The 229,896-nt window shown below is 68.3% G+C and carries 211 protein-coding genes, 6 tRNA genes, 3 rRNA genes, 1 pseudogene and 1 riboswitch (2 of these 222 cut by a window edge); of the genes and pseudogenes, 102 read left to right on the top strand and 119 right to left on the bottom strand.

The genetic code is table 11. The annotated features are described in order from the left end of the window. Positions 1–167, top strand: the 3' end of a protein-coding gene (locus A605_RS07730) for a heme o synthase (RefSeq protein WP_015400946.1). It extends 766 nt beyond the left edge of the window; 167 of the gene's 933 nt are visible here — the last part of the coding sequence; its start codon lies off the left edge, out of view; the stop codon is at positions 165–167. A gap of 92 nt (positions 168–259) precedes the next feature. Here A605_RS07730 and A605_RS07725 read toward each other — a convergent pair whose 3' ends face one another. From A605_RS07725 to mptB, 5 genes are all read right to left on the bottom strand, one after another. Then, on the bottom strand, positions 260–1,225 hold the full coding sequence (locus A605_RS07725; protein WP_015400945.1) for a quinone oxidoreductase family protein: 966 nt from the start codon (positions 1,223–1,225) through the stop codon (positions 260–262). A 63-nt stretch (positions 1,226–1,288) separates the two neighbouring features. Continuing rightward, a complete protein-coding gene (locus A605_RS07720; RefSeq protein ID WP_015400944.1) occupies positions 1,289–2,338 on the bottom strand; it encodes a COX15/CtaA family protein in 1,050 nt (349 codons plus the stop codon). A gap of 92 nt (positions 2,339–2,430) precedes the next feature. Continuing rightward, complete coding sequence (locus tag A605_RS07715; RefSeq protein ID WP_015400943.1) at positions 2,431–3,237, bottom strand: ABC transporter permease; 807 nt, start codon at positions 3,235–3,237, stop codon at positions 2,431–2,433. Between the two features lie 17 nt (positions 3,238–3,254). Beyond that, a complete protein-coding gene (locus A605_RS07710) occupies positions 3,255–4,226 on the bottom strand; it encodes an ABC transporter ATP-binding protein (protein WP_015400942.1) in 972 nt (323 codons plus the stop codon). A 6-nt stretch (positions 4,227–4,232) separates the two neighbouring features. Next, positions 4,233–5,936: a polyprenol phosphomannose-dependent alpha 1,6 mannosyltransferase MptB gene (gene mptB, locus A605_RS07705; RefSeq protein WP_015400941.1), complete on the bottom strand. Its 1,704-nt coding sequence runs from the start codon at positions 5,934–5,936 to the stop codon at positions 4,233–4,235. 160 nt (positions 5,937–6,096) lie between these two features. On the opposite strand from mptB, the gene A605_RS07700 reads away from it, so the two are divergent. Genes A605_RS07700 through A605_RS07670 form a run of 7 tightly spaced genes read left to right on the top strand, consistent with a single transcriptional unit; the run spans position 6,097 to position 12,376 of the window. After that, positions 6,097–6,819 carry a helix-turn-helix transcriptional regulator gene (locus A605_RS07700; RefSeq protein ID WP_015400940.1) on the top strand — a complete coding sequence of 241 codons (723 nt, stop codon included), beginning with the start codon at positions 6,097–6,099 and terminating at the stop codon, positions 6,817–6,819. Then, the gene (sufB, locus tag A605_RS07695; protein WP_015400939.1) at positions 6,816–8,261 is read left to right on the top strand and encodes a Fe-S cluster assembly protein SufB; all 1,446 of its coding nucleotides are present in this window, start codon (positions 6,816–6,818) and stop codon (positions 8,259–8,261) included. Before A605_RS07700 ends, sufB begins: the two co-directional genes overlap by 4 nt. 5 nt (positions 8,262–8,266) lie before the next feature. Continuing rightward, the gene (sufD, locus tag A605_RS07690) at positions 8,267–9,451 is read left to right on the top strand and encodes a Fe-S cluster assembly protein SufD (RefSeq protein WP_015400938.1); all 1,185 of its coding nucleotides are present in this window, start codon (positions 8,267–8,269) and stop codon (positions 9,449–9,451) included. A 53-nt stretch (positions 9,452–9,504) separates the two neighbouring features. After that, a complete protein-coding gene (gene sufC, locus A605_RS07685; RefSeq protein WP_015400937.1) occupies positions 9,505–10,260 on the top strand; it encodes a Fe-S cluster assembly ATPase SufC in 756 nt (251 codons plus the stop codon). Then, complete coding sequence (locus A605_RS07680; RefSeq protein WP_015400936.1) at positions 10,260–11,525, top strand: cysteine desulfurase; 1,266 nt, start codon at positions 10,260–10,262, stop codon at positions 11,523–11,525. Before sufC ends, A605_RS07680 begins: the two co-directional genes overlap by 1 nt. Next, positions 11,526–11,981, top strand: a complete 456-nt coding sequence (sufU, locus tag A605_RS07675) for a Fe-S cluster assembly sulfur transfer protein SufU (RefSeq protein WP_015400935.1) — start codon at positions 11,526–11,528, stop codon at positions 11,979–11,981. Further along, the gene (locus tag A605_RS07670) at positions 11,978–12,376 is read left to right on the top strand and encodes a metal-sulfur cluster assembly factor (protein ID WP_015400934.1); all 399 of its coding nucleotides are present in this window, start codon (positions 11,978–11,980) and stop codon (positions 12,374–12,376) included. Before sufU ends, A605_RS07670 begins: the two co-directional genes overlap by 4 nt. Positions 12,377–12,445: 69 nt before the next feature. On the opposite strand, the gene A605_RS07665 is transcribed toward A605_RS07670, so the two are convergent. Continuing rightward, on the bottom strand, positions 12,446–13,060 hold the full coding sequence (locus A605_RS07665) for a hypothetical protein (RefSeq protein ID WP_015400933.1): 615 nt from the start codon (positions 13,058–13,060) through the stop codon (positions 12,446–12,448). A gap of 55 nt (positions 13,061–13,115) precedes the next feature. Between A605_RS07665 and A605_RS07660 the strand changes: the two genes are divergently transcribed. Next, the gene (locus A605_RS07660) at positions 13,116–14,747 is read left to right on the top strand and encodes an ABC-F family ATP-binding cassette domain-containing protein (protein WP_015400932.1); all 1,632 of its coding nucleotides are present in this window, start codon (positions 13,116–13,118) and stop codon (positions 14,745–14,747) included. 24 nt (positions 14,748–14,771) lie between these two features. Here A605_RS07660 and A605_RS07655 read toward each other — a convergent pair whose 3' ends face one another. From A605_RS07655 to A605_RS07645, 3 genes are all read right to left on the bottom strand, one after another. After that, the gene (locus A605_RS07655) at positions 14,772–17,501 is read right to left on the bottom strand and encodes a cation-transporting P-type ATPase (protein WP_015400931.1); all 2,730 of its coding nucleotides are present in this window, start codon (positions 17,499–17,501) and stop codon (positions 14,772–14,774) included. A gap of 136 nt (positions 17,502–17,637) precedes the next feature. Next, a complete protein-coding gene (locus A605_RS07650) occupies positions 17,638–19,002 on the bottom strand; it encodes a PFL family protein (protein ID WP_027004146.1) in 1,365 nt (454 codons plus the stop codon). 15 nt (positions 19,003–19,017) lie between these two features. Then, positions 19,018–19,287, bottom strand: coding sequence for an ACT domain-containing protein (locus A605_RS07645; protein ID WP_015400929.1), 270 nt, complete (start codon positions 19,285–19,287; stop codon positions 19,018–19,020). A 57-nt stretch (positions 19,288–19,344) separates the two neighbouring features. On the opposite strand from A605_RS07645, the gene A605_RS07640 reads away from it, so the two are divergent. Then, positions 19,345–19,842 (top strand): DUF1990 domain-containing protein, encoded by a 498-nt coding sequence (locus tag A605_RS07640; RefSeq protein ID WP_015400928.1) that lies wholly within the window; start codon positions 19,345–19,347, stop codon positions 19,840–19,842. 19 nt (positions 19,843–19,861) lie between these two features. Then, positions 19,862–20,536 (top strand): NAD(P)H-binding protein, encoded by a 675-nt coding sequence (locus tag A605_RS07635; protein WP_015400927.1) that lies wholly within the window; start codon positions 19,862–19,864, stop codon positions 20,534–20,536. A 40-nt stretch (positions 20,537–20,576) separates the two neighbouring features. Here the strand turns inward: A605_RS07635 and A605_RS07630 are convergent, their stop codons facing one another. The 3 genes from A605_RS07630 to acnA all read right to left on the bottom strand — a co-directional run bounded on the left by A605_RS07630 (position 20,577) and on the right by acnA (position 24,896). Then, on the bottom strand, positions 20,577–21,314 hold the full coding sequence (locus A605_RS07630; protein WP_015400926.1) for a glutamine amidotransferase: 738 nt from the start codon (positions 21,312–21,314) through the stop codon (positions 20,577–20,579). 56 nt (positions 21,315–21,370) lie between these two features. Then, a complete protein-coding gene (locus A605_RS07625) occupies positions 21,371–21,949 on the bottom strand; it encodes a TetR/AcrR family transcriptional regulator (RefSeq protein ID WP_015400925.1) in 579 nt (192 codons plus the stop codon). A 148-nt stretch (positions 21,950–22,097) separates the two neighbouring features. Further along, entirely contained in the window at positions 22,098–24,896 is a 2,799-nt protein-coding gene (gene acnA, locus A605_RS07620) for an aconitate hydratase AcnA (protein ID WP_015400924.1), read from the bottom strand. Positions 24,897–25,168: 272 nt separating this feature from the next. Here acnA and A605_RS07615 point away from each other — a divergent pair, with 272 nt between their 5' ends. The 3 genes from A605_RS07615 (at position 25,169) to A605_RS07605 (ending at position 28,938) form a co-directional block, all read left to right on the top strand. Then, positions 25,169–25,681, top strand: a complete 513-nt coding sequence (locus tag A605_RS07615; protein WP_015400923.1) for an Rv1476 family membrane protein — start codon at positions 25,169–25,171, stop codon at positions 25,679–25,681. 463 nt (positions 25,682–26,144) lie between these two features. Continuing rightward, on the top strand, positions 26,145–27,812 hold the full coding sequence (locus A605_RS07610) for a DIP1281 family NlpC/P60 protein (protein ID WP_015400922.1): 1,668 nt from the start codon (positions 26,145–26,147) through the stop codon (positions 27,810–27,812). Positions 27,813–27,855: 43 nt separating this feature from the next. Beyond that, a complete protein-coding gene (locus A605_RS07605; protein WP_015400921.1) occupies positions 27,856–28,938 on the top strand; it encodes a ferrochelatase in 1,083 nt (360 codons plus the stop codon). Here the strand turns inward: A605_RS07605 and A605_RS07600 are convergent. After that, on the bottom strand, positions 28,908–29,675 hold the full coding sequence (locus A605_RS07600; protein WP_015400920.1) for a hypothetical protein: 768 nt from the start codon (positions 29,673–29,675) through the stop codon (positions 28,908–28,910). The two genes, A605_RS07605 and A605_RS07600, sit on opposite strands and share 31 nt — an antisense overlap. Before the next feature lie 33 nt (positions 29,676–29,708). Here A605_RS07600 and A605_RS07595 point away from each other — a divergent pair, with 33 nt between their 5' ends. From A605_RS07595 to A605_RS07585, 3 genes are read left to right on the top strand one after another with little or no spacing between them, the layout of a single operon-like run. After that, complete coding sequence (locus A605_RS07595) at positions 29,709–30,551, top strand: DUF3097 domain-containing protein (RefSeq protein ID WP_015400919.1); 843 nt, start codon at positions 29,709–29,711, stop codon at positions 30,549–30,551. Between the two features lie 35 nt (positions 30,552–30,586). Beyond that, positions 30,587–31,015, top strand: coding sequence for an NfeD family protein (locus A605_RS07590; RefSeq protein ID WP_015400918.1), 429 nt, complete (start codon positions 30,587–30,589; stop codon positions 31,013–31,015). Between the two features lie 3 nt (positions 31,016–31,018). Beyond that, positions 31,019–32,296: an SPFH domain-containing protein gene (locus tag A605_RS07585; protein WP_015400917.1), complete on the top strand. Its 1,278-nt coding sequence runs from the start codon at positions 31,019–31,021 to the stop codon at positions 32,294–32,296. On the opposite strand, the gene A605_RS07580 is transcribed toward A605_RS07585, so the two are convergent. Both A605_RS07580 and A605_RS07575 read right to left on the bottom strand, forming a co-directional pair. Beyond that, complete coding sequence (locus A605_RS07580) at positions 32,293–32,910, bottom strand: hypothetical protein (RefSeq protein ID WP_015400916.1); 618 nt, start codon at positions 32,908–32,910, stop codon at positions 32,293–32,295. The genes A605_RS07585 and A605_RS07580 overlap by 4 nt on opposite strands. Positions 32,911–32,956: 46 nt before the next feature. Beyond that, entirely contained in the window at positions 32,957–33,691 is a 735-nt protein-coding gene (locus A605_RS07575; RefSeq protein ID WP_015400915.1) for a TVP38/TMEM64 family protein, read from the bottom strand. A gap of 181 nt (positions 33,692–33,872) precedes the next feature. On the opposite strand from A605_RS07575, the gene A605_RS07570 reads away from it, so the two are divergent. Continuing rightward, positions 33,873–34,298, top strand: coding sequence for a cupin domain-containing protein (locus tag A605_RS07570; RefSeq protein WP_015400914.1), 426 nt, complete (start codon positions 33,873–33,875; stop codon positions 34,296–34,298). A 30-nt stretch (positions 34,299–34,328) separates the two neighbouring features. Here the strand turns inward: A605_RS07570 and A605_RS07565 are convergent, their stop codons facing one another. Then, complete coding sequence (locus tag A605_RS07565) at positions 34,329–35,297, bottom strand: RluA family pseudouridine synthase (RefSeq protein ID WP_211208968.1); 969 nt, start codon at positions 35,295–35,297, stop codon at positions 34,329–34,331. A gap of 236 nt (positions 35,298–35,533) precedes the next feature. Next, positions 35,534–35,619 (bottom strand) — tRNA-Leu (locus A605_RS07560). A 223-nt stretch (positions 35,620–35,842) separates the two neighbouring features. Between A605_RS07560 and A605_RS07555 the strand changes: the two genes are divergently transcribed. Continuing rightward, a complete protein-coding gene (locus A605_RS07555) occupies positions 35,843–36,385 on the top strand; it encodes a YbhB/YbcL family Raf kinase inhibitor-like protein (RefSeq protein WP_015400912.1) in 543 nt (180 codons plus the stop codon). A gap of 12 nt (positions 36,386–36,397) precedes the next feature. Then, on the top strand, positions 36,398–36,802 hold the full coding sequence (locus A605_RS07550; RefSeq protein WP_015400911.1) for a hypothetical protein: 405 nt from the start codon (positions 36,398–36,400) through the stop codon (positions 36,800–36,802). 21 nt (positions 36,803–36,823) lie between these two features. Here A605_RS07550 and A605_RS07545 read toward each other — a convergent pair whose 3' ends face one another. The 3 genes from A605_RS07545 to A605_RS15715 form a co-directional block, all read right to left on the bottom strand. Continuing rightward, on the bottom strand, positions 36,824–37,936 hold the full coding sequence (locus tag A605_RS07545; protein ID WP_015400910.1) for a quinone-dependent dihydroorotate dehydrogenase: 1,113 nt from the start codon (positions 37,934–37,936) through the stop codon (positions 36,824–36,826). 45 nt (positions 37,937–37,981) lie between these two features. Next, positions 37,982–39,022 carry a YncE family protein gene (locus tag A605_RS07540; protein WP_149029399.1) on the bottom strand — a complete coding sequence of 347 codons (1,041 nt, stop codon included), beginning with the start codon at positions 39,020–39,022 and terminating at the stop codon, positions 37,982–37,984. A 65-nt stretch (positions 39,023–39,087) separates the two neighbouring features. Further along, positions 39,088–40,005: an aldo/keto reductase gene (locus tag A605_RS15715; RefSeq protein ID WP_034990345.1), complete on the bottom strand. Its 918-nt coding sequence runs from the start codon at positions 40,003–40,005 to the stop codon at positions 39,088–39,090. 99 nt (positions 40,006–40,104) lie between these two features. Between A605_RS15715 and A605_RS15710 the strand changes: the two genes are divergently transcribed. Genes A605_RS15710 through A605_RS07520 form a run of 3 tightly spaced genes read left to right on the top strand, consistent with a single transcriptional unit; the run spans position 40,105 to position 42,596 of the window. Further along, positions 40,105–40,935, top strand: coding sequence for an undecaprenyl-diphosphate phosphatase (locus tag A605_RS15710; RefSeq protein WP_015400907.1), 831 nt, complete (start codon positions 40,105–40,107; stop codon positions 40,933–40,935). A gap of 21 nt (positions 40,936–40,956) precedes the next feature. After that, a complete protein-coding gene (gene mshC, locus A605_RS07525) occupies positions 40,957–42,192 on the top strand; it encodes a cysteine--1-D-myo-inosityl 2-amino-2-deoxy-alpha-D-glucopyranoside ligase (protein ID WP_015400906.1) in 1,236 nt (411 codons plus the stop codon). Positions 42,193–42,215: 23 nt separating this feature from the next. Further along, positions 42,216–42,596: a hypothetical protein gene (locus tag A605_RS07520; RefSeq protein ID WP_015400905.1), complete on the top strand. Its 381-nt coding sequence runs from the start codon at positions 42,216–42,218 to the stop codon at positions 42,594–42,596. Here the strand turns inward: A605_RS07520 and A605_RS07515 are convergent. Beyond that, positions 42,593–43,372: a CPBP family intramembrane glutamic endopeptidase gene (locus A605_RS07515; RefSeq protein WP_015400904.1), complete on the bottom strand. Its 780-nt coding sequence runs from the start codon at positions 43,370–43,372 to the stop codon at positions 42,593–42,595. The genes A605_RS07520 and A605_RS07515 overlap by 4 nt on opposite strands. Positions 43,373–43,497: 125 nt before the next feature. Between A605_RS07515 and A605_RS07510 the strand changes: the two genes are divergently transcribed. The 4 genes from A605_RS07510 (at position 43,498) to aspA (ending at position 46,994) form a co-directional block, all read left to right on the top strand. Next, the gene (locus A605_RS07510) at positions 43,498–44,181 is read left to right on the top strand and encodes an HAD family hydrolase (protein ID WP_015400903.1); all 684 of its coding nucleotides are present in this window, start codon (positions 43,498–43,500) and stop codon (positions 44,179–44,181) included. 15 nt (positions 44,182–44,196) lie between these two features. Next, a complete protein-coding gene (locus A605_RS07505) occupies positions 44,197–44,472 on the top strand; it encodes a phosphoribosyl-ATP diphosphatase (RefSeq protein WP_034990176.1) in 276 nt (91 codons plus the stop codon). 14 nt (positions 44,473–44,486) lie between these two features. Further along, a complete protein-coding gene (hisG, locus tag A605_RS07500; protein ID WP_015400901.1) occupies positions 44,487–45,332 on the top strand; it encodes an ATP phosphoribosyltransferase in 846 nt (281 codons plus the stop codon). A 252-nt stretch (positions 45,333–45,584) separates the two neighbouring features. Then, a complete protein-coding gene (aspA, locus tag A605_RS07495; protein WP_244429031.1) occupies positions 45,585–46,994 on the top strand; it encodes an aspartate ammonia-lyase in 1,410 nt (469 codons plus the stop codon). Positions 46,995–47,036: 42 nt separating this feature from the next. Here the strand turns inward: aspA and A605_RS07490 are convergent, their stop codons facing one another. Together A605_RS07490 and A605_RS07485 are read right to left on the bottom strand one after the other, a co-directional pair. Next, on the bottom strand, positions 47,037–47,363 hold the full coding sequence (locus tag A605_RS07490) for a DUF202 domain-containing protein (protein WP_015400899.1): 327 nt from the start codon (positions 47,361–47,363) through the stop codon (positions 47,037–47,039). Further along, on the bottom strand, positions 47,363–47,773 hold the full coding sequence (locus A605_RS07485) for a YidH family protein (RefSeq protein WP_081602102.1): 411 nt from the start codon (positions 47,771–47,773) through the stop codon (positions 47,363–47,365). Before A605_RS07485 ends, A605_RS07490 begins: the two co-directional genes overlap by 1 nt. A gap of 179 nt (positions 47,774–47,952) precedes the next feature. On the opposite strand from A605_RS07485, the gene A605_RS07480 reads away from it, so the two are divergent. Beyond that, positions 47,953–49,620 carry a formate--tetrahydrofolate ligase gene (locus A605_RS07480; protein WP_027004152.1) on the top strand — a complete coding sequence of 556 codons (1,668 nt, stop codon included), beginning with the start codon at positions 47,953–47,955 and terminating at the stop codon, positions 49,618–49,620. A 40-nt stretch (positions 49,621–49,660) separates the two neighbouring features. Beyond that, positions 49,661–51,475, top strand: coding sequence for a glycoside hydrolase family 15 protein (locus A605_RS07475; protein ID WP_015400896.1), 1,815 nt, complete (start codon positions 49,661–49,663; stop codon positions 51,473–51,475). Positions 51,476–51,510: 35 nt separating this feature from the next. Here the strand turns inward: A605_RS07475 and A605_RS07470 are convergent, their stop codons facing one another. Beyond that, positions 51,511–52,407, bottom strand: coding sequence for a RecB family exonuclease (locus tag A605_RS07470; RefSeq protein WP_042440380.1), 897 nt, complete (start codon positions 52,405–52,407; stop codon positions 51,511–51,513). 36 nt (positions 52,408–52,443) lie between these two features. On the opposite strand from A605_RS07470, the gene A605_RS07465 reads away from it, so the two are divergent. Then, on the top strand, positions 52,444–53,703 hold the full coding sequence (locus A605_RS07465; protein ID WP_015400894.1) for a M18 family aminopeptidase: 1,260 nt from the start codon (positions 52,444–52,446) through the stop codon (positions 53,701–53,703). 15 nt (positions 53,704–53,718) lie between these two features. Here the strand turns inward: A605_RS07465 and A605_RS07460 are convergent, their stop codons facing one another. After that, positions 53,719–54,588: an AraC family transcriptional regulator gene (locus A605_RS07460; protein WP_015400893.1), complete on the bottom strand. Its 870-nt coding sequence runs from the start codon at positions 54,586–54,588 to the stop codon at positions 53,719–53,721. A 198-nt stretch (positions 54,589–54,786) separates the two neighbouring features. Between A605_RS07460 and A605_RS07455 the strand changes: the two genes are divergently transcribed. The 13 genes from A605_RS07455 (at position 54,787) to A605_RS07395 (ending at position 69,282) form a co-directional block, all read left to right on the top strand. Beyond that, positions 54,787–55,623, top strand: coding sequence for a tRNA (adenine-N1)-methyltransferase (locus tag A605_RS07455; RefSeq protein WP_015400892.1), 837 nt, complete (start codon positions 54,787–54,789; stop codon positions 55,621–55,623). Between the two features lie 86 nt (positions 55,624–55,709). After that, the gene (gene arc, locus A605_RS07450; RefSeq protein ID WP_015400891.1) at positions 55,710–57,242 is read left to right on the top strand and encodes a proteasome ATPase; all 1,533 of its coding nucleotides are present in this window, start codon (positions 55,710–55,712) and stop codon (positions 57,240–57,242) included. 10 nt (positions 57,243–57,252) lie between these two features. Further along, complete coding sequence (gene dop, locus A605_RS07445; RefSeq protein WP_027004154.1) at positions 57,253–58,815, top strand: depupylase/deamidase Dop; 1,563 nt, start codon at positions 57,253–57,255, stop codon at positions 58,813–58,815. Positions 58,816–58,841: 26 nt separating this feature from the next. After that, entirely contained in the window at positions 58,842–59,033 is a 192-nt protein-coding gene (locus tag A605_RS07440) for a ubiquitin-like protein Pup (protein ID WP_015400889.1), read from the top strand. Positions 59,034–59,038: 5 nt separating this feature from the next. After that, positions 59,039–60,475 carry a Pup--protein ligase gene (gene pafA, locus A605_RS07435; protein ID WP_015400888.1) on the top strand — a complete coding sequence of 479 codons (1,437 nt, stop codon included), beginning with the start codon at positions 59,039–59,041 and terminating at the stop codon, positions 60,473–60,475. Further along, positions 60,472–61,428, top strand: a complete 957-nt coding sequence (locus A605_RS07430) for a helix-turn-helix transcriptional regulator (protein ID WP_015400887.1) — start codon at positions 60,472–60,474, stop codon at positions 61,426–61,428. Before pafA ends, A605_RS07430 begins: the two co-directional genes overlap by 4 nt. Then, positions 61,425–62,420, top strand: a complete 996-nt coding sequence (locus A605_RS07425; protein WP_015400886.1) for a helix-turn-helix transcriptional regulator — start codon at positions 61,425–61,427, stop codon at positions 62,418–62,420. Before A605_RS07430 ends, A605_RS07425 begins: the two co-directional genes overlap by 4 nt. A gap of 35 nt (positions 62,421–62,455) precedes the next feature. Continuing rightward, positions 62,456–62,746, top strand: a complete 291-nt coding sequence (gene tatA / locus A605_RS07420; RefSeq protein WP_015400885.1) for a Sec-independent protein translocase subunit TatA — start codon at positions 62,456–62,458, stop codon at positions 62,744–62,746. A 58-nt stretch (positions 62,747–62,804) separates the two neighbouring features. Beyond that, positions 62,805–63,818, top strand: coding sequence for a twin-arginine translocase subunit TatC (gene tatC / locus A605_RS07415; protein ID WP_244428967.1), 1,014 nt, complete (start codon positions 62,805–62,807; stop codon positions 63,816–63,818). A 16-nt stretch (positions 63,819–63,834) separates the two neighbouring features. Further along, positions 63,835–66,612 (top strand): DEAD/DEAH box helicase, encoded by a 2,778-nt coding sequence (locus A605_RS07410; protein ID WP_015400883.1) that lies wholly within the window; start codon positions 63,835–63,837, stop codon positions 66,610–66,612. A 566-nt stretch (positions 66,613–67,178) separates the two neighbouring features. Further along, positions 67,179–67,616, top strand: coding sequence for a hypothetical protein (locus tag A605_RS07405; protein ID WP_015400882.1), 438 nt, complete (start codon positions 67,179–67,181; stop codon positions 67,614–67,616). A gap of 348 nt (positions 67,617–67,964) precedes the next feature. Continuing rightward, positions 67,965–68,432 (top strand): DUF2243 domain-containing protein, encoded by a 468-nt coding sequence (locus tag A605_RS07400; RefSeq protein ID WP_015400881.1) that lies wholly within the window; start codon positions 67,965–67,967, stop codon positions 68,430–68,432. 7 nt (positions 68,433–68,439) lie between these two features. After that, positions 68,440–69,282, top strand: coding sequence for a cytochrome c oxidase assembly protein (locus tag A605_RS07395; RefSeq protein ID WP_015400880.1), 843 nt, complete (start codon positions 68,440–68,442; stop codon positions 69,280–69,282). A gap of 188 nt (positions 69,283–69,470) precedes the next feature. Here the strand turns inward: A605_RS07395 and A605_RS07390 are convergent, their stop codons facing one another. Then, positions 69,471–70,082, bottom strand: coding sequence for a trypsin-like serine peptidase (locus tag A605_RS07390; RefSeq protein WP_149029396.1), 612 nt, complete (start codon positions 70,080–70,082; stop codon positions 69,471–69,473). A 57-nt stretch (positions 70,083–70,139) separates the two neighbouring features. On the opposite strand from A605_RS07390, the gene A605_RS07385 reads away from it, so the two are divergent. Genes A605_RS07385 through A605_RS15275 form a run of 3 tightly spaced genes read left to right on the top strand, consistent with a single transcriptional unit; the run spans position 70,140 to position 72,810 of the window. Further along, the gene (locus A605_RS07385; protein ID WP_015400878.1) at positions 70,140–71,285 is read left to right on the top strand and encodes a M24 family metallopeptidase; all 1,146 of its coding nucleotides are present in this window, start codon (positions 70,140–70,142) and stop codon (positions 71,283–71,285) included. 4 nt (positions 71,286–71,289) lie between these two features. Continuing rightward, positions 71,290–72,072: a 4,5-DOPA-extradiol-dioxygenase gene (gene ygiD / locus A605_RS15280; protein ID WP_015400877.1), complete on the top strand. Its 783-nt coding sequence runs from the start codon at positions 71,290–71,292 to the stop codon at positions 72,070–72,072. A 3-nt stretch (positions 72,073–72,075) separates the two neighbouring features. Then, on the top strand, positions 72,076–72,810 hold the full coding sequence (locus tag A605_RS15275; protein WP_015400876.1) for an SDR family oxidoreductase: 735 nt from the start codon (positions 72,076–72,078) through the stop codon (positions 72,808–72,810). Between the two features lie 12 nt (positions 72,811–72,822). Here the strand turns inward: A605_RS15275 and A605_RS07370 are convergent, their stop codons facing one another. After that, on the bottom strand, positions 72,823–73,827 hold the full coding sequence (locus tag A605_RS07370; RefSeq protein WP_034990177.1) for a hypothetical protein: 1,005 nt from the start codon (positions 73,825–73,827) through the stop codon (positions 72,823–72,825). A 28-nt stretch (positions 73,828–73,855) separates the two neighbouring features. Between A605_RS07370 and A605_RS07365 the strand changes: the two genes are divergently transcribed. From A605_RS07365 to A605_RS07350, 4 genes are all read left to right on the top strand, one after another. Further along, positions 73,856–75,175, top strand: coding sequence for a lipase family protein (locus tag A605_RS07365; RefSeq protein WP_015400874.1), 1,320 nt, complete (start codon positions 73,856–73,858; stop codon positions 75,173–75,175). 9 nt (positions 75,176–75,184) lie between these two features. Then, on the top strand, positions 75,185–75,751 hold the full coding sequence (locus tag A605_RS07360) for an FxsA family protein (RefSeq protein ID WP_015400873.1): 567 nt from the start codon (positions 75,185–75,187) through the stop codon (positions 75,749–75,751). A gap of 92 nt (positions 75,752–75,843) precedes the next feature. After that, positions 75,844–77,394 (top strand): apolipoprotein N-acyltransferase, encoded by a 1,551-nt coding sequence (gene lnt / locus A605_RS07355; RefSeq protein WP_015400872.1) that lies wholly within the window; start codon positions 75,844–75,846, stop codon positions 77,392–77,394. 11 nt (positions 77,395–77,405) lie between these two features. Further along, positions 77,406–78,209 (top strand): polyprenol monophosphomannose synthase, encoded by an 804-nt coding sequence (locus A605_RS07350; protein WP_015400871.1) that lies wholly within the window; start codon positions 77,406–77,408, stop codon positions 78,207–78,209. 109 nt (positions 78,210–78,318) lie between these two features. Here A605_RS07350 and A605_RS07345 read toward each other — a convergent pair whose 3' ends face one another. Next, positions 78,319–78,702: an RNA polymerase-binding protein RbpA gene (locus A605_RS07345; RefSeq protein ID WP_015400870.1), complete on the bottom strand. Its 384-nt coding sequence runs from the start codon at positions 78,700–78,702 to the stop codon at positions 78,319–78,321. A 145-nt stretch (positions 78,703–78,847) separates the two neighbouring features. Here A605_RS07345 and A605_RS15845 point away from each other — a divergent pair, with 145 nt between their 5' ends. The 5 genes from A605_RS15845 (at position 78,848) to A605_RS07325 (ending at position 81,657) form a co-directional block, all read left to right on the top strand. Next, positions 78,848–79,213, top strand: coding sequence for a hypothetical protein (locus tag A605_RS15845; protein ID WP_244429030.1), 366 nt, complete (start codon positions 78,848–78,850; stop codon positions 79,211–79,213). A 4-nt stretch (positions 79,214–79,217) separates the two neighbouring features. Next, positions 79,218–79,922, top strand: a complete 705-nt coding sequence (locus A605_RS07340) for a YceI family protein (protein WP_015400869.1) — start codon at positions 79,218–79,220, stop codon at positions 79,920–79,922. A gap of 2 nt (positions 79,923–79,924) precedes the next feature. Beyond that, entirely contained in the window at positions 79,925–80,104 is a 180-nt protein-coding gene (locus A605_RS07335) for a hypothetical protein (protein WP_015400868.1), read from the top strand. Between the two features lie 957 nt (positions 80,105–81,061). Further along, positions 81,062–81,316: a toxin HicA gene (locus A605_RS07330; RefSeq protein WP_034990351.1), complete on the top strand. Its 255-nt coding sequence runs from the start codon at positions 81,062–81,064 to the stop codon at positions 81,314–81,316. A gap of 14 nt (positions 81,317–81,330) precedes the next feature. Beyond that, a complete protein-coding gene (locus A605_RS07325) occupies positions 81,331–81,657 on the top strand; it encodes a type II toxin-antitoxin system HicB family antitoxin (protein ID WP_015400866.1) in 327 nt (108 codons plus the stop codon). Between the two features lie 702 nt (positions 81,658–82,359). On the opposite strand, the gene A605_RS07315 is transcribed toward A605_RS07325, so the two are convergent. Beyond that, the gene (locus A605_RS07315; RefSeq protein ID WP_015400864.1) at positions 82,360–82,917 is read right to left on the bottom strand and encodes a hypothetical protein; all 558 of its coding nucleotides are present in this window, start codon (positions 82,915–82,917) and stop codon (positions 82,360–82,362) included. Between the two features lie 291 nt (positions 82,918–83,208). Here A605_RS07315 and A605_RS07310 point away from each other — a divergent pair, with 291 nt between their 5' ends. Beyond that, complete coding sequence (locus A605_RS07310; RefSeq protein ID WP_015400863.1) at positions 83,209–84,570, top strand: MFS transporter; 1,362 nt, start codon at positions 83,209–83,211, stop codon at positions 84,568–84,570. 88 nt (positions 84,571–84,658) lie between these two features. On the opposite strand, the gene A605_RS07305 is transcribed toward A605_RS07310, so the two are convergent. Continuing rightward, positions 84,659–85,867: an NAD(P)/FAD-dependent oxidoreductase gene (locus tag A605_RS07305; RefSeq protein WP_015400862.1), complete on the bottom strand. Its 1,209-nt coding sequence runs from the start codon at positions 85,865–85,867 to the stop codon at positions 84,659–84,661. Between the two features lie 116 nt (positions 85,868–85,983). On the opposite strand from A605_RS07305, the gene A605_RS07300 reads away from it, so the two are divergent. Continuing rightward, on the top strand, positions 85,984–86,403 hold the full coding sequence (locus A605_RS07300) for a VOC family protein (RefSeq protein WP_027004158.1): 420 nt from the start codon (positions 85,984–85,986) through the stop codon (positions 86,401–86,403). 7 nt (positions 86,404–86,410) lie between these two features. Here the strand turns inward: A605_RS07300 and A605_RS07295 are convergent, their stop codons facing one another. Further along, complete coding sequence (locus tag A605_RS07295) at positions 86,411–87,709, bottom strand: class I SAM-dependent methyltransferase (RefSeq protein WP_015400860.1); 1,299 nt, start codon at positions 87,707–87,709, stop codon at positions 86,411–86,413. A 225-nt stretch (positions 87,710–87,934) separates the two neighbouring features. On the opposite strand from A605_RS07295, the gene A605_RS07290 reads away from it, so the two are divergent. The 3 genes from A605_RS07290 to A605_RS07280 all read left to right on the top strand — a co-directional run bounded on the left by A605_RS07290 (position 87,935) and on the right by A605_RS07280 (position 93,745). After that, positions 87,935–89,359: an NAD(P)/FAD-dependent oxidoreductase gene (locus tag A605_RS07290; protein ID WP_015400859.1), complete on the top strand. Its 1,425-nt coding sequence runs from the start codon at positions 87,935–87,937 to the stop codon at positions 89,357–89,359. A 626-nt stretch (positions 89,360–89,985) separates the two neighbouring features. Further along, on the top strand, positions 89,986–91,836 hold the full coding sequence (locus A605_RS07285) for a calcineurin-like phosphoesterase C-terminal domain-containing protein (protein WP_015400858.1): 1,851 nt from the start codon (positions 89,986–89,988) through the stop codon (positions 91,834–91,836). Between the two features lie 201 nt (positions 91,837–92,037). After that, positions 92,038–92,134: riboswitch (TPP riboswitch) on the top strand. Beyond that, positions 92,123–93,745 carry a bifunctional hydroxymethylpyrimidine kinase/phosphomethylpyrimidine kinase gene (locus A605_RS07280; protein ID WP_425277960.1) on the top strand — a complete coding sequence of 541 codons (1,623 nt, stop codon included), beginning with the start codon at positions 92,123–92,125 and terminating at the stop codon, positions 93,743–93,745. Its footprint overlaps the riboswitch before it by 12 nt. Positions 93,746–94,129: 384 nt before the next feature. On the opposite strand, the gene A605_RS07275 is transcribed toward A605_RS07280, so the two are convergent. Further along, complete coding sequence (locus A605_RS07275) at positions 94,130–94,804, bottom strand: carboxylate-amine ligase (protein WP_244429015.1); 675 nt, start codon at positions 94,802–94,804, stop codon at positions 94,130–94,132. A gap of 891 nt (positions 94,805–95,695) precedes the next feature. Here A605_RS07275 and A605_RS07270 point away from each other — a divergent pair. Next, complete coding sequence (locus tag A605_RS07270; RefSeq protein WP_015400855.1) at positions 95,696–96,535, top strand: SDR family oxidoreductase; 840 nt, start codon at positions 95,696–95,698, stop codon at positions 96,533–96,535. Positions 96,536–96,759: 224 nt separating this feature from the next. Here the strand turns inward: A605_RS07270 and A605_RS16040 are convergent, their stop codons facing one another. The 4 genes from A605_RS16040 to A605_RS07260 all read right to left on the bottom strand — a co-directional run bounded on the left by A605_RS16040 (position 96,760) and on the right by A605_RS07260 (position 99,052). Beyond that, positions 96,760–96,948, bottom strand: coding sequence for a hypothetical protein (locus tag A605_RS16040; protein ID WP_425277966.1), 189 nt, complete (start codon positions 96,946–96,948; stop codon positions 96,760–96,762). 17 nt (positions 96,949–96,965) lie between these two features. After that, positions 96,966–97,151, bottom strand: coding sequence for a hypothetical protein (locus tag A605_RS07265; protein WP_149029394.1), 186 nt, complete (start codon positions 97,149–97,151; stop codon positions 96,966–96,968). A 255-nt stretch (positions 97,152–97,406) separates the two neighbouring features. Then, positions 97,407–97,577: a hypothetical protein gene (locus A605_RS15485; protein ID WP_154653284.1), complete on the bottom strand. Its 171-nt coding sequence runs from the start codon at positions 97,575–97,577 to the stop codon at positions 97,407–97,409. 890 nt (positions 97,578–98,467) lie between these two features. Further along, positions 98,468–99,052 carry a class I SAM-dependent DNA methyltransferase gene (locus A605_RS07260; protein WP_027004159.1) on the bottom strand — a complete coding sequence of 195 codons (585 nt, stop codon included), beginning with the start codon at positions 99,050–99,052 and terminating at the stop codon, positions 98,468–98,470. Between the two features lie 86 nt (positions 99,053–99,138). On the opposite strand from A605_RS07260, the gene corA reads away from it, so the two are divergent. Beyond that, on the top strand, positions 99,139–100,227 hold the full coding sequence (gene corA, locus A605_RS07255; RefSeq protein WP_034990357.1) for a magnesium/cobalt transporter CorA: 1,089 nt from the start codon (positions 99,139–99,141) through the stop codon (positions 100,225–100,227). 30 nt (positions 100,228–100,257) lie between these two features. Then, positions 100,258–101,469, top strand: coding sequence for a saccharopine dehydrogenase family protein (locus A605_RS07250; RefSeq protein ID WP_015400850.1), 1,212 nt, complete (start codon positions 100,258–100,260; stop codon positions 101,467–101,469). A 179-nt stretch (positions 101,470–101,648) separates the two neighbouring features. On the opposite strand, the gene A605_RS07245 is transcribed toward A605_RS07250, so the two are convergent. Beyond that, positions 101,649–102,089 (bottom strand): PaaI family thioesterase, encoded by a 441-nt coding sequence (locus tag A605_RS07245; protein WP_034990180.1) that lies wholly within the window; start codon positions 102,087–102,089, stop codon positions 101,649–101,651. 88 nt (positions 102,090–102,177) lie between these two features. Here A605_RS07245 and gndA point away from each other — a divergent pair, with 88 nt between their 5' ends. The 7 genes from gndA (at position 102,178) to A605_RS07210 (ending at position 110,405) form a co-directional block, all read left to right on the top strand. Beyond that, positions 102,178–103,632: an NADP-dependent phosphogluconate dehydrogenase gene (gene gndA, locus A605_RS07240; protein WP_015400848.1), complete on the top strand. Its 1,455-nt coding sequence runs from the start codon at positions 102,178–102,180 to the stop codon at positions 103,630–103,632. A gap of 125 nt (positions 103,633–103,757) precedes the next feature. Further along, complete coding sequence (locus A605_RS07235; RefSeq protein WP_015400847.1) at positions 103,758–104,093, top strand: hypothetical protein; 336 nt, start codon at positions 103,758–103,760, stop codon at positions 104,091–104,093. Positions 104,094–104,205: 112 nt separating this feature from the next. Beyond that, entirely contained in the window at positions 104,206–105,567 is a 1,362-nt protein-coding gene (locus A605_RS07230; protein ID WP_015400846.1) for a DEAD/DEAH box helicase, read from the top strand. Positions 105,568–105,612: 45 nt separating this feature from the next. After that, positions 105,613–106,995, top strand: coding sequence for a hemolysin family protein (locus A605_RS07225; protein WP_015400845.1), 1,383 nt, complete (start codon positions 105,613–105,615; stop codon positions 106,993–106,995). Then, positions 106,992–108,044, top strand: a complete 1,053-nt coding sequence (locus tag A605_RS07220) for a hemolysin family protein (protein WP_015400844.1) — start codon at positions 106,992–106,994, stop codon at positions 108,042–108,044. The genes A605_RS07225 and A605_RS07220 overlap by 4 nt, the downstream gene beginning before the upstream one ends. Then, complete coding sequence (locus A605_RS07215) at positions 108,045–108,905, top strand: hypothetical protein (protein ID WP_015400843.1); 861 nt, start codon at positions 108,045–108,047, stop codon at positions 108,903–108,905. Between the two features lie 24 nt (positions 108,906–108,929). After that, on the top strand, positions 108,930–110,405 hold the full coding sequence (locus A605_RS07210; RefSeq protein ID WP_015400842.1) for a vWA domain-containing protein: 1,476 nt from the start codon (positions 108,930–108,932) through the stop codon (positions 110,403–110,405). Between the two features lie 126 nt (positions 110,406–110,531). Here A605_RS07210 and A605_RS07205 read toward each other — a convergent pair whose 3' ends face one another. From A605_RS07205 to secA2, 5 genes are all read right to left on the bottom strand, one after another. Continuing rightward, the gene (locus A605_RS07205) at positions 110,532–111,083 is read right to left on the bottom strand and encodes a MerR family transcriptional regulator (RefSeq protein ID WP_015400841.1); all 552 of its coding nucleotides are present in this window, start codon (positions 111,081–111,083) and stop codon (positions 110,532–110,534) included. Between the two features lie 116 nt (positions 111,084–111,199). Then, positions 111,200–111,856: a bifunctional nuclease family protein gene (locus tag A605_RS07200; RefSeq protein ID WP_015400840.1), complete on the bottom strand. Its 657-nt coding sequence runs from the start codon at positions 111,854–111,856 to the stop codon at positions 111,200–111,202. After that, positions 111,853–112,593 (bottom strand): transcriptional regulator FtsR, encoded by a 741-nt coding sequence (ftsR, locus tag A605_RS07195; protein WP_027004160.1) that lies wholly within the window; start codon positions 112,591–112,593, stop codon positions 111,853–111,855. The genes A605_RS07200 and ftsR overlap by 4 nt, the downstream gene beginning before the upstream one ends. Positions 112,594–112,649: 56 nt before the next feature. After that, positions 112,650–113,084 carry an oxoglutarate dehydrogenase inhibitor Odhl gene (gene odhI / locus A605_RS07190; RefSeq protein WP_015400838.1) on the bottom strand — a complete coding sequence of 145 codons (435 nt, stop codon included), beginning with the start codon at positions 113,082–113,084 and terminating at the stop codon, positions 112,650–112,652. A 190-nt stretch (positions 113,085–113,274) separates the two neighbouring features. Beyond that, positions 113,275–115,566 carry an accessory Sec system translocase SecA2 gene (gene secA2, locus A605_RS07185; protein WP_015400837.1) on the bottom strand — a complete coding sequence of 764 codons (2,292 nt, stop codon included), beginning with the start codon at positions 115,564–115,566 and terminating at the stop codon, positions 113,275–113,277. Between the two features lie 169 nt (positions 115,567–115,735). On the opposite strand from secA2, the gene A605_RS07180 reads away from it, so the two are divergent. The 3 genes from A605_RS07180 to A605_RS07170 all read left to right on the top strand — a co-directional run bounded on the left by A605_RS07180 (position 115,736) and on the right by A605_RS07170 (position 117,399). After that, the gene (locus tag A605_RS07180) at positions 115,736–116,845 is read left to right on the top strand and encodes a bifunctional alpha/beta hydrolase/OsmC family protein (RefSeq protein ID WP_015400836.1); all 1,110 of its coding nucleotides are present in this window, start codon (positions 115,736–115,738) and stop codon (positions 116,843–116,845) included. Continuing rightward, complete coding sequence (locus A605_RS07175) at positions 116,842–117,237, top strand: YchJ family protein (RefSeq protein ID WP_027004162.1); 396 nt, start codon at positions 116,842–116,844, stop codon at positions 117,235–117,237. The genes A605_RS07180 and A605_RS07175 overlap by 4 nt, the downstream gene beginning before the upstream one ends. Positions 117,238–117,325: 88 nt before the next feature. Then, positions 117,326–117,399, top strand: a tRNA-Pro gene (locus A605_RS07170). Between the two features lie 242 nt (positions 117,400–117,641). On the opposite strand, the gene A605_RS07165 is transcribed toward A605_RS07170, so the two are convergent. From A605_RS07165 to A605_RS07150, 4 genes are all read right to left on the bottom strand, one after another. After that, positions 117,642–118,433 (bottom strand): ABC transporter ATP-binding protein, encoded by a 792-nt coding sequence (locus tag A605_RS07165; protein WP_015400834.1) that lies wholly within the window; start codon positions 118,431–118,433, stop codon positions 117,642–117,644. A gap of 7 nt (positions 118,434–118,440) precedes the next feature. After that, positions 118,441–119,388, bottom strand: a complete 948-nt coding sequence (locus A605_RS07160) for an ABC transporter permease (RefSeq protein WP_015400833.1) — start codon at positions 119,386–119,388, stop codon at positions 118,441–118,443. Beyond that, entirely contained in the window at positions 119,385–120,377 is a 993-nt protein-coding gene (locus A605_RS07155; protein WP_015400832.1) for an ABC transporter substrate-binding protein, read from the bottom strand. The genes A605_RS07160 and A605_RS07155 overlap by 4 nt, the downstream gene beginning before the upstream one ends. Before the next feature lie 140 nt (positions 120,378–120,517). Beyond that, positions 120,518–122,599, bottom strand: coding sequence for an ABC1 kinase family protein (locus A605_RS07150; RefSeq protein WP_015400831.1), 2,082 nt, complete (start codon positions 122,597–122,599; stop codon positions 120,518–120,520). A 177-nt stretch (positions 122,600–122,776) separates the two neighbouring features. Here A605_RS07150 and A605_RS07145 point away from each other — a divergent pair, with 177 nt between their 5' ends. Further along, a complete protein-coding gene (locus A605_RS07145) occupies positions 122,777–124,168 on the top strand; it encodes a GntP family permease (protein ID WP_015400830.1) in 1,392 nt (463 codons plus the stop codon). A gap of 254 nt (positions 124,169–124,422) precedes the next feature. Here the strand turns inward: A605_RS07145 and A605_RS07135 are convergent, their stop codons facing one another. The 3 genes from A605_RS07135 to A605_RS07125 are packed head-to-tail and all read right to left on the bottom strand — an operon-like array spanning position 124,423 to position 128,605. After that, a complete protein-coding gene (locus tag A605_RS07135) occupies positions 124,423–125,376 on the bottom strand; it encodes a CE1 family esterase (protein WP_027004164.1) in 954 nt (317 codons plus the stop codon). Then, positions 125,373–127,121, bottom strand: coding sequence for an ABC transporter ATP-binding protein (locus A605_RS07130; protein ID WP_015400828.1), 1,749 nt, complete (start codon positions 127,119–127,121; stop codon positions 125,373–125,375). The genes A605_RS07135 and A605_RS07130 overlap by 4 nt, the downstream gene beginning before the upstream one ends. After that, complete coding sequence (locus A605_RS07125; RefSeq protein WP_015400827.1) at positions 127,118–128,605, bottom strand: ABC transporter transmembrane domain-containing protein; 1,488 nt, start codon at positions 128,603–128,605, stop codon at positions 127,118–127,120. The genes A605_RS07130 and A605_RS07125 overlap by 4 nt, the downstream gene beginning before the upstream one ends. Before the next feature lie 168 nt (positions 128,606–128,773). On the opposite strand from A605_RS07125, the gene A605_RS07120 reads away from it, so the two are divergent. Continuing rightward, the gene (locus A605_RS07120; RefSeq protein ID WP_015400826.1) at positions 128,774–129,535 is read left to right on the top strand and encodes a class I SAM-dependent methyltransferase; all 762 of its coding nucleotides are present in this window, start codon (positions 128,774–128,776) and stop codon (positions 129,533–129,535) included. A 249-nt stretch (positions 129,536–129,784) separates the two neighbouring features. Here the strand turns inward: A605_RS07120 and A605_RS07115 are convergent, their stop codons facing one another. The 8 genes from A605_RS07115 to A605_RS07080 form a co-directional block, all read right to left on the bottom strand. Beyond that, complete coding sequence (locus tag A605_RS07115) at positions 129,785–130,783, bottom strand: hypothetical protein (protein WP_027004166.1); 999 nt, start codon at positions 130,781–130,783, stop codon at positions 129,785–129,787. Positions 130,784–130,843: 60 nt separating this feature from the next. Continuing rightward, the gene (der, locus tag A605_RS07110) at positions 130,844–132,475 is read right to left on the bottom strand and encodes a ribosome biogenesis GTPase Der (RefSeq protein WP_015400824.1); all 1,632 of its coding nucleotides are present in this window, start codon (positions 132,473–132,475) and stop codon (positions 130,844–130,846) included. Further along, on the bottom strand, positions 132,472–133,173 hold the full coding sequence (gene cmk, locus A605_RS07105) for a (d)CMP kinase (protein ID WP_015400823.1): 702 nt from the start codon (positions 133,171–133,173) through the stop codon (positions 132,472–132,474). The genes der and cmk overlap by 4 nt, the downstream gene beginning before the upstream one ends. Then, positions 133,174–134,097, bottom strand: a complete 924-nt coding sequence (locus A605_RS07100) for a pseudouridine synthase (RefSeq protein WP_015400822.1) — start codon at positions 134,095–134,097, stop codon at positions 133,174–133,176. 89 nt (positions 134,098–134,186) lie between these two features. Continuing rightward, positions 134,187–134,702 (bottom strand): SMC-Scp complex subunit ScpB, encoded by a 516-nt coding sequence (gene scpB, locus A605_RS07095; protein WP_081602170.1) that lies wholly within the window; start codon positions 134,700–134,702, stop codon positions 134,187–134,189. A 363-nt stretch (positions 134,703–135,065) separates the two neighbouring features. Continuing rightward, positions 135,066–135,374 carry a hypothetical protein gene (locus A605_RS07090; RefSeq protein ID WP_015400820.1) on the bottom strand — a complete coding sequence of 103 codons (309 nt, stop codon included), beginning with the start codon at positions 135,372–135,374 and terminating at the stop codon, positions 135,066–135,068. A 109-nt stretch (positions 135,375–135,483) separates the two neighbouring features. After that, positions 135,484–136,203, bottom strand: a complete 720-nt coding sequence (locus A605_RS07085; protein WP_042440366.1) for an AAA family ATPase — start codon at positions 136,201–136,203, stop codon at positions 135,484–135,486. Positions 136,204–136,220: 17 nt separating this feature from the next. Next, on the bottom strand, positions 136,221–136,952 hold the full coding sequence (locus A605_RS07080) for an AAA family ATPase (protein ID WP_015400818.1): 732 nt from the start codon (positions 136,950–136,952) through the stop codon (positions 136,221–136,223). 239 nt (positions 136,953–137,191) lie between these two features. On the opposite strand from A605_RS07080, the gene A605_RS07070 reads away from it, so the two are divergent. The 3 genes from A605_RS07070 to A605_RS07060 all read left to right on the top strand — a co-directional run bounded on the left by A605_RS07070 (position 137,192) and on the right by A605_RS07060 (position 139,160). Continuing rightward, a complete protein-coding gene (locus A605_RS07070) occupies positions 137,192–138,328 on the top strand; it encodes an ATP-binding protein (protein ID WP_015400816.1) in 1,137 nt (378 codons plus the stop codon). 80 nt (positions 138,329–138,408) lie between these two features. After that, positions 138,409–138,972 (top strand): GNAT family N-acetyltransferase, encoded by a 564-nt coding sequence (locus A605_RS07065; RefSeq protein ID WP_015400815.1) that lies wholly within the window; start codon positions 138,409–138,411, stop codon positions 138,970–138,972. Between the two features lie 5 nt (positions 138,973–138,977). Then, positions 138,978–139,160 (top strand): hypothetical protein, encoded by a 183-nt coding sequence (locus A605_RS07060; RefSeq protein WP_015400814.1) that lies wholly within the window; start codon positions 138,978–138,980, stop codon positions 139,158–139,160. Positions 139,161–139,170: 10 nt separating this feature from the next. Here the strand turns inward: A605_RS07060 and A605_RS07055 are convergent, their stop codons facing one another. The 3 genes from A605_RS07055 to A605_RS07045 form a co-directional block, all read right to left on the bottom strand. Continuing rightward, positions 139,171–139,998 (bottom strand): segregation and condensation protein A, encoded by an 828-nt coding sequence (locus A605_RS07055; protein ID WP_015400813.1) that lies wholly within the window; start codon positions 139,996–139,998, stop codon positions 139,171–139,173. Between the two features lie 3 nt (positions 139,999–140,001). After that, on the bottom strand, positions 140,002–140,871 hold the full coding sequence (locus A605_RS07050) for a ParA family protein (protein WP_015400812.1): 870 nt from the start codon (positions 140,869–140,871) through the stop codon (positions 140,002–140,004). A 129-nt stretch (positions 140,872–141,000) separates the two neighbouring features. Then, entirely contained in the window at positions 141,001–141,939 is a 939-nt protein-coding gene (locus A605_RS07045; protein ID WP_015400811.1) for a hypothetical protein, read from the bottom strand. A gap of 318 nt (positions 141,940–142,257) precedes the next feature. On the opposite strand from A605_RS07045, the gene A605_RS07040 reads away from it, so the two are divergent. Beyond that, on the top strand, positions 142,258–143,850 hold the full coding sequence (locus A605_RS07040) for an ABC-F family ATP-binding cassette domain-containing protein (RefSeq protein WP_015400810.1): 1,593 nt from the start codon (positions 142,258–142,260) through the stop codon (positions 143,848–143,850). Here the strand turns inward: A605_RS07040 and xerD are convergent. The 31 genes and pseudogenes from xerD to A605_RS14790 form a co-directional block, all read right to left on the bottom strand. Next, entirely contained in the window at positions 143,847–144,761 is a 915-nt protein-coding gene (gene xerD / locus A605_RS07035) for a site-specific tyrosine recombinase XerD (RefSeq protein WP_015400809.1), read from the bottom strand. The genes A605_RS07040 and xerD overlap by 4 nt on opposite strands. Beyond that, positions 144,758–145,405 (bottom strand): NUDIX domain-containing protein, encoded by a 648-nt coding sequence (locus tag A605_RS07030; RefSeq protein ID WP_015400808.1) that lies wholly within the window; start codon positions 145,403–145,405, stop codon positions 144,758–144,760. Before A605_RS07030 ends, xerD begins: the two co-directional genes overlap by 4 nt. Before the next feature lie 10 nt (positions 145,406–145,415). Next, on the bottom strand, positions 145,416–147,062 hold the full coding sequence (locus tag A605_RS07025; RefSeq protein ID WP_015400807.1) for a CTP synthase: 1,647 nt from the start codon (positions 147,060–147,062) through the stop codon (positions 145,416–145,418). Positions 147,063–147,403: 341 nt separating this feature from the next. After that, positions 147,404–148,345 carry a copper transporter gene (locus A605_RS07020; protein ID WP_015400806.1) on the bottom strand — a complete coding sequence of 314 codons (942 nt, stop codon included), beginning with the start codon at positions 148,343–148,345 and terminating at the stop codon, positions 147,404–147,406. Positions 148,346–148,357: 12 nt separating this feature from the next. Next, on the bottom strand, positions 148,358–149,551 hold the full coding sequence (steA, locus tag A605_RS07015; protein WP_015400805.1) for a putative cytokinetic ring protein SteA: 1,194 nt from the start codon (positions 149,549–149,551) through the stop codon (positions 148,358–148,360). Positions 149,552–149,591: 40 nt separating this feature from the next. Further along, complete coding sequence (recN, locus tag A605_RS07010; protein ID WP_015400804.1) at positions 149,592–151,319, bottom strand: DNA repair protein RecN; 1,728 nt, start codon at positions 151,317–151,319, stop codon at positions 149,592–149,594. 47 nt (positions 151,320–151,366) lie between these two features. Further along, positions 151,367–152,290, bottom strand: a complete 924-nt coding sequence (locus tag A605_RS07005; protein ID WP_015400803.1) for an NAD kinase — start codon at positions 152,288–152,290, stop codon at positions 151,367–151,369. Further along, positions 152,287–153,108: a TlyA family RNA methyltransferase gene (locus tag A605_RS07000; protein WP_015400802.1), complete on the bottom strand. Its 822-nt coding sequence runs from the start codon at positions 153,106–153,108 to the stop codon at positions 152,287–152,289. Before A605_RS07000 ends, A605_RS07005 begins: the two co-directional genes overlap by 4 nt. Before the next feature lie 14 nt (positions 153,109–153,122). Then, complete coding sequence (locus A605_RS06995; RefSeq protein WP_244429014.1) at positions 153,123–153,260, bottom strand: hypothetical protein; 138 nt, start codon at positions 153,258–153,260, stop codon at positions 153,123–153,125. A 50-nt stretch (positions 153,261–153,310) separates the two neighbouring features. Next, positions 153,311–154,294, bottom strand: coding sequence for an HAD-IIA family hydrolase (locus A605_RS06990; protein WP_015400801.1), 984 nt, complete (start codon positions 154,292–154,294; stop codon positions 153,311–153,313). Between the two features lie 10 nt (positions 154,295–154,304). Further along, a pseudogene (locus A605_RS06985) lies at positions 154,305–155,249 on the bottom strand (hypothetical protein); the annotation flags it as partial. A gap of 183 nt (positions 155,250–155,432) precedes the next feature. Then, positions 155,433–155,550 (bottom strand): 5S ribosomal RNA (gene rrf / locus A605_RS06980). Between the two features lie 117 nt (positions 155,551–155,667). Next, positions 155,668–158,745 (bottom strand): 23S ribosomal RNA (locus A605_RS06975). 393 nt (positions 158,746–159,138) lie between these two features. Then, positions 159,139–160,660, bottom strand: a 16S ribosomal RNA gene (locus A605_RS06970). The 16S, 23S and 5S rRNA genes sit together here, the layout of an rRNA operon. A 678-nt stretch (positions 160,661–161,338) precedes the next feature. Next, the gene (gene tyrS, locus A605_RS06965; protein WP_015400799.1) at positions 161,339–162,604 is read right to left on the bottom strand and encodes a tyrosine--tRNA ligase; all 1,266 of its coding nucleotides are present in this window, start codon (positions 162,602–162,604) and stop codon (positions 161,339–161,341) included. Between the two features lie 64 nt (positions 162,605–162,668). Next, on the bottom strand, positions 162,669–162,857 hold the full coding sequence (locus A605_RS06960) for a Trm112 family protein (RefSeq protein ID WP_015400798.1): 189 nt from the start codon (positions 162,855–162,857) through the stop codon (positions 162,669–162,671). A 120-nt stretch (positions 162,858–162,977) separates the two neighbouring features. Then, positions 162,978–164,411: an argininosuccinate lyase gene (argH, locus tag A605_RS06955; RefSeq protein ID WP_015400797.1), complete on the bottom strand. Its 1,434-nt coding sequence runs from the start codon at positions 164,409–164,411 to the stop codon at positions 162,978–162,980. 11 nt (positions 164,412–164,422) lie between these two features. After that, positions 164,423–165,622, bottom strand: a complete 1,200-nt coding sequence (locus A605_RS06950) for an argininosuccinate synthase (RefSeq protein ID WP_015400796.1) — start codon at positions 165,620–165,622, stop codon at positions 164,423–164,425. An 87-nt stretch (positions 165,623–165,709) separates the two neighbouring features. Beyond that, the gene (locus A605_RS06945) at positions 165,710–166,186 is read right to left on the bottom strand and encodes an arginine repressor (protein WP_015400795.1); all 477 of its coding nucleotides are present in this window, start codon (positions 166,184–166,186) and stop codon (positions 165,710–165,712) included. Then, entirely contained in the window at positions 166,183–167,154 is a 972-nt protein-coding gene (gene argF, locus A605_RS06940; RefSeq protein WP_015400794.1) for an ornithine carbamoyltransferase, read from the bottom strand. Before argF ends, A605_RS06945 begins: the two co-directional genes overlap by 4 nt. 10 nt (positions 167,155–167,164) lie before the next feature. Next, entirely contained in the window at positions 167,165–168,346 is a 1,182-nt protein-coding gene (locus A605_RS06935) for an acetylornithine transaminase (protein WP_015400793.1), read from the bottom strand. Beyond that, complete coding sequence (gene argB, locus A605_RS06930; RefSeq protein ID WP_015400792.1) at positions 168,343–169,290, bottom strand: acetylglutamate kinase; 948 nt, start codon at positions 169,288–169,290, stop codon at positions 168,343–168,345. The genes A605_RS06935 and argB overlap by 4 nt, the downstream gene beginning before the upstream one ends. A 13-nt stretch (positions 169,291–169,303) precedes the next feature. Beyond that, positions 169,304–170,464 carry a bifunctional glutamate N-acetyltransferase/amino-acid acetyltransferase ArgJ gene (gene argJ / locus A605_RS06925; protein WP_015400791.1) on the bottom strand — a complete coding sequence of 387 codons (1,161 nt, stop codon included), beginning with the start codon at positions 170,462–170,464 and terminating at the stop codon, positions 169,304–169,306. 35 nt (positions 170,465–170,499) lie between these two features. Next, positions 170,500–171,543, bottom strand: coding sequence for an N-acetyl-gamma-glutamyl-phosphate reductase (gene argC / locus A605_RS06920; RefSeq protein WP_015400790.1), 1,044 nt, complete (start codon positions 171,541–171,543; stop codon positions 170,500–170,502). A gap of 262 nt (positions 171,544–171,805) precedes the next feature. Continuing rightward, a complete protein-coding gene (gene pheT / locus A605_RS06915; protein ID WP_015400789.1) occupies positions 171,806–174,313 on the bottom strand; it encodes a phenylalanine--tRNA ligase subunit beta in 2,508 nt (835 codons plus the stop codon). Between the two features lie 40 nt (positions 174,314–174,353). Continuing rightward, positions 174,354–175,424, bottom strand: coding sequence for a phenylalanine--tRNA ligase subunit alpha (pheS, locus tag A605_RS06910; RefSeq protein ID WP_027004571.1), 1,071 nt, complete (start codon positions 175,422–175,424; stop codon positions 174,354–174,356). Positions 175,425–175,461: 37 nt separating this feature from the next. After that, positions 175,462–176,280, bottom strand: a complete 819-nt coding sequence (locus A605_RS06905) for a TrmH family RNA methyltransferase (RefSeq protein WP_015400787.1) — start codon at positions 176,278–176,280, stop codon at positions 175,462–175,464. Between the two features lie 124 nt (positions 176,281–176,404). Next, positions 176,405–176,788: a 50S ribosomal protein L20 gene (gene rplT, locus A605_RS06900; protein WP_015400786.1), complete on the bottom strand. Its 384-nt coding sequence runs from the start codon at positions 176,786–176,788 to the stop codon at positions 176,405–176,407. 54 nt (positions 176,789–176,842) lie between these two features. Next, on the bottom strand, positions 176,843–177,037 hold the full coding sequence (rpmI, locus tag A605_RS06895; RefSeq protein WP_015400785.1) for a 50S ribosomal protein L35: 195 nt from the start codon (positions 177,035–177,037) through the stop codon (positions 176,843–176,845). Positions 177,038–177,073: 36 nt separating this feature from the next. Further along, entirely contained in the window at positions 177,074–177,595 is a 522-nt protein-coding gene (gene infC, locus A605_RS06890; protein ID WP_081602099.1) for a translation initiation factor IF-3, read from the bottom strand. Positions 177,596–177,896: 301 nt separating this feature from the next. Beyond that, positions 177,897–178,631 (bottom strand): hypothetical protein, encoded by a 735-nt coding sequence (locus A605_RS14790; RefSeq protein ID WP_015400783.1) that lies wholly within the window; start codon positions 178,629–178,631, stop codon positions 177,897–177,899. Between the two features lie 130 nt (positions 178,632–178,761). Between A605_RS14790 and A605_RS06880 the strand changes: the two genes are divergently transcribed. Further along, complete coding sequence (locus A605_RS06880) at positions 178,762–180,606, top strand: DUF2339 domain-containing protein (protein WP_161607627.1); 1,845 nt, start codon at positions 178,762–178,764, stop codon at positions 180,604–180,606. Here the strand turns inward: A605_RS06880 and uvrA are convergent. Beyond that, positions 180,603–183,452, bottom strand: a complete 2,850-nt coding sequence (gene uvrA, locus A605_RS06875) for an excinuclease ABC subunit UvrA (RefSeq protein WP_015400781.1) — start codon at positions 183,450–183,452, stop codon at positions 180,603–180,605. The genes A605_RS06880 and uvrA overlap by 4 nt on opposite strands. A 112-nt stretch (positions 183,453–183,564) precedes the next feature. Between uvrA and A605_RS06870 the strand changes: the two genes are divergently transcribed. The 3 genes from A605_RS06870 to A605_RS06860 all read left to right on the top strand — a co-directional run bounded on the left by A605_RS06870 (position 183,565) and on the right by A605_RS06860 (position 187,564). Next, positions 183,565–184,167, top strand: coding sequence for an MBL fold metallo-hydrolase (locus A605_RS06870; RefSeq protein WP_015400780.1), 603 nt, complete (start codon positions 183,565–183,567; stop codon positions 184,165–184,167). Positions 184,168–184,250: 83 nt separating this feature from the next. Then, positions 184,251–185,180 (top strand): DoxX family membrane protein, encoded by a 930-nt coding sequence (locus A605_RS06865; RefSeq protein ID WP_027004573.1) that lies wholly within the window; start codon positions 184,251–184,253, stop codon positions 185,178–185,180. A gap of 179 nt (positions 185,181–185,359) precedes the next feature. Next, complete coding sequence (locus tag A605_RS06860; protein ID WP_042440357.1) at positions 185,360–187,564, top strand: HelD family protein; 2,205 nt, start codon at positions 185,360–185,362, stop codon at positions 187,562–187,564. Between the two features lie 58 nt (positions 187,565–187,622). Here the strand turns inward: A605_RS06860 and A605_RS06855 are convergent, their stop codons facing one another. The 3 genes from A605_RS06855 to uvrB all read right to left on the bottom strand — a co-directional run bounded on the left by A605_RS06855 (position 187,623) and on the right by uvrB (position 190,728). Continuing rightward, positions 187,623–188,066 (bottom strand): universal stress protein, encoded by a 444-nt coding sequence (locus A605_RS06855; RefSeq protein ID WP_015400777.1) that lies wholly within the window; start codon positions 188,064–188,066, stop codon positions 187,623–187,625. 62 nt (positions 188,067–188,128) lie between these two features. Continuing rightward, complete coding sequence (locus tag A605_RS06850) at positions 188,129–188,584, bottom strand: universal stress protein (protein WP_015400776.1); 456 nt, start codon at positions 188,582–188,584, stop codon at positions 188,129–188,131. A 35-nt stretch (positions 188,585–188,619) separates the two neighbouring features. Continuing rightward, a complete protein-coding gene (gene uvrB, locus A605_RS06845) occupies positions 188,620–190,728 on the bottom strand; it encodes an excinuclease ABC subunit UvrB (RefSeq protein ID WP_015400775.1) in 2,109 nt (702 codons plus the stop codon). Positions 190,729–190,833: 105 nt separating this feature from the next. Between uvrB and A605_RS06840 the strand changes: the two genes are divergently transcribed. Further along, a complete protein-coding gene (locus A605_RS06840; protein ID WP_015400774.1) occupies positions 190,834–191,697 on the top strand; it encodes a hypothetical protein in 864 nt (287 codons plus the stop codon). A 79-nt stretch (positions 191,698–191,776) separates the two neighbouring features. Then, complete coding sequence (locus tag A605_RS06835) at positions 191,777–192,388, top strand: hypothetical protein (protein ID WP_015400773.1); 612 nt, start codon at positions 191,777–191,779, stop codon at positions 192,386–192,388. Positions 192,389–192,398: 10 nt separating this feature from the next. Here the strand turns inward: A605_RS06835 and A605_RS06830 are convergent, their stop codons facing one another. The 4 genes from A605_RS06830 to rpsA all read right to left on the bottom strand — a co-directional run bounded on the left by A605_RS06830 (position 192,399) and on the right by rpsA (position 197,348). Beyond that, positions 192,399–192,761 carry a DUF4259 domain-containing protein gene (locus A605_RS06830; RefSeq protein WP_015400772.1) on the bottom strand — a complete coding sequence of 121 codons (363 nt, stop codon included), beginning with the start codon at positions 192,759–192,761 and terminating at the stop codon, positions 192,399–192,401. 11 nt (positions 192,762–192,772) lie between these two features. Beyond that, positions 192,773–193,387: a dephospho-CoA kinase gene (gene coaE / locus A605_RS06825; protein WP_015400771.1), complete on the bottom strand. Its 615-nt coding sequence runs from the start codon at positions 193,385–193,387 to the stop codon at positions 192,773–192,775. A 20-nt stretch (positions 193,388–193,407) separates the two neighbouring features. Then, entirely contained in the window at positions 193,408–195,468 is a 2,061-nt protein-coding gene (locus A605_RS06820; protein WP_015400770.1) for a glucose PTS transporter subunit IIA, read from the bottom strand. 419 nt (positions 195,469–195,887) lie between these two features. Further along, positions 195,888–197,348 carry a 30S ribosomal protein S1 gene (rpsA, locus tag A605_RS06815; protein ID WP_015400769.1) on the bottom strand — a complete coding sequence of 487 codons (1,461 nt, stop codon included), beginning with the start codon at positions 197,346–197,348 and terminating at the stop codon, positions 195,888–195,890. A 212-nt stretch (positions 197,349–197,560) separates the two neighbouring features. Between rpsA and A605_RS06810 the strand changes: the two genes are divergently transcribed. The 3 genes from A605_RS06810 to A605_RS06800 all read left to right on the top strand — a co-directional run bounded on the left by A605_RS06810 (position 197,561) and on the right by A605_RS06800 (position 199,787). Continuing rightward, positions 197,561–198,319, top strand: a complete 759-nt coding sequence (locus A605_RS06810; RefSeq protein WP_015400768.1) for a class I SAM-dependent methyltransferase — start codon at positions 197,561–197,563, stop codon at positions 198,317–198,319. A gap of 116 nt (positions 198,320–198,435) precedes the next feature. After that, positions 198,436–198,975: a hypothetical protein gene (locus A605_RS15840; RefSeq protein ID WP_015400767.1), complete on the top strand. Its 540-nt coding sequence runs from the start codon at positions 198,436–198,438 to the stop codon at positions 198,973–198,975. A gap of 317 nt (positions 198,976–199,292) precedes the next feature. Beyond that, complete coding sequence (locus A605_RS06800; protein WP_015400766.1) at positions 199,293–199,787, top strand: hypothetical protein; 495 nt, start codon at positions 199,293–199,295, stop codon at positions 199,785–199,787. Here A605_RS06800 and polA read toward each other — a convergent pair whose 3' ends face one another. Further along, positions 199,788–202,412 (bottom strand): DNA polymerase I, encoded by a 2,625-nt coding sequence (gene polA, locus A605_RS06795; RefSeq protein ID WP_027004575.1) that lies wholly within the window; start codon positions 202,410–202,412, stop codon positions 199,788–199,790. Positions 202,413–202,529: 117 nt separating this feature from the next. Between polA and A605_RS06790 the strand changes: the two genes are divergently transcribed. The 8 genes from A605_RS06790 (at position 202,530) to A605_RS06755 (ending at position 208,488) form a co-directional block, all read left to right on the top strand. Further along, positions 202,530–202,603 (top strand) — tRNA-Leu (locus A605_RS06790). Positions 202,604–202,730: 127 nt separating this feature from the next. After that, positions 202,731–203,069: a hypothetical protein gene (locus tag A605_RS06785; RefSeq protein WP_027004576.1), complete on the top strand. Its 339-nt coding sequence runs from the start codon at positions 202,731–202,733 to the stop codon at positions 203,067–203,069. Positions 203,070–203,101: 32 nt separating this feature from the next. After that, positions 203,102–203,386 (top strand): hypothetical protein, encoded by a 285-nt coding sequence (locus A605_RS06780; protein WP_015400763.1) that lies wholly within the window; start codon positions 203,102–203,104, stop codon positions 203,384–203,386. Between the two features lie 87 nt (positions 203,387–203,473). Further along, the gene (locus tag A605_RS06775; protein WP_015400762.1) at positions 203,474–204,400 is read left to right on the top strand and encodes a DUF368 domain-containing protein; all 927 of its coding nucleotides are present in this window, start codon (positions 203,474–203,476) and stop codon (positions 204,398–204,400) included. A gap of 86 nt (positions 204,401–204,486) precedes the next feature. Then, entirely contained in the window at positions 204,487–205,383 is an 897-nt protein-coding gene (locus tag A605_RS06770; RefSeq protein ID WP_015400761.1) for an ABC transporter substrate-binding protein, read from the top strand. Then, the gene (locus A605_RS06765; protein WP_015400760.1) at positions 205,380–206,294 is read left to right on the top strand and encodes an amino acid ABC transporter permease; all 915 of its coding nucleotides are present in this window, start codon (positions 205,380–205,382) and stop codon (positions 206,292–206,294) included. The genes A605_RS06770 and A605_RS06765 overlap by 4 nt, the downstream gene beginning before the upstream one ends. Beyond that, on the top strand, positions 206,294–207,058 hold the full coding sequence (locus A605_RS06760) for an amino acid ABC transporter ATP-binding protein (RefSeq protein WP_015400759.1): 765 nt from the start codon (positions 206,294–206,296) through the stop codon (positions 207,056–207,058). The genes A605_RS06765 and A605_RS06760 overlap by 1 nt, the downstream gene beginning before the upstream one ends. Positions 207,059–207,237: 179 nt before the next feature. After that, complete coding sequence (locus tag A605_RS06755) at positions 207,238–208,488, top strand: HNH endonuclease signature motif containing protein (RefSeq protein WP_015400758.1); 1,251 nt, start codon at positions 207,238–207,240, stop codon at positions 208,486–208,488. Here the strand turns inward: A605_RS06755 and A605_RS06750 are convergent, their stop codons facing one another. The 8 genes from A605_RS06750 to A605_RS06715 are packed head-to-tail and all read right to left on the bottom strand — an operon-like array spanning position 208,489 to position 215,802. Then, complete coding sequence (locus A605_RS06750) at positions 208,489–209,235, bottom strand: sulfite exporter TauE/SafE family protein (RefSeq protein ID WP_015400757.1); 747 nt, start codon at positions 209,233–209,235, stop codon at positions 208,489–208,491. 12 nt (positions 209,236–209,247) lie between these two features. Further along, entirely contained in the window at positions 209,248–209,730 is a 483-nt protein-coding gene (gene coaD / locus A605_RS06745; RefSeq protein ID WP_015400756.1) for a pantetheine-phosphate adenylyltransferase, read from the bottom strand. After that, the gene (locus A605_RS06740; RefSeq protein WP_015400755.1) at positions 209,731–210,303 is read right to left on the bottom strand and encodes an RsmD family RNA methyltransferase; all 573 of its coding nucleotides are present in this window, start codon (positions 210,301–210,303) and stop codon (positions 209,731–209,733) included. It abuts the gene before it with no gap. Then, positions 210,300–210,524, bottom strand: a complete 225-nt coding sequence (locus tag A605_RS06735; RefSeq protein WP_015400754.1) for an acyl-CoA carboxylase biotin carboxyl carrier protein subunit — start codon at positions 210,522–210,524, stop codon at positions 210,300–210,302. The genes A605_RS06740 and A605_RS06735 overlap by 4 nt, the downstream gene beginning before the upstream one ends. Before the next feature lie 10 nt (positions 210,525–210,534). Next, positions 210,535–212,649, bottom strand: coding sequence for an ATP-dependent DNA helicase RecG (locus tag A605_RS06730; protein WP_015400753.1), 2,115 nt, complete (start codon positions 212,647–212,649; stop codon positions 210,535–210,537). Position 212,650: 1 nt separating this feature from the next. Further along, positions 212,651–214,177: a DAK2 domain-containing protein gene (locus tag A605_RS06725; RefSeq protein WP_015400752.1), complete on the bottom strand. Its 1,527-nt coding sequence runs from the start codon at positions 214,175–214,177 to the stop codon at positions 212,651–212,653. Between the two features lie 11 nt (positions 214,178–214,188). Further along, positions 214,189–214,833 carry a uracil-DNA glycosylase gene (locus A605_RS06720; protein ID WP_015400751.1) on the bottom strand — a complete coding sequence of 215 codons (645 nt, stop codon included), beginning with the start codon at positions 214,831–214,833 and terminating at the stop codon, positions 214,189–214,191. Then, entirely contained in the window at positions 214,834–215,802 is a 969-nt protein-coding gene (locus A605_RS06715) for a thiamine-phosphate kinase (RefSeq protein ID WP_015400750.1), read from the bottom strand. Positions 215,803–215,834: 32 nt separating this feature from the next. Between A605_RS06715 and A605_RS06710 the strand changes: the two genes are divergently transcribed. Next, entirely contained in the window at positions 215,835–216,776 is a 942-nt protein-coding gene (locus A605_RS06710; protein WP_042440097.1) for a DUF3515 domain-containing protein, read from the top strand. Here A605_RS06710 and A605_RS06705 read toward each other — a convergent pair. After that, entirely contained in the window at positions 216,773–217,858 is a 1,086-nt protein-coding gene (locus A605_RS06705) for a D-alanine--D-alanine ligase family protein (protein WP_015400748.1), read from the bottom strand. The two genes, A605_RS06710 and A605_RS06705, sit on opposite strands and share 4 nt — an antisense overlap. A 22-nt stretch (positions 217,859–217,880) precedes the next feature. Continuing rightward, the gene (locus A605_RS06700; RefSeq protein ID WP_015400747.1) at positions 217,881–218,879 is read right to left on the bottom strand and encodes an NAD(P)H-dependent glycerol-3-phosphate dehydrogenase; all 999 of its coding nucleotides are present in this window, start codon (positions 218,877–218,879) and stop codon (positions 217,881–217,883) included. Between the two features lie 122 nt (positions 218,880–219,001). On the opposite strand from A605_RS06700, the gene A605_RS06695 reads away from it, so the two are divergent. Then, positions 219,002–220,006, top strand: coding sequence for a bifunctional NUDIX hydrolase/histidine phosphatase family protein (locus tag A605_RS06695; protein WP_015400746.1), 1,005 nt, complete (start codon positions 219,002–219,004; stop codon positions 220,004–220,006). On the opposite strand, the gene leuD is transcribed toward A605_RS06695, so the two are convergent. Then, positions 219,984–220,586 carry a 3-isopropylmalate dehydratase small subunit gene (leuD, locus tag A605_RS06690; RefSeq protein ID WP_015400745.1) on the bottom strand — a complete coding sequence of 201 codons (603 nt, stop codon included), beginning with the start codon at positions 220,584–220,586 and terminating at the stop codon, positions 219,984–219,986. The two genes, A605_RS06695 and leuD, sit on opposite strands and share 23 nt — an antisense overlap. A gap of 28 nt (positions 220,587–220,614) precedes the next feature. Beyond that, positions 220,615–222,033 carry a 3-isopropylmalate dehydratase large subunit gene (gene leuC, locus A605_RS06685; RefSeq protein WP_027004479.1) on the bottom strand — a complete coding sequence of 473 codons (1,419 nt, stop codon included), beginning with the start codon at positions 222,031–222,033 and terminating at the stop codon, positions 220,615–220,617. Between the two features lie 96 nt (positions 222,034–222,129). Between leuC and A605_RS06680 the strand changes: the two genes are divergently transcribed. After that, the gene (locus tag A605_RS06680; RefSeq protein WP_027004478.1) at positions 222,130–222,840 is read left to right on the top strand and encodes an IclR family transcriptional regulator; all 711 of its coding nucleotides are present in this window, start codon (positions 222,130–222,132) and stop codon (positions 222,838–222,840) included. Here the strand turns inward: A605_RS06680 and A605_RS06675 are convergent. From A605_RS06675 to A605_RS06660, 4 genes are all read right to left on the bottom strand, one after another. Beyond that, positions 222,826–223,389 (bottom strand): HD domain-containing protein, encoded by a 564-nt coding sequence (locus A605_RS06675; protein WP_015400742.1) that lies wholly within the window; start codon positions 223,387–223,389, stop codon positions 222,826–222,828. The two genes, A605_RS06680 and A605_RS06675, sit on opposite strands and share 15 nt — an antisense overlap. 116 nt (positions 223,390–223,505) lie before the next feature. Then, positions 223,506–223,578: transfer RNA gene (locus A605_RS06670), tRNA-Glu, on the bottom strand. Between the two features lie 714 nt (positions 223,579–224,292). Further along, positions 224,293–224,365, bottom strand: a tRNA-Glu gene (locus tag A605_RS06665). A gap of 35 nt (positions 224,366–224,400) precedes the next feature. Beyond that, positions 224,401–224,472 (bottom strand) — tRNA-Gln (locus A605_RS06660). A gap of 263 nt (positions 224,473–224,735) precedes the next feature. On the opposite strand from A605_RS06660, the gene A605_RS06655 reads away from it, so the two are divergent. Beyond that, on the top strand, positions 224,736–225,221 hold the full coding sequence (locus A605_RS06655) for a DUF2975 domain-containing protein (protein WP_034991035.1): 486 nt from the start codon (positions 224,736–224,738) through the stop codon (positions 225,219–225,221). Beyond that, the gene (locus tag A605_RS06650; RefSeq protein WP_015400740.1) at positions 225,221–225,427 is read left to right on the top strand and encodes a helix-turn-helix domain-containing protein; all 207 of its coding nucleotides are present in this window, start codon (positions 225,221–225,223) and stop codon (positions 225,425–225,427) included. The genes A605_RS06655 and A605_RS06650 overlap by 1 nt, the downstream gene beginning before the upstream one ends. Before the next feature lie 75 nt (positions 225,428–225,502). Here A605_RS06650 and gltX read toward each other — a convergent pair whose 3' ends face one another. The 3 genes from gltX to A605_RS06635 all read right to left on the bottom strand — a co-directional run bounded on the left by gltX (position 225,503) and on the right by A605_RS06635 (position 229,083). Next, a complete protein-coding gene (gene gltX / locus A605_RS06645; RefSeq protein WP_027004476.1) occupies positions 225,503–226,993 on the bottom strand; it encodes a glutamate--tRNA ligase in 1,491 nt (496 codons plus the stop codon). Positions 226,994–227,008: 15 nt separating this feature from the next. Beyond that, on the bottom strand, positions 227,009–228,055 hold the full coding sequence (locus A605_RS14785; RefSeq protein ID WP_015400738.1) for a CE1 family esterase: 1,047 nt from the start codon (positions 228,053–228,055) through the stop codon (positions 227,009–227,011). An 89-nt stretch (positions 228,056–228,144) separates the two neighbouring features. Continuing rightward, entirely contained in the window at positions 228,145–229,083 is a 939-nt protein-coding gene (locus A605_RS06635) for a CE1 family esterase (RefSeq protein WP_081602096.1), read from the bottom strand. A 61-nt stretch (positions 229,084–229,144) separates the two neighbouring features. Between A605_RS06635 and A605_RS06630 the strand changes: the two genes are divergently transcribed. Further along, positions 229,145–229,896, top strand: the 5' portion of a protein-coding gene (locus A605_RS06630) for an isochorismate synthase (RefSeq protein ID WP_027004475.1). Its footprint extends 361 nt past the window's final position; only the first 752 of its 1,113 coding nucleotides appear in the window; it begins with the start codon at positions 229,145–229,147; its stop codon lies beyond the right edge, outside the window.

Here is a 229,896-nt window from a genome sequence, read left to right as displayed (position 1 = left end):
ACAGCCTCCACCACGGAGTGCGCAGGGGCAAGGAGGTCAAACCCCTCAAGCTGTTCATCCTGTCGAACAACTACCTGGCCCTGGTCTTCGTGGCGCTGTCCGCCGACGCGGTCCTCGGCTGGGAGACCATCGGCTCGATGCTCGGCTGGACCACGACCTTCTTCTGAGCGGCCGCCGCAGTCATCCGGTAGCGCTGAAACACCGAAGCCCGGTTCCTCCACGACGGAGGGACCGGGCTTGCGCTTCAGTGCGGGCAGTTTCAGTCCGCCACCCGCAGCACGATGGAACCGGTGGTCTTCCGCCCCTGCAGGTCGCGGTGGGCCTGCTCGGCCTCCGCCAACGGGTAGGAACCGGAGATCCGGAAGTTGAGGGTGCCGTCGACGATCGCCTGGGTCACCGCCTGGGCACGCAGCCGAAACTCGCCCTCGCCGGCGGTCCAGGCGCCCAGGGAGGGACGGGTGAGGAAGATCGAGCCGTGGGTGTTGAGCAGCTGGGGGTCGAAGGGCTCGACGGGGCCGGAGGCCGCGCCGAAGAGGCAGACGGTGCCGCGGGGGCGCACGGCCTCCAGCGATTCGGCGAAGGTGTCCCTGCCGACGCCGTCGTAGACCACGTCGACGCCCATGCCACCGTTGCGGCGGCGGACGACCTCGGCGAGATTGTCGGAGTAGCGGAACACCTCTGCCGCGCCCGCCTCGAGGGCGAGCTGCTCCTTCTCGTCGGTGGAGACCACGGAGAAGACCCGGGCGCCCTTCGCGGCGGCCATCTGGGTCGCCAGCAGGCCCACGCCACCCGCGCCGGCGGTGATCAGGCAGGAGTCACCCTCCTGCAGATCGTGGACCCCGTGAGTGAGGAAGTGGGCGGTCATGCCCTGCAGGAGCATGGTGCCGGCGACCTCGGGGGAGATTTCCTCCGGCACGGCGACGAGCCGGTCGCGGGGGACGCAGACCTGCTCGGCGTAGGAGCCGAAGGCGTCACACCAGGCGACGACGGTGCCCTCGGCGATCTCGCCCCGGGGATCGTGGAGCACCCGGCCGGTGCCCTCCAGGCCCGGCACAAAGGGCAGGGAGGCGTGGTAGACGCCCTCCCGGTAGTAGGTGTCGATGTAGTTGACTCCGGCGACCCGGACCTCGACGAGTACCTCGTCGGGGCTAGGGGTGGGGGTCGGGACGTCCTGCAGGCGCAGAACCTCCGGGCCGCCGGTCTCGGTGATCTGGATGGCCTTCATGGCCCCCAGGCTAGTGAAGTTGCCGCGGCACCGGAGGTGTTTCCGTCCACGTCGGGGGTGGCGTCAGGCGCGGGAGGCGGCCAGCCTGGCGTCGCCGACCGGGGAGCCGGTGGGGGAGGTGCCGGTCCCGCCCTCGCGTACGCGTCCGTGGGCGTAGAGGAAGGCGGAGAAGGCGACGACGACCGAGGACATCGCGATGTGGGCGGGCACCGTCCAGCGCGGGACGCCGAGGTAGAACTGGGTGAGGCCGATGGCCCACTGCACCACGATCATCGCGAGGAGAACCCAGGCGGTCCTCTTGGCGGCGTCACCGGCCTTGACCCGGTGGAGCAGGAAGGCGACGACCAGAGTGAACCCGAGGTAGATGTACATCGCCGCCGCGTGGATGTAGGTCATGATCCGCGTGTCGACCTCGAGACGGCCCTCCATACCGACGCCGGCGTCACCGGAGTGCGGCCCGGAGCCGGTGACCATGGTGCCGGTGACCAGGACGGCGGCCAGGCAGACGGCCGCCACGAAGGCCAGAATGCGGATGAGATCCGGGAACTGGCGGGTGGCTGTGCCGTCGTCGGGCTGGGCGATGCGGGTGTAGAGGATTGCGGCGATCCACACGAGGATCATCGAGGGCAGGAAGTGGATGGCGACGGCCCACCACTGCAGGTCGAGCAGGACGGACATACCGCCGATGACGGCCTGGACGATGACGCCGATACCGGAGACGAACGCGAGCGTCTTCAGCTCGGCGCGACGGCCAGCCTTGACCATGGCGATGAACACCAGCAGTGCCGCGGCAGCCACGACGAAGGTGAGCAGGCGGTTACCGAACTCGATGATCTGCTGGATCATCGGGGCGGCGCCGGCGACCGGGACGAGTGATCCATCATGGCAGTTGGGCCAGGTGTTGCAGCCCAGGCCGGAACCGGTGACGCGGACGATGGAGCCGGTCACGGTGATGCCGCCCTGGGCAATGAGCAGGAGCATCGCCAGGACGCGCTGCACGCGCAGGGTGGGGGTGTAGGAGCGGATGCGGGCCATGACGCCCTGCCCGCCCTGCGGCGGGGTGGAGGGGGCCTTCTGCGGGTCCGTGGAGCGGTCGGTCGCGGTGTCAGTCACGGCTTTCACCTTACCTTTCGAGAGTTGGAATCCAGAACCGTCGGTGCTGGTGGCACGTGGTCTTCGACACGGTGTGGACTGGGAGTCCCGGGTCAGGAGTCGAAGCGGAACCACCGCACGGCCGCGGCCGCGGCGACGACCACCCAACCGACGAGCACGAGCAGCTCCGTCCACGGGATCACCCCATCGAAGGACAGCGTCAGGCCGGATGCCAGGGCGACGGAGGGAACCAGGGTGTACCAGCCGGCCGCGTCGAGCCCCTGGGAGTAGAGCACCCAGCCGACGACGCCGACGAGAATCACCCAGATGAGGTTGGCCAGGGCCAGCACCAGTTCGGAGCTGAGGGTGCCACCCATCAGCAGGCCCAGGGCGGTGAAGCCCGTGACGCCGACCAGCAGGGTGAGCACGGCCAGCAGGACGCCGAGGGCGTCGGGCCGCCAGCCCAGCAGCAGCGCGGCCACCCCGAGGATGACGGTCTGCAGCGCCACCATGGCGAGTACGGCGATGATCTTGCCGACGATGATCGTCCACGCCGGCACCCCGGAGGCCCCGGTGCGCTTCAACGCCCCGTAGCGCCGGTCGAAGGCGAGCGAGATCGCCTGCCCGGTGAAACCGGCGCTGGTGGCGGCGATCGCCAGCACCATCGGGAAGATCTCGTTGATGCCCGTCCCGTCGCCGAGGACGGGCACGTTGGCCGCGACGACGAGCATGACGAGCGGGATGATGATGCTCAACAGCTGCTGCTCGCCGTGGCGCAGGAACAGGATCGTCTCGATGCGTCCCTGTGCGGCGACCATGCGGCCCGGAGCGGCCCGCCGCGGCGCGGGTGCGAAGGTGCCCGGGCGGAAGCGCTGGGCGGCGTCGGTGGTCGGTTCCTGTGACATGAATTCCTGTGGCATGGTTGGCATCGTGGGTCTCAGCTCCTCAGGCTCCGGCCGGTGAGGTCGAGGAAGACCTCTTCGAGGTTGCGGTGGGCGACGTCCAGCCGGCGCACCAGCACCCCCTGCTCGGCGGCCACGGACGTGAGGGCGGCGATCAGCTGCGGGGTGGCGGCCCCGGGGAGGCTGTAGTGCAGCGGGCGGGTGGCCTGGATGGCCGGTACCTCACCGCACACCCGGCCCAGCGCGGCGTCGGCACGCGGGGTGTCGAGCGGGACGTCGGTCTGGAAGGTCAGCCGGTCGGTGCCCCGGTCGTCGGCGGAGGTCAGCTCGGCCGGCGAGCCCTCGGCGACGACCGCGCCCCGGTCGATGATGACGATGTGGTCGGCCAGCGCCTCGGCCTCGTCCATCAGGTGGGTGGTCAGGATGACGGTGACCCCGTCGCGGCGTAGCGCGGCGATCAGCTCCCAGACCGCCAGGCGGGACTGGGCGTCCATGCCGGCGGTGGGTTCGTCGAGGAAGATCAGTTCGGGACGGCCGATCAACGCCAGGGCCAGCGAGAGCCGCTGCTGCTGGCCGCCCGAGAGCCGCCGGTAGGTGGTCCGGCGCACGCCCTCGAGCCCGAGCACCTCGATCAGCCAGTCGGGGTCGTGGGGGTTGTCGTTGTAGGCGGCGGCCAGCTGCAGCATCTCGCCGACCCGGATACCGGAGTAGGAGCCGCCGCCCTGGAGCATGATGCCGATGCGACGCCGCACCTGGTCGGGCTGAGTGGCCGGATCCAGGCCGAGGACGCGGATGTGGCCGGAGGTGGGCCGGACGAAGCCCTCGCACATTTCGATGGTGGTGGTCTTGCCGGCACCGTTGGGGCCCAGCAGGGAGAGCACCTGACCGCGCTGCGCCGTCAGGGTCAGCTGGTTGACGGCGGTCGTGGTGCCGAAGTTCTTCACGACGTCCCGGAGTTCCAGGGCCGGTTCGTCGCTGCGGCCGGATCCATCGAAAGTTGCAGTCACGGTGACTCAGTGTAGGCCAAGTACGCCGCGACGCCTCAACAGCCACCACCCGAGCGCGACCACGACGGCGAAGGTGACGGCAGAGCCGACGTAGATCGACACCACCGTCATCGGGGGCAGGGCGAGGCCGCGCGGCAGGACGAAGAAACTGAACGCGGCGGAGTACACGACCACGGCCATCCGGAAGACCAGGCGGTTGGCCCAGGCCGCCAGCGGGACGATCGCCCAGAGCATGTACCAGGGGTGGACGACGGGGAAGAGGATGACCAGCACGAAGGTGGCCACCCCCAGGCCCCCGACCGGGTGGATTGTGCCGCGGAACGTGGCGAAGAGCATGCGCACCAGGAAGCTGATGGCCACCAGCACGCCGACGGCGCGCGTGACGGTGAGGATGGCCGTGGTGTGGTCGCCGAGCCCGAGCAGCATGCCCAGCCAGCCGCCGATCACGCCGATGTCGGTGGTCACGGACATCCAGCTGCGGATGGTCGCGGCCCCGCCCTGGCCGGTGACCCACCCGAGACCGATGCCGGTCAGCGCGGAAACCGCGGCGACGGTGACCATCAGAAGGATGACCTGGACGATCACCGCGAAGGTGATGGCGGTGACGGCGCGCCGGCCCCGTTGCGCCAGGTGTCTGGCCAGGGCCATACCGACGAAGCCGAGAGCGAGGAAGCCGGTGACCTTCACCAGCCCGGCGCAGGTGATCAGCGCGCCTGACAAAGCGATCAGCCCCATCCCGGTCCGGCGGTCGGCGTCGTCCCGGTTGAGTGTGTCGACGCCGCGCAGACCGAGCTCCAGCCCGCCGAGCATCAGGCCGAGGAGGATTGATTCGTTGTGGATGCCGCCGATGAGGTGGAGGATGGCCAGGGGGTTGAGCACGCCCAGCCACAGGGCGGTGCCGGGGTTGACGCCACAGCGTCGGGCCAGGCGGGAAACCGCCCAGCCGGCGACGATCACCCCGACGAGGGAGACCAGCCGGTGGGCGAACACCCCGAGCACGATCGAGTCGGCGGTGACACGGCTGATCGCCGCGGCGATGCCGAGCGCCACCGGTCCGTAGGGCGAGGGGGAGTGGGACCAGATGAAGGGCACCGAGCGCGCCAGCGGGTCCTCCGGTCCCAGCAGGTCGACCGGGCCAGCGGCGTAGGGGTCCATTCCGCGGGCGACGATCGAGCCCTGCGCGAGGTAGGAGTAGATGTCCTGGGTGAACAGTGGGGCGGTGAACAGAATGGGCAGCACCCACGCGGCGAAGGTCCGGCGCAACAGTGCCGTCGAGACGGTGGGGCGCGGTGTCTCCCGGTGCCGCAGTGATGCCCCGGTGAAGGGGGCCATCAGCACCCAGGCCAGCACGAGAAGCCCGACGCCGACCAGGACGAGGATGGATGAGGTCTGCAGCATCCGGGCCATCAGCGAGCCCCCGGGGTAGGACTCGTAGGGATTACCGACGACCGGAAGGGCCCCCGCACCGAGGGCGCCCAGGGCGATCAGCAGGGCACCGCCGGTCCCGATCCAGCGCAGGAGCTGGAATCGCGTCAGTTCGCGGAAGCCCAGACCGGGGGTCCGGCCGGTGGGGCCGGGGGTGGGGTCCGTGTCGTGGGCGTCCCGGTCGCCGGCCCCCTGGTGCAGGGCCGCGGACCGGGAGCCCGCGGAGCCGAGCCGTGGCAGGTCCGAGATCAGGGCGCGCCAGAGCACCGGTCGTTCGCGTTTCACAAGGCCACATCCTACGCAGTACACCCATTAGACACGGAAAGCGCTCTGCGTTGGACACCTGGAATGAATTAGGGAACACTTGTGTTGTCGAAAGAGAGAAGTCTTCACGGAGGCTTTGAAGAAACGACGAACGCAACATGGGAGTCAGGAGGTGAGAGCAGTGGTTGACCACGGTTCGCGCACCACCCAGGGGACGGAGACCCGTCCCGTCGAGGGGGACACGCGCCGCCAGATCATGCTTCTACTGCTCAAGCACGGCCCGATCACCGCCTCGGAGCTCGGTGACCGGCTCGGCCTCTCGGCCGCAGGTGTGCGCAGACACCTGGACATTCTCGAGGAGGAGGACCTCGCCGAGGTTCTCCAGCGGCGGGCGCGCAACCGTCCCGGCACCGCCCCGAGCAGGGGACGGCCCGCCAAATCCTTCCGTCTCACCGACCGGGGGCGCGAACACTTCGGACACGCCTACGACAATCTCGCGGCGGAGGCCCTCGAGGCCCTCCGGGCGACCGGCGGCGACGAGGCCGTCCGGGAATTCGCGCGGCGCCGCATCGGACAGATCTTCGAGGGCGTCACCCCGGTCGCCGACGATGAGGCGGTCGAGGACACGGCCCGTGAACTGGCCGAGGCATTCGACCGGAACGGGTACGCGGCCACCGTGACCCGGGCCGGCACCGGAGTGCAGATCTGCCAGCACCACTGCCCGGTCTCGCAGGTCGCCGCGGAGCACCCGGAACTGTGCGAGGCCGAGCACGAGGCAATCTCCTCGCTGGTCGGTCTCCACGTCCAGCCGCTGGCGTCCATCGCGGACGGCCACGGCATCTGCACCACCAACATCCCCCTGACCCCCACCACGAACATTCCAGACGAAAGGAGCGGATCATGACCCAGGCTACAAACAGCGCCGGCGTCGAGACCCCGATGAACGATGAGCAGATCATTGAGTCCATCGGTCCGTACAACTATGGCTGGCACGACTCGGACGTCGCCGGCGCCTCCGCGCGCCGCGGTCTCAGCGAGGATGTCGTCCGCGACATCTCCGCGAAGAAGGACGAGCCCGAGTGGATGCTCGAGCAGCGCCTGAAGGCTCTGAACATCTTCGACAAGAAGCCCATGCCCAAGTGGGGTGCGGACCTCTCCGGCATCGACTTCGACACGATCAAGTACTTCGTCCGCTCCACCGAGCAGCAGGCCACCTCCTGGGAGGATCTGCCCGAGGACATCAAGAACACCTACGACAAGCTGGGCATCCCGGAGGCCGAGAAGCAGCGCCTCGTCGCCGGTGTGGCCGCACAGTACGAGTCCGAGGTCGTCTACCACCAGATCCGTGAGGACCTGGAGGAGAAGGGCGTCATCTTCGTCGACACCGACACCGCCCTCAAGGAGCACGAGGAGCTGTTCAAGGAGTACTTCGGCACGGTCATCCCGGCCGGCGACAACAAGTTCTCCGCGCTGAACACCTCCGTCTGGTCCGGTGGCTCCTTCATCTACGTTCCGCCGGGAGTCCACGTGGACATCCCGCTGCAGGCCTACTTCCGCATCAACACGGAGAACATGGGCCAGTTCGAACGCACGCTGATCATCGTCGACGAGGACGCCTACGTCCACTACGTCGAGGGCTGCACGGCCCCGATCTACAAGTCGGACTCCCTGCACTCCGCGGTCGTCGAGATCATCGTGAAGAAGGGTGGCCGCTGCCGCTACACCACCATCCAGAACTGGTCGAACAACGTCTACAACCTGGTGACCAAGCGCGCCAAGGCGGAAGAGGGCGCGACCATGGAGTGGGTCGACGGCAACATCGGCTCCAAGGTGACCATGAAGTACCCGGCCGTGTGGATGACCGGCCCGCACGCCCGTGGCGAGGTGCTCTCCGTCGCCTTCGCGGGCGAGGGACAGTTCCAGGACACCGGTGCCAAGATGACCCACATGGCCCCGTACACCTCCTCCAACGTGGTCTCCAAGTCGGTGGCCCGCGGCGGTGGACGCTCCGCCTACCGTGGTCTGATTCAGGTCAACGCGAACGCCCACCACTCGACCTCCCAGGTGGAGTGTGACGCCCTGCTGGTGGACAACATCTCGCGCTCGGACACCTACCCGTACAACGACATCCGCAACGACCACGTCGTTCTGGGGCACGAGGCGACCGTCTCCCAGGTCTCCCAGGAGCAGCTGTTCTATCTCATGAGCCGCGGCATCGCCGAGGAAGAGGCCATGGCCATGATCGTGCGCGGCTTCGTGGAGCCGATCGCCAAGGAGCTGCCGATGGAGTACGCCCTCGAGCTCAACCGACTGATCGAACTGCAGATGGAAGGATCGGTGGGATAACCCCAATGACGACCGCTACCGAACAGACCGTGAAGAACGCCACCCCCCACAACACCAAGGGTGACGTGTTCAGCTCCTTCGATGTCGAGGACTTCGACATCCCGCGCGGGCGCGACGAAGTCTGGCGCTTCGTCTCCCTGCGCCGTCTCCGTGGCCTGCACAACGGCACCTTCGCCGAGGCCGTCGAGCAGGACGTCACCGTCGACGTCCCGGGTGACGCCACCGGTGTGACCACCGAGACGCTGCAGCCCGGCGATGAGCGGCTCGGCCGCGCCGGCGCCCCGACCGACCGGGTCGCCGCCCAGGCCTGGACCTCCATGCCCTCGGCGCAGTACGTCGCGTTCGAGAAGGACTCCGTCAACGCTGAGCCGGTCACCGTGACCATCACGGGCAAGGGGGAGGGGGTCACCTCCTTCGGCGCCACGGTCATCGAGGTCGGCGACCACGCCGACGCCACTGTCGCGCTCCGGTACCGCGGCTCGGGCACCCACGCCGACAACGTCGAGTTCGTCATCGGTGACAACGCCCGGCTCACCGTGGTCGTCGACGCCGACTGGGAGAACGACGCCGTGCACCTGTCGGGTCAGCACGCCAGGCTCGGCCGGGACTCCGTCCTGCGCCACAACGTCGCCACCTTCGGTGGCGAGGTCGTCCGCATCGTCCCGCGCGTGAAGTTCACCGCCCCGGGCGGCGACGCGGAGCTGCTCGGCGTCTACTTCGCCGATGACGGCCAGTACTTCGAGAACCGCATGCTCGTCGACCACGCCGTCCCGAACTGCCGCTCCAACGTCATGTACAAGGGCGCACTCCAGGCGGACCCGGACTCGGACCGTCCCGAGGCCCGCACCTGCTGGGTCGGTGACGTCCTCATCCGCGCCAACGCCCAGAACACCGACACCTACGAGGTCAACCGCAACCTGCTGCTGACCGACGGTGCCCGCGCGGACGCCATCCCGAACCTGGAGATCGAGACCGGCGAGATCGCCGGCGCCGGCCACGCCGCCACCGTCGGCCGCTTCGACGACGAGCAGGTCTTCTACCTCATGGCCCGCGGTATCCCCGAGGCCGAGGCCCGCCGTCTGATCATCCGCGGCTTCTTCTCCGAGGTCATCAACCGCATCCCGGTCGAGTCCATCCGTGAGGAACTCGAGACGCGCGTCAGCACCGAGCTCGAGTCCGTCTCCGCCTAACCAACGTCGTCACGGCCCGCCCCGGCCGACCCGAATTTACCGAAAGAGTTTCTATGTCCATTCTCGAAATCAAGAACCTCCACGCCCAGGTCCTGCCGTCCAACGAGGCGGAGGAGCCGAAGCCGATCCTCAAGGGCGTCAACCTGACGATCAACTCCGGTGAGACCCACGCCGTCATGGGCCCGAACGGCTCCGGCAAGTCCACTCTGTCGTACGTGATCGCCGGGCACCCGCGTTACGAGGTGACCGACGGCGAGATCCTCCTCGACGGTGAGAACGTCCTCGAGATGGAGGTCGACGAGCGGGCCCGCGCCGGCCTGTTCCTGGCCATGCAGTACCCCACCGAGGTCCCGGGTGTGTCCTCCTCGAACTTCATGCGCTCCGCCGTGACCGCCATCCGCGGCGAGGCCCCGAAGCTGCGCGAGTGGGTCAAGGAGCTCAACACCGCGCGCGAGAGCCTGCAGATCGACAAGTCCTTCGGTGAGCGTTCCGTCAACGAGGGCTTCTCCGGCGGTGAGAAGAAGCGCCACGAGGTGCTCCAGCTCGACCTGCTCAAGCCGAAGTTCGCGATCATGGACGAGACCGACTCCGGCCTGGACGTCGACGCCCTGCGCATCGTCTCCGACGGCATCAACAGCTACCAGGAGGAGACCGGCGGCGGTATCCTGCTGATCACCCACTACAAGCGCATCCTCAACTACGTGCAGCCGGACTTCGTCCACGTCTTCGCGGACGGTAAAGTCGTCACCACCGGTGGCGCCGAGCTCGCCGATCAGCTCGAGGCCGACGGCTACGATCAGTTCCTGTGATGAGCGAATTCACCGCAGCAGACGGAACCCTGGACGTCGAGGCCATCCGCGCGCAGTTCCCGATTCTGCGGCGCACCGTCCGCGACGATCAGCCCCTGGTCTACCTGGACTCGGGTGCGACGTCGCAGCGCCCGGAGCGGGTGTGGCGCGCGGAGGAGAACTTCGTGCTCCACACCAACGCCCCGGTCCACCGCGGCGCGTACCAGATCGCGGAGGAGGCGACCGACGCCTACGAGTCCGCGCGCGAGAAGATCGCGGCCTTCGTGGGTGCGGAGGGCGACGAGATCGCCTTCGTCAAGAACGCGACGGAGGGCCTCAACCTCGTCGCTTACACTTTCGGCGACGACCGCGCGGGTGACCTGCGGGTCACCGAGGGTGACACCGTCGTGGTCACCGAGCTGGAGCACCACGCGAACCTGGTGCCGTGGCAGGAACTGTGCCGACGTACCGGGGCCACCCTCAAGTGGTACCGGGTGGACGACGACGGCCGCGTCGACCTCGATTCGCTTGAACTCGACGATACCGTCAAGGTCTTGGCCTTCACCCACCAGTCGAACGTGACCGGCACCGTCCTCGACGTCGATGAGCTGGTGCGCCGCGCGAAGGCCGTCGGCGCGGTCACGGTGCTGGACGCCTGCCAGTCCGTGCCGCACATGCCGGTGGACTTCCACGCCCTGGACGTCGACTTCGCGGCGTTCTCCGGGCACAAGATGTGCGGCCCCTCCGGGGTCGGCGTGGTCTACGGCAAGGATGGTCTGCTCGACAAGCTGCCGCCGTTCCTCACCGGCGGCAACATGATCGAGATCGTGACCATGGAGGGCTCGACCTACGCCCCGGCCCCGCAACGCTTCGAGGCCGGCACCCAGATGACCAGCCAGGTCGTCGGACTGGGCGCGGCCGTCGATTTCCTCAGCGAGGTCGGTATGGAGGCCATCCACGCCCACGAGCAGGATCTGACGGCCTATGCGCTCGAGCGCATGCAGACCGTCGAGGGCCTGCGCATCGTGGGGCCGAAGACCGCGGAGAACCGTGGTTCGGCCATCTCCTTCGACGTCGAGGGGATTCACCCCCACGACCTGGGGCAGGTGCTCGACGACCGGGGCGTGTGCATCCGGGTGGGCCACCACTGCGCCTGGCCGGTGCACCGCACCATGCAGGCGCAGGCCACGGCCCGGGCCAGTTTCTACCTGTACAACACACGCGCGGAGATCGACGCCCTCGTGGACGCGATCAACCACGCCCGGGAATTCTTCGGGGTGAGCTGAGTGAACCTGGAATCGATGTACCAGGAAGTGATCCTGGACCACTACAAGAACCCCCAGCACGCCGGCCTGCGTGACCCGTACGAGGCGGAGGTCCACCACGTCAACCCCTCCTGCGGTGACGAGCTGACGCTGCGGGTGCACCTGTCCGAGGACGGTGCCACCGTCGCCGACGTGTCATACGCGGCACAGGGCTGCTCGATCAGCCAGGCCTCGACCTCGGTCATGGCGGAGGAGGTCATCGGCCAGCCCGTCGAGCAGGCCATGGCCAAACTCGCCGGGTTCGAGAAGATGATCACCTCGCGCGGCAAGGAGGAGGGCGACGACGAGCTCATCGGCGACGGCATCGCCTTCGCGGGCGTGTCCAAGTACCCGGCACGGGTCAAGTGCGCCCTGCTGGGGTGGAAGGCCTTCCAGGCCGCGACCGCCGACGCACTCAACACTAGGGAGCAGAAATGACCGAAGAGAACCAGACCAGCTCCTCCAACTTCGAGGGAGCCAGCGAGCGCCCCACGCAGACCGAGGAGCAGATCGCCCTGGCCGCGGACGTCGAGGAGGTCATGCGTGACGTCATCGACCCCGAGCTGGGCATCAACGTCGTCGATCTCGGCCTCGTCTACGACATCTGGATCGAGGAGGACGAGGGCGAGGACGTCGCCGTCATCAACATGACCCTGACGTCGCCGGCCTGCCCGTTGACCGACGTCCTCGAGGACCAGGCCGAGTCCGCCGTGGTCGGCCAGGGTATCGCGGACAAGCTCGTCCTCAACTGGGTGTGGATGCCCCCGTGGGGCCCGCAGATGATCACCGAGGACGGCCGCGAGCAGCTGCGCGCCCTCGGGTTCGCGGTCTAGTCCGTACCCGGGAGCCGTGAAGGCCCGGTTTCCCCGACCTCATCCGGGGAAACCGGGCCTTCCGCCTGCTCACCCCCAGGCCGTCGTCAGGCAGGAGAGATAGTACGCCGCGTTGGCGGGCGTGACGGGGAACTCCGTCGGCTCCGTGGAGAAGAACTGTTCCAGCAGCCCCTCGTCCTGATCGTGGGTGAACCCCTCGATGCTCCGGAAGCATTCGACGGCCGGGTTCGCCGACTCCGGGAGGAACGCTCCCATCCCTTCCCCGTAGCTGATCGCCGGTTGCGCGAACAACCCCACGACGACGAAGTAGATCAGCACGATGACCATGATGGACGCCGTGCAGCCGCCCTTCTTCTCCTCCCCCTGCACCGTGGTCTGCGGGGTGGACCGGGCCGCGGATCCCGCCCCTCCCGCCCCGACGGCAGCTGCGGACCGACCGTCACGGGAACCGCTGCCGCGCGCGGACGCCCGCGTGGCCTCCGACCAGATCCGGATCCCCGACATCGGCCTGGCCCGCACCTCCTCCAGGACGCCGGCCGGCAGCCCGAAGTCGACGAGCGCCTGGCGGATCTCGCGTTCGGAGGGCTGCTGCCGGAAGCGCAGCACGAGGGAACCGTTCTGGAACTGACCCGCGCGGTATTCCACGATGTAGTCCTGGCCCGCGTCCTCCTGCTGCGCTGACATGGTCTCAGTGTAGGGGAGCGGGCCCGGTTTGACCGGGTTGTTAGACTGGCCAGTTGTGATTGTCACCAACGACCTCGAGGTGCGCGTCGGCGCCCGCACTCTGCTCACCGCCCCCGGACAGCACCTGCGCGTGCAGGCAGGCGACCGGGTCGGCCTGGTGGGCCGCAACGGCGCGGGCAAGACCACGACCATGCGCATCCTGGCGGGGGAGACCGAGCCCTACAGCGGCACGGTGATCTCCTCCGGCGAGCTCGGTTACCTGCCGCAGGATTCCCGCGAGGGCAACATCGAGCAGACCGCCCGCGACCGGGTGCTCTCCGCCCGCGGCCTGGACCAGCTCCGTAGCTCCATGGAACGCCAGCAGGAGATCATGGAGACCACCACGGACGAGCGCCAGCGCGACGCGGCCATCCGGAAGTACTCCCGTTTCGAGGAACAGTACTCCTCCCTCGGCGGTTACGAGGCCGATTCCGAGGCCGCCCAGATCTGCGACAACCTCGGCCTGCCCGCCCGCATTCTCGACCAGAAACTCCACACGCTCTCGGGCGGCCAGCGCCGTCGTGTCGAGCTGGCCCAGATTCTCTTCGCCGCCACCAACGGATCGGGCAAGTCGCAGACCACCCTGTTGCTCGACGAGCCGACGAACCACCTGGACGCCGACTCCATCACCTGGCTGCGTGGCTTCCTCGCCAAGCACGAGGGCGGACTGATCATGATCTCCCACGACGTCGAGCTGCTTGGCGCCGTGTGCAACAAGATCTGGTTCCTCGACGCCGTCCGGGCGGAGGCCGACGTCTACAACATGAGCTTCTCCAAGTACAAGGACGCCCGCGCCACCGACGAGGCCCGGCGCCGCCGCGAGCGCGCCAACGCGGAGAAGAAGGCCGGGGCCCTGCAGAAGCAGGCCGCCAAACTCGGAGCCAAGGCCACCAAGGCCGCCGCCGCCAAGCAGATGCTGGCGCGCGCCGAGAAAATGGTCAACCAGCTCGACGAGGTGCGGGTGGACGACAAGGTCGCCAGCATCAAGTTCCCCGAACCCGCACCCTGCGGCAAGACCCCGCTGTTCGCCGAGGGCCTGACCAAGATGTACGGCTCCCTCGAGGTCTTCGCGGGCGTGGACCTCGCCGTGGACAAGGGCTCCCGCGTCGTCGTCCTCGGTTTCAACGGCGCCGGCAAGACCACGCTGCTGAAGCTGCTGGCCGGTGTCGAGCGCACCGACGGCGAGGGGGGCATCGTCTCCGGCCACGGACTGAAGATCGGTTACTTCGCCCAGGAGCACGACACCATCGATCCGGACAAGTCCGTCTGGCAGAACACCATTGAGGCCTGCCCCGACGCCGGAGAGCAGGACCTGCGCGGCCTGCTGGGCGCGTTCATGTTCTCCGGGGACCAGCTCCAGCAGCCGGCCGGCACCCTGTCCGGCGGTGAGAAGACCCGACTGGCGCTCGCCGCCCTGGTGTCCTCCCGGGCGAATGTCCTGCTGCTCGATGAGCCGACCAACAACCTCGACCCGATGTCGCGTGAGCAGGTCCTCGACGCCCTGCGCACCTACACCGGCGCCGTCGTGCTGGTCACCCACGACCCGGGCGCGGTGCGCGCCCTCGAGCCGGAGCGCGTCATCGTGCTGCCCGACGGCGACGAGGATCTGTGGAGCGACGCGTACATGGAGATCGTCGAACTGGCGTAAGTCCCGGCCCGCCCGCAGACACCGTCAGGAGTGCGCAGCCGCCCGGCGGACCGCCTTGTCGATCTCCACGACAGCGAAGACGACCAGGCCGACCGCGGCAGGGATCAGCCACGAGCCCAACGGCACCGCGGTGGTGCCGAAGGCGGCCTGCATGAACGGCGCATAGCCGAACAGCAGCTGCAGCACCAGCATGATACCGATGAACAGCCAGGACAGCGGGTTGGTGGTGAACAGCTCGGTCCGCAGCGCGGTGACCCGGCTGAAGCGGCTGGCGAACAGGTAGAAGATCTGCCCGATCACCAGCGTGTGGACCGCCAGCGTCCGGGAGGCCTCCAGACTCTGGCCGAGACCCTGGGCCCACAGGAACACCCCGATCGTCGAACCACCGAGCAGCAGCGAGACGTACGCGATGCGGATGATCCCTTCGGCGGTGAGCATCGGGGCCCCGGGATCACGGGGCCGGCGTTCCATGATGCCCGGCTCGGAGGGCTCGAAGGACAGCGCCAGGGACAGGGTGACGGCGGTGATGAGGTTGACCCACAGCACCTGCAGCGGAGTGATGGGCAAGGTCATGCCGACGAGCATGGCCACGAAGATCACCAGGCCCTGCCCGCCGTTGGTGGGCAGCATGAACACGACCGCCTTCTGCAGGTTGTCGTAGATCGTGCGGCCCATCTTCACCGCCGCGGAGATGGTGGCGAAGTTGTCGTCGGCGAGCACCACGTCGGAGGCGTCCTTGGTTGCCTCAGTGCCCTTGATGCCCATGGCCACGCCGACGTCGGCCTGCTTCAGCGAGGGCGCGTCGTTGACGCCGTCGCCGGTCATCGCCACGACCTCGCCGGTGGCCTGCAACGCGCGCACCAACCGCAGCTTGTGCTCGGGGCTGGTGCGCGCGTAGACATCGGCCTCGTCGACGATGCGGCGCAGCTCCTCGTCATCGGCGGCCTCGAGCTCGGCCCCGGTGACGGTGCGCTCGCCGGCGATGCCCACCTCGCGGGCGATGGCGGTGGCGGTGGAGGCGTGATCGCCGGTGATCATCCGCACCCGCACCCCGGCCCGCTGCACGGTCTCGACCGCCTCGATGGCCTCCTCACGCGGCGGGTCGATGATGCCGTAGAGACCGAGGAAGATGAAACCGCCGGCGTCGACGTCCCCGGTACCCAACTCCGTGGTGCCCTCGTCCGCGGGGCGGTGGGCCGCGGCCAGCACGCGCAGCCCCCGCGAGCCGAGCTCGTCGATGCGGCTGTCCCACAGGCCACGGTCGAGCGGCTCCGTGCCACCCACCGTCGACTGCCGGTCACAGCGGTCGAGCACGCGATCCGGGGCACCCTTGAGATGGATGACGAGCCCATCGGCCGCCATCCGGTCGAGCGTGGCCATGTACTTGTACCCGGAGTCGAAGGGCACGACGGCCACCCGCGGGGAGGGCTCGTCAACGCCCGCCTTCAGCGCAAAGGTGCGGATACCGCCGTCGGTGGGCTCCCCGGCGAGCACCCACCGGTCGTCCCGCTTCTCGACGCTCGAATCATTCGCCTGGGCCGCGACCTCCGCCATCCGGGCCAGGTCGGGATGCTCGTCGAGTACCGCGGGGGAGCCGTCACCGGCCACCCGGATCTCACCGACCGGGGCGTAACCGGTGCCGGTGACCTCGTAGTGGACGGTACGGGTGGACACCTCCCGCACCGTCATCTCGTTGCGCGTCAGGGTCCCGGTCTTGTCCGAGCAGATGGTGGTGACCGAGCCGAGGGTCTCCACGGAGTTCAGGCGGCGGGTGATCGCCCGGCGGTCGGCCATCCGCTGCACACCGAGGGCGAGGGTGATCGCCATGACGGCGGGCAGCCCCTCCGGAATCGCGGCGACGGCGAAGCCGATGGCGGACATCAGCAGATCCGCCCACCCGGTTCCGTGGAGCAGGCCGTTGACCACGACCATGAGGATTGCCAGCGCCACCGCGACCCCGGCGAGAATCCGCGAGAGCGCGCCCATCGCGCGGGTCAGCGGAGTGGCCACCTGCTCGACGTCGTCGAGCAGCGAGGTGATGCGGCCGATCTGGGTGCGCGCACCCGTGCCGGTGACCACCCCGAGGCCGGAGCCGGCGGCGACCACCGTGCCGGAGAAGGCCATGGAGGAGCGGTCCCCGAGGACGGCCTCCCCGGCGACGGGCGCGGTGTCCTTGTCCGCCGGGACCGATTCGCCGGTGAGCGCGGATTCCTCGATCCGCAGGCTGCCGGTCTCGAGCAACCGTAGATCGGCCGGCACCTTGTCGCCGGCACGCAACCGTACGACGTCCCCGGGCACCAGCTGCTCGGAGGGGACGGTGTCCCACCGTCCGTCGCGGCGGACCTCGGACTCGGGGGAGAGCATGTCGCGGATGGCCGCCAGCGCATCGGCGGCGCGCCCCTCCTGGACGTAACCGACCAGGGCGTTGACGAGGACGACCGCCGCGATGACGACGGTGTCGATGACCTCTCCCAACAGGGCGGTGAGCACTCCGGCCGCGATGAGCACGTAGATCATCGGGTCGTGGAACTGACGCAGCAACCGCTGGAGGTGGGTCTCCCCGGCGGCGGCCGGCAGGGCGTTGGACCCGTGGGTCTTCAGTGCCCGTGCCACGGTCGCGGAGTCGAGTCCGCCGGGGTCGCTGCCCAGCCGGGAGAGGACCTCCGCGCCGGGCAGGGCGTGCGGTGGAGCGGCCCCGAAGACCTCGAGCAGGGAGCCGTCGGTGTTGTCGGTGGTGCTGCTGGACGGTGTCATCATCAACTCCTCCGGTCGGGTCAGGACCGGAAAACGGTGCGCGGCTCCCTCCAGATTACGCCCGTTTCCGCCCGTCCCACCGGGTGATTGGCACGGCCGGGAGCTCCGTCACCCCCTGGCCTCCCAGTGGGGCGCGCTAGTTGCGGAAGCCGTGGACCGGCGAGGGGATGAACCCGCCGCGGTTGATGAAGGTGGCGTTGCCGACCTCGTTGACCGGGATGACCGGTGCGTAGCCGAGCAGGCCGCCGAAGTTGACCTCGTCGCCCGGCTTCGTGCCCGGGACCGGGATGACGCGCACAGCGGTGGTCTTGTGGTTCATCACGCCGATGGCCGACTCGTCGGCGATCATGCCGGCGATGGTCTCGGCGGAGGTGTCGCCCGGGATGGCGATCATGTCCAGGCCGACCGAGCAGATCGCGGTCATGGCCTCGAGCTTGTCGATGGAGATCGCGCCCGAACGCACGGCGTCGATCATGCCCTTGTCCTCGGAGACCGGGATGAAGGAGCCCGACAGGCCGCCGACGCGCGAGCAGGCCATCATGCCGCCCTTCTTCACGGCGTCGTTGAGCAGGGCGAGCGCGGCGGTGGTGCCGTGGGTGCCCACCTGGTCGAGGCCCATGTTCTCGAGGATGTGGGCCACCGAGTCGCCCAGCTCGGCCGTCGGGGCCAGCGAGAGATCGACGATGCCGAAGGGCACGCCGAGGCGCTCGGCGGCCATCGAGCCGACGAGCTGACCGGTGCGGGTGATCTTGAAGGCGGCCTTCTTGATCTCCTCGGCCACCTGATCGAGGGTCGCCCCTTCGAGGGAGCCGAGCGCCCGGTTGACCACACCGGGACCGGAGACGCCCACGGAGACCACACAGTCGGGCTCCTCAATGCCGTGGAAGGCGCCGGCCATGAACGGATTGTCACCGACGGAGTTGGAGAAGACGACCAGCTTGGCGCAGGCGATGGCGGAGTTGTCCCTGGTCAACTCCGCGGCCCGCTTGATCACCCGGCCCATCTCTGCGGCGGCGTTCATGTTGATGCCCGCCCGCGAGGAGGCGATGTTGACCGACGAGCAGACGACATCGGTCTCGGACAGGGCCTCCGGGATGGAGCGGATGAGCGCCTTGTCGGCGGTGGTTCCGCCCTTCTCCACGAGGGCGGAGTAGCCGCCGATGAAATTGACGCCGACCTCCTTGGCGGCGCGGTCGAGGGCGCGCGCGACGTCGGCCGGGTTGCCGTCCACACCGGCGGTGATGAGCGCGACCGGGGTGACGGAGATGCGCTTGTTGACGATCGGGACGCCGAGCTCGGCCTCGATGCCCTCGCACACCTCGACGAGGCGGGAGGCCTGGGTGACCACGCGCTCGTACACGGCGTCGCAGGTCTCCTCCATCGTCGAGCGTGCGCAGGAGAGCAGGGAGATGCCCATTGTCACGGTCCGGATGTCGAGACGGTACTTCTCGATCATCTCGATCGTGTCGAGGATCTGGTGGGAATGCACGTTGAGGTTCATGTGTGGGGGAGCGTCCTAGATCTCGTTGACTGCGGTGAACAGGGACTCCGACTGGATCCGGATGACCAGGTTCTCGGCCTGCTCCACCTCGGTCATGCGCTCCTGGATCGCGGCGATGCCCCGCACGCTCTCGTCGAACTCGACCCGCAGGATCATGGTGAAGTAATTGTCCATGATGGTCTGGGAGACGTCGAGGATGTTGATGTCCTGTTCCGCCAGGGCGGTGGTGACGGCGGCGATGATTCCGGTGTGGTCCACACCAGTGACGGTCATGATGGCAAACATGCGCACAATCCTAGCCCGCGGCAGAAAACCCGCATGCCGCCGGTAGGCTCATGCACCATGAACTCCCTGACCTATCCGGAGCACCTCCAGCTGGCCTCCCTGGCGCTCGCGGACGGAACCCCGCCGGCCGCACTCGGTCTCGGGCCGGAATGGACGATCGTCGACCATTCGGACGTGCTGGGACGGGGAAGTGGCTGCCTGGCCGCGGCGGGTGAACGGCTGCTGGACTGGCGGGCGCACGCCCACGCGCGGGTGCGGGCCAACCGGGAGGGGCGGCTGGTCCGGCTGAGCTTCGGCCCGACGCTCTCGCCCTGCCTCATCCTGGCGGAGGAGCGGACCCCGACACGCACGGTGCTGGTCTACGGCACCCTGCCCGGTCACGTCGAGTGCGGGGAGGAGGCGTTCATCGTCTCGATGGGCGATGACGGCACGGTCACGGGCCGGTGCGTGGCCTTCTCACGGCACGCCTGGTGGCTCGCCAGGGTGGGTGCACCGGTGGCCCGCGTGGTCCAGCGGGTGGTCACCCGGGGATACGTCGCGGGCATGCGGCCGTGAACGTCGTTAGTGTGGTGTCATGACTGACGCAAAGAAGATCCTGATTATTGGAGGGTATGGCAAGGTCGCCCTGCTCGCCACTCCGAAGCTCGTCAAGCTCGGCCACGACCTGACGTCCCTGATCCGTAACCCGGAACAGGCGCCGGACATCGAGGCCAGCGGCTCCACCCCGCTGGTGCGCGACCTCACGGCACTCGACGTCGACGACTGGGCCGAGCTGGAGTCCCAGTTCGACGTCGTCGTCTGGTCCGCCGGCAGCGGCGGCAAGGGGGGTGCCTCCGACACCTACGCCATCGACCGCGACGGCGCACTGGCCTCGATCGACGGTCTGAAGAAGCTCGCGGAGGACGGGAAGAAGGTCCCGCGCTACCTGATGGTCTCCTACCTCGGCTCGGTCAACCACACCGTCGACCCCGAGCACGCCTTCTACCCGTACGCCGACTCCAAGAAGACCGTTGACGAGCACCTGCTCGATTCCGGCCTGGAGCACCTCATCCTGGCGCCCGCGGCGCTGACGCTCGAGCCCTCCCATGGCGGAGAGGTCATCGAGAACACCTCCGACGCCGCCGCCGGCCGCAAGACCTCCCGCGAACTCGTGGCCGAGGTCATCGTCGAGATGGCCACCCGCGAACAGCTGCCGGAGGAGAAGATCCTGCCCTTCGTCGACGGCGGGACCCCGGCCAGCGAGTTCTAGTCCGGCCCCCGGCGACAGCGGGGCGACCGTGGGCCCCGTCTCAGACGTAGGCCCGCACGCGGGTGCTGTGGGAGACGAAGTTCTGCAGTAGCCGGTGACTGAAGGTGGTGTCCACCGACGGCAGGCCGGCCACGATCGTCTCGTAGTCGCCGGGGGAGAAATACCCGTAGTCGTAGTAGAAGTCCATGCGGGCCTTCATGGCCACGGCGTCCATCTCCACGTGGAACTGGCTGGCCCAGGTGTCCGCCCCGACGCGGATCATCTGCACCGGGCAGGTCGGACCCGTCGCCAGCACGGTGGCCTGCTGACTGACTTCCACGATGTTTTCCTTGTGGCCGGTCAGGGAGGTGAATCGGATCGGCAGATCCCGCGTCAGCACATCCTCCCGCCCGGCGTCGGTGAGTTCGACGAGCGTGGGCCCGCTGTTCTCCGGGTGGGTGTCGCCGATCCGCCCGCCCGTGGCGTGGGCGAGCCAGCTGTTGCCGTAGCAGACGAAGAACACCGGGATGTCCGAGGCCGTCAGGCGGACGAGCTGCGAGTGTATGTGGCGCTGCAGGGGGCTCCAGTGCGCGTCAGTGATGTTGAAGGCGCTGCCTCCGACCACGACGCCGTCGAAACCCGACACGTCGCCGACGGTGGCCTCCGTGGAGTCGAGCATTCGCAGCGTCAGCTCCTCCCTCCGCAGTCCGGTGGCCTGGAGAAAGTCACGGTACTCGGCGGCGGCGACCTCGCGGGCGAGGCTGTCGGCACGCAGGGAGAGAAGGAGAATCGAAGCCATACCGCTCAGTCTATACCGCTTGGTCTACAACGCGAAAGCGGGACACCGCGGTATCTTCACTCCCCGCACCCGTCGCGCTTACGCACGGAACCCTCCACCAGGTCCAGCACCTCCTCGAGCCCCTCGGTGGAACGTCCGGAGGCCAGGCGGGTGATGAAGCCGTCGAGCACGGTCTCCAGGTAGGTGTGGAGGACGTCCAGGGGAACGTCGGTGCGCATCCGCCCGTCGGCCACCTGTCGCGCGAGCCGGCTGTGCACGGCCTCGTCGAGGACGGCCTGGTGCTCCTGCCACCGGGCGCGGAACGCGGCGTCGGTGCGCAGCTTCTTCGTGATCTCCAGGCGGGTGGCCAGCCAGTCATGGCGCTCCGGGTGATCGAGCATGTCGCGCATCACCTCGACCAGGCCCTCCTCGGCCACGACCTCGGCCTGGCGGGCCGCGTCCTCGCGGGCCAGCGCCAGGAAGAGGTTCTCCTTGTCGCCGAAGTGGTGGAAGATCGCCCCCCGCGACTTGCCCGTGGCCTCCTCGAGGCGGCGGACGGTCGCCCCCTCGTAGCCGTACTCGGCGAAGCAGCGCCGCGCGCCCTCGAGGATCTCGGAGCGGCGGCGGGAGAGCTCGGAGTCACTGACCACGGGCATGGAGGCCTCCTTGTTTCTGGGGAAGGGGTCGCGGGGGAGCGCGCTGGGAAAAGAGCGGGAAATGGGGGAGGGGGCTGCGCTCCCGGCCGGCCACATGGGCGAACCGGGGCACAGCCCCCTCCGGGCAGGCGAACTGCGGGGTGATCGACTAGGAGGCGATCATCTGGCGCAGGACGTACTGCAGGATGCCGCCGTGACGGTAGTAGTCGGCCTCACCAGGGGTGTCGATGCGGACGATCGCGTCGAACTCGATCTTCTCGCCGCCGTCCTTGGTGGCGGTGACGTGCACGGTCTTCGGGGTGTCGCCGTTGTTCAGCCCGGTGATGCCGGCGATGTCGAAGGTCTCGGTGCCGTCGAGGCCCAGGGACTTCCAGGACTCGCCCTCCGGGAACTGCAGCGGGGCAACACCCATGCCGATCAGGTTCGAACGGTGGATGCGCTCGAAGGACTCGGCGATGACGGCCTTGACGCCCAGCAGGACGGTGCCCTTGGCGGCCCAGTCACGGGAGGAACCGGTGCCGTACTCCTTGCCGCCCAGGACCACCAGCGGGGTGCCGGCGGCCTTGTAGTTCTGGGCCGCGTCGTAGATGAACGACTGCGGGCCACCCTCCTGGGTGAAGTCCCGGGTGTAACCGCCGGAGACGTCGTCCAGCAGCAGGTTCTTCAGCCGGATGTTGGCGAAGGTGCCACGGACCATGACCTCGTGGTTGCCGCGACGGGAGCCGAAGGAGTTGTAGTCCTTGCGCTCCACACCGTTCTCGTCGAGGTACTGGGCGGCCGGGGTGCCCGGCTTGATGGTGGAGGCCGGGGAGATGTGGTCGGTGGTCACCGAGTCACCCAGCAGCGCCAGGACGCGGGCGCCGGAGACGTCCTCGACCGGGGCCGGCTCGATCTCCATGTCATCGAAGTACGGGGCCTTGCGGATGTAGGTGGAGTCCTCGTTCCACTTGTAGACCTCGCCCTCCGGGGTGTCCAGTGCGCGCCAGCGCTCGTCACCGGCGAAGACGTCCGAGTAGTCCTCGGCGTACATCTCCTTGGAGATGGAGGAGGCGATGGTGTCTTCGATCTCCTTGGCGGACGGCCAGATGTCCTTCAGGAAGACGTCGTTGCCCTCCTGGTCCTGGCCCAGCGGCTCCGTCTCGAAGTCGAAGTCCATGGTGCCGGCGATCGCGTAGGCGATGACCAGGATCGGGGACGCCAGGTAGTTCATCTTGACGTCCGGGTTGATGCGGCCCTCGAAGTTGCGGTTACCGGACAGCACGGCGGTGGCGGCGATGTCGGCGTCGTCGATGCCGGCGGAGATCTCCTCCGGCAGCGGGCCGGAGTTGCCGATGCAGGTGGTGCAGCCGTAGCCGACGAGGTAGAAGCCCAGGGCCTCCAGGTCCTCCCACAGGCCGGCGCGGTCGTAGTAGCCGGTGACGACCTGGGAGCCCGGGGCCATGGAGGTCTTGACCCACGGCTTGGCCTTCAGGCCCAGCTTGTTGGCGTTGCGGGCCAGCAGACCGGCGCCGAGCATGACCGACGGGTTGGAGGTGTTGGTGCAGGAGGTGATGGACGCGATGGCGACCATACCGTGGTCGAGGACCATCTCCTCGCCGTCGTAGGTCACCTTGGTCGGGCTGGTGGCACGACCCTCGCTGCCGCGGAACAGGTTCTGGGACTCGGGGCCGACGGTGGCCCAGTCGCGGGCCTGACCGCGGTCGCCGGTGCTGCCGCCCTCGGCGACGTAGTTCTGGACGTCCGGGTTGCCGGAGGTGCCGGCGTAGTTGAGGAGATCCTCGCGGAACTGTTCCTTGGACTTGGTCAGCTCGATGCGGTCCTGCGGGCGCTTCGGGCCGGCGATGGACGGCACGACGGTGGACAGGTCCAGCTCAAGGTACTCGGAGAACTCCGGCTCGGGGGCGTTCTCCGGGTCCAGCCACATGCCCTGGGCCTTGGCGTAGGCCTCGACCAGTGCCAGGGTCTCCTCGTCGCGGTTGGTCAGACGCAGGTAGTCGATGGTCTCGGCGTCGATCGGGAACATGGCGGCGGTGGAGCCGAACTCCGGGGACATGTTGCCGATGGTGGCGCGGTTGGCCAGCGGGAGGTTGGCCACGCCGGCGCCGAAGAACTCGACCAGCTTGCCGACGACGCCGTGCTGGCGCAGCATGTCGGTGATGGTCAGGACGACGTCGGTGGCGGTGACGCCGGTCGGGATGTCACCGGAGAGCTTGAAGCCGACGACCTTGGGGATGAGCATGGAGACCGGCTGGCCGAGCATGGCGGCCTCGGCCTCGATGCCGCCGACGCCCCAGCCCAGGATGCCCAGGCCGTTCTCCATGGTGGTGTGGGAGTCGGTGCCGATGCAGGTGTCCGGGTAGGCCAGGCCCTCGTTGTTGAAGACGACGCGGGACAGGTACTCGATGTTGACCTGGTGGACGATGCCGGTTCCCGGGGGCACCACGCGGAAGTTGGAGAAGTTCTCGGCGCCCCAGCGCAGGAACTGGTAGCGCTCCTCGTTGCGCTGGTACTCGATCTCGACGTTCTTCTCGAGGGCGTCGGTGGAGCCGAAGGCCTCGATGATGACGGAGTGGTCGATGACCATCTCCGCGGGGTTCAGCGGGTTGACCTGATTCGGGTCGCCGCCGAGGGTCTGGACGGCCTCGCGCATGGTGGCCAGGTCGACGACGCAGGGGACACCGGTGAAGTCCTGCATCAGAACGCGGGCCGGGGTGAACTGGATCTCGGTCGAGGGCTCGGCCTTCGGATCCCAGTTGGCGATGGCGTTGATGTGATCCTCGGTCACATTCTTGCCGTCCTCGGTGCGCAGCAGGTTCTCGCCGAGAACCTTCAGGGAGTACGGCAGCTTCTCCATGCCCGGCACGGCGTCGAGGGCGAAGTAGTCGTAGGACTTGTCGCCGACCTCAAGGGTGCGCCTGGCATTGAAGGAGTTCTTGCTTTCAGTCACAGGGAGCTCCATTTCCTCATCTTTGAACGGAAGTGTTCATTGCCCGCAGCAGACACCCGGGACGGGGTGACGCGTACCGGCAGAACGCGATGGTTCCCACCCAATACTAGGGACGTGGAACCTCGACCGCTCCCGATACTAACAGTACGGGCGTTTTGTTTATGGTATTGCCCGCCCGTGTCGCGGCGAGCCGTTACCCCCATCCCCTCACCGGGGGATATAACCGACTGAGACCGAAGCTGATACCCCTCCGCCGAAAGAGAAGCGCAACGATGATTCCCGCCGACATCGACATCGACGACCTCACCCGCCAGCTGGAGGAGGACTCGGTGGCCGTGGGCGAGAACCACGGGGGGCTGGAACCGGCGCTTCTCGACGCCGTGGCGTATGCCGAGGCCAACGACTTCGGCCCCCTGGGCGTCGTGGTCCTGGACCGCACCCCGCCCCAGACGGCCGACCTGCGCGACGTCGCCCAGGATCTGCAGCTGGCGACGGATCTGGGGACCGTGCTGGTGCGCACGCCCTCCTCGGGCGCGGTCGTCAGCGAGGTGCACACGCGGGCCGAGCTCGAGTCGGCGCAGCACCCCTTCCTGGGCAACCCCGACATTCCGGCCGCCACGCACCAGTTCATCGATCAGGTCAACGCCGCGGGGATCAACTGGACCCTCGTCACCGTGCTGGTCCTCGTGGTCGTGGTCGCGGTCGCGGCCGCCACGGCGTGCTCCGCCCTGACGGCACGCCCGCACCGGGCGGGGAGTTCGGCGGCATCAAGCCTGGAGGCCTGACCCTAGTCGGCCCGTGATGGGCCGGACGGGGGTCCCTACGGGTCCGGATCTCTGTAAATCCCTGTGGAATGTGCCCGTCTTGGCCTATTTGTGATCAAACTCACTCTTTTGTTATCGCTCCGTAACTTCCCAGGCCAATAACCCCACCCACCCGGACGAGCGAGCCGATACGCGTGTGAACAATGGTGAATAATCACACGTAAGGGTCGGAAGTGCTTTATGGTTCTGTTGTCGGCTCACGGGTCGGCAAGCGTCCCAGCTACATCAGGAGTCGCGGCTTGACTCTCCGTTGCGGGAGAGTCGGACGCCACCGTCCCGCACGGGCACGTGGGGAAGCATGCCGAGCGCGGGAGATGCCGGGTGGACGGGACCTGGCGGCCCGTGTGCCGCGCTATTCGTGAACCCAGCAAGGTTGCCCCGAAGTCCAGGTTCTGCCCTGGATCAGCGGGTGTAAGGAGTCTTAGTGTCGGCACAGTCGTCCACCCCGCCCCGTCCGGGCCGCACCCCTGCGCGAGCCCGCCTGCGCGCCACGTTGGCCACCCTCGCCGGGGGTGCTCTGCTCGCCACGCTCACGCCCGCCGCCGCGCAACCGGTGAACCCCGGTGACGACGAGATCGCCGCCGCGGAGACGGCCGTCGGCAACGGGGAGCAGACGGTCTCGGAGCTCGTCGGCTCGATCACCGACACGCAGGCGGACATCGACCGGCTCGAGCTTGAGGTGAGCGGCCTGCACGAGGCGGTCAACAAGGCGCTGGTCGACCTGCACGACGCCCGGGCCGCCGCCGAACAGGCCCGCCAGGGGGTCGTGGCGGCGAAGGAGGAACTCGACGACACGCAGCGACGCCTCGAGGAGGCCCAGTCGGCCCTCGACGAGATCTCCCGGACCGCCTACCGGCGCACCGCCACGCCGAACGCCGTCTCCGACGCCGCGGGCACCTCGACCACCGAGGACGCGCTCGACCGCCAGACGTACCTGCGCACCACCGCCGATAAGCAGCGGGAGACCATCGAGGAGCTCGACCGACTGCGCGCGGAGAACGCCAACCGCGAATCGCAGCTGCGGGAGGCCCGCAACCTCGCCGAGGAGCGCGAGGCCCGGGCCGTCGAGGCGGAGGCAGAGGCGCGCGCCGCCATCGAGGACAACTCCCGCCAGATCGCGGAACGCTCCGCTGAGCGGGACCGGCTGGTCGCCCGGCGGGATCAGGCGCAGACGGATCTCGACGCCGCCCGCGAGCACGTCGCCACCCTCAACGAGCAGCGCCAGGACTACCAGGACTACCGGGAGGCCGAGAAAGAGGCCGCCGCGGCGGCCGAGGCCGAGAAGGCCCGGCAGCAGGAGGAGGCTGACCAGCGGGCCCGTGACGAGGAGGCCGCCACCGCCACCCGCGGTGCGGCCGCGGAGACGGCCGTTTCCGCGGCCGCCGGAATCATCGCCGCCTCCCAGCCGGACCACTCCAATCTGGACAGCCCGTACCCGGCCGTCTCCGACGAGGGGGCCGCGGGCGGTGACATCGCCGCCGTGCAGCATGCCGCGGCGACCACCGCCGGGGCAGGCGCCGGCGACACCACCGGGCAGGGGTCCTCCTCGGGCAGCTCCCGGGCCGAGGACGACGGTGAGTCCGACGGTGGTGTCGAGGTGACCACCACCCCGGCCATCGACACCCTCAGCTCCGTGACGGACCGGGCCTCGGAGGCCGTCTCCGGCACGCGCGAGGAGCTCATCGAGATCGCCATCGCCCGCGCTGAGTCCCAGATGGGCGTGCCCTATGCCTGGGGCGGTGGCAACGCCGTCGGCCCGACCCAGGGCATCCGCGACGGTGGAGTGGGCGACGCCCACGGTGACTTCCGGAAGACCGGCTTCGACTGCTCGGGCCTGGTGGTCTACGCCTTCGCCGGAGCCGGCATCGCGCTGCCGCACTACTCCGGCTACCAGTACCATCGCGGCGAGAAAATTGATCCGGGCCAGATGCAGCGCGGTGACCTGATCTTCTACGGCCCCGAGGGCAGCACACACGTGGCCATCTACCTCGGTGACGGCATGATGATCGAGGCACCGAACTCCGGATCCGTGGTCAAGAAGTCTCCGGTGCGCTGGACGGGCATGTCGGATCACGCCGTCCGCCTGATCTAATCCGGAATGCTGATCTAAACCAAAAGATTGATATTCTCGGTGCATGGCTGATCATCCTGAGACCCTGCCCGACTACGATGCCCTCCTCGTCCTCTCCTTCGGCGGCCCCGAAGGCGTCGACGAGGTCGTCCCCTTCCTGGAGAACGTCACCCGCGGCCGCGGCATCCCGCGTGAGCGGCTCGAGGAGGTCGGTGAGCACTACTACCACTTCGACGGCGTGAGCCCGCTCAACGCCCTCAACCGGGAGATCATCTCCCATCTGGAGAAGGAGCTGGTCTCCCGCGGGATCGACCTGCCCGTCTACTTCGGCAACCGGAACTGGCACCCCCTGGCCAATGACACCGCGGCACGGATGGCCCGCGACGGGGTGCGCAAGGCGCTGGTCTTCGCCACCTCAGCCTGGGGCGGCTACTCCGCCTGCCTGCAGTACAACGAGGACATCCGGGGCATGATCGACCACCTGGCGGAGCAGGATCTGCCGGCCATCGAGTTCACCAAGCTGCGCCAGTTCTACGACCACCCGATCTTCATCCGGGTCATGACCGACGCCGTCCGGGAGGCCTACGCCCGCATCCCCGCCGAGGAGATCGCCGGCACCCGCCTGCTGTTCACGGCCCACTCCGTACCCACGGCCGCCGACACCGCCGCCGGCGGTCCGCAGGATCCCCACCTCTACTCGCGCCAGGTCAAGGAGGCCTCCCGCCTGATCGCCGAGGCGGCGGGTGTCGACGACTACGACGTGGTGTGGCAGTCGCGTTCCGGCAACCCGGCGACCCCGTGGCTCGAGCCCGACATCGTCGACCACACCACCGAACTGGCCGGCGACGGCGTGAAGTCCGTGGTCGTGTGCCCGGTCGGCTTCATCTCCGACCACATGGAGGTCATCTGGGACCTCGACAGCGAGCTGGCCGAGGCCGCCGACGAGCTGGGTGTGCGCGTCGAGCGCACCCGTACCGCCGGCCCCACCGACGAGTTCGCGCGGATGGTCATCGACCTGGCTGTCGAGGTCGCCACCGACGTCCCGCGCGTCGGCCTCGGTGAGGTGACCGTCCAGGGCTGCACCGTCAACGGCGCACCCTGCCGACCGGGGTGCTGTCAGATCCGGCCGAACTCGCGCACCGCGTAGGCCACCCCGGCCATCCGGGCGGCGCGGATGTGCCGCCACAGCCCCAGCAGCTGCGGGTCGATCCGGTGGTCGGCCAGCCGGTCGGTGACCGTCTCGATGATGGCGGCCACCCGGTCGGCGCGGGCGAAGAGCTTCGCCGCCCGGGCCGGCACCGATGACGGCAGACCCGGGGTGTCGTAGAAGTCCGCCAACGTGCCCACCGTCAGACGCGGCGAATTCAGCGCGTCGGTGCGGTACCCGGACGCCTCCACCAGACGGGCGGCTTCCCCCGTCGCGCGGGTGAGCAGCTGATCGGCCTCGCCCGGGCTCAGCCACGCCGGGGCCGGCAGCGGGGCGGTCTCGGTGAACCACTCCCACTCCGTACCGTCCCCGAGCACGGTGGGTACGAGGATGTGTGAGGTCAGTGGGTCGTCGTCGCGGATGACGATCGCCCCCACCCCGCTTGCCGACGCCGCGCGGGCCGCATCCGTGCCCGCCCGCAGCGCCGGCGCCTCACCCGGGCCAGAGAGCACGAGCCGCAGCACCGGTTCCTCGGATGCGGTGATCGCGCCCGCGGTGACCTGCCGGAGCTCACGGAGCAGGTCGACGAGCGGGCGGCCGTCGACAAGCGTGTGGTGGCCGCCGAGTGAGCCGAGCGCGTCGACCAGGTTGTCGGTGGACTCGAGCCCGTGGAGCCAGGCGCCGAGCCAGACGGCGGTGTTCTGCAGTGGGGACCATACTTCGGCGCGGATGTCCATGGCGCGGCAGTCTAGCCGATAGACTCGCCCGTCATGAGCTTCAACGATCCTTATGGCGGTGACATCCTCGCCGGGCACTCCCGCAACCGGCGCCCCGGGTACCCGAAGGTGCCCGCGGAGCCCGGGCTGGTGGTCGAGGTCCGCGGCAGTGACTTCGTCGGTGCGGTCACCGGCTACGAGCGCACCCACCAGGGGGACCTCATCCGACTGGAGGACCGGCACGGGGTCGACCGGGTCTTCCACAACCGCGAGGGCGGTTTCCTGCTCGAGGGGCAGCCGGTCACGCTGACCCGTCACGTCGAGAAGCAGGCGCCCCGGCGCTCGAACTCCGGTTCCCGACGGGTGGACAACGTCGAGGCGAAGGTCGCCGCGCCCTCGCGTATCTGGGTCGAGGGCATCCACGACGCCGCGATCGTCGAGAAGGTCTGGGGACACGACCTGCGTGTCGAGGGAGTGGTCGTCGAGTACCTCGAGGGCCTGGACAACCTCCCGGAGCGGCTCGCGGAATTCGGCCCCGCGCCGGGGCGGCGCGTCGGTGTGCTCGCCGACCACCTGGTCGAGGGCTCCAAGGAGACGCGGATGACGCGGACCGTGGGGGAGCACGTGCTGGTCACCGGCCACCCCTTCATCGACATCTGGGCGGCCATCAAGCCGGAGCGCCTGGGGTTACGCGCCTGGCCCGACGTGCCCTACGGGGAGGACTGGAAGACCGGCATCTGCCGGCGGGTCGGCTGGTCCGATCCGAAGGAGGGCTGGCACCGCGTCTACTCCGCGGTCAACTCCTTCCGCGACCTGGACTCCAGCCTCATCGGGGCCGTCGAGCGCCTGGTCGATTTCGTCACGACCCCCGGGCTCAGCAAATCGGATCTGATCTGACGCGCGCGGTGGCGCTGTTGCGGTAGGTTAGGGCCGTGGGAGCAATCATCTGGTTCATCGCGGCGTTGGTCCTCGCCGGTCTCGAGCTGGCGGTGGGGGAGTTCACCCTGCTCATGCTCGCCGGCGGCGCGCTGGCGGCGGCCGGTGTCTCGCTCGCCGGGGCTCCACTGTGGGGCTCGGTGCTCAGCTTCGTGATCACCTCGCTCGGGCTGCTGGTCTTCCTGCGCCCGTTCCTCAAGCGCCGGCTGCACAGACCCCAGGTGCTGGACACGTCAACCACCGCACTGGTCGGGCACACGGCCGAGGTCCTGGAGACGGTCGAGGCCTCCGGCGGCCAGGTGCGGCTCGACGGTTCGATCTGGTCCGCCCGATCCCTGGATCCCACCCACACGTTCGCCGCCGGCGAGCGCGTCACCGTCATCAGCATCGACGGCACCACCGCTGTCGTCTGGAAGGAGCACTGAACCGTGCTAGGCATCATCCTGGTCGTTGTTCTGCTGATCTTCGTCGCTATCGTCGTGATCAAGTCCATCGCCTTGATCCCTCAGGGCGAGGCCGCCGTGATCGAGCGCCTGGGCAGCTACACCCGCACCGTGTCGGGAGGGCTGACCCTGCTCGTCCCGTTCATCGACCGGGTCCGCGCCCGGGTGGACACCCGTGAGCGGGTGGTCTCCTTCCCGCCACAGGCGGTCATCACCCAGGACAACCTGACGGTGGCCATCGACATCGTCGTCACCTTCCAGATCAACGACCCCGCCCGGGCGATCTACGGCGTCGACAACTACATCGTCGGTGTCGAGCAGATCTCGGTGGCCACACTGCGCGACGTCGTCGGTGGCATGACGCTGGAGGAGACGCTGACCTCCCGTGAGACCATCAACCGCCGCCTGCGCGGTGAGCTGGACGCCGCCACCTCCAAGTGGGGACTGCGCATCAGCCGGGTCGAACTCAAGGCCATCGACCCGCCGCCGTCCATCCAGCAGTCGATGGAGATGCAGATGAAGGCGGACCGCGAGAAGCGGGCGATGATTCTCACCGCCGAGGGCCGGCGCGAGTCCGACATCAAGACCGCCGAGGGCGAGAAGCAGGCCCGCATCCTCTCCGCCGAGGGCGAGAAGCACGCGGCCATCCTCGCCGCCGAGGCCGAACGCCAGGGCATGATGCTGCGTGCCGAGGGTGAGCGCGCGGCCCGCTACCTGCAGGCACAGGGTGAGGCGCGCGCCATCCAGAAGGTCAATGCCGCGATCAAGTCCTCGAAACTGACGCCTGAGGTGCTGGCCTACCAGTACCTGGAGAAGCTGCCGAAGCTGGCCGAGGGCCAGGCCTCCACGATGTGGATGATCCCCTCCCAGTTCGGCGACTCCCTGGAGGAGTTCGCCCGCGCCTTCGCGAAGAAGGACGAGGAGGGCGTGTTCCGCTACGAGCCGACGCATGTCGACGAGGAGACGAAGGAGATGGCCGAGCCGGAGAACATCGACGACTGGTTCTCCACCGCCTCCGATCCGGAGATCGCCGCCGCGGTCGCCGCCGCCCAGGCGGTGGCCAACCGCTCCGTCGACGAGGACGAGCCGGTGGCGCCGCGGCCCGGCCGCAACGGCAACGGCAACGCTGGTGCAGGGCAGGACGCCTCCCAGCGGACCACTGACCAGGACTTCGCCGTGCGTGAGCTCGGTGGACCCGCCCCGGACGCCCGGCCGGACTTCTTCCCCGAGCAGCAGCCCTCCTCGGAGCCGGAGGAGCGCTAGGGGGTCGTTCCCGCCCGGCGGATGAGGTTGACCGCCAGCTGCCAACCACCGCTTTCGACCTGCCACCCGGCCGCCTGCAGGCGCTGGGACATCGCCTGTTTGGAGATGCCCAACTCTGCGGCGGCCTCGTTCTGATTCAACCCCGAACGCATCAGCGACGTGGCCTCCCGGCCCTCCACCGTGCGCTTGGAGAGCACATGCCCGACCAACGCGAAGGTCGCCGCGATGTCGTTGCTGTCGGCGGAGGCACGGGACGCGGAGGCGCGCGAGGTGTCAGCGGCGTCGATGCGCACCCACACGCCACCCGCCCGGGTGCGGCCCGGCAGGGATGCGGTGGCGATCCCGCGGACGCGCTCCTCGACTTCCTCGGTCTGCCCGGACTGCGGGGCACCGGGCACGATACCGATGCCGATGGCCCAGCCACCGTCCGAGAGCAGCGCCATCACGATGTCGCAGAGCGCCTCGGGGGAATCGATGGCCGCGCAGATGTCCTCCACGCCGAGCATCCGGAACTCGCCCACGCCCTGCAGGGTCGACAGGGCCTCGGCGGAGCGGCGGACCAGTTCGGCGCGGCGGACCTCTCGTCCCCGGTAACGGGCGTGCACGGCGAGCATCACGGTTCTCCTTCAGGATCGGGGGGTGGACGGTGCCCGGAACAGTCTACCGCGCAGGCTTGACCGGGAGGCGGGAGTCCACCACCAGGCCGAGCACCCCCACGATCGCGAGGGCCACGGTGATGACTATGACCACCGGCTCGGCCTCCCCGGTGAGGGTGTCCCCGAGGAGGACCGTGGCCACCGTCCCCGGGGCGGAACCGAGGAAAGTGGCCAACGTGAACATGCCGAGCGGGATGGAGGTCAGGGCCGCGGCGTAGTTCAGCACCGAAAACGGCACCGCCGCGATCATCCGCAGGGAGGCCAACGCCAGCCAGCCGCGTTGGCGCAGCCTCCGGTTGATTCCGTCGACGGCCGGATGCGTCAGCCGGGGTCGTATCCAGTCGCCCAGCAGCCCCCGGACGATGGCCAGGGACAGGGCCGCGGACACCGTCGTGGCGCCCAGGGCGATGATCACGCCCAGCCACGGGCCGAACAGCACCCCGCTGGCGAGGGTGAGCAGGGTACGTGGGATGGGGAACTGGGTGATCAGGACGTAGCCCAGGAAGAACAGGACGATGAACCCGGTGCCGGCGGCCTTCGCCCATGCCCGCAGGGTGGCGACCGACGGGACGTCGACAAACAGCGTGACCGCCAGGAACGCCGCGACGCCTGCGATGACCAACGCCTTCCGGGTCGGCGACCAGGCGGCGACGGCCGTGACCGCGTCCCACAGTAGTCCACGGACGAAGTCGCCGAGGTTGCCCAGCCAGGTGCGGGCGGGGGAAGGGGAGTGCTTCACGGGGTATCACCTTATCCCCTGGCCGGGGCCGGGTCGGAATTCGCGGCGGGGGCGGGAGATCTGGGCTAAAAGGCAAGCTAAAGAATGGGAATCAATAATGAAGGTGAGCCTATCATTCGTGGCCGCTGCGCCGGAGTCTCGATAAACTGAAGGGACACTGATTCAACATAAAGGAGATAACATGGCTGACCTGCGTATCGATCATGGACCGAACCCCTATGTGCTGGACATCGAGGAGGCCACCAAGGCCAATGACGCGTTCCGTGACACTCTGTGGACCGGCCAGTTCCTCCAGATGACGGTGATGTCCATCCCGGCTGGCGGGGAGATCGGCGCCGAGGTCCACGACGACCACGATCAGTTCCTGCGCCTGGAGTCGGGTAAGGGCCACATCATGATCGGCGAGTCCGAGGACGATCTGGACGTCGACCAGATCGTCGAGGACGACTACGCCGTCTTCATTCCGGCCGGCAAGTGGCACAACCTCGTCAACGAGGGCAATGAGCCGGTCAAGCTCTACTCGATCTACGCGGCCCCGGACCACGTCGCGGGCACCCACCACGCCACCAAGGCGGACGCCGACAACGATCCGAACGAGCAGCACTAGTCCCGGGCCGTGGGCCCGATGGGCGGGCCTTCAGACCCGGTTGCGCCGCCGGGGCCGGGGCGCGCGCTTCCCGGGCGTCGTGAGTAGATCGAGGGGACGCTGCCATGACGGGGGTGTGGGGGCGGTGAGGTGGAGCTTTTCGCCACCGGGCAGGGGGATACGCAGCTCAGAGGCGTGGAGGAACATGTGGCTCCCGCCCAGCTCCCGCAGGCTCCGGTGGAAACTGTCGTCCCCGTACTTCTGGTCTCCCGCGATGGGATGGCCGGCGTGGCGGGTGTGCACCCGGATCTGGTGTTTGCGACCGGTCACGAGACGCGCCTGCACGAGGGTGGCGCGGTTCCCGAAGCGGCGGAGGATGGAAAAGCGCGTACACGCGGTCTGTCCGTCCCCATCCACGAGGACGGTGCGTTCGGTGCGGCGCAACCGGGCCCGCACCTCGGTGAGCTTGGTGGGCCAGGCGCCGCGCACCAGGGCGATGTAGCGCCGGTCGAGGGAGGAGCTGTCCCGCAGCACCTGTTGGAGGTGCCGGAGCATGGCGGGGGTCTTCGCGATCATGAGCAGCCCTGAGGTCTCGCGGTCGAGCCGGTGCGCCAGCTCCAGATCGGGCTGATCGGGCCGCAGATGGCGGAGCACTTCGATCACCCCTCCGGAAACGCCCGTGCCGACGTGGACGGCGACATCCGCGGGCTTGTTGAGCACGATCAGGGTGTCGTCCTCATGGAGGATGCTCTGCTCGATCTGGCGGAGCAGGGCGGCGGGAATGCGTGCGGGCGGCTTGGTGTCGATAACCTCCATGCGGGGCAGCTCCAACTGATCCCCGTCGTGGAGGCGGTATCCGGGTTCCACGCGGCGGCCGTTGACGCGCACCCGCCCCTTCCGGAGTAGGCGAAACAGCAACGGCGGCGGCACCCCCTTGAGGTTGGCCCTGAGAAACTTGTCGAGTCGTCGGCCCTCATGGGCGGCGGGCACCTCCACCACGCGGGTGGGTAAGGTGCGCATGTTTGACGATGGTATCTGGTCTTTGTCCATGGCCGGATCACCATAGCAGCCGGAAAAAACCTGGTGAGAGACACCTTGAGGGGCACCTGAAGGGCGCTGGAGAAAGGGCGCGGGCCGCGGAAGCACCCTTGTGGATCCTGTCGGTGGGGCAGCGGAACCCCACGGCCTGGGCAGCAGCGGTGGACAAGAAAAAGACCGGGGAGCACATTCTCACTGTGTTCCACGGTCTGTGATTGTGCCCGGAGGGGGACTTGAACCCCCACGTCCGTTAATAGGACACTAGCACCTCAAGCTAGCGCGTCTGCCATTCCGCCACCCGGGCTGGGTGTTTCAGCCTCTCGGCTGGGCACTTGCAATACTGTAGCCGGTAGTCACGGAAACCCACAAATCCGCAGGTAGAAGTTAGTTGCACGCCGGGTTGCCGGACGGCTGTCCCGCAACTTGCCTCCGCCACCGCCGCCGGGGGCGGCGAGTCTCCCCCTCGGTGGTGGGGCGGGCCGGCAAACCGGGGACGGGAAGGTGGGAACTCGGGTACAAAAGGGGGCATGAGTAACTACGCGAACGATTCCCGTTTCCCTGGCCCCGATCCGTACGCCCCGCTCAAGAACCTGCCCTCCTTCACGCTGACCTCCACCGACCTCACGGACGGCGAGGAGATCCCCGAGAAGTTCCGGGCGCCCTCCAACGTCTCCCCGCAGCTGGCCTGGTCCGATCTGCCCGAGGGCACCAAGTCCCTGGCGGTCACCTGCTTCGACCCAGACGCGCCCACCGCCTCCGGATTCTGGCACTGGGCGGTGTTCAACATCCCGGCCTCCGTCACGGAGCTGCCCACCGGCGCGGGCTCGGATGAGACCCTCGGCGGCCTTGACAGGGTGGTCTCGCTCGCCGGTGACTCGGGACAGAAGACCTACTACGGTCCGAATCCGCCCGCCAACCACGCCCCGCACCGCTACCTGTACGCCGTGCACGCCGTGGACGTCGAGGAGCTCGACGTCGATCCGGGCTCGACCGCGACCGTCCTGGGCTTCAACCTCTACTTCCACTCGATCGGCCGCGCCATCCTGTGGGGCTGGTACGAGAACAAGTAGTCTTCTGTATCTATGACCGCCAAGAATAAGCAGAATCCCTCCCCGGGCTCCTACCGGATCCCTGTGGCCCTGCGTGTCGGTGGCGCCTTCATGGCGCTGGCGATCGTGCTCCTCGTGTTCACCGTGGTCTCGGTGTTCCTCGACGGCTGGATGGTCCCCTTCGTGGTGACCCCCAGCTTTCTGGTGATCCTGCTGGCAGCGGTCATCTTCGGCGCCTTCGCGACGGTGCGCAAGGATCAGGCGGCCAGCCGCAGCCAGGTGATCGCATTGATCGTGGCCGTCGCCCTGGTCATCCTCAGCCGTTTCCTGCCGGCGACCGCGCTCTACGTCATGGCGCAGTACTGGCTGCCCATGTACGCCGTGCTGGCGTTCCTCTGTGGACTGGTCATCCGCAGGTCGCTGATTCCGAAGGGCTGAGCCGGGCGAAGACCACGGTGGCTAGGCGTCGACCCAGTCCAGTCCGCAACCGACGGCCTCGGTGATCGAGGTCAGGCCGTGGGCCCGAATCTGGGCGGCGATGCCCAGGTGGATGTCACGGATCCAGTCGGGTCCGCCGTAGATCAGGCCGGTGTAGCCCTGCAGCAGGGTGGCACCGGCCGCAATACGTTCCCAGGCGTCCTGCGCGGTGGTGATGCCACCCACGGAGATCAGCACCAGGCCGTCGCCGGCGTAGGCGCGCAGCCGCTTGAGCACCTCCAGGGAACGGGCCGCCACCGGCGGGCCCGACACCCCGCCGGATCCCATCGCCTCGATCTCGGCGGCCGGCGTGACCAGTCCCTCACGCGAGATGGTGGTGTTGGTGGCGACGATGCCGGCCAGTCCGAGCTCGAGGGCGAGGTCGGCGACTGCGTCGACATCCTCGTCGCTGAGATCCGGGGCGATCTTGACCAGGACCGGGGCCTTGGTGGCCTCCTGCACGGCGGTGAGGATGGGGCGCAGGGACTCGACCGCCTGCAGATCCCGCAGCCCCGGCGTGTTCGGGGAGGAGACGTTGACCACCACGTAGTCGGCGAGTCCCCCCAGCAGGGAGGCCGAGCGCCGGTAGTCGTCGACGGCCGCCTCCGGCGGGACGACCTTGGTCTTGCCGATGTTGATGCCGATCACGTCATTGGAGCGGCGCCGGCGTAGGTTGGTGGCCACCTCGGCGGCACCGGCATTGTTGAAGCCCATGCGGTTGAGGATGGCCCGGTCGGCCTTCAACCGGAACAGGCGCGGGGTGGGGTTGCCCAGCTGCGGGGAGGCGGTGACGGTGCCGAGCTCGGCGTAGCCGAAACCGATCGCCGTCCAGGTGTCGGGGGCGCCGGCGTTCTTGTCGAAGCCGGCGGCCAGGCCCAGGGGGCGCGGGACGGTGCGTCCGAAGACCTCCTGGGACAGTACCGGGTCATTGACCGCGAGCACCTTGCCGAGCAGGCGGTTCGCGGGGCGGGCCGCCTGCAGGAGGCCGAGGCCGTCGCCGATGATGCCGTGGATGCGTTCGGCCGGGAGGGTGAACATGGCCTTCAGCGCCAGCTGATAGGCGGAGGTGCGCAGGCGGGAACGGTGGCGGGTCACGGGCGGGACTCCTTCAGGGGAGGTGAGGGGGGCGGGGTGCGGGCGTCAGCCGACGGCGGCGGGGTTGTCGATGACCTGCAGGCCGTCGCCGGTCGCGGAGGCGGCGACGAGAGTGCCGTCGGAGAGGAAGACGATGTTGTGGGCGTCGGCCACGGAGCTGAGGCGGTGCTCCTCCAGCGGGACACCGGTGGAGATGTCGTAGGCGGCCAGGGAGTTCTCGGCGGTGGAGGCGATCCAGGCCCACCGGTTGGTCTCGTCCCAGGCCACCCCCCACGGGCTCTCGTCCACGGGGGCGGTCTGGTGCAGGCGGATGACGTCGTCGGCGGTGTAGACGGTCAACTGGCTACCGGAGTTGTCGGAGGCGAGGACCAGGCCGTCGGGGCCGCCGGACATCTGCCCGAGACCGATGCCCAGCCGCAGGGTCCCGCCCTGCCGGTCATTGGTCCAGTCGATGTCCTGAATTGTGGTGTCCGGATTATAGGTGCGGATCACGGAGTCGGGGGAGCCCGCGACCTGCACGGCGATCATCTGCGTGGTCGGGGCGGCGACCGCGATGGTTTCCGGATCCTCGCCGTCGCGGTAGACCGTCACCTCAGCCTCCCGGTCGTTGCCCACGATCAACTCACCGGTGGACAGCAGCGCGGCGACGGTGGCCGGCGCGGCGTCGGAGACGTCGCGGATCTCCTCGTCGGCCGGGTTGGCGGCGTCGATGAGCCGGACCTCGTCGCCGCAGGGCAGGACGAAGGTGGTGCCGGTGACGGTGAGGTCACCGCACGCGGCGTCGACACTCAGCTCGGTCGCGTCACCGCTCTCGATCTCGCCGACGGTGCCGATGGTCAGGGTGGTCTCCGAGCGCAGCCCGAGCACGTCGCCGGAGACCTCCATGTCGGAGATCTCGGCGGTGGCCGCCGGCAGCTCGATGACGCGGCCGTCCGCGCCGGTGGCGGCGGGGGAGGGCTGGGCGACGGCGTTGCCCATCTCCGGGCCCGGCTCCGGAGAGCTGCCCTGCTGGCAGGCGGTCAGAGTCAGGGAGGTGGCGGCGATCAACGCCGCGAGGGATCGAGCACGTCCGGTCGCAACAGTCACAGACACCGAGCCTAGCAGCGGGGGCCGTTCCCTCCGGCGACGACTCCGTGTGAGATGGGGCGGGATCAGCGCGAGACGTCGTCGAGGGCCTTGCCGATCGCGCGCGGCAGCGTGACGTGCGAGACGGAGAGGAGTTCCGCCAGCTGATCGGCGGTACTCGCGCCCACGACGGCCGAGGACACGCCCGCGCGGTCGCGGGTCCAGGCCAGGGCCACGCTGGCGGGGGAGAGTCCGAGCCCGTCGGCGGCCGTCGACAGGGCCTCGACGACCGTGTGCGCCTTCGTGCCGAGGTAGGTGTGGGCCTCGGTGCGGGCGCCGGTGGGCAGCCCCGAGCGGTACCTTCCGGTGAGCACGCCCTGCGCCAGCGGTGCGGCGGCGAGCACCCCGACGCCGAGATGCCGGGCGGCGGGCAGCAGTTCCTCCTCGACCTCGCGGACGAGCAGCGAGTACTCGTTCTGCGTGGCGACGACCGGGCGGGTCGAGGGCGCGGCGGCGGAGGTCACCGCGAGCTGCCAGGCGGCATAGCCGCGCAGGCCGACATACCGGGTCCGGCCGGTACGTACCGCCCAGTCGAGGGTCTCGGCGACCTCCGCCGGCGGGGTCTTCTCGTCCCAGTAACCCACCGACCACAGGTCGAGGTGATCGGTGCCGAGCTCGGCCAGCGTCGCGTCGAGCTGCATCATCAGCCGACGCCGGGAGCAGTCCACCCGGCTGCCGATCGGGGAGTGCGGCGAGACCCCGGAGGCGGAGGAGATCACCAGCTCGGAGCGGTCGACCCCGCCGGAGAGCACCTGTCCGAGAATCCGCTCCGCCCGGCCGCCGGCGTAGGCGGGGGAGCAGTCGACGAGACTGCCGCCGGCGTCGACGAATCGGGCGAGCATCGTGGTCGCCTCCGCGGCGCCGGTGGCACCGCCCCACGTGTTAGTACCCAGCCCGATCTCCGAGACCCGCAGACCGCTGACACCCACCAATCGTTGTTTCACCTCGTCCACACTAGTAGTACGGTGGTCCGGGTGACTGAAGCGACAGAAGTGACTGATCCGACCCTCTTGGCGCAGGCGGCGGAGACCGCCGCAGATCAGATGAGCTGGATACAGGTGATCGTGCTCTCCATCGTCCAGGGGCTGACCGAGTTCCTTCCGGTCAGTTCCTCCGGTCATCTGCGGATCGTCTCCGAGCTGTTCTGGGGGGTCGACGCCGGCGCCTCCTTCACCGCCGTCGTGCAGCTCGGCACCGAGATCGCCGTTCTGGTCTACTTCGCCAAGGACATCTGGCGGATCCTGATCGCCTGGTTCCGCGGCCTGTTCAAGCCGGAACACCGCAACTTCGACTACCGGATGGGCTGGATGGTCATCGTCGGCACCATCCCGGTGGTGGTGGCCGGCCTGCTGTTCCAGGACCTCATCCGGGACGTGCTGCGCAATCTGTGGATCACCGCAGCGGTCCTCGTGCTGTTCTCCTTCGTGTTCATCGCCGCCGAGAAGTGGGGCAGGAAGGAGCGCGATTTCGAGGAGCTGACCATGAAGGACGCGATCATCATGGGCTTCGCCCAGTGCCTGGCGCTGATCCCGGGCGTCTCCCGCTCCGGCGGCACGATCTCCGCCGGCCTGTTCACGGGCCTCAACCGCGAGGTGGCCACCCGATTCAGCTTCCTGCTCGCCATACCGGCGGTCCTCGGCGCCGGCCTGTACTCGCTTCCCTCGGCCCTCTCGGGCGAGGCGGGCGGCCAGATGGCCTCGGCCCCGATGCTGGCCGTCGGCGTGGTGATCACGTTCGTACTGGGCTACGCCTCCATCGCCTGGCTACTGCGGTTCGTCGCCCACCACTCCTTCGCGTGGTTCGCCGCCTGGCGCATCCCGGTCGGCCTGCTGGTCATGCTGCTGCTGGCGACCGGGGTGCTTCAGCCCTACTGACACTCCGTTACAGTGTGAGCCATGCAGTCCTGGCCCACACCCGATGTTCCCCGCGTCGACGGCGCTCCCGTCCCGCTCGCTCTCTTCGATACCGCCGATCAGGAGGTGCGCGTCGTCGACGCCGGTGACACCGCCGGCCTCTACGTCTGCGGCATCACCCCCTACGATGCGACGCATCTGGGCCACGCGGCCACCTACCTGACCTTCGACCTCGTGTACCGTCTCCTCCTCGACAACGGGCACGAGGTCCACTACGTCCAGAACATCACCGACATCGACGACCCGCTCTTCGAGCGCGCCGACCGCGACGGGGTGGACTGGCGCGAGCTGGGCACCAGCCAGGTCGACCTGTTCCGCTCCGACATGGAGACCCTGTCGGTGATCCCGCCGCGCGATTTCATCGGCGTCCTCGAGTCCGTGGACGAAATCATCGACCTCGTCCAGAAGCTTCTCGACGCCGGCGCCGCCTACGTCGTCGACGACCCCGAGCACCCGGACATCTACGCCTCGATCGAGGCGACGAGACAGTTCGGCTACGAGTCCAACTACGACCGCGAGACCATGCTGTCCTTCTTCGCCGAGCGCGGCGGCGACCCGGATCGACCCGGCAAGCGCGACCCGCTCGACGCCCTGGTGTGGCGCGCCCGCCGCGACGGCGAGCCCACCTGGCGGGCTCCCTTCGGGGAGGGGCGCCCCGGCTGGCACGTCGAATGCTCGGCGATCGCCACCAACTGCCTAGGTGAGCGCTTCGACATCCAGGGCGGCGGCTCGGATCTGATCTTCCCGCACCACGAGTTCTCCGCCGCCCACGCCGAGGCCGCCACCGGCTCCGAGCGCATGGCCGACCACTACGTCCACGCCGCCATGATCGGTCTGGACGGCGTGAAGATGAGCAAGTCGCTGGGCAACCTCGTCCTCGTCTCGAAGCTGACCGCCGCCGGCCACGAGCCGGGCGCCATCCGGTTGGGCGTGTTCGCCGGTCACTACCGCGCCGACCGCGACTGGTCGGACGAGGTGCTCGCCACCGCGGAGGCCCGGCTCGCCCGCTGGCGCGAGGCACTTGCCTCCCCGGGTTCCGTGGCCACGGCGCGGGAACTGGTGCAGGACGTGCGCACCCGGCTGGCCGACGACCTCGACACCCCCGGTGCCCTCCGGGCGATCGACGCCTGGGCCACCGGCGACCGCGGAACCGACGAGGAGGGGGCGGCAGGGGTGGTCTCCACCGCGGTGGATGCACTGTTGGGCGTGCACCTCTAGTGCTTTTCAGCGACAATGACGGCATGACGATTCGCTCCGAGTTCCAGCCCGCCGTCGACGAGTTCATCTCCGATCTCGAGGACTTCGCCACCGGCAGCTATCTCAAGCCCGAGGAAAAGGAGTTCTGGGACCAGCCGTTCGATCCGGCGGTGCTCCCCGAACTCAAGAGGCTGCTCGAGAAGCTGCTCGACGATCTCGACCTCCTGCCGGACGACCCGTCGGCCGAGACCCTGGCCGCGGTGGTCCGCAACCGGGTCGACGAACTCGCCGAGTTCAACGCCCGCCACCACGACGCCGTCATCGAGCCGGAGGAGAAGGACATCCTCGCGGGGATCATCCACGACGCCGCCGCAGCCACCGGCGCCGAGGACGCCGCCCTGGCGGAGCTGCCCGAGCTGGACTAGCCAGCCACCACCGCCACCACGCTCCTGCGCCGGCCGCGCACGAACCAGCTGACGCCGACGACGAGCGCGAGCAGGAACACCGCCAGCGGGACCGCAGCGTTGCGGGGATTGTCCTGCGCGAGCACCAGGATGAACGTCACGCCGGTGCCCGCGCGGAACAGCCCCGCGAGCAGTCCCCGCTGCCACCAGCTTCCCACGCTGACCACCGCGTACACGACCGAGATGGCCATCGAGGTGAGCGCGAACCCCACGGCGAGGAGCAGGTCGTGGAAGATCTGCAGGTACCAGGCCGCCCACGCCACCCCGGTGACCGCTGCGGCCAGCAGCAGCGGCAGCCGCCGTTCGAGCGCCGGCTGGAGAAAACCACGCCACCCGACCTCCTCGACGAACGCGCCCACGACCACCGCCGCGAGGGAGGACACCAGCAGCTCCTCGAATACCGGGGGCTCGGCGCGGATCGTGCCCAGGGTGGCGGACAGTCCCGTGACCAGGGCGACATAGCCGGCCAGCACGACGAGGCAGAACAGCAGGTGACGGCCGAACGTGCGTCCGGACACCCGGTCGGGCAGCAGGGCGCGGATACGGTGCGGTACCGCCAGCGCCATGACCGCCAGCGCCAGGGCGGGCGCGAACCAGACGAGCTGCACGGCGCCCTCACCCGGGATGAAAAGGTGCTGGAGGAGCTGCAGGAGCGCGGACAGGGCCAGGACGATGAGGAACCAGCAGCCCAGCGTCAGCCAGGGGGAGTCGGGAGGGGAGGGTGTGGTTCCGGGCATGTCTTCTGCTCCTGGTGTCGGTGGGGAGGGGGAGCCCGGCGGCGGGCCCATTCAGGGTACGGGTGCCCGCGGAGAACCGTAGTCATCAGTGCCCCACGATCCGGCCGGGAAGGTAGACTTCCCGCATGCTCACGGCGATCTTCTGGGACATGGACGGCACGCTCGTCGACACTGAACCGTTGTGGGGGACCGCCACCTACGAACTCAGCGAGTTGCTGGGCCGGCGGCTCACCCCTGAGCTGCGGGACACGACCGTCGGCGGCAGCTTCCCCAACACCCTCCAGGTGTGCGCGGCGCACGCCGGCGTCGAACTGACCGACGAGGATTACCCGCGGTACCGCCGCCACCTGTTCGACCGGATGGCGCAACTGCTCGACGCCCACCTGACGCCCAACCCCGGGGTGCCCGAGCTGCTGGCCGATCTCCACGCCCGCGAGGTGCCGATGCTGGTGACCACCAACACCGAACGCGAGCTGGCGGACCCGTCGATCGAGGCCGTCGGCAGGCGTTTCTTCGTCGACTCCATCGCCGGTGACGAGGTCGCGCACCCCAAGCCCGCCCCCGACATGTACCTCGAGGCCGTCCGCCGGGTCGGGGCCCACCCGACCGAGTGTCTCGTGTTCGAGGACTCCACCGCCGGCATGACCGCCGCGGCCATGGCGGGGTGCCGGGTGATCGGGCTGCCCGCGGACCCGGACACCCCGGTGCCGGCGGGGGTGACCGCACTGCGGGACCTGCAGGAATCCGCCAGCCTGGCGGGGGTGACGGCCGACGACGTGCTCGGCTGGTTCGACCACCTCACGCGGTGACGGTCGCGGCGTGGAATAATGGCGCGGGTGAAGAACTTTGACTCCCTGCATGCTGAACTGCTCGATCGCGCGAAGAACCGCCCTGAGGATTCTTCGACCGTCGCCGCCCTGGATGCCGGTGTCCATCACATCGGCAAGAAGGTCATCGAGGAGGCAGGTGAGGTCTGGATTGCTGCGGAGTACCAGTCCGACGAAGAGCTCGCCGAGGAGATCTCGCAGCTGATGTACTGGACCCAGGTGATGATGGTCGCACGCGGCCTGACCCCGGACGACATCTACAAGTACCTCTAGGAGCAGCCACCACCATGATCAAGATCGCCGTCCCCAACAAGGGATCCCTGTCCGAGGCCGCCGTCGAGATCCTCTCCGAGGCCGGTTACAAGGGCCGCGGTGACTCCAAGGCACTCAACGTCTTCGACAAGGTCAACGACGTCGAGTTTTTCTTCCTGCGCCCGAAGGACATCGCCATCTACGTCGCCGCCGGCAAGCTCGATCTGGGCATCACCGGCCGGGACCTGGCCCGTGACTCGCGCGCGGACGTCCAGGAGGTGCTCTCGCTCGGCTTCGGCGGCTCCACCTTCCGGTACGCGGCCCCCGCCGACGAGATCTGGACCGTCGAGGATCTCGCCGGCAAGCGCATCGCCACCTCCTATCCGAACGTGGTGCGCGACGACCTGTCCGCCCGCGGCATCGACGCCACCGTTATCCGTCTCGACGGCGCAGTGGAGATCTCCATCAGGCTCGGCGTCGCCGACGCCATCGCTGACGTCGTGTCCACCGGCAACACCCTGCGCAAGCAGGGCCTGGCCCCGTTCGGCGAGCCGCTCGTCGACTCCGAGGCCGTGATCGTCGCCCGCTCGGGTGTTGAACTCAGTACTGAGCAGAAGGTCCTGCTGCGGCGCATCGAGGGCATCCTCCACGCCCAGAACTACCTGATGCTCGACTACAACGTCTCCCGCGAGAACCTGCCGGCCGCCTCCGGGATCACCCCGGGACTGTCCGGCCCGACGGTCTCCCCGCTCACCCGGGAGAACTGGGTGGCCGTGCGCGCCATGGTTCCGCTGAAGAGCGCCAACGCGATCATGGACCAGCTCGCGGATCTCGGGGCGGAGGCCATCCTGGCCTCGGAGCTGCGCATCGCGCGTATCTGAGGGGCGTGTCCGGCCGGGAAAATCCTGGCTACCATGGGTGGGAACTAATTCACAGCACAGCCTGAGTGAGAGGATTGGCCGCCCATGGCTAGGAACAAGAAGTCGGAGACGACGGAGACCAAGGACACCGCGGAATCCACCGCAGCAACCGAGCACATTGACATCAAGGTCGCTGACACCGCCAACGGCGGCTCCTCCGCTGAGGAGTCGGGGAAGTCGTCGACCGGGAAGGCTGTCGTGCGGAGGACCCGGATGGAGGAGGATCTGCTGGGGTGCCTGGAGGTGCCGGCGGACGCCTACTACGGCATCCACACCGTGCGGGCAATGGAGAATTTCCGGATTTCGCGGACGACCATCAATCACATCCCGGAGTTCATCCGCGGCATGGTGCAGGTCAAGAAGGCCGCCGCCCTGGCCAACCGGCGTCTGCACACCCTGCCCTCGAAGAAGTCCGAGGCCATCGTCTGGGCCTGCGACCAGATTCTCGAGGAGGGCCGGTGCATGGATCAGTTCCCCATCGATGTCTTCCAGGGCGGCGCGGGCACCAGCACCAACATGAACACCAATGAGGTGGTCGCGAACCTGGCGCTGGAGTACCTGGGGGAGGAGCGCGGGTCCTACGACGTCATCAACCCCAACGACGACGTCAACATGAGCCAGTCCACGAACGACGCGTACCCCACCGGCTTCCGTCTCGGTCTCTACGCCGCGATGTCCGATCTCATCGAATCCGGGGACAAGCTGGGGGCCGCCTTCCGGGCGAAGGGCCACGAGTTCGCCGACATCCTCAAGATGGGCCGCACCCAGCTCCAGGACGCGGTGCCGATGACCCTGGGTGACGAATTCGAGGCCTTCGCCCACAACCTCTCCGAGGAGCAGGCGGTGCTGCGGGAGGCGGCCAACCGACTGCTGGAGGTCAACCTCGGCGCCACCGCGATCGGCACGGGCGTCAACACCCCGGCCGGCTATCGCCACCAGGTCGTCGCCTCCCTCGCCGAGATCACCGGTCTCGACATCGTCTCCAGCCGCGACCTGATCGAGGCCACCTCCGACACCGGCGCGTACGTACTGGCCCACTCGGCCGTCAAGCGCGCGGCCATGAAGCTGTCGAAGATCTGCAATGACCTGCGGCTGCTGTCCTCCGGTCCGCGCGCCGGCTTCAACGAGATCGACCTGCCGGCCCGCCAGGCGGGTTCGTCGATCATGCCGGCCAAGGTCAATCCGGTCATCCCCGAGGTGGTCAACCAGGTCTGCTTCAAGGTCTTCGGCAATGACCTGACCGTCACCCTGGCCGCCGAGGCCGGGCAACTGCAGCTCAACGTCATGGAGCCGGTGATCGGCGAATCCCTGTTCCAGTCGATCCGCATCCTCCGCAACGCGGCCGACACCCTGCGTGAGAAGTGCGTCGAGGGCATCACCGCCAACGAGGAGGTCTGCCGCGCCTACGTGGAGAACTCCATCGGCATCGTCACCTACCTCAACCCCTTCATCGGCCACCACAACGGCGACCTCATCGGCCGGGAGGCCGCCGAGACCGGCCGCTCAATCCGCGAGCTGGTCCTGGAGAAGGAACTGATGGACGAGGAGACCCTCGACCAGGTGCTCTCAAAGGAGAACCTCATGCACCCGCAGTTCCGGGGCAAGCTCTACCTGGACCGGTAGCAAGTCGGCGGGACACGGGGCCGACCATGCCCGCCGGCCCGGTCAGGTGGTCAGGATCAGGATGATCCCGGAGACCCCGAAGACCACCATGCCCAGGGTCATGGTCAGCACCGAGCCCGTCTGCGCCCGCACGCGGCCGACGGACAGCCCGCGGACGGCGGCCTGGTGCCGGGAGCGCTGGGAGGCGTAGATTCCCAGCGCCGTCAGCACCATCAGGCAGATGAGCGCGATGACGAAGGGCCCGAAATGGGGGAGCCAGCGCAGCAGGATAGCACTGGACACCGCGTAGGACACCGTTGTGCGAGCCCAGGCGAGCGTGGTCCGTTCCGGCTGCAGCCCGGGGTCGCCGTGGATCAGCGGCTCCGCCATCAGAGAAGCACCACGATGGCCAACAGGCAGGCGCAGACGGCCGCCAAGGAGAGCAGCGGCACGATCGCGGGCACCGGCAGCGGCCGCTTGCGCCGCATGGCACGCTCCACCCGGAGCCAGCGAACCGCCGCACCCGCCGAGATCAACAGGCCGATGGCGACCACGAAGACCGCGGTCAGGGTCCGGACGGCGTCGGAGATCTGCTCCAGGGGGAAGGCCGCCAGGGCGATGCCGCCGGCCAGGAAGGCCAGTGAGGTCCGCGTCCACGCCAGGAAGGTCCGCTCATTCGCCAGGGTGAACCGCGGATCGGGTTCCTCCCCTTCACCGAGGACCGCATTCTCCCAGGCCCGCCGTGTGGTCAGCTCTTCCCTGCCCTGATCGTCCTTCGCCACTGCTCGGTCACCTCTCATATCCGTGGACCAGCTTTTTTCGGGTGCGCCGGGAGCTGCGTCGGAACCCTAAGCTCCATCGGATTCTAGCCCTGCCTCTCCCGGGTGTCGCGGGTGCCCGGTTCCGGAAGCACCCGCCTCACCGGATGGCTCCGGAAAAGCTCTGCTCCGCCACCGCGCGCCTCAGTACGCTGAAGACCATGGTTTCCCAGGCACTCACCGACGTCGACATCGCCCAGGCCCACACGCTTGAGCCCATCACCGGGATCGCCCGGCGCGCGGGCATCCCGGCCGACGCCGTCATCCCGTACGGCACGACCAAGGCCAAGGTCGACATCACGCGGCTTCCCCGGGACGCGCCCACGGGCAAACTCGTCCTCGTCACCGGCGTGTCACCGACCCCGGCCGGCGAGGGTAAGTCCACCGTCCTCATCGGGCTGACCGACGCGCTGACCCGCGCCGGGAAGAAGGCTGCGGTGGCCATCCGGGAACCGTCGCAGGGGCCGTTGATGGGGATGAAGGGCGGTGCCGCCGGCGGGGGTTATTCCCAGATCGTGCCCATGGAGGAGATCAACCTCCACTTCACCGGGGATTTCCATGCCGTTGCCGCGGCCACGAACACCCTGGCGGCGCTCATCGACAACCACATCCACCAGGGCAACGCCCTCAACATCGACTCCCGGCGCGTGACGTGGCAGCGTTGCATGGACGTCAACGACCGCTCCCTGCGCGAGGTCGTCACCGGCCTGGGCGGGTCCGCCCACGGGGTGCCGCGCGAGACCGGCTTCACCATCACCGCGGCCTCGGAGATCATGGCCATCCTCGGTCTGGCCACCGACCTGACCGACCTGAAACGTCGGTTGGCCGCCATCACCGTCGGCTTCACCCGCGAGCGGAAGCCGGTCACCGCCGGGCAGCTGCAGGCGGAGGGCGCGTTGGCCGCCCTGCTGAAGGAGGCCATCAACCCCAACCTCGTCCAGACCCTCGGCGGCACCCCGGCCTTCGTGCATGGTGGTCCCTTCGCCAACATCGCCCACGGTTGCAACTCGCTCCTGGCCACCCGGGTGGCGCTCCAGTACGCCGACATCGTGCTCACCGAGGCCGGCTTCGGCTCCGACCTCGGCGCCGAGAAGTTCTTCGACATCAAGGCCCGCTATGGCGACCTCGACGTGGCGGGGACGGTCGTCGTCGCGACGATCCGTTCGCTGAAGTTCAACGGCGGGTTGGCCAAGGAGGAGCTCGCCACCGAGAACCTCGCGGCGCTGAAGGCCGGCGTGGCCAACCTCGAGCGGCACGTGTCCAATATCCAGCAGTTCGGGGTCACCCCGGTCGTCGCGCTCAATGTGTTCACCGCGGACACCACGGCCGAGCGTGAGTTCATGCGCACCTGGGCACGGGGCTTCGGTGTCGCCCTGGCGGAGGCCGAGGTGTGGGCCAAGGGCGGGGCCGGTGCCGCGGAGCTCGCCGAGCTGGTCCTGGGTAACCTCCGTGGTCGGTCCACCCAGCTCTATGATCCGGCTGACGGAGTGGAGGCCTCCATCCGCACCATCGCCACGCGCCTCTACCGTGCGGGTGATATCGAGTACTCTCCGCAGGCGCACAAGGATCTGGCGGTGATCAGGGAGAACGGCTGGGATCGGCTGCCGGTGTGCATCTCCAAGACGCAGTACTCCTTCAGCGACGATCCACGCGCGCTGGGCGCGCCGAGCGGCCACACCCTGCACGTGCGCGAGCTGCTGCCACGTACCGGTGCCGGATTCATCGTGGCTCTCACCGGCGCCGTCATGACGATGCCGGGCCTGCCGTCGAGGCCGTCGGCTGAGCGTATCGACGTCGCCGCGGACGGGCGGATCTCCGGCCTGTTCTGACCGGCGCTGCGCTCACCCGCATTTCGGTACCCTGCATGTCATGACAACGAACCTGATCGATCCCGGGGAGCCGCTGGCGTACGAACCGCTGGAATCCTACGCCGCGCTGGGGGACAGCCGTACCGTCGCTCTGGTCGGTTCGCGGGGGCAGGTCGACTGGATGCCGCTGCCGGACCTGCGGACCACCCCCTTCTTCGCGCGCCTCGTCGACAAGACGCACGGTGGGACCTTCCTGCTCGAGCCCACCGCCCCGTACTCTGTGGAGCGGCGCTACCGTCCGGGAACCAACGTCCTCGAGACGACCTACACCACGGACACCGGGAAGGCTGTGGTCACCGATGCGCTCAACATCGGTGTCTCCGGCCTGCTGCCGTGGTGCGAGCTGGCCCGGCGGATCGAGTCCGTCTCCGGTGGGGTGGAGTTCGCGTGGCGGGTTCAGCCCGGCACTCTGCTGCGTGAGGTCTCCCCGTGGATCGAGGACACCGACCGGGGCGCGGTGATCCGGTGCGCCGACATCACCGCGGCGGTCGTCGGCTCCGGGCACAACCCGGACCCGGTCGATGAGCATTCGCAGGACGTGCAACTCACCGGCCGGTTCACCGCCCGGGATGGTTCGCGTCATGTGGTGGCCCTGGTGGGTACCCAGGATGAGCCGCTCCGGTTGCCCGAGGCCCGCCTGGTGGACGAGGGCATCGAGCGTACGGCCGAGAGCTGGGAGAGGTGGTCCAGTGAGTTCTCCTATGAGGGTCCCTGGGCCGAGGAGGTGCAGCGCAGCGCGTTGGCGCTGAAGCTGCTCACCCACAGTCCCACCGGTTCCATGGTGGCCGCGGCCACCGCCGGGCTCCCGGAGTCGGAGACCGGCGGCAAGAACTGGGACTACCGTTTCGCCTGGGTGCGCGATCTGGCCTACTCCGTCAGTGCCCTGGCCCGCTTCGGGCTGCGCGAGGAGACCCATGCCGCGCTGTCCTGGGTGACCAGGGTGATCCGGCGGAACGGTTCGGGTCTTGATGTGTTCTACGACCTGGAGGGCAACGCCTCGTCCCACGTCCACGAGCGGGAGGCACCCGGCTGGCGGGGGCTCGGTCCCGTGGTCACGGGCAATCCCGCTCAGGGGCAGCTGCAGCTGGGTGTGTACGCGGACGTGTTCGCCATCTGCCGCGGCTACGTCGAGGCCGGCAGTCTGCTTGACCGCGCCACGGCGATGCTGCTGGAGCAGCTGGCCGACCGGGTCTGCGACCTGTGGCGGCACCGCGACCACGGTATGTGGGAGCTGGGGGAGGTGCGCCACTACACGTCCTCGAAGATGGGGTGTTGGCAGGCGCTCCGCGACGCCGTCCACCTCGCCGAGACCGGTCACGTCGGCGGCAACCCGGCCCGCTGGCGGGTCGAACGCGACAAGGTCCGGGCGTGGATCGAGGAACACGCGTGGAACGAGGACCGGGGAGCCTATGTGATGTACCCGGGGGCACAGGCCCTCGACGCCTCGGTGTTCCTGCACGCCACGAGCGGCTTCGACCGCGGGGAGCGGATGTCGCGGACCATCGACGCCATCTCGGAGGATCTGGGATCGGGTGAGCTGCTGTACCGCTACACCGGGATGGCGGACGAGGAGAAGACGTTCGTCGCCTGCGCCTTCTGGCGGGTCTGCGCGCTGGTGGAGGTGGGCCGTGTCGAGGAGGCGGAGGAGCTGATGGAGCGTCTGGTGCACCGGACCAACGACGTCGGACTGTTCTCGGAGATGATCGACGCCGATGACGGTTCCTTCTGGGGCAACCTGCCGCAGGCACTGAGCCACCTGGCCCTCATCGAGGCCGCCCTGGCGCTCAAGGACGCCGGCAACGGCGGCGAGCATTAGCCCCCCGGCCCGGGCCCGTCCCCGCGCCGCGCACCTCAGTGAACCTGGCTGTCCTGGCCCGTGGTGAGGCTGGACAGGCTGGTGGAGCCGGCGGCGTCGGCGGTCCCGGCGCGCTCACCGTCCGCCGTGCTGCCCGGCCAGCCGGGGTACTCAGGCGGAGTGCCGCCGAAGGCCGGGCAGATGTCCTGGAAGGAGCACCAACCGCACAGCTTCGAGGTTTTCGGACGGAAGGTCCCGGCGCGGCCGTCACCCTCGATCTTCGCCCACAGGTCGCCGAGGTCGCGTTCGAAGTACTCCAGCTCCTCCTTCGACGGCGCCAGGAACATCGAGTCGATGACCTTGAGGTACATCAGCCGCAGCTGGGCGGGGATGGTGCCGAACAACCGCCAGTACACCAGGGCGTAGAAGCGCATCTGGAACTGGGCGTCACCGGCGAAACGGGGCCTGGGCTTCTTGCCGGTCTTGTAGTCGACCACCCGCACCTCGCCGGTGGGGGCGACGTCGACGCGGTCGATGAAGCCGCGCACCGGCACCCCGTTGGGCAGGATGGTGTTGACGTACATCTCGACCTCGTGGGCGTCGAAGCCCTGGGGGTTTTCCATCTCGAAGTAGCCGCGCAGCAGGCTGCGGCACTCGACGAGGAAGTCGTACACGCGGTCCTCGGGGACCAGTTCGGTCAGCTCGGCGTCCTGCGCGCACATCTTCGCCCAGTGGGGCTTGAGCTTCTTGACCGCGGCCGGGTAGGTGCGCCCGTCGCGGGGCTCGCCGTGCATGTCCTCCAGCACGGCGTGCACGAGGGTTCCCTTGACCTGGGCGACGGTCTTGGGTTCCGGGAGCCGGTCGATGGCGCGCAGCCGGTAGAGCAGCGGGCACCGGCGGTAGTCGGAGGCACGGGAGGGGGAGAGCGCGAGCGGTCGGGGAGTGGCAGACATGATGGCCACCAGCTTATCCGTGGCAAGCTGGTGGCCATGAATCAGACTCTCGACCTCCTCGACTTCCTCGCCGCCTCACCGAGCTCCTACCACGCCGCCGACCAGGTGGCCGAGCGCCTCACGGCCGCCGGCTTCACCCGCCAGGACGAGACCCGCGCCTGGGAGGCCACCCCCGGCGGGCACGTGATGGTCCGGGGCGGGGCGGTCATGACCTGGTGGGTGCCCGAGGACGCCGGCCCGGAATCGGCCTTCCGGATCATCGGTTCCCACACCGATTCGCCGGGTTTCACCCTCAAGCCGCATCCCGACGGCGCGACGGCGGGCTGGCAGCAGGTCGGCGTCGAGGTCTACGGCGGGCCGATCCTGGCCTCCTGGCTCGACCGGGAGCTGACCCTGGCCGGGCGGATCGTGCTGGCCGACGGCGCCGAGAAGCTCGTCACCACCGGCCCCGTCCTGCGCATCCCGCACCTGGCCGTCCACCTCGACCGCTCCAGTGAACTCAAGCTCGACCGGCAGCAGCACATGCAGCCGGTCATGGCCGTCGGCGAGCCGGACCTGTCGATCATGGACGTCGTGGCCGAGCGGGCGGGCGTCGACAAGCACGACATCCTCGCCCACAACCTCATCACCTGCGACACCCAGCGTGGCGAGGTCTTCGGCGCCGGGGCCGACCTGCTCGCCGCCGGCCGGCTGGACAATCTCAGCTCGGTGCACGCCTCGCTGACGGCCCTGCTGCGCGCCGTCGCCTCCGGCGACACCGGCAACGACATCCTCGTGCTGGCCGCCTTCGACCACGAGGAGGTCGGTTCCGGCTCCACCACCGGCGCCGCCGGCCCCATCCTCGCCGACGTGCTCACCCGCACCGCCCGCGCCATCGGCGCCGACGAGGACGCCCGCGCCCGCATGTTCGCCCGCTCCAGCTGCGTCTCGGCGGACGCCGCCCACTCCGTGCACCCCAACCACGTGGGCAAGCACGACCCGCAGCACCACCCGCTGATCAACGCCGGCCCGGTGGTCAAGATCAACGGCAACCAGCGCTACGCCTCGGATGCGACGACCGTCGCACTGTGGGAACGATCCTGCCTGTCCGCGGGGGCGCCCTCGCAGTCCTTCGTCGGCAACAACGACGTACCCTGCGGATCCACGATCGGCCCGATCACCGCCACCCGCCTGGGCATTCCCACCGTCGACGTCGGCGTGCCGCTGCTGTCGATGCACTCCGCCCGCGAGCTGGCCGGCGTGCAGGACCAGCTGTGGTTCACCGAGGCACTTGAGGCATACCTGATCAACCACTGACCCCCGGGGCGGGGCCTACCGGGTCATCGACCCGTCCGGTTCGACGGGGATCCACAACTGCCCGCTACCGTGCGTGCCGTCCCCGGCCGGTTGGACGCTGAGCATCTCCGGGCCCGGGGCCCAGCGGTAGGGGTTGGCGGGGAACCACTCGGTGGCGGCGTCAGCCCACAGATGCTGCAGGGCCCCGGGGAACGTCCCCTCGGTGGCGAAGACCACCCACAACCCCGCGGACACCTCCAGACTCTCCATCCCCGCAGGCGCCGGCCGGGTGGTGGCGACGGCCCGCCAGTAGTCCAGCCCGCTGCCCTCCGTGCCCCGGTCCTCCAGGTTGTCGGTGACCGCGACCAGCCCCGCCGGTTCGGTGTCGGACAACTCCGCCAGTCGTTCGACGGCCGCCCGATCCAGGCCCCGCTCGAACTCGGCGATGGCCTCGTTCGGGCCCTCGTGGACGAGCGGCACACGGGTCCTGAAACCCACGAGCCGGAACGCCTCCTTCTCCACGATGCGGTGTTCCATTTCAGTGCTCCCTTCGATACGCAGATGAAACCTCAACTGAGGTTGGGAACGAAGGACGGCCCCCGGGCGCCGCGCCTCCGACGGCGTGAGCCCGTGCATCGCCTTGAACGCCCGGTTGAAGGCCTCCGGAGACCCGTAGCCGTAGCGGAGGGCGACATCCAGGACGGTGCGCCCGGCGATGATCTCCGCCGCGGCCACCGTCATGCGCCGCCGCCGGATGTACTCCGAGACCGGCAGCCCCGACAACGACGCGAACATCCGCCGGAAATGGTGCTCAGAGGTCAACGCCGCGCGGGCCAGCCGACCCACGTCTATCGCCCCGGCCAAATTCTCCTCGATGAGCTGGATCGCCCGGTTCCATTCCTGCATCCTGTCCTCCGTTCCTGCCGATCACCCTACGGAGACGCAACTGCCGCCGGCCCGACAATCCGTGCCCGAAAACATCAGCCCGTCCCGCGGGCGCCACGCACCACGCACCGCCACCGGTCTCACGCCCGGAGATTCCCGCGCCGTCTGGTAGATTGACCCCGCTCAGCACGAAACGACCTCCCCGACCGAAAGGCCCCCATGGCATACTCCGGCCCCTTCCAGCCCGGCGACCGCGTCCAGCTGACCGACGCCAAGCGGCGGCACTTCACCATCATCCTGGAACCGGGGGAGGCCTTCCACACCCACAAGGGCCAGATCGCCCACGACGAGATCATCGGCTCGCACGAGGGAACCGTCGTCAAGTCCACCCTGGGCGCGGACTACCTGTGCTTCCGCCACCTGATGGTCGACCACGTGCTGTCCATGCCCCGCGGGGCCGCCGTGATCTACCCCAAGGACGCCGCCCAGATCCTCGTCGAGGGCGACATCTTCCCCGGCGCCCGCGTCCTCGAGGCCGGCGCCGGTTCCGGCGCGCTGAGCATGTCCCTGCTGCGCGCGGTGGGCGAACGCGGCAGGCTCATCTCCTACGAGATCCGCGAGGACCACCTCGAGTTCGCCGAGAACAACGTCGACGAATTCTTCGGCGGCCGCCCCGCCACCTGGGACCCGCGCCTCGGGGACCTGAAGGAGGTCACCGTCGACGACCTCGGCGGCCCCGTCGACCGGGTCATCCTCGACATGCTCGAGCCCTGGGAGTGCCTGGAGGTCGTCCGCGACATCCTCATCCCCGGCGGCGTGTTCATGACCTACGTGGCCACCGTCCCGCAGCTGATGAAGGTCATGGAGGGTATCCGCGAACTCCAGTGCTTCACCGAGCCGAAGGCCTGGGAGTCCCTCGTGCGCGAGTGGAAGGTCGAGGGCCTGGCCACCCGCCCCGAACACCGCATGAACGCCCACACCGCCTTCCTCGTGTGGGCCCGCCGCCTGGCCGACGGCGTCACCCCACCCCGCCCGCAGCGCCGCGCCCGTCGGTAGTGGGGCCGGGAACAGCACAGCCACGTCACCGCCCCCGGAATACGGGGGCGGCAGATCCACGCCACCTGCTGCGCTAGATTGGGCCCATGCACACCGGACCCGACGCTTCCTCCAGCTCCTCCGAATTCAGCGAGGTCACAGACCTCCAGCGCCAACTGAAGGCCCTGGGTTCCCGCAACGCGAAACTCGCCCAACTGCTGAAGGAATCCAGGGAGAAACTCAAGGATCTCGCCGCGCAGGTCGACCGCCTCGGGGAGCCGGCCTCAACCTACGGCATCTTCCTCGCCCACGGCGAGAAGGGACGCGACGCCGAGATCCACACCTCCAACCGACGCATGCGCCTGAAGGTCTCCCCGAACGTCGACGCCGCCGACCTCGTGCCCGGCACCCTCGTGCGCCTGGGCGACGGCTCGGTCGTCGTCGAGGCCTGCGGCTTCGAGAACTCCGGCGACCTGGCCATGCTCACCGAACGCATCGGCCACCGACGCGCCCTGGTCGCCGCGACGAACGGGGAGGAGAAGGTCGTCCACCTGGCGCAGCCGCTGCTGGACACCGCCCGCGCCGGGGACGCCCTGCTGGTGGACACCCGCGCCGGGTTCGCCTTCGAGCGCATCCCCAAGACCGAGGTCTCCCAGCTGTCCCTGGAGGAGGTCCCGGACGTCACCTACGACGACGTCGGCGGCCTCGACGCCCAGATCGACCAGATCCGCGACGCCGTCGAGCTGCCCTTCTCCCACCCGGAGCTCTACCGCACCTACCGGCTGGCCCCGCCGAAGGGCGTGCTGCTCTACGGCCCGCCCGGCTGCGGCAAGACGATGATCGCGAAAGCGGTGGCCAATTCCCTGTCCTCGCGCATCGGTGACGGATCCGCGTCCTATTTCCTCAACGTCAAGGGTCCGGAGCTGCTCAACAAGTTCGTCGGCGAGACCGAGCGCCGGATCCGGCTGATCTTCGAGCGCGCCCGGGAGCTGGCCTCCGAGGGCCGTCCGGTGATCATCTTCTTCGATGAGATGGAGTCGATCTTCCGCACCCGCGGCTCCGGGGTGTCCTCCGACATGGAGACCACCGTGGTCCCGCAGCTGCTCACCGAACTCGACGGGGTGGAGAACCTCGCCAACGTCATCATCATCGGCGCGACCAACCGGGAGGAGCTCATCGACCCGGCGCTGCTGCGCCCGGGCCGTCTCGACGTGAAGATCCGGGTGCAGCGGCCCACCAGGGAGGGCGCCCGCGACATCTTCTCCCGCTATCTCACCGAGGACGTGCCGCACGCCGTGCCGGCGGCAGAGCTGATCGACGCGGGCGTCGAGACGCTGTTCGAGCCCCGCCCCTTCGTCGAGCTCACCCTCGCCGACGGCAGCGTCGAGACACTGCACTACTCGGACTTCGTCTCCGGCGCGATGATCGCCAACATCGTGGATCGGGCGAAGAAGCTCGCCATCAAGGAACACATCGCGGGGGTGGACGACGGGGGAGTGGCCGTCCGCCACATCCGGGAGGCCGTGGAGACCGAGCAGCACGAGAGCGAGGACCTGCCGAACACCTCCAACCCCGATGAATGGAGCCGGATCACCGGCCGGCACGGGGCGCGTGTGATGCACGCCCGCGTCGTCGGTTAGGGTGATCTCCATGACTCGATACATGGGCACGGAAACCGAGTACGGGATCTCCACACCGTCCGATCCGGAGGTGAGCCCCATCCTGACCTCCACCCACGCCGTCGTGGCGTACGCCGCGATGAACACCGGCGCGCGCTCCCGCTGGGACTACGAGGAGGAGTCGCCGCTGAAGGACTCCCGTGGCTTCGACCTGCGCCGCTACCACACGGTACCCGTCGTCGACCCGGACGCCGTGGGCATCGCCAACGTGGTCACCGCCAACGGCGCGCGCTTCTACGTCGACCACGCCCACCCCGAGTACTCCTCCCCGGAGTGCTCGAACGCGTGGGACGCGATGGTCTACGACGCCGCCGGCGATCTCGTGCTGCTGCGCGCGATGGACAACGTCGCCGAGCTCCACGGGCAGGGGGTGTCCATCCTCAAGAACCAGGATCCCTGCCCGCCGCTGAAGATCTACAAGAACAACGTCGACGGTAAGGGTGCCTCCTACGGCTCCCACGAGAACTACCAGTACTCCCGGAAGACGGACTTCGACACCCTGGCACAGGCGCTGATCCCGTTCTTCGTCACCCGCCAGGTGGTCATCGGCGCCGGCCGGGTGGGCCTGGGCATGGAGGGCGAGGAGGACGGCTTTCAGATCTCCCAGCGCGCCGACTACTTCCTGCAGGAGATCTCCCTGGAGACCACGCTCAACCGCGGCATCATCAACACCCGCGACGAGCCGCACGCCAACGCCGTGCACTTCCGCCGCCTGCACACCATTGTCGGCGACGCGAACATGTCGCAGACCTCCAACTTCCTCAAGCTCGGCATGACGAAGCTGGTGATCGACGCCATCGAGGGTGACGTCGACTTCTCCGACCTGCGGCTGGCCGAACCCGTCGAGGAACTCAGGCGCGTCTCCCGCGACCTGACGCTGACGCACCGGCTCAAGCTCCGCGACGGGCGCGAGCTCACCGCCCTCGAGGTCCTCGCCGAGTACCGCGCCCGGATCACCCCGGTGGACGAGGTCGACCAGCGGGTGCTCGACACCTGGGACGAGGTCGTGGCCCTGCTGGCCGAGGATCCGCTGAAGACCTCGCACCTGCTGGACTGGACCGCCAAGTGGGCGCTGATCAAGTCCTACCTCGACCGCGGTGTCGACATCTCCGACGCCAAACTCAAGCTCATCGACCTGCAGTACACCGACATCGACCCGGCCAAGAGCCTCCACCACGCGCTGGTGCGCAAGGGACGGATGAAGACCCTGGCCACGAGTGAGGAGATCGAACGGGCGGCGACCACCCCGCCCGCGGATTCCCGCGCCTGGTTCCGCGGGGCGGTCTCCGCCAAGTTCGGGGAGAACGTCATCGCCGCCAGCTGGCAGACGATGATCCTGCGGTACGCGGAGGGCTCCGCGAAGATCGGCATCGTCACGGTCAACGAGTTCGACCGGGAACACGTCGGGCACATCATCGACGCCGCCGACACCGTCGAGGACCTGCTGGCGGGGCTGGAGCGGATCGGCATCCCGGCCGAGCATTACCAGACCCACCACAACAAACAGCACATCAACAAGCCGCACGAGCACTAGTCGGCCGACAGGAAAGGAAACCTGACATGTCCACCAACCAGACCCAGTCCACCGCCGGGGGCGGCGGCGACCACCACGACGACAACCAGGGCGCCGAGGCCGGCCAGGCCCAGCTGAACACCGCCGGCACCGACGACCTGCTCGATGAGATCGACGGCCTGCTGGAGACCAACGCCGAGGAGTTCGTCCGCTCCTACGTCCAGAAGGGCGGTCAGTAAGCCCTATGACGCAGGCGCAGGCACAGGTCCACGCCCGCCGCATCTTCGGCGTGGAGACGGAATACGGGATCACCGCGGTGACCACGGACGGGGAGCGCACGCTCGGCCCGGACGAGATCGCCCGGTACCTGTTCCGGCCCATCGTGAGCCGGTACTCCAGCTCGAATATCTTCACCCCCAACGCCTCGCGCCTGTACCTGGACGTCGGCTCCCACCCCGAGATCGCCACCGCCGAGTGCGACAGCCTCACCCAGCTGCTCAACTACGACAAGGCCGGCGACCGGATGGTCGACGACCTCGCGGTCCGGGCCGAGCACGCCCTGGCCGAGGACGGCATCGACGGCAAGGTCTTCCTGTTCAAGAACAACGTCGACTCCGTGGGCAACTCCTACGGCTGCCACGAGAACTACCTCATCGGCCGGCACATGTCGCTGAAGAAGCTCGGCAAGCAGCTGCTGCCCTTCATGATCACCCGCCAGCTCATCTGCGGGGCGGGCATGGTCAGCACGGGCAAGGGCGGCTACGAACCCGGCTTCCTCCTCTCCCAGCGTGCCGACCAGGTGTGGGAGGGGGTGTCCTCCGCGACCACGCGCTCGCGGCCGATCATCAACACCCGCGACGAACCCCACGGCGACTCCGAGCGGTTCCGCCGCATGCACGTCATCGTCGGCGACTCGAACATGGCCGAGCCCACCTTCGCCCTGAAGGTCGGGTCCACCCAGCTCGTCCTCGAGATGATCGAGGCCGGGGTGGATCTGCCCGACTTCGAGCTGGACAACGCCATCGGCCACATCCGCGACATCGCCCGCGACGAGACCGGTGCGACGGTGCTGAACCTGCGCGACGGCGGCACCGTGACCGCGCTCGAGGTCCAGCAGGCCATCTGCGGGGCCGCGGAGGACTGGTTGGCCCGGCGCCCCGACCAGGGCACCCCGACCGCGGAGCTGGCCCGGGTCGTCGACCTGTGGCGGCGCACGCTGACCGCGATCGAGACCCGCGATTTCTCGGCCGTCGACACGGAGATCGACTGGGTGATCAAGCGCAGGCTGCTCGACCGCTACCGCGACCGGCTGGGGGAGGACTGGCAGCACCCGAAACTGGCCCAGGTGGATCTGACCTACCACGACATCCGCCCCGGGCGGGGACTGTTCCCGTTGCTGGAGTCCAAGGGTCTGGTGGCCCGCTGGACCACGGACGAGGACATCGCGGCGGCCGTCCTGGAGCCGCCGGCGACCACCCGTGCCCAGCTGCGCGGGAACTTCATCACCCACGCCGAGCGCCTCGGCGCCCCGATCACCGCGGACTGGGTGCACCTGAAGGTCAACGCCCCGGAGCCGCGGTCGGTGGAGCTGCTCGACCCGTTCGCGGCCGTCGACGCCCGCGTCGACGAGCTGCTCGACTACATGGACGACCACGCCGGCGAGTACGGGGAGGGGAAGTGAGTGGACGCACCGACGCGGCGATCCGCCGGCTGACCAACCTGGCGTTCGCCTTCCTCGGCGCCGACCAGCGCGGCCGGCGCTTTCTCACCCCGGACTGGATCCGCACGCACGTGCCCGGCTACGGGGACCGCGCCGACGCCGCCTTCACCAAGCAGCTCGGGCGCGACATCACCACGCTGCGGCGGGCCGGCGTGCCCGTGGAGGCGGTGCAGGCGGAGACCGGCACCCTCTACCGCCTGCAGGTCGACGACTATGAACTGCCCGCCGTGACCTTCACCCCGGAGGAGGCCGCCGTCCTCGGGCTGGCCGGGGAGATGGGCCAGGCCGGCGAGCTGGCCGTGTTCGCCCGTTCCGGCTGGACCAAGCTCGCCGCCTCGGGGGCGACCCGGGATCTGTCGGAGGCGCCGGTGTTCACCTCGACGACCGACCTGACCCGGCTGTCGTCCTCGCTGCTGACCGACGTGATGACGACCACCCGCCACAAGCTGCGGATCGTCTTCGACTACCTGCCCACGCCCACCGCGCAGCCCCAGCGGCGCGTGATGGATCCGTGGGGGCTGGTGCTCCTGAACGACCGTGTCTACCTCGTGGGCTGGGACGTCGATCGGGCCGCTCCCCGCTGCTTCCGGGTGCTGCGCATCCGCGGCATCCGGCGCAGCAAGGACCCGGCCACCCACACCGAGCCGACCGCCCCGCTCCAGGAGATCGTCGAGCAGGCGCTGCGGCACGGCCGGCGGCTCGTCGACGCCGTCGTCCGCGTCACGCAGGGCCGGGCGGGCGAACTCGTCGACGCCGGCGAGACCCGTGGCGACGGCACGGTCGTCCTCCGCGACGTCGACCGGGACTGGCTGGTGCGCACCGCCGCCGGTTTCGCACCCGACGCCGTGGTGGTTGAACCCGCCGACGTGCGCGGGCAGGTCACCGCGCTGCTTGAGGAGGCGATGAAGCGATGAGCCGGGAACCCGAGCGGCGGGATTCGCCGGAGAAGCTGCATGCCCTGGTGCAGTCGCTGAACCTGATCCCGTACTTCGAGTCCCACCCCGGCCACACCGTCATGGAGGCCGCCCGGGACCTGGGACGGGAGCCCGGCGAGATCATGGCGGATCTGAACCGGTTGGTGTGCTCCGGGGTGGGCACCTGGCCGGAGGAACTGGTCGAGATGTCCTTCGACTACCGCAAGGTCAACATCACCAACAACCAGGGCCTGGACCGGGCGCTGCGGCTGACGCCCACCGAGGCGGGCGCGCTGCTGCTGACCCTGGAGTCCCTGGAGACGATGCCGGGGCTGATCGACCGCGACGCGGTGCTCACGGCCACGGGGAAGCTGCGGTCGATCATGGACCAGCGGGCGGTGGCCATCTACGACTCCCTGGCCGACGACGACCCGGAGGAGACCTGCCCGCAGACGGTGCTGCGCGAGGCCATGGACACCGGTCGCCGGGTGCGCTTCATCTACCGTTCGGCCTCCTCGGACACCGAACGCGAGCGCACCGTCGACCCCGAGCGCATCTTCGTCCACGGCGGGGAGACCTATCTGTCGGCCTGGGAGGAGACCTCCGGCGGGCACCGCAACTTCCGCGCCGACCGGATGCGCGGGGTGGAGATTCTCGCCGAACCGGCGGACCCGCACCGGGCGGAACTCAGGTTCGACGCTTCAGATCCCTTCGGTTTCGAATCGGTGACCCAGCGGGCGGAGCTGCTGGTCCGGGCCGACGCGACTTGGTTGGCGGACTATTACCCCATTACGCTGGGGGAGGATCACGGTGACGGATGGGTGCACGCGAGCATGCCCGTGGGCTCGAGCGAGTGGTTCATCCGTTTCACGCTCGGTCAGGCCGACCGGTTGACGGTTGTGGGGCCAAACACACTGTCTGAGGCCCTCCGCCACCGAGCGGAATCCGCACTGGTCGCGTATGATCATCCGACAGGCCAGTGGGAAATCTGACATCACTGCGCCGCAGTATTTTATGAAAGGGAATCATGAGTCTCGGACCCTGGGAAATCGCCGCCATCGTTCTGGTCATCGTCCTGCTCTTCGGCGCGCGGAAGCTTCCCGACCTGGCCCGTTCGGTGGGCCGTTCCATGCGGATCTTCAAGTCTGAGGTCAAGGAACTGAACAACGACGAGCAGCAGCCGCAGAACCAGCAGGGGCAGATCGCCAACGCCCAGCAGCAGGAGCAGGACTTCTGGGAGCAGCCGCAGAACCAGCCGCGGCAGGCTCCGCCGGTCAACAGCCCGCAGCAGCCGAACCAGCACCCCCAGAACAGCTAGCAGGTCGTCCCCGTTCCATTCGGTGTGTCCCTGAAGTAGGGGTGAAGGTAGTTTCAGCATGAGTGATTCCGTGCAGGCGTCAGCGCGCCCGAATCCCCTGAGGAAGCGGAAGCGCAGGAGTAAAAAGTCCCCGACGGGGGAGATGTCACTCGTCGAGCACCTCAAGGAGTTGCGCCGGCGGGTGGTCATCTCGCTGCTCGCCCTGATCATCGGGACGATCATCGGTTTCGTCTGGTACCAGAACGCCCCCTTCGGGACGATGCCGCTCGGTGAGATCCTGCGCGGTCCCTACTGTGCGCTGCCCGCGGAGAACCGCGCCGACTTCACCGGCGACGGCGAATGCCGCCTGTTGGCGACCGGCCCCTTCGAGATGTTCATGCTGCGCCTGAAGGTGGGCGCACTCGCCGGTCTGGTGCTGTCGTCGCCGGTGTGGCTGTACCAGATCTGGGGTTTCATTACCCCGGGTCTGCACAAGACCGAGCGCCGCTGGACCTTCACCTTCGTCTTCCTCGCGGTCACCCTCTTCGTCGCCGGTGCCGTGCTGGCCTACTACATCGTGGCCTACGGCCTGGACTTCCTGCTGACCATCGGTGACGAGACCCAGATCGCGGCCCTGACCGGTGAGCGCTACTATAATTTCCTCCTCGCGCTGCTGGCGATCTTCGGCGTCAGTTTCGAGGTGCCCCTGATCATCGCCATGCTCAATGTCGCCGGGGTCCTCGAGTACGCGTCCATCAAGGACAAGCGCCGCTTCATCTTCGTCGGCGTGTTCGTCTTCGCCGCGTTCATCACCCCGGGCCAGGACCCGTTCTCGATGATCGCCCTGGCGCTGTCGGTCTCCCTGCTCGTGGAGCTGGCGCTGCAGTTCTGCCGGTGGAACGACAAGCGCCGCAACCGGGAGCGTCCGGAGTGGATGGAACTCGACGACGAGGCGGCCTCCCCGCTCAGCACCGGTCCCGGTGGGGTGGACGCCCCGCAGCCGGTGGAGGCGCCCGCCCCGATCCGGGAATCCCGTCCGGGGGCCGGTGGGGCACCCGCCGGGGGAACCGGGTACTTCGACGACGTGCTTTAAGCGGTAGCTTGGAGGCATGAACGAGACCCACCTGGAGCAGTTCACCGCCGACCTTGATTTTCCCCTGGATGACTTCCAGCTGGAGGGCTGCCGGGCAGTCGAGGGCGACCACGGGGTGCTCGTGTGTGCCCCGACGGGCGCCGGCAAGACGATCGTCGGTGAGTTCGCGGTGTCCCTGGCCCTGTCCCGGGGTACCAAGTGCTTCTACACCACGCCGATCAAGGCGTTGAGCAACCAGAAGTACCACGACCTGGTCGACGCCCACGGCGAGGACGCCGTCGGCCTGCTGACCGGTGACGTGTCCATCAACAGCTCGGCCGAGATCGTCGTGATGACCACCGAGGTCCTGCGCAACATGATCTACGCCGAGTCGGGTGCGCTGCGCCGGCTCAGCCACGTCGTCATGGACGAGATCCACTACCTGGCCGACCGCTCGCGCGGCGCGGTCTGGGAGGAGGTCATCCTCAACCTGGACGAGTCGGTCAACATCATCGGCCTGTCGGCGACGGTGTCGAACTCCGAGGAGTTCGGCAACTGGTTGTCGACCGTGCGCGGCGACACGAAGGTCATCGTCTCCGAGCACCGTCCCGTGCCGTTGGAGCAGTGGATGATGGTCGGCCGCAAGACCTACCCGCTGTTCGAGCCCGGTTCCGGCGGGGAGGTCAACCGGGAGCTGGAACGCCGCATCGAGCGCCTCCAGGCGGCCGAGGCCGCGGAGGGGCGCGCCGACTACGAGTCCGGGCGCGGCTTCCGGGCCCGTGCCGCGGGGCGGCGCTCAGGCGTCAAACGCCCGGAGGACCGGCACCGCCCGGTGGGGCGCCCGGAGGTCATCACCGCCCTGCAGGGGTTGAACATGCTGCCGGCGATCACGTTCATCTTCTCCCGCGCCGGCTGCGACGGCGCGCTGATGCAGTGCCTGCGCTCCAGGCTGGTGCTCACCAGCCAGGAGGAGGCCGACGAGATCGGCCGCATCATCGACGCCGGGGTGGAGGGCATCCCCGAGGAGGACCTGGAGGTGCTGCGCTTCCGGCAGTGGCGCGCGGCCCTGACCCGCGGGTTCGCCGCCCACCACGCGGGCATGCTGCCGGCCTTCCGTCACATCGTCGAGGAGCTGTTCGTCCGTGGTCTGCTGCGCGCGGTCTTCGCCACCGAGACCCTGGCGCTGGGCATCAACATGCCGGCGCGCACGGTCGTGCTGGAAAAGCTCGTCAAGTTCAACGGCGAGGCGCACGTGGATCTCACCCCGGGTGAGTACACGCAGCTGACCGGGCGGGCGGGACGCCGCGGCATCGACGTCATCGGCAATGCCGTCGTGCAGTGGGCCCCGGCCATGGATCCGCGCGCCGTGGCCGGTCTGGCGTCGACGCGCACCTATCCGTTGATCTCCACCTTCAGCCCCGGCTACAACATGGCCGTCAACCTGCTCGGCCTCCTCGGTTTCGAGGAGGCCCTGCGGCTGTTGGAGAAATCCTTCGCCCAGTACCAGGCCGACGGCTCCGTGGTCGGCGAGGTCCGCGAGATCGAGCGCGCTGAACGCCGCGTCCAGGAGTTGCGCACCCAGCTGGAGCACGACATCGCCACGTTCAACCCGCCAGTGCGCGACGGCGACGACGCCACCGAACTCCTCCTGGACTACATGCGGCTGCGCCGGGAGCTGACCGAAGAGGAGAAGGAGTCCCGCCGCCACAGCCGGGAACAGCGGGAGATGGAGACCACCACCATCCTCGCGCGCCTCCAGATCGGCGACGTGATCGCGGTGCCGGGGCGCAAGCACCCGGTGCTCGCGGTCGTCGTCACGCCGGCGAACCAGGCCCGCGATCCGCGTCCCTGGGTGACCACGGAGACGGGTTGGTCGGGGCGCATCGACGCGAGCGGGTTCGAGAACCCGCCGATCACGGTGGGGCGGATGAAGCTGCCGCGCAACGTCTCCCACCACCCGCGGAAGAACACCAAGTTCGTCGTCGACTCCTTCCGCCGCAACCACTTCGACCGGCCGCGGAAGATGAAGCACTCGGCGCGGGTGCGGGACTCGAAGCAGGTCGTCGAGCTGCGCGGGCAGATCCGGGAACACCCGGCGCACAGCTGGCCGGCCACCGACCGTGAGCAGCTGGCCCGGGTGGGCGAGAAGCTCGCCCGGCGCGAGCGCGACCTGGCCAAGCTGGAGAACACCGTCGAGCGCGCCACCGACACCCTGGGACGCACCTTCGAGCGCCTCATCGACCTGCTGGCGGAGATGGACTACGTCGAGTTCGAGGGCGTGGGCGCCGAGCGCACCCCGGTGGTCACCGAGGAGGGCGAGCGTCTGGCCCAGATCCACAACGAGTCGGATCTGCTGGTGGCCCAGTGCCTCAAGCGCGGTATCTGGAATGAGCTGGATCCGGCGGAGCTGGCCGGGGTGGTGTCGATGTGCACCTTCGAGAACCGGAAGGCGACGCACGGGGAGCCCGACGCCGCGACCGACCGGATGGCCGAGGCGATGAACGCGACGGCGCGCATCTGGTCTGAGCTGTCCGCCGACGAGCAGCGCCACCGCCTGCCCGTGACCCGGGAACCGGAGGCCGGTTTCGCCCTGGCCGTACACCAGTGGGCCGCGGGCGCCCCGTTGGGCTACTGCATGGCCGCGGCGGCCGAGTCCGGCGCCGAGCTGACCCCGGGTGACTTCGTGCGCTGGTGCCGTCAGGTCATCGATCTGCTGGAGCAGGTGGGCAAGACGGGCTACGAGGACGGCATCCGGCGCTCGGCCCGGCAGGCGATCGACGCGATCCGCCGCGGGGTCGTGGCGATCGGGGCGTAGGCGTATGCCGGACGATTCCGGCATGTTCTTCAACGAAGGAAGGTCTTGTGTCTCGGCTGGCGGCCGCAAAAATGGAGCAGAGCTCCCGGTGGATCTCTGTGCGGTGACCGAGGTGGGGGCCAGGATGATGAGTTCGCCGTCGTTGATGTCGTAGACCACCCGGTGGGAACCGATTCCGGATACGGCCCCCGCCGCCCTGCAGCTTTTTGCCCCCGCGGGGGCGGGGTCCTTTCCGTCGTGGCGCCCCGCCCTCGCGATGCCCCCCGCTGGATGACCGGTGGTGGTCACTGTGGGACAAGAGCGCGGCTTCAGGGCCGCCCGCCAGACAACGCGTCCGAGCTGTCTCCTATCAGCGCCGGCTTCGTTCCGTGGCTTCTTCGCAGCTTCAGATGACGGTTGTTGATGGGCCGGAAAATTGGTGGTCGGGAATACCCGCGACAGCTCATCGTCTTTTCCTTCGAGGGTCAGGGAAGTGCCCTCCTGCCGGGGCACCCCTGCATTCATTAGGTTGGGACGGGCAACCATCTTCCAGGGAAATCCACGACGCACCAAGAATTGGACAGCAATTGCCCGACAACGCCGAGAGCATCAGGAATCATCTCATCGAAGCATTTCCCGTATGGGTGCGGGCTGCCGCGGACGAGTCCGGCTTTCACCTGGGAGAGGCGATGAAGTTCTCCGCCACCCGCTTCTTTTTCCCGGATTGTACTGTTCCGGTAGGCGGTGACATCTACATAGGAAACCAGAGACTGTCGCAGATCCGAGTGCCGTTGTTCATTGACAGTGAGTCAGTCATCGATGACTTACTTGACCACGAACCCGGATCTTTCAGTCTTGCGGATGGCGTAGCGTTTGTTTCGAGTTGGAAGGTCGCAACACCTGATCAGGCGCAAGATTGCCTCTGGTACGCGTTAGATAGTTGGTTCATGACATTTGCCTACGCCGCAGAGTTTGAAGTCGGTATGCGTGAACGAAACCTTGAGGACTGCACTGATTTTCCTTAGCTGGGCTGCTATTTCTCCGCGTTCTCCGAGAGGATCAACCTTCGTTTCAGATCAAAGGAGTGATCCAGTCAGAGGGCCAAGAGCGCTGCTTTCAGATGCAATATTGCGCGGGTGTTGCACATCCCCGGCAGCTCCCAGATGCTTGTCAGCGCGAATGGACGATGCCGAAGTCTCGTCCCGGTGGTGCTGGCGACAGAACCTGGAGCAGGTTCCGAAAACGGCTCCCCGCACCGCCGCGGTCACTAGCATGGGCCGTATCACAGTTGTTCGGCCCGGGTGCGTGGGTCTGCGGCGCGGCGTGGTTGCGCCGAAGCCCTCCGGGACACCGACCGAAGGAGTCGCCGGCCCATGCCCTCCACGGAGACCGCAGACCTCACCCGCCTGGACCGTCGCCTGGTGCTCTCGGGGCTGCTGTTCGGCTGCGGTATCGCCGGTGCGGTCATCGACCTGTTCATCTTTCACCTCGGCCTGCAGTGGCACCACTTCTACGATCTGTCCACCACGCGGGTGGCCCTGACCTCCGACGGGTTTTTCCACGCGGTCACCTGGCTGCTCACCGTGTGGGGGCTGTTCATGCTCACGGATGTGCGCCGACGCATTGCCGTGCCGTGGGGGCGTTGGGCTGGAGCGGTGGTCGCCGGGGTCGGGTTCTTCCAGCTCTTCGACGGGGTGGTCAACCACAAGGTGCTGCGCATCCACCAGGTCCGCTATGGGGTGGACCTGTTCCTCTACGACCTGGTGTGGATCGGCTCGGCGATCCTGCTGCTGGTGGCGGGTGTCGTCGTGCTGTGGATGACCCGGAAGCGCAGGGGGTGAGGAGCCGATGCGCGACGGTCACCACCCCGAGGCCACGATGACAGGCTGGATCGCCTTCGATCTCGTGAGCGTGATGCTGCTCCTCGCCGCGGCGGTGGCGTACGGCACAGGGCTGTGGCACAGCCGCAGCCGCGGGCGTTGGCCGTGGCACCGCACCGCCTCGTGGTATCTCGGGCTGGTCTGTGCCGGAGCCGCACTCGTCGGGCCGCTGGCCGTGGCGTCGCGCACCGGGTTCACGGAGCACATGGCCGGCCACCTGCTGCTGGGCATGGTCGGACCGTTGCTGCTGGTGCTCGCCGCACCCGTCACCCTGGCGTTGCGGACCCTGCCGGCAACGGCTGCCCGACGGCTGTCGCGTCTGCTGCGCTCCCTTCCGGTGCGGGTGGTCTCGCACCCGGTGACCGCGGCCGCCCTCAACGCCGGGGGTCTGTGGCTGCTCTACACCACGGACCTGTACCACCTGATGCATTCCTCCGTGTGGCTGCACGCACTGGTGCACGCCCACGTGTTCCTCTCCGGGGTGGTGTTCACCGCCGCGATCGTCAGCCCGGACCCGAATCCGCACCGGGCCTCGCTGCGGATGCGGGCGGTGGTGATGGTGGCCTTCATCGCCGCGCACTCGGTGCTGGGCAAGTGGCTCTACGCCCACCCGCCGGCGGGTGTGGACGCGGCGGACGCCCGGTTCGGCGCGCAGCTGATGTACTACGGCGGAGACGTTGTCGACGTGATTCTGCTCGTCCTGTTGTTCGCCGGCTGGTACCCGATGAGCCGGTCCTCACGCACCCTCCTGCGGGCCAACCCCTCCGGAATCCGTTCCCGAACCCCATCCAGACAGGAGACGCCCACATGAACACCGTGACCGGCACAACCACCACCGTCCCCCGCGCCCGCGCCCTCGTCCGCACCGCCGGCTGACCGCGCCGGGAACTGGTGGTTGATGGTGCGCACAAGGCGGTCTCGCGGCCGTGACCGGAGTGGTCGCCGAACGTGCCCTGGCACCGGAGCTGCAGTCCGGGCGCGGCCGCTCAAGCCACTGATCTAGTAGGCCCGCCGCAACGCCTCCACCGCGCTCCGGATCCGGGGCAGGTGCGGGGCCACCTGCGAGCCCGCGGCAATCCCGAGATTGACGCCGAAGGGATCCATGATCAGCGACTGCACGGCGACGATCTCGTCGTCGACGATGATCGGCCCACCGGAGTCCCCGCGCACCACCTTCGGGTCATTGTGCAGGATCACCCCGGGGCGCACGAGCGTGCGCAGATCCCGGGAGGCCGCCACCGGGGTCCAGCCCACCACGCGCCCGGCGCGGTCCCGCCGCTTGTACCAGCTTCCCCCGAACCCCTGCGTGAGCGCCGGGGCCAACCAGCGGGCGCGCCGGGTGGCCAGGGGCAGCAGCGTCTTCGGCGGGGAGGGTGTGTCCAGGCGCACCACCGCCAGGTCGGTCCACGGCACCGTGACGGCGCCGAGCACCTTGGCGCGGAAGTGCGCGCCGCCGACGTCGAGGGGACCGGACCTGTCACGCAGGAAGTGGGCGCAGGTCAGCGCGTACTCGGTGCGGGCATTGTCGGCGGCGGACAGGTCCGGGGAGATGAGCACCCCGGAGCAGTATCTCTTTCCCGAGGAGATGCGCAGGGTGTGGGTGGGTGACACGGTGCCCAGGGTAGCCGCGCACGCCCGTCCGAGGGGGACACCCGCCCCGGACCTACCATGGTGGGCATGTCTTCTGAAACATCCAACTCTCTCTTCGACGACGCCGTCTACGCCCGGCGCCTGACCGAGGCCGCCCGTCTGAGCCGCGAGCGCGGCCTGGCCGGCCTGGTCATCGGCACCGGCGCCGAGCTGGCGTACCTGACCGGCTCCTGGCTCAGCTCCCACGAACGGCTCACGGCCCTGGTGATACCCGCCGAGGGGCAGCCGGTGCTGCTGGCGCCGTCGACCGATCTGCAGGACCTGGCCGCCTCGGCCGTACCCCGACTCGACATCCGCGTGCAGGGCTGGGCGGACGGGCAGAGCGCCCACCGGCTGGCCGTCGAGGCGCTCGGCGACGCCCACGGACCCGTGGCCCTCGGCTCGAGTCTGACCGCCGACCACGTGCTCGCGCTGCAGGCGCTGCTGCCGGGGCGCGAGAGCGTCCTGGCCACGGCCACCCTGCGCGAGCTGTTCACCCGTAAGGACGACGCCGAGATCGCCGAGCTGCGCCGCGCGGGACGGGCGATCGACGCCGTCCACGCCCGGGTTCCGGAGCTGCTGCGCCCGGGACGCACCGAGGCGGAGGTCGCCGCCGACCTGGAGAAGCTGATCCTCGTCGAACATGAGGTGGTCGACTTCATCATCGTCGGCTCGGGGCCCAACGGGGCGAACCCGCACCACAGCTTCTCGCAGCGCGTGCTCGAGGACGGCGAGCCGGTGGTCGTCGACCTGGGTGGCACGGTGTCCACGGGCTACCACTCGGACTGCACCCGCACCTACGTCGTCGGTGGTGACGTCGACCGGGCGCCGCAGGACTTCCGGGAGGCCTACGCCGTGCTCGAGGCGGCCCAGACGGCGGCCGTGGACGCGGTACACCCCGGTGTGACCGCCGAGGAGATCGACGCCGCGGCGCGCGGTCCCATCGAGGAGGCCGGCTACGGCGAGTGGTTCTTCCACCGCACCGGCCACGGCATCGGCCTGTCCACCCACGAGGAGCCGTTCATCATGGCCGGCAACGACCTGCCGCTGGAGACGGGCATGGCCTTTTCCGTGGAGCCGGGCATCTATCTGCCGGAGAAGTGGGGAATGCGGATCGAGGACATCGTCGTGGTGGGGGAGGACAACGCCGAAAGCTTGAATTTTCAACCAAGAGCGCTACGATGACACCATGACCACCAACGCACTGTTCGTCGGCCACGGCACGCCCATGAACGCCATCGAGGACAACGAGTTCACCCACACCTGGAAGAACCTCGGCGCCTCGATCTCCGAGTCCGCCCCCCGCGCCATCCTCTCGGTCTCCGCGCACTGGTACACCCGCGGCACCGGCGTAACCGCCATGACCAACCCCAAGACCATCCACGACTTCTGGGGCTTCCCGCCCGAGCTCAACGCCGTCCAGTACGACGCGCCGGGCGACCCCGAGGTCGCGGAACTGGTCCGCGACCTCGCCAAGCCGACCCTGGTCCAGGAGGACTACAACTGGGGCCTGGACCACGGCACCTGGTCGGTGCTCAAGCACATGTTCCCCGAGGCGAAGATCCCCGTCGTGCAGCTGTCCATCGACGGCACCAAGCCCTTCTCCGAGCACGTCGCCCTGGGCACCCGCCTGGCCCGGCTGGCGCAGGAGCACAACGTGCTCATCGTCGGCTCCGGCAACGTCGTCCACAACCTGTCCATGGTCCAGTGGCACAAGGGCAACTCCGGCTTCGACTGGGCCGACAGCTTCGACGACGCCGCCAAGGCCATCATGCTCGACGACCCCGACCGCGTGGAGACCCTGGCCGAACACGACGGCTTCACCCGCGCCGTACCCACCCCGGACCACTTCCTCCCGCTGGCCTACATCGCCGGCGTCACCGCCGGCCTGGGGGAGACGGACGTCTCCACCTTCAACGAACAGCGCACCATGGGCTCGCTCTCCATGACGGGATATCAGGTAGCCTCCTGACCCATGACAGGATGCGTACTCCTCCTCGGCGGACACAGCGACATCGGCGGCGACCTGACCGCGAAACTCTGCGCGGGACGCCCAGTCGTGCTCGCCGCGCGCCGGGAGTGGACGCTTGACGACGTCGCCGCCCGCATGCGCGCCGCCGGTGCCACCGAGGTCCACACCCTGCCCTTCGAGGCCGGGGAGCTGACCTCCCACCGCGACGTCGTCACGCGGGCGGCCGCACTGGCCGGGCCCGTGACCACCGCGATCGTCGCCTTCGGCATCCTCGGTGAGCAGGCCCGCGCCGAGCACGATGAGGCCCACGCCGCCGAGATCGCCTCGATCGACTACACCGCGCAGGTGAACGTGCTCACTGTACTGGCCGACGAGATGACCACCGGGGAGATCGTCGCGTTCTCCTCGATCGCCGGCTGGCGGGCCCGGCGCGCCAACTACGTCTACGGCTCCACCAAGGCCGGCCTCGACGCCTTCTGCCAGGGACTGGCCGACCGTCTCCACGGCAGTGGGCTGCGCCTGATCACCGCCCGCCCCGGGTTCGTCATCGGCTCCATGACCGAGGGCATGAACCCGGCCCCGCTGTCGGTGACCCCGGATGTCGTCGCCGAAGCCGTCGCCGAGGAAATCCGCTCAGGGCAGGGGAGCACCACCCTGTGGATCCCGCGCGCCCTGCGCCTGCTGGCCTGGGTCATGCGCCTGGTGCCCCGGCCCATCTGGCGGCGGATGCCGCGCTAGGCGCAGGTCCTGCTACCGCTCCAGCTTCCCGGGCACCTCCGTGACCTCGTACTCACCGTCGCCGGTGGCCCGGTACTCCGTGTGGGCCGCGGACGGGCGGCCGCAACCCCGCCCACAGCCGATGAAGTGCACGCGCCCCTCACCGAGCTGACCCGCGGAGACCGCCTGCAGGGCGTCGGCACGCACGTCGGACAGCCCGTGCCCGCAGGCCGGGGAACCGACGCACGCGCTCACCCGCAGCCAGGGAGAGCGCTCGTCGAAGATCAGCCCCAGGGGCGCGAGCACACGGACCACCTGCTCGGCCACCCCCTCCCCGAGGTCGTGGATGACCAGGGAGGCCCACGGGGTGACCGACACCGGCGTGCCGATCACGTCCAGCATCCGGGCGACCTGCCCGGGCAGCATCCCGAAGCGCAGGCCCGCCCCCAGGCTGACCAGACCGTTGTCCTGCTCCAACCAGCCGATGGGCGGCCCGGTGGTCGGGGCCGGCGCGGCAGACACGCTCGACGTCAGATGGCCCGGCACCCGGCCACCCGCGACCCGGACCAGCACCTCGGCCAGCTCATCCGCCTCCACCCGCAGGCCGGAGGCCCGCCCATCCACGATCAGCTCGGCCTCACCGTCGTGGAGGCTGTAGCCCAGATCCGGGTGCCGGCCGAGGACGTCGCCGTCCCCGCCGTCGATCCCGATCAGCGTGCGCCGGGGCAGGTCCACCTCCGCCAGGGCGTCGTGGAGCACCCCGGCCAACCGACGGGCCTCCGGCGACAGGGGAGAGGCGACCACGTCATGGCGCCCGCCCACCGCGGCACCCGCCAGCGCCCCGGGCAGCGCCTCCGCGTCGCCGATGCCGCGCAGCCGGATACCGCCACGGGAGGACAGGTGCAGCCGGCCGTCACCCAGTTTCTCGGCCACCTCCGCCAACCGTGTCCAGGTGCCGGGGGCGACCACACCACCGGGCAGCCGCAGGCGGGCCACCGTTCCGTCGGCGGCGTCAAAGAGTTCAAAAGGGGCGATCATGGGGTGTGAGTCTAGTAAGAGTGGGGGTGTGATCCCGAAAGCAGAGGCCGAACCCGACGTCCACCGCTCAGGCGAGTGGGCCGCCGTCACCCGCGCCCTCGTCCCCCTGGCGCTGGAGACCGCCCGCGGCGTGACCCGGCGGCTGACCGGCTCCTCCCGGCCACCCGCCCGCCACGGGGAGCACCCCCGGTGGGACACCGAACCCGGCTTCGCCGGGGCGACCTGGGTTATCGGCCGCACCCCCGGCACCCTGCTGCGCCACCGCCCCATGCGGCTGCTGGGCACCACCGGCGGACTGAACCCGGCCTGGACACACCACATCGAGTACGTCACCACCGACGGCCGCGACCGCACCATCACCGCCACCGGCGCCGTCTTCCGCTCCCACCGCCCCTGGCGCGGCGGGCCCCGCCCCGTCATCGCCTTCGCACCCTCCACCCAGGGAGTGGCCCCGCACTGCGACCCCTCCTACACCTGCACCGTCGGCCTCAACGTCTTCCACCGCCCCCCACGCGACCTGATCGCCGCCTACGAACTGCCCGCCATCAACATCTTCCTCGCCGCCGGCTGCGACGTCGTCATCACCGACTACCCCCGCGACCCCGACCTGGGCCTGCAGCTCTACTGCGACCACCCCGCAGGAGCCCGCGCCCTCGCCGACGCCGTCCGCGCCGCCCGACAACTCGGCGTGGCCGACGACGCCCCACTCGGCCTGTGGGGCTTCTCCCAGGGCGGCGGCACCGTCGCCACCGCCCTCGAATCCCCCGACTACGCCCCCGACCTCACCCCACTCGCCGCCGTCGTCGGCTCCCCACCCGCCCAACTCGACCAGGTCCTCCACCACGTCGACGGCACCCTCGCCACCGGCGTGGTCGCCTACGCCACCGCCGGACTCATGGTCAGCTCACCCGAGATCCGACACGAGATCCTCTCCGTGTTCACCGAGGAGGGACTCGACGCACTCATCGCCAACCTCACCACCTGCACCGGCGGATCCGCCCTCGCCTCCGGATGGCGCTCCACCGCCCACTGGACCCGCTCCCACATGACCCTCGGCGCCCTCCTCGACGACCTCCCGGCCGTCAACGAGGAATTCGCCCGCCGACGCCTCGGACAATCCGCCCCACAGACCCCCGTGCTGCTGTGGGGCTCCCGCCACGACGACGTCGTCCCCTTCGAACCCGTGCGCCGACTCCGCGACGACTGGCTGCGCGGCGGCGCCCGCGTCATCTGGCGCGAGAACCGGACACCCCGCCTGCCGGGCCGCACCGGAATGAACCACTTCCTCCCGTACTTCCAGCGCCTTTCCGGCGACGCCGGCTGGTTGCTCGACCACCTGCACAGGTAGACTGACCACGTGCCTTTCCTCCTTGCTCTCCCGTATCTGCTGATCGAGGCGCTCACGTTCTGGGCCGTCGCCTCATGGATCGGCGTGGGCTGGGCGTTGCTCGCCCTGTTCGGCGCCATGATCCTCGGAGCCGCACTCACGGGCGTCGAAATGCGCCGCGTGGGACGCCTCGCCGCCGCCAAACGCCTCAGCCCCGGCCGCGTCGCCGGAGACTACGGACTGCTCACCGCCGGCGGCATCCTCTCCGGGATCCCCGGCTTCGCCACCTCCGTCCTGGGCCTGCTGCTCATCCTCCCGCCGACCCGCGCCCTCGTCCGCGCCGGGCTGGCCGCCAAACTGAAGTCGATGGTCGAGGATCTCGGTGTCCGCAGCTTCGAGGCCACCAGCGCCTACCGTCCCCGCACCGAGTACGGCACCTTCGGCGGCTTCGGCGCCGGTGGCGACGGCACCGGGGCATCCGGTGCCGGCCCGGAGCGGCCGGATTCGGTCGTCATCGACGAGGATGAGATCAGGGACTGGACCCGGGACGTGCGGCCCGAGAACTTCGGTGGGGGAGAGGACGGCGACCGGAAGTGACCCTCGTACGTCCCCGACGCGGGCGGGACCGGTCAGCCCGCTCACGACCGGCGTCCGGCGCAGCCCGGACGGCGGGCGGACGTGGATCCTGGGTGCCCCTCGTGCTGCGGCTGCTCCTGGCCGCCGTCTCAGGCCTGCTGGTCTACGCCTCCTATGAACCGCTCGGTTGGTGGGTAGCCGGCGTTATCGGCATCGGACTGCTGTACCTGTCACTGGCCCCCTGGCCGGTCAGAAGCGACAACCCGCGTCTGCGGCTCGGGGCGCTGCTCGGCTTCGTCCACGCCCTGGTGCTCTATCTGCTCCTGCTGCCGTGGGTGGGCGAGTTCGTGGGCAACCTGCCCTATGTGGCGCTGGCCGTGGTCTGCGCCGTCTACGCCCTGGCCACCGGCGCCGGGGGCGTGGCGATCGCCCGCTGGCGCTACGGTTTCCTGGCCTTCCCCTTCCTCTACGCCCTCGTCGAGTTCGCCCGCAGTTCCTGGCCCTTCGGCGGGTTCTCCTGGGTGCGCCTGGCCTGGGGCCAGATCAACGGCCCGTTGGCCGATCTCGCGCCCTGGGGCGGGCCGGCCCTGGTCACCCTGGCCACCGCGCTCGTCGGCTGCGGCCTGGCGGCGTTGGCGGTCCGCAACCACCACGTCCGGCTCGCCGGCGCGGCGGCGGTCATTCTCCCGCTGGTGGCCGGGCTGGTCGCCGGGCTCGGGGTCAACGGCCCCCGCCACACGGTCGGGGAGGTCGATATCGCCGCCATCCAGGGCAACGTCCCGCGCATGGGGCTGGACTTCAACGCCCAGCGCCGCGCCGTGCTGGCCAACCACGCCCGTGTCACCGAGGAGCTGGCCGCGAGCGGGGAAGAGGTCGACCTGGTCATCTGGCCGGAGAACTCCTCGGACGTCAACCCCTTCGCCGACGCCCGGGCCCGCGAACTGATCGACGACGCTGTCGCGGCCGTCGACGCGCCCGTGCTGGTGGGAACCATCACCCACGACGAGGTCGGCGACCGCAACACGATGGTCGTCTTCGACCCGGAGACCGGTGTCGGCGACCACCACCACAAGATCCACCTGCAGCCCTTCGGCGAATACATGCCGATGCGCGACTTCTTCCGCATCTTCTCCCCGTACGTGGACCAGGCCGGCGACTTCCAGCCGGGCGACGGCACCGGCACCGTGGACATGCGGGCCGGGGGCCGGGACGTCACCGTGGGCGTGGCCACCTGCTATGAGGTCGCCTTCGACTCCGCATACCGCGACGCCGTGCTCAACGGGGCGCAGATCCTGACCACCCCGACCAACAACGCCACCTTCGGCTTCACCGACATGACCTACCAGCAGCTGGCGATGAGCCGGATGCGGGCCATCGAGCTCGACCGCGCCGTGGTGGTCGCTGCGACGTCGGGGGTCTCGGCGATGGTCCACCCGGACGGCTCCGTGTCCCAGCATTCGGGAATCTTCGAACCGGCGCAGCTGGTGGAGACGCTCCCGCTGCGGGATTCGGTCACCTTCGCCGCCCGCCATGGTTTCCTGGTCCAGCTGGTGATCGTTATGATAGGTGCGGTAGTCGTTGTCGCGGCCCTCTGGACCACCCGTTCCTCCCCGAGTCGCGAGCATCGTCGCTCACCCCAGACCGCCCGTACGCGTGGCCAGTGAAGGAGACCCCGTTGAACAAGCCCAGTGACGCGACCCTCGTGATCATCCCGACGTACAACGAACTGGAGAACCTCCCGTTGATCGTCGGGCGCGTGCGCTCCGCCGTGCCGGAGGTGGACGTCCTGGTGGTCGACGACAACAGCCCCGACGGCACCGGCGCGAAGGCCGACGAGATGGCCGCCGACGACGGGCGCATCCACGTCCTCCACCGCGAGGGCAAGGGCGGCCTCTGCGGCGCCTACATCGCCGGTTTCCGGTGGGGCCTGGAGCGCGAGTACACCGTCCTGTGCGAGATGGACGCCGACGGCTCCCACGCCCCGGAGCAGCTGCAGCTGCTGCTCGACGAGATCGACCAGGGCGCGGATCTGGTGATCGGTTCCCGCTACGTCGACGGCGGCAAGGTGGTCAACTGGCCGAAGAAGCGTTGGGCGCTGTCCAAGGGCGGCAACCTCTACATCTCCCTGGCCCTGGGTGCCGACCTGTCCGACATGACCGCCGGCTACCGCGCCTACCGTCGCGAGCTGCTGGAGTCCCTCGACCTGGATGAGCTGTCGAACGCAGGCTACATCTTCCAGGTGGATCTGGCCTGGCGTGCCGTGCAGGGCGGTTTCGACGTCCGGGAGGTGCCGGTCACCTTCACCGAGCGTGAGATCGGCGAGTCCAAGCTCGACGGCAGCTTCGTCAAGGATTCCCTGTTCGAGGTCACCAAGTGGGGTCTCAGGCACCGTGGCGGACAGGTCAGGGAGCTGAGCAAGGAGCTGGGCAAACTGGCCGCCTACGAGTTCAAGGGCATGCGCAAGCGCTACAACTTCTAGCCGCCTGTCGACGTCGCGCAGCGAAACGCGCCCCGCACCAGGATTCTGGTGCGGGGCGCGTTCGTCGTCGGGACCGAACGGCCCGACATCGGCGGGGGAGTAGTACCTGCTATCCCTCGGCCTCGGCCTGTTGCTGCTGCTCCTTGAGCAGGCGGGCGGCGGAGCGGCGGCGCTTGCGCAGGTGCTCGATGCGCTCCTCGAGGAGGGCGTCGAGCTCCTCCAGAGAGCGGCGCTCGCGCAGCATGTCCCAGTGAGTGCGCGGCGGCTTGGTGGGCTTGGACTCCACGCCCTCACCCTCGATGAGGATGCCGACCTCACCGTTCTTGCACAGCCACTCCTCGGGGATCTCGGCGTCGTCGGCGAAGGGGACCTCGAAGATCTCACCACTGGGGGTGCGGTACTTGGTCATCTGGCGCGGCGCAAGGTCGTGGTCGCGGTCCGTCTCATAGCTGACGGCGCCCATGCGGCTGCCGCGAAGTACGCGATCTGCCATTGAGGCATCATCCTTTTCGTTGCGTTCCCGGGAAATGAGGCCCGCCGCCCGATTCCGGTCCAGGAGAACGGAACGGCCGACGGAGCTCTCTAGTAGACGTACCAGTATAACGGACGAATGGACCGAATTGTTCCCGGTGGATATCATGTCCGGTAAATGCGCTAGGGTGGAGGCCGTGACATTCTCGTCGACCGCGCCCGCGGCGGCGTGCGCATGGTGCGGAAAGGAGCTGCACAGTTCCGGCCGTGGCCGACCGCGTAAATACTGCAGCCAGTCCTGCAAGCAGCGGGCCTATGAGCAACGCCATAACATCGCGGGTACCAGTATCCCCAAGGAAGCGGTTATTATTCATCCGAACCGTGCGGCCGCTCTACGGGACTCCCTGTTTGAGCTCCGGTGCGCTGCGGAGGACATCGCCACCGCATCAGCGGAAGGCGCCGAGCCAGAGGAAATCCACGACCTGTGCACTGAACTGGTCGCACTGGCCCGGACAATAGAGAAGTTGAGGTAACGGGTTGCTCCAGAAGCTGTTCTATAACCGCAAGCTCGTGGTCACGATCTTCGTCGTGCTGATCGTCGGCCTCGGACTGTTCGCCGTCGCCCCGGTGGTGTACTCGGCGGTCATGGGAACCGGTATCCGCACCGAGGGGCTGTCGGCCGACAACGCCGAGCCGGCGACCACCGACGTCAACGGCGAGTGGCAGGTGGTCGAGGGGCAGGGCAGCAACGCGACGGCCGTGGGCTTCACGTTCTTCGAGATCCTGCCCGCCGAGCGCAAGAACACGTCGGGAACGACCCACGACGTGACGGGTAACGCGTCCGTCGCCGACGGGCAGCTCACCGCCGGCGAGATCACCGTCGACATGACCAATCTCGAGACCGACAATCAGCGTCGCGACGTCAACGTGCGCCGAAAGATCCTGCACACCGACGAATATCCGACATCCACCTTCGTGGTGACGGAACCGGCCGATCTGTCGACTCTGCCGGAGGACGGAACCGCCGGAAAGGTCACCCTCACGGGCGATCTGACCATCCACGGCACCCCGAACGAAGTCACCCACGAGTTCGACGCCCTGCGCGACGGCGACCAGCTGGTCATCGCGGGCGACGTGCCGATCAACCGTCTGGACTACGGTGTCGAGACGCCGGACTTCATCGCGGCCACGATCGATGAGATGGGCGAGTTGAACATCCGCGTCACCCTGGAGAAGAACTGATCATGGCGCAGCGCATGATTCCGGTGATCTGGATCCGTCTCCTCGTCATCCTGGGCTTCGGAGCCTTCATGGTGTACGAGGGGATGTGGGCGCTGGCGGCCATCGCGGCCGTGCTGGCGATTCTGAGCGCCGCACAGCTGGTGAATGCGTATCGGCAACGGGCCGGAGATCGCGGTAAATAACGTCACAGTGACTAAATAACGGAAGCCCGGAGGTCCTCGCGTGAGAGCGGGGATAGCCGGGATTTCGCGTTTTCGGGCCCAGTCACGCATCCGTATCCCGTGAATGAGTCGACGTATCCGCCTGGCCGGCAGTCGTCCCTCTGGTTGTGCGATCCGGAGGTCCGTCGCGCGGAGCCGGCCGTGGGCCCGAATCCAGGTGCAGGCAACCGGCCTCGAGCCGTCCGGGCCGGTTCAGCGGACCGGCCACCGGCGGAGCGGCCGGAGAGCCGAACGTCGACGCCCGTCGAAAGTCAACGCGGCCGAGTGGCCGAGCGGCCAGAGCTCGCTGCGGAGAACGCGGGGAGCCGACGCCGGAACGCAGACACGGCCGGTACGTGATGCGGCGGTTCATGAAGCCCGGAGCCGGAAAACGCCTCCACGTCCCGATATCGGTAATTGTCCGATAATGTACATTATGTCATTTTGGATGGATGTAGCTCTCCCCTCGGCCGACCCGGAACTTCTCATCCACCCTCCGGGCCGGTCGGCCGGACACCTCCCGCCCGGGCCGCTTCTGCAACCGCCGTCGACATCAGACGCCCCGATATCTTCAAACCGTTTCGCCTTCGTGTGAGCGCATTAGCTTCCGGTTCCTGCCGCCAACACGCTCGCCTGCCTTGCCGAGCCCAGCCCGTACATCTCCCATGAAGCTTTCCTCGGCCGGGTATGCCTACCGGCCCTGAATGTGCAGCGCCTCAGCAGTCCTTCGCGCGCATGGAAGACGCGGCCACAACCGAGGTTTCACCCCGCCGACTCCGGTGACATAACGTCTGCCGTTCAGCTGCCGAAAAATCAGGCCTCCTCGCCTTGACTGTTACTGAGCGCCATACTCCCTGAATGGTTGGCAGATCCTCGCAACCCCCGGAGCGGCCATCATCAAGAGCTGGATTTTAGTACCACATGCGGTACCATAAAAGCATGGGTAAAAGCGTCGAGGAGATCCTGGAGAAGATGCGGCACTCTTCGGCGAATATTCGGTTCGCAGAATTGGAAAAGGTGTGTGATCACTTTTTCGAGAAACGCCCGTCGAAGAAGACCTCCCACCAAACCTATAAAACCCCCTGGCCCGGTAACCCCCGCGTCAACATCCAAAACGCCGGAGGGAAAGCAAAGGCCTACCAGGTCAACCAGGTTTTGGAGGCCGTGGAAAAGCTGAAGCATAGAAGCTCGTAGGAGGAGTGCAGACAATGGACGCCAACAGGTACACCTATCAGGTCTCATGGTCGGAGGAAGACCAGGAGCACGTCGCAACCGTACTGGAGTTCCCTTCCCTCTCCTGGCTTGCCCAGGATCGCCAGGAAGCGGAAAACGGCCTGGTTGACCTCGTGGCCGAGATCCTCGACGACATGGAAAAGACCGGAGAGGCCGCCCCTACCCCGCTGGGTGAGCGCTCCTACTCCGGAAAGTTCAACGTGCGGACCTCGCGATCCCTGCACCGCCGTCTCGTGATGATGGCCGAGTCCGAAGGGATTTCCCTGAATGCCCTGATCAACCAGAAGCTGGCCTCAGCCTGATCCATGATCAGCGAAATAGAACACGCAGAGCTACACAGTCAACCCCCATGCCAGGACCCTTGTCCTGGCTGATGTCAGGGCTCGCTCAAGATTCGGGGCCAGTCGTGTCTCATGTCACTTCCCCACCGGTCGTACCACTCCCCGCCCCCGGGCGGCCCGGCCAGCCAGCTGCACACAGCTGCGCAACCAGCGGGTCTCCCCGGGATTCCACCCCGCGACCATGGCACCGGTCCGGTTTCCAACCTTGAGCGCCCGCCCGGAGTCGTCCTGCTCATATTCATATCCACACGGCGCTTCGAGACGGCTGGCGAGGCGTGGTGCCCCCTGTGCCAGCGAATAAGTCAAGCCTATCGTCGATACTAGGCCGCTCAGCCCCTCCCGCCGCGTAGATCTTCCACGTGTCCCGCCAGCGGCCCATGCGCCCGGTACCGGCCCCACAGCAGGGTTTCCGACTCTGTGCGCAGGGTATCCTCGCCGTCCGCCCGGGCAGAGGATTGCCCCTCCCCCGCATCCCGGGTTCCCGGGTACGGGTAGGGGTGCCGCTCCAGCACGCCGCCCAACTGTGCGGCAAGCTCGTCGTTCATGAACGCGCCCAAGTGATCGCGAGCGACCCGTCGTTTGCCGTCCTTGCGCTCACAGTGAGGCCGCGGGCGTCGACACGCACCTTGCCGGCCTCCTGCCCGGCGCGGGGTGGCCTGCCTGTCAGACCTGTGGATCCGGCAGTTTCCCCGTCCCCCGCACCCACAGGTTGTCTTCTTCCCGCTGGTGCCAGCTCGTCGATTCCTCCGAGGGCCGGGATCCTCCTCTCAGCCAGTAGGCTTCGTCGGGATCCCAGCCGGCGAGCAGGGTGGCGAAGCCGTCTCCGAGGTCGAGCACCTTCCCCGCCGTCCCCAGGCAACCCGGCACGGTCGGGTGTACGGCGTCGAAGTCGCGGGATACCTGAGACCAGTCCGGTATCAACCATTTGCCGTGGCGGCCCGTGCATGCATGCCAAGTGTTCTGTATGCCCCACGTCACCTCCAGCGGGTAGTCCCGGCACAGATTGGTCCAGTCCATTGCGCTGCCGATCTCAAAGACGCGAGTATCCGGATCGACGTCGACCGTGAACAGCTCGGCACACCTCCAGCCGAAGGAGTCCTCCAACCACCAGAGGCCACTGGCGTGGTAGATCTCGCTGGCCAGATTCCCCAGGAGGCGGTCAAGCGGCGTCCTCTCGCTCGGGCCGGCGGTGACGGCAACCGCGTCCTCGATGAGGTTCAACAGCAGATGACGGCCGCGGGTCCTCAGACGAGCGCTGCGGCGGGGTTCATGGTCTCCATTCTGGATGCTCCTCCCTTTCCCCCTCGGATATTGTCCACCCTTTCGGGGCGGAACTCAGGAGACTGTCCCATATTTTGGGAAAGGGTTTCCGAATTCTCGGGGCCTAGACTCGGCCCTTCCGTCAGAAATTCCCACTCCGTGAGATATTCTCAAGAAATGAGAATTGACTCTCACGATATGGGAACGTAATCTCGAAGAGTCCAATAAGACCTACGCAGAAAGTGGGCCAGCATGTCGACCACCATCGACCAGTCTCGGTCAGCATCGAAGGAGCTGACACCCCAGGAGCGCCGCCGCGTCAAATTCGCGTCGACAATCGGCACGACGATCGAGTTCTACGACTTCTACGCGTACGCCACCGCCGCCGTCGCCGTGTTCCCGTTCCTCTTCTTCCCGGAGTCCGACAACCCCACCGTCGGCCTCCTGGCCTCTTTCGCCACCTTTGGTCTCGCCTTCGTGGCCCGCCCGCTCGGCTCCGTCATCTTCGGTCACTTCGGCGACCGTGTCGGCCGCAAGGCCACCCTCGTCGGGGCCCTGCTGACGATGGGCATCGCCACCTTCATCATCGGCCTGCTGCCCACCTACGATCAGGTCGGCATCATCGCCCCGGCCCTGCTCGCGCTCATGCGCTTCTGCCAGGGCCTGGGGCTGGGCGGCGAGTGGTCCGGTGCCGCCCTGCTGGCCAGCGAGACCGCCGCGGAGGGCAGGCGCGCACGCGCGGCGATGTGGCCGCAGTTCGGCGCCCCCTTCGGATTCTTCCTGGCCAACGGCTTCTTCCTGATCCTGGTCACCGTCCTCGGCCACACCAACGGTGACACCCAGGGCGCGTTCATGGAGTGGGGCTGGCGCATCCCGTTCCTGGCCTCCGCCGTGATGGTCACCATCGGCCTGTACGTCCGTCTGCGCCTTGAGGAGACCCCGGTCTTCCAGCAGGCCGTCGACTCGGGAAAGAAGGTCTCCTCCCCGCTCAGCGAGGTCTTCCGCACCGCCTGGCGCCCGCTGATCTCCGGCACCTTCATCATGGTCGGCTGCTACACCATCTTCTACCTGGTGACCACCTGGATCCTGTCCTACGGCATCGGCGACCGCGAGCAGGGCGTCGGCCTCGGCATCCCCTACACCGACTTCCTGGTCATCCAGCTGGTCTCCATCTTCGCCTTCATGATCGGCATCCCGGTCTCCGGTTACCTGGCGGACCGGAAGGGCCGCAAACCCACCCTGTTCTGGACCACGATCGCGATCATCGCCTTCGGCTTCTCCTTCCGCTTCTTCCTGGACCCGGCCACCGCCACCGAGGGCTCGGTGCTGGCCTTCCTGACCATCGGCATGTTCCTCATGGGCCTGATCTTCGGCCCCATGTCCGCGGTCCTGCCGGAACTGTTCCCCACCAACGTGCGCTACACCGGCTCGGGCATCTCCTACAACGTCTCGTCCATCCTGGGCGCGGCCATCGCCCCGTTCATCGCCACCGCCCTGAACGCCGAGTTCGGCGTGCAGGCCGTCGGCTGGTACCTGATCGTCGTCGCCGCCATCTCCCTGATCGCGATCATCATGATGCGTGAGACCCGCGAGCAGGACCTGACCGAGATCTAGTCCCACCCCGACACCGCTTGAAGCCCCGGCGCCGATCACTGAACCGGCACCGGGGCTTTCGCCATGGGCCACCCGGGAAAACGACTCCCTACCCGCCCGGCGTGATCTGCCCGGTGAGTTCCGTGGTGGGCAGCATCCCCTCCCGGGAGGCCGCCATGATCTCGCGGGCCTTCGGCACACTGTCCCAGGTGTTCCACAGCAGCACGCCCCGGACGACGTCGTCACGCAGGTAGTACAGGACTGCGGCGTCGCCGGCGTCGTTCCAGACCTCCACCACCTCGTGGTCGGTGCGCGCCTCCCCGACCGCCTCATAGCCGTCGTCGAAGAGGTCGGAGTAGAACAGCGGGGTGTAGCGGTACTCCGTGCAGGTGCCGGCCATGGTGCGGCCGGCGGTCTCGCCGGATCGCTCCGCGTTGGCGATGTGCTCCACGCGGCGGCGCCCCAGCAGTGGGTCGGTGAAGGTGGCGATGTCCCCGGCGGCGTAGACGTCCGGGGCACTGGTGGCCAGGACGGTGTCGACAAGCACTCCGCCATCGGCGATCTCCAGGCCGGCCGCTTCCGCCAACCGGATATCGGGCACGGCGCCCAGTCCGAGCACCACGACGTCCGCCTCGACCTGCTCGCCCGATTCCGGGACGAGGACCAGCCGCTCCCCGGTCCGGACCGAGGCCAGGCGGAAGCCGCCGTCGAGCTCAACACCCCTGGACTCGTAGACCTCCGTCAGATGCCCGGTGATCGAGTCCGGGAACATGTGCTCCAGTAGTCGTCGGCCCGGGAAGTGGACGCTCACCCTGGCCCCCGCGGTCGCCAGGCCGGCCGCGAGTTCGGAGGCGATGTAGCCGCCGCCCACGACGGCGACCCGGGTGCCCTCGGAGACCAGGGACCGCAGGTGCCGGTAGTCGTCGGCACTGCGGTAGTAGATGATGCGTTCATCGTCCGGGGTGTCGAACCTCCGTGGGGCGGCACCGGTGGCCAGCAGGAGCCGGCGGTACCCGATGTCCTCACCGTCCGCCGTGGTGATGGCGTGGCGGCCCGGGTGAATCGCGGTCACCGTGGTGTTCAGGGCCAGCTGGACGCCCGTGTCGGTGGTGCCCAGGTAGAGCCCCTCGAGTGTGGCGCCGTCCTTGAGCCACAGATCCTTGGACAGCCCGGGGCGGTAGAGCGGGCCGTCCCCGACGTCGGAGAGGATCACCACCGAGGCGTCCGGGTCCTCCTCCCGGATGGCGCGGGCGGCCTTGTCGGCGGCCACCCCTCCGCCGACAATGACGTGATCGTAGCTCTGCTTCAGGTCGGACACGGTCGCTGCACCGCCCTCGCATGATCGGCAACATGTGTCACGCACCACTCTAGGCGCACATCTGGGCAGGCGGGCACTTTCAAGTACGTATCTTCAGGGCCATGGCAACCACGAACATGACCGCGGACATCACCCCTTACCGACGGTTCCCAGGCAACGCGCAGGAGGCGATGGAGACCTACCAGTCGATCTTCGGCGGCGAGCTGCAGATGATGCCCTTCTCCTCCGTCCACTCCGCAGAGGAGTTCGATGGACAGGGCGACAAGATCATGCACGCGGAGCTGATCATCGGCGGAGCGAAGGTTATCTTCGCCTCCGATATCCCGAAGGGGATGCAGGCCACGAAGGGCGAGGACACTCCCCTGTCCATCACCGGCGGTCCGGGGCAGCGCACGGAGATCGAGGGCTACTGGGAGAAGCTCGCCGCAGACGGCACCATCCAGATACCACTGGAGACCGTTTCGTGGGGAGCGACCTTCGGTCAGCTCCTGGACCGTTTCGGCACAATCTGGATGTTCAATATCGCCGGGGAGTGAGTCACGCTCATCGACGCCCCCGCCGGTTGCGGTGGGTCAGCGTGAACTGCACCGCGTCGAGCATGCCGAGGTTGAACAGCGCCTCCCGCAGCGCGTACTGGTAAGTCCACAGGCGGCGGTAGACGGCGTCGAAGCCGTCGGCGGCCGCCTCACGGGACTGGCCCTCGAACACGGACTGCTGAATCCTCAGCGTCTGGGCGTAGTGGACGCCCAGATGCGTCTGCGCGATGACGCGCAGGCCCGAGTCCCGGTCCGCCAGTCGGTGGATGTCGTCGCTGCGCGGAAACTCCAGACCGGGCCAGATGTAGGCGCGCAACACCCCCAACGCCGCCTTCGCCGCGTCGCTCAGCGTGTCCGTGGCAACGACCGACTGGAGGCTCACGCGCCCACCGATGGCCAACAGGCGGTCCAGCGACTGGATGAAGCGTGGCCGGTCCGGGCGGGAGAGCACCTCGAGCTTCTCGACGCTGACGATCGCATCGTAACGCCCCCGCCAGTCCCGGGACCCGGGCACCGGCCGCTCGATCACCTCGGTGTGCACCGAGTCGGTCACCCCGGCCAGGGTCAGCCGCTCCCGCACGGCCTGCGCCTGTGCCGGGTCCGCGGTGAGCGTGTCGACGGTCGCCCGCCGGTGCGCGGCACGGATGGCCAACGCCCCGCCCACGCTCGGATACTCGAGCAGGTGCGTGCCGGCGGTGACCTGCGCGGCGTCGAGAAGCATGTCGACGGTGCGGGCCTGGGCGTCGCCGAGGTCGGCACGCTCGACGGCGGTCGGCGCGGAGTAGGTGGTCAGGTCCACGAAGTGGGTGGCCGGTTCCGCGCCGCGGCCGGCACCGGGCACGTGGCTGGGCACTGCGGTGCGGACGGTCGTCGGCACGCCGGTGGCGAAGACCCCGCCGAAGGAGCTCATGCCGTCGCCGGAGGACAGGCTGACCAGCTCCGCGGGCAGCTCCCCGCCCGTGTAACGGCCGGCGGGCACCTCGGCGCGGGTGCGCTTGGGCTGGAAGTCCACCTCCAGCAGTGCCGTGAGCACCTTGACGAGCCGGTCGGTGCGCCACTCCGCGGCCAGGTAGCCCTCCGCGAGCCCGAGCCAGCCGGAGGTGGCCAGCCGGGAGAACAGCTCCTCGTGGTCGACGATCAGATCCGGGTCGGCGTCCGGGTCAAGGACAAGGCCGGCCTTCTCGCAGGCACGGGCGAAGGCGGCCTCGGCCCGGCGGGCGCGGAACTCGGTGAGGCGACCCTCCGGGACTGCGGCGACGCCCGGCCAGGCCGCGGCGTCGATGGCCTCCAGGTGGGGATGCGTCACGGGTGGAAAACTCCTTCTCACCGACCGGCTGTTCGGACAGGACCACAGCCTAGCCCCGTTTTCGCCGGCAATCCCGCAGGCGCGTCGAATCAAAACCGCAATACCGGGGGCAATCGGAAAAGACGGGCAATCCCTAGGCTGTCGGGCACTTCCGACTTGACTAGGATTGTGGCCATTGGCCCCTGACCGGGACCCCGCAAACCAACGCTGAGGAGACACACCCCTATGTCTGACACTCCTTTCCGCCCCGAGGGCGGCCGACACCACGTCGTCATCATCGGCTCCGGATTCGGTGGCCTGTTCGCCGCCAAGGAACTCAAGAACGCCGACGTCGACGTCACCATCATCGACCGCACGAACCACCACCTGTTCCAGCCCCTGCTCTACCAGGTGGCCACCGGTATCCTCTCCTCCGGCGAGATCGCCCCGGCGACCCGTCAGATCCTGAAGGACCAGGACAACGTCAGTGTGGTCAAGGGCGAGGTCACCGACATCAACGTGGATTCCCGCACCGTCACCACGAGCCTGGGCACCTACACCCGCGCCTTTGAGTACGACTCGCTGATCCTCGCCGCGGGCGCCAGCCAGTCCTACTTCGGCAACGACCACTTCTCCCAGTACGCGCCGGGCATGAAGTCCATCGACGACGCCCTCGAGCTGCGCGCCCGTATCGTCGGTGCCTTCGAGCGCGCCGAGCTGACCCAGGATCCGGCCGAGCGGGAACGTCTGCTGACCTTCGTCATCGTCGGCGCCGGCCCGACCGGTGTGGAGCTGGCCGGCCAGCTGGCCGAGCTCGCCAACCGCACCCTCGCCGGGGAGTACAGCAACTTCTCCCCCTCCGCCGCGAAGATCATCCTCCTCGACGGCGCCCCGCAGGTGCTGCCGCCGTTCGGCAAGCGCCTGGGCCGCAACGCCCAGCGCCAGCTGGAGAAGCTCGGGGTCACCGTCAAGCTCAACGCTCTGGTCACCGATGTCGACGAGAAGGCCGTGACCTACAAGTCCACCATCGACGACTCCGAGCACACCATCAACGCCTTCACCAAGATCTGGTCGGCCGGTGTGGCCGCCTCTCCGCTGGGCAAGCTGGTCGCCGACCAGGCCGGCGCCGAGGTCGACCGCGCCGGCCGGGTGAAGGTCAACCCGGATCTGTCCGTGGGTGAGCACAAGAACGTGTTCGTCGTCGGGGACATGATCGCCCTGGACAACCTGCCGGGTGTGGCGCAGACCGCCATCCAGGGCGGCGAGTACGCCGCCGAGCAGATCGCCGAGGAGGTCGGAGGCCGCAGCGTCGACGCCCGCGAGCCGTTCGACTACTTCGACAAGGGCTCCATGGCGATCGTCTCCCGTTTCAGTGCCGTGGTGAAGATGGGCAAGGTCGAGGTCACCGGCTTCATCGGCTGGGTCCTGTGGCTGGTGGTCCACATGATGTTCCTCGTCGGTTTCCGCAACCGCTTCATCTCCATGCTCAACTGGGGCCTGAACGTGGCGTCGCGCACCCGCTACAACCTGGCGACCACCCGCCAGCAGCTCCACGCGCGCACGGCCCTGCTGAAGCTGCAGCAGCTGACCAGCGAGATCGAGGGCGACACCCCGATCGAGCTGCGGGACACCCGCAAGTTCAGCGGCAAGGTCAGCAACAAGAAGCGCTAGGCCGGTCAGACAGGCACGGACCCGGTGGGGATGCTCCCCATCGGGTTTTTCATTCCCGCACCTTCGGCGAATCTGTCCGGTTGCGCGGAAAAACCCATCCTGCTCGGGCATTTCCGGGTGGAGCACTCCGATATAACGGGGGTAAACGTGTCTGCACCGTCCGACCGGCGGAATCCCGCCGACATCCGGGCGCGTGCGCGGGAGATGGCACCGGGCAGGGCTTCACTGAAAGCTCCCGGACGGGCGCCATCCGGCACAACTACCTCCTACGACGGCAACGGGCGGCGTCCTCGTCGATCCGGCGGACCCGTTGCCGCGTGCCTGGCAGTGCATCAAGGGCCACTGCCCGGAGGGTAACCCCAGGGTCAACCGGGATTGTCCGACCGTTCACTCTGTTTTACCGCTGAGGACAAGTCAGCGTCCTAACCTCACATCCGGCACCCGGCCCGCCTGTGACGCGGCTCCGGGTGCAACCCGACGTCCGCAGTCGTTGTCCTGCAGGGAAGACGTCGGGTGTTCCCAGTAGGAAAGGCCAGAGGCCAACACCATGATCGGAAGTCGAACCCACCTTGAAATCTAATCCCAGCCCCACCAAGCGCACCCCCTTTCACCGTACGGCAGCCCTGATGTCCGGTCTGACACTGGCCGCCACCGGCGTCCTCGCCCCGACCGTCACCGCCCAGGAGGACACAGCCACCACGGCCTGGGAGGAGACCGCCTACCGCGGCTCCGTCGAGGTCGTCGATGAGCAGGACGACGAGAACACCCTGGAGGGTGTCGTGTTCGAGGACACGAACAAGAACTCCCAGCGGGACGAGGGCGAGCCCGGCATCCCGGGGGTCTCGGTCTCGAACGGCCGCACCATCGTCACCACGGACGCCGAGGGCCGCTACGAGTTGCAGGTCGACGACAACACGACCGTGTTCATCACCCAGCCGGCCGGGTACCAGGTCCCGGTGGACGAGAACAACGTCGCCCAGTTCTTCTACAACCACGTCCCCGAAGGGTCCCCCGACCTGCGCTACAGCGGCATCGAACCCACCGGGCCGCTGCCCGACGCGGTGAACTTCCCGCTCTCCCCGTCGGAGGGGACGGCCTCGCCCGAGCAGAACTGCGTGATCGGCGGGGACATCCAGACCTACACCGCAGAAGAGGTCGAGTACGCCCGCAACGGCGCCTTCGCCGACCTGGCCGCCCGCGATGACTACGCCAACTGCGGCGCCCTGTTCATCGGCGACGTCGTGGGCGATGATCTGTCCCTGTACCCGGACGTCAAGGAGCTGACCGGCATGCTCAACGGTCCGGCCCGCTTCCTGCCCGGCAATCACGACCTGGACTTCGACGCCTCCGATGAGGACCACAAGTTCGACACCTACCGTTCCCACTTCGGCCCGGAGTACTACTCCTTCGATGTCGGTAACGCCCACGTGGTCGCGCTGGAGTCGGTGCAGTACCCGCTGGAGGACGGAGACGGCTACAACGGGGCCATCGACGATGAACAGCTCGAGTGGCTGCGTCAGGACATCGCCCACACCCCCGAGGACAAGCTGATCGTCCTCGCCACCCACGTCCCGCTGATGTCCTTCGCGGACCAGGGCTCGGACGTGCACCAGATCGATCAGGTCCAGGAGATCTACGAGATCATCGGCGACCGTGAGGCGATCGCCGTCAGCGGTCACACGCATGCGCTGGCGAACATGCGCGAGGGAGACAGCCTCGAGGGCTGGAACGAGCTGTACGGCGTCGAGGAGCTGCCGTTCACCCACATCGTGGCCGGCGCCATCTCGGGGGACTGGTACAGCGGAGAGACGACCGAGAACGGATACCCCCAGGCCGTGGGCCGCGACGGCTCCCTGCCCGGCGTGCTGACCCTTGACATCGACGGTTCCGAGGTCTCCGAGTTCTACACCGTCCGTGGCGAGGATCAGTCCACCCAGATGGCCCTGTCCCTGAACACCCCGGCCTACCGGGACTGGTACGAGGACAACATCGACAACGCCGGTGAGGCCGAGGAGTTCGCCGATCCGCTGGTCGTCCCGGAGGACGAGGTGGCCGAGACCTGGCTGACCACCAACTTCTGGATGGGCTCCACCGGCTCCACCGTCGAGGTCTCCATCGACGGCGGCGAGGCAGTCGCCGCCGAGCGCACCCAGCAGATGGACGGCGAGGTGCCGAACGTGGGCGCCGAGTGGTCCGACCCGGCGGCGGTCCAGCAGCAGCTGGTCCACGGGGGCAGCGTGGCCGACCGGGCGGCACACATCTGGCGCCTGCCGCTGCCGGCCGATCTCGGGGCCGGTGAGCACACCGCCGAGGTGACCGCCACCGACGTCCACGGCCACGAGTACACCGAAACCCTCACCTTCACCGTCAGCCCCGTGGAGGGCGGCGACGATAACGGTGACGACGACACCGAGGCCCCCTCCTCCGGGCTGTCCAGCCTCTCGAGCAACCTGTCGAGCGCCGGTTCCCTCTTCTAATTTCTCGACTCCCCGCACTGGCCCCGGTCTTTTCGCCGGAGCCGGGAGAAACAGGACGACCGCTTCGGCCGATCCGCCGTTCCACCATTGAGGCACAAGATCACTTCAGTTGATCTTGTGCCTCAAGCACTGTTTGAGCCTTGTCCGGTCCTCCTCCCCCATCCCCCCCACCCCGCGCAATCGCCTTCTGCTACGGTCGAGCCAACGACATTGGGGTGCGCGCCGCCGGCGCGCTGAGATCAGACCCACTGAACCTGCTCTAGCTCGTACTAGCGAAGGGATTGTCTTGGCTTCCTCACGCCTGCCCGTACTCGATGCCCGCCCGGCCCACACGGAGTTTCCCGGGGTGGCCGTCCCCCGGGTGCTGTCCATCGCCGGCACCGACCCCACCGGCGGCGCCGGAATCCAGGCCGACCTGAAGTCCATCGGCGCGGCCGGCGGATTCGGGATGAGCGTGGTCACCTCGCTCGTCGCCCAGAACACCCACGGCGTGCGTTCCGTGCACACCCCGCCGCTTCAGTTCCTGACCGAGCAGCTGGAGTCCGTCTTCGACGATGTGACCGTCGACGCCGTCAAGATCGGCATGCTCGGCGACGCACGCACCGTTGCCCTCATCTCCCGCTGGCTGGAGGAGCACCCGGTGCCGGTCGTGGTGCTCGACCCGGTGATGATCGCCACCAGCGGTGACCGGCTGCTGGCCGAGGACGCCGAAATCGCCGTCCGCGACCTGGCGACCCGGGCCGACGTGGTCACCCCGAACCTCCGCGAGCTCGGCGTGCTGGTCGGCCAGCCCATGGCCACCGACCTCGACGAGGCTCTCCGACAGGCGGCCGGCTTCGCCGCGACGCATTCCACCACGGTGATCGTCAAGGGCGGGCACCTGACCGGGCCGCAGGCCGACAACGCGGTGGTCACCCCGGACGGCACCATCCACCACGTGGCCAGCCCACGGGTGGACACCCCCCACACCCATGGCACCGGATGTTCCCTGTCCTCGGCGCTGGCCACCCGCCTGGCCGCCGGCGAACCGGTGGACAAGGCCCTGGCCTGGTCCACCCGCTGGCTGCACGAGGCCATCCGTCACGCCGCGGAACTCAACGTGGGCACCGGAACCGGCCCTGTGGACCACTTCCACCGGGACCGCCGCCTGGCCGCCGCGGCCTCCACCCGGGCCTGGGAGCACCTGGCCCGGCCCGCACTCGACGGCTCCGGTCCCGGACAGCTGGTCGCACCGTCCCCCACTCCCTCCCCCAGGGCGCGGATTGCCCCTGCCGGCCCGTACACGGCCGCGCTCTGGGAGGCCACCGGCGGCCTGTGGGCCGAGATCATGGACCTGCCGTTCATCCGGGGTCTGCGCGACGGCACCCTGCCGGAGGAGGACTTCAACTTCTACCTCGCGCAGGATGCGGCGTACCTCAACCGGTACTCACGCGCCCAGGCGCACCTGTCGACGATCGCACCCGACGCCGAGGCCCAGGTCGACTGGGCCCGCGGCGCCACCGACTGCATCGTCGCGGAGAAGGAGCTGCACAACAGCTGGCTGGCGCACCGCGATCTGCCGGAGACCGGCACCTCCCCCGTGACGCTGGCCTACACCGACTTCCTCGTCGCCTCCTGCCACATCAACCCCTACGTGGTTGGCACCGCGACGGTGCTTCCCTGCTACTGGCTCTACGCCGAGATCGGCCTGGAACTGGCCGCGCACAATCACGCCGGGCACCCCTACCGGGCCTGGCTCGACATGTACAGCAGCCAGGAGTTCCTCGACGGAACCCGGCGCGCCATCGCCCGGGTGGAACAGGGGCTGGTCGGGGCGACTGTGGTGGAGCGGGTGCAGGCCGCGGAGGCGTATCTGAGTGCGTGTGTGCATGAGCGGGAGTTCTTCGCCCAGGCGGACCGGGCCTGGTAGTGGCATGGGCGGTTTAGCCCGGTTTCGCCGGGTCGATTCTGCGGGCGGGTGTGTGGCTTGCAGCTTCGTTTGGTGACTGTTTCGTAGCTTCAGATGACGGTCGGAATGGCCTCTGAACCTGCCGTGCAAGATATCGTCACTAGCTACGTGTGACGCTCTCGGAAAGGCCTCGCTCGCCCTTCCCCCGGTAGTATCAGGGAAACACTGGGGAAGGCGTGGCGACAGGATGCAGGAAGAAGTTCTTTGGGAGCCGGTGTGAGGCTGTTGCTCCTCTCGTTCCCGCTGAGCTGCCCTACAGCCTGGAGGATCCGGGGTACGCCGGCTTCTTGAAGAGGAATTTCCGGTTCGGAATGCAGGGGTCCTCCCCGGCCTGACCCCTGCACGCTACTCACGTCGGGTACTCCCGGCAGGCCCGTCGCGGTGGGTCGTCTCCAGGGCGAAGGACACGACATCGCGCAGGTCGTGGCGGAGCGCGTATGTCTCGCGCTGGCGCCGCGCCCCGGAGCCGCCCCGCAGTATGTCCTCCCCCACTGATTCCACGGCCGTGTCCTCCCCGTACTCGGCCAGGACCGGACGGAGGTTGTCCAGGAGACCGGCGACCACATCAGCGGCCGGGGCCGGGGTGCCGGTGGCAGGATCGATCAGCTGCTCCTCGATCCCGTAACAGCTGGCCTGCCACGACCAGGCCCGTATCGCGGACGTCGGTGTGCGGGGCGATGGGACACCGGCTTGCCAGGCACGGGCGGCGGCCTCGGCCAGGGCGCGGATCATCGTGGCGATTACGGCGGCGTGCTCCGCCTCCAGACTCACGTCGGCCACCCGCACCTCGAGAGTGGGCTGGTGTTCGCACAGGCGCGCGTCGAAGTAGAGCATGCCCGCATCCAGGGGCACCTGAGTGTCCAGCAGGACGGCCTGCTGGCGGTCGTGGGCGTCGGCCGAGCCGAAAAAATCGGTCGGCCCGGTCATGGGCCACCGGTTCCAGGCCTGGTAACGGTAGGAGGCGAATCCCGTATCGGTCCCACGCCAGAACGGGGAGTTGGCGCTCAACGCCAGTAGCACCGGCAGTCATACCCGTCCCGGTCGAGTACGGCCACGCCTTCCTCCCGTGACCCCACCGTCACGTGGACGTGGAAAGCACAGGTGAGCTGCTCGGCGGCGGTGAGTCCGAACAGTTCCCTGACTCTGCGGAAGCGGGGACTTTGCACCAGGTGTGGGGTAACCGGACCAGGGGCGGTGGGCAGCGGAGACAGGGTGGCCGCGTCAACCAACAGCAGTTCTTCCTCCACACCGAATGTACGCGCAGTTCAGCCCTCCCCATCATCGTCAGTGTTGCCCGGTGAACCGGTCGACCACCTCAGCATCGTCGACCTACCGGGCTGCACCCTCGCCCTGCCCTTCCGGGCCGGGACCCGGTCTCATCGACGATCCTGACGGTCCGATGCACGTGGGCCCCGAAAGCCTGGACGCTGACAAGCCGGTGGACCGGGATTCGAGGACGATCAAGAGTGCCATGATGCTCTCCTGATGACCGTTTGAAGACAGGGAAACCCCGCCGGGAAGACTCACCTGAGAAGTCGGCGACCGTCGTCGAAGCACTCATCTCGAAAGTACATGTTCCCATGGATGAGTCGAGACTACTTATTCGATGCCTTTTACGTATGGATAACCGCGGTATCGGCGGCGGGAGAATATAGTGACGTTAATCGGTTACCTGGGGACACCAAAAGCGGATGGTTCCCAGGTCACTGGTCTGCACCGCGATGCATTCTTGCCGTCGGGGCTGATCCGGACCAGATGAGCTTTGCTGTTGGCTTCTGCTTGCCGCTCACAGATAAGTTCCACTACTTCTGTAAGTCGCATCTCGTATAGTAGGTAGCGTGCCGATTATCGGCCGAGCCTGTCGACCGGCACGTGCACTGTCAGGAACCAGGACCGTCGAAGGAGCACGTCATGAGTTATCCCGAACAGCAGCAGAAAGTCCCCGGCGTCCAGTCGGAGATGACCCCCGTCCCGGATTGCGGCGAGCAGAGCTACCGCGGGTCGGGAAAGCTGGAAGGCAAGGCCACAATTGTTACAGGCGGTGACAGCGGCATCGGCCGCGCCGTCGCCATCGCGTTCGCACGTGAGGGCGCCGACGTCCTCATCTCCTATCTCAACGAGGAGGAGGACGCCCAGGAGGTCGCCCGGCTCGTCGAGGAAGCCGGACGGAAGGCTGTGCTCGTCCCGGGCGACCTGTCCGACCCCGCCCACTGCCGGTCGGTCATCGAGAAGGCCGTTCAGGAGTTCGGCAAGATCGACGTGCTCGTCTCCAACGCCGCCTATCAGATGACCCACGAGAACCTCGAGGATATCTCCGACGAGGAATGGGACTACACGTTTCGGCTCAACGTCGGCGCCTATTTCTACCTCGTGAAGGCGGCCCTGCCACACATGGCCCCAGGCTCATCGGTCATCGGCAGCTCCTCGGTCAACTCAGACTCACCGACCCCGACGCTGGCCCCCTATGCGGCAACCAAGGCGGCAATCGCCAACTTCTCCGCCAGCCTCGCCCAGCTGCTCGGCGAGAAGGGCATCCGGGTCAACAGCGTGGCCCCTGGACCCATCTGGACGCCACTGATCCCGTCCACCCTGCCTCCGGAACAGGTGACGTCCTTCGGCCAGCAGGCGCCGCTGGGCCGGGCGGGCCAGCCCGCCGAGCTCGCCCCGGTCTACGTGCTGCTCGCCTCCGACGACGGCAGCTACGTCTCCGGAGCCCGGGTCGCCGTCACCGGCGGCAGTCCGATCCTGTAACCACACCACCGGTTAAACCAACTGTTCACCATGTGGTTGTGAGGCCACTTGCCTGACCTTCGCTCATACCCCACGCGCTCCGCGAGCGGCGGCTGGTAATCCCAGCTGCATCTTTGTTGCGGCAGTGCGTGCTGCTGCGGCAGTCGCCCCGTAAGGTTCAGACAACATCAACCACGATTTCGGTTCATGCCCGTCGCCGTCGGGAAGCGCTGTCCACTGTTCCATCATGTCTGCGACGTTGGCCTCCAAGGGAAGACACGTGAGGAAATCAGTCTCGTCGTCCGTGTCGACCCTTGTTCAAGACGGTCGGGGATGTCCCCGAAACCGTCGTCAAAGGTGGTCGCCGATGCCGACACGAGCACTTCCCCGTTGCCCGCGTCGGTGATATCCACCTTAACCGCAGCGGCGCGCAGCTCGCCCGGGCAGGTGGTCAGGCCGTGGTAGAAGCACTCACGGGTCTGGTTGATAAACGATCCACCGAGAAGTAGACGAAGCCAGCAGGTATTTCCTCGTCAGGCTCGGCGAGCACCACCTCAGTGGAGTACACGGGGATCATCAGGTTCTGAGTTCGTGCTGCGGCGGGAAGCGCCTCCAGGTAGCCGGTGGTTTCGGCCACGTTCCTGCAGGAAAGGTCCACCGCCGCTAAAATTCCTCCTCCCCCTCCTCTGTGTCTGCCTGCGGGACAGAACAGCTGGCCAGAGCAAGGGAACGGGCAGCGACGATAGCAGCGAGCTTGTTCTTTGCTTGTCCTTGATTCACGTTTCCAAGCCAAACATAAAAACTATTTTATGTCTCGCAAAAATGAGGTGCATCACCCCTCACCCTGGAGGGATACGTGCCATGAAAGGAGGTGGGACTGCTGTACTGAACTTCAGGTTGTGGCAAAGGGGGTCAGCCGCTGCCGCGGATTAAGGGGCGTGAACCAGGAGACGAAGTCCATCGCTACCCCGGCCTTCGGATGGTGCCGACCGTTACTGACATGGGAATCAGACGCGTAGAGCGGTTCGAGATCAAGGCCGTCGTAGAGGTGGTCCTCGAGCACCTGCCGCCAGCCTGCTTAGCATCTTGACGGTGAAGATCTCCGCGAGCTGCCCGGTCTTGTTGAGCAGCACCCGCAGGGTGAGAGCGTGGGCGATGGTGGGAAGCGGACGCCCCTGTCGACGCCGTCGCCCTCCCGCCCGTGGTGGAGCCGGTGACCTCGACGGGTTCGACGTCGCTGACAGGCTCCCCCCACTTCACCAGCACCCCGGTGGTGGCAGGTGAGTCCGTTCGGATGCGGTGGTGCTTATCAGCTGCTACCTGCCCGGAGCGAGGTACCTACTTCTCCACCCAAGCCAGGGATGCCTCACAGTGGGCTCCGCACTGCACGCGCTCATGTCCACACCGCCGGTGCCCGCCGGGAGTCGGTGCAACGAATCAACGATTAACCTGACGATCACGTGCTGGGTCGTCCCTGGGGAAGGCTTCTCAACCAAGATCCATCTGGCCTGCGCCCGGCGCCTGCAGTCAGTGTTCATTTACGCTCACCGCCGGCCAAGCCGGTGACAGCGCGCGGCTGATTCCGGTACTGAGGCGGATCCGGGCGGCCCGTCCGGGCCGGGGCAGGCCACGTACGAGACCGGAGCGGGTGCCGGCAGACAAGGCGTGGTTCTCACGGGCGAACCGGCGTATTTGCGCTGCCGAGGCATCAAGGCCACGATCCCGGTCAAAGACGACCAGGTCAGATACCGTAGAGCCCGGGGTCGCCGGGGTGGCCGACCACCGTTCTTCGACGCAGAGGCTCACAAGGGACGCAACGTCGTGGAGCGGTGTTCCAACGCGCTCAGACACAAACGAGGCGTGGTCCCCTACGACAAACCCACCGTCCGGTTTCGGACAACCATCCGGGTCGCCAACATCGACCGATGTCTCAAACGGCTTTCGTAACAGGACCTACGGCCGGTGGAACACCGCGACGAGGAAGTTGGAGTCCTCGGTGAAGGGCTTGAGGTCCCAGGACTCGAAGACGTTTTCCAGCTCGAGGCCGGCTTCCCGGGCGGTGGCGATGAAGTTGTCGAAGCCCCAGCCGCGGCCGGCGCCGAAGCCGACGACGAAGCGGCCGCCGTGGGACAGGGAGCGGGTGATGTTCGCCAGGGCGGGCTTGCGTCCTTCTTCGGCGAGGAAGCCCATGACGTTGCCGGCGGAGACGGCGAGGTCGAAGTTGCCCTCGGGGATCTCGTCGGCGCTGAGGTCCCCGACCTCCCAGCGTCCGTCAGGGTGGTCGGCCCGTGCGTGGTCGATGAGCACGGGGTCGAGGTCGGTGCCCACGACCGTGTGGCCCTGGCGGATGAGGTAGCCGCCGAGTCGGCCGGTGCCGCAGCCGGCGTCGAGGATGCGGGAGCCGCGTTCGGCCATGGCGTCGATGAGCCGGGCCTCGCCGTGGATGTCGTGGCCCTGAGCCTCCATCGTCTTCCAGCGGCGTGCGTAGTTCTCCGAGTGGTCGGGGTTTGCGGCGGTAACTTCTCTCCAGGTGGCCATGGGACCAGTATAGGAGTAGGCGGTGGTTATGCTTGGGGGCGTTCTCAAGCCCCTGTGCCGAGTCAATGAGAGAGGTGGTCGCGCCGATGCCGACGCCCTTCGAGCGCGCCCGTCTCCCGCTGGGTCGGCGTCCCGCTGTCCGTTCCACCGGTCGTCCCCCGGGTCGGCTGCGCGTCCCGGTGGAACGCGCCATCGACCACTGCCGGGTGTTCGTCGGCGGTCGTCGGCTGCCGGGTGAGTTCACGCCGGGTTCGGCGCTGGCGGAGACCTCGGGGCGTGGCGAGGGTTTCGTGTGGTTGGGGCTGCAGGGTCCGGATGAGGATCAGATGCAGAAGATCGCCGCGCAGTTCGGCATCCACGAGCTGATCGTGGAGGACGTCGTCTCCGCCCATCAGCGGCCGAAGGTGGAGCGCTACGACGATCAGTTGTTCATCGTCGTGCGTTCGGTGACGTATGCGGACAAGGAGACGGTGTCCAACACCCGGCAGATCATCGAGACGGGTGAGGTGCAGATGGTGCTGGGGCCGGATTTCATCATCACCATCCGGCACGGCACGGTCCTGCCCCGGCTTGATCTCCGGTTGGAGGAGGATCCGGAGCTGTGTGCGATGGGCCCCTCGGCGATGGTGTGGGCGGTCGCGGATCATCTCGTGGAGGAGTACGGGCGGATCAGCACGCTGCTCTCGGAGGAGGTCGACCGCCTGGAGGAGGAGGTCTTCACCCCGGGCTCGCGGTTCAACATTGAGCAGATCTACACGCTCAAGCGGGAGATCCTGGAGATGCGGCATGCGATCGCTCCCCTGGTGCCCGCATTGAGGTCGCTGACCACGGACAACAAGGATCTGCTGGGCAAGCAGTTGCGCTCCTACTTCCGTGATGTCATGGACAACGGCAGTATCGCCGCCGACCAGGTCGCGGGTTTCGACGAGCGTCTGTCCTCGCTGATTGACGCGTCGGTCGCGAAGATCACTCTGCAGCAGAACTCGGACATGCGCACCATCTCGGCGGTGGTGGGCATGGCCGCGGCGCCGACGCTGATCGCGGGTATCTACGGCATGAACTTCGATCACATGCCGGAGTTGCACTGGGAGTACGGCTATTACGTCGTCCTCGGTGTCATCGTGCTCATCGTCGGCTTGCTGTGGTGGTGGTTCCGCCGCAAGAACTGGCTCTAGCCACTCCGTCTGCCGGTACGGTGAGGCTCCATGACCGAACGTGACATTGACATCACCGACATCACCGTCCACGGCGCCACCGGCTTTATCGGCCGGCTCACCGCCGCCTACCTGGCCGAGCACCATCCCGACGCCGCGGTCGCCTTGTCCGGCCGTAGCCCGGCGCGCCTGGCGGCCCTCCGGGACGAGTTGGGGGTGGATTGGCCGGTTATTGCCGCGGATGCGAAGGATGAGGGGCAGCTGCGGGCGATGGTGGAGCGCACGCGCGTGGTCATCTCGTGCGTGGGGCCCTATACCCGGCTCGGTGAGCCGTTGGTGGGGTTGTGTGCCGCGGCGGGCACGCACTACGTGGATCTGGCGGGTGAGGCGTTGTTCGTGCGGGATTCCGTCGACGCCCACCACGACGTCGCAGAGCGGACGGGGGCGCGCATCGTGCATTCCTGTGGCTTTGACTCGGTGCCCTCGGACATGGGGATGTTCGCCCTCCACGCGGCGGCGGGCACGCCGTTTGAAGAGGTGACCATGCTCGTCACGGACCTGAAGGGTGGTCTGTCCGGTGGCACGGTCGATTCGATGCGGGCGGTTTCGGCGGAGGCGCGTAGTTCCCGGGCGAAGGGGCGGATCCTGCATCATCCGTACACGCTGTCGCCGGTGCCGGAGGAGGAGCCGCGTATCGAGGGCCTGGAGAAGGACTTCGAGATCCGTGACCTCGGCGAGCGTGGGTGGTCCGGTCCGTTCTTCATGGCGATGTACAACACCCGCGTGGTACGGCGGTCGAATTCGCTGTTGGGGCATGCCTGGGGTGAGCGTCTGATCTACAAGGAGGGCTGGGCGACGGGCCCGGGGTGGGCAGGTCGGCTGAAGGCCTACGCTCTGGGCGTGGCGACCGCGGCGCTGTTCAAGGCCATCCGGAACAAGCGCCTGCGTCCGCTGCTCTCGCGCTGGATCCCGGAGCCGGGCGAGGGGCCGGACGAGGAGGCCCGCCGTAACGGGCGGTTCACCGTGGTCCACCGTGGGAAGACCGTTGACGGGCGGGTGTTCGAGTGCACGGTCTCCGCGCAGGGGGACCCGGGTTACGAGGTGACCGCGATGATGCTGGCGCAGGCCGCGCTCACCCTGGTCCGTGACGTTGAGGCGCTTCCTGAGCGTGCCGGGGTGCTCACGCCCGCCACGGGGCTGGGCGGGCCGTACCTGGCGCGGTTGCGTGCGGGTGGGATGCGTGTCGAGGCCCGTGAGGTGTAGCTGTCTTGTCCGGGAGGTGTATTTCCTGAATCCGGCGGGTGCATAATGCCTGTTCCGAGAAGCATGACATGTCACCTGTCGTGGGAAAATGCACCCCGACGAGTTTCCGCCCGCCTCGCCTTCGTGGCACGGGTGCGCGGCGACGCGGCTGTCGAGGCCCGTGAAGTGCCCGTGGCGGACTAGAGCACCATGGTCCGCAGTGTCGAGCGGGCGACGAGCTTGCCGCGGTGGGTCATGCGGATCTGCCAGATCTGGGTGCGGCGGCCGACCTGAACGGGGGTGGCCTCCGCCTCGATGATCCCGGCACGCACGGAGGCGATGAAGTCGGTGTTGTTGTTGACCCCGACGACCGGCCGGCCTCCCGCGGCGGCCACCCCGGCCATGGAGCCGAGGGATTCGGCCAGGGAGCAGTACACTCCCCCGTTGACCAGTCCGACCGGTTGCAGGAGCTGCTCGGTGACGGGGAGTTCGGCGGTCACGCGGTCGGCGGCGAGGTGGGTGTAGCGGATGCCCAGGTGTGCGTCGAGGCCGGTGTTGGCGGCGTTGAAGTCGGCGAGGCCGGCGGCGTCGAGGCCCTGCTCCGAGGAGGCCGCGCGGGTGATCAGGTCCATCAGTTCCATGGGGCTGAGGGTACCGCCGCCCAAATGATATGATCTTTTCGGCATTTCCGCTGACAACCTCCCGCGCGCCCGCGTAGACTCAGAACACATGAGCAAACCTGATTCCCTCGCGCAGATCGGTGTGGTTGGACTGGCCGTCATGGGCTCCAACCTCGCCCGCAACTTCGCCCGCAACGGCCACACGGTCGCCGTCTACAACCGCAGCACGGCCCGCACCGACCAACTCATCAGCGACTTCGGCACGACCGGCAACTTCCTCCCCTCGAAGACCGTCAAGGACTTCGTCGCCACCCTCGAGCGCCCCCGCCGGGCGATCATCATGGTCAAGGCCGGCCCCGCCACCGACGCGGTGATCAACGAGCTGGCCAACGAGATGGACGAGGGCGACATCATCATCGACGGCGGCAACGCCCTCTACACCGACACCATCCGCCGCGAGGCCGAGATGTCCGCCAAGGGAATCCACTTCGTCGGCGCCGGCATCTCCGGCGGCGAGGAGGGCGCGCTCAACGGCCCGTCCATCATGCCGGGTGGTCCTGCCGAGTCGTACGAGTCCCTCGGCCCGCTGCTCGAGTCCATCGCCGCCGAGGTCGACGGCGTGCCGTGCGTGACCCACATCGGCCCGGACGGCGCCGGCCACTTCGTCAAGATGGTCCACAACGGCATCGAGTACGCCGACATGCAGGTCATCGGCGAGGCCTACCAGCTGCTGCGCTACGCCGCCGGCATGGAACCGGCCGAGATCGCCGAGGTCTTCAAGAACTGGAACGAAGGCGACCTGGACTCCTACCTCATCGAGATCACCGCCGAGGTGCTCTCCCAGGTCGACGCCGAGACCGGCAAGCCGCTCATCGACGTCATCGTCGACGCCGCCGGCCAGAAGGGCACCGGACGCTGGACCGTCAAGGCCGCCCTCGACCTGGGCATCCCCGTCACCGGCATCGGCGAGGCCGTCTTCGCCCGCGGCCTGTCCGGGGCCCGCGAACAGCGCAACGCCACCATCGGCAACCTGCCCGGCGGCGAACTGACCACCCTGGAGGCCCTCGGCGTCGACCGTGGACAGTTCGTCGAGGACGTCCGCCGCGCCCTCTACGCCTCCAAGCTGGTGGCCTACGCCCAGGGCTTCGACGAGATCAAGGCCGGCTCCGACGAGAACAACTGGGACATCGATCCGCGCGACCTGGCCACCATCTGGCGCGGCGGCTGCATCATCCGCGCGAAGTTCCTCGACCGCATCAAGGAGGCCTACGACACCAACCCGGGTGTCGAGTCCCTGCTGCTCGACCCCTACTTCAAGGGTGAGATGGGCGATCTGGTCGACTCCTGGCGCCGGGTGGTCATCCTGGCCACCCAGCTGGGCCTGCCGGTCCCGGTCTTCGCCTCCTCGCTGTCCTACTACGACTCGCTGCGCGCCGAGCGCCTGCCCGCCGCCCTGATCCAGGGCCAGCGCGACTTCTTCGGCGCCCACACCTACGAGCGCGTGGACAAGCCGGGCGCCTTCCACACCCTGTGGTCCGGCGACCGCACCGAGATCCCGTCCTAGGCCTCCCGGGCCTCCCGCTCACCGACGCCCGCCCCTGCCGCACCGAATCAAGCGGCAGGGGCGGAGCGTCGTTCACCGGCGGTACGCGCCCGTGGCGCAGAAAGTGTACGGGCACCGTGCGAGACGTGGACTCCGCCACCGCCGCCCTGTTTGTCCTCGGTGCCGGGCAGGAGCTCACCGGGCACTCCGGGCGCCACGGCCCAACCGTCGGCTGGGTCATCCTGGCCGGGCTCGCGGTGTGGGCAGTAGTGTTCCGCACCCGTCGCCCCTCCTGGCTGCTGCCGTGGACCTGCACCATCTCGGTGGCGGCGATCGTGGCCCCGCCGCTGCTCGACGGGCACTGGCCGTCACTGCTCAGCGGGGCGATCACCGCATCCATTGCCGCACTGGTCTCTCTCCGGTACCTGGGTGGACCGCCTGTTCGGCGCGTCACCGGCCGAGGACAACGGGACCCGGGATGAGCCGGAGGGCCAGTCCCCGGCATAAGGGGTGGGCTCGGACGGGCGTCGGTGGCCACCAGCCGCAACCATGGCGACCACGGACTTTCACGGGCAAGGGACTACACTTCCCCCAATGACAACCTTCAAGGATCTCGGCCTGCCCATTCCCATCGTGCGTGAGCTCCAGCGCGAGGGCATCACCGAGCCCTTCCCCATCCAGGCCGCCGCCATCCCGGACGCACTCGCCGGCCGCGACGTCCTCGGGCGCGGCCCGACCGGCTCCGGCAAGACCTTCACCTTCGGCCTGCCGATGCTCACCCGCCTGGCCGAGTCCGGGGCGTCGAAACCCGGCCGCCCGCGTGGCCTGGTGCTCGTGCCCACCCGTGAGCTCGCTGCCCAGGTGCGCGAGCGCCTCGACCCGGCGGCCGCCGCGGTGGGCCTGCGCACCCTCGATGTCGTCGGCGGCGTGAACATCAACCGCCACATCCGGTCGCTGGCCGCACCCGTCGACCTGCTGGTGGCCACCCCGGGCCGCGCCCAGGACCTCGTGGATCAGGGCAAGCTCTCCTTCGACGACGTCGCGGTCACCGCCCTCGACGAGGCCGACCACATGGCCGACATGGGCTTTCTCCCCCAGGTCCGCCGCCTGCTCGACAAGACCCCGAAAAACGGCCAGCGCCTGTTGTTCTCCGCCACCCTCGACGGTGACGTGCAGAAACTCGTCGACCGCTACCTCACCGACCCGGTCACGCACTCGACCGCCCCGGTGGAGGCGAGCGTCGACACGATGACCCACTACCGGCTGCTCGTCGGCGACCGCGATGCCCGCAACGAGATCGTCCTGCGCATCGGCGCCCGCGAGGGTAAGACCATCATGTTCATGCGCACCAAGCACGGCGTGGACCGCCAGGTCAAGAAGCTGCGCCGCGTGGGCGTCAACGCCCTCGGCCTGCACGGCGACAAGGGCCAGACCACCCGCACCAACGCGCTGGCCGGCTTCACCGACGGTTCCGTGCCGGTGCTCGTGGCCACCGACATCGCCGCCCGCGGCATCGACATCGACGACGTCTCGCTCGTCGTCCACGTTGACCCGCCCGCCGAGCACAAGGCCTACCTGCACCGCGCCGGGCGCACCGCCCGCGCCGGCACCGAGGGCACCGTCGTCACGCTCGTGATGGACGACCAGCGCAAGGAGGTCCAGCAGCTGATGCGCAAGGCCGGTGTGGACGCCGAGGAGGTCTCCGTCACCCCGGACAGCGGTTCCTTGGCTAAAATCACGGGGGCACGGGTGCCCTCGGGCATCCCGATCGCCCCTCCCGGCTCCCAGTCGAAGACCCCGCAGTCCCCGCAGGGCCGCCAGCAGCGCGGATCCCGTGGCTCCCGCGGCGGTCAGAAGGGTCGCAGTGGCCAGAGCGGTCAGGGTGGCCGTGGCGGCCACGGAAACCCGGGACGGGGCAACCGGCGTTCGGCAGGCGGACGTCGCAGCCAGTCCTAGACGCAGAAAGTTGATTCCCCGGCCCCGTGACGCGGGCCGATTCTAATGGACATACTCATAAGCATCCTCGCACTGCTCGGCTTCGTCGCGTTGACGGGCTCGACGGGCCTGTTCGTGGCCATCGAGTTCGCGTTGACCGGCATGGAACGGTCCACCGTGGACAACCACGTCAAGGACCGGGGCGACAGGAGCGCCCTGGCGGTGCAGAGGGACCATCAGAATCTCTCCTTCGTGCTCTCCGGCGCCCAGCTGGGCATCACCGTGACCACCCTGGCCACCGGCTTCCTCGCGGAGCCGGTGCTCGCCCGGTTCTTCACCCCGGCCCTGGAGCTGGTGGGCCTGCCGGCCTCCGCCTCCGGCGCGGTCGCCCTGGTCCTCGCCCTGATCGTCGCGACGTTCCTGTCAATGGTCTTCGGCGAGCTGGTGCCCAAGAACATGGCGATCACCCTGCCCCTGCAGACCGCCCGCGTGGTGGTCCACCCGGTCCACGCCTTCAACGTGGTCTTCAGGTGGTTCATCAACGCCATGAACCGCTCGGCGAACTTCGTCGTCCGCAAGCTCGGCATCGAACCCGCGGATGAGCTCGCCTCCGCCCGCTCCGCGCAGGAACTGGGCTCCCTGGTGCGCAACTCCGCGGAATCCGGCGGCCTCGACGTGGACACCGCGAAGGTCATCGACCGCTCCCTGCAGTTCGGCGACGCCACCGCCGGGGAGTTCATGACCCCGCGCTCGACGATCGACTCACTCGGCGCGGACGACACCGTCGACGACCTCATCGCACTCGCCCTGGAGACCGGCCACTCCCGCTTCCCCGTCGTCGACGGCGACCTGGACGACACCCTCGGCGTGGTCCACGTCAAAGACGCCTTCTCGGTGCCGCGTCAGGACCGTTCCACCACCACCCTGGGGCCGCTGGCCAAGAAGGTGCCGGTGCTGCCGGACACCCTCGACGGCGACGCCGTGCTCAACGCCGTGCGCTCGGCCGGCTCCCAGGTCGTGCTCATCGCCGACGAGTACGGTGGCACCGCCGGGCTGGTCACCATCGAAGACGTCGTCGAGGAGATCCTCGGCGAGGTCTACGACGAGCACGACGACGCCGACGCCGAGCGCGACTTCCAGCAGTTCGGCTCCTCCTGGGAGGTCGCCGGCCTGGTGCGCGTCGACGACCTCGACAAGCACATCGGCTACACCGCCCCCGACGGGCCGTACGAGACCCTGGGCGGGCTGATCATGTCCGCCATGGGCAAGGTGCCCGCGGTCGGCGACATCGTCCTGCTCCCGCAGGCGGATTCCCCCGGCCGCGCCGAGTTCGAGACCGGCATCGGCGGGCGCTGGGTCGCCCGCGTGACCGTGATGGAGGACCGCCGCATCGACAAGGCGACGCTGACCCCGATCACCGACGAGGAAGCCGAGGCCTACCAGCAGTGAACATCTTCACCACGATCCTCCTGATCGTCGCCCTGCTCGCGGCCAACGCCTTCTTCGTCGCCAGCGAGTTCGCGCTGATCTCCTCGCGCCGCGACCGCATCGAGTCCCTGATCGCGCAGGGCAGGCCGGCGGCCCGGAAGGTCCTCCACGCCACCGAGCACCTGTCCATCATGCTCGCCGGCGCCCAGTTCGGCATCACCATCGCCTCGCTGATCCTGGGCAAGGTCGCCGAACCGGCGGTCGCCCACTTCATCGAGGGCCCCTTCCTGGCGCTCGGGGTGCCGGAGAACCTGCTGCACCCCATCGCCTTCGTCATCGCCCTGAGCTTGATCACGTTCCTGCACATCCTCTTCGGCGAGATGGTGCCCAAGAACATCGCCATCGCCGGCCCCGAGACCCTGGCGATGTGGCTGACCCCGGCAATGCTCTGGTGGGTGCGCATCACCCGCCCGCTGATCGAGTTCATGAACTGGATCGCGCGCCTGACGCTGCGCGCCTTCGGCATCGAGCAGAAGGACGAGCTCGACTCCACCGTGGACCAGGCGCAGCTGGCGACGATGATCAAGGAGTCCCGCGACGAGGGGCTGCTCGACGCCGAGGAGCACGCCCGCCTGGCCAAGGCCCTGCGCTCCGAGCAGCGCAGCCTCAAGGAGGTCATGATCCCGCTCGAGAAGGTCCGCTCCCTGGACTTCGGCCGCCGCGGCCCCACCGTCGGAGACCTGGAGGCGGCGGTCGTCGAGACGGGCTACTCCCGCTTCCCGGTCGTCGGCCGCGACGGCGCCTTCCTCGGCTACCTCCACGTCAAGGACGTCCTCGACCGCCTGGCCACCGCCACCGGCGACGAGGTCATCCCCCGCTCCGAGATCCGCCCGCTGACCATCGTCGACGGTGCCGGCAGCATGGACGAGGCGCTGCGCAAACTGCACCGCCGCTTCGCCCACATGGCCCAGGTCCGCGACCGCGGCGAACTCCTCGGCGTGATCACCCTCGAGGACCTCATCGAGGAGTACGTGGGCACCGTCAACGACTGGACCCACGAGGACCGGTAGATGGAGCTGACACCCGACCACTGGCGCGAGCGCATGACCGCCCACGAACACCGCGCCGACGCCCATACCCGCGACCACCTGGAGCGGCGCCGCCGGCACGAGAAGCACCCCGTCTTCGACTTCCTCTTCGAGTACTACCCCGTGCGCCCGGCCCACCTGCGCCGCTGGCACCCCGGCGTCGGCGTGGAGCTGCTCGGCGAGCCGCCGCACGAGGACTGGCGGGACTACACGCGTCACGACGACCGCGTCACCGTCGACGTCGACGCCTTCTGGGCCCGCCGGGGGGACTCGATGATCTACATCCGCGGCCTGCTGCGGCGCACCAACCTCAACCCGTCCCGCTTCGACTGCTTCGGCCTGCACGAGTGGGCGATGGTCTACCGGTCCGACCACCCCCGCCACGACCTCCCCCTGCGGCTGGGCGCGGCGGGCACCGACGCGGTCGTCGAGCAGCACCGGATCCGCTGCACCCACTTCGACGCCTACCGCTTCTTCACCACCCCCGCACGCCCGCTGAACCTGACCGTGCTCACCCGCGAGGACCAGCCCGACAACGACCAGGCCGGCTGCGTGCACGCGACCATGGACCTGTACAAGTGGGCGTCCAAGCTGGGCCCGCTGGTGCCCGGGGAGCTGTTCCTGGACACCTTCGAGCTGGCGGTCGACGCCCGCATCCTGGACATGGAGGCCTCCCCCTACGACTGCCGGGACCACGGCTTCGACGTGGTGGCCATCGAGACACCGGAGGGCAAGGCCGAGTACGTTGAACGACAGCGCGGGCTGGCCGAACGCGCCCGTCCGCTGCGCGACCGGCTTGTCGGACTCATCGACGCCGCCGAGCGCACTACACTGCGAAGCTAGTCACTGACCGGAAGGATCGCGCTCGTGGGTCGTCACTCCAACGGCAAGAACAACTACGCCGTCTCCACCAACGTCATCATCGCCATTGTGGTGATCCTCGCCCTCATCGCCGGCCTCGTGTGGTGGTTCTGGGTGCGCGACGCCGCCGAACCGGGACAGACACAGGCCGAGGGCGAGTGCATCGAGGGCGAGCTGATCCTCCCCGTGGCCGCCTCCTCCCCCACGGTCGCCGAGGACCTGATGGCCGACTGGTCCGGCACCGACCCGGTGGTGCGCGACCACTGCGTGACCCCGCAGCTCGTCGACGACCCGGCGGAGGCGGCCGTCTACGTCGCCGCCGACTCCCCGGCCACCACCGCGGTCCTCGAGGAGGCCGGACGCACCGCCGCCTCCTCCGAACACCCCGTTGTCGCCGAAGGCACCGTGGGCGTCGCCGGCCGCGGCCAGGCGCCGACGATCGAGGACATCGACGCCGCCGAGGTCGCCTACCCCGTCGCCGACCAGACCGGCGCCGCGGTCACCGCCTCCGCGGCGCTCGCGGGAGCCGACGCCGCCCCGGAGCTGGTCGCCCGCGACCGGGAACTCAGCGTCGGGCAGGCCGTCGGCGACGAGGCCCCGCTGATCGCCGTGACGGAGAACACGGTGCCGGAGGGCTACGAGTTCACCGCGCTGCCCGATGCGCGGATCCTCTACTCCGCCATCCCCCTGAACCCGGCCGGCGAGGTCTCCGAGGAGCAGTCCCGAGCCGGGGCCGAGTTCGCCCGCCACGCCGAGGAGAACTCCGGGGTCAGCGCGGAGGACCCGGCCGGCGAGCAGCCGGACCTGTCCGCCGTGTGGGCGGCCGCCGCAGGTGAACAGACCCCCGGGACCGAGAGTGAGACCACCACCGAGGCCGCCCCGGAGGAGACCCAGCCGCCGGCCGAGGATCCCGCCCCGGCCCCGGTGCCAGCGACGGACACGCTGCTGCTGCTCGACACCTCCCGGAACATGAGCGCACCCTTCGGCGGGGGCAGCCTCTACTCCACCGCCGCCGACGTCCTCTCCGCCGTGGCGCTGGACCTGGGTGGTCAGGGACACGGGGTCGCCCTGTGGAACTACTCCTCCCCGATCAACCCGGGTGTCACCGACGGCTGGCGCCGCAACGTCAACTTCTCCGGCGGCCAGGCGGCCGCCGACGCCATCCAGCGCTTCGGCACCGGCGGTGTCCCGCAGACCCGTTCCGCGGTCGTCGCGGCCGTCGCCAACGCCTCCGACCGGTCCAACGAGATCGGCGCCCCGGTCCGCGTACTGCTGGTCACCTCCGCCACCGCCCAGGACATGGACGATCCCACCTTCCGGGACGCTCTCCAGCGCTCCCGCCACGGGAACGTGATCCTGGACGTGGTCCACGTCGGGACCGAGGGTATCGACCCGCTGCTGGCCGAACTGGCGGACAGCCACACCCGGGCGAACACGCCGGAGGAGCTCACCGCCCTGGTGCGCGGGACCGTGGGGCTCTAGGCCGCCCCCGCCCCGCAGCCGGAAGACAGGTCGGCGACAACCGCCCGGAACAAAGAATCACCGAATCCCCGGCCCGCACGTGAGCAGACGGGACCGGGGATTCGGTGATGACGTGGCGCGCGCCTCCTAGGAGGACTTGCGCTGGCGACGGGCGGCGAGCTCGTCGGTGGTGATCACGTTGTCGCGAAAGTCGTCCTCCGAATCGACACGCTCGGAGGGGAAGGCGGAGATGGTTCCGCTCAGTTCCTTCATGATGCCCGGCACGGCGATGCCGAACACGCCCTGTCCCCCGCCGAGCAGGTCGATGACCTCGTCGTTGGAGCGGCACTCGTAGACGGTGGTGCCGTCGGAGACCAGCGTGATCTCGGCGATGTCGTTGACGCCGCGGTCGCGCAGCTTCTCCACCGCCAGGCGGATGTTCTGCAGGGAGATGCCGGTGTCGAGCAGACGCTTGACGATCTTCAGGACGAGGACGTCGCGGAAGGAGTACAGGCGCTGGGATCCCGAGCCGCGCGCATTCCGGATGGAGGGCTTGACCAGATTGGTGCGCGCCCAGTAGTCGAGCTGGCGGTAGGTGATACCGGCCACTTGACAGGCGATGGGCACGCGGTAGCCGACCTCCTCGTCGGGACCGAGGTCGAAGAGTGACTCCTGGACGGGCTGCTGATTACTGCTCACGTAATTACTCCGATGGGGTTTAGATTAAAGCGTTATGCACCATTCAAGAGCAAGGTTAGACCAGCGTCAAGCCTTGACCGCCCGACACGCCCAAAAAGTTAAGCCGAAGTTAACGCCTAATCCCGTGAATCCCCGTCGTCCCCGGAGCCCCGGTCATCGCCGTCCACATCTTCAGACCCGTCATCGGAGTCACCCGGCCCGTCCCCGTCCCCCGGGCCCGCGCCGCGACCGAACAGGTCCTCCTCCGACATGCCGAGCGAGCGCATCATCTCCTCGAAGTCCTTGTCCGCCTGGGCATCGCCCGAGGCCGAGGAATCACCCTCGGTCACGGTGGCGCCCTTGACCTGCACCTGGAGGTAGTCCGCCAGATCCTCGTCGGAGACGAAGACGGAGGCCTGGAGCAGCACGTCCTCGTCGACGTGGATGTCCATCTCGAACATCCGGGCCAGGATCACCGCGTCGGAGGCCCGCGCGTCGATCTCCTGGCCGTCGTTGAGCACGATCGAGGCGATGAACACGCCTTCGTAGTGGCTGACGATGTTGATGCCGGAGACTCCGCTGGTCAGCCGGGTCAGCGTCTCGGCCAGCAGCTCGTGGCTGCCCGGCCGCCGGGGGCTGTAGCCCTTGTCACGGATCTCGAGCTCCGCGGCCGCGAGCGGCGAGAGCCAGATCGGGAGGATGCGCTTCTGCTCGGCCCAACGCAGCACCACACAGGCGAACTGCTCGGGGCCGGTGGTGTGCACACCGTGGTACTCGACAGGAATGAAAGTCATGAATCCAACTCGTCACGCAGTGCGTTCTTGACCAGATTGGCGTGGAGGGAGACCACCAGCGCCGTCATCTGCAGGCCCATCTCCTCCGCCCGCGGGCGCGCGGTGTCGCTGTTCGACTTCGCGACGGGTCCGGCCACCCGGCCGATGAGGTCGGCCTGCCGGTTGGCGGTGTTGCGCAGCGACTTCAGGTGCCGGATGTCGAAGCCGAAGCCCTTGAGCGCCTCGGCGGTCGTGACGATGCGCACATCGTCGGCGGTGAAGAAACCCGCCCCGTCCGGCCGGATCAGTCCCGCCGAGATCAGCTCGGCGACACTGTCCTCCCCGACGCCCGCCTGCTCCGCGACGTCGGTGTCGGTCAGCCGCGTGGCGACGGGCGCGCGGAAGTTCTCCGGCGCGACCATCGGCTCCGCCTCGCCGGCGGTGAGGATGGCGGTGACCGCCCCCGAGTCCATCGCCTCCAGCTGCTCCCGGATGACCTTCAGCGGCAGGTAATTGTCGCGCTGGGTCACCAGGATGTAGCGCAGCCGCTCGACGTCGTCGCCGGTGAACCGGCGGTATCCGGAGGCGGTGCGCTGGGGTGAGATCAGCCCCTCGGACTCGAGGAACCGGATTTTCGAGACGGTCACGTCGGGAAATTCCGCGCGGAGTCGCTCCAGCACCACTCCGATGGACATGGTTTTGGAGGAACTTTTTGCCGAGGTGGAACGGACCGCCGCCGACTTACGGACTGCACTCACTGCTGGTACTGGATCGCTTTTCTTGGGAAGGGGTGGGCAGGGAAATGAGGAAGGAGCTAGTCCTTCTTCGGGGCGGCGAGGAAGACCAGGCGGAACTTGCCGATCTGGATCTCGTCGCCGGTGGAGAGCACCTGAGCGTTGCGCGGCTCGCGGTTGACGTAGGTGCCGTTGAGGGATCCGACGTCGACGACCTCGAACTCGCCGTCGTTGATGCGGAACTCGGCATGGCGCCGGGAGACCGTGACATCGTCGAGGAAGATGTCGGAATCCGGGTGGCGGCCGGCCGTGGTGGTGGTCTGATCCAGAAGGAATCGGGCACCAGCGTTCGGGCCGCGCTTGACCACGAGCAGACCTGCCCCCTCGGGCAGGTTGTCCGCACCGGAGGCGGCCGGGGTGGTGCCAGCGCCGGACTCCATTTCCTTGAGAAGATCGGCACGGAAGACCGACGTCGTCTCGACCTGTGCCTCTGGAGTACCGGTATTCTCGCTCATTTCAATAACCTCCGGTTCGTCGGATCTGTGGACTGAAAGCCATCATAGCCGCTGTGCGCGGGCGGCGAGGGCGTACCCCGCCGCAGATTGCGGGAAAAGCGCACCCACCGTCCCCCGTCGCCTGCGGTTTCGTGGGCGGATACGAGGGTGGCGGAAACAAAATACCCTGCCGGCAAACAGGCGAAGCCCTTCACCGGAAGAGGTTTCCGAGGCCGGAGATGACCGAATTGCCCGAGCCCGCCAGGGGGTTGTCAGAGACCATGTAGGTCCAGGTGGCGGACGGGCGGGACAGGCCCTGGTCCTCCAGGTGGGCACCCTCGGCATCAATCGGAACCGTCCGGAAGGTCGCGACGGCGTCATCGACGGCGCGTTGGGCCAGGTCCCTGAACTCGCGCACGGCGATGCGGTGGTACTCGTCGATGGGGGTCTCCCGTGCGATGGCACGCAGGTGGATCGACTCGCGCACGTCGTCCATGTGCGCCAGATGCTCGGCCCAGGAGTCGTCCAGGTGGAAGAGCATGATCTCGCGCGCCGCCCGCTCGAGCACCTCGCGCGGCAGGCCGGACAACTCCTCCGCCCGCTCCGGCGCCCGCTCGGCCAGTTCCCCCCACGCCTGTCCGGTGTCCAGCAGCTTCGCCCGCCGCTCGTCGATGATCACGCGCTGGTCGGCCAGCAGCTGGTTGTACTTCCAGGACTGGGCGTGGATCTCCAGCAGCTGCCCCTCGGTCACACGCTGACAGTGGCCGATGAAGTCGGCCACCCGCTTCGAGTCGATGCGGCCGTCGGCATCCGGCTGGGCGGTGATCTGCTCCCCCGCGCCGCCGGCGGCGACCACGTCGTCCTCCAGCGAGACGAAGAACAGGGACAGGCCCGGATCCCCCTGGCGTCCGGCGCGACCGCGCAGCTGGTTGTCCAGACGGGAGCTGCGGTGGCGGGACGTGCCGATCACGGCCAGCCCGCCCAGTTCGACGACCTCCCCGTGGTCGGACTCGTCCGCGCCGCCGAGCCGGATGTCCGTGCCACGGCCGGCCATCTGCGTGGAGACGGTCACCCGCCCCAGGTCGCCGGCCTCGGCGATGATGCGGGCCTCCTCGGCGTCGTTCTTGGCGTTGAGGACGTTGACCTCGATGCCCAGCTCCTCGAGTGCCTCGGCGAGCATCTCCGACTCGGCGACGTCATGGGTGCCCACCAGCACCGGTTGGCCGGTGGCGTGGAGGGCGGCGATCTCGGCGACGATCGCACGGTTCTTCTCCTCGGCGGTGGCGAAGATCCGGTCGGCCTCGTCGAAGCGGCGCAGCTCCTTGTTCCGGTCGATGACGGAGACCTGCAGGCCGTAGAACTGGCGTAGCTGGTCGGTGGCCTCGACGGCGGTGCCGGTCATGCCGCAGACCATCGGGTAGCGGCCCATGAGCGCCTGGAGGGTGATGGTGTCCAGGATGCGCCCGCCCTCGGTGACGTCGAGTCCCTCCTTCGCCTCGACGGCCGCCTGGAGCCCGTCGGGCCAGCGTTGCAGGTCGGCCACCCGTCCCCGGGAGGCGTCGATCAGCTGCACCTTGCCGTCGACGACGAGGTAGTGGATGTCGCGGATCAGCAGGGCGCGGGCGTGCAGCGCCAGGTTGACCTTCACCAGGGTGGTGCCGATGTGCCCGTCGTCGTAGAGGGAGCCGATGCCGAGCGCCTGCTCGACACGCTTCGCGCCGGCCTCGGTGAGGAAGGCGTTCCGGCGGTCGTCGTCGATCGTGTAGTGCTCGTTCTCCCGCAGGTGGCGCACGATGTCGGTGATCTGGCCGGTCGCCTCGACCCCGGGCTGGCTGCCGGCGAGCACGAGCGGCACCAGCGCCTCGTCGACGAGCACGGAGTCCGCCTCGTCCACGAGCGCGACGTCGGCCGGTGCCTGCACGGCCTGTTCGCGGCTGGTGATCTGCTGGTCCCGCAGCACGTCGAAGCCGATCTCGTTGACCGGGCCGTAGATGACGTCCGCGGCGTAGGCCTCGCGGCGCTCTCCGGGGGTGAGCTTCTCGGTGACGGAGGCGACCGTCAGGCCGAAGAATTCCACCAGCGGGCGCATCCACTCGGCGTCACGGGCGGCGAGGTAGTCGTTGACGGTGACCACGTGGACGCGCCTGCCGCCCAGGGCGAAGCCGGTGGCGGCCATCGCACCGACGAGGGTCTTGCCCTCGCCGGTGGCCATCTGGATGACGTCGCCCTCGAGCAGGCGCAGCACGGCCTGCGACTGCACGGGGAACGGCTCCAGGCCCAGGGTGCGTTTCGACGCCGCGGCGAGCACCGCGAGGAAGGCCGCCGGGTCGCGCACCTCCCCCGAGGCGGTCAGTTGCCGCGCCCGCCCGGCCAGCTCGGCGTCGTCGAGCGCCCCGAGTTCCGACGCCCGGTCGCCCGCGGCGTCGACGATGGCGCGACTGCGCTTCTGGTTGCGTCCGGACTGTGCCCCCATCGCCTTCCAGAACCAGTCGAATGCGCCCACGGTCCACCTCCGTTGTTCGTGTGGGTGTGTCCCGTCCACCCTAATGGAGCGGCGGGTCCCCCCGGTGCTGGCACTGCCTTATCCTTGGAAAGACCATCCGTCCGACTGAAAGGTGTACTGAGCCTTGCATTCCGTGAGCGTCAAGCTTCCCTCGAGTCAGGGGACGACGATGACAGGCACCATCGACTTCCCCGACTCTCCCCCGGTGGCGTACGCGATGTTCGCGCACTGCTTCACCGGCTCCCGGTTCACCCCCGCAGCGGCCCGGGTATGCAAGACACTCGCAGAGTACGGGATCGCCTCGCTGCGGTTCGACTTCCCCGGCCTCGGGCAGTCGGAGGGCAACTTCGAGGACACCTGCTTCAGCTCGAACGTCGAGGACATCATCGCCGCCAACGAGTGGATGACCAGGCAATACTCGGCCCCGCAGCTGCTGGTCGGACACTCCCTGGGCGGCGCAGCCTCCCTGCGGGCCGCCACGCGGATCCGGAATCTGCGCGCCGTGGCCACCATCGGCGCGCCCTTCGACCCGGCGCACGCGGTGCTGCACTTCGCCGACCGCATCAAGGAGGTCGACGACCACGGGGCGGTCACCGTCGTCCTCGGCGGGCGCGACATCGTCATCTCGCGGCCCTTCCTCGAGGACCTGGCCGACACCGACCCGGAGGCCTACCTGCCGAGGATGCGCAAGCCGTTGATGATCGTGCACTCCCCCATCGACCAGACCGTCGGCGTGGACAACGCGCAGAACATCTTCCGCACCACGCGCTACCCGAAGTCGCTGGTCTCCCTCGACAAGGCCGACCACCTGTGCACCCGTCAGGGGGTGGCCCAGCACGCGGGGCACATCATCGGCAACTGGGTCCAGCAGTACCTCGAGCCCGAGTTCACCCCCGAGCCGACCAACGCCGACACCGCCGTCGCGCGCCCGGCCGCCGGCACCCGCTTCGGCGCGGTCGTGCGTACCGACGACCGCGAGCTCGTCACCGACCGCCCCAAGGCCGCCGGCGGCAAGAACCAGGGCTTCAGCGCGATGGGCCTGCTCATGTCCGCGCTCGCGTCGGCGACGTCGCAGGCCGTCCGCGAGGCCGCCAAGGGCATGCCGCTCGACGACGTCGAGGTGTCCGTGGTCAACGTGCTCGACTCGACCTTCGAGCGCAGGATCCACCTGGTGGGGGATCTGAGCGTTGAGCAGCGCCGGGTGCTCCTCGACGCCGCGAAGAAGACGGACATCGAGGCGATGCTGGAAGGTGCGAACATCATGGACGTGCAGGCATGAGTGCGGCGATCCCGGCGGAGAGGCGCTGCCCCTGCGGCACTGGCCTGAGCTACGGCGAGTGCTGCGGAAAATACCACGGCGGAACCCCCGCCCCAACCGCGGAGACGCTCATGCGCTCCCGGTTCACGGCGTTTGTGACGGAGGACGTGGGGTACCTGCTGCGCACCTGGGATCCGGCGACCCGCCCGGCCGAGCTGACGCTGGCCGACATGCCCGTCCGCTTCTACCGGCTGGACATCCTGGACACGGTGGCCGGCGGGCCGCTGGATCAGACGGGCGTGGTGGAGTTCGAGGCCTTCTACAAGGGTGACGTCTCCGGCTCCCAGCGGGAGCGCTCGACCTTCCGCCGCGTGGACGGTGCCTGGGTCTACAGTGAGGGCGACGTGTCATAACCAGTTCCCCACCCCTACTGACCTGCCGATTAGCGTAAACGGATCACACTGTTGTAACCTGAACCAGTCGCATTGAGAGATGTGACGGCGGACTGTGGCGCAGCTTGGTAGCGCACTACACTGGGGGTGTAGGGGTCGCAGGTTCAAATCCTGTCAGTCCGACAGAGCCATGGAATCCCTGATCGCAAAGATCGGGGATTTTTTGTGTCCACATTATTGGACTGCAGGATGACGCGGAACGGGCTCAGGCACCCGAGCAGTAGAACGTGAAGCAGGGAAGATTGTCCGAGCAGTCCGCCAGGAAGCCGGAGTTGTGAAGGCCAGGGTTTCGTTCGCGTCCTGCCGTAACAGAAGGAGGCCGGCAGCTGCGTTCGTGCAGCCGTCGGCCAGGACAGGCCCGTTCCCTACCCCAGGAACGCCTTGTCCGACAGGGTCGCGCCCTTGATCTTCGTGAACTCACTGAGCAGATCCTTCACTGTCAGCTTCGTCTTGGCGGCCTGGTCCGCCTCGTAGACGATGCGCCCTTCGTGCATCATGATCAGCCGGTTACCCAGCCGGATGGCCTGTTCCATGTTGTGGGTGACCATCAGCGTGGTCAACCCGCCCCGTTCGACGATCCGCTCGGTCAGGGTGGTCACCAGTTCCGCCCGCTGGGGGTCGAGGGCGGCGGTGTGCTCGTCGAGCAGCATGATCTTCGGCTGGGTGAACCCGGTCATCAGCAGTGACAGGGCCTGGCGCTGGCCGCCGGAGAGCAGCCCCACCTTCGCGGTCAGGCGGTCCTCCAGGCCGAGCTCCAGGGTCGCCAGTTCCTCGACGAAGCGGGCTCTGCGGCTGCCCGTCAGTCCCGGCCGCAGCCCGCGGCGCTTTCCGCGCAACAGCGCCAGCGAGAGGTTCTCCTCGATCGTCAGGTTCGGGGCGGTGCCGGCCAGGGGGTCCTGGAAAACGCGGCCGATGTAGCGGGCCCGCTTGTGCTCGGGCAGGCGATTGACCTTCGCGCCGTCGATCTCGACGGTGCCCGAGTCGACGGGAAGCCGGCCCGAGACCGCATTGAGCAGGGTGGATTTTCCGGCGCCGTTGGAACCGATGACGGTCACGAAGTCGCCTTCGGCCAGCGAGAGGTCCACCTCGACCAGCGCGCGGCGTTCATTGACCGTGCCGGCGAAGAAGGTCTTGGAGACGTGGTCGATTTTCAGCATGATCCGCTCAGACCTCCCTCTGGGTTCCGGCACCGACACCGACGCTGATCTCCGCCGGCTCCGGGGAACGGTCGCGTTCGCGTTCGGCTGGGCGTCGGTTGAAGCGGCCCGCAATCCCCTTCCACCGTGGAATCAGCAGCGCGGCGACAACGAGCACAGCCGTGACCAGTTTCATGTCGTTGGGGTTCAGCCCGACTTCCAACGCGGCGAAGATGATCAACCGGTAGATCACGGCACCGACGGTGACGGCGAAAACGGCGAGCCACAGCCAGCGCTGGCCGAGGATCGCCTGCCCCAGGATCACCGAGGCCAGACCGACGAGGATGAGGCCGATACCCATACTGATGTCGGCGAAGCCCTGGTACTGGGCCACCAGGGCGCCGCACATGCCGACCAGACCGTTGGACAGCGCCAGGGTCAGTGTCTTGGTGAAGTCGGTCGAGACACCGAACGAGGTGATCATCGGACCGTTGTCACCGGTGGCGCGCAACGACATGCCCAGATCCGTGGTGAGGAACCAGACGGTGACCACTCCGAACACCGCGACGATCACGGCCAGGACGGCCACGCCCGCCCAGGTGCCCAGCCACCCGAGCTCGCGCAGCGGGGTGAACAGGGTGTCCTGCCGCAGCAGCGGGACATTGGCCCCGTCCATGATGCGCAGGTTGACCGACCACAGGCCGATCTGGGTGAGAATTCCGGCCAGCAGGCCGTCGATCCGGCCCTTGGTGTGCAACAGGCCGGTGATGACCCCCGCGGCGAAGCCGGTGGCGAAGCCCGCCAACGTGGCCAGCAGCGGATTCCAGCCCGCGAGGATGGCGATGGCCGCGGTGGCGCCACCGGTGGTGAAGGAACCGTCGACGGTCAGGTCCGCGAAGTTGAGGACCCGGAATGTCAGGTAGACACCCAGGGCCATCACCCCGTAGATCAGGCCGAGTTCAAGCGCGCCGATCATACCCGCTCGGCTTCGTCCAGGATCTCCTGCGGGATCTCCACACCCTGGCGCTGCGCGGCGTCCTCGTTGATCACGTAGGTGAACTCATCGGCCGTCTCCACCGGCATCGTGGCCGGATCCTCGCCGTCGCGCAGGATGCGCAGGGCCATCTCCCCGGTCTGGCGGCCCAGTTCGGTGTAGTCGATGCCGAGGGTGGCCACTGCCCCACCCTCGACGGTGCCGGACTCCGCGCCGATCACCGGAATCTGACGTTGCTCGGCCACCTGGATGAGGGAGGCGATACCGGAGACAACCATGTTGTCGGTGGGCACGTAGATGGCGTCGACGTCGCCGAGCGCCTCGACGGCCTGCTGGATCTCGTTGACGGTGGTCACCGTCTGGGTGGTGACGTCGATTCCCAACGGCGCAGCGGCCTCCTCCACGGCGGCGACCTGCACCTCCGAGTTGACCTCCCCGGAGCTGTAGACGATGCCGATGTTCTCGGCGTCGGGCACCAGTTGGGTGAGCAGGTCGAGCTGCTCCTCGATCGGGGCGACGTCGGAGGTGCCGGTGACGTTGCCGCCGGGAGAGTCGTTCGAGTCGACCAGGTCCGCGGACTCCGCGTCCGTGACGGCGGTGAACAGCACGGGGGCGTCGGTGATGTTCTGGGCGGTGGCCTGGGCGGCCGGGGTGGCCACGGCCAGGACCAGGTCCAGATCGTCGTTGGCGAAGGACTGCGCGATGGTCAGCGCGGTCGCCTGCTCACCGTTGGCGTTCTGCTCCTCGAAGGTCACCTCGACCCCGGATTCCTCGAGCGCCTCCCTGAAGCCTGCGGTGGCGGCGTCCAGGGCCGGATGCTGGACGAGTTGGTTGATGCCGATGGCGTAGGACTCACCGCCCCCGGCGGCGTCGGTGCCGGTGTCGGTATCGGAGGTCTCGCCGCAGGCGACGAGGGCGAGGGCACCTGCGGTGAAGACACTGGCCAGGAGCTTGAAACGGGAAGGAAACATCGCTGTTCGCTTTCGGTGTCACGGGGAGTGAAGACATCAGCGCGTGTGCGCTGGCTCACTCCTGAACCTACTTGCTCGCACCCGCAGCCACCGGGGAATCGGTAACTATCTGCCGCCCCGGGTGTCCCTGGAGCCCCGGCTCACCCCGCCAACGAGTCCCGGTTGCCGTGGTAGAGCACCAGCGTGACAATCCGCAGGGAGAGCAGGAAGCCGGCGAACAGGACGATGTAGCCGAGCGCGGCCTGCCAGCTCAGGTAGTCCGTCAGCGCGGGGCCGCCCTCGCCGAAGGCGATGAGCACGATGCCGCCGAGGACGCAGAAGCCGGCGAGCACCGCGATGGTGAACTGCTGGAACAGCCGGGTGATGAAGTTGCGGTCCTCGGCGTGGGCCAGCACGCGGACGTTGACGGAGAGGCGGCCGTCGTGCAGGTCCTCGGTGATGTGGCTGATCCGGCGCGGAAGTTTCCGGAGCAGGGGGATCGTCTCGAGCATCACCGCGTTCGCCGCGTCCTTGAGGTTGTCGGGGCGGAACTGCGATCTGGTCATGTCCGAGCCGACCGTGCGGGCCGTCTCCACGATGTCGAGGTCCGGGGTGATCAGCGCGAGGGTGCCTTCCGCCCCGCCCAGGGCGCGGAAGGCGGCGGCGACCCCGGCGGGCACCTCGAAACGGTTGGCCACGATCATCGCCATCAACCGGCCGAACAGCTCCGAGGCGGAACCACCGCGCAGCCCGTTGCGGTAGCGGATCATCAGTTCCCCGACCTGCCGTTCCAGGGCGCGGTCATCCAGGTCCCGGGGGCGGCCGAGCAACTCGATGAGGGCGTCGGTGAGGACACGGGCGTCGCCCTGCTCAAGGGCCGCGAAGACGATCGCCAGCTGCTGCTGGGCGCCTGCGTCGAGATGCCCGACGGCCCCGAAGTCCAGCAGGCCCAGGAGGGGGCCGTCGTCGGTTTCGAGGAGGAGCACGTTGCCGGGGTGGACGTCGGCGTGGAAGACGCCGTGGCGCATGATCTGGTGCATCACCGACACCAGCAGCTCCTCCCCCAGCCGGATACGCGTTCTCTCGGGGAGGTGCGAGAGCTCGCGCCCGGCGCGTCCGACCGTGGTGCCGTCCATCAGGTCCATCACCAGCAGGCGGGTTGAGGAGTGTTCCGGGTGGACCCGGGGCATGGTGACGGGGCCGTCCGCGAGGGCGTGTTCGAGATCCTTCATGTTGGCGGCCTCGATGCGGTAGTCGAGTTCCTCGGCGAGGGATTCGGTGAAGCGGGCGGCGAGTTGGCGGATGCCGAGGTTGCGGCCCCAGCCGGTGTTGCGGTCGAGCCACCCGCACAGCCGCATGACGATGTCGGAGTCGCGGGTGACTTCCTCGCGGGTGCCGGGGCGCTGGATTTTGAGCACGACCTCGGTGCCGTCGGTCAGGCGGGCGCGGTGCACCTGGGCGACGGAGGCGCTGGCGAGTGGTTCGTGGTCGATCCAGGCGTAGACCTCTGCGGGGTCGCGGCCGAGGGATTCGGTCAGGGCGGCGTGGATGGGTCCCCAGGGTTCGGGTGCGGCCTGGGTCTGCAGCCGGGAGAGTTCGGAGATGAATTCCGGGGGCAGCACGTCGGTGCGGGTGGACAGGTTCTGGCCGAGTTTGACGAAGGTGGTGCCTGCCTCCTCGAGGGCGACGCGCAGGGAGCGGGCTGTGCGGCGCAGCGACTCGCGGTCGTCGGTGGATTCCCCTCCCCGGGTCCGGTGGCGTCCGAAGCCGGGGACGCCGGAGGTCAGGCCGTTGCGGACGAAGATGGTCAGGACCTGGCGGTAGCGGCGGTTGCGGGCGCGGCGGTCGCCGGCGTCGGCCACCCAGGCGAATACGTTGGGCCAGGAGCCGGTGGGGGCGATCAGTTCGAGGATCATGAGGGTGGCGGCGCCGAAGCCGAGCATCCAGAGCAGGGCGATGAGCAGGAGTATCAGCCCGGCGGTCGGTGAGATGCCGGACAGGGCGCCGCCCTCGGCGGTGTGGAACTGGTTGATGACGGTGTTGAACAATCCGGCCGTGAGCAGTACGACCAGCAGGGAGATGACGGTGGTGCGCGGCCAGCCGACGGGGACTCCCAGCAGGCGTCGCATGACACTCGCCAGTATCCAGGTCACGCCGAGGAGCAGGAGGATCCCGAGGACGAGGAGGAGGGCGGAGGTCACCCAGGAGCCCACCGTCCCGAACTGTTCGAGGAACTGATCCATGGGTGCCAGGCTACCGGGCCGCCTCCACCCCCCGGACCCCGGCACCGTTCCGGGTGTCGGTGGGAGACGTCCACCCTCGCCGCGGGGGCTACCCCCGGGTGCCGCCGACCTGGATAATTGAGACGGGCACTACAATGCCGTAGTCCACCATCGCCTCACCCACTAGGAGTCTCCGTCATGGATACCTGGGAACAGACACTCGGGGCCGGCCCACTGCTGGGCATCGCCGCCGCCGCGATCGCGGTGATCCTGATCCTGATCATCGGATTCCGCATCCACGCCTTCCTCACCCTCATCATCGTCTCCGCGCTGACGGCGATCGTCGCCGGCATCCCGATCAATTCCGTCGTCGACGTCATGCTCGACGGGTTCGGCGGCACGCTCGCCTCCGTGGCCCTGTTGGTCGGTCTGGGCGCGATGCTCGGCCGGCTCGTCGAGCAGTCCGGCGGCGCCCAGGCGCTCGCCGACACCCTCGTGCGTGCCTTCGGTGATCACCGCGCCCCGTTCGCGCTCGGCATCGCCTCGCTGATCGTCGGCTTCCCCATCTTCTTCGACGCCGGCCTGGTGATCATGCTGCCGGTGATCTTCGCCGTCGCGCGCCGCCTGAACGGCCCGGTGCTGGCTTACGGCATCCCGGCCGCGGGTGCGTTCTCCGTGATGCACGTGTTCGTGCCGCCGCACCCCGGGCCGATCGCGGCCTCCGAGTTCTTCGACGCCGACATCGGCCTGGTGCTGCTCATCGGCCTGGTCGTGGCCCTGCCCACCTGGTACGTCTCCGGTTATCTGTGGGGCAAGTTCGTCGGGCGGAAGTTCCCCGACGCCGGCACCACCGTGCTGTTGGGTGAGACCAACCGGGAGCAGCTGAGGAACCCGGCGGGGCCGGGCACCGTCATCGCCATCCTGCTGATCCCCATGATCCTGATCTTCGGCAACACGGGCCTGAACATGGCCGGCACCGCCGGCTGGGTCGATCCGGACGCCACCTGGGTCCAGGTCATCCAGTTCTTCGGCAACACCCCCATCGCCCTGCTGATCACCCTGCTCGTGGCGATCTGGCTGCTCGGCCTGCGCCGCGGCGAGTCCGGCACGGCGATCGAGAAGAGCGTCGACGGGGCGCTGGGGCCGATCTGCTCCGTCGTCCTGATCACCGGCGCCGGCGGTATGTTCGGCGGGGTGCTGCGCGCCTCCGGCATCGGTGACGCCCTGGCCGATTCGATGGCGAATCTGGGTATCCCCGTCATCGGTGCCGTCTTCCTCGTCGCCGCGGTGCTGCGCATCGCGCAGGGTTCGGCGACGGTCGCGCTGACCACCGCCGCGGCCCTGATGACCCCGGCCGTCGTGGGCGGGGACTTCAACGCCTTCGAGACCGCCCTGATGGTCATTGCCGCGGCCGCCGGCTCGGTCGTCGTCAGTCACGTCAACGACTCCGGCTTCTGGCTGGTCGGCCGCCTCATGGGCGTGGACGTGTCCACCACGTTGCGGACCTGGACGGTCAACCAGACCATGATCGGCGTGATCGGCTTCATCCTCGTGGTGGTGCTCTACGTCATCAGCCGGGCAGTGAGCTAGTCGGCGCCTACCTGATGCCGGTCGCGGAGCTGCCGATCGAGAACAGCTCCCGGTAATCCCTCAGCTGCCGGACGTCGTCACGTGAGCCGAAGGACGAGTGCGGCAGTACCGTGGGCTCGGTGCCGCCGAGACTGAACCGGACGGGGGCAACGGGGGCTGCACGGATGGTCCGGCACAGCCACCAGTCCGGATGGAGCTGTTCCCTTTTCCGGGGCTCGGGGCTGTTCCCAGGGGGCTTGCCTCGCATCACGGGCTCAGAGCGTCGACCGGGGGATCCCGAAGAACTCCAGGATCTCCCGGGTGGCGAAGCCCCGCGGCACCGGCATGTTCGGATCGGCGGTGCCGCCGGGCCACACATGCCCGCCCCCGCCGAGGCGGATGTGGGTCAGCGGCAGGACGCAGCCCTGCCAGTGCTGCTCGATGACCGCCTCGCTGACCCGGGTGGTGGCGACGTCGCCGGTGCAGCGGTTGCGCTCGGCGTCGACGGCGAGGACATCCGGCACCGGATCGTAGGGGGTGCCGTGCCGGGTACCGCCGTAGTAGTTGATCACCGGATCGACGGTGCCGTGGATGTCCAGCAGCGCGATCGGATCGTCGGAGCAGTTGTCGTGGATGGCGCGGTAGTAGGCCGCTGAAACTGAGGCCACACCGGCGAAGACATCCGGCATGCGGCAGCCGAGCAGGGCCGCGAAGCCACCGCCATTCGAGAAACCGGCCGCGAAGACACGTGTCCGGTCGACCGGGTAGGTGGCCCGGAGGGAATCCAGGATCTGCCGGACGAAGGCCTGATCCTCCCCTGCCGCCGTCCTGGCGTAGGGGGCGGGCTCCCAGGCGTTGGCCACGCCCTGCGGGTAGACGACGATCGCGTTCGCGGCGTCGAAACCCGTGTAGTCGTGCGTGGCCCGGCTCGATTCCTGCCAGCCGTGGAAGACGAAGATGACCGGCCAGGAGACCTCGTCGGTGTAGCCCTCCGGCACGGAGAGCAGGAAGCTGCGGTCACGCCCCTGGGAGGAGATGAACATCTGCCGGTGCTCCCCCGGTGCCGGGCCGTCGAGGACAGGCGCCCCGTTGTCCAGCGGGGAGGGCGGGTCCACCGTCACCGACCCGGTGACCCGGGGCGCTTCCTCCGTGTGCCCGATGGTGCATCCGCCCAGTGCCAGCACCGCGGCGAGGAGTACGGTCAGCGGCGCAGGAACGGTCTTTCTCACACGCGCCCCCGCGACCAGGCCGTCCAGAGTTCGGTGTAGCGCCCGCCGGCGGCCACCAGCTCATCGTGGGGTCCCTCCTCGACGATGCGCCCGGCCTCCATGACCATCACCCGGTCCGCGCGCGCGGCCTGGTCGAGGCGGTGGGCGACGACGAGCGCGGCCCGGCCGCGGGTGACCTCGTCCGCGGCGTCCTCCAGCGCGCCCGCACCGGCGGTACCGGCCTCGGCGGTCGCCTCGTCCATGACCACCACGGCCGGGTCGAGCAGGAGGATGCGCGCGAGTGCGAGCTGCTGCGCGGCAACGGGCTCCAGTTGCAGCCCGCGGGCGCCGACCTCCGTGTCGAGGCCGTCGGCCAGCTCATCGAACCAGTCCGCGTGCACCCGCCGCAGCGCGTCGAGCAGCTGTTCGTCGGTGGCGCCCGGCACCGCCAGCGTCAGGTCCTCGCGCAGGGTGCCGGAGAAGACGTGGACGTCCTGGGAGACCATGGCCAGGCGCGCGACGCGCTCGGCGTCGGACAGGGAGGACACCTCCACCCCGTCGACGGTCACGGAGCCCTCCTCGGGCACGCGCAGGCCGGCCAGCAGCGCGGCGACCGTCGTCTTGCCCGCGCCGGAGGCCCCCACCAGGGCGACGGTCTCCCCGGGGCGGATGCGCAGGTCGACCTCGCGGACGGCCCAGCCACCGCCGTAGCTGAAGCTGACGGAATCCATGACGACCTCGCCGCTGCGGTCCCCGGCGCCGGCGTCCGGCACTGGGGTCGGCGGGTCGCTGACCACGCCGACGATGCGTGCGAGCGAGGCGTAGCCGGACTGGATGGTGTCGAGCACCCGCATGAACATCATCAACGGGCTGCGCAGGCGGATGAGCATGAGCATCGCGGCGGTGACGGCGCCGACGCTCAGCGCCCCCGACCGGACGACGAGCCAGCCGACGAACAGTCCGGTGGCGAGGATGATGAACTCGATGCCCGTCATCCAGATCTGCAGCACGAGCATGGTGGTGCGCGCGGTCATCCCCCGGTCGACGACGGCCAGGGAGGAGTCCTCGATGCGGTCGTGCATGACCGGCTCCAGGCGGAAGGCGCGCACCGTGTGGCGGCCGTGGATCGCCTCGAGCACACGCCGGGCCCGGTCGGCCATGGCGGCGCGCTCGGCCGCGTAGCGCCCGGGCGCCTTGGCCAGGTACTGGCGCGAGGCGAGCCAGTACAGCGGGGCGGCGAGCAGCGGCACCAGCAGAAACTGCCAGTCGAGCGCCAGCAGCGCGACGACCGTCGCGGCGATCGTGAAGATCGAGGTGGTCAGGATCGGCACGGTCTCCGTCACCGCCGAGGACAACTCGGCGACGTCGTCCGTGGACCGGGAGACCAGGTCACCGCTGCCGGCGTCCTCGACCCGATGGACGGGCAGCCCCAGCGCGGTACCGACCATGCCCTCACGCAGATTGGCGATCACCCGTTCACTGAGCCGGGAGACCAGGAAGAAGCCCCAGGCGCTCAAACCCGCGCCGACGACGGCGGCGACGACCAGCCACCCGGCGGCCTGCCACAGACCGGTGCCGTCGGCGATGACGATGTCCACGATGCGGCCGAGCAGGCGCGGGACCATGACATTGGCGCCGGCGCCCACGCTGAGCAGCAGTACCGCGATGAGGAACTGGCGGCGCGCGCCGGGCACCGCCCTGACCTGGTGGGCGACCTCGCGGCGCACCTGGCCCGGGGTGGCCAGCGGGAATCTCAGGGCACTCATACCGGAACCTCCGTGAGAACGCGGTCCGCCACGGCCTGCCACGCGGGCGCCTCCGTGAAGACCAGGGTGGTCCGCCCGGTGCGGATCCCGGCGACCCGGGCGGCGATGGTCTGTTCGGTCACCGAGTCCACCGCGGTGGTCGGATCCTGCAGGACGAGGATCTCCGGTTCCGCGGCGATCGCGCGGGCCAGGGCGACGCGTTGGCGCTGGCCGCCGGAGAGGTTGCGGCCGTTTTCCCCCACTTCCCGGTGCGGCCCGCCGGGAATGTCCTCGGCGGAGGCGGCGTGTAGGGCGGCGTGGGCGCGGTGTTCATCAGGGTGGTGCTGGCTGCGCACGTTGTCGAGGACGCTGCCCTCGAACAGGTCGGCCGAGTGCGGGGCCACGACGACCCGGTCGCGCGGGGCGAGCTCGAGGGCCGCGGGGACGACCCCGGTGACCACGGTCAGGCCGGTGGGCAGCTCGGGTACGCCGATCCGCTCGGCGTCGCGCCGCGGCTCGGCGCACAGCACCTCCACGATGCGCCGTCCGCTGGCCTGGGCGGCGGCCCACCGGGAGGCGATGTTCTTGCCGAGCATGGTCATCGGGTGGATGATGAACTGGGTCAGGCCCACAATGGTGATGAGCTCGCCGACGGTGATCTGGCCGCCCAGTCCCAGCCAGCCGGCGGCCACGCCGACGGCGATGACGTAGAGCGAACCGGTGGTCTCCGTGGTGGCGTTGAGGCGGGCCTCGGCGGCGTTGGCGTCGACGGTGCGCTCGTAGGCCTCGTCGGAGACCCGCCCGTAGCGTCCACGGACGGTCTCGACCGCGCCGAGGCCCTTGAGGATCCGCAGGCCCTGGACGACGTCGGTGGCCGTGGCGGCGGCGCGGGCGAGTGCGTGCTGGCGCACGCCGCTGCGGCGGCGCAGCGGGGTGGCGGCCTTCAGCGCGATCCAGACGACCACCGGCCCGCCGACGAGCACGCTGATGCCCAGGGGGACGTTGATGGTGAGCATGACGACGCCCACGTAGAGGATGGAGACGACCTCCGCAACCGGGAAGACGGTCATCATGACCGCGTCGGCCACGCGTTGGGTGTCCGAGGAGGCGATCGACAGCAGCTCGCCGGCGGTGCGGCGTCTCCCACCGAGGCCGCGGGGCTCCTGGATCCGGTCGGTGACCGCCATGCGCAGATGGTGGCCCACGGTCAGGTTGGAGCGGATGAGCAGGCGGCGCCCGAACCAGCCGGCGACCGCGTTGACGGCGAAGACACCGGCCAGCACGCCCACCCAGCCGGCGAGCCGGAGGAGATCGGAGTGGGCGATCGCGTCGTCGATGGCCTGGCCGATGATCACGGGGGTCAGTCCGTTGCACAGGAAGACCAGGGACATCAGCGTCGCCGAGGGCACCGTCCTCCGCCACTGGGAGAAGACGGTCTTCAGCAGCCAGTTGCTGCTGTCGGGGGCCGGGAGTCGGGAGACCGCTGGGATACTGGCCTGTCGCATATGCAGGGATCCTACTTCAGCCCCACCGGACCCCCGCCGCGTAGTCGTCAGGCGGCGCGCCTGTCCGACGCGGGTGAGACGGCGAGCGGCCCACCGTTCAGTACGCACCGCCGGCAACGGCCTGCGCCCGGTTGTTGTCCATCCAGCTCAACGGCATATTCTTAAGGCATGCACCCGCAGCTCTCCCGCCAACACGGGCCGCAGTTCCACGACGACGCGCACCGCCACGTCGGCGCCCGCGCCTTCGCCACCGGCGCGGACATCTACGACGACGTCCGCCCGGGCTACCCCGCCGACGTGGTCTCGCTGCTGGCCGGCGCCCACCGGGTCGCCGATGTCGGCGCTGGCACCGGGAAGCTGACCACCGCGCTCGTCGACGCCGGCCACGAGGTCGTCGCCTCCGACCCCAGCCCCGACATGGTCCGGGTGCTCGCCGCCCGCGGTCTGCCCACCGTCCGTGCGACGGCCGAGACCACCGCGCTGGCCGACGCCTCGGTGGACGCCGTGGCCTGCGCGCAGACCTGGCACTGGGTGGACACCCTCCGGGCCAGCGCCGAGTTCGACCGGGTGGTGCGCCCGGGCGGGAAGGTGCTGCTGGTGTGGAACAACCTGGACGTCTCCCACCCGTGGATCCACCGCCTGGCGCGCATCATGCACTCCGGGGACGTGCACAAGGAGGGCTTCATCCCGCCCGTGGCCGCCCCATGGCGCATCACCCATACCCTGCGCACCCGCTGGATCCAGCACCTGACACCGGAACAGATTCACCTGCTGACCCAGACCCGCTCCTACTGGCTGCGCTCGGACGAGAAGGTGCGGGCGCGGGTGACCGAAAACCTGCGCTGGTACCTGTTCGACCGGCTCGAGTTCGCGCCGGGGCAGCTGCTGGCCATCCCCTACCGCTGCGACGCGTTCGTGCTGGAGCGTTAGTCCACGTCGCAGCTGCCGTGGGTGAGTCGTGGAGACAACCACCCAGGAAAGAAACCGCCGCAAGCGGAGGGCGGGCGGATGATGGCGCCTTCATGGGCTCACGCGCTGCTGGCCGGACCATCCCCCTCCCGGCTTCCGACCGGCCTCCTCTTTCCAGGCGCGGAATGGAGTGAATCAGGGCAAAAGGAAAATCTATTAACTCTGAGAAGTTCTCATTAGAAAGAACTGAGAAGGTGCGGCGGGTCGGGGTCACATGACGCCGTGCTCCTCGGGGGAAATCCAGAGTGAGGCCCCGTCCTCCCGTGCGAACACCAGACGCCCGTCCGAGTTCTCGACGGACAGGCCGGCCATGAGATAGCTGCCGGGACCGACCCGTTGCGCGCCGATGTGGGGCAGTCTCCCCACCCGGCCGGAGCGGTCCCCGGCCAGCGTGGGCCGCGCCCCGCCCAGGTCGAAACGGAGGACGTCGACCATCCCCGACCCGTCCCCCAGCGACCAGTTGCCTCCGTGGCACCCGAGGGTCTCCTCGGCAACCCGGCACAGGAGCCTTTCCCCGGTGTCGAGAGTGAAGACCGCGCGCCGGGAGAGCAGTTGCACCATGGCGGCGTCGGTGCCGAAGAGCTCCTCCGCATGCTCCGGGTCGAAGGGACGGAATTCCGCGCCGACCAGCTGGTACCCCTCGCCGGTGTCGTATTCGAGGCAGCCGATCGAATCTGCTGAGGCACTGAAACAGGCGACCTGGCCGCCGATGTCGAGGTAACCGCCCGGCTCCAGCACCCGTTCGCCCGAGAGCCATGTGCCCGGGTAGGCGCCCTCCAGGTGGGCGAATGAGTGCGGTCGTCCCGGCCCGGTGACCATGACGACGGTGGTGCTCTCCGCCAGGTGGGGCTCGCTGTGACCGCAGCTGCCGGTGAACCCGTTGAGGGCCGTGTCGGGGCGGTCGACGGCCGCGAACATGCACTCCAGTTCCCCGTCGGCCGAGGTGAACGCGTAGCTGCCGCCGTTCCCGGCCACCCGGAACTGATCGGTGTCGAGCCGCGTGTATGCCGTCGGGAGGGTGAGCAGCTCGGGCTCCGGGCCGTCAGCCGCCGTCTGCGTCGCCACGGTGGTGAAGGAACCGGGATTGTCGCCGGTCCCCGCCCCCGCGCCACCGGTCGCCGGCTCGGGAGCGCAGGCGGACAGAGCGAGGCCCACGCCGAGGGAGAGCGCGGCCCCGAGGAGCGCGAAAACTGAGAAATTCCTTGCCACAATCTGAGATGCTAAATGATGACAAGGCAACGTTCAGCGTATTCGGGGGATTCACCCCCGTTACTTCCGTTGCCGCCGCTCACGCACGCGTACGGCGACACGAACGGGTGAACCGTGGAAGCCGAAGGCCTCGCGGAACTTGCGCTCGAGATAACGGCGGTACCCCGCGTCCAGGAATCCGGTGGTGAACAGCACGATCACCGGCGGGCGGGTGGAGGCCTGGGTGGCGAAGAGCACCCGCGGCAGGCGGTTGTTCTTCATCGGCGGCGGGTTCGCCGCGATCGCCTCCCGCAGCCAGTTGTTGAGCTGGCCGGTGGAGATGCGCTTGTCCCAGCTCTCGAGCGCCTCAAGCATCGCGGGCTCGAGCTTCTGCAGGGCACGACCGGTCTTGGCCGAGATGTTCACCCGGGACACCCACGGCACGTGCGCCAGCTGCTGATCGAGCTCACGGTCGAGCTCCCAGCGCCGCTCGTCGTCCATGAGGTCCCACTTGTTGAAGGCGATGACCAGGGCCTTGCCGGACTCCAGGATCATGGCCAGGACACGCTGGTCCTGCTCGGTGACCGGCTCCGAGGCGTCGATGAGCAGGACGCACACCTCGGCGGCGTCGATCACGCCGCGGGTACGCAGGGAGGCGTAGTACTCGTGTCCGGTGGCGTTCTTGACCTTCTTCCGCAGGCCGGCGGTGTCGATGAACTTCCACAGCTTCTCGTCGAGCTGGACCAGCGAGTCCACCGGATCGACGGTGGTGCCGGCGACATTGTCGACGACCGAGCGCTCCTCGCGCGCGAACTTGTTCAGCAGCGAGGACTTGCCCACGTTCGGCTTGCCGACGAGCGCGACGCGGCGCGGGCCCTCGACGATCGAGGACTGGCGCGGCACCTCCGGGAACTTCGCGTGGACCTCGTCGAGGACGTCCGCGCCGCCCCGGCCGTGCTGCGCGGAGACCGGCCACGGATCGCCCAGGCCGAGAGCGTAGAACTCGGCCATGTCGGCGTACTGGGAGTCCGAGTCGAACTTGTTGGCCACCAGGATGACCGGCACCTGCGAGCGCTGCAACCTGGATGCCATGACCGAGTCGGTCTCGGTGATGCCGACCTTGGTGTCGACGACGAAGACGATCACGTCAGCGGTCTCCATCGCGACCTCCGCCTGATGGGCGATGGCGGCGTGGATGCCCTTGACGTTGGGGTCCCAACCGCCGGTGTCCTGCACCCAGAACCGGCGTCCGTTCCAGTCCGCCAGGTAGGAGATCCGGTCGCGGGTCACGCCCGGAAAGTCCTCCACCACGGCCTCACGACGTCCGATGAAGCGGTTGACCAGCGTCGACTTCCCCACGTTCGGGCGGCCGACGATAGCCACGGTGGGCAGGGCCTCCTCGATGTGCTCGGGGCGGACGATGCCGAGCGAACGCTCGACCTCCTCCCAGTCCTCGTCGTCGAAGTCGTCACCGAAGTCGGGGGCGGAGAACTCGTCCTCGTCGAACTCGAAGTGGAAGTCGTCGGCGTCGAAGTCGGCCGGGGCCCACCCGCCGGCGGGGGCGAGCTCATCCTCGTCGGCGAAGGCGCCCTCGGCGGCCATCTCCCCGCCACCGGGGGTGTGGTAGACGAACTGGGTGTCCTGTTCGTCGTCGGGACGGTTGTTCCCGGACTGGTCAGTGTTGTCGGTGTTGTCAGTGTTGCTGGTGCTCACTGGGCGCTCCCTTTCACCAGACCGACGAGGCGGTCGAGTACGTCGTCGGGGGTCATGTCGGAGGTGTCGATGATGACGGCGTCGTCCGCCGGGCGGAGCGGCGAGGCCTTCCGCGTGGAGTCGAGCTGGTCGCGGCGTTCCACGTCGGCCAGGACGGTGTCGAAGTCGGTCTCACGGCCGGCGGCGGTGTCCTGGTCGTAGCGGCGGCGGGCACGTACCTCGGACGAGGCCGTCAGGTAGGCCTTCACGGGGGCGTCGACCAGCACGGTGGTGCCGATGTCGCGGCCCTCGACGATGGCGCGGTGGGCGTCGGCCGCGAGCTTGCGCTGCAGGGCGACGAGGTTCTCGCGGACCTCCGGGATGGCGGAGACCGCCGAGACCTGCCCGGTGACCTCGGGACCGCGGATGACGTCGGAGACGTCTTCGCCGTTGAGGATCACCTCGGTGGAGTCCGGGTCGTCGTTGACGGCCAGGGGCAGGTCGGCGGTGGCCTCGATGACCTTGCCGGTGTCGGCCGGGTCGATGCCGGCGCGCAGCACGGCGAGCGTGGCCACCCGGTACATGGCGCCGGTGTCGACGTACTTGGCGGACAGGCGGCGGGCCAGCGCGCGGCAGGTGGTGGACTTGCCGGTGCCGGAGGGGCCGTCGACGGCCAGGATGAGACCACCGTCGGGCATGTTGGAGATCTGCTCGGCCATCTAGAGTTCCACCGCCTTGTACAGGGAGGTCAGCTCGGAGTTGTTCAGCGCGCGCATGGTGCCCGGCTTCTGCTCGCCGAGCTGGACCGTGTGGAGCTTGGTGCGCACCAGGCGCTGAACCGGGAAGCCCGCGGCCTTGAGCATGCGGCGCACGATGTGCTTGCGGCCCTCGTGCAGCTCGACGCGGATGAGCGACTGGCCGTTGTGGGCGTCGACGATCTGGACGTAGTCGGCCTTGGCCACGCCGTCCTCGAGCTCGATGCCCTTGCGCAGCTGGTTGACCAGCCGCTTGTCGGCCTCGCCGAGAACGGTGGCCAGATAGGTCTTGGCCACCTCGTACTTCGGGTGCATCAGGCGGTTGGCCAGCTCGCCGTCGTTGGTCAGCAGCAGCAGGCCCTCGGTGTCGGCGTCGAGCCGGCCGACGTGGAACAGGCGCTGGCCGGAGACGGTGCGCTCGGCGACGATGTCGCCCACGCACGGGCGTCCCTGGTCGTCGGACATGGTCGAGAGCATGCCGCGGGGCTTGTTGAGCAGGAAGTACTCGTTGTCCTCGTTGACGTTGATGCGCACCCCGTCGACGCGGATGACGTCCACGTTGGGGTTGACGCGCACCCCCTGGGCCTTGACGATCCTGCCGTTGACCTCCACGCGCCCCTTGTCGATGAGGACCTCGGCGTGGCGGCGGGAGGCGACCCCGGCACGGGCCAGGACCTTCTGGAGTCGGACGCTCTCGGCGTCATCGGTGCCCGTGTTCTTCCGGCGGGCACGCATGTCGACGTTCTGGTGCCGGGCGGGGCGGGCATTCGACAGCGGGATCTCGGCGGCGCGCGGCTGGCGTTCGGACTGTTTCGGGGATGAGTCGGAGCCGCGGGCGCGGAAGCCCTTCTTTTCCGGTGTGCCGTCTCGGCGAGCGGGTGGGGTCACGGTGATCGTGTCCTTTTCTTCGGTTATGCAGTTGAAATCGCGCTCCAGCGTACCGGAACGACGGCCCCGCACGAAAGTGCCGGTCCGGCTCAGAATTCCTCGTCGATGGAGTCGACATCGGGCAGCAGCGGGGCCAGGTCGGGCAGCCGCTCGAGCGAGTCGATGCCGAGCAGTTCCAGGAAGAGTTCGGTCGTGGCGTAGCGGTGGGCGCCCGTGGCCGGCTCGACGTCGACCTCCCTGACCAGGCCGCGCAGCTGGAGGGTGCGCATCACGCCGTCGACGTTGACCCCGCGCACGCCCGAGATCTGCGAACGCGTGACCGGCTGGCGGTAGGCCACCACGGCCAGTGTCTCCAGGGCCGCACGCGACAGGCGCGTCTGGGTGCCGTCCAGCAGGAGCTTCTCCACCGCCGGGGCGTTCGCGGGGCGTGTGTACAGTCGCCAGCCCTCGGCGGTCTCCCGCAGATCGAAACCGGAACCGCGCTCGTCGAATTCCGCGGCCGTCGCCTTGAGCAGGCTCTCGACGGTCTGCTCACCGGCCTCGAGCACGCGGGCGAGGGTGGCCACGGTGACGGGCGTGTCCACGACCAGCAGGATGGACTCCATACGGGAGCGCAGCTGGGAGATCAGCGGCAGGTTCACCAACGGCGCCTGGCGACCGGCGGGCAGGTCGGTGCCACCGGTGCCGTCGGTGCCGCTGGTGTCCTCGGGGGATGTCATGGATCCAGTGTAGATTCCGGGGAGCAAATTTAAAAAGTTTAAAAAGACGCGGGCGGCGATGTTGGCGGGGATGAACCGTTGACGCGACTGTGGTCCAGGGCAAGCTGGTGGTCGGCCACTTCACCGCTCCGCACGGAGTTCGGGCGCGGGCTCATCCCGGAGCGCAGCAACGCCGGCTTCGCGCCAGCGCGGGCCCGTGGACGTGAAGCCGGCCGGGCTGCCGCCAATCCGCCCAGTGGAAAACACCGGTTAAAGCCATTCGGGCCAGGGGTACCTCCCACCTGTCACGGCGTAAATGATCTTCATCAAGGTCAGGATCAGCCAGATGAAGAGAAGGGGCGAGAGACCTGCCACGACAGCGAGAGCCATGAGCCACCAGTTGCGGGCGACATAAGCGAAGATGCCGACCACCATTCGCAGGGGAATCGTGATCACGTAGTAGGTCACGGAGCCTTCTGGAAAAATGGAGGGAAAAAGGTAGGGAAAAGCGATGACGAGGATGGAAACCAGGAGCGAGGCCCATCCCGTCCACGGGAGTCGTGCGCGGTTCCCGGTCATGTAGCTATCCCTTCTCCCCGTGCAACCGCCACGCTGGCTGAACGGATTGCCGGGCGCGGAGTTGACGTGCGTCGCAACAGCACCAACAAGACAGGATCGTGCCTCTTACCTATGCCGGGCCAGTGACCTCGACCATGAACTCAGCGATACCGTGTGGATCGGCCAGAAAGTCCCGGAGGGCACGAAACGCCGTGGTCTCCTCCACGGGGACACCACGATGAAAACCGCCCTCAGCGGTGAATTCCCACACCTCCGCCCCCGGCAGGGCCAGCAGGACGGGCGAGTGGGTCGCGATGACCAGCTGCGCGCCGGCGGCAGCCGCGCGGTGCAGCTCAGCCAGCAGCGTCATCTGCCGGATCAGGGACAACCCCGACTCCGGCTCATCGAGGAGGTAGAGACCGCCGCCGTGGAAGGACTCCTGGACCACCTGCATGACGGACTCGCCGTGCGACATCCGGTGCAGATCGGCCACCCCGGGCGCGTTGCCCCCGAATTCGGTGGCCACGTTGAAATGGGACTCGGCCCGCAGGAAGTAGCCGTCCATCGCCCGGTTACTCCGGGTCACGGTGGCGACGTGGCGCAGCGGATTCTCCCTGCTTTTCATCTCGGCGCCGAAGGGCCCGCCGTAATCGTTGAAATGGCAGCTGACGGCGATACCCTCCAGAAGTGTGGACTTGCCCACGCCGTTCTCACCGGTGATCAAGGTGACGGGCCGGTCCAGGGGCAGTCGACCTGCCGTACGTAGCGCCCGGAACGCGGGTACCGTGAAGACCCACTCCGGAGTCCGGGCATGGGTGCGGGGCGGATCGTAGAGGTGGTAGTCGCGGATGAACGGGCCTGGGTGGTTCACGGTTCCTCCCCGGTCAGAAAGGCGGCGGTGCCGGAAGGATCCGCGGTGAACTCGCGGGCGGCACGCACCGCTTCGGTGTCCCCGAAGTCGCGGAGGCGAATCCCCTCGCCTGAGATCTCGAGGATTTCCGCACCCGGTACGGCCATGAGGACCGGAGAGTGGGTGGCCATGATGACCTGCGAACCGGCTTTCGCCAGATGGAAGAGCCTGCCCATGAGCTCGAGCTGGCGGAGCACGGACAGCCCGGCCTCGGGCTCGTCGAGGAAAAACAGCCCGTCGGCGTGGAAGCGCCGTTCGATCAACGCCATCAGCGACTGCCCGTGGCTCATCTCCAGCAGATCATCCATCGGCGGGCCATCCGGTACCGGTCCCAGCCCCGCATAATAATCGGCGACGTTGTAGAAGGACTCACCGCGCAGGAAGAAAGCGTCCCGGGGATTGCGGGAGCGGGTCAGCCGGATCCCCCGGTGCAGCGATGAGGCTGATTTCGCCTCGTCCAGGGTGGCGAACCGGGCGTGGCGGGACCCGCCCTCGGGATTGAGTCCCATGCCGACGGCCAGTGCTTCGATCAGCGTGGACTTCCCGGTTCCGTTCTCACCGGTGATGACCGTGACCGGAGCGGTGAACTCCAGCGGCGCCCCAGCCAGAGCCGCCACCACGGGGAGGCCGGCGAGGTAGGGCACGAACCGACCGGGCGGGACGTCCAGACGTGCAGCGGAGAGGAACACAGTGGGCATCCTAGGCACTTTCCCGTCCGTGGGCCGGAGTATGAGGGACGTCCGCTGCGGGTACGAGCACCGGACGGCCAGACAGACCCCGGTTCTTCACCACCACCCCATAAAGCCAATGATCACGGTCGGCGTGGCGCTTCGAGAGGATGGCGCCGAGCGGCTCGACGACCCGTTACACTGAGCTCGAGAGGATATTTAACAAATTTAAAAACACGCCCCCTGCGAGGACGGACATCATGGCCAACCCCTTCACCCCGACCTTCGGCACCTCCCCGGCCCTGCTCGTCGGCCGCACGCCGGTCATCGAGGAGTTCGGCTACGCCCTCGACGCCGGCCCCGGCGCGCCGGGGCGTGCGCTCCTGCTGTCGGGCCAGCGCGGCGTCGGCAAGACCGCCCTGCTCAACGAGCTGGAGGACGAGGCCCGCCGCCACGGGTGGGTGGTCATCTCCGAAACGGCCCTGCCCGGGCTCGTCGAGCGCATCAGCACCGACCATCTTCCGCGGCTGCTGGCCGAGCAGGATCCGCGCGGGAAGACCCGGCACCGGTTGTCCGGCATCACGGCCCCCGCCCGGCTCGGCGGCGTGAGCTTCGACCCGGAGGAGCGTCACAAGCGCACCCCGTCCATCCGCTCGCAGCTGACCGAACTGACGGATCTGCTCGAACAGCACCATACGGGTGTGGTGCTGACGATCGATGAGCTGTCCACGGACACACTGGCGGATCTGCAGCTGATCGCCGCCACCGTCCAGCACCTCTTCCGCGAGAACCGGGCCGTCGCCGTCATCATGGCCGGGCTGCCGCAGTCGGTGGAGGCGCTTCTCGACGCCTCGGGCATCACCTTCCTGCGTCGGGCCCTGCACCACCCGCTCGGCGCCGTCTCACGGGACGACGTCCGCGAGGGGCTGACGGTGCCGGTCGAGGGGGCCGGCCGCAGCTGGACCGGTCAGGCGCTGGACACGGCCGTGGAGTCCACCCGTGGGTACCCGTACATGCTCCAGCTCGTCGGCTTCCACGCCTTCCGGATCGCCGACGGCACCGGTGAGCGGGTGATCGGCGAGAAGGCCGTCGGGCGGGCGGTCGAACGCGCCATCCGGGATGTGTCCAATCTGGTCCACCGCCCCACCATCTCCTCACTGACCGCCGTGGAGGTGGCGTTCCTGCAGGCGATGGCGGAGGACGACGGTCCGTCGGCGATGCGTGACATCGCCGAGCGGATGGGCAAGACACCGGTGTACGTCGCCCAGTACCGCCGCCGCCTGCTGGACAAGCACATCATCGCCGCGCCCGCGCACGGACTCGTCATGCTCGCCATGCCGGGAATGCGCGAGCATCTGCGCGCCGGGCCGGGTGGTGGTTCGGTGCACTTCTGGTGACGGGGATATCGGAGGGGCGCCGGAAAAGTTTTCTGTGAAACAGCTAACATTGCCGACTGTGATGTGTGTAACATCTCGTCATGGCTACCATCACACGAACCGACCGCCTCATCCTCATGCCGCTGGGTACGGAGCATGACGAGGAGGCCTACAAGGTCTACAGCGACATGCGCATCTGGACGCACCGCCCGAACGCCCGGCATGAGGACGTGCGGGAGACCCGCCAGCTCATCCAGCGCACCCAGCAGTCCTGGACGCTGCGCAACCTGGGCCCCTGGAGCGTCTATCTGCGCGACCAGCCCTCCGAGTTCATCGGGGTCGGCGGCCTCGAGCTCGTCGACGGCAAGGTCTGGGATCTGAAGTACCGCTTCCGCCCCGACAAGTGGGGCAACGGTTATGCCACGGAAGTCTCCCAGGCCGCGCTGCGCACGGTCCGCCGCCTAGACCCGGACACCCCGATCACCGCGCGGGTGACCACCAACCACCCCTCGTCCTACCGAGTGCTGGAGAAGGTCGGTTTCCAGCCCGTCTGGGAGGGCCGCCGCACCGGCACCGAGGACATCCCGGGCGAACCGGACGTGCGCATCTACGCTGACCGGGAGCTGGCCGGGGACATCCTCGAGATGCTCAAGGCACGTCCCTGATCGTCATGGTCGCCGACTTCATCGACCAGTTCCGCCGGCTCTGGATCACGGTGGGGTGGAATCTCGCCACCCTGCTGGTGCTCGGCGTCTACGGCGGCGTCGTCAACGGCCAGATCCTTGATCCAGAGTACCTGGACCTGCTCTCGAGCGGTTTTTCCTCGCTGTCGAGTGACCCCTACGCCCGGTAGGCGCCGAGGATCAGTCCCAGTTGCTGGCCGCCACCACGGCCGGATCGACATCCAGTCCGGTCCAGGAGACGGTCAGTTCCCCCAGCGGCTCCGGCTGCTCGGTTTCCACGGCGCGCGCCTTGTAGAGCTCGAGCAGCGCCAGGAAGCGGCCCACGATCTCCATGGAGAGGGTGCAGTCGCGGGTCAGGGCGCCGAAGCTGAGCCAGTGGTCCCGGCCCATCAGCCGCAGTGTGTCGAGGATTCGGCCGGCCTGCTCCGGCACGGAAACCGCCACCTGGTGGATGTGGTCGGTGCCGACCGTCTCCGGTGGCTTCGGCCGGAACACGCCGGCCGCCAGCTCCGCGAAACTGGCCGGAGTGTGCCCCAGGGTCACCGGCGGCAGCAGATCCGCGAACTGGGGCTCGAGGCCGACGGCCCGCGGGTAGCGCCGCTGCGCGCTGCGCTGCCACCCGGCGAAGAGGTCGGCGACCTGCTTGTAGGCCTTGTACTGCAGCAGCCGGGCGAACAGCAGGTCCCGGGACTCGAGCAGGGCGAGATCCTCCTCGTTCTCCACCTCGCCGCGCGGGATGAGCCGGGCGGCCTTCAGGTCCAGGAGTGTGGCGGCCACGAGCAGGAACTCGGTGGTCTCGTCCAGGTCCGCGGTCTCCCCCAGTGCCCGGGTGTACGCGATGAACTCATCGGTGACCTCGGACAGCGCCACCTCGGTCACGTCCAACCTGCGATTGGAGATCAGCTGCAGCAGCAGGTCGAAGGGGCCCTCAAAGTTGGCCAGCTCCACCCGGAAGCCGGTCTCCCCCTGCTGCGGGTCGGCCGTCTCCGTCCCGTTCGGTCCGGTCACCGTCTAGCTCGTCCGCTCCAGAACTTCCCGCGCCAGGCTGCGGTACTGGTCGGCGCCATCCGACCGCGGCGCCCAGCTGGTGATCGGTTCACCGGCGACCGAGGTCTCGGGGAACCGGACGGTGCGGGTGATCACGGAGTCGAAGACCCGGTCGCCGAAGACCTCGATGACCCGCGACATCACCTCCCGGGCGTGGGAGGTGCGGCGGTCGAACATCGTGACCAGGATGCCGACGATCTCCAGGTCGAAGTTGAGGCGGTCGCGGACCTTCTCCACGGTGTCCGTCAGCAGGGCCAGGCCGCGCAGGGAGAAGTACTCGCACTCCATCGGGATGAGCACGCCGTGGGCACAGGCCAGTGCGTTGACCGTCAGCAGGCCCAGCGAGGGCTGGCAGTCCAGGATGATGTAGTCGTAGTCCTTCATCACCGGGCGCAGGGCGCGCGCCAGGGTCTGCTCGCGACCGACCTCGTTGACCAACTGGATCTCGGCGGCCGAGAGGTCGATGTTCGCCGGCACCAGGTCCAGGTTGGGGGTGTCGGTGTGGTGGATGGCGCTGTGGATGCTCGTGCTGTTGTCGAGCAGGAGGTTGTAGACGGTGATGTCCAGATCCTCGTGCGGGATGTCCAGCCCCGCGGACAGCGCGCCCTGCGGATCCAGATCCACCAGCAGCACCTTGCGGCCGAGCTCGGCCAGGCAGGCACCCAGATTGATGGTCGACGTGGTCTTGCCCACGCCGCCCTTCTGGTTGCACATGGCGATGATCTTGGCCGGACCGTGGTTCTCCAGCGGGGCAGGATCAGGCAGTTCCCGGATCGGTCGACCGGTCAAACCGACTCCGAGATCCGTACGGTCGGACAGTCCCGCATCGCTCACAGTCAAACCTTCTTCCTTGACTCAAATCGCGGCCGTGCACCTCACATCTGTAACCCCACCTAGATTACATGCCCTCTCGACGAGGATCGTGAACCGCCACGAATCGAGGGAACGTCAAGCGAAGATCCTTTACTGACGCGCCCGCCGCGAGCGTCGGAAAGCGAGCAGGAGCAGGATGACCACCAGGGCAAGCACCGCGCCGACGACCGTGACCACCCCCATACCCATCCAGCCGCCTTCCCCGGCCGACCGCCCCTCCGCCGCCGCGTAGTTGCCGTCCGATGACCCGCCGGCCTGGCTCGACGCCGCGCCCGGGGCGCGCTCGGCGTCCGGGGCGGTCAGCGTGACGATGACCTCCGCCGCCTCGTCGTCGCGTACCAGCTGGATGATGAACGGGTTGTCGGGGGTCTGGCCCTCCGGGTAGGTCAGCGTCATGGTGCGGGCCGCCGCGTTGATGTCCCGCTCGACCCCCTCGATGATGTTGCCGTCGGTGTCCACGTAGCGCACCTTCAGTCCGTCACGGGAGGTGTCCTTGAACCGGGAGTACAGGTCGGCGGCCTCGAAGATGCCGAGCTTGACCACGATGTCCCTGCCCTCGATCACGGCGTCGAAGTTCAGCAGTTCCGCGTCCGCGGTGTCCACCGGCTTGGCCTGCGCGCGCTCGGGGCGGTCCGCGGCGTCGGTACCGGTTCCGGCGGAACTCCCGGTGTCCCCGGTGTCCCCGGTGTCCCCGGTGGGCTCCCCGTCCGGCGCACTCTCGACCGGTCCGGCAGACGCCCCACTTTCAGCGGCCTCCGCCACGAGAGTGATGGTGGCGGTGCGCCCCGCGTAAGTCACCGGCACCGCCGCCTGGGCGGAACCCTCCCCCGGAGCGGTGACCGACACACCCGTGCCGTTCGACACGACGACCCAGCCGTCCTGGCGGTAGTCCACCTGCAACGGAACTCCCAGGTCCACGCTGGTGGTCGTACCCGCCGGGACGGAGATCGGGGCGCTCAGATCGACATCGGGGACCGAGATACCGGCCGGCAGTTCGGGCAGCTGCTGGGCGACGGCACCGGGGGCCACAGCCAGGGAGGCCGATAAAGCCGCAACGGCGAGAACAGCGGGAGATTTCCTGGGGAACACGGGAGTCCTTCCGGAGGATTGGTGGACGACGAAAGCGACGCACTGCACTGTACCGCGCGAACCGGTCCTTCTCCTGATTTCCTCCGGGTGCTACCCTCTCCGGCATGCATCTTTACTTCCTCTAGTCACCACAGCAGACGAGGCCCCCGCCGTTGACCGGTGCCGCGGGCCCAGTCACCGCTGTCGTGGCCCGGAGGACGAGGAAGGGATGACCGCTTCCCCCTCGGGCCGAAACCCGAGACTTCACGAGGAAGCACCATGCCCAACGCCCACCTGTCCGCCCGCGAACTCACCGTCGCCCGGGGCGGGCGCACACTCATCGACCGCTTGAGCTTCACCGCCAACCCCGGCTCCCGCATCGCCGTGGTGGGCGAGAACGGCCGGGGAAAGACCACGCTCCTGCACACCCTCGCCGGCCGGCTGGAACCCACCGGTGGCCGCCTGAGCATCCAGGGGACGCTCGCCATCGCCGAGCAGCAGATGACCGCCACCGGTCGCACGGTCGGTGACGCTGTCACCCACACCATCCGGCCCGCCCTCAACGCACTCGCCGCCCTGGAAGCGGCCACCACCGCCCTGACCGACGGGCAACCGGGCGCCGAGGAGACCTTCGCCGGCGCCCTCGACGCCGCGGAGAAACTCGACGCCTGGGACGCTGAGCGCCGCGTGCGCACCGCCCTGGCGGCCCTCGACGCCGAGCAGGACTTCGACGTCGACCTGGGCGCACTGTCCGTCGGCCAGCGCTACCGCGTCCGCCTGGCCTGCCTCCTGGGCGCGGGCGACGACATCCTGCTGCTGGACGAGCCGACCAACCACCTGGACCGCTCGGGGCTGGACTTTCTGACCCGGTCCGTCCGTGAGCGGCGGGGGGCGGTCATCCTGGTCAGCCACGACCGGGCTCTGCTCGCCGACGTCGCCGACACCGTCATCGATCTCGACCCCACCCCGGACGGGCTCCCGCGCGTCCACGGCGACGGCTACGCCGGCTACCGGCGCGGTCGCGAGGCCCTGCGCGTGCGCTGGGAACAGGACTTCGCCGAGGAGCAGGCCCGGCGCGAGGAGCTGCGCCGACAGCTTGACGACGCCCAGGCGCGCCTGCGCACCGGTTGGCGTCCATCGAAGGGGACGGGCAGGCACACCCGTCAGTCGCACGCCCCCGGGCTGGTGCAGGCGGTGCGCCGCCGCCGGTCCGAACTTGAGGGGGCCGCCGTGACCGTGCCGGAGCCGCCGCTGCAGCTGGCACTCCCCGCACTCCCCGTCCGCCGGGGCGCCACCCTGCTCACGGCCGAGGGCGTCACCGTCGACGGTCGTCTGGACACCCCGGTCAGCCTCACCGTCAAGGGCGGTTCCCGGCATGTGGTCACGGGCCGGAACGGGGCGGGCAAGACCACGCTGCTGCGGGTGCTCGCCGGTGACCTCTCCCCGGATGGTGGGCGGGTGCAGCGTTCGGCCGGCGTGCGGGTGGGCTCCCTGGAACAGGAGTCGGTGCTCCCCGCCGAGATGACCGCGCGGGAGGCGTACCGGTGCCACGTCGATGCACTCGTCGCCCGTGGAGAAATCTCCGATAATCAATTTGCTGACCTTGATTCTCTCGGTCTGTTGCGTCGGGAGGAGGCCGATCGGCGGGTGCGGGAACTGTCGATGGGCCAGCGGCGGCGGCTCGACCTGGCGCTGCTGTTCGGGTCACTGCCGCAGGTGCTGCTGCTCGACGAGCCGAGCAACCACCTGTCGATCCGGCTGGTCGACGAGCTCACGCAGGCACTGGAGGCCACCCGCGCGGCCGTCGTCCTGGTCACCCACGACCGGCAGCTGCTGCGCGACACCGCGGGCTGGGAGTGCATCGGGCTCTAGGCCCGCGGGTGCGCCTCGCGCCACACCTGGCGGAGATTCTCGGCGGTGATGTGCGTGTAGATCTGGGTGGTGGTCACCGAGGAGTGTCCGAGCAGTTCCTGTACCACGCGCACGTCCGCCCCGCCCTCGAGCAGGTGCGTGGCGTAGCTGTGGCGCAGGGTGTGCGGGGAGATGTCCGCGGTCAGCCCGGCGCGGGTGGCGGCGGTCTTCAGCGCCGCCCAGGCGCTCTGCCGTGACAGTGCCCCGCCCCGGGTGTTGAGCAGCAGCGCGTGCGACTTCCCCTTCGAGAACACCGGTCGGGCGCGCATGAGGTAGTCGTCGACGGCCTCGAGCGCCTTGGAGCCGACCGGCACGAGACGTTGCTTGTCACCCTTGCCGGTGATCTTGAGGATGCCGTCGCAGTCGGTGACGTCGTCGACCGCTAGTCCGGTGACCTCCGAGATGCGCGCGCCGGTGCCGTAGAGCAGCTCGAGCAGCGCCCGGTCGCGCAGGTCCACCGGGGTGGCGAACTCCCCGGTGGGCACGGCGTCGATGAGCCCGGCGACCTGGTCGACGGACAGCGTGTCGGGCAGGTGGCGGCCGGTGGCCGGGGGCGAGACCTCCGCGGCGACGTCGACGGGCACTGCACCCTCGTGCACGGCGAACTTGTGCAGCCCACGGGCGACAACGAGCGCGCGTCCCACCGAGGAGGCCGCCAGCGGTCTGCCGTGGGTGCCGCGCCGCAGGTCGGCGACGTAGGCCTCGATGTCGGTGGCGGCGACCTCGCCCAGGTCGTCGAAGCCGGCGTCGTCGAGCCAGGCGAGGTAGCGCTCGACGTCGCGCCGGTAGTTGCTCAGGGTGTTGGCCGACAGTCCGCGTTCGACGGCGAGGTGGTTGAGCCAGGTGGTGGCGATGCTGCGGGGGGCGGTCACAGCTTCTTCATGTCCGGGACGATACCGGCGGCCTGCCGACGCTCCGCCAGCGACGTCGGGCGGTGTCGGAATGGCGCGGAGACCGGGCGGGGCTCGGCTCGGCCGGCGGCGACCTCCGCAGCGGTCATGATGCCGGAGATGGCGATGGCGTTGACCACCTCGCCGCGGAAGACGCGCGCCTTCGCCTCGTCCAGATCCACCCACTCCATGGTCATGTCGGCCTCCTCGTGCTCCGCCTCGGGGCGCTCGACCGGGCGCAGGTCACGGGCCAGGTAGACGCGGACGGACTCGTCGCAGAAGCCGGGGCTGGTGATCAGGTCCGCCAGCACCGACCAGTCACCGGCGGCCAGGCCGGCCTCCTCCTGCAGCTCGCGCTCGGCGGTGGCCAGCTCGTCCTCGCCGACCATGTCGAGGATGCCGGCGGGCAGCTCCCACAGCCGGTCCTGTGCGCTGTGGCGGTACTGGCGCACCAGGGCGATCCGGCCGTCGTCGTCGAGGGCCACGACGGCGACGGCGCCGAAGTGTTCGACGACCTCCCGGGTGGCGGTGACGTCGCCCGGCATGGCGAGGGTGTCGCGCCGCAGGGCGAGGATCGGGGATTCGAGCAACAGCTCCGAGTCAAGGACGGTGAATTCATGGGCCATGTCCCCCAATTTAGGCCCTGTGCGCCAGTGCCGCCCCGACCAGCCCGCTGAACAGCGGGTGCGCCGCCGTGGGCCGGGACTTGTATTCGGGGTGCGCCTGGGTGGCCACGAGGAAGGGGTGGACATCGCGCGGGTACTCGACGAACTCGACGAGTCTCCCGTCCGGGGAGGTGCCGGAGAACACCAGCCCGGATCCCTCGGCGACGGGCCCGCGGTAGGCGTTGTTGACCTCGTAGCGGTGGCGGTGACGCTCGGCGACCTCCGTGGCGCCGTAGAGTTCGGCGACCAGCGACCCTGCCGCCAGGGTGGCCGGCCAGGAGCCCAGTCGCATGGTCCCGCCCAGGTCGGCCTCGCCGGACACGGCCGCCCGCTGCTCGGCCATCGTGGCGATCACCGGTGCGGGTGTCGCGGGGTCGAACTCGGTGGACGAGGCGGCGTCGATGCCGGCGACCCGCGCGGCCTCCAGCACGATGCACTGCAGCCCCAGGCACAGGCCGAGCAGCGGGACGCGGTTGACCCGGCAGTGGCGGATCGCGCCGATCTTGCCCTCGATGCCGCGGACGCCGAAGCCGCCGGGGATGACCACGGCGTCGACACCGGCCAGGGCCCGGGCGGCATCCTCGGGCGTCTTGCAGTCCTCGGAGGTGATCCAGCTGATGTTCGCCTGGACCCGGTGGTGGAAGCCGGCGTGGCGGATTGCCTCCACCACGGAGAGGTAGGCGTCCGGCAGCCCGATGTACTTGCCGACGATCCCGACGGTGACCTCCCCCTCGGGGTGGTGGACGCGCTCGAGCAGGTCGTTCCAGGTGGACCAGTCGACGTCCCGGAACGGCAGGTTCAGCCGCCGGATGAGGAAGGCGTCCAACCGCTCACGGTGCAGCACCTCGGGGATGTTGTAGATCGAGGCCGAGTCGGCGCACGAGACCACCCCCTCGGTCTCGACGTCGCACATCAGGGCGATCTTCTCCTTGAGCGGGACCGGCACCTCCCGGTCGCAGCGCAGGACGATCGCGTCGGGCTGGATGCCGATGGAGCGCAACTCGGCGACGGAGTGCTGCGTGGGCTTGGATTTCAGCTCGCCGGAGGGGGCGAGATAGGGCACGAGCGAGACGTGGATGAAGAAGATGTTCTCCCGGCCCACCTCGTGGCGGACCTGGCGGGCGGCCTCGAGGAAGGGTTGGGACTCGATGTCACCGACGGTGCCGCCGATCTCCGTGATGACCACGTCCGGGATGTCCCCGTCCGCGTCCGGTTCCCCCATCGCCAGGATGCGGGCCTTGATCTCGTCGGTGATGTGCGGGATGACCTGAACGGTCTTTCCCAGGTAGCCGCCGCGGCGCTCGCGGGCGATCACGCTCGAGTACACCTGGCCGGTGGTCACGTTGGCGTTGCGGGTCAGATTGCGGTCGAGGAAGCGCTCGTAGTGGCCGAGATCGAGATCCGTCTCGGCGCCGTCGTCGGTGACGAAGACCTCGCCGTGCTCGAAGGGGTTCATCGTGCCCGGATCGACGTTGAGGTACGGATCGAGCTTCTGCATCGTCACGTTCAGGCCCCGGGAGCTGAGCAGCCGACCGAGGCTGGCGGCGGTCAGTCCCTTGCCCAGCGAGGAGACCACTCCCCCGGTGACGAAGACGAATTTGGTGCGGTGAGCGGACATGGTGCCTCCCGTGGGGCGTGATGGGTCTGGTTCCGCGGGGCCGCACCTGAAGCGACGGTCCGCGGGTGAGCTGCTGATGCGCACCCACGGGCCTTCAGTCTAACATTAAACCTGTCGATAGTTAGAAATCTGCGGGTGCGCAGGACCGCAACAGGACGGCTCGCGACACGTCCTCCTGGGGCCACGAGTTTCCGATCGACGCATTTTCCCACGTAATACCATTCCCCGAACAGGGACAATACACCTCAAGCACCGAGGGTGAGGTGGGATAATACACCTCCGGAAAGGCGGTCGACCGGAGAGGCGCATCCTGCACCGGTACCGCGCCGGACAGAACCCCCCTACGGCGCCGGGGTGGCCGCCTCCGCAGAGGCGGCCGAACCGTAGGCCCCCGCCTCACCGTTGAGTTGCTCGCGCACGGCGAGCACCGTGGCCATCCGGCCCCAGGCCCGGCCGACGGAATCGACGGTGGACACCTCACCCGAGGCCTGTTCGTCGGCCCGGATGAGACCGATGGGCCCGGTGTCCGCGGCCGTGCGGATCCGGCCGGCCAACACGGTGCCGTTGCCGCGGGAATCCAGGGCGCGGGCGAAGGAGGCCATGTTCCGGGCGGCGAAGGCGTCCCCGCCGCCGTCCAGGGTGCCCGTCACGAACACGATGACCTGGGCGGGCAGAATCGTGCCGTCCTCGTAGCTGAGGAACCCCCCGTCCCGCAGGGTGCGCAGCAGCAGGCCCCGCTCGTCGGAGGTCGCCTGCTCCTGCCCGGACTCCGGATCCAGCAGGAGCGCGGAGCCGAGCGCCTCCCCGGCGTGGGTGCCCGGGTCGAGGTTCTCGGTCGACAGCTGTGCCCCGGCGGGCAGGGTGTTGGCCACCACGGCCTTCAGCTGGTCGGCACCTTCCTGAGTGAAGAAACTCTCCGACAGGGAGATCCGGCCCGCATTGACGGCTCCGGCGGCATCCAGCAGGGAGGCCACCGCGTCGACGTCCTCGGGGGCGGCACCGGCGGTGTGCATCACCATGACGGGCCGGTCGACCAGGGTGCCCTCGACGGCCGAATCGGCCAGCTCCGCGATGACGCTGTCGGCGGAGGCCGCCTGGGCCTCGGCGATCTCGGCGTCCTCGCGGGCGGCGTCGACGTCCGCCTGGGTCACCGCCGGCTCCCCGGCCCCGCCGTCGGGCATGTTCGGGGAGATCACCAGGGTGCCGAGCGCCACACCGGCGGCGACGCCGAAACCGAGACCGGCGACGAGCCAGCCGGCGCGTCCGGAGGAGTTCTTGGCCATGGCGGTTCCTCCCTAGTTGAACCAGCCCTGGACGGTCAGCGCGAAGCTGTTCCAGGTGTCGATGAGATTGTTGAGGAAGCTGTCCGGTCCGGACAGCCCCACGATGGCGACGATGACGGCCAGCGCGACGAGGATGCCGAGGACGGCCCACAGCCAGGCGATACCGCGACCCCCGTTCACGGTGTAGAGGCCGGAAACCGCGGAGGCGTCCACCAGCCGCGGGCCGAGCTTGGTCCGCGTCAGCAGCGCGGCCGGGGTTGCGGTGGGGTCCTTGGCGAAGATGGCGTCGAGATCCAGCGGCGCACCGGCGTTCACCACGAGCTGGGCGCCGTGGTAGCCCGCGAGCAGCAGGGCCAGGTCGGTGGCGGAATCGGTCGCCGCCGGGAAGGTCATGGCGCCGACGCCGAGATCCTGGATGCGCTCCAGCCCCACGGCGTGGCCGTCCGGCTCGGCGGGCAGGACCACGCGTGCCCCGCTGCGCAACGTGTCCGCGCCGATGCCGGCCGGATTACCCACGATCAGATCGGGCTTGTAGCCGAGCTCGACAAGGGTGTCGGCGGCGTCGTCGACGCCGATGATCACCGGCTCGTACTCGCGGATGAAGTTGCGCAGCTGCTTGACCTGGTTGCGGTGCCCTGTCCCCGGGCTGACCACCAGCACCTTGCGCCCGGTGAACTTGATGCCGGTGTCGGGGATGCCCAGTCCGTCGATGAGCAGCGGGCCCTCGGAGTGGATGAACTGGATGGTGTTGCCGAAGTAGGCCTCCATGTGGTCGACCAGGGACTGCTGCGCCTCGCTGAAGGAACGCTCCGCCGCCTCCTGGGTGACCACGGTCCCGCCGCCGATCGTCCGGTCCGCGATGTGGACCTCCCCGTCGTCGGTGACGCGGCCTTTCTTGCCGTCCTTCAGACCCGAGGCGAGTTCCTCCCCCGCCCCCTCAACGAGCAGGACCCCGGCGTCGAGGAGCATGTGGGGGCCGAAGTTCGGGACGGTCCCCGTGGAGAAGCGGGCCAGGTTGACCACCGCCGCCGGCTTCGCGTCGAGCAGGCGCTGGGCGTCCGGGCGGGAGAGATCCGGCGTGTCCACGACGGCGATGTCACCCTCGCGGAGTCGCTTGAACCCCCTGCCGGCGGAGGTGCAGTCGCGCAGGGTTCCGTGCAGACCGGGCAGGTCGGCGGTGCGGGAGAACAGGCTCATGCGCCTCATTCTGCTGGTTGAGTCTCAACCGGTGGTGGAGGCGCGCGGATCAGTCGTGGCGGAAGCCCGCCCGTTCGGCGTGGGCGCGTTCCAGCAACTCGGCGGCATGCGCGCGGCCCGTGTCGGTGTCGTCGAGGCCGGCGAGCATGCGGGCGAGCTCCTCCACGCGTTCATCCCCCGTCAGCGTGACCACTCCGGAGGTGACGGCGTCGTCGCCGACGTTCTTGGCCACGTGCAGGTGGGTGTCGGCGTAGGCGGCCACCTGCGGCAGGTGCGTGACCACGATGACCTGGTTACGGGTGGCCAGCCGGGCCAGGCGGCGCCCGATCTCGACGGCTGCGCGCCCCCCGACGCCCGCGTCGACCTCGTCGAAGACCAGGGTGGCGCCCTCGGAACCGGCCGAGAGAATCACCTCGAGCGCCAGCATGACCCGGGAGAGTTCACCACCCGAGGCCGAGGAGGCCAGCGGGCGGGCCTCGGCGGAGGAGTTGGCCGCCAGCAGCAGTTCCACCTCGTCCGCGCCGTCCCGGCCGGGGGCGATGGCGCGGACCTCGACCTCGATGCGGGCCTTGGGCATCGCCAGGCCGCGCAGCTCGGTGGTGACCTGCTTGCCCAGTTTCTTCGCGGCCTTCGTGCGCGCGGTGGTGAGCTTCTTCGCCGCGGCGGTCATGGTCTGCTCGGCGGCGGCGACCTGCTTCTTCAGCTCGTCGAGGGCCTCAGAGGAGATGTCGATCCGGCTGAGCCGGGCCTGGGCCTTCTCCCGCCAGGCCAGCACCCCGTCGATGTCGGGGGCGTACTTGCGGGTCAGCTGCTTGAGCTGCTGCTGGCGCTGCAGGTACTCCTCGAGCAGGTTGGGATCGGCCGGCAGATCGGACAGGTAGGCACCGAGGTCGACGGAGATCTCGGACAGCAGGGTGGTGATCTCGGACAGCTTCTCCCCCGCCTCCCGGAGCTTCGGATCCTCCGAACCGGTCAGCGCGGACTCCGCGCGCCCCAGCAGCGTGGAGGCGGGCTCCTCGTCGGAGTAGCCACCGAAGGCCTCGGGCCCGTCAATCGCCCCGAGCGCGGTGGAGGCCTGCTCGCGCAGGGTGTCCACGTCCTGCAGGCGCCGGATCTGGTTGACCAGCTCGAGGTCCTCGCCGGGTTCCGGGGAAGCCTCGTCGATCTCGTTGAGGGCGAACTGCAGCCGGTCGACCTCCTGCGCGAGCTCACGGCGGGACTCGGTGCGCTCCTTCAGATCCCGGGCCAGGGTGCGCCACTGCCGCCACGTCGTCCGGTAGGCCTCCAACAGCGGGGCGATCGCCGGGTCGAAGCGGTCCAGGGCGGCCAGCTGCTGGTCCGGGGCGAGCAGGCGGAGCTGATCGTTCTGGCCGTGGATGGTCAGCAGCTCCCGGCTGAACTCCGCGAGCGTGGCCGCGGGAACCGAACGTCCCCCCAGGTGGGCGCGGGAACGACCCGTCGCGTTGACGGTGCGGGAGGCGATGAATTCACCGTTCTCGTCCGCGGTCCCCCCGGCCGACTCGACCGTGTCCGCGGTACGCCGCGCGGCGTCGCCGGGCAGGCGGTCGGTGACGAACCGCCCCTCGACGACCGCCTGGCCGGCGCCGGTGCGCACCCGCGAGGCGTCGGCGCGCCCGCCGGTGAGCAGGCGCAGACCGGTGACCACCATGGTCTTGCCGGCGCCGGTTTCGCCGGTGAGAACCGTCAGTCCGTCGGACAACTCCGCGGTCGCGGAGGGGATGACACCGAGATTCTCGATGGCGATGTCAGCAAGCATGTGGCCAGGTTACCCCACGGATAGTGTCGGAAAAACGAACAGACGTGCTACTGATTCTTCGGGGCTCGGGGTCCCCGCCAGCCCTCCACGGGCAGCCGCAGCTTGGTCACCAGGCGGTCGGTGAACGTCGAGTGGTCCACCCGCACCCAGCGCACCGGGCGCTCACCGCGGACGACCTCCACGCGCGAACCCGGGGGCATGGGGATGGGGCGGAAACCGTCCATGACGGCCATCGCCGGCGACGCACCCGGATTCGACTCCACCGCCACGGTCGAGCGCGGGGAGACCACCAGCGGCTTGGTGAACAGCGCGTGCGCGTTGTTGGGCACGACCAGGATGGCGTCGAGCTCCGGCCAGAGCACCGGTCCCCCAGCGGAGAACGCGTAGGCGGTCGAACCCGTCGGGGTGGAGATCAGCACGCCGTCGCAGCCGAAGGAGCTGACGGGTCGACCGTCGACCTCGAGGATGGCGTCCAGGACGCCGCGGCGGTTGAGGTTCTCCACGCTGACCTCGTTGAGCGCCCAGCCGCGGCCGATGACCTCCAGGTCGTCGTCGAGGACGGTGACGTCGACGGTCATGCGGTCCTCGACGCGGTAGTCCCGGTCGATGACGCGCTGGATGGCCTCGTCGAGGGACTCGGCCTCCCACTCGGCGAGGAAGCCTACGTGGCCGAGGTTGATGCCCAGGACCGGCAGATCCACGGCGTGCGCCAGGTCGGCGGCGCGCAGGAAGGTGCCGTCGCCGCCGAGCACGAGGACGAGGTCGCAGCCCTTCGCGGCGTCGGCGTTGTGGGTCACCCGCGGCAGATCCGCGAGCACCGGGCTGTTGTCCAGGGGGCGGGCGTCCTGATGGACCAGCACGCGGACGTCGATCCCGGCCCCGGTCATCAGCTCCGCGGCACGCTCGGCGGCGTCGACGTTGGAGCTGCGGCCGGTGTGGGGGACGAGCAGGATCTGCCGGCGGTCACTCACTGCGGACCCTCCTTCACGGCGGTGTCGATCATGGTGGTCAGCTGATCCGGTGCCGGGGCGCTGGCGCCGCCGTCCTTGATCAGCCACAGGAAGTATTCTACGTTGCCGCTCGGCCCGGGCAGCGGGGAGGCCACGACGCCCCGGCAGCTCAACCCCAGGGTGGCCGCGAACTCGGCGGTCTCCCGCGTGACCTCGGCGCGCAGTTCGGGACTGCGCACCACCCCGCCCGAGCCGAGGCGGTCCTTGCCGACCTCGAACTGGGGCTTGACCATCGGCAGCAGGTCCGCGCCCTCGGCCAGGCATCCCGCGATGGTCGGCAGGGTCAGGTGCAGGGAGATGAAGGACAGGTCGCCGACCATCATGTCGCAGGGCCCACCGGTCATCTCCGCGGTGAGATGGCGGATATTCGTCCGGTCGAGGACGGTGACGCGGGCGTCGTTCTGCAGCCGCCAGATCAGCTGGCCGTAGCCGACGTCGACGGCGACGACCTCGCGGGCGTCGCGACGCAGCAGCACGTCGGTGAAGCCCCCGGTGGAGGCGCCGGCGTCGAGGACCTTGCGTCCCGCCACACTCAGCCCCTGCGGCTCGAAGGCGGCGAGTGCGCCGAGCAGCTTGTGGGCGCCGCGGGAGGCCCAGCCGTCGTCCTCGGACTCCTCGACCCGGATGGAGATCTCCGGCTCGACGACCGTCGCGGGCTTCAACGCCTTGAAACCGCCGACGAAGACCCGGCCGTCCCTGATCATCTCGACGGCCTGCTCGCGTGAGCGCGCGATCTTGCGGCGGACCAGCTCAGCATCGAGCCGTCTGCGTGCCACCATGTCTGTCCTCCTCATCATCCGGCCTGGTTGTCCTGCAGGGCGTCGTGCAACACCGCGTGCGCCCGCTCGAGCTGGGCGGCCTCCTCGGCCAGGCTGCCGGACGGCTCACCGAGGATCTCCGCCAGACGCTTCTCGACGTCCGCGGGGCTCACCCTCGGCTGTCGGGGATCATGAGGTTTGGGGCCCGGTGCGGCCACGATGCTCACCACCACGCCCCGACAGCGGTCTTCGCGTGCTCGCCGACGGGCCGGATGCGCTTGACCCGGTACTCCGAGGCCCACGCGACCTCGGCGGCGGTGCGCAGCGCCTGGATCGGAGTAGCCTCGGGTCCGCCCCCATCCAGCAGCAGGTCGCTCGAATCCAGGCGGGCGGTGAAACCGCCCTGGGCACCCGGTCGCAGCTCCCGCGGGTCGTGATTGAGCTCCGCGAGCGAATCCGCCAGGTAGGTCGGGCGTTGCTCACGCGGTGCGCGCAGGACGTCGAAGTGGCCGGAAACCCCCGTGAACACCTGGAAGGTCGGCATGCCGGCGGCGTTGCCGCCCTCGATGTCGGTGTCGATGCGGTCCCCGACGACCAACGGCCGCGAGGCGCCGAGGCGTGCGGCGGCGGAGCGGAACAGGGCCGGTCCCGGCTTGCCGGCGGCGACGGGCGGCTCCCCGGTGGCGGAGACGACCGCCGCGACCATCGAGCCGTTGCCCACGAGCAGGCCGCGCTCCGACGGCAGCGTGGTGTCCAGGTTCGAGGCGACGTGGATCGCCCCCGCCCGGATCGCCAGCGCCGCCTCCGAGAGCTGCGCCCACCCCGTGGCCGGATTGTGGCCCTGGAAGACCACGCGCGGCTGCTCATCCGCCGACTCAACGACGACGTAGCCGGCCTGCGTGGCCAGCCCGCGGAAGGAGTCCGAGCCGACGACCAGAACGGGGTCGCCGGGTGTCAGGTGCTCCGAGGCGAGCTCGATGGCCGCCTGCGCGGAGGTCAGGACCTGGTCCTCCCCGACGCTCAGGCCGATGGTGCCGAGCTTCTCCGCCACGTCCCCGGGTGCCCGGTAGGCGTTGTTGGTCACGTAGATGCCGGGCAACCCGGCTCCGGTGATCGCCTCCACGGCGCCGGGGATGGCGCGGCCGCCCTCCCAGACTGTGCCGTCGAGGTCGAGGAGCAGGGCATCGTGGTGCGTCAGAAGACTCATGCGCCCGACTCTAGCTGAGCTCGTTCAGGCGCTCTGCGGCGTCGAGCATCCCGTCCTCGTCGATCTTGTCGGCGTGGCGGAACCACTCCTTCGCCTCCTCCGTGCGGCCGGCGGCGGCCAGCGCATCGGCGTAGGCGTAGGACAGCCGCGCGGCGGACGGTCCCGTGGAGTTCAGATCCGGATTCAGGCGCTGAAGGGTGACGATGGCGCTCTCGGCCTGTCCCATGTCCAGTCGCGCGCCGGCGATGACAATGGCCAGCTCGACCCGCGACTCCGCGTCCAGCTCCCGGGCCTCCTCGGAACGGCTCAGGTCGATGGCCTTCTGCGGACGCCCGAGGCCGCGCTCGCAGTCGGCCATGACGGCCAGCAGACCCGGGCCGCCGGACATCCGGCGGGCGGCACGCAACTCGGAGAGTGCTTCCTTCCACTCCCCCGCCCGGTAGGCGGCGATGCCGTTGGTTTCCCGGGCGACGGCGACGCGGCCGGCCCGGTCCTTGGCGGCGCGGGCGTGGCGCAGCGCAAGCTGCGGATCGTCCTCCATGAGGGTGGCCGCCATGATCATGTGCTTGGCCACTGCATCGGCGTTGTCCTTGGACAACACCCTCAGATCCTGCAGCACGAGCGGATCGAGATCGTTGATGTCGACATCGTCGGGCAGATCGGGCTCGGAGAGCCGCTTGTTCAGCCGCTCCTCACGGAAACCGGAACGCTGCGGGCCGCTCCGGAACTTCTCCGGACGATCGCTCCCGCCCCGCTGGGCGTGGCTCCGCTGACCGCCCTGCCGATCCTGGCGGTCGTTTCGGCCACGACGGTCGTTGCGGCCGTTGCGTTCATTGCGGTCCCCTCGGCCGCCGGAGTGCGGACGGCGAGGCCGGTGACCATCGCCCCCGCGGCGGTCATCGGAGCGGTGGTCACGCGACGGGCGATCGGACATGCGGTATCTCTTTCCGGTTCTCGTTCTCGGGCCAGCGACGGGATACGCGGCCCCTGATCACTGGGGGTACTCGTAGTAGCCCGAGTTTACCCGTTCGGCCGGCGGATCCACGCCCCGGGTGGGACGGCACAATGACAAAGGCGTGGCCTGCCGAGGAGAAGATTCTCAACTCGACAGACCACGCCTCTTCTCTTTTAAGTTTTTGGTCGGCGGTAACTTACTCTCCCACACCCTCCCGGGTGCAGTACCATCAGCGCGGGCAGGCTTAGCTTCCGGGTTCGGAATGGGTCCGGGCGTGTCCCTGCCGCTATCAACCACCGACACAGTCGTGGGGCCCCGTGGTGGGGTCCTGACGTGTTGTGTCAGATACTGCATAGTGGACGCGAACATGTTTTCAGGTTCGTTGCGTGGGTGCACATCCAATCCCCGTGTGGGGGTTGTGTGTGTTTCGTCGGCCGATTAGTACCAGTCACCTCCTCACCTTGCGGTGGTTCCAGTTCTGGCCTATCAACCCCATCGTCTGTGGGGGGCCTGATTGATGAAACCTCATCTTGAAACAGGCTTCCCGCTTAGATGCTTTCAGCGGTTATCCCTTCCGTACGTAGCCAACCAGCCGTGCCCCTGGCGGGACAACTGGCACACTAGAGGTACGTCCGTCCCGGTCCTCTCGTACTAGGGACAGCCTTTCTCAGGTTTCCACGCGCGCGGCGGATAGAGACCGAACTGTCTCACGACGTTCTAAACCCAGCTCGCGTGCCGCTTTAATGGGCGAACAGCCCAACCCTTGGGACCTACTCCAGCCCCAGGATGCGACGAGCCGACATCGAGGTGCCAAACCATCCCGTCGATATGAACTCTTGGGGAAGATCAGCCTGTTATCCCCGGGGTACCTTTTATCCGTTGAGCGACACCACATCCACGAGTAGGTGCCGGATCACTAGTCCCGACTTTCGTCCCTGCTCGACCTGTCAGTCTCACAGTCAAGCTCCCTTGTGCACTTACACTCGCCACCTGATTGCCAACCAGGCTGAGGGAACCTTTGGGCGCCTCCGTTACTCTTTAGGAGGCAACCGCCCCAGTTAAACTACCCACCAGGCACTGTCCCCGACCCAGATCATGGGCCAAGGTTGAGGTGTCCAATCCGATCAGAGTGGTATTTCAACAACGACTCCCACACCACTGGCGTGGTGTGTTCACAGTCTCCCACCTATCCTACACAAACCGAACCGAACACCAATACCAAGCTGTAGTGAAGGTCCCGGGGTCTTTTCGTCCTGCCGCGCGTAACGAGCATCTTTACTCGTACTGCAATTTCACCGGGCCTGTGGTTGAGACAGCAGGGAAGTCGTTACGCCATTCGTGCAGGTCGGAACTTACCCGACAAGGAATTTCGCTACCTTAGGATGGTTATAGTTACCACCGCCGTTTACTGGGGCTTAAATTCTCCGCTTCGGACCACAAGGGTCCTAACAGGTCCTCTTAACCTTCCAGCACCGGGCAGGCGTCAGTCCGTATACCTCAACTTATCGTCTTCGCACGGACCTGTGTTTTTAATAAACAGTCGCTTCCCTCTATTCTCTGCGACCACCACCAGCTCACGGAGGCTAGCTCCCGTCACCGGTGGTGGCCCCCCTTCTCCCGAAGTTACGGGGGCATTTTGCCGAGTTCCTTAACCACAGTTCACCCGAACGCCTTAGTATTCTCTACCTGACCACCTGTGTCGGTTTGGGGTACGGGCCGTATGTGCACTCGCTAGAGGCTTTTCTCGACAGCACGGGATCACCGACATCACCCAATACGGGTTACGCATCACGCCTCAGGCATTGATCGGTGGCGGATTTGCCTACCACCGGCCCTACACGCTTACACCACAATCCAATCAGTGGCTCGGCTACCCCACTGCGTCACCCCATCACTTGGCTACTACCAGCTCAGGCCCCACGCACGCCCCCGACCACCACCCGAAGGTGATGATTGGGTTTGTGGGTGGTTAGTATCACTGATTCACCACGGGCGCGCACACACGGGTACGGGAATATCAACCCGTTGTCCATCGACTACGCCTGTCGGCCTCGCCTTAGGTCCCGACTCACCCTGGGAAGACGAACTTGACCCAGGAACCCTTGGTCATCCGGCGGACAAGATTCTCACTTGTCAATTCGTTACTCATGCCTGCATTCTCACTCGCACACAGTCCACGGCTCCTCACGGTACCGCTTCACCCCGTGCACGACGCTCCCCTACCCATAAACAATGTTTATGCCGCGGCTTCGGCGGTGTACTTGAGCCCCACTGAATTGTCGGCGCAGGACCACTCGACCAGTGAGCTATTACGCACTCTTTCAAGGATGGCTGCTTCTAAGCCAACCTCCTGGCTGTCGTCGCGATCCCACATCCTTTTCCACTTAGTACACGCTTAGGGGCCTTAGCCGGCGATCTGGGCTGTTTCCCTCTCGACTATGAAGCTTATCCCCCACAGTCTCACTGCTGCGCTAACTTGAAACCGGCATTCGGAGTTTGGCTGACATTGCTAAGATGGTAGTCCCGCTCAACCAACCAGTAGCTCTACCTCCGGCAAGCATCACACAACGCTGCACCTAAATGCATTTCGGGGAGAACCAGCTATCACGGAGTTTGATTGGCCTTTCACCCCTACCCACAACTCATCCCCTCAGTTTTCAACCTAAGTGGGTTCGCGCCTCCACGACGTCTTACCGTCGCTTCACACTGGCCATGGGTAGATCACCCCGCTTCGGGTCCAGGACATGCCACTATGGTCACCCTTGTTAGGATTCGCTTTCGCTACGACTACCCCACACACGGGTTAATCTCGCGACATGCCGCTGACTCGCAGGCTCATTCTTCAAAAGGCACGCCATCACACCTTTAATGGTGCTCTGACGGATTGTAAGCACATGGTTTCAGGTACTATTTCACTCCCCTCCCGGGGTACTTTTCACCATTCCCTCACGGTACTATCCGCTATCGGTCACACTGGGTATTCAGGCTTACCGGGTGGTCCCGGCAGATTCACAGCAGATTTCACGAGCCCGCTGCTACTCGGGGACACCACAATCAGCACCGCATGATGTTCACGTACGGGACTCTCACCCTGTTCCGTGGGCCATCCCAGACCACTTCCGCTCACCACACGACCACCGACGCCGGGCTGGCAGACCCGACACATGGAACCCCACAACACCGCATGCGCAACCCCTGCCAGGTATCACACACACACGGTTTAGCCATCCTCCACGTTCGCTCGCCACTACTAGCGGAATCATTATTATTTTCTTCTCCTGCGGGTACTGAGATGTTTCACTTCCCCGCGTGACCCTCCACAACCACTATGAATTCATGATCGGGTGACCACCCACAACGGTGGCCGGGTTTCCCCATTCGGACATCCTCGGATCAACGCTCAGTTGGCAGCTCCCCGAGGCATAACGCAGCCTCTCACGTCCTTCATCGGCCCAGCATGCCAAGGCATCCACCATGTGCCCTTACACAAACACACACCACACACACCCCACCGGGGCGCGTGCGGGATACAACATACTCACAACAAAAAACACCAGAAAAATAAAGATGCTCGCGTCCACTATACAGTTCTCACACAACACACCACCCACCCCACACCCCACAGAGAAACACTCCCCACAGGTGCGGTCACGGATGGTCAGTCAGGACAATGTTGCCCCAGACACCCAACAGCATGCCAACATACCCACTCATTTATTTCCGCCTGCTCCACCGGTCCTGCCCGTGCGGCCACCCCGCCACAACCATCTGTGGGTCGTGGGGTGCGTGTCCACCCGATTGATAGTGCCGGCGGGTCAACACTCGTGACCACCAACCAGCGATACGCGACCTGCGCTACCGCGCGGGCCGACTTGTTTATGCTCCTTAGAAAGGAGGTGATCCAGCCGCACCTTCCGGTACGGCTACCTTGTTACGACTTCGTCCCAATCGCCGATCCCACCTTCGACAGCTCCCTCCGGTAAACCGGTTGGGCCGCTGGCTTCGGGTGTTACCAACTTTCATGACGTGACGGGCGGTGTGTACAAGGCCCGGGAACGTATTCACCGCAGCGTTGCTGATCTGCGATTACTAGCGACTCCGACTTCATGGGGTCGAGTTGCAGACCCCAATCCGAACTGAGGCCGGCTTTAACGAGGATTGGCTCACCCTCACGGGTTCGCGACCTGCTGTACCGACCATTGTAGCATGTGTGAAGCCCTGGACATAAGGGGCATGATGATTTGACGTCATCCCCACCTTCCTCCGAGTTGACCCCGGCAGTCTCTCATGAGTCCCCACCATCACGTGCTGGCAACATAAGACAAGGGTTGCGCTCGTTGCGGGACTTAACCCAACATCTCACGACACGAGCTGACGACAACCATGCACCACCTGTACACCGGCCACAAGGGAAGGACCATCTCTGGCCCGGTCCGGTGTATGTCAAGCCCAGGTAAGGTTCTTCGCGTTGCATCGAATTAATCCACATGCTCCGCCGCTTGTGCGGGCCCCCGTCAATTCCTTTGAGTTTTAGCCTTGCGGCCGTACTCCCCAGGCGGGGCGCTTAATGCGTTAGCTACGGCACAGAAGACGTGGAAGTCCCCTACACCTAGCGCCCACCGTTTACGGCATGGACTACCAGGGTATCTAATCCTGTTCGCTACCCATGCTTTCGCTCCTCAGCGTCAGTTACTGCCCAGAGACCTGCCTTCGCCATCGGTGTTCCTCCTGATATCTGCGCATTTCACCGCTACACCAGGAATTCCAGTCTCCCCTACAGCACTCAAGTTATGCCCGTATCGCCTGCACGCCCGGAGTTGAGCCCCGGAATTTCACAGACGACGCGACAAACCACCTACGAGCTCTTTACGCCCAGTAATTCCGGACAACGCTCGCACCCTACGTATTACCGCGGCTGCTGGCACGTAGTTAGCCGGTGCTTCTTATCCCACTACCGTCACTTACGCTTCGTCGTGGGCGAAAGGGGTTTACAACCCGAAGGCCGTCATCCCCCACGCGGCGTCGCTGCATCAGGCTTGCGCCCATTGTGCAATATTCCCCACTGCTGCCTCCCGTAGGAGTCTGGGCCGTATCTCAGTCCCAATGTGGCCGTCCACCCTCTCAGGCCGGCTACCCGTCGACGCCTTGGTAGGCCATTACCCCACCAACCAGCTGATAGGCCGCGAGCTCATCCCACACCGAAAAAACTTTCCACCTTCCACGCTAAAGGAAGGTCCTATCCGGTATTAGACCCAGTTTCCCAGGCTTATCCCGAAGTGCGGGGCAGATCACCCACGTGTTACTCACCCGTTCGCCACTCGAGTACCCCCGAAGGGGCCTTTCCGTTCGACTTGCATGTGTTAAGCACGCCGCCAGCGTTCGTCCTGAGCCAGGATCAAACTCTCCACAAAAAACAAACCTCAAAACAAGCACAAGACCCGTCTCAAGAAGGGATGTTTCCAGGCGTAGAAAGCCCGAACCCAACAAAACGAACAACCAGCACACCACGACCCGAAAGCCGTGGCGCTCATGATTGTCCAAAATAATTTTACTGCATAAACTTCCACCGACCCCCACACCCGACGGGGCTGAAAACAAGGGCCGGCATCCGCAACCAAATTGTGTTGCACGTCCACGCACCGGAAACACACACCACCACCAAGTAGTGGTGTCATTTCTTTACAGTGGCCCCATTTCCACAAGGCCACCCGGCACACACCCACCAACCCATCCCCACAGGGACCGGCCAGCCGGGCAACCAACGACACAACCAACGTCACAGACAAAAATAAAAAGTACATTGGCACACTATTGAGTTCTCACACAACATTCACACGCCATGCCCTCATCCGATCGTCTCGGATTCGTTCCTGGCGGCTGGATTTTTAACTCTAGTCATTCTCTTCAAGAGAAGTCAACTTTGAGTTAATCTCGCTGTCACCTTGCTCTTCAGGAGGTGTTCCCCTGCCTCGCGGCGACTCGCTTAAATGTACTCAGCACCCCGGGAACAAACAAATCCCCAGGTCAGAAACGCAAACGCCCCGCCTCCATGCTTCGGGAGGCGGGACGTCGAGGTGAAACCGTGGAAATCAGCCGTTGATCTTCACGCCGGCGAAGTTCTTCTTGCCGCGGCGCAGCACCAGCCACGTGCCGTGCAGGAGATCCTCGGTAGCCGGCTCCCACTCCTCGGACTCGATGCGGACGTTGTTGACGTAGGCACCGCCCTCCTTGATGGCACGACGGGCAGCGCCGCGGGAGTCGACCAGGCCGGCGCCGACGAGCAGGTCCACGATGGTGCGGGGCTCTCCGGCCCGTACCTCGAACACCTCGGTCTCGGATACCGCGGACGCGAGGGTCCTCTCGTCGAGGTCGGCCAGCTCGGCCTTGCCGAACAGGGCCTGGGCGGCCAGCTCGACCGCCACGGTCGCTTCCTCACCATGGACGAGGTTGGTCATCTCGCGGGCGAGTCGACGCTGCGCCTCACGCTTGAACGGGCGCTCGGCGACCTCGGTCTCCAGCTCGGCGAGCTCTTCCTGGGTGAGGAAGGTGAACCAGCGCAGGTAGCGGATGACGTCGGCGTCGGCGGCGTTGATGAAGTACTGGTACCAGGTGTACGGGCTGGTCATCTCGGGGTCGAGCCAGAGGCTGCCACCGCCGGTGGACTTGCCGAACTTCTTGCCCTCGGAGTCGGTGACCAGCGGAACGGTCAGGGCGTGCACGGTCGCGCCGTCGATACGGCGGTTGAGGTCCACGCCGGCGACGAGGTTGCCCCACTGGTCGCCACCGCCGACCTGCAGCACGCAGTCGTAGTTGCGGCGCAGCTGCACGAAGTCGTTGGCCTGCAGCAGCATGTAGGAGAACTCGGTGTAGGAGATGCCGTCATTCTCCAGACGCCGCTTGACGGTGTCGCGGGAGAGCATGGTGTTCAGGGAGAAATGCTTGCCGACGTCGCGCAGGAAGCTGATGACGGACATGTCCTTCGTCCAGTCGTTATTGTTGACCAGCACGGCGGCGTTGTCGCCCTCGAAGGACACGAAGCGCTGGAGCTGCCCTGAGATCCGTCCCGCCCAGTCTTCGACGGTGCCGGCGTCGTTCATGCTCCGCTCGCCGACATCGCGTGGATCGCCGATCATGCCGGTGGCGCCGCCCGCGAGCACCAACGGACGGTGGCCCGCCCGCTGGAAGCGGTACAGCATCAGCAGCGGGACGAGGTGCCCGGCGTGAAGCGAGGGGCCGGTCGGGTCGAAACCGCAGTACAGGGTGATCGGTCCCGCTTCGGTGGCCTTCTTCAGCTCGTCGAGATCGGTGGACTGATTGATCAGCCCGCGCCAGGACAGTTCGTCGATGATGTTCATGGGGTTCGTGGGGTCCTTATGGAATGAAATCTGCGAAACGTTGATGTGGGGGAAATCTGCCGTGTCAGGGCTGGGAGTCGGCCGACGGCCACTCGACGGCCTCGTCGATGAGCATGACGGGGATGCCGTCGTCGATACGGTAGGCGATGCCGAGCCGCTCGTTCACCAGGATCTGCTCCTTCTCCAGATAGGTCAGCGGTCCCTTGTCCTTCGGGCAGGCGAGCACATCGAGCAGCTTCGGATCAATACTCATGAGTGCTCATCGTACCCGCCGCGCGCGTTCCCGCCGCAGTGGAGGCAACCCCGGAACCCCCGGATACGCAGAGGCCGGGCAGGAGCCACTCCCCTGCCCGGCCTCCAGCGATCGGTCGTGTCAGCGCCGCACCGGCGTCTGCGCCCACGCGCGGTGTGCGCGGGAGGTCTCGGCGACCCGCTCGCGCTGCTCAGCGACCCGCACGCCGGCGGTGCCGCCGCGGGTGGCGCGTGAGGCCACGGCGCCGTCGATGGTGAGCACCTCACGCACCTCGGGCGTCAGTCGCTCATCGACGCCCGCGAGCTCCTCGTCGGTGAGCTCGACCAGGCCGACGCCGCGGGACTCGGCGATGCGCACGCACGCGCCGGAGGCCTCGTGGGCCTCGCGGAAGGGCACGCCCTGCCGGACCATCCACTCGGCGAGGTCGGTGGCCAGGGTGAACCCGGCGGGCGCAAGCTCGCGCATGCGGTCCTCGTGGAAGGTCAGCGTGGAGACCAGACCGGTCATGGCCGGCAGCAGCAGGTTCAGCTGCGCCACGGAGTCGACCACCGGCTCCTTGTCCTCCTGCAGATCCCGGTTGTAGGCCAGCGGGAGCGCTTTGAGGGTGGACATCAGGCCGGCGAGGTTGCCGATGAGCCGGCCGGTCTTGCCGCGGGTGAGCTCCGGGATGTCCGGGTTCTTCTTCTGCGGCATGATCGACGAACCGGTCGACCACTCGTCCGAGAGGGTGACGTAGCCGAACTCCGGGGTGCACCAGGCGATGATCTCCTCAGCCAGCCGCGACATGTCCACGGCGATCTGTGCCAGGACGAACGCCGTCTCGGAGGCGAAGTCGCGTGAGGAGGTCGCGTCGATGGAGTTGTCCGCGGCGGAGTCGAAGCCGAGCTCCTCGGCGATCGCCTCCGGATTCAGGTGCAGGGACGAGCCCGCCAGCGCACCGGAACCGTACGGGGAGACGGCCAGACGCTTGTCCAGGTCCCGGATGCGCTCCAGATCCCGCAGCAGCGGCTGGGCGTGCGCGAGCAGCTGGTGCGCCAACAGCACCGGCTGGGCGGCCTGGAAGTGGGTCTTGCCCGGCATGATCGTCTCGGGGTGGGCCTTCGCCTGGTCGACGAGGGCGTCGACCAGCTCGGCGACGTCGACGGCGATGCCGCGGACGGCGTCGCGGACCCACATGCGGAACAGCGTGGCCACCTGGTCATTACGGGAGCGTCCCGCCCGCAGGCGACCACCGACCTCGGGGCCGACGCGGTCGATCAGACCGCGCTCCATCGCGCCGTGGACGTCCTCGTCCGAGGGCTCCGGACGGAAAGTGCCGTCGGCGACGTCGCGGCCGAGCTGCTCGAGGCCGGAGAGCATCGTCTCCAGATCCTCGTCGCTGAGCAGGCCGGCGTTGTGCAGCACCCGCGCGTGCGCCTGCGAGGCGAGCACGTCATAGGGGGCGAGCACCCAGTCGAAGTGGGTGGACACGCTCAGGGCGAACATCGCCTCGGAGGGCCCGCCGGAGAAGCGGCCGCCCCACAGGGCGCCTTCATTGGTTCCGTGCTTTTCCACGTCGGGCTCCTTTACTTGGCCTCGCGGTCGCGGCGGTTGGCGATCTTGGAGGACAGGCCGTGCAGTTCGACGAAGCCCTTGGCCAGGGTCTGGTCGAAGGTGTCGCCGGTGTCGTAGGTGGCCAGGTTGAAGTCGTAGAGGGAATGGTTGCTGCGGCGGCCGTTGACCGTGGCGGTGCCGGCGTGCAGGACCATGCGGATGTCGCCGGTCACGTGCTCCTGGGTGGACTCGATGAAGGCGTCCAGGGAGCGCTTGAGCGGGGAGTACCACAGGCCGTCGTAGACCTCCTCGGACCAGCGGGCCTCGACCAGGCGCTTGTAGCGGGCCAGCTCGCGCTCGATGGTGACGTCCTCAAGGGCCTGGTGTGCGGTGATCAGGGCGATGGCGCCCGGGGCCTCGTAGACCTCGCGGGACTTGATGCCGACGAGACGGTCCTCGACCATGTCGAGTCGGCCGATGCCCTGGGCGCCGGCGCGGCGGTTGAGCTCCTCGATGGCCTGCAGAACGGTGACGGGACGACCGTCGATGGCGACCGGCTTGCCGCCCTCGAAGGAGATGATCAGCTCGTCCGGGGCGTTGCCCAGGGCCGGATCCTCGGTGTAGGCGTAGATGTCCTTGGTCGGCGCGTTCCACAGGTCCTCGAGGAAGCCGGTCTCGACGGCGCGGCCCCAGACGTTCTGGTCGATGGAGAACGGGGACTTCGTGGACTGCTCGATCGGCAGGTCGATCTCCTCGGCGAAGGCGATGGCCTTGTCGCGGGTCCAGGCGTAGTCACGGGCCGGGGCGATGATCTTCAGGTCCGGGTGGGTGTCCATGAAGCCGACCTCGAAGCGGACCTGATCGTTGCCCTTGCCGGTGCAGCCGTGGGAGACGTGGGTGCCGCCGTGTTCCTTGGCTGCCTCGACGAGGTGCTTGACGATCAACGGGCGGGAGATCGCGGAGACCAGCGGGTACTGCTTCATGTACATGCCGTTGGCCTTGATGGTGGGCAGGCAGTACTCGTCGGCGAACTCGTCCTTGGCGTCGATGACGATGGACTCGACGGCGCCGCAGTCCAGCGCGCGCTGGCGCACGGACTCCATGTCCTCGCCGCCCTGGCCGAGGTCGAGGGAGACGGCGATGACCTCGCCGCCGGTCATCTTGGCCAGGTACGGGATGGCCACCGAGGTGTCCAGGCCGCCGGAGTAGGCGAGTACGACGCGATCAGTCATGTCTGTTCTCCTTGTGTTAAGGGGTTGAATCGGTAAAAGTACGTGCATGTGCTGCGGAGATGATCCGCTGATGAGGATACCGGGGGCTCACCGCTGAGTGAGCAGCTCCCCCAGCTCCTGGCCGGTCATCGGATCCCGGGCCAGGACGAAGATGGTGTCGTCGCCGGCGATGCAGCCCACGACCTCCTCGAGCCCGACGCGGTCGATGAAGCTGGCGAGGTACTGCGCGGCACCCGGCGGGGTGCGCAGCACCGTGATGTTGCCCGAGTGGTCGACAGAGACCACCAGGTCGTCGAGCATGCGGCGCAGCTTCTCCCGGGGGCCGGTCAGCTGTTCCGCCAGCGCCTGCTCGACGTGGCCGACGGTGTAGTAGGCCCGACCGTTGTCGGGGCGGACCTTCTTGGCGCCGAGCTCGTCGAGGTCGCGCGAGAGCGTCGCCTGGGTGATGTCGAAACCCTCATCCAGCAGCAGCTCCGACAGCTGCACCTGGCTGGAGACCCGGGTCTTCTCCAGGATCTCGAGGATCTTCGCCTGGCGGGCGGCGCGGGTGCCCGGGGTGGTCATTGACGCTCCCCCGCCGCCGGCTGGTGGTCGAACAGCCACACCATGAGCGCCTTCTGGGCGTGCAGGCGGTTCTCGGCCTCGTCGAAGACCCGCGACTGTGGTCCGTCGATGACCTCGGCGGTGACCTCGTTGCCGCGGTAGGCGGGCAGGCAGTGCAGGAAGATGGCCTCCTTGCCCGCGGCGGCCATGACCTCGGTGGTGACCTGGTACGGCAGGAACGGGGTGCGGCGGTCCTTGCCGTCGTTCTCCATGCCCATGGACACCCAGGTGTCGGTGATGACCACGTCCGCACCCGCGACCTCGTCGAGATCGGAGGTGACGGTGACGCTGGCTCCGGTCTCCTCCCCGCGGCGGCGGGCCCGTTCGACGAACTCCGGCTGCGGCTGGAAGCCCTCCGGCGAGATGACGGAGATGTCCATGCCGGCGGTGGCGAAGCCGATCATGTAGGAGTTGGCCATGTTGTTGTCGCCGTCGCCGAGGTAGACCGCCTTGCGGCCCTTGAGTCCGGTCGGGCCCTGCTCCGGGCAGAGGTTCTCCACGCAGGTCTGCAGATCCGCGAGGATCTGGCACGGGTGCAGGTCATCGGACAGCGAGTTGATGATCGGCACGGTGGCGGTCTCGGCCATCTCGTGGAAGTTGGAGTGGGCGAAGGTGCGCCACACGATCGCCTCCACGAAGCGGGAGAGAACCGCACCGGTGTCCTGGTAGCTCTCGCCCTTGCCCATCTGGGTCTTCCCGGAGTCCACGACGATGGCGTGGCCGCCGAGCTGGGCGATGCCGGCGTCGAAGGAGAAGCGGGTGCGCGTCGAGGTCTTGTCGAAGAGCACCGCCACGGACAGCGGGCCCTCGAGCGGGCGGCGCGACAGCGGCTGCTGCTTCAGTTCCGCGGCGAGCTCGAGCACCTCGGCCTGCTCGGCCGGGCTGAGGTCGTCATCGGCGAGGAAGTGCCGGACGGTGGGGTTGGTCATGGATGTTCTCCTATTTTCCCGGGGAGGTCAGTTCGGACAGCAGGGCGGCGATGCGCTCGACGGCGGCGTCGATCTCGTCGTCGGTGATCACCAGCGGCGGGGTGAGCCGGATGATGTCCCCGGCCGGGGCGTTGAGGATGAGACCGTGCCCGAAGCCGGCGGCAACGGCCTGCTTGGCGACGGGCGCGTCGAGGACCACGCCGAGCATCAGGCCGCGGCCGCGCACGTGCCGCACCCCCGGCACCTGCTCCAGGGCGGAGATGAAACGCCGCCCCTTGCGTCGGACGTCGGCGCAGAATTCGTCGTCGACGACCTTCAGCACCGCGTTTGCGGCGGCGCAGGCGACGGGGTTGCCGCCGAAGGTGGTGCCGTGCGAGCCGGGGCCGAACAACTCCGCGGCCTTCCCGCGGGCCAGGCACGCGCCGATGGGCAGGCCGCCGCCGAGCCCCTTGGCCATGGTGACGACGTCGGGGACGACACTGTCGTGGCTGTGGGCGAAGAAGTCGCCGGTGCGGCCCACGCCGGTCTGCACCTCATCCACGATCATCAGGATGCCGTGGGTGTCGCACAGCTCGCGCACGCCCCGCAGGAAGCCCTCCGGTGCCGGGACGACGCCGGTCTCGCCCTGGATGGGCTCCAGGAAGATGGCGGCGGTGTCGTCCGGGTTCGTTCCGACGAGTTTGGTCAGGTAGTCGAGGTCACCGTAGGGGTAGAACTCCACCCCGGCCGGCAGGGGCTCGAAGGGTTTGCGCTTGTCGGGCTGACCGGTCAGCGCCAGGGAACCCATGGTGCGGCCGTGGAAGCCGTCGGCGGCGGCCAGGACGCGGCCGCGGCCGGTCAGGCGCGCGAGCTTGAAGGCGGCCTCGTTGGCCTCGCCGCCCGAGTTGCAGAAGAACACCCGGGTGCTCTCGTCGCCGAAGCGCTCCTTCAGGGTGGTCGCGGCCTCGATCACGGGACGGGAGGCGAAGAGGTTGGACACGTGGCCGAGCTGCCCGACCTGGTGGACGACGGCCTCGACGACGGCCTCGTGGCCGTGGCCGAGCGCGTTGACGGCGATGCCCGCGAGCAGGTCGATGTGGGTGCGACCCTCCGAGTCGGTGACGGTCGCCCCCTTGCCGGAGACGAGCTCCACCGGCGGGGTGCCGTAGTTGTTCATCAGCACCTGGTTCCATTGGCTCAGTGCGTCACTCATTTGGCGTCGTCCTTCCTGAAGACGGTTCCCTCGGGGTAGTTGTCGCGGTCGTAGACATCCGGCAGCACCATGGTGCCGATGCCACCCATTGTCAGCAGCTCGAGGATGACGGAGTGGGCGATGCGCCCGTCGATGACGTGCGCGGCGGAGATACCGCCCTGGACCGCACGCAGGCAGGACTCCATCTTGGGAATCATGCCGGAGTCGAGACCCGGCAGGATGTCCGCCAGCTCGGTGAGCTGGATCTTGGAGACCAGGGAGTCCTTGTTCGGCCAGTCCGTGTACAGGCCCTCGACATTGGTGAGGATGAGCAGCCGCTCGGCGCCGATGGCCGCGGCGAGTGCGCCGGCGGCGGTGTCGGCGTTGATGTTGTAGACCTCGCCGTCCTCGCCCGGGGCGATCGTCGAGACCACCGGGATGCGGCCGGCCTCGATGATGTCCATGAGCGCGGCCGGGTTGACGTCGGTGATGTCGCCGACCAGTCCGATGTCGGTGGGCTCCCCCTCGACCTCCACGAGCCGTTTGGTGGCGGTGAACAGCCCGGCGTCCTCACCGGAGGTGCCCACGGCGTAGGGCCCGTGCGAGTTGATCAGGCCGACTAAATCCCGCCCGACCTGGCCGAAGAGCACCATGCGCACGACGTCCATGACCTCCGGGGTGGTCACCCGGAAGCCGCCCTTGAACTCGCCCTCCAGGCCGACGCGCTCGAGCATCGCCGAGATCTGCGGGCCGCCGCCGTGCACGACCACGGGCTTGGCGCCCACGGTGCGCAGGAAAACCATGTCCGCGGCGAAGGCGGCCTTGAGCTCCTCGTCGACCATGGCGTTGCCGCCGTACTTGACCACGACGATCTTGTCGCGGAAGTGCTGCAGCCAGGGCAGGGCCTCGGCCAGCACATTGGCCCTGACCTCGGAGCTCAGGGACTCCATCTCTATGTCGTTCATCGCCGGCCTTCCTCTAGGTGCTGTACGCGGAGTTGATCTCCACGTACTCGTGCGAGAGATCGGTGGTGCGCACGGTGGCACGGCCCGGCCCACCGGTGCCCAGGTCCACCAGCACCTCGATGTCGACCCCGGAGAGGTCGACGTCGCGGGCGCCGGGGGTGCCGGTGGTGTCCACGCAGACGGCCTCCCCGTTGAAGTACACCGAGATGTGCTCCGGGTCCATGTCGGCGTCGGCCATCCCGACGGCCGCGAGCACGCGCCCCCAGTTGGGGTCGGAACCGAACATGGCGCACTTGAACAGGTTGTCACGGCCCAGGGTGCGGGCGGCGTTGAGGGCCTGGCCGTCGTCGCCGGTGCCCTCCACGGTGATGGTGACCCGCTTGGTCACCCCCTCGGCGTCGGCCTGCATCTGGGCGGCCAGGAGGGAGCAGGCCTCGTGGACCGCGTCGTTGAGCTCCTCCTGGCCCGGGGTGACGCCGGAGGCGCCGGAGGCCAGCAGCAGAACGGTGTCGTTGGTGGAGGTGGATCCGTCGATGTCGAGGGTGTCGAAGGTGACCTTCGTGGCCGCACGCAGCGCGGTGTCGAGCATCTCCGGGGTGGCGGAGGCGTCAGTGGTCAGGCACACGAGCATGGTGGCCAGGGACGGGGCCATCATGCCCACGCCCTTGCCCATGCCGCCGATGACCCAGCCGTCGCCCTCGACCCAGGTCTCCTTGGCCACCAGGTCGGTGGTCATGATGGCCTCCGCGGCGGCGTGCCCGTGGTCGCCGAGGTCGCCGGCCAGGCGGTCGACGCCGTCGCGCAGCTTGTCCATGGGCAGCAGTTCGCCGATCAGCCCGGTCGAGCAGGCCGCGACGTCGTCCGGCTCCATACCGAGGAGATCGGCGGTGCGCCGCTGCAGCTCATCGGCGTCGCGGTCACCCTGGACGCCGTTGCAGGCGTTGGCGTTGCCGGCGTTGTAGAGGACGGCACGCAGCCGGCCGTCGGCCACGGCGCGGCGGGTCAGCTTCACCGGGGAGGCGACGACGCGGTTGCGGGTGAACACGCCCGCCGCGTGGTACTCGGGGCCGTTGTTGACGACGAGCGCCATGTCCGGATTTCCGGAGGCCTTGATGCCGGCCGGGAGGGCAGCCGCCGAGAATCCGGCGGGTGCGGTGATGCCGATGCTGCTCATACGAGAGGCTTTCTGGGTCGAGGGAGGAATAAGGATCAGGGAGCGACGCCGACCTGCGGCAGGCCTGCGGTCTCGGGGAGGCCGAGCGCGAGGTTCATGCACTGCACGGCCGCCCCGCCGGTGCCCTTGGTGAGGTTGTCGAGGGCGGCGGTGACCACGAGCCGGCCGGCGCGCCCGTCGACCTCGACCTGCACGTGGCACATGTTCGAGCCGAGGACCGCCTGGGTCTGGGGCTGGTGCCCCTCCGGCAGCAGGTGGACGAAGGGTTCGTCGCTGTAGAAGGCCCGGTAGGTCTCGTAGGCGGCGTCCGCGGTGACGCCCTCCTTCAGCGGCGCGCTGGCCGTGGTGAGGATGCCGCGCGGCAGCGGGGCCAGGACGGGGGTGAAGCTGACGTTGATGTCCTCGTCGGTGACCTCGGAGAGGTTCTGGGCGATCTCCGGGGTGTGGCGGTGCCTGCCGGAGGTGTTGTAGGCGCGCAGATTGCCCATCATCTCGGCACCGAGCAGCGGGACGGCGGCCTTCTTGCCCGCCCCGGAGACACCGGTGACGGAGACGAAGGCGATGTCCGGGGTGATCAGGCCGGCCGCGACCGCGGGCAGCATGGCGATCGTCGCGCCCGTCGGGAAACAACCCGGGACGGCGATGCGGGTGGCGTTCGCGATCTCCTCGCGGTGGCCGGGCATCTCGGGGATGCCGTAGGGCCAGGTGCCGGCGTGCTCACCGCCGTAGTAGTGCGCCCACTCCCCCTTGTCCCGGAGGCGGAAATCGGCGGCACAGTCGATGACCACGGTCTCATCCGATAGCTGCCGGCCGATCTCGGCGGAGTGGCCGTGGGGCAGCCCGAGGAAGACAACGTCGTGGCCAGCGAGCACCTCGGGGGTGGTGTCCTCGAGGACACGGTCGGCCAGCTGCGGGAACTGCGGCATGACCTCATGGAAGGGCGTGCCGGCGGAGGAACCGGCGGTCAGGGCGCCGATCTCGAGTTCGCCGGACAGGTACTTGGGGTGACCGAGCAGCAGGCGGAGGATCTCCCCGCCCGCGTAACCCGAGGCACCGGCGACTGCAACCTTGATCGTCATGGCAGCCACCATACGCAATTATGCAACCCGGTGCAAACTATTCATGAGGGCGCGCAAGAGAATTCCGGAACATACGGCCGCTTATCTCCCCCGCCCTCACCGGGCGGTCGAGCGCAGGGAGCCCACCGACCGCATCCACGGTCCCGGTGGGCCCGACCCCGGGGCCAGCCTCGCCCGACCCCAGCGCCCGGAGCCGACGGGCCGTCATGAAAAGCAATCTCCCGGAACCGGTGACGCCGCCCCCTGAGGCTACGCGGGAGACTCAGGCGCGTAGCTCGGCGCCGAGTCGCTCCTTGGCCAGCTCGGCGGCGGCAAGCCGGTGCACGTTGACCTCCTCGTCGGTCAGCGTGCGGTCGCCGGCGCGGAAGAGCAGGGAGAAGGCCAGGGACTTGCGGTCCTCGCCCAGTTGCTCGCCGTGGAAGATGTCGAAGAGTTCGACGGACTCGAGCAGCTCGCCGGCGCCTTCCGCGACGACCTTGCGGACGGTCTCGGCGGGGACGGACTCGTCGACGACGAGCGCGATGTCCTGGTGCAGCGCCGGGTAGGCGGACAGCACCGGGGCCGGGAGCTTCTCCTCCAGCGGCAGGGCGGTGACGTCGAGCTCCATGGCGCAGGTGCGCGCGGGCAGCTCGAGCCGCTCCAGAATCTGCGGGTGCAGCTCGCCGGCGTGGCCGACGACCCGGTCCCCGACCTTGAGCGCGGCGCAGCGGCCCGGGTGCCACGGCAGGTGCTCGGCCGACTCGACCTCCAGCTCGACGCCGGCCCCACGGGCCACCACGCGGGCGGACTCGATGGCGTCGGCGTAGCTGTAGGCCCGGCCGTTACCCCACGGGCCCTCGAACTCGATCCTGCCGGTGCCGACGGTGGCCACGTGCAGCGGCTGCTCGGGCAGGGAGTCCAGCAGCCGGCGCACGGTCTCCTCGTCGGGACGGGAGTCCACCGACGGCATCGGGGAGACGTCCTCGCGGGCGAAGGAGACCTGCTGCAGGCCGAACAGGGCGACATCCGTGCGGCCGCGGGCGACGTTGCGGGCGACGGCGTCGAGCATGGACGGCAGCAGGGTGGTGCCCAGGATCGCCCGGTCGGCCTCGAGCGGGTTCTGCACGGTGACGGCGTTGCGGCGCGGGTCGTCCCCGCCCAGCTCCCAGGCGTCGAAGGTGTCGTTGGCGATGAACGGGCTCGGCAGGATCTCCGCGTAGCCGTTGTAGGCCAGGGCGTGGCCGACGGCGCGGCGGCGGCGCTGCTCCCGCGTCAGGCCGCGGCCGCCGGCCGGGGTCGGCAGGACCAGCGGGATGTCCTCGAGGCCCTCCAGGCGCAGGACCTCCTCGACCAGGTCGGCGGGCATGCCGATGTCGGTGCGCCAGGTCGGCGGGGTCACCTGCAGTGTCTCGCCCTCGTCGACGACGTCGCAACCGACCTCGCGCAGGCGGTTGATGACGGTCTCCCGCGGGTACTCGACCCCGGCCAGCTCGGACGGGTGGGTCGCGCGCATGCCGATCGTCGGCATGCCCGGCACCTCGCCGATGAGGGTGCGGCCGGCCTCGACGGTGCCACCCGCGATCTCGACGAGGAGGGCGCAGGCGATGTCGAGGGCCACCTCCACGACGGCCGGGTCGACGCCGCGCTCGAAACGGCGGGAGGACTCGGAACTGAGCTTGTGGCGGCGGGAGGTACGCGCCACGGTCTTCGGGTCCCAGGTCGCCGCCTCGAAGTAGACGTCGGTGGTGGTCTCTGAGATCTCGGAGCTGGTGCCGCCCATCACCCCGGCCATCGACTGGATACCGGTCTCATCGCAGATGACCACGTCCTCGGAGCTGAGCTCGCGGGTGACATGGTCGAGGGTCTCGAACTTCTCCCCCGCTCCCGCGTTGCGGACGGTGAGGCCACCGGTGATCCTGCCGGCGTCGAAGGCGTGCATCGGCTGACCGAGCAGGAGCATGACGTAGTTGGTCACGTCGGTGGTGGCGTTGACGGAGCGCTGGCCGGAGAGCATGAGCTCGCGCTGCAGCCAGTAGGGGGACTCGACGCTCGGGTCGATGCCGCTGACCTTGCGCAGGCCGAAGCGGATGGCCTTCGTCTCCTCGCGCACGTCGACGCCGAGGAGCTCACCGGAGGCGGCGGGCACGGCAGAGGTGTCCACGCCGGCCACGGCCGGGTTCTCCGCCGGATCGGAGAAAACCAGGTCGAAGGCGGAGGCCAGCTCACGGGTGAGCCCGCGGGCGGACAGGGCGTAACCGCGGTCCGGGGTGATGTTGACGTCGAAGACGGTGTCGTGCAGGCCGATCAGTTCGCGGGCGTCGTCGCCCGGCTGCCCGTAGTCGTCGGACAGGGTGATGATGCCGGAGTTCTGCTTGTCCGCCAGGCCGAGCTCGGCGGCGGAGCAGATCATCCCCTCGGAGACGTGGTCGTAGGTCTCGCGGGCGGAGATCTTGAACCCGCCCGGCAGCTCGGCGCCCGGCAGGGCCACGACGACGAGGTCGCCCTCGGCGAAGTTGCGGGCACCGCAGATGATGCCCTGCGGCTCACCGCTGCCGTTGGCCCGGCCCACGTCGACCTGGCAGTAGCGGATCGGCTTCTTGAAGCCGGTCAGCTCCTCGATCCCGCTGACGCGGCCGAGCACCAGCGGGCCGGTGGTCTCCGGGATGGGCTCGTGGCCCTCGGTCTCGAAGCCGACGCGGACGAAGCCGGCGTCGAGCTCCTCGGCGCTGACGCTCCAGTTGTCGTTGGCGTGACCCAGCAGTCCGGTCACCCAGTTCTGTGCAATGAGCATGCGTGAATCTCCTTCAGAAGTGTCTCGGGTGAACGGTGACCTAGGCCTGGACGCCGAACGGCAGGGTGAAGCGGACGTCGCCCTCGACCATGTCGCGCATGTCGGACAGGCCGTTGCGGAACTGCAGGGTGCGCTCCAGTCCCATGCCGAAGGCGAAGCCGGTGTAGACCTCCGGATCGACGCCGACGGCGGTGAGCACGTTCGGGTTGACCATGCCGCAGCCGCCCCACTCGATCCAGCCGGCGCCGCCCTTCTTGTTCGGGAACCAGACGTCGACCTCGGCGGAGGGCTCGGTGAAGGGGAAGTAGTTGGCCCGCATGCGGGTCTTCGTCTCCGGGCCGAACAGGGTCTTGGCCAGGTGGTCGAGGGTGCCGCGCAGGTGCGCCATGGTCAGCCCCTTGTCCACGGCCAGGCCCTCCACCTGGTGGAAGACCGGGGTGTGGGTGGCGTCCAGCTCATCGGTGCGGAAGACGCGTCCGGGGCAGGCGATGTACAGCGGCACGTCGCGCTCGAGCATGGCGCGCACCTGGACCGGGGAGGTGTGGGTGCGCAGAACCTGCTTCGACTCCCCGACGGACACGTGGAAGGTGTCCTGCAGGGTGCGGGCCGGGTGGTCGGGCAGGAAGTTCAGGGCGTCGAAGTTGAAGTACTCGGCCTCGACCTCGGGACCGTCCTCGATCTCCCAGCCCATGCCGAGGAAGATGTCGGCGATGTGCTCGCTCAGCGTGGTGATCGGGTGCAGGGCACCGGTCTGGGTGCGAGTGGTCGGCACGGTGACGTCGACGCGCTCGGCGACGAGCTGCTCGGCGCGGTGCTTCGCCTCGAGCTCGGCGTGCACCTGCGCGTAGTGCTTCTCAACGCGCCCGCGGGCCATGTTGACCAGTCGACCGGCGTCCTTGCGCTCGGCCTTCGGCAGGGTGCCGAGTGAACGCCGGGCCTGCGGGATGGGGGCGTCGTCCCCCAGGTGCGCGCGGCGGGCGGCGGACAGCTCCGCCAGATCCTGGGCGGCGTCGAACGCGGCGACAGCCGTCTCGGCGGCGGCGGTCAGGCCAGCCTCGGTCAGTTCGATTTCAGGATTATCAGACACGTTGGCCTCACCCGGACCCTTCATTTCTCGACGCTTGATAGACCCGTACAGTGTACCCGGCTCAGCCCCGGGCGGCCGCCTGGGCCTTGGCTGACTCGTAGAGGCAGATCGACGCCGCGGTGGCGAGGTTCAGCGACTCCGCCCGGCCCCGGATCGGGATGCGCACGCGGTGGTCCGCCTGGGCGAGCAGCTCCTCCCCCAGCCCGTGGGCCTCGTTTCCGAACAGCCACGCGGTGGGTTGGGCCAGGAGCTCGACAGCGTCATCGAGGTCGACCTCGCCGTCCGCGGTCGTCGCGAGGATCTGCAGCCCGGCACTCCGCAGCTGGCCGAGCACCTCGGCGACGCTCGTGTGGCGGGCCACGGGCAGGTGGAACAGCGAGCCGGCGGAGGCTCGTGCGGCCTTGCCCGACTGCGGGTCGACGGTTTCGCCGGCGAAGACGACGGCATCGGCGCCCATGGCGTCGGAGACCCGGATCAGCGTGCCGGCGTTACCGGGTTCGGAGGTCTCGACAGGCACGGAGACGAGATTGGGGCGGCCGCGCAGGGCCTTGCCCACGGTCCACAGGACCGGCTCGCACACGGCGAACAGTCCCGTGCTGGTCACGGTGTCCGACAGGGCCCTGGCGGCGCGGTCGGTGATGGGGTGGGTATGCACGCCGAGGTGGCCGGCGGCCGTGACGATCTCCCCGAAGCGGTCGGCCGCCGACTCGGTCACGAACAGGTCCCGGGCGGCCCCCGTCGCGACGGCGGCCTCGACGGCGTTCTCCCCTTCCACGAGGAAGGCCTTCGCCTTGCGCCGGGCGGCGGCCCGGTGCAGCTTGGCTGCGTTGATGATGCGGGGGGTGCGTTCAGTGAACGGCGACGAGAAGTCCAGGGTCATGGCCCTCACGCTAGCAGCGCACTCCCCCGCCCCCGTGGTGGGATCCCGCGGAGGGCGTGGTCGCCCCCCGAGTACATGAAACGCGAAAACCCCCGCCCGGAGGCGGGGGTGACGCAGAGAGAACTTAGGCGGCCTTCGGGGCGTTGACGTCCTCGGGCAGGGCGGCCTTGGCGGCCTCGCAGAGGGCGGAGAAGGCGGCGAAGTCGCTGACGGCGAGCTCGGCCAGGATCTTGCGGTCGACATCGATCTCGGCCAGGCGCAGGCCGTGGATGAGACGGTTGTAGGTGATGTCGTTCATGCGGGCAGCGGCGTTGATGCGCTGGATCCACAGCTTGCGGAACTCGGACTTACGCGCGCGACGATCGCGGTAGGCGTAGGTCATGGAGTGCAGCCACTGCTCCTTGGCCTTACGGTAGAGACGGGAGCGCTGGCCGCGGTAGCCCTTGGCGGACTTCAGGATTGCGCGACGCTTCTTCTTGGCGTTGACGGACCGCTTGACACGTGCCACGGTGATACTTCCTTTGGTGCGTTAGAGATGTGTGGGTGGGACAGGCGGCCTGTACTAGGCCTTGCCGAGCAGACGCTTCATGCGCTTGACATCGGCCGGGGCGACGTCCTCGGTGCCCTTCAGGCGGCGGGTGCGGGTCGACGGCTTGCCCTCGAGGAGGTGGCGGCGGCCGGCCTGCTCGCGGCGCAGCTTGCCGGAGCCGGTGATCTTCACGCGCTTGGCGGTGCCCTTGTGGGTCTTCTGCTTCATGAGATGTAAGTCCTTAAATCCCGGTTGACGTGTTCTCTACTTCTTGCCCTTGCGAATGGGGCCGAGGACCATGGTCATGTTCCTGCCGTCCTGCTTCGGCCTTGCTTCCACGACGCCGATCTCGGCGACATCATTGGCCAGACGCTCCAGGAGGCGGTATCCCAGCTCCGGGCGCGACTGCTCACGGCCGCGGAACATGATCGTGACCTTGACCTTGGACCCCTTCTCCAGGAAGCGGACCACATTGCCCTTTTTCGTCTCGTAGTCGTGGTCATCGATCTTCGGACGGAACTTCTGCTCCTTGACCACAGTCTGCTGCTGGTTCTTACGGGACTCGCGGGCCTTCTGAGCCGTCTCGTACTTGAACTTTCCGTAGTCCATGATCTTCGCGACCGGCGGCTTGGCGTTCGGGGCAACCTCGACGAGGTCGAGGTCAGCTTCGTAAGCCAGTTTGCGTGCGTCGTCCGTACGGACGATGCCGACCTGTTCGCCGCTGGGGCCGACAAGACGGACTTCGGGAACTCGGATACGCTCATTAATGCGAGCTTCAGCGCTGATGTGTACTCCTCAAGTAGCAGGGCAGTTGGTTCACGTACCGTGCCACACTCGGAGATTCCCCCTCCAACGCACAAATCCCGCGGGCCGGGGAGCGGCACGCGGGAGATCACACTGCAGGAACACTTCCCCCGGCACTTCGGGGGACGTCTACCTGCTGATTACCTGTGTCCAACCGGCGGAACCGGCGGCATGAGGTGGGAGGATCTCCGCTTGTGGCCCGAGCCCCTGGAGAAGGTGCTGCGGGCGGTAGTGGATGCAACCTTATCAGGCGCTCCCCTCCGCGCGCAAATCCCTCTTCCCGTCAGTCGCGCACGGCGCGGGCCTCAAGCACGACCACGGCATCGGTGCCGCCGCGGCAGGTGAACGAATTGTCGCCCTCGGGGGCGCACCGCATCGTGTAGGTCTCCCCCGTCACGGGGCTGGAGGCCTCGACGTCATGGAAGTTGTTCTGACCCGAGTTCCCCGCCATCGCGATCGCCACGCTCTCCGCGAAACCACAGCTGGTCGCCTCACTTGCCCGGAAAATGCGCCAGTTGACGTTCGCGGCGCACTGCTGCGCATTCGCCGGTGCGCGGAAATCAGGGGCCGCGGTCGTGGTCTCCTGCGTCGTGGTTTCCTCTGTCGTCAGGGTCGTCGTGGTCTCCTCCGAGGTGGCCTCCTGCGAGGTGGTTTCCTCGGTCGTCAGGGTCGTCGTGGTCTCCTGCGGAGTGGTCTCCTGCGAGGTGGGCGCCGGTCTCGGTTCCTCGGTCGTGGCGGTGACTGTAGTGGTGGTCGGGGCGGCCACGGGCTCCTCCCCGTCCCCGCCCAGGAAGGCGGTGTAGATCCAAACCCCGAGTGCGACGGCCGCGATGACGAGCATCGCCAGCAGCACCACCGCCAACCCGGAGCGGCGCGGCTGCCCGTACTCTTCGCGTCCCGGCACGTACTGCGGCTGGTACGGGGCCGGGGCGGGCTCGTCGCCGACCGGCGGGAAGGAGGTGGTCTCCGGCTCGCCGTCTGGCTCGTGGTCCGGCCGACGGGGGTCCTGCGGGGTCATGCGGAAGTTCGCTCCTGGATGGCTGTGCGGATGGACTGTTCCCCGTCATCCTAGGCCCGGGGCCACGGTGCGGGTTACCGCGTCGCCGGGAAACCCGGCCTGCCGGTCGATTTGGTCCTACTCTTGGGCCATGACCCAGACTCCCAGGGACGATATGGAGCTGCGTGATGCGCTGCGGAAGCTCCGGGCGGCGGAAATGGCGCTCGGGGAGGCGCGTCGCAGCCTCGACGCGGTGCTCTCCTCACGACGCCCGACCGCGCCGGCCGCGTCGGCTCCCGAACCCGCACCGGTCCCCTATCCCGTTCCGGAGAACAGCCCGCCGCCACCCCGGTCTTCTCCGCCGGAGGCCGCGCCGAGTCCGCTACCGCCGCCCGAACAACCGGTCCCCGTCGAGACAAAGATCATTCGTGCCATCGCCGTCGCCGGTTCGCTGATCACCGTCATCGGTGTCGGTCTGATCGTCGCCCTGGCCATACAGAACGGCTGGCTCGGACCGCTGGGACGGGTCATTCTCTCCGCCCTCCTCGCGGCGCTGCTGCTGGCCGCGGGCCTGTGGCTGGACCGGCGGGGGGATTCCCCGGCGGGGGTCAACGCCCTGGTGGTCACGTCCTATCTGATCACCATGGTGCTCATCGTGGCGCTCGTCCGGCTGCTCAACTGGTGGCCCGAGTGGGTCGGGGCGCTGGCGCTCATAGCCGCCTGGCTGGGATTTTTGTGGCTGTCCCGGAGCCGGGGGTGGTGGGTCGTCGCCCTGTGCATGGGTGTCTCCTCCATCACCGTCGGCGCTTACCTCACCGACTCCCCGGTGACGTGGGTGCTCACGCTCATGCCGCTGACCCTCCTCGCCGCGACCTGGACGACGATGCGTATCGCGGTGCGTGCCACGGCCGCGGTCGTCGCCGTCCTCCTGCAGCTGTGGTACATCCTCCTGCCGTGGTCCGATCTCCACGAATTCGCCGCGGTCCTCGGCCCGGTCTCCGCCCTGGCGTTCGCCGCCGTCTCCCTGCGTGACGCGCGCTCCCACGACGCCAACATGCCCATCGGGGTGTACACCCCGGTGCTTCTGCTGTTCCTCAGCGCTCCGTTGGGCAGTGGCTCCCACGTCCTCTGGCTCCTGCTGCCCGCCACCGTCGCACTCGCGGCACTCGGGCATTTCCACCGCGATACCGGTAGTCCGGAGGTCGGCGATGTCGCCCGGCCGCTCGAGCTCGTCGGTCTGTGCGGAACGGCGGTCGCCTTCCTTCTCATCTGGTGGCTCTCCCCGCCGATGGGCGCCGACGAGCGCATGGACTCCACCATCGTGGTCGCCGTGTTCTTCCTCGCCGCCGTGGCCGCGTTCTTCTGGCTGGAGCGCCACAACAACTTCGGCCCGGTGCCGTGGATGGTCTGGTGGGGCGTGGCCATCGTGGTCACGTGGAACCTCGCCCGCAATGTCCTGCTGCAGACGCCGGTGTGGCTGACCGACCCTATCGCGCTCATCCAGGCGGCGCTGATAGGCGTCTTCCTCGGCTTCGCCTTCCGGCTCCGGGGAGCGCTGGGCGGATTCCACCCCTGGATTCAGGTGGCCTTCGCCGTCGCGGTGCTGTATCTGTCGATGACCTCGATCGTCACCGCCGTGGCCTGGCTGGGCAATCTCCTCGGCGCCAGCACCGGCATGTGGATCGGCTATCTCATCGGCCACACCGGGGTCTCGGTGCTGTGGATGGTTCTGGCCGCCTGGGTGCTGCTTGCCCCTGGCCGTCTCACCGACCGCATCAGCCTGTGGACCGGCGTGCTCCTCGCAGCGGCCGGAACCGTCAAGCTGGTGTTCTTCGACCTCGGTGCCCTGGAGGGCCTGCCGCGGGCCGTGGCCTTCCTGCTCTCGGGCCTGGCCCTGCTGACGATGGCCTCGCTGCGCACCCGCCGTGCCCTGGGGGCGAAGGCCGGGGCCAGGGCCGAAAACGGCGACGACTCGGACGAACCTGCCTCCGGTTAGAGCATCTCGGCCAGGAACTGCCCCGTGTAGGAGCCCTTCACCTGGGCGACCTCCTCCGGGGTGCCGGCCGCGACGACGTTGCCGCCGCCGGTGCCTCCCTCGGGGCCCATGTCGACGATCCAGTCGGCGGCCTTGATCACATCGAGGTTGTGCTCGATGATCAGCACCGAGTTGCCCTTGTCCACCAGCCCCTGGATGACCAGCATGAGCTTGCGGATGTCCTCGAAGTGCAGTCCGGTGGTCGGCTCGTCGAGGATGTAGATGGTGCGGCCGTTGGAGCGCTTCTGCAGCTCGGAGGCCAGCTTCACACGCTGCGCCTCACCGCCGGACAGGGTGGTCGCGGCCTGGCCCAGGCGGACGTAGCCCAGTCCGACGTCCACCATGGTCTGCAGGAAGCGGTGGATGGACTTGATGGGCTCGAAGAACTCCGCCGCCTCACCGATGGGCATGTCGAGGACCTCTGCGATGTTCTTGCCCTTGTACTTGACCTCGAGCGTCTCGCGGTTGTACCGGGCGCCGTTGCACACCTCGCAGGGCACGTAGACGTCGGGCAGGAAGTTCATCTCGATCTTCAGGGTGCCGTCGCCGTGGCAGGCCTCGCAGCGGCCGCCCTTGATGTTGAACGAGAAGCGGCCGGCCTTGTAGCCGCGCACCTTCGCCTCGGAGGTCTCCGCGAAGAGGTTGCGGATCTTGTCGAACACGCCCGTGTAGGTCGCTGGGTTGGAACGCGGGGTACGGCCGATCGGCGACTGATCGACCTGGACCAGCTTGTCCAGGTTCTCCAGCCCCTCGACCCGCTTGGCCCGGCCCGGGACCTGACGGGCCCGGTTGAGCTGGTTGGCCAGCGTCTTCGCCAGGATCTGGTTGATCAGCGTCGACTTGCCCGAACCGGACACGCCGGTGACGCAGACGAGCACGCCCAGCGGGATCTCGACGTCGACGTTGCGCAGGTTGTTCTCCCGGGCACCGACGACCCGCAGCTGGCGGTCCGGATCGATGGGACGGCGCTCGTCGGGAACGCCCAGCACCTTGCGGCCGGAGAGGTAGGCACCGGTCAGGGATTCCTCCGCCTCGAGGACGCCGTCGGGCTCGCCCTGGTAGACGATCTCGCCGCCGTACTCGCCGGCACGCGGGCCGACGTCGACGAGCCAGTCGGCGGAGCGGATGGTGTCCTCGTCGTGCTCGACGACGATGAGTGTGTTGCCGATGTCGCGCAGCCGCTTCAGCGTGGCGATCAGCCGCTGGTTGTCGCGCTGGTGCAGGCCGATCGACGGCTCGTCGAGGACGTAGAGCACGCCGGCCAGACCGGAGCCGATCTGCGTGGCCAGTCGGATGCGCTGCGCCTCGCCGCCCGAGAGGGTGGCCGCGGCCCGGTCGAGCGTGAGGTAGGCCAGGCCGACGTCGAGCAGGAAGCGCAGCCGGGCCTGGATCTCGCGGAGCACGGCCCCAGCGATCATCTCCTCGCGGGTACCCAGCGTCAGGTGGTCGAGGAACTCGGAGGCGTCCTCGACGGACAGGGCGGTCAGGCCCGCGATGGACTGCTCACCGTGGGTGGACGAGTCGAGACGGACGGCGAGGACCTCCGGCTTGAGACGCGCGCCCTTGCAGATCGGGCAGGGAACTTCGCGGGTGTAGGCCAGGTAGCGCTCCTTCGACCACTCGGAATCCGCCTGGTCGAGCTTGCGGTGCAGGTAGCCCATCACGCCCTCGAAGGGGGCGGTCCAGTTGCGGATGCGTCCGTAGCGGTTCTTGTAGCGCACGGACACCTCGGTGTCGGTTCCGCGCACGAGTGCCTTCTGCTGTTCCTTCGTCAGCTCCGAGTACGGGGTCCGCGGGTCGAAGTCGAGTGCCGCTGCCAGTCCCTCGATCAGCTTCTCGAAGTAGCTGTAGTTGGGGCTGGAGTTCCACGGCTGCACGGCGCGGACCGTGGGGGCGTCCGGATCCGGGATGATCAGGTCGATGTCGACCTCGGTGCGGGTGCCGATGCCGTCACAGGCGGGGCAGGCGCCGTAGGGCGAGTTGAAGGAGAAGGCGCGGGGTTCGAGCTCGTCGATGTCCAGGATGTGGCCGTTGGGGCAGGCCATCTTCTCGGAGAAGCTGCGGAAGCGGTTCGGGTCGTCGGCCTCGAGGCCGACGAACTCGAGGACGATGACGCCGTCGGCCAGACCGAGGGCGGTCTCCACCGAATCGGTCAGCCGTTGCTTCTGGGACTCCTTGACCTGGAGTCGGTCCACCACGACGTCGATGTCGTGCTTGATCTGCTTCTTCAGCTTCGGCGGGTCCGACAGCTGGTGGATCCCGCCGTCGACCCGCACCCGCGAGTAGCCCTGGGAGGCCAGGTCAGCGAAGAGGTCGACGAACTCGCCCTTGCGGGTGCGCACGACGGGGGCGAGCACCTGGAACTTCAGACCCTGCTCCATCTCGAGGACCTGGTCCACGATCTGCTGCGGGGTCTGCCGGTCGACCTTCGCGTCGCACACCGGGCAGTGGGCGGTGCCGGCCCGGGAGAACAGCAGGCGCAGGTAGTCGTAGATCTCGGTGATGGTGCCCACCGTGGAGCGCGGGTTGCGGTTGGTGGATTTCTGGTCGATGGACACCGCCGGGGACAGTCCGTCGATGAAGTCGACGTCCGGCTTGTCCATCTGTCCCAGGAACATGCGGGCGTAGCTCGACAGGGATTCCACGTAGCGGCGCTGGCCCTCGGCGAAGATGGTGTCGAAGGCGAGCGAGGACTTGCCGGAACCGGACAGACCGGTGAAGACCACCATCTTGTCGCGGGGCAGGTCGATGTCGACGCCCTTGAGGTTGTGTTCGCGCGCGCCACGCACGACGAGACGGTCAGCCACTGGTCGGACCCTCCTGGGTTCAGTTGTGCCGGTGCAACCGGCCTGCAGACAACTCTCGAACATACCAACGACCACGACTCGACCGCCACCCGCCGCCGCTACCCTGGGTGCCATGACGAATGACCTCACGCTGCACTCCGTGTCCGTGTCCGAGATGGACAACAACTGCTACCTCCTGGCCTCCGGCGACGAGGGGCTGCTCATCGACGCCGCCGATGACGCGTCCGCCCTGCTGAAGCTCGCGGAGGACGCCGGTGTGCGCATCACCGCCGTGCTCACCACGCACCGCCACAACGATCACCACCGGGCGCTGCCCGAGGTCCTGGAGGCCACCGGCGCCACCCACTACGGCTCCTTCCTCGACTCCCCCGCCCTGCCCTCCCCCGTCGACGTGGAGCTCAACCACGGCGACACCCTGACCTGGGCCGGCCACGAGTTCCCGGTGATGATCCTGCGCGGCCACACCCCGGGCGGGGCGGCCATCGCGGCGGAGATCGACGGCACGACCCACCTGTTCGTCGGCGACAGCCTCTTCCCCGGGGGGCTGGGCAAAACCACCTCGGAAAGTGACTTCGTCCGTCTCTACAAGGACGTCGTGGAACGCGTCTTCAACCAGTTCCCCGACGAGGCGGTGGTGCACCCCGGGCACGGCGCGGACACGACGCTCGGCACCGAGCGCCCGCAGCTGGATGTCTGGTGGGAGCGCCGGTGGTGACGTTGATTCCGCCGTCACGGCCTGAGTTACGTCGCTACAGTTGAGGGCAAGACAAACGTCGCACTAACCGAGGAGCAATGATCATGATCCGCAAGATCGCCCGACCGATGCTCGCATCCGTCTACATCGCTGACGGCGCGGACACCCTGCTGAACACGCAGGACCACGTGGAGAGCACGGAGAACGTCCTCAAGCGCGTCCGCACCGTCCTGCCCCGCCGTTACGCCCGTCAGGTTCCCAAGGACGCCGAGCTGGTGGCCCGCAGCCTCGGCGGCGCGAAGGCCGGCGCCGGCTCCCTGCTCGCCTTCGGCAAGCTGCCGCGTGTCTCCGCCGCCGTCCTCGCCGCGACCGCCGTCCCGACGATCCTCGGCCGCCATGCCTTCTGGGAGACGCAGGACCGCGAGGAGCGTCGCGCCCGCCGCTCCGGTTTCGTCACCAACATCGCCCTGCTGGGTGGTCTTTTCATCACCTCCGCCGACACCGCCGGTAAGCCGGGCCTGAAGTGGCGCGCCACCAAGGCCGCCGAGACCGCCAACAAGAAGGTCCACTCCGCCCTGCCGATGAAGTCCGAGACCGAGAAAGTGACGGACAACGTCACCGACACCGCCCGCAACTGGGCGGGCACCACCGCCGACAAGGCCACGGAGTACGCCACCCGGGCGCAGGACTACGTCAACGAGAACAAGGACGACTGGTTCGGTACGGCCCGCCACTGGGTTGACGAGGCCGCCGACAAGGCCACGGAGTACGCCACCCGGGCGCAGGGCTATGTCAACGAGAACAAGGGTGACTGGCTGTCCGCCGCCCAGAACAGCACCGCCACCGCCCGGAAGGGAGTGGTGAAGGCCGCCACTAAGGCACAGACCCAGGCGGACAAGGCTCTGGCCACCGCCGACGCCAAGTCCGGCCGTTCCGCCAAGAAGGCCCGCAAGACCGCGGACAAGCTCCAGGACCGGGCCGACAAGGCCCTGGTCAAGGCCAAGAAGAAGGTGGGCAAGGAACTCGACAAGTAGTTCCCCCACGTCCCGAGCGCCCCCGGAACACAGTCGCCGACCACACTGTGGCCCGGGGGTTTTCGCTCGCCCATCCCCCGCCGGCCGTGCGCCGGTGGAATCGCCCGGGGATGTCGGACGTTGTAGGCTGATACATCTGCTTTTCTAGACATGGAGGTGACACCCGGGTGAGTGATGACATGGAGCGGGAGGTCGCCGCCGAGCAGACCTACGTCGACGGTCTGTTCGCGCGTCTCGACGCAGAGGTGGCGCAGGCCAACGAGCGGCTGCGCCAGGTCATGCTGGAGGTGGACCCCGCCAACCCGGACGCCGACGCCCTGGTCCGCCGTGAGACCGAGTACCACGGTCTCAACGCGAAACTCGACCGGCTGAACCTGGCCCAGATGGGTCTGGTCTTCGGGCGCATCGACATCGAGGCCGAGGGCGACAACCCCGTGCCCGACCACCCGGAGCTCGACCGCCGTTACATCGGCCGCATGGGTCTCGACGCCCGCGAGGAGGGCTACCGCACGCTGCTCCTCGACTGGCGGGCGCCCATGGCCCGCCCCTTCTACCTGGCGACCACCGCGCAGCCGGAGGGGGTGACCGTCCGCCGCCACATCCGCACGAAGGGCCGCGAGGTCACCGACATCGACGACGAGCTGCTCTCCGGTGAGCAGGCGGCGACCGGCCGGGAGGGCGTCGGTGGTGAGACGGCCCTCTACCAGGCGATCCAGGCCGCCCGTACCGGACGCATGCGCAGCATCGTGGAGACCATCCAGCGCGAGCAGGACGAGATCATCCGCGACGCCACCCGCGGCGTCATGGTCGTCGAGGGCGGGCCCGGCACCGGCAAGACCGCCGTCGCCCTGCACCGCGTGGCCTACCTGATGTACACGTGGCGCGACCTGCTCTCGTCCACCGGCGTGCTCATCATCGGCCCGAACCCCACCTTCCTGGACTACATCTCGCGGGTCCTGCCCGAGCTCGGTGAGACCGGTGTGGTGCTCTCCACCGTCGGCGCGCTCTACCCCGGGGTCCGCGGCACCGCCCCGGAGTCGCTGCTGACCCGCGAGATCAAGGGTTCGGAGGAGATGGTGAGCATCCTCACCGAGGCTGTCCGCGCCCACCAGTCGCTGCCCGGGGAGCCGGTGGAGATCACCGTCGACGCCCTGCCCCTGACCGTCGATGATGCGATGGTCAAGGCCTCCCGCACCCGGGCCCGCCGTTCCCGCCGTCCGCACAACGACGCCCGTCCCGTCTTCGCCGAGCACCTCATCGGCCAGCTGGCCGAGCAGATGTCCGAACGCATCGGCGCCGATCCGCTGGGCGGGGCGAACCTGCTGTCCCGGGCGGACGTCGACCAGCTGCACGATGACCTCGCCGAGGAGCCGAAGGTCGCGGATCTGGTCGACCGGCTCTGGCCTGAACTGGAGCCCCGCGCGGTGCTGCGTGGCCTGCTCGAGGACGAGGACGCCATCGCCGTGGCCGCGGCCGCCTACGACGACGAGACCCGCGGTGCGTTGCTGCGCCCCGCCGGCAGCGACTGGGCGGCCTCCGACGCCGCGCTGCTCGACGAACTCGCCGTCCTCATCGGTATCCCCGATCCCGACGAGGCACGCGCCCGGGAGAACGAGGAGTGGCGCGAGCAGGTCTCCGAGGCGCAGGAGGCGCTCGACATCCTCTCCGGTTCGCGGTCGACGGACAACGACGACGACATGTTCGAGGCGGAGATCCTCTCCGCCCACGACGTCATCGACGCCGAGACACTCGCGCGTCGGCAGGAGGTCCGGGACATCCGCTCCACCGCCGACCGGGCCCGGGCCGACCACACCTGGGCCTACGGCCACGTGATCGTCGATGAGGCGCAGGAGCTGTCCCCCATGGAGTGGCGGATGATCTTCCGCCGCAGCCCCTCGCGCTGGATGACGCTGGTCGGTGACACGGCGCAGACCGGCTCCCCCGCGGGCGTCGACACGTGGGCGGACGCACTCGAGCCCTTCGTCTCGGGCCGGTTCCGCCACCACAAGCTGACGGTCAACTACCGCACGCCCGCCGAGATCATGGAGGTGGCCAACCACATCCTGGCCCGCATCGATCCGGACGCGACCCCCGCGACGGCGATCCGGGAGTCCGGGATCCCCGTGCGCCACCTGCCGTCGGGCACGGATCCGGAGTCCCTGGGTTTCGGGGGCGACACGGTGGACGCGGAGGAAGCGGAGCGCCTCGTCGCGGTCATCGACGCCGGCAACGTCTCCGGCATCAAGGGCCTCGAGTTCGACCACGTGGTCGTCGTCGAGCCGGGCGAGATCGTGGATCGTTCCCCGCAGGGCTGGCAGGATCTCTACGTGGCGGTCACCCGGGCCACGCAGACACTGACCGTGATCGGTGAGCTGCCGGAGTAGCCGGCGGACAAACAGAAAAAGGGCCCCTCAGGGGCCCTTTCTCGCACGGTGCGCGACTTTAGGCGATGGTGTGGACGATCATGACGTCGCAGTCGGACTGGCGGGCGACGTCGGCCGGCACGGAGCCGAGCAGTCGACCGGTCAGCGAGTTGATGCCGCGGTTGCCCACCACGAGCAGATCGGCGTTGGTGTCGTTGACGATCTGCATGAGCGCCTCCACCGGGGCGCCCGCGCGGACGGTGGTCTCGATCTTGGTGGCGCCGGCGCCGCGGGCGTTGTCGCTGGCGTCCGCCAGATTCTGCTGGGCGGTGTCATCACCGAGGATGGTGACCGAGTCCTGGCGCAGCGTCTTGGAGGCCTCCTCCTTGTTCTCGTAGTAGGCGCAGCCGATGATCAGGGTCGCATCGAAGGCGGCGGCGATCTTTGCGGCGCGCTCGACAGCGAGCATGGAGGACTTCGAGCCGTCTGTGCCGACGACGATCTTGCTGTAGTTCTCGCTCATTGGACCGTACGGACCTTTCCTCGTGTGCGGGTTGTTGGTGTCAGTTTAACAACGTTTCGGCGTCAGGAACGCGGGTCGTCGGTGTTGACGATCATCACGTCGACGGTGGACCGGCGTGCCACATCCGTGGGGATGTTGCCGAAGAGTCGGCCGGTCAGGGAGTTGATGCCCTTGTTGCCGACGACCAGCAGATCGATGTCCGCGTCGTCGACCACCGTGGTGAGCACGTTGGCGGGGGCACCCGGGACCTTGCGGGACTCGATCAGCGTGGCACCCTCGGACTCCGCGACGCTGCGGGCCTCGGCGAGGTACTCGTCGGCGAGATCCTCGCTGACCACCGGCAGGACGGAGGTCTCGCTGCTGGGCGTGTTCAGCAGCGAGCCGGTGTTGCTGTACCAGGCGCAGATGATCACCAGCTTGGCCTCATAGACGTGGGCGAGGCTGGCGGCGGTGCGCACCGCCTGCAGAGAGGAATCGGAACCGTCCGTGCCGACGGCGACCGCAGAATACCTGACCATGATGTACAGAGTCCTTTCTCGCCTGAACAGGCGTGCTACATTCCAACGTCCTTGATACCACGCAACTCCTTCTTCAGGTCCGCGATCTCGTCACGGAGTCGGCCGGCGAGCTCGAACTTGAGCTCCCGGGCGGCTGCCCCCATCTGGGCGGTGAGGTCGTCGATGAGCTTCTGGACCTGCTCGGCCGGCATGTTCGCGGTGTCCGGGCGATCCACCACGGCGGCGTCGCCGGCCAGTTTCCCGCCCTCGGTCCCGGCGGCGGCCCCGTTGTTCTCGTAGACCTGGTCGAGGATGTCGGCGATCTTCTTGCGCAGCGGCTGCGGGTCGATGCCGTGCTCGGTGTTGTAGGCGATCTGCTTCTCGCGGCGCCGCTCGGTCTCCTCGATGGCCTGCTGCATGGAGTCGGTCACCCTGTCGGCGTACATGATGACTTCGCCGGAGACGTTTCGGGCGGCGCGGCCGATGGTCTGGATCAGCGACGTCGTCGAGCGCAGGAAGCCCTCCTTGTCGGCGTCGAGGATCGCCACCAGGGAGACTTCCGGTAGGTCGAGGCCCTCGCGCAGGAGGTTGATGCCCACCAGTACGTCGTACTCGCCCAGCCGCAGCTGCCGCAGCAGCTCCACGCGCTGCAGGGTGTCGATGTCCGAGTGGAGGTAGCGCACCCGCACGCCGTTCTCGAGCAGATAGTCGGTGAGGTCCTCGGCCATCTTCTTGGTCAGGGTGGTCACCAGGACGCGCTCGTCCTTCTCGGTGCGCTGGCGGATCTCGTCGATAAGGTCGTCGATCTGGCCCTTGGTCGGCTTGACGGTGACCTTCGGGTCGACCAGCCCGGTCGGGCGGATGACCTGCTCGACGAACTCGCCGCCGGCGGCCGCCAGCTCGTAGTTGCCCGGCGTCGCGGACAGGTACACGGTCTGCCCCACCCGCTCCTCGAACTCCTCCCAGGTCAGCGGGCGGTTGTCCACGGCCGAGGGCAGGCGGAAGCCGAACTCGACGAGATTGCGCTTGCGCGACATGTCGCCCTCGTACATGCCGCCGATCTGTGGCACGGTGACGTGCGACTCGTCGATGATGGTGAGGAAGTCCTCCGGGAAGTAGTCGATGAGCGTGGCGGGCGCGGAGCCGGCGGCACGGCCGTCGATGTGGCGCGAGTAGTTCTCGATGCCGGAACAGAAGCCGACCTGCTCGATCATCTCGAGGTCGTACTCGGTGCGCATGCGTAGCCGCTGGGCCTCGAGCAGCTTGCCGCGGTTCTCCAGGTCGGCCAGCCGCTCGGCGAGTTCCGCCTTGATGTCGGCGACGGCCTTCTCCATGCGCTCGGGCCCGGCGACATAGTGGGTGGCCGGGAAGATCCGCAGCTCCTCGACCTGCCGGACGACGTCGCCGGTGAGCGGGTGGATGTAGTACAGGGCGTCGATCTCGTCGCCGAAGAACTCCACCCGCACCGCGAGCTCCTCGTAGGCGGGGATGATGTCGACCGTGTCGCCCTTGACGCGGAAGGAACCGCGGGTGAACGCGACGTCGTTACGCGTGTACTGGATGTCGACGAGCAGGCGCAGGAAGCGGTCACGCTCGACCTCCTCCCCCACCTGCAGCACGATCGAGCGGTCGAGGTAGGACTGCGGGGTGCCCAGGCCGTAGATGCAGGACACCGAGGAAACCACGACGACGTCGCGACGTGAGAGCAGCGCCGAGGTCGCGGAGTGGCGCAGCCGTTCGACGTCCTCGTTGATGGACGAGTCCTTCTCGATGTAGGTGTCCGTCTGCGCGATGTACGCCTCGGGTTGGTAGTAGTCGTAGTACGAGACGAAGTACTCGACGGCATTGTGCGGCAACAGCTGGCGCAGCTCATTGGCCAGCTGGGCGGCCAGGGTCTTGTTCGGGGCCATCACCAGGGTGGGGCGCTGCTGCTGTTCGATCAGCCATGCCGCGGTCGCCGACTTACCGGTACCGGTCGCGCCCATCAGCACGACGTCGCTCTCGTTGCGCTGCAGGCGCTCGTCGAGCTCCTTGATCGCGGCGGGCTGGTCACCGGCGGGCTCGTAGTCGGAGACGACCTTGAACTCGCCCTCTTTGCGCTCGATCTCGCCGACGGGGCGGTGCTCGGAGTGGGACAGGACGGGGTGTTCAGCAGCGAATGCCATGCCGCCGATTCTAGCCCCCGGCACAAACCCCCGGGAACCGCCCGCGGTGCGGGCGGGGTCCAAGTCCACGGCACCCGTTCACCCCGATACCACACAGGAGACGTCATGTTCAATCCCTCATCCCCCGGCGCCGCCGAGGAGCTCCGCTCCACGGCGCTGACGGACCGCCGGGTACTCGACCAGGTCCGCGCCGAGCTCGATGCCCTCGGTTTCACCGTCGAACGCATCACGCGCCGTCCGGAGGAGGGAGGCACAGAGATCCGTCTCGCTGAGGGAGCGGTCCTGTGGACCGGTCCGCTCACCGATTCGGTCCGGCGCGCACCCGAGTCCGCACATGCCGAGCTCATCCGCAGCTGGGTACAGGCCTTCCTCACCGAGTTCCACAAGGCGTCCGAGCAACCGGAGGGTCCGGACCTCAGCGACCCGGCGGTACTCGCCACTCTCCGGATCCGTCTGGTCCCGGAGCTCCCGCTCCGACTTCCGATGACCTATGACTACGCACGTCACCTGGCCGACCTGCGGGAGCTGTTGTGTCTGCGGTGGGACAACGGCGTCGCCCTCCTGCCCGACCAGCTGGTCGCGGACGAGGATCTCGACCACCTCTTCGACATCGCCCGACGCAATATGCTGCGGGTGCCGATGGAACTCGTCGACGTCTCCGAGGATGAGGATCCCGTGGGCCTGTACGTGCTCCGCGGTGGCAGTGCCCTGGTCTCCTCCGTCCTGCCGTCACTGCCGTCCCTCGTGGCCGGGAAGTTCGGGCCGGATGCCGCCCCGGAAGGCCTGTTGGTCGCCGCGCCGAACAGGGAGACGCTCTATGCCACGCCGGTGGGTGATGACACCCCCGGTTATCTGTTGCGGGCCGTCACCGCGATGCTCACCCGGCACAGTCAGGCGACGGCATTCCCGTCGCTGTATCTGGTGACGGACCACTCTGTCGACCTGGCGGAGGTTGTCGTCCCCGGTTGACCGGAGAAAACATCCGGTCATTGACGGGCCAGGATGGGAACCCGGCCCTGTATGGTTCAGGGCAGGGAGAGTGATGCCCATGAAGAGACCGGCCCCTGCCGCACGGTCGGCGGTGTTCCTCGCCGGCCTGCTGCTGACCCTGCCCGCCTGTTCCAGTGGCGCCGAGCCCGGTACCGAGACACCTGCGCCGGTCGAAACGGCGACGGTGACGGTGAGCGAGACAGTCACCCCGACCACCGTCTCCGAGTCCTCGACCGCGGAGTCGCCCACCACGGGGGAAGTCAGCGCATTCGGGCGGAAGATAGCCGACCTCGCGCAGGTGGATCCCGCCCCCTATGCTTCGCGCCACATCTTCCCGCAACAACCCGGCTTCCAGTTCACGGGCCCGGACGGCACCTACTGCGAGGTATACGGGCAGCCGGAGGGCGTGGTCGAAGAGGTCGCCGCCATGTGCACCCACTCCGGTGAGGGTGAGATCAACGCCGTCTCCGTCAGCGGGGACCAACCGGCCACCACCCACCACGTCAACCGCATCTTCGCGCCCCGCGACCAGACCCGGATCCTCCAGCCGGGCACCCGACTCACCGCCGGTGCCGTCGCGTGTGGCGTGCCCGAGGACGGGGTCGCGGTGACCTGCGCTCTCGGCGCCCACGGTTTCACCGTGAGCACGCAGGGCGTGGAGACGGGGTGACCCGCCGATTTCAGGGCAGCGCGGCACGGGTGGCGGCCAGCCAGTCGTCGAGCTCCCCGGTGGCCTCCCACACCGCGTAGAGCTCGGAGTTCTCCGGATCCAGGATCCGTTCCATCTGCCGGCGTACCCAGCGCACCCGCTCCGGGGTGAACAACCGGGAGAGCACCTCCGGACGGATCCCCGTCGGCAGCTCATCCGTCCCGGAGGAGGCCAGCGCTCCGAGGGCGATGATCATCTCGCTGTCGTCGGGGTCCGGGCGGTGCTCGTCGATGGTGAAGCGGAAGCGCTCGAAGTTGAAGCGGTCTGCACGGATGTCGGCGAGCAGGTCGACTGCTCCGTCGTTGTCGTACGGTCCGACATCCCAGGTGCCCATGAGGAAAGAGTTTATGACGCGGCGGCGGCTTCCGCAGCACGAATCCTCTCCACCAGGGCGTCGACCTGGGGAGCGAGAGCGGCGGGGGTGCCGTTGTTGTCGATGATCACGTCCGCGGCGGTCCGCCGGACCTCGTCCGAGACCTGGGCGGCGATGCGGCGCCGGACGTCGTCCTCCGCCAGGCCGCGCAGGGACACGAGGCGGCTGACGCGGGTGTCGATGTCGACGTCCACGACGACGGTCAGGTCCATGGACTTCTGCAGGCCCTGGTCCACGAGCAGCGGCATGTCGTAGATGACGCTGCTCTCCCCCGCCTCCTCGGCGGCGGCGAAACGGCGGGCGGTCTCCTCTCGGATCCGCGGGTGGGTGATCGCGTTGAGCAGCTCGGTGTGCTCGGCGTCGACGAAGGCTCGGCGGGCCAGTTCTCCGCGGTTGAGGGTGCCGTCGGAGTGGAGGATGTCCATCCCGAACGTTTCGACCAGCTCCGCCAGCGCCGGCTGCCCCGGCTCAACGACCTCGCGGGCGATCCGGTCCGCGTCAATGACCTCGAAACCGCGTTCCGTGAGGAGAGTGGAGACGGTCGATTTCCCGCTTCCGATTCCACCGGTGAGTCCGATCTTCAGCATGCCGCCACCCTAGTTGCCGGTTACTCGCCCTGCTTGGCGAAGACCGTGATGACCTTGTCCCCGAGGTCCGCGTGTTCGGCGGGGTGGGCCTCCACGGTGGCGAATTTCTTCGTGTTGGCGATGAGCACCGGGGTGACCGCCGGGTAACCGGCCGCGGTGATGGCGTCCCTGTCGAAGGTGATCAGCACATCACCGGCCGAGACGCGCTGCTTCTTCCCGACGTGGACCTCGAAGCCCTCCCCGCCCATCTGGACGGTGTCGATGCCGATGTGGATGAGCATCTCGATGCCGTTGTCCAGCCGCAGTCCCACGGCGTGCCCGGTCTTCTGGACCGTGATGATGCTGCCGTCTGCTGGCGCGACGACGCTGTCCCCGGAGGGCTCGATGGCGATGCCCTGACCGAGCGCTCCGCCGGCGAAGGCCGGATCCGGCACCTCACTCAGCGCGATGGCACGGCCAGCCAGCGGCGCACCGATCTCGGTGACCGCCCCCGGGCGCAGCGCCGGCTTGACCTCCTTGGCGGGGGCTGCCGCGGTGGCGACGGCCGTACCGGCTGCGCCGTCCTCCGGGGTCGGTGCCGGGGCCGGCGTGGTCCCGGCGTCCTCCGCGGCGTCGATGCGCTCGTCCTCCTCCCGGTTGGCGGCCTCACGCTCGGCGGCGAGCTGGGCACGGATTTCGGCCCGCTCGTCCTTGCCGCGGTAGTCGAGGAAGATCACGAGCAGGAAGGAGGTCACGAAAGCGACGAGGACGCCGATGGTGTAGCCGATCATCGGGGTGAAGGCGGCGATGGTGAGCACGGAGGTGAACACGAAGGCGCTCGTCTCCGGCTGGACGAAGCCCATGACCACACCACCGGCGAAACAGCCGGGCAGCAGTCGGAAGTAGGTCTTCTTGAAGCGCAGGAGCACACCGTAGAGCGAGGGCTCCGAGATGCCGCCCAGCAGACCGGCCATCAGACCACCCAGGGAGACCTGGCGCATCTGGTTGTTGCGCTCCCGCAGGGAGATCACCATCACGCCGGCGACCACGCCGAAGCAGGCGAAGTTCCACGCACCCATCGGGCCCTGGATGAAGTCGTAGCCGAGGGTGGCGATGTTCTGGATCATGATGGCGTTGAGCGGCCAGTGCAGTCCCAGCGGAACCAGGAACGGGTAGAGCAGCGGGATGACGATCGCCAGGATGAACGGCGAGAAGTTGTAGATCGCCTCAAGCAGGTTGGAGATACCGTTGCCCACCCCGATACCGAAGGGGCCGAGCAGGAAAGCGGTGGCCGGGATCATGATCAGCAGGGAGAAGAACGGCACGAAGACCATCTGGACGGATGCGGGGATGAGCTTCTTCAGCCCCTTCTCCACCCAGTACAGGCCGATCGCCGCGATCAGCGGCGGGAAGACCTGGCTGGAGTAGTCGTTCAGGGTCAGCGGCAGGCCGAAGACCGTGATGGTCTCGCCGGCCTCACCGAGCGCGAGGAACTGCGGCGTCAGCAGGGCGGCGGGGATGGCCGCGCCCACCCACTCATTGGCGCCCAGTTTCCGGGCTGCGGTCGCACCGACGAAGATCGGCAGGAAGTAGAACACCGAGTTCCACATGGCGTGCAGGAACTGGTAGGTCGGCGGCTGCTCCTCCGCCCGGAAGTCCTGCAGCCCGAAGGTGTCCGCCAGCACGAGCAGGGTGATGATCAGCGAGGCACCGAGCAGGGCCCAGAGAATGGGACGGAAGGTGTCGGAGAGGAACTCGAAGGAGTAGTCGACCCAGGAGTACTTCCCGCGCACTCCCTCATACTCCTTCTTCTTCGGGGCGGACGACTCCCCGTCCCCGACCTGCCGCATGGCGGGTTCCTTCATGATCGCCTGGTAGTATTCCGCGACTCCGCCACCCATGACCACCTGCAGGCCGGTCGTCCCCTGCTTGACCACGCCGAGCACGGCGGGATCCTTCTCGAGGGAGTCGACGTCGACCTTCGACTGGTCGTGGAGCTGGAATCGGAGTCGGGTGGCGCAGTGGGTCAGGGATGTGACATTGTCCGCTCCGCCTATCTCGGTGATGATGTGCTGCGACGTGCTCGCCGTCTTGGACGCCATGGTTCAGACACCTTTCATGGGACACCGCAGATCGGCACACGGTGGTGCCGACCATGCGGAGATGTGCTGTCCGGGTCACGGCCATGAACCCTCCCCCACTGGCCATAACCGGTGCCCCTGGTGAGGCACGTCGATGTCCTGGTGGCAATGACCGTTCATGTCCGATTTCGGTCTTATGGCGTGATTCTACCCCCACAGGCCGCGAAGTGGAACGACTGAGCCCGCCCGGTTGGGCGGGATCGGAAATATTGGGCCACGCGATCAGACCGGGTATAACCGGATTCCGTGCTGACCCCAGGTGTTCCGTTCCCCTCGTGGCGGCCACGGAGCGGACGAGACGGCGCCGGCAAGCCGGACCCGGGCAGCAGAAAACCCCACGCACCGCTCAGGGTGCGTGGGGTCGGCTGAGCTACCGGGGTTTAGTTGCCGGTCAGCTTCTCGCGCAGAGCAGCGAGCTGCTCATCGGAGGCGAGGGTGCCGCCGCGCTCTTCCGGAACGGCCTCGGATGCCGGAGCCGCATCCGTGGTCTCGGAGGAGTAGTTGGTGGCAGCCTGCTCGGCGGCCTCGGCGGCAGCGGCACGGTGACGCTCGATCTGAGCGGTGTGCAGCTGGAAGCGACGCTCGGACTCGGCGTAGCGGTTCTCCCAGGCCTGACGCTGCTCATCGTAGCCCTCGAGCCACTCGTTGGCCTCCGGGTCGAAGCCCTCGGGGAAGATGTAGTTGCCCTGCTCGTCGTAGGAGTCGGCCATGCCGTACTTCGAGGGGTCGAACTCCTCGGTGTAGTCCTCGTCGGCCTGCTTGAGGGACAGGGAGATACGACGACGCTCGAGGTCGATGTCGATGACCTTGACCATGACATCCTCGCCGACGGTGACGATCTGGTCCGGCACATCCACGTGGCGCTGGGCCAGCTCGGAGATGTGGACGAGGCCCTCGATGCCCTCCTCGACGCGGACGAAGGCACCGAACGGGACGAGCTTGGTGACCTTGCCCGGGACGATCTGGCCCACAGCGTGGGTGCGGGCGAAGACGCGCCACGGATCCTCCTGGGTCGCCTTCAGCGACAGGGAGACGCGCTCGCGGTCGAGATCGACGTCGAGAACCTCGACGGTGACCTCGTCGCCGACGGTGACGACCTCGGACGGGTGGTCGATGTGCTTCCAGGACAGCTCGGAAACGTGAACCAGGCCGTCGACACCGCCGAGATCGACGAAGGCGCCGAAGTTGACGATGGAGGACACGACGCCCTTGCGGACCTGGCCCTTCTGAAGCTGGTGCAGGAACTCGGAGCGGACCTCGGACTGGGTCTGCTCGAGCCATGCTCGGCGGGACAGGACCACGTTGTTGCGGTGCTTGTCCAGCTCGATGATCTTGGCCTCGAGCTCCTGGCCGATGTACGGATCCAGGTCGCGGACGCGACGCATCTCGACGAGGGAGGCCGGCAGGAAGCCGCGCAGACCGATGTCGAGGATGAGGCCGCCCTTGACGACCTCGATGACGGTACCGGTGACCGGCTCGTCGTTGGCCTGCAGCTGCTCGATGTTGCCCCAGGCGCGCTCGTACTGGGCGCGCTTCTTGGACAGGATCAGACGGCCTTCCTTGTCCTCCTTGGTGAGGACGAGGGCGTCGATCTCGTCGCCGACCTCGACGACCTCATCGGGGTCGACATCGTGCTTGATGGACAGCTCGCGGGACGGGATGACGCCCTCGGTCTTGTATCCGATGTCAAGCAGCACCTCGTCACGGTCGACCTTGACGACGGTACCTTCGACGATGTCGCCGTCATTGAAGTACTTGATCGTGGCGTCGACTGCGGCGAGGAATTCCTCAGCGGAACCGATATCGTTGACGGCTACCTGAGGGGTGGTGGAATTGGGCATGTGTTCAGTTGCTCCGGATGGTATAGGAGATCGGAAGTGGACAGGAACGTGTCTCTCGGGAAACCACTATAGAGGTGATTCCGCGATCTCACCCCGAAAACGCCCCAACCCTCCTATTGTAGTCGGGCCCGTCTCAGCGCACAGACACGCGCCTGCCAGTGTAGATCGTTCACCCAGCCGGGGCAAATACTTCCGGGGATAGAATCCTGCCCATGACCACACCGGAAACATCAGCCACGCAGGCGGCCCAGGCCAACCGTTCCTGGTGGGACGGCGACGCCGGGCGCTACCACGCCGAACACGCCACCTACCTTGACGGATTCCACTGGTGCCCGGAGATGCTCGCCGAGGCCGACGCCCGCCTGCTCGGCGATGTGTCGGAGGCCTCGGTTCTCGAGCTCGGTGCCGGTTCGGCCCCCTGCGCGCGGTGGCTGGCCGCCGACGGTGTCGGCTTCGTCACCGCCTTCGACATCTCCCGGGAGATGCTGCGCCACGCCGGTGAGTCCGAGGTCGCCCTCGTCCAGGCCGACGCCCAGGCCCTGCCCTACGGGGAAGACTCCTTCGACGTGGTCTTCTCGGTCTTCGGGGCACTGCCCTTCGTCCCGGAGGTCGGCCCGGTGCTCGCCGACGTCGCGCGGGTGCTGCGGCCGGGCGGGCGGCTGGTGTTCTCCGTCAACCACCCCATGCGGTGGATCTTCCCGGACGATCCGGGCCCGGAGGGGCTGATTGCGGCGATCCCCTACTTTGAGCGCGAGTACGTGGAGACGAACGACGATGGCACGGTCACCTACGCCGAGTTCCACCGCACGGTCGGTGACTGGGTGCGCGCCCTCGTCGACGCCGGTTTCGCCGTCCGCGACATCGTGGAGCCGGAATGGCCCAAAAACCTGACCCAGACCTGGGGCCAGTGGTCCCCACTGCGCGGCCGGATTTTTCCCGGAACCGCGATCTTCGTGGCCGAACTGCACTGAGCAGAAATCACCGGGGTTTCGCCTCCCTCACGGTCCGGTAACGCAGGCAAACTTTCCGCGGCCAGTGCGCTAGTCTCGGGCAGGAGCACCGACATCCACCCCCTGCAAGGAGGGCGATGAAGTTGAGAACCACCACACCGCGACTGCTGACCACGCTGGCCGCCGCTGGAACTCTCACCCTGGCCGGCTGCACCGGAGGGGATGACGGTGCGGTCGCCCCTGAGACCGTCACCGCCACGGAGACCGCGGCAACGAACGGGGATCCGGCGGCCCCGGCGGCAGAGGCCACGGTCACCGAGGACGCATCCGCGGCCCCGACCGACGATGTGCCCGCCGATGACCTGCCATACGGCCCGGTCGGTTCGGAAGTCACCATCGCCGGGGAGTCGGCCACCGTGTGTATCCACGGTGACGGCTGGGGCACCAACATCTGGGCGGGCAACGCCAACACCAGCTGCGAGTTCGTCTCCGAGGCGCACCAGGCGCTCGTCGAGGGGCTGAACGCCACCGAGGACAATATCCGGAATCACCTCCGGGAGCAGGTGACGGTCAACAGCCCGGTCACCGGCCAGGACTACGTGCTGACGTGCGTCCCCCGTGGCGAGCGGCTGGTCACCTGCAGCGGCGGCGAGGGTGCGGCCGTCCACTTCTACTGACGAGCCCCCGCCCTTCCTCGCCCACCCTCAGCTTGTCGTTTAACCTTTGGGGTCCTTCCCGACGGGTGGGATGGGTGCTTTTTCGCGGTTTGTGCGTCCTCGTGGGCGTCCGGGGCCGGGGCGGGTGGGTTTCGGCGCACCGGCGGGATGGGCCAGCATCCGGCAGATGCGGCGATAGCCGGCCCGCACCCGTGCCGGGGTGAGCATCCTCGTCGGCAGGGGTTTGTGCCAGGGCAGACGGTGATCGACGGCCAGGTCCCTGGCCAGGCGTAGCTGGGTTCGGACAGTCGGACGAGGGATGGTTCGATCCGCGGTTGATGTCCCGGCTCACCGTCCATCTCCGCGGTGCCACCACGACTCCGGAGCAGCTGGTGCTCGCCTTCTGGGAGGGTTTCGCCCAGTTCCACGGCGGGATCGTCTACCTCACCTCCGATCCCAGCGGCGATGACGGCGGAGCGGGAAGGCGCGACGCCCTTGCCCGCCTGTCACCGGAGTTCCGGGAGGTCTACGACAGCGGCCTCCGCCTCCACTGGCCCGAGCGGGATTTCCTGTTGGCGGAGTCAAACCTGACAGAACTCGCGGACCCGGACTGGGGCCACGCCGCTGGCAGCGGCTGGCGGGAGGGCCGGTGGCCGGGCCCGACGCCACAGATGATCTGGCCCGCGGACCACTCGTGGGTGATCGCCACCGAGATCGACTGGGACTCCACGATCGTCGCCGGGCCGCATGTGCTCATCGACGCTGTGCTGGCGGACCCGGCGTTCGAGGCCTTTGAGACCGACCCGGACCGGCACCCGAGCGAGCCGCGCTGATCAGTGCGCCGCCACGTCCCAGTTCGGGCCCGAACCCGCGGAGACCTCCAGTGGCACCAGCAGCGTGATCGCCCCGTCCATCTCGCGCTCGACGATCTCGCGCACCTGCTCCAGCTCTCCCGGCGCGATCTCGACGACGAGCTCATCGTGCACCTGAAGCAAGACCCTGGACTTGACTTTCGCCTTCTTCAGCTCGCGGTCCACCCGGATCATCGCCACCTTGATGATGTCGGCGGCGGTGCCCTGGATGGGGGCGTTGAGCGCGGCACGTTCGGCGTTCTCGCGTGCGACCCGGTTGTCGGAGTTCAGTTCCGGCAGGTAGCGGCGGCGTCCGAACAGCGTGGCGGTGTAGCCGTCCTTGCGCGCCTTTTCCACCACCTCGGACAGGTAGCGCTTGACCCCGCCGAAGCGCTCGAAGTAGTTGTCCATGGTCGCCTTGGCCTCGCCGGCGGGGATGTTCAGCTGCTGGGACAGGCCGAAGGCGGACAGGCCGTAGACCAGTCCGTAGGACATGGCCTTGACGCGGCGGCGCAGTTCGGGGGTGACCTCGTCGATGCCGACGTCGAAGACCTTGGAGCCGACGTAGTTGTGGAGGTCCTCTCCCTCGCGGTATGCCTCGATCAGGCCGGGGTCCTCGGACAGGTGCGCCATCACGCGCATCTCGATCTGCGAGTAGTCGGCCGTCAGCAGGGTCTCGTAGCCCTCGCCGACGATGAAGGCGGAGCGGATCTTGCGGCCCGCCTCGGTGCGTACCGGGATGTTCTGCAGGTTGGGCTCGGTGGAGCTGAGTCGGCCGGTGGAGGCGACGGTCTGGTGGAAGGTGGTGTGGATGCGGCCGTCCGGCTGGACGGTCTTGATCAGCCCCTCGAGCGTGGACTTCATCTTCTGGTACTCGCGGTGGGCCAGCAGGTGGTCGAGGAAGGGGTGCGGGTGTTTGACGGCGAGCTGCTCGATCTCCTTCGCGGCCGTCGAGTAGCCGGTCTTGGTCTTCTTCGTCTTCGGCATGCCGAAGGTCTCGAAGAGCACGACCTGCAGCTGCTTCGGGCTCGACAGGTTGAGCTTCGGGTCCTCGGCCAGCTCGCGGGCGGCCTCCTCCTCCCGGGCGACCTGGTCGATGAAGTTCTCCAGCTGTTCCTCGAGGGTGGCGACGTCGACGGCGATGCCGGTGGCCTCCATGCGGGCGAGGATGCCGGCCAGCGGGATCTCCAGGTCGTGGTAGAGCTCGAAGGCGTCGATCTCCTGCAGTTGGACGGTCAGCGACTCGGCCAGCTCGAGGACCGCGGCGGCGGATTCGACCAGCGAGGTGTCCCCCATCAGCGACAGCTGCCCGTCCGGTTCGGTGAGCTGGCGCTGCAGGTGGCGCTGGTAGACGTCCTTGAGGTCGTAGGTGCGCTGGCCGGGGCGCAGCAGGTATGCAGCGATGGCGGTGTCGTGGGCGACCCCGCACACCTCCATGCCGCGCCCGGCGAACATGTGGAAGACGGCCTTTGAACCGTGCAGGTACTTCGGGTCGTCGCTTGCCAACCACCGCTCGAGTGCCTTCTCGTCCTCCGGACTGAGGTCGGCGAGCTCGGCGGCCACCGCGTGGCGCTGCGTATCGACGATCGCGAGCGCCTGGGCGTCGCCCGCGTTCGGTGCCCCATTACCCACCACGTAAAGGGCCAGGCCTTGTCCCTGGCGCTCCGGGAGCCATTCGGCGAGCGTGGTTTCGTCGACGACGACGTCACTGAGTTCGACCGTCGTCTCGGTCATCTCCCCCTCGGTGGGCACGACCGCGAGGATGCGCTCGCGCAGGTTGGCGCCGAACTCGAGGTCGTCGAAGCGCTCCGCCACCTCGGCCACGTCCGCGGGCCGCAGCGCCAGCTGGTCGGGGCCGACGGGCAGTTCCATGTCGGTGATCATCTGGGTCAGCTTCCGGTTGAGTTTCACCTGTTCGAGGCGCTCGCGGAAGCTGTCGCCGGCCTTGCCCTTGATCTCATCGGCGTGCTCGAGCAGATTGTCCAGGGAGCCGTACTGCGCGATCCACTTGGTGGCGGTCTTCTCCCCCACGCCCGGGATATTCGGCAGGTTGTCGGAGGGGTCTCCGCGCAGGGCCGCGAAGTCGGGGTACTGGATCGGGGTCAGCCCGTACTTCTCCTCGACGGCCGCCGGAGTGAAGCGGTGGAGGGTGGACACCCCGCGCACCGGGTAGAGCACGGTGGTCGTGTCGTCGACCAGCTGCAGGTAGTCGCGGTCGCCGGTGACGATCAGCGTCTCGTAGCCGAGCGGGCGGGCCGCGGTAGTCAGGGTCGCCAGGATGTCGTCGGCCTCGTAGTTTTCCTTGCTCAGCGTGGTGATGCCGAGCATCTCCAGGGTCTCCTGGAGGATGCCGACCTGGCCCTTGAACGCCTCCGGCGCGGCCTCGCGCTGGGCCTTGTACTCGGGGAACATCTCGGTGCGGAAGGTCTTGCGTCCGACGTCGAAGGCGACCGCCACGTGCCCCGGCTTCTCCTCACCCAGGAGACCGGCCAGCATCAAGAGAAACCCGTAGACGGCGTTGGTGTGCTGTCCACCGGTCGTCGAGAAGTTCTCGGCCGGCAGGGCGTAGAAGGCGCGGAAGGCCATCGAGTGCCCGTCGATGAGCAGAAGGCGGTTGTTCTCAGTCGTCTCAGTCACGTGCCCGAGTCTAGCGGTGGCGATTCCCTACCCGGCGTGGTCCTGCGCTAAGATCTCGCAGTGCACATCAAGTGCACACTGCAGCACGCCCTAGTAGCCCAATTGGCAGAGGCAGCGGATTCAAAACCCGCACAGTGTGGGTTCGAGTCCCACCTGGGGCACCGGATAATTCCCCCTGACAGGCAAGGCGTCCTGACAGGGGGCTTTTTCTGCTGCTCTCCCGACCTCCCCGGCCGACGATGATTACACTGCCCCTCGACACCGCCATCGACCCAGGAGCATGCCCTCATGCGTCGCATGATCATCACCGCAGCCTCGGCCGCCGCCATCTTCCTGGCTGCGCCGGTCACCGCCCACGCGCAGCTGCCGCCGGAGGTGCGGTCCGTCGTCGAGGACGCGGGTTCGGGTCTGCCGGAGATCGAACTCCCCGATCCGCGGACCTACCTGGACGGGGTGCGCGACGCCGTGGGCAGCAGCGGGAGCCCGGAGCTGAACACCGGACTGACTCTGCTGGCGGACTGGGCCATCGGTGCCGCGCTGATCTCGGTGGTCGGCGGACTGGTGGCCACCTTCTCTGAGTTGGTGGGGCCGTGCCCGGGGTCCTCCATTAGAGTGATGCGGGCATAAAGTCAGCCCTTCCCAAGGAGAACACCTTCCCCATGCGCCGTGCCATCATCGCTCTCGCCACCTCCGCCGCCCTCGTTTTCGGTGCGGTTCCGGCCGCCCAGGCGGAGTCGGGTTCCTCGTTCTCACAGAGCATCGAGGAGCTGCCGGCCGATCTCAGGCTCGGTTCCTCCGGCGCGGAGCTGCTCTCCTCCACCGGCGCCACCGGGGACGATCAGCGCGAGGGCAGCTCGATGATGTTCCGGGACTGGCTGATCGGCTTCGTCGCGCTCGGCATCTTCGGTGCCCTCGCGAACGTCGTCACGTCCGTCGCGCGGTAGGCGCGGGCGTCGATAAGCATCTCTATCCGCCGCCTGTCTGTATCTTCCCGTACCACACCCCTGCACGAAAGAAGCACCGCATTCCAGATGTCTGCACCAACTGAAACCCACGTCTATCCGAAACCGACGCCGCGTACGCCGCTGGCGGTCATCCTCAATTTCGTCCGCGGCGCACTGATCGGTATGGCCGAGCTGGTCCCGGGCATCTCAGGTGGCACCGTGGCGCTGGTCGTCGGCATCTACGAACGTGCGCTCAACGCCGGCAACCAGCTGATCAAGCGCCAGTTCGCCAAGGTGGACTGGTGGTTCCTGGTCGCCGTCGGCCTCGGCATGGTCGCCGCCGTGTTCACGATGTCGACGGTGCTGGTCAACTTCGTCGAGGGGTACCCCGAGCTGTCGCGCGGCCTGTTCCTCGGCATGGTCGCCGTTTCCATCCTCGTGCCGGTCGGCATGATGGATCCGGAGGATCTGCGGCGGAAACTGCCGGTCGCGCTCCCGGTCTTCCTCCTCTCGGCCGTCGTGGCCTTCTTCGCCACCGGTTTCACCTCGGCCCCGCAGGAGAATCCGTCCCTGGTGATCATCTTCTTCGCCGCGGCCGTCGCCGTGTGCGCCCTGGTCATGCCGGGCATCTCGGGGTCCTTCCTGCTGTTGGCCCTGGGTCTGTACTCGCCGGTGATGGCGTCGCTGTCGAACCGCGAGTGGGACGTCATCATCGTGTTCATGCTGGGTGCCCTGCTCGGCATCATTCTGTTCGTCCGGGGTCTGACCTGGATCCTGGAGAACCACCGCACGCTGACGCTGACGGTCATGTCCGGACTCATGCTCGGCTCATTGCGTGCCCTGTGGCCGTGGCAGACCGGGGACGCCGACCTGCTCGCCCCCTCGGGCAATGTGTGGCCGGTCGTCGGGATGATCGTGCTCGGCGCGGTGATCGTCGCCGCCTTCATCGTCGCCGACCGGGTGGCCACCGTCCGGGGCGGGGCGACCGTCATCACGCAGTCGCAGCCCGAGTAACACCCGCGACAGAAGCCGGAAAGCGGGGCGGAAATGATCCCCGCCCGAATTCCGGGGCCGGTGGTGATACCTGTAACGTCACCGGCATGACCCGACTGAAAGTAATCGCCGCGATCGCGTCGGCGACCATGCTGGCGGGCTGCGTGACGAACTCCGAGGAAGGCAATCCCGAGGGCTGGTCCCCCATCGTCCCGGACGAGGTGCCCGAGATCGCCGAGATGGTACCCGCGTCCGTGGCCGCCGACGGAGTCCTCTCCGCCGGCACGAATCCGCCGTTCGCCCCCTTCGAGTTCAAGGACTCGCAGGGCGACATCATCGGCATGGAGATGGACCTGATGCGCGCCACCGCCGCGGTGGCGGGCCTGGACTACGAACCCGTCGAGCAGGATTTCGCGATGATCCTGCCGGCCGTGCAATCCGGCACCCTCGACGTCGGCGCCTCCGGCTTCACCGACACCCCGGAACGCCGCGAGAACTTCGACTTCGTCAACTTCCTCTACGCGGGCATCCAGTGGGCCCAGCAGCCGGGCGATGACGTCGACCCGGACAACGCGTGTGGCCTGACCGTCGCGGTGCAGCGCACCACGGTCTCCGAGACCGACGACGTCCGCCCCAAGTCAGAGGAGTGCCTCGCCGAGGGCAAGGAGGGGATCAGCGTCCTGTCCTACGACACCTCGGACAACGCCGCCCTGGCCGTGCTGATGGGCCGTGCCGACGCGTTCTCCGCCGACTCCCCTGTCACCGCCTGGGCGATCAACCGCTCCGACGGGAAGATGGAGGAGACCGGTGGGATATTCGACGCCGCGCCCTACGGCTGGGCGGTGCCGAAGGACAGCGAGCTGGGACCGGCCCTGGCCGCCGCCCTGCAGCACCTCATCGACACCGGCGATTACCAGCGCATCCTCGCCCAGTGGGGCGTCGAGGACGGTCTGGTGGAACAGGCACTGATCAACGAAGAACCCCTGGAAGGACTGCCCTCATGACCTCACCGGCCCCCATTCAGGCGAAGCCGCTGCGCCACCCCGGGCGCTGGGTGCTCGCCGCCGTGCTGCTCGCACTGTTCGCCTGGTTCATCATCGGTGCGGTGACCAATGAGGCGTACGGCTGGGACACCTACCGTCAGTACCTCTTCGACACCCGCATCGCGACGGCCGCCCTGCACACCCTCGCACTGACGGTCCTGTCCATGATCATCGGCGTCGTGCTCGGCGCGCTGCTGGCCGTGATGCGCATGTCCCCCAATCCGGTGCTGCAGGCGGTGTCCTGGGTCTATCTGTGGGTCTTCCGTGGCACGCCCGTCTACGTGCAGCTGGTCTTCTGGGGCCTGCTCGGCTCGCTCTACCAGACCATCAACGTCGGCTTCGCGGAGCTTGACCTCCAGGGCCTGCTGTCGAACATGTTCCTGCTCGCCATGCTCGGTCTGGGACTGAACGAGGCCGCCTACATGGCCGAGATCGTCCGCTCCGGCATCTCGTCTGTGCCCGAGGGCCAGATGGAGGCCTCCAAGGCGCTCGGCATGGGCTGGTGGATGACCATGCGGCGCACCGTCATGCCCCAGGCCATGCGCATCATCATCCCGCCGACCGGCAACGAGCTGATCTCCATGCTCAAGACGACCTCGCTCGTGGTGGCCGTGCCCTACTCGCTGGAGCTCTACGGCCGGTCGATGGACATCGCCGCCGCCCTGTTCGAACCGGTGCCGATGCTGCTGGTCGCCGCCACCTGGTACCTGGCCGTGACCTCCCTGCTGATGGTCGGCCAGCATTACCTGGAGAAACACTTCGAGAAGGGCGCCAAGCGCGAACTCACCGGCCGCCAGCTCGCCGCCCTCTCCGACGCCGAGGGCACCATCCCCGGCAACGTCACCATCGTCACGGACCGAAAGGACAACTGATGACCGACCTCATGATCGACGCCCGGCAGGTCCACAAGTCCTTCGGCCAGCTGCAGGTGCTCAAGGGCATCGACCTGCAGGTGCCCCAGGGCACCGTCACCTGCCTGATCGGCCCCTCGGGCTCCGGCAAGTCGACGATGCTGCGCTGCGTGAACCACCTGGAGAAGATCACCGCCGGCCGACTCTACGTCGACGGCGAACTGATCGGCTACCGCGAGCGCGACGGCGTGCTCTACGAGATCTCCGAGAAGGAGGCCGCCCGTCAGCGCTCCGGCATCGGCATGGTCTTCCAGCAGTTCAATCTCTTCCCCCACCGCACCGCCCTGGAGAACATCATCGAGGCGCCCGTCCACGTCAAGGGCGTGCCGGTGGCGCAGGCGAAGAAGCGGGCCCTCGAGCTGCTCGAGCAGGTGGGTCTGGCGCACAAGGCCGACGCCTACCCGGTGCAGCTGTCGGGCGGGCAGCAGCAGCGCGTGGCCATCGCCCGCGCCGTCGCCATGGATCCGAAGCTGATGCTCTTCGACGAGCCGACCTCGGCGCTGGACCCTGAGCTCGTCGGCGAGGTGCTGCGCGTCATGCGCGAGCTGGCCGACGACGGCATGACCATGCTCGTGGTCACCCACGAGATGGGCTTCGCCCGCGAGGTCGCCGACACGGTCGTGTTCATGGACGGGGGCGTGGTCGTGGAGGCCGGCGCCCCGAAGGATGTGCTGGACAATCCGCAGGAGCCGCGCACCCAGGAGTTCCTCTCCTCGCTCCTGTAGAGCGGGAGGCGGGCCGTTTCGAGCCGGAGTGAGCAGCGTTTTCGCTGGTCGCTCCGGCTCCACCCCTGTTCGGGGGCTCTGTGTCCGGGGCAGGTTCTAGAGTCACTATCGAACGCCTGAACTAATGGTGTTCTGGTCCGACCCACGACTAGCCACCTTCCAGGAGGTGTCCTGCCGCCTTGTCCACCGCCCTGTCCGCCCCACCCGCCTACTACTCGGTCACCAACCCCGACGACCCCGTCGCGGTATTGTCCCGCGACGTCATCCGCAAGGACTACGAACTCTGGTCCACCCTGACCCACCACCTCGATCCCGAGCAGGACAGCGACGTCCTCGCCGCCTCACTGACCCGCAGCACCGGAATGGCCAAAAACTTCATCCAGAACAACCTCATGGCCATCCTCACCCTCGACGAACTACCCCGCCTCCGCGCCCTGCAGGAGGAGCTCTGGCACCTCGACCTGCACCGCCTCCGGGCCATCGACTCCGCCCTGGCACCCGCCGACCGCGACCACCTGCCGGAAGTCGATGAACAACTCACCGACTACCTCACCGCCACCCGCCCCAACCAGCTGGTCCCCGGAGCCCGGGCCATCCAGAACAAGATCAGGGCCATCCTCGCCGAACTCGACGACACCATCGACACCGACGACGAGCCTTCCCAGCTGCCCGGTGAGTCCTATGCGATGACCTTCAACGCGGACGGCACCGCTGATCTCACCGCCCGGTTCAACGCCGTCGATGCCGTCGAGATCGACCTCCGTGTCCGCGCCCTCGCCGAGGCCGAGGGACTCACCCTGGCCCAGGCCCACGCCGCCCTGGTGCGGGGTGCCGACGGGGTGCGCGTCCACCTCAACGCCTACCGTGCCTCAGACGTGGAGGACGCCCCGGCATTCATCCACCGGGTCGGCTGGGTGGACAAGGCCACCACCGACACTCTGGTGGAACGGGCCTGCCACACCCGGGACATGGACGCCGCCGCCGGGATCACCACGGATTCCTACACCACACCGGATGTCCTGCGGATACATATCGAGGGCCGCGACGGGACCTGCCGGTGGCCCGGCTGCACCCGGCCGGCCACCGTCTGCCAGATGGACCACCGCATCAACCACACCGACGGCGGCCCCACCACAGCCTCCAATCTGGTCAGCCTGTGCCAGCGCCACCACAACTTGAAGACCGCCCGGCACGCCTTCTACCACCTCGACCCCACCACCGGCGACATCATCTGGCTGTTCGCCGACGGTACCTGGGTCTACGACGAAGCCGAGGGACCACTGTCCCGCACATCGAGGCTGTGGGTACAGACCCTGCATCAACGACGAGAAGAACGCCACCACGACGCCCGGTCCAGGGCCCAACACCGCAAACGGATGAAAGACCAGGCCAACGACACACCCGAGGAGGACAGCCCACCACCGTTCTGATCACACCAGCCCGCTGATGCCGCGCACGAGGACGACGACTCCGCCCATGGCCGCCAATGCCAGGGCCAGTTTCCGGGCTCGGCCCCGGGCGATGTAACGGCTGAACACGATGCCGGAGCCGATGCCGAGGGCCATGGCAGCCACCCCCACCGGCCAGATCAGCCAGTGGGTGTCCGCCAGGGACCCGGCACCGGTGAGGAGCTTGATACCGAAGGAGATGAAACCAGCCACCATGAAGATCGGCTGCAGCGTCGCCGCGTAGGTCTGCTGCGGCCAGCGCGAGGCCTGGGCGTAGACCGTCAGCGCCGGGCCGGCGATCCCGGCGAGCGTGTTCATGAAGCCGCCGGCCACGCCCGCCACCACCGCGGGTGCCCTCCCCGACACCCGGGGCACCTTGTCCTGCCCGAAGGTGACCACGGCCAGGGCGACGAGCAGCACCCCGCCGACCAGCGCCTGCAGCAGCGGGGGTGAGACCTCCCGCACCAGCAGGGCACCCGGCACGGCGCCGAGAATGAGCACCGAGGCGATCAGTCCGAATTTCCGCCAGTCGACGTTCTGCCGGACCGTCACGGTCGTGGCGGCCGCGTTGACCACCGCCAGCGCGTTGACCACGAGGATGCCCTCCACCGGGCCCATGACGACCGACAGCACCGGCCCGGCGATCAGACCGAGCCCCATACCCGAGACACGCTGCAGGCAGGAGCCGATGGCGACGATGACGAAGAGGAGGAGCAGCCCGGGAAGCACCCGACCAGACTACTAGTCCTGCGCCCGGTACTTCTCCACCACCGCGTGGACGACCGGGTCGGGCAGCAGCCCGGAGACGTCGCCGCCGTACTTGGCGACCTCCTTGCACAGCGAGGATGAGATGTAGCCGTACTTCTCGTCGGTGAGCAGGAAGAACGTGTCGATGCCCGACAGTCGCCGGTTCATCTGCGCCATCGGCAGCTCGTACTCGTAGTCGAGTGCGGTGCGCAGCCCCTTGACCAGCGCATTGATTCCGTGGGCCGTGGTGTAGTCCACCAGCAGCCCGGCCCACCAGTCGACCTTGATGTTGGGGATGTGGGCGACGACCTCGCGGATGAGCTCGATGCGCTCCTCGATCGCGAACAGCCCCGACCGCTTGTTCGGGTTGCCCGTGACCAGGACGACCACCTCGTCGAAGTGCTCGGCGGCCCGGGTGAAGATGTCGAGGTGGCCCATGGTCACCGGGTCGAAGGAACCGGGACAGACTGCTTTCACTCAGGCTTCCTCTCGGTGGTACACGGCCATGTCCATGCGGGCGGTGCCGTAGGTGCGTTTCTTCAGCTTCTGGGTGGTGGGGACGAAACCGTCCGGCCAGTCCGTCTCCGGGGAGGCGACGTGCCGCTCGACGACGACCGCCGCGCCGTCGGCGAGCGCCGGGATCAGTGCCTCGAGCATCTCGCGCACCGCCTCGTCGGTCAGCGCGTAGGGAGGGTCGGCGAGCACCATGTCGAAGTGGTCGCGGGGCGCCTGGGCGAGGTAGGTGGAGACCTTCATCTCCTCCACGCGCACGTCCGGGTGCTTGACGACGGCCGCGTTGGCCCGGATGATGGCCGCGGCCGGCGGGTGATTCTCCACCAGCACGACCTCGGCGGCACCGCGGCTGGCGGCCTCCAGGCCGAGCGCGCCCGAACCGGCGAACAGGTCGAGCACGCGGGCGTCGACGAATCCGAAGCGGACCTGCAGCGAGGAGAACAGTCCCTCGCGCGCGCGGTCGGAGGTCGGGCGGGTGCCGGCCGGCGGAACCTTCAGCTTCCGCCCGCGGGCCTCCCCGGAGATGATGCGGGTCATGGCCTCTCCTCCCCGGCCTCGAGGGTCAGCAGCTCGTCGCCGCCGACGACATCGGCGAAGTCGTCGGTGCCCAGCTTTCCGATGGTCCCGGGTCCCGGCGCGGCGACGGGTGCCTCCAGTTTGACCGCCTCGACGGTCGCGAGGACGTCGCCGGTGGCCACCATCTGGCCCGGGGCCACGTGGTAGCGCACGATCCCGGCGAAGGGTGCACAGATTTTCATGCCCCCTACCTTAACTCTTTTCGAGGTATTCCCTGTCGTCGCGGGCGACGTCGCTGACGAGACGCTGGGCGAGCTGGGGGTCCCCGGCGACCAGGAGGTCGGCGTCGAGGTTGGCGCGTTCGATCAGTTCGTAGTCGGTGAGCAGGTTGAGCAGCCGGACGGTGCGTTCGGTGCCGGACTGCCGGGTGCCCAGCACGTCGCCCTCCTGGCGGGTCTCCAGGTCGATCTCCGCCAGGCGGAAGCCGTCGGAGGTGGCGGCGACGGCGGACACTCGTTGGAAGGCGGGGCTGTCGGGGTCGGCGAGGGTGTGGAACAGGCACAGGGAGGCGTGCCCGCCGCGGCCGACGCGTCCGCGCAGCTGGTGCAGCTGGGAGACGCCGAAGTGCTCGGACTCGCGGATGAGCATGACGGTGGCGTTGGGCACGTCGACGCCGACCTCGATGACGGTGGTGGCCACCAGGATGTCGATGCCGCCGCGGGCGAAGTCCGCCATGATCGCGTCCTTCTCCTCGCCGGGCAGCCGTCCGTGGAGGACGCCGACGGTCAGGTCGCGGAAGGCTCCCTCGCTGAGGCGCCCGGCGATGTCGATGACCCCGCCCTCGCCGTCGATGCGCGGGCAGACGATGTAGGCCTGCCGGCCGTCGGCGACCTCCTCCCCGATGCGTTCGATGGAGCGGGTGACCCAGGTGGGTCTGGCCTCGGGTACCACGGAGGACTGGATGGGTTTGCGGCCGCCGGGCAGCTCGCGCAGCGTGGACACGGCCAGGTCGCCGAAGACGGTCATCGCGATGGTGCGGGGGATGGGCGTGGCCGTCATCACCAGCAGGTGCGGGGTCAGTCCGTCGCGGCCCTTGGAGCGCAGGCGGTCGCGCTGCTCCACGCCGAAGCGGTGCTGCTCGTCGACGACCACGAGGCCGAGGTCGAAGAACTCGACGGCGTCCTGGATGATCGCGTGGGTGCCGACGACGATGTCGGCCTGGCCGGAGACGATGTCGAGCAGGTTCTGACGCTTCGTGGCCACCGGCATCGAGCCGGTCAAGGGAACGACGTTGACGGGCAGTCCGGCGTCGGCGAGCAGGGCGGTCAGGGAGCGGGCGTGTTGGACGGCGAGCACCTCGGTGGGCGCGAGCATGGCGCACTGCTGCCCGGCGTCCACGGCCTGGAGCATCGCGAGCAGGGAGACGATGGTCTTGCCGGAGCCGACCTCGCCCTGCAGGAGCCGGCTCATGGGCACCGGTCGGGCGAGGTCGCGGGAGATCTCACTGAGCACCTGTTGCTGTCCGGCGGTCAGCGGGTACGGCAGGCCCGCCAGCAATCCGGCACGGTGGCCGTCCGGGGCGGGCTCGAGCGCGGGGGCCCGGCGGTGCTCGGTGTCGCGGCGGCGCAGGGCCATCACGAGTGCGAGGGAGAGCGCCTCGTTGTACTTCAGGCGCTCGAGGTGACGCTCGGGGCCGGCCGAGTCGGGTTGGTGGATGCCGCGGATCGCCTCGTCGAAACCGACGAAGCCCACCGGGGTGCCCGGCAGCGGCTCCGGGATCGGGGGCAGGGTGCGCAGGATCTCGCGGATGGCGCCCAGGAGCCGCCAGGACGGCACCTTGGCCTTCGCCGGGTAGACCGGCAGGTAGTCGAGGCCGGTGAGGATCTCGTCGAGGTCGCCGTAGACGGACAGGCTGCGCAGGCTGCCGGTGGCGGCCTGTTTACCGGCGTTGTCCCCCGGCTTCGGCAGGAGGAGGAAGTCGGGGTGCTGGATCTGGGGGGTGCCCTGCCAGTGGTTCAGCTTGCCGGAGAACATGCCGCGCGCGCCCCTGACGAGGACGCGGGAGGCGTAGCGGGCGTTGAAGAAGGTGGCGGTCAGCCGGGTGCGGCCGTCGGCGATGGTGATCCGGTGGATCTGCTTTCCCTTCGCCGAGAAGGTCTCGGCGTGGAGGACCTCGCCGACGCAGGTGACGATGTCACCGTCGTGGGCGCGCTCGACATTGACGCCGGCGCCGTGGCGGGAGTAGGCGCGCGGGTAATGCCCGAGGAGTTCGCCACAGGTGGTGAACTCGAAGGCCTTGGTGATGGCCTTGGCCTCCTTGTCCGGGAGGACCTCGGTCAGGTCGCGGTCATCGGTCCAGCCCAGCACGCTACTCGACCCCTATCTCGGCGAGGTGCCCCAGCTCGTCCGCGGGGAAGGCCATGACGTCGACGCGCAGGCGTGCGCGCAGCTCCTCGACGTCGATTTCCTCGCCGGCGAGGACGGTGACCTGCTCTCCCCCGCTCTCGAGCAGGCGTCGGCAGGCGGCGAGGACGGCGTCGTCGAGGGTGTCGGCGACGAGGATGATCTCGCCGAGGGAGGTGACGATGATGTCGCCCTTCGCGCATGGTCCGGCGGGGGTCAGCGCGGCCTTCTCGGCGCGGGTGAGCACGGCGGTGCGCATCGCGGAGGCCGCCTCGGACATGGCGTAGGCGGCGACCCCCAGCGGGTCCTCCGGTTCGTGGACGGTCAGTGCCGCGATGCCGGAGACCAGGCGCGCGGTGGGCAGGAGCGTGATGGCCTGCTCGAAGGCGTGGGTGGCGCGCTCGACGGCGACGAGCTGGCGGCGGTCGAGCAGTCCGTTCGGCAGGAGGATGACCTCCTCGGCGCCGCAACGGCGCACGTGGCCGAGGATCTCGGTGACGGCGTCCCTCCCCGGCGTGACGACGACCGCGCCCGCCTCCCGGTACAGCTCCGCGACGGAGCCGGCCGGGGTGACCGCGACGACGATCCGGTTCGGCGCCTCGACCTGCGGGGCGTCGGGAAGCACCTCCAGGCGCAGATCGGAGACCTCCCCGGCGGCGAAGGCCCACTCGATGACGGTCCCGGCGTCGTGGGAGTGGAGGTGGACGGTGCCCTCGGTGTCGTCGGCGCGGGCGACGAGCAGGCTGTCACCGAGGCCGGAAAGCTCCTCCTCCAGCGCGTCGAGGTCACCGCGGAAGTAGAACATGACCTCCAGTTCGGCGGCCCGGCCGTGGGACTCGGGTACGACCTGTCCGGGGTGGTCGTCGCCCCCGGGATCCCCGGTGCCCTCGATCTCGGCGAGCAGGGCCTCGATGAGCACGAGGAAACCGGTGCCGCCGGCGTCGACGACCCCGGCCTCGCGCAGCACGTCGAGCTGGGAGGGGGTCTTGGCCAGGGCGGTGCGGGCGGCGTCGACAGCGGCGGTGACGACGTCGTGCAGCGCGCCCCCGGTCTCGCGGGCGGCGACGGCCGCGGCACGCAGCACGGTGATGACGGTGCCCTCCACCGGCTCGGAGATCGCCCGGTCCACCAGGCTCACGGCCGTGGTCAGGGAGCGGCTGATGGCCTCGCCGTCCACGCGGCCGTCGACGGCCGACTCGGCCACGGCGCGCAGCACCTGGCTGAGCACCACGCCGGAGTTGCCGCGGGCGCCGCGCACGCTGCCGGCCGCGATCGCCTGGGCGACGCGGACGACGTCGGAGGTGTCCTCCAACCGGTCCACCTCCGCCAGGGCGGCCTCCATGGTGTGGGCCATGTTGGAGCCGGTGTCGGCGTCGGGCACCGGGAAGACGTTGAGCGCGTTGATCTCCGCGCGGCGGGCGGATAATTCGGCCACCGCCCGCGCTGCCCAGTTGTGCAGTCGGGTGCCGTCGAGCTCACGCGGGTAAGACATACCCAGTTAGTCTACAACCGCCAGTCCACCGGTTCCCCGCCTTGTTCCACCAGCAGCTCATTGGCGCGGGAGAAGGGGCGGGAACCGAAGAAACCGCGGGAGGCCGACAGCGGCGAGGGGTGCGGGGACTCCACGCGCGGGACGTCGCCGAGGAAAGCGCCCGTCGACTGGGCGTCGCGGCCCCACAGGATGGCCACGAGCGGCTTCTCCCGGGCGGCCAGGGCACGGATCGCGGCCTCGGTGACCGGTTCCCAGCCCTTGCGGCGGTGGGAGGCGGCCTTGCCGGGGCGCACGGAGAGCACCCGGTTGAGCAGGAGCACGCCCTGATCCGCCCAGGGGGTGAGGTCGCCGTCCTCGGGCGGGTCGACCCCGAGATCGTCGTGCAGTTCCCGGTAGATATTGGCCAGGCTGCGCGGCGGACGCACCCCCGGCCGGGTGGAGAAGCTCAGGCCCATCGCGTGGCCGGGTGTGGGATAGGGGTCCTGGCCGACGATGAGGACCTTCACCTCGTCGAAGGGGTCCTGGAAGGCGCGGAGGATGTCGTCGCCCTTGGGCAGGTACGCCGGTTCGGAGCGCAGGAAATCGCCCATGCGGTGGATCTGGTCCTCGACGGGCTCGAGTGCGGGTAGCCAGCTGGGGTGGACGGGAAGGTTCATCTAGAAGCTCACCCACCCGTGGCCGTAGGCGGGCTCGAGACCGTCGACGGTCACGCCCTCTCCCCGGGTGACCCGGGCGATGCTGCGGAAACCCGAGGGCGGATCCCCGGCGGTGGCCGCCAGCAGGGTGTGGTCCTCGCCGCCGGCGAGCACCCACTCCCAGGGGTCCGCATCGAGCAGTTGCCCGGCGCGCAGGAGCAGCTCGTCCGGCTCGACGGCCGAGGAGTGCAGGTCGATGCCCACTCCGGAGCGCCGCGCCATGATACCCAGGTCGGCGACGAGCCCGTCGGAGTTGTCGGTCATGGCGGTCGCGCCCGTGGCCCGGGCGATGACCCCCCGTCCCGGGTTCAGCCGCGGCGCGCAGTGCGCCTCGACGAGCTCCGTGAATTCCGCGGGCACGTTCTCGCGGCCGAAACGGTCCAGCAGGGCCAGGCCGGCGGCAGACCAGCCGAGTCGGCCGTGGGCGACGATTCTCTGCCCCGGGCGGGCGCGGTCGAGCGTCAGTTCCGGCAGGGAACCGCCGAGCGAACCGATCGCGGTGACCGACAGGACCAGTTCGGCGCCCGAGGTCAGGTCGCCGCCGACGAGTTCGGCGGAGTACTCGCCCGCCCGGTCCGCTATCCCGGCGGCCACGCCCCGGATGTAGGAGACCGGGGTATGCGGCGGGGCGGAGATCGCCAGCAGTGCCGCCAGGGGGCGGGCGCCCATCGCCTCGACGTCGGCGAAGTTCTGCACGATCGCCTTGCACCCCACCTCCTCGGGCGTGGACCACTCCACCTTGAAGTGGCGGCCCTCGATGAGCATGTCGGTGGTGGCCACGGCCCGCGAGTTCGGGGACGCGTGGGACAGCACGGCGGCGTCGTCCCCGTTGCGGGACGACGGTGCTGCGCTGATGATCTCCTCGATGGCCCGGTGCTCGCCGACCTCACCGAGGGTCGGCCCAGCGTACCGGGCGGGGAAGGTGGTCAAGACTGAATCGCCTTTCGCTAGACTGCTGGGCCATGAGCTCCGCTGACTCCCCCCAACTTAGCCGTTCCGGTCAGGCCGTGATCTACGTCGCCCTCGGGCTCGCCCTCCTGCTGGTGGTCGGGGTCCTCGTCGGGGCGAAGGTCTTCTTCGACCGGGCGGGCGATCGACCGGTGTCGATGGGCCCTCTGCCGGGCCCGATGGTCGAGTCGGAGGAGTGCCGCCAGTTCATTGAGGGGCTCCCCGACGAGCTGCTGGGGCATGATCGCGCCGAGATCGTCGAACCGGTGCCCGCGGGCGTGGCCGCCTGGAACTCCAGCTCCACCGAGGAGGTGACCCTGCGCTGTGGCGTCGACCTGCCCTTCCAGTACACGGAGTACTCCCAACCGGTCGAGATCGACGGCGTGGAGTGGCTCCAGGTCCGGGACGCCACCCCGGATTCCACGCTGCAGACCTGGTACACGGTGGACCGCTCCCCGGTGGTGGCCGTCACCGCCGACGCGGCGGCGATGGGCGGGGCCGACAATCCGGTCGAGGGGCTGTCCGGGGTCGTGTCGGCGCTGCCGGAGGAGGATCACGAGCCGAATCCGGCGCCGCTGAGCGGGCTGGCCCCGGGTGACACCTCCGTGTGCGGGGAGCTGATGGCCAACCTGCCGGAGACGGTCGCCGAGGAGTACGAGCGCGTCGGGACCGCGGACGAGTACACCGCCGCGTGGGTCGCGCAGGGGCTGGAGCCGGTCGTGCTGCGCTGCGGGGTCGCCCCGCCCGAGAACTACGAGCCGGGTGCGGTACTCCACCAGGTCAACGAGATCCCCTGGTTCGAGGACACCACCCTGGCCAACGGCACGACGTCGTCGACCTGGTTCGCCCTCGGCCGGGCCACCGACATCGCCGTCAGCGTGCCGCAGGCCACCGGCAACGCGGCCGTCGTGGAGTTGGGCGAGGCGATCGCCGCGCACACCCCGGAGCAGGGTTAGCGGCTCACCGCCAGCGCGCGGGTGACCAGCACGTCGAGCAGCTCCCCGTAGGCCACCCCGGAGGCGGCGAAGACCTGGGGGTACATGGAGATCGGCGTGAAGCCGGGCATGGTGTTGATCTCGTTGAGCACGGGGCCGCGGTCGGTGACGAAAAAATCCACCCGCGCCAGGCCCTCGCAGTTCAGCGCGCGGAAGGTCTCCACCGCCATGTCCTGCAGCCGCCGGGTCGTCTCCTCGTCGAGTGGGGCGGGGATGGCGGCGGTGACGACGTTGTCGAGGTACTTCGTCTCGAAGCCGTAGAAGCCCTCCTCGGAGGTCTCCGTGCCCATCAGCTGGGCGGGGACGGATGCCGCGACGGTCCCGTCCGGGTACTGCAGCACGCCGACCTCGACCTCGACGCCGTGGATCTCCGCCTCGACGATGACCTTGCCGTCCGATTCCCGGGCCAGGGCCACGGCGGCCGGCAGGTCCTCCCACGCGGTCACCCGGGAGATGCCGATCGAGGAACCGCCCCGGGCCGGTTTGACGAACACCGGCAGGCCGAGGTGCTCCTTCTCCCCGTCCGTCAGCCCGTCGCGGTCGCGGAGGATGACCTCCGCGGTGACCGGCAGGTTCTCGGCGACCATGAGCTTCTTGGTGAACTCCTTGTCCATGCCGCACGCCGAGGACAGCACACCCGTGCCCACGTACGGGACGCCCGCCATCTCGAGCAGGCCCTGGATGGTGCCGTCCTCGCCGAAGGGGCCGTGGAGCACGGGGAAGACGACGTCGACGGTCGCGTGCAGTCCGCCGGTGGTCAGGTTGCGCAGCTGTCCGGCCCGGCCCGGGTTCAGCGAGAGCCCGAGTTCCTCGCGCGGCTCGACGACGGGGAGCACGCCGTCGCGGATGGTGAGCTTCTCCGGGTCGGACTCCCCCACCGTCCACATGCCGTCGGAGGTGATGCCGACCGGGACGACCTCGTACCTCTCGCGGTCGAGGTGGGCCATCACGGCGCCGGCGGAGACGCAGGAGACGGAGTGCTCGCTGCTGCGCCCGCCGTAGACCACGGCGACGCGGATGCGGGGGTTGTTCGGGGATGTCATAGCGGAACAGCCTACCGCGCGGTCACTCCGCCTTCTTGGACCGGCCCATCAGAGCGACGACCATGTCGGAGACGGTCATGCCGCGGTGGCAGACGAGGTAGACGGCCTGCGTGATCGGCATCTCCACCTCATTGGCCTCGGCGAGCTGGAAGATCGAGTTCGAGGAGATCACGCCCTCGGCGACCTGCCCGTGGGTGGCCTTCTTCGCCTCCTCGAGGGTCCCGCCCTCGCCCAGGCGCACGCCGAAGGAGCGGTTGCGCGACAGCGGCGAGGCGCAGGTGGCCACCAGGTCGCCCAGGCCGGCCAGCCCGGCGAAGGTGCGCTGGTCGGCGCCGAGCTTCTCCCCCAGCCGGGTGATCTCCGCGAGACCACGGGTGATCAGCGTGGCCAGGGTGTTCTCCCCCAGCCCGCGGCCGGCGGCGATGCCGCAGGCCAGGGCGATGACGTTCTTGCAGGCGCCGCCGAGCTCGACGCCGATGACGTCGGTGTTGGTGTAGGGGCGCAGGTACGGGGTGGCCACGGCCGCCTGCACCAGCTTCGCCCGGTTCTCGTCGGGACAGGCGATGACGGTGGCCGCCGGTTGTTCCGCGGCGATCTCGCGCGCCAGGTTCGGTCCCGACAACACCGCGATGCGCTCCGGGTCCGCGCCGGTGATCTCGGCGATGACCTGACTCATGCGCAGGTGCGTGCCGGTCTCGATGCCCTTGGAGATGCTCACCAGCGTCGCGTCCGCCGGCAGCAGCGGCGCCCAGGTGGTCAGGTTGCCGCGCATGGTCTGGCTGGGCACCGCGAAAACGACGATCGCGGCGCCGGCCAGGGCGGTCTGCGCGTCCGACGTCGCGGTGATCGTCTCCGGCAGCCGGGTGTCCGGCAGGTAGTCCGGATTGACGTGGGTGGCGGAGATGGTCTCCGCCAGTTCGGTGCGCCGGGCCCACAGATGGACGGTGTTGCCGGCGTCCGCGTAGACCTTCGCCAGGGTCGTGCCCCACGAACCCGCTCCCATGATCGCGACGTTGACCACGTGCGCCCCTTCCTCGTCTGCCGGCCGAATCCTCCAGACAGCTTAAAGGATGCCTCAATCATGCGAACCGGGAGGAGGTAGGCAAAAATAGGGGGACCGACTGTCACACCCGAAGGAGAGCCATGGCCAAGTCACCCAAGCTGCACGAGACGGACAAGGACCGGGACTCCGCCCTGCTGGTGACGGGACGTCACCAGAAGATCGCCGCCGATCCCGCCAAGGAGCACAAGCGGTCCATGCTCGCGGCCGGCGCCGTCCTGTGGCGCGGCGATGTGCGGGATCTCGACTCGATCGAGATCGCGGTCATCCACCGCCCCCACTACGACGACTGGTCCCTGGCCAAGGGCAAGGTGGATCCGGGCGAGACGCTGCCGACGACCGCGGCACGCGAGATCCTGGAGGAGACCGGCTACGAGGTGCAGCTGGGCAAACTGCTGGGGAAGGTGACCTACCCGGTCCTCGACCGCACCAAGGTCGTCTACTACTGGACCGGCGAGGTGCTCTCCGGGGAATTCGTCCCGAATGACGAGGTCGACGAGATCCGGTGGCTGCCCATCGATGAGGCCAAGGAGCTGCTCAGCTACGACGTGGACACCCAGGTGCTGGCGAAGGCCGAGAAGCGTTTCCGGCTGCCGGCGACCTCCCGCATCCTCTACGTCCGCCACGGCCGGGCCCACCAGCGCCGCAACTGGGACGGCGAGGACAATCTGCGCCCGCTGGACAAGAAGGGGCGTCGGCAGGCGGAGATGCTCGTGCCGATGCTGCTGCCGTACAGACCGACCGCGGTCTACTCGGCGCTGCCGGACCGCTGCCAGGCGACGGCCGCCCCGCTGGCCGACGAGCTCAATCTCGACGTCGAGGTCGACCGGCTCTTCGGCGACGACGGCTGGCTGGAGTCCATGACGGACGCGCAGGCGCGCTTCCGGGAGGTCATCGACGCCGGCGGGGTGTCCGTGGTCGTGGGCCAGGGCACCGTCATCCCGGACATGATCGCCTGGCTCTCTGCCCAGGGGCGGCTGCCGCTGGACGAGATCGAGGCGAAGAAGGCCAGCGTGTGGGTGCTGTCCTTCCACGACGGCGAACTCACCGGCGCGGACTACCTGGTCAGCCCGCTGCCGGTGAAGTGATGACGGGCTTGAAGGCCGGGCGGCTGTCCTCGTAGGCGGAGATCTCGTCGCTCTTGCGCAGGGTCAGGCCGACGTCGTCGAGGCCCTCCATCAGGCGCCAGCGGGTGTAGTCGTCGACGTCGAAGGTGTAGGTGTTCTCCCCCGCCGTGGCGGTGCGCGACTCCAGGTCCACGGTGACCTCGAGGCCCGGCTCAGCCTCCAGCTGCTTCCACAGCAGCTCGATGTCCGATTCCTCCATCTGAGCGGCCAGCAGCCCGGACTTGCCAGCGTTGCCGCGGAAGATGTCGGCGAAGCGCGGCGAGAGCACGACCCGGAAGCCGTAGTCCATCAGCGCCCAGACGGCGTGCTCACGGGAGGAGCCGGTGCCGAAGTCCGGACCGGCGACGAGCACGGAGCCGTTGCGGTAGGCGTCCTGGTTGAGAATGAAGTCCTCGTCCCTGCGCCAGCCGGCGAACAGGCCGTCCTCGAAGCCGGTGCGGGTGACCCGCTTGAGGTAGACGGCGGGGATGATCTGGTCGGTGTCGACGTTCGAGCGGGTCAGCGGGACGCCGACGCCGGTGTGGGTGGTGAACTTCTCCACGGTGTTTCTCCTTAGCTGGTCGGCGGGGTTACAGGTCGGCGGGCGAGGCGAGGTGGCCGAGCACCGCGGTGGCGGCGGCGACCGGCGGGGAGACCAGGTGGGTGCGCCCGCCCGGACCCTGGCGGCCCTCGAAGTTGCGGTTGGACGTCGACGCACTGCGCTCGCCGGGCTTGAGCTGATCCGGGTTCATGCCCAGGCACATGGAGCAACCGGCGGTGCGCCACTCGGCGCCGAACTCGGTGAACACCTTGTCCAGGCCCTCTTCCTCGGCCTGCTGCTTGACCATGGTGGAACTCGGCACGACCAGCATGCGGGTGTTCTCGGCGATGCGGCGGCCCTGGACGACCTCGGCGGCCTCGCGCAGATCCTCGATGCGGGCGTTGGTGCAGGAACCCAGGAAGACGGTGTCAATGGCGATCTCGCGCAGCGGGGTGCCCGGTTTCAGGTCCATGTAGCGCAGGGCCTTCTCCGCGGCGGCCTTGTCGGAGTCGTTGGTGAAGTCCTCCGGGTCCGGCACTGCGGCGCTCAGCGGCAGGCCCTGGCCGGGGTTGGTGCCCCAGGTGATGAACGGGGTCAGGGCGGAACCGTCGATCTCGACGACGGTGTCGAACTCGGCGCCCTCGTCGGTGGGCAGGGTCTTCCAGTATTCGACCGCGGCGTCCCAGTCCGCGCCGGTCGGGGCGAACTCACGGCCCTTGACGTAGGCGAAGGTGGTCTCGTCCGGGGCGACCATGCCGGCGCGGGCGCCGGCCTCGATGGACATGTTGCAGATGGTCATCCGGGCCTCCATGGACAGCTTCCGGATGGCCTCGCCGCGGTACTCGATGATGTGGCCCTGGCCGCCACCGGTGCCGATCTTGGCGATGATCGCCAGGATCAGGTCCTTGGCGGTCACCCCGGGCTGCAGCTCGCCGGAGACCTCGATGGCCATGGTCTTGAACGGCTTGAGCGACAGGGTCTGGGTGGCCATGACGTGTTCGACCTCGGAGGTGCCGATGCCCATCGCGATAGAGCCGAACGCGCCGTGGGTGGAGGTGTGGGAGTCGCCGCACACGATCGTCATGCCCGGCTGGGTGGCGCCCAGCTGCGGGCCGACGGTGTGGACGATGCCCTGCTTGACATCCCCCATCGGGTGCAGGCGCACGCCGAACTCCTCGCAGTTGCGGCGCAGGGTCTCGACCTGGGTGCGCGAGGTCTGGTCGCGGATCTCGAGCAGGGAGCCCTGCACGATGCCCTCGGTGGGCACGTTGTGGTCCTCGGTGGCCAGGTGCAGATCGGGGCGGCGGATCGTGCGCCCGGCCATGCGGAGACCGTCGAAGGCCTGCGGGGAGGTCACCTCGTGGAGCAGCTGCAGGTCGATGTACAGCAGATCCGGTTCCCCGTTCCCGCCCTTGGAGACGATGTGGTCGTTCCACACCTTCTCGGCCAGCGTCAGCTTGGCGCTCATGAACTTCTCACCTCTGATTCCGTTGCGTCCCACGGCAGTATCCTCCCGCGCGCTCTCGCGGGGAAATCTCACACCATGAGATGTTAGTATCGTTCTATGGGACAGTATAACGCAGTTTCCGGAATAAAGGTGCTTGACCGTGCCGTCGCCATTCTCCTGGCGGTTTCCCCCCAGCCGCGCTCCCTGAGCGAGCTGTGCGAGGACACCGGGCTACCGAGGGCCACCGCCCACCGCCTGGCCACGGCCCTGGAGCTACACCGCATCCTCGCGCGCACCTCCGACGGCCGCTGGACCGTCGGCCCCGCCCTGGCCTCCCTCGGCGCCGGCAGCAAGGACCAGCTCATCGACGCCGCCACCCCCGTCATGGCCGCCCTGATGGAGACCACCGGCGAATCCGTACAGCTCTACCAGCTGACAGGCACCTCCCGCACCTGCATCGCCGCCCAGGAACCACCCTCCGGCCTGCAGAACACCGTCCCCGTCGGCTCCCAGCTGCCGCTGACGTCCGGCTCCGCGGCGAAGGTCTTCCTGACCTTCTCCTCCCCCGAGCTGCGCGGCGCACTGCTTGCCGATGCCGCGTTCGACCACGCCGAGCTCGAACGCATCCGCGCGGTCGGGTGGGGCGAGTCTGTCGCCGAGCGCGAGGTCGGCCTGGCCAGTCTCTCGGCCCCCGTCTTCGACTCCAGCGGCGCCTTCCTGGCCGTGCTGTCCGTCTCCGGCCCCGCCGAGCGGCTGCGCCCGCACCCGGGCGAGAAATGGGGCACCGAGCTCGTCACCGCCGCAGGTAGGCTCTCACAGTCGCTGTAGAACCCGCACCAGCTCGCCGAACTCCCCGTTGAGACCGATCTGCGGCAGGCGCCGGCTGGTGACCTTGTGGACAGCCGCGTACCACCACTGCTGCTGTTCCTTGCCCGCATTGAAGCGGGACCACAGTCCGTCACCGAGCACCTCATGGTCCGCGAGAATCGACTTCAGGTTGTGCAGCTTGTCCGCACAACTGACGAGCACCGACTCATCGCCGGCCTCATGCGCCAGATGCCGCAGATACGCCTCATTGCGTGTCCGCCAGTCCCGGAGGCTGTCGTCCTTTGTCACGCCGAGGACGATCCCGGTGACGCGGTCGCCGAACTCCTCCCGCATCCGCCCCTCGGAGTATTCCTGCGGGACGTCCTCCAGGGTGTCGTGCAGCAGGCAGGCGATGAGCACGTCCTCATCGTCGGTGACCCGGGAGGCCAGGTACATGACGCCGAAGAGGTGCGAGATGTACGGGACACGGTTGCCCTTGCGCCGGTGGTCGCGGTGGGCGTGCGCGGCGACATCCATCGCGCGCATCAACCGGGGCGACAGATGGGACATGGTTTCCTCCGCTTCCGATATGACTGTCGGCCAGTATAGAAAAGGAGTGTCGGGCAAGTTTCGGGGATGACAAAAGGAAGGCCCCCAACCATCTGGTTGAGGGCCTTCCTTCTTTGTACCCCGTACGGGATTCGAACCCGTGCCGCCGCCGTGAGAGGGCGGTGTCCTAGGCCGCTAGACGAACGGGGCGTGTCTCTCGGACCTGCATAAGATTAGACGTAGAATGTTCAACTGTACAAATCTGCAGGTCAGGGGTGGAAAGTGAAAGCATCTCAGGCATCCCCGAGACAATCCGGACAAGGGGGAACCCACCCTTGCGTGAAGGGTGGGTTCCCGGAGCCGAACCGGAGTCGGTGGGAGATCCACCGCTACCGACCGTTGTGCGGAAGTTTCGTCGGTCCGAGCTACTGTCCTCGTGGCCGCGTCCGCTGTGAGTTCTTCACGAACCAGTGGTCAGGGGTTGGCTTGTCCGTGCCGAGCGGTTCGGGTGACGTCTGTCGCTGCGTCATACTCCCGGATAGCTCCTCTACTTCAGGCATCTCTTGCGTTGGAAGTTGTGGATTATGGCTATGCCGCTTGCGGGAGGGCGCGTGCGATGCGTCCGGAGGTGTTGATTCTTTCACTTACGGTCATGCACTCTCCTCTCGGCCAAACTGTTCTTCGGAGATTTTCTCTGACTTCACGGTACCTATGAAGCTCTTCTTTCCGAGAACCTCTCCGTTACCTGAAGCATAAGTCTGGGCCACCCGCAGTTAAAGGGCCGTTCACGAAATGCCGCCGAAAAGTTACCCCCGTCACAGCTTCATGGCAGGTGGGGCCCACGCACAAAGGGAGAGTCCGGGGGTGATTGCAAATGCAGAAAAAGACCCTGGACCAAACAGGTCCAGGGTCTTTTTTTGTTTGTACCCCGTACGGGATTCGAACCCGTGCCGCCGCCGTGAGAGGGCGGTGTCCTAGGCCGCTAGACGAACGGGGCGTGGCGAATTTCTTCGCCGGCGGAATTAACCGCGGCTGGCCTACCAGGACTCGAACCTAGAATGACGGTACCAGAAACCGTTGTGTTGCCAATTACACCATAGGCCATTGTTGCGGTGGCTTTCCGGGGCGTTCCCCGTGCCTTGCAACGGTGAATACTATAACCAGATGCCCTCAGATCAGACAAATCAGCAGGTCAAGGCGGAAAAACAGGGTCACATAGTCGCACACGGGCGGAGCGACCCGAAAAGTGCGCGGCCTCCCGCGGTGAGGTTCACGCCCCCGCCCCTCGCCCACCGGGGCCCTATTGACGGACATATCGAATTTCGATAGATTTATATCATGTTCCGATATGAACTGAGGGGTGTGCTGTGAATTCAACTGTTGTCGCGGTTCTCCGCGGGATCCTCGTGCTCGGTCTGGTCGGGTGCCTGTTCGTCCAGACGGTGATGGCGTTCCTGATCTTCCGGGATCTGGCCGGGGCGCCGGACTTCGCGCGGTACCTGATTCCCGCGATCGTCGTCCTCGGGGTTCTGACGGTCGAGGTGGCCATGGTGTGCGTGTGGCGGCTGCTGACGATGGTGCGGCGCGGGACGGTGTTCTCGACGTCCTCCTTCCGCTACGTCGACGTGATCACCGACGCCATCGCCGCCGCCTCGGTCCTGACCTTCGCGCTGGGGGCCGTGCTCGCCCCCACCACCGTGGCCCCGGGTGTCGTGCTGCTCCTGGGTGGGCTGGGGCTGCTCATCGCCGGCGTCGCCCTGGTGGTCTACGTGCAGCGGGCGCTGCTGGCCCAGGCGGTCGACCGCGACGCCCGGGCCCGGGAGATGGAGTCCGAGCTGGACGGGGTGATCTGATGGCCATCGTCGTGGACATCGATGTCATGCTCGCCAAACGCAAGATGGCCGTGGGCACGCTGGCGGAGAGGGTCGGCATCACGCCGGCGAACCTGTCGGTGCTGAAGAACGGTCGCGCGAAGGCGGTGCGCTTCACCACGCTGTCCGCCCTGTGCGAGGTTCTGGAGTGCCAGCCCGGCGATCTGCTGCGCTGGGAACCGGACTGACCCCGGAGAGCCACAGGGACGAGAGAGGCGGGGTGCATCCGTGTTCACGGATGCACCCCGCCTCTTGCGCGCCTGTTACTCGGAGGCCTGCCAGGGGGTGACCTGGCGGGCCGCCCGGAGCCGGGCGAGCGTTGATTCGCGCCCGAGCAGCTCCATGGACTCGAACAGCGGCGGGGAGATCGCCTCGCCGGAGATGGCCACGCGCAGTGCGCCGTAGGCCTTGCGTGGCTTGAGGCCGAGGTCCTCGATCAGGGCCTTGGACAGGGCGGCCTCGATCTCGGGGGTGGTCCACTCCCCGACCGCCTCAAGGGCCGCGATGCCGGCCTCGAGCGGCTCGACGGCGTCCTCCTTGAGGTTCTTGCGGGCGGCCTTCTCGTCGAGCGCGAGGTCCGCGTCGGGGGTGACGAGGAACTTCATCAGGCCGTAGGCGTCGCCGAGGGTCTTGATGCGGGTGTGCACCAGGTCGGCGGCGACGTGGAACTTCTCGGCCGGGTAATCGGCCGGGAAGTCGGTGAACTCGGTCAGGTGGGCGCGCAGGCGCTGCTCGAAATCCGCCGGCTCCAGCAGACGGATGTGGTCGGCGTTGATGGCCTCGAGCTTCTTCTGGTCGAAGCGGGCGGGGTTGCCCAGCACATCGGCGATGTCGAAGTTCTCCACGAGCTGGTCGACGGTGAAGATGTCCTCGTCCGCGGACAGGGACCAACCGAGCAGGGCGAGGTAGTTGAGCATGCCCTCGCGGATGATGCCCGCCTCGCGGTGCTTGAACAGATCGGACTGCGGGTCGCGCTTGGACAGCTTCTTGTTGCCCTCGCCCATGACGAACGGCAGGTGCCCGAACTGCGGGGTGAATTCGGCCACGCCGATGCGCTGCAGGGCCTCGTAGAGGGCGATCTGGCGGGGGGTGGACGGCAGGAGGTCCTCGCCACGCAGTACGTGGGTGATCCGCATCAGGGCGTCGTCGACCGGGTTGACCAACGTGTAGAGGGGCTGGCCGTTGGAGCGGGCCACGACGAAGTCCGGCTGGGTGGCGGCCTTGAACTCAACCTCACCGCGGACCAGATCGGTCCAGGCCCAGTTCTTGTCCGGCATGCGTAGACGCCAGACCGGCTTACGGCCCTCCGCCTCGAACGCGGCGATCTGCTCCTCGGTCAGGGTGCGGTCGTGGTTGTCGTAGCCGAGCTTGGGGTCGCGGCCGGCGGCCTTGTGGCGCTCCTCGACTTCCTCGGCCGTGGAGTAGGCCGGGTAGACCTCCCCGGCGTCGATGAGCTTTTTCAGCACATCCGCGTAGATGTCCATGCGCCGGGACTGACGGTAGGGCTCGTGGGGACCGCCCTTCTCGACGCCCTCGTCCCAGTCCAGGCCGAGCCAGTTCAGGCCGTCGATGATGGCCTGGTAGGAATCCTCGGAGTCGCGGGCGGCGTCGGTGTCCTCGATGCGGAACACCAGGGTGCCGTTGGTGTGGCGGGCATATGCCCAGTTGAACAGGGCGGTGCGCACCAGGCCCACGTGCGGGGTTCCGGTGGGCGACGGGCAGAATCGTACGCGTACGTCAGTCATGCCCATCATGGTAGACGAGCCGGATCAGCCCGCGGCGGCGTGCTGGCGCGAGAGGAACTCCCAGGTTTCATCCGGGGTGGACGGGTCGATGTACCAGTCGTGGAAGCCGCCGTTGACCCGGATGTGTTCGGTCTCGACGGTGCAGTCCGGCAGCACCAGCCGGTCGGAGTTGTCGCCGAGCGGGGTCGACTCCGGGGCCTCCGTGGAGCAGCCGTTGCGCGTGCCCTGCCACCGGACGACCTCCTCCACCGGCAGATAGGGCGTGTCGTGGAGGACGCCGCCGCCGTAGTTGAGCAGTTCGTCGTCGGTGCCGTGGATGATCTGGGTGGCCACCGGGGTGTCCCGGCAGCCGGTGGTGATTCCCTCGTAGAACGCACCGGAAACCGCCGCCACGCCGGCGACCAGGTCGGGGGCGTGGCACGCCAGCTCGAGGGCCATGCCGCCGCCGTTGGACATGCCGACGGCCGTGACGCGGTCCCGGTCGATCGGCAGAGCGGTCTCCAGCTGGGCGATCACGGCCCGTAGGAAGCTGATGTCCTCGTCCTCCCCCGTCGCGGAGTAGGGGGCTCCGGCCCAGGCGTTGGTCACGCCCGCCGGGTAGACCACCACCGCCTCGGAGGCGGCGGCCGAGGTGTCGAAGCCCGCATAACGCAGGAAGTTCTCCGGTGGATCGGTCCACCCGCCCATGGCCAGCAGCACCGGCAGCGGTTCCTGCGGGTCCGCGCCGACGGGTACCGAGTAGAGGTAGCGCCGCTCCTGCCCGTCCGGCATGGTCAGCGTGACGGAATTCAGGGTGCCCGGCGCGGCGGTTTTCAGCGCCGGGACGAAGGCCGCGACCTCCTCATCGGAGAGTCCCACGGACACGGGCGGCTCGGGGGTCGGCTCCTCGGATTGAGGTGCGGGCGCCACGTCCCGGGCGACGGTCTGCGCCGCATCCTCGGGCGGGGGTGGGTCATCGGACCCGGAGGCGCCCTGCACGGCGACGGCGCCCAGGGGGACGACGAGCGCGGCGGCGATGAGGGCCAGCCGCCGGTGGCGGTTGGGCTGCGGGGCTCTGGCGTGACGGCTCACATCCGCCCACGCTAGCTGCCTCGCCGGTGGTCGGACAGCGCCGCGGCCACCCTCTCAGCGAACTCCTACGTACCGTGGAAAATGCCCGATCAGAGGTTCTGAGCTGACAGGAAGTCCCACGCTTCGAAGGCCGAGTAGTGCGGCCAGCCGTGACCGTCGGATTCGGAGAGGATGAGTTCCGTGGCGGCCTCGCAGCCCTGCCGGACGTGGGCCGTCACCCCGGGCGCGACCGGACGGGTCGTCGCGCCACCGCAGCCGTTGATCGCCGCATGGATTCCGACCATCGCCGCGGCCCCGACATAAGGAACGCCGTGGGCGGTCGCGCCCTCGATCAGGGAGAGCCCGTCGTTGCGCGAGTGGATGATCATGACCGGCACCGGTTGTCCGGCGCACCTGCCGGAGGCCGGGGTGCCGGGGTTGTAGTAGATGCCCGAGACGCCGACCACGCCCGCGACCAGGTCGGGGGCGTGGCAGGCGAGGGCGAGTGCGAAGCCGCCGCCGTTCGAGTGCCCGATGGCGTACACCCGGTCACGGTCGATTAGGTGGTCCTGCGCGATCCGGTCGACGACGGCGCGCGAGTACGCGATGTCCTCCGCCATGTCCGTCACGGCGTACGGGGCGCCGGCCCAGGCCCCGCCCTCCCCGCGTCCGTAGGCGACGATCGCGTCGGAGGCCACCTGCAGGCCCGTGTCGGTCGACATGTGTTCGGGGCTGATGGACCGGCCCGGGTACGCCAGCCACACGGGGTAGGTCCGGGTCGGGTCGTAGTTCTCGGGCAGCGAGATCAGGACGTCCCGGGTTGGGCCGCCCGGCACGGGCACCTCCAGCCGGACGGTGGTGTCCGGCACGATTCCGGGATGTTCGGGGTACTCGGACGACGTTGCGCCGCCGGAGGACAGCGTGGGCAGCGACGACGCGGATGAGCCCGGGGAGTGAGCGGGCAGTGAGGACTGCGCGTGCGCGGGCGCGACGGAGCCGAGGGCCAGAAGCCCGGCTGTCAGCAGGGGAAGGAGGCGACGAGGAGGCACTCCGGTATATTCGGTGACCGTTCGGGCGAAAGCAAATGCCCGGGCGCTAAACTATTCAGCCATGTGTGCCCACCGACCTGTCACCGCGCCGGACTTCCTACTCTCCCGTGCGCACGGGTCGGTGCGTACCCAGGGGTGCGTGGAATCCTTCACCGATCCCTGGGCGGCGGTGGAGGCACTGCGCGCGGGGCGGGTGCCGATGGTCGTCGGCGCGCTGCCCTTCGACCGTGGCGCTCTGGCCGCGCTGACCGTGCCGGAGTCGATCATCCGGGAGGACGGCCCGCTGGAGCCGCACTCCCATTACCGGCAGGGCCCGGGCTCGGTGCTGCACGCCGCGATCAGCGGCGTCGATCCGGAGCCGCAGGAGCACCTGCGCCGGGTGGAGGCCGCGATCGGCACCATTCGCCAGTCGAAGCTGGACAAGGTCGTGCTGGCGCGGGCGGTGGACATCGCCTTCGACCCACCGGTCGACCCCCTGCTGGTGGCCGCGCGCCTGATCGACAACTCCTTCAACCGGGACGGGTTCATCGCGGATCTGACCCCGGCCGGACGCGAGGGCCACATGATCGTCGGTTCCTCCCCCGAGGTGCTGGTCAAGCGCCAGGGTTCGACGGTGTCGGCCTATCCCCTGGCGGGCTCCGCGCCACGCGAGGCCGACCGGGACCGCGACGCGGTCGTCGGCACGCGGCTGCGCACCTCCGGCAAGGATCTGAGTGAGCACCAGTTCGTCGTCGACCATCTCCGCACCGCACTCGCGCCGCTGTGCTCGCGGCTGGACATCCCGGCCCACCCGGAGGTGACGAAGACGAACGA

This window comes from Corynebacterium halotolerans YIM 70093 = DSM 44683, assembly GCF_000341345.1.
Taxonomy (GTDB): Bacteria; Actinomycetota; Actinomycetes; order Mycobacteriales; family Mycobacteriaceae; genus Corynebacterium; species Corynebacterium halotolerans.
The sequence above is the reverse complement of the archived record's forward strand: the minus strand, read 5'-3'. Positions and strand labels throughout refer to the sequence as shown.

Bases quoted from the DNA above. Each gene is read 5' to 3' on its own strand.
- A605_RS06720 (WP_015400751.1), bottom strand. From the start codon at position 214,833: ATGAACCTTCCCGTCCACCCCAGCTGGCTACCCGCACTCGAGCCCGTC.
- A605_RS07150 (WP_015400831.1), bottom strand. From the start codon at position 122,599: ATGGATCAGTTCCTCGAACAGTTCGGGACGGTGGGCTCCTGGGTGACC.
- A605_RS15710 (WP_015400907.1), top strand. From the start codon at position 40,105: ATGAGCTGGATACAGGTGATCGTGCTCTCCATCGTCCAGGGGCTGACC.
- A605_RS06735 (WP_015400754.1), bottom strand. From the start codon at position 210,524: ATGAAAATCTGTGCACCCTTCGCCGGGATCGTGCGCTACCACGTGGCC.
- A605_RS07290 (WP_015400859.1), top strand. From the start codon at position 87,935: ATGTCTGACACTCCTTTCCGCCCCGAGGGCGGCCGACACCACGTCGTC.
- A605_RS07245 (WP_034990180.1), bottom strand. From the start codon at position 102,089: ATGGAACTGATGGACCTGATCACCCGCGCGGCCTCCTCGGAGCAGGGC.
- aspA (WP_244429031.1), top strand. From the start codon at position 45,585: ATGGAGGAGGATCTGCTGGGGTGCCTGGAGGTGCCGGCGGACGCCTAC.
- sufC (WP_015400937.1), top strand. From the start codon at position 9,505: ATGTCCATTCTCGAAATCAAGAACCTCCACGCCCAGGTCCTGCCGTCC.
- scpB (WP_081602170.1), bottom strand. From the start codon at position 134,702: ATGGAGTCCATCCTGCTGGTCGTGGACACGCCCGTCACCGTGGCCACC.
- A605_RS06855 (WP_015400777.1), bottom strand. From the start codon at position 188,066: ATGAGCGAGAACTACAGCAAGATCGTCGTCGGCACAGACGGCTCGAAG.
- A605_RS07475 (WP_015400896.1), top strand. From the start codon at position 49,661: ATGACAACGAACCTGATCGATCCCGGGGAGCCGCTGGCGTACGAACCG.
- A605_RS07490 (WP_015400899.1), bottom strand. From the start codon at position 47,363: ATGGCGGAGCCGCTGATCCACGGCGACCCCGGGCTGCAGCCGGAACGG.
- A605_RS07370 (WP_034990177.1), bottom strand. From the start codon at position 73,827: ATGATCGCCCCTTTTGAACTCTTTGACGCCGCCGACGGAACGGTGGCC.
- arc (WP_015400891.1), top strand. From the start codon at position 55,710: ATGCACACCGGACCCGACGCTTCCTCCAGCTCCTCCGAATTCAGCGAG.
- A605_RS07655 (WP_015400931.1), bottom strand. From the start codon at position 17,501: ATGACACCGTCCAGCAGCACCACCGACAACACCGACGGCTCCCTGCTC.
- hisG (WP_015400901.1), top strand. From the start codon at position 44,487: ATGATCAAGATCGCCGTCCCCAACAAGGGATCCCTGTCCGAGGCCGCC.
- A605_RS06835 (WP_015400773.1), top strand. From the start codon at position 191,777: ATGAAGAGACCGGCCCCTGCCGCACGGTCGGCGGTGTTCCTCGCCGGC.
- A605_RS07285 (WP_015400858.1), top strand. From the start codon at position 89,986: ATGTCCGGTCTGACACTGGCCGCCACCGGCGTCCTCGCCCCGACCGTC.
- A605_RS06935 (WP_015400793.1), bottom strand. From the start codon at position 168,346: ATGAGTGACGCACTGAGCCAATGGAACCAGGTGCTGATGAACAACTAC.
- A605_RS07145 (WP_015400830.1), top strand. From the start codon at position 122,777: ATGGATACCTGGGAACAGACACTCGGGGCCGGCCCACTGCTGGGCATC.
- A605_RS07310 (WP_015400863.1), top strand. From the start codon at position 83,209: ATGTCGACCACCATCGACCAGTCTCGGTCAGCATCGAAGGAGCTGACA.
- A605_RS07510 (WP_015400903.1), top strand. From the start codon at position 43,498: ATGCTCACGGCGATCTTCTGGGACATGGACGGCACGCTCGTCGACACT.
- gltX (WP_027004476.1), bottom strand. From the start codon at position 226,993: ATGATGGGCATGACTGACGTACGCGTACGATTCTGCCCGTCGCCCACC.
- A605_RS07160 (WP_015400833.1), bottom strand. From the start codon at position 119,388: ATGATCGGCGCGCTTGAACTCGGCCTGATCTACGGGGTGATGGCCCTG.
- A605_RS07605 (WP_015400921.1), top strand. From the start codon at position 27,856: ATGGCTGATCATCCTGAGACCCTGCCCGACTACGATGCCCTCCTCGTC.
- A605_RS06695 (WP_015400746.1), top strand. From the start codon at position 219,002: ATGGCCAAGTCACCCAAGCTGCACGAGACGGACAAGGACCGGGACTCC.
- A605_RS07250 (WP_015400850.1), top strand. From the start codon at position 100,258: ATGACCGAACGTGACATTGACATCACCGACATCACCGTCCACGGCGCC.
- sufB (WP_015400939.1), top strand. From the start codon at position 6,816: ATGACCCAGGCTACAAACAGCGCCGGCGTCGAGACCCCGATGAACGAT.
- A605_RS07550 (WP_015400911.1), top strand. From the start codon at position 36,398: ATGACCGCCAAGAATAAGCAGAATCCCTCCCCGGGCTCCTACCGGATC.
- A605_RS07715 (WP_015400943.1), bottom strand. From the start codon at position 3,237: ATGCCACAGGAATTCATGTCACAGGAACCGACCACCGACGCCGCCCAG.
- A605_RS07180 (WP_015400836.1), top strand. From the start codon at position 115,736: ATGACAGGCACCATCGACTTCCCCGACTCTCCCCCGGTGGCGTACGCG.
- A605_RS06840 (WP_015400774.1), top strand. From the start codon at position 190,834: ATGTTCAATCCCTCATCCCCCGGCGCCGCCGAGGAGCTCCGCTCCACG.
- A605_RS06770 (WP_015400761.1), top strand. From the start codon at position 204,487: ATGACCCGACTGAAAGTAATCGCCGCGATCGCGTCGGCGACCATGCTG.
- A605_RS07325 (WP_015400866.1), top strand. From the start codon at position 81,331: ATGGACGCCAACAGGTACACCTATCAGGTCTCATGGTCGGAGGAAGAC.
- A605_RS07595 (WP_015400919.1), top strand. From the start codon at position 29,709: ATGAGCTTCAACGATCCTTATGGCGGTGACATCCTCGCCGGGCACTCC.
- pafA (WP_015400888.1), top strand. From the start codon at position 59,039: ATGACGCAGGCGCAGGCACAGGTCCACGCCCGCCGCATCTTCGGCGTG.
- sufD (WP_015400938.1), top strand. From the start codon at position 8,267: ATGACGACCGCTACCGAACAGACCGTGAAGAACGCCACCCCCCACAAC.
- A605_RS07665 (WP_015400933.1), bottom strand. From the start codon at position 13,060: ATGTCAGCGCAGCAGGAGGACGCGGGCCAGGACTACATCGTGGAATAC.
- A605_RS07345 (WP_015400870.1), bottom strand. From the start codon at position 78,702: ATGGCAGATCGCGTACTTCGCGGCAGCCGCATGGGCGCCGTCAGCTAT.
- A605_RS07065 (WP_015400815.1), top strand. From the start codon at position 138,409: ATGGCTACCATCACACGAACCGACCGCCTCATCCTCATGCCGCTGGGT.
- A605_RS07725 (WP_015400945.1), bottom strand. From the start codon at position 1,225: ATGAAGGCCATCCAGATCACCGAGACCGGCGGCCCGGAGGTTCTGCGC.
- A605_RS07165 (WP_015400834.1), bottom strand. From the start codon at position 118,433: ATGCTGAAAATCGACCACGTCTCCAAGACCTTCTTCGCCGGCACGGTC.
- A605_RS06680 (WP_027004478.1), top strand. From the start codon at position 222,130: ATGGGACAGTATAACGCAGTTTCCGGAATAAAGGTGCTTGACCGTGCC.
- A605_RS07640 (WP_015400928.1), top strand. From the start codon at position 19,345: ATGAACTCCCTGACCTATCCGGAGCACCTCCAGCTGGCCTCCCTGGCG.
- A605_RS07465 (WP_015400894.1), top strand. From the start codon at position 52,444: ATGAATCAGACTCTCGACCTCCTCGACTTCCTCGCCGCCTCACCGAGC.
- A605_RS06650 (WP_015400740.1), top strand. From the start codon at position 225,221: ATGGCCATCGTCGTGGACATCGATGTCATGCTCGCCAAACGCAAGATG.
- A605_RS06950 (WP_015400796.1), bottom strand. From the start codon at position 165,622: ATGACTGATCGCGTCGTACTCGCCTACTCCGGCGGCCTGGACACCTCG.
- A605_RS06850 (WP_015400776.1), bottom strand. From the start codon at position 188,584: ATGGTCAGGTATTCTGCGGTCGCCGTCGGCACGGACGGTTCCGATTCC.
- A605_RS06780 (WP_015400763.1), top strand. From the start codon at position 203,102: ATGCGCCGTGCCATCATCGCTCTCGCCACCTCCGCCGCCCTCGTTTTC.
- A605_RS14790 (WP_015400783.1), bottom strand. From the start codon at position 178,631: ATGACCCCGCAGGACCCCCGTCGGCCGGACCACGAGCCAGACGGCGAG.
- leuC (WP_027004479.1), bottom strand. From the start codon at position 222,033: ATGAGCGCCAAGCTGACGCTGGCCGAGAAGGTGTGGAACGACCACATC.
- rpmI (WP_015400785.1), bottom strand. From the start codon at position 177,037: ATGAAGCAGAAGACCCACAAGGGCACCGCCAAGCGCGTGAAGATCACC.
- A605_RS07630 (WP_015400926.1), bottom strand. From the start codon at position 21,314: ATGGCTTCGATTCTCCTTCTCTCCCTGCGTGCCGACAGCCTCGCCCGC.
- A605_RS07070 (WP_015400816.1), top strand. From the start codon at position 137,192: ATGGCCAACCCCTTCACCCCGACCTTCGGCACCTCCCCGGCCCTGCTC.
- A605_RS06675 (WP_015400742.1), bottom strand. From the start codon at position 223,389: ATGTCCCATCTGTCGCCCCGGTTGATGCGCGCGATGGATGTCGCCGCG.
- A605_RS06905 (WP_015400787.1), bottom strand. From the start codon at position 176,280: ATGACCCTGGACTTCTCGTCGCCGTTCACTGAACGCACCCCCCGCATC.
- A605_RS07155 (WP_015400832.1), bottom strand. From the start codon at position 120,377: ATGTTTCCTTCCCGTTTCAAGCTCCTGGCCAGTGTCTTCACCGCAGGT.
- A605_RS06775 (WP_015400762.1), top strand. From the start codon at position 203,474: ATGTCTGCACCAACTGAAACCCACGTCTATCCGAAACCGACGCCGCGT.
- A605_RS07020 (WP_015400806.1), bottom strand. From the start codon at position 148,345: ATGGCCAAGAACTCCTCCGGACGCGCCGGCTGGCTCGTCGCCGGTCTC.
- A605_RS15845 (WP_244429030.1), top strand. From the start codon at position 78,848: ATGTCCGGTAAATGCGCTAGGGTGGAGGCCGTGACATTCTCGTCGACC.
- A605_RS06830 (WP_015400772.1), bottom strand. From the start codon at position 192,761: ATGGGCACCTGGGATGTCGGACCGTACGACAACGACGGAGCAGTCGAC.
- A605_RS07565 (WP_211208968.1), bottom strand. From the start codon at position 35,297: ATGCGCACCTTACCCACCCGCGTGGTGGAGGTGCCCGCCGCCCATGAG.
- A605_RS07125 (WP_015400827.1), bottom strand. From the start codon at position 128,605: ATGCGACAGGCCAGTATCCCAGCGGTCTCCCGACTCCCGGCCCCCGAC.
- A605_RS07440 (WP_015400889.1), top strand. From the start codon at position 58,842: ATGTCCACCAACCAGACCCAGTCCACCGCCGGGGGCGGCGGCGACCAC.
- A605_RS07030 (WP_015400808.1), bottom strand. From the start codon at position 145,405: ATGGCCCATGAATTCACCGTCCTTGACTCGGAGCTGTTGCTCGAATCC.
- A605_RS07395 (WP_015400880.1), top strand. From the start codon at position 68,440: ATGCGCGACGGTCACCACCCCGAGGCCACGATGACAGGCTGGATCGCC.
- A605_RS06760 (WP_015400759.1), top strand. From the start codon at position 206,294: ATGACCGACCTCATGATCGACGCCCGGCAGGTCCACAAGTCCTTCGGC.
- argJ (WP_015400791.1), bottom strand. From the start codon at position 170,464: ATGAGCAGCATCGGCATCACCGCACCCGCCGGATTCTCGGCGGCTGCC.
- A605_RS06860 (WP_042440357.1), top strand. From the start codon at position 185,360: ATGGAGCGGGAGGTCGCCGCCGAGCAGACCTACGTCGACGGTCTGTTC.
- A605_RS07025 (WP_015400807.1), bottom strand. From the start codon at position 147,062: ATGTCCGCTCACCGCACCAAATTCGTCTTCGTCACCGGGGGAGTGGTC.
- A605_RS15275 (WP_015400876.1), top strand. From the start codon at position 72,076: ATGACAGGATGCGTACTCCTCCTCGGCGGACACAGCGACATCGGCGGC.
- A605_RS06865 (WP_027004573.1), top strand. From the start codon at position 184,251: ATGATCCGCAAGATCGCCCGACCGATGCTCGCATCCGTCTACATCGCT.
- A605_RS07215 (WP_015400843.1), top strand. From the start codon at position 108,045: ATGGAGCTGACACCCGACCACTGGCGCGAGCGCATGACCGCCCACGAA.
- pheS (WP_027004571.1), bottom strand. From the start codon at position 175,424: ATGAAGGGTCCGGGTGAGGCCAACGTGTCTGATAATCCTGAAATCGAA.
- A605_RS07120 (WP_015400826.1), top strand. From the start codon at position 128,774: ATGCACCCGCAGCTCTCCCGCCAACACGGGCCGCAGTTCCACGACGAC.
- pheT (WP_015400789.1), bottom strand. From the start codon at position 174,313: ATGCTCATTGCACAGAACTGGGTGACCGGACTGCTGGGTCACGCCAAC.
- A605_RS06945 (WP_015400795.1), bottom strand. From the start codon at position 166,186: ATGACCACCCCGGGCACCCGCGCCGCCCGCCAGGCGAAGATCCTCGAG.
- uvrB (WP_015400775.1), bottom strand. From the start codon at position 190,728: ATGGCATTCGCTGCTGAACACCCCGTCCTGTCCCACTCCGAGCACCGC.
- A605_RS07270 (WP_015400855.1), top strand. From the start codon at position 95,696: ATGAGTTATCCCGAACAGCAGCAGAAAGTCCCCGGCGTCCAGTCGGAG.
- A605_RS07480 (WP_027004152.1), top strand. From the start codon at position 47,953: ATGGTTTCCCAGGCACTCACCGACGTCGACATCGCCCAGGCCCACACG.
- A605_RS07600 (WP_015400920.1), bottom strand. From the start codon at position 29,675: ATGGACATCCGCGCCGAAGTATGGTCCCCACTGCAGAACACCGCCGTC.
- A605_RS07410 (WP_015400883.1), top strand. From the start codon at position 63,835: ATGAACGAGACCCACCTGGAGCAGTTCACCGCCGACCTTGATTTTCCC.
- A605_RS06960 (WP_015400798.1), bottom strand. From the start codon at position 162,857: ATGAGTATTGATCCGAAGCTGCTCGATGTGCTCGCCTGCCCGAAGGAC.
- tyrS (WP_015400799.1), bottom strand. From the start codon at position 162,604: ATGAACATCATCGACGAACTGTCCTGGCGCGGGCTGATCAATCAGTCC.
- A605_RS07225 (WP_015400845.1), top strand. From the start codon at position 105,613: ATGGACATACTCATAAGCATCCTCGCACTGCTCGGCTTCGTCGCGTTG.
- A605_RS07570 (WP_015400914.1), top strand. From the start codon at position 33,873: ATGGCTGACCTGCGTATCGATCATGGACCGAACCCCTATGTGCTGGAC.
- A605_RS07455 (WP_015400892.1), top strand. From the start codon at position 54,787: ATGGCATACTCCGGCCCCTTCCAGCCCGGCGACCGCGTCCAGCTGACC.
- A605_RS06765 (WP_015400760.1), top strand. From the start codon at position 205,380: ATGACCTCACCGGCCCCCATTCAGGCGAAGCCGCTGCGCCACCCCGGG.
- A605_RS07400 (WP_015400881.1), top strand. From the start codon at position 67,965: ATGCCCTCCACGGAGACCGCAGACCTCACCCGCCTGGACCGTCGCCTG.
- ygiD (WP_015400877.1), top strand. From the start codon at position 71,290: ATGACCACCAACGCACTGTTCGTCGGCCACGGCACGCCCATGAACGCC.
- A605_RS06820 (WP_015400770.1), bottom strand. From the start codon at position 195,468: ATGGCGTCCAAGACGGCGAGCACGTCGCAGCACATCATCACCGAGATA.
- A605_RS07670 (WP_015400934.1), top strand. From the start codon at position 11,978: ATGACCGAAGAGAACCAGACCAGCTCCTCCAACTTCGAGGGAGCCAGC.
- mshC (WP_015400906.1), top strand. From the start codon at position 40,957: ATGCAGTCCTGGCCCACACCCGATGTTCCCCGCGTCGACGGCGCTCCC.
- odhI (WP_015400838.1), bottom strand. From the start codon at position 113,084: ATGAGCGAGAATACCGGTACTCCAGAGGCACAGGTCGAGACGACGTCG.
- steA (WP_015400805.1), bottom strand. From the start codon at position 149,551: ATGAGGCGCATGAGCCTGTTCTCCCGCACCGCCGACCTGCCCGGTCTG.
- A605_RS06710 (WP_042440097.1), top strand. From the start codon at position 215,835: ATGAGCTCCGCTGACTCCCCCCAACTTAGCCGTTCCGGTCAGGCCGTG.
- A605_RS07555 (WP_015400912.1), top strand. From the start codon at position 35,843: ATGAGTAACTACGCGAACGATTCCCGTTTCCCTGGCCCCGATCCGTAC.
- A605_RS07175 (WP_027004162.1), top strand. From the start codon at position 116,842: ATGAGTGCGGCGATCCCGGCGGAGAGGCGCTGCCCCTGCGGCACTGGC.
- A605_RS07300 (WP_027004158.1), top strand. From the start codon at position 85,984: ATGACCGCGGACATCACCCCTTACCGACGGTTCCCAGGCAACGCGCAG.
- A605_RS06740 (WP_015400755.1), bottom strand. From the start codon at position 210,303: ATGACCCGCATCATCTCCGGGGAGGCCCGCGGGCGGAAGCTGAAGGTT.
- A605_RS06990 (WP_015400801.1), bottom strand. From the start codon at position 154,294: ATGAGTCTTCTGACGCACCACGATGCCCTGCTCCTCGACCTCGACGGC.
- A605_RS07090 (WP_015400820.1), bottom strand. From the start codon at position 135,374: ATGACCGGGAACCGCGCACGACTCCCGTGGACGGGATGGGCCTCGCTC.
- A605_RS07060 (WP_015400814.1), top strand. From the start codon at position 138,978: ATGGTCGCCGACTTCATCGACCAGTTCCGCCGGCTCTGGATCACGGTG.
- A605_RS07680 (WP_015400936.1), top strand. From the start codon at position 10,260: ATGAGCGAATTCACCGCAGCAGACGGAACCCTGGACGTCGAGGCCATC.
- A605_RS07460 (WP_015400893.1), bottom strand. From the start codon at position 54,588: ATGCAGGAATGGAACCGGGCGATCCAGCTCATCGAGGAGAATTTGGCC.
- corA (WP_034990357.1), top strand. From the start codon at position 99,139: ATGCCGACGCCCTTCGAGCGCGCCCGTCTCCCGCTGGGTCGGCGTCCC.
- A605_RS07580 (WP_015400916.1), bottom strand. From the start codon at position 32,910: ATGCTCGCCGTGCACGCCCGTTACCGGGGACGAGAGGTCCGCCGCGCC.
- dop (WP_027004154.1), top strand. From the start codon at position 57,253: ATGACTCGATACATGGGCACGGAAACCGAGTACGGGATCTCCACACCG.
- A605_RS06870 (WP_015400780.1), top strand. From the start codon at position 183,565: ATGACGAATGACCTCACGCTGCACTCCGTGTCCGTGTCCGAGATGGAC.
- A605_RS07230 (WP_015400846.1), top strand. From the start codon at position 104,206: ATGACAACCTTCAAGGATCTCGGCCTGCCCATTCCCATCGTGCGTGAG.
- rpsA (WP_015400769.1), bottom strand. From the start codon at position 197,348: ATGCCCAATTCCACCACCCCTCAGGTAGCCGTCAACGATATCGGTTCC.
- A605_RS07615 (WP_015400923.1), top strand. From the start codon at position 25,169: ATGATTCCCGCCGACATCGACATCGACGACCTCACCCGCCAGCTGGAG.
- argB (WP_015400792.1), bottom strand. From the start codon at position 169,290: ATGAACGACATAGAGATGGAGTCCCTGAGCTCCGAGGTCAGGGCCAAT.
- A605_RS06705 (WP_015400748.1), bottom strand. From the start codon at position 217,858: ATGACATCCCCGAACAACCCCCGCATCCGCGTCGCCGTGGTCTACGGC.
- coaE (WP_015400771.1), bottom strand. From the start codon at position 193,387: ATGCTGAAGATCGGACTCACCGGTGGAATCGGAAGCGGGAAATCGACC.
- A605_RS07335 (WP_015400868.1), top strand. From the start codon at position 79,925: ATGGCGCAGCGCATGATTCCGGTGATCTGGATCCGTCTCCTCGTCATC.
- A605_RS15840 (WP_015400767.1), top strand. From the start codon at position 198,436: ATGAAGTTGAGAACCACCACACCGCGACTGCTGACCACGCTGGCCGCC.
- recN (WP_015400804.1), bottom strand. From the start codon at position 151,319: ATGCTTGCTGACATCGCCATCGAGAATCTCGGTGTCATCCCCTCCGCG.
- A605_RS06725 (WP_015400752.1), bottom strand. From the start codon at position 214,177: ATGTCTTACCCGCGTGAGCTCGACGGCACCCGACTGCACAACTGGGCA.
- cmk (WP_015400823.1), bottom strand. From the start codon at position 133,173: ATGGCCGAGCAGATCTCCAACATGCCCGACGGTGGTCTCATCCTGGCC.
- A605_RS07000 (WP_015400802.1), bottom strand. From the start codon at position 153,108: ATGGTGGCACGCAGACGGCTCGATGCTGAGCTGGTCCGCCGCAAGATC.
- A605_RS07485 (WP_081602102.1), bottom strand. From the start codon at position 47,773: ATGAGAGGTGACCGAGCAGTGGCGAAGGACGATCAGGGCAGGGAAGAG.
- A605_RS07650 (WP_027004146.1), bottom strand. From the start codon at position 19,002: ATGAACCTCAACGTGCATTCCCACCAGATCCTCGACACGATCGAGATG.
- A605_RS07040 (WP_015400810.1), top strand. From the start codon at position 142,258: ATGCCCAACGCCCACCTGTCCGCCCGCGAACTCACCGTCGCCCGGGGC.
- tatC (WP_244428967.1), top strand. From the start codon at position 62,805: ATGAGTGATTCCGTGCAGGCGTCAGCGCGCCCGAATCCCCTGAGGAAG.
- A605_RS07515 (WP_015400904.1), bottom strand. From the start codon at position 43,372: ATGCCCGGAACCACACCCTCCCCTCCCGACTCCCCCTGGCTGACGCTG.
- A605_RS07520 (WP_015400905.1), top strand. From the start codon at position 42,216: ATGACGATTCGCTCCGAGTTCCAGCCCGCCGTCGACGAGTTCATCTCC.
- A605_RS07200 (WP_015400840.1), bottom strand. From the start codon at position 111,856: ATGACTTTCATTCCTGTCGAGTACCACGGTGTGCACACCACCGGCCCC.
- A605_RS07625 (WP_015400925.1), bottom strand. From the start codon at position 21,949: ATGCCCGTGGTCAGTGACTCCGAGCTCTCCCGCCGCCGCTCCGAGATC.
- argC (WP_015400790.1), bottom strand. From the start codon at position 171,543: ATGACGATCAAGGTTGCAGTCGCCGGTGCCTCGGGTTACGCGGGCGGG.
- A605_RS07470 (WP_042440380.1), bottom strand. From the start codon at position 52,407: ATGTCTGCCACTCCCCGACCGCTCGCGCTCTCCCCCTCCCGTGCCTCC.
- A605_RS06785 (WP_027004576.1), top strand. From the start codon at position 202,731: ATGCGTCGCATGATCATCACCGCAGCCTCGGCCGCCGCCATCTTCCTG.
- A605_RS06810 (WP_015400768.1), top strand. From the start codon at position 197,561: ATGACCACACCGGAAACATCAGCCACGCAGGCGGCCCAGGCCAACCGT.
- A605_RS07385 (WP_015400878.1), top strand. From the start codon at position 70,140: ATGGTGGGCATGTCTTCTGAAACATCCAACTCTCTCTTCGACGACGCC.
- A605_RS07330 (WP_034990351.1), top strand. From the start codon at position 81,062: ATGGGTAAAAGCGTCGAGGAGATCCTGGAGAAGATGCGGCACTCTTCG.
- argF (WP_015400794.1), bottom strand. From the start codon at position 167,154: ATGACCAACCCCACCGTCCGGCACTTCCTCGCCGATGACGACCTCAGC.
- A605_RS06880 (WP_161607627.1), top strand. From the start codon at position 178,762: ATGACCCAGACTCCCAGGGACGATATGGAGCTGCGTGATGCGCTGCGG.
- A605_RS07425 (WP_015400886.1), top strand. From the start codon at position 61,425: ATGAGCCGGGAACCCGAGCGGCGGGATTCGCCGGAGAAGCTGCATGCC.
- A605_RS06800 (WP_015400766.1), top strand. From the start codon at position 199,293: ATGTCCCGGCTCACCGTCCATCTCCGCGGTGCCACCACGACTCCGGAG.
- A605_RS07645 (WP_015400929.1), bottom strand. From the start codon at position 19,287: ATGTTTGCCATCATGACCGTCACTGGTGTGGACCACACCGGAATCATC.
- gndA (WP_015400848.1), top strand. From the start codon at position 102,178: ATGAGCAAACCTGATTCCCTCGCGCAGATCGGTGTGGTTGGACTGGCC.
- tatA (WP_015400885.1), top strand. From the start codon at position 62,456: ATGAGTCTCGGACCCTGGGAAATCGCCGCCATCGTTCTGGTCATCGTC.
- A605_RS07635 (WP_015400927.1), top strand. From the start codon at position 19,862: ATGACTGACGCAAAGAAGATCCTGATTATTGGAGGGTATGGCAAGGTC.
- A605_RS07260 (WP_027004159.1), bottom strand. From the start codon at position 99,052: ATGGCCACCTGGAGAGAAGTTACCGCCGCAAACCCCGACCACTCGGAG.
- A605_RS07130 (WP_015400828.1), bottom strand. From the start codon at position 127,121: ATGAGTGCCCTGAGATTCCCGCTGGCCACCCCGGGCCAGGTGCGCCGC.